Origin of the sequence: Pseudoalteromonas rubra (assembly GCF_000238295.3) — a bacterium.
In the GTDB taxonomy this organism is placed as follows: domain Bacteria; phylum Pseudomonadota; class Gammaproteobacteria; order Enterobacterales; family Alteromonadaceae; genus Pseudoalteromonas; species Pseudoalteromonas rubra.
Genome location: NZ_AHCD03000035.1, coordinates 575,440 through 806,125, shown reverse-complemented (window position 1 = coordinate 806,125; position 230,686 = coordinate 575,440). Strand labels below are relative to the sequence as shown.

Annotated in this window: 204 protein-coding genes, 8 pseudogenes and 1 riboswitch (2 of these 213 running past the window's edge); of the genes and pseudogenes, 135 read left to right on the top strand and 77 right to left on the bottom strand. The window is 46.8% G+C overall.

The features are described 5' to 3' along the window. The 3 genes from PRUB_RS14655 to PRUB_RS14645 form a co-directional block, all read left to right on the top strand. Window positions 1-423: the 3' portion of an energy transducer TonB gene (locus PRUB_RS14655; protein ID WP_021032687.1), read on the top strand. It extends 192 nt beyond the left edge of the window; the window shows 423 of its 615 coding nt (coding positions 193-615); its start codon lies off the left edge, out of view; its stop codon occupies window positions 421-423. A 12-nt stretch (window positions 424-435) separates the two neighbouring features. Further along, a complete protein-coding gene (locus PRUB_RS14650; RefSeq protein ID WP_010381808.1) occupies window positions 436-1,698 on the top strand; it encodes a tetratricopeptide repeat protein in 1,263 nt (420 codons plus the stop codon). Between the two features lie 198 nt (window positions 1,699-1,896). Further along, entirely contained in the window at window positions 1,897-2,922 is a 1,026-nt protein-coding gene (locus PRUB_RS14645) for a hypothetical protein (protein WP_010381804.1), read from the top strand. Here the strand turns inward: PRUB_RS14645 and PRUB_RS14640 are convergent. Then, window positions 2,909-3,262 carry a TraR/DksA C4-type zinc finger protein gene (locus PRUB_RS14640; RefSeq protein WP_010381803.1) on the bottom strand — a complete coding sequence of 118 codons (354 nt, stop codon included), beginning with the start codon at window positions 3,260-3,262 and terminating at the stop codon, window positions 2,909-2,911. The two genes, PRUB_RS14645 and PRUB_RS14640, sit on opposite strands and share 14 nt — an antisense overlap. A gap of 35 nt (window positions 3,263-3,297) precedes the next feature. Then, entirely contained in the window at window positions 3,298-4,290 is a 993-nt protein-coding gene (locus PRUB_RS14635; protein ID WP_010381801.1) for a tRNA-dihydrouridine synthase, read from the bottom strand. A 165-nt stretch (window positions 4,291-4,455) separates the two neighbouring features. Here PRUB_RS14635 and PRUB_RS14630 point away from each other — a divergent pair, with 165 nt between their 5' ends. From PRUB_RS14630 to PRUB_RS14590, 10 genes are all read left to right on the top strand, one after another. Beyond that, the gene (locus PRUB_RS14630; RefSeq protein WP_010381799.1) at window positions 4,456-4,890 is read left to right on the top strand and encodes an HvfA family oxazolone/thioamide-modified RiPP metallophore; all 435 of its coding nucleotides are present in this window, start codon (window positions 4,456-4,458) and stop codon (window positions 4,888-4,890) included. 25 nt (window positions 4,891-4,915) lie between these two features. Further along, complete coding sequence (locus tag PRUB_RS14625) at window positions 4,916-5,752, top strand: HvfB family MNIO-type RiPP peptide maturase (protein WP_010381796.1); 837 nt, start codon at window positions 4,916-4,918, stop codon at window positions 5,750-5,752. Further along, entirely contained in the window at window positions 5,752-6,498 is a 747-nt protein-coding gene (locus PRUB_RS14620) for an HvfC family RiPP maturation protein (protein WP_010381793.1), read from the top strand. The genes PRUB_RS14625 and PRUB_RS14620 overlap by 1 nt, the downstream gene beginning before the upstream one ends. A gap of 147 nt (window positions 6,499-6,645) precedes the next feature. Further along, window positions 6,646-6,768, top strand: a complete 123-nt coding sequence (locus PRUB_RS26610; RefSeq protein WP_010381788.1) for a hypothetical protein — start codon at window positions 6,646-6,648, stop codon at window positions 6,766-6,768. A 164-nt stretch (window positions 6,769-6,932) separates the two neighbouring features. After that, a complete protein-coding gene (gene apt, locus PRUB_RS14615; protein WP_010381785.1) occupies window positions 6,933-7,478 on the top strand; it encodes an adenine phosphoribosyltransferase in 546 nt (181 codons plus the stop codon). A gap of 6 nt (window positions 7,479-7,484) precedes the next feature. Next, window positions 7,485-10,007: a DNA polymerase III subunit gamma/tau gene (dnaX, locus tag PRUB_RS14610; RefSeq protein WP_010381783.1), complete on the top strand. Its 2,523-nt coding sequence runs from the start codon at window positions 7,485-7,487 to the stop codon at window positions 10,005-10,007. Between the two features lie 67 nt (window positions 10,008-10,074). Continuing rightward, a complete protein-coding gene (locus PRUB_RS14605; protein WP_010381780.1) occupies window positions 10,075-10,401 on the top strand; it encodes a YbaB/EbfC family nucleoid-associated protein in 327 nt (108 codons plus the stop codon). An 87-nt stretch (window positions 10,402-10,488) separates the two neighbouring features. Then, a complete protein-coding gene (locus PRUB_RS14600; RefSeq protein WP_010381777.1) occupies window positions 10,489-11,070 on the top strand; it encodes a rhomboid family intramembrane serine protease in 582 nt (193 codons plus the stop codon). Window positions 11,071-11,121: 51 nt separating this feature from the next. Further along, window positions 11,122-11,448 (top strand): hypothetical protein, encoded by a 327-nt coding sequence (locus PRUB_RS14595; protein ID WP_010381774.1) that lies wholly within the window; start codon window positions 11,122-11,124, stop codon window positions 11,446-11,448. 168 nt (window positions 11,449-11,616) lie between these two features. Further along, entirely contained in the window at window positions 11,617-11,922 is a 306-nt protein-coding gene (locus PRUB_RS14590) for a DUF1330 domain-containing protein (protein WP_010381772.1), read from the top strand. Window positions 11,923-12,050: 128 nt separating this feature from the next. Here the strand turns inward: PRUB_RS14590 and PRUB_RS14585 are convergent, their stop codons facing one another. The 6 genes from PRUB_RS14585 to PRUB_RS14560 all read right to left on the bottom strand — a co-directional run bounded on the left by PRUB_RS14585 (window position 12,051) and on the right by PRUB_RS14560 (window position 16,836). After that, window positions 12,051-13,319: an AAA family ATPase gene (locus PRUB_RS14585; protein ID WP_010381769.1), complete on the bottom strand. Its 1,269-nt coding sequence runs from the start codon at window positions 13,317-13,319 to the stop codon at window positions 12,051-12,053. A gap of 1 nt (window position 13,320) precedes the next feature. Beyond that, on the bottom strand, window positions 13,321-13,950 hold the full coding sequence (locus PRUB_RS14580) for an RNA ligase family protein (protein WP_010381766.1): 630 nt from the start codon (window positions 13,948-13,950) through the stop codon (window positions 13,321-13,323). 154 nt (window positions 13,951-14,104) lie between these two features. Next, complete coding sequence (locus PRUB_RS14575; protein ID WP_010381763.1) at window positions 14,105-14,434, bottom strand: low molecular weight protein tyrosine phosphatase family protein; 330 nt, start codon at window positions 14,432-14,434, stop codon at window positions 14,105-14,107. Next, window positions 14,431-15,060 (bottom strand): peptide chain release factor H, encoded by a 630-nt coding sequence (prfH, locus tag PRUB_RS14570; RefSeq protein ID WP_010381760.1) that lies wholly within the window; start codon window positions 15,058-15,060, stop codon window positions 14,431-14,433. Before prfH ends, PRUB_RS14575 begins: the two co-directional genes overlap by 4 nt. Next, entirely contained in the window at window positions 15,057-16,217 is a 1,161-nt protein-coding gene (locus PRUB_RS14565) for an RNA ligase RtcB family protein (RefSeq protein WP_010381758.1), read from the bottom strand. The genes prfH and PRUB_RS14565 overlap by 4 nt, the downstream gene beginning before the upstream one ends. A 388-nt stretch (window positions 16,218-16,605) precedes the next feature. Next, window positions 16,606-16,836: a hypothetical protein gene (locus tag PRUB_RS14560; RefSeq protein ID WP_010381754.1), complete on the bottom strand. Its 231-nt coding sequence runs from the start codon at window positions 16,834-16,836 to the stop codon at window positions 16,606-16,608. 384 nt (window positions 16,837-17,220) lie between these two features. Between PRUB_RS14560 and PRUB_RS14555 the strand changes: the two genes are divergently transcribed. Then, window positions 17,221-17,826: a DUF998 domain-containing protein gene (locus tag PRUB_RS14555; protein ID WP_010381752.1), complete on the top strand. Its 606-nt coding sequence runs from the start codon at window positions 17,221-17,223 to the stop codon at window positions 17,824-17,826. Between the two features lie 35 nt (window positions 17,827-17,861). On the opposite strand, the gene PRUB_RS14550 is transcribed toward PRUB_RS14555, so the two are convergent. Continuing rightward, window positions 17,862-18,461, bottom strand: coding sequence for a class I SAM-dependent methyltransferase (locus PRUB_RS14550; protein WP_010381748.1), 600 nt, complete (start codon window positions 18,459-18,461; stop codon window positions 17,862-17,864). A gap of 216 nt (window positions 18,462-18,677) precedes the next feature. On the opposite strand from PRUB_RS14550, the gene PRUB_RS14545 reads away from it, so the two are divergent. Further along, window positions 18,678-19,517: a DUF6279 family lipoprotein gene (locus PRUB_RS14545; RefSeq protein WP_010381745.1), complete on the top strand. Its 840-nt coding sequence runs from the start codon at window positions 18,678-18,680 to the stop codon at window positions 19,515-19,517. A 48-nt stretch (window positions 19,518-19,565) separates the two neighbouring features. Here PRUB_RS14545 and PRUB_RS14540 read toward each other — a convergent pair whose 3' ends face one another. The 3 genes from PRUB_RS14540 to PRUB_RS14530 all read right to left on the bottom strand — a co-directional run bounded on the left by PRUB_RS14540 (window position 19,566) and on the right by PRUB_RS14530 (window position 25,507). Continuing rightward, complete coding sequence (locus tag PRUB_RS14540; RefSeq protein WP_010381743.1) at window positions 19,566-21,743, bottom strand: DUF6359 domain-containing protein; 2,178 nt, start codon at window positions 21,741-21,743, stop codon at window positions 19,566-19,568. A 261-nt stretch (window positions 21,744-22,004) separates the two neighbouring features. Next, window positions 22,005-24,176 carry a bifunctional 2',3'-cyclic-nucleotide 2'-phosphodiesterase/3'-nucleotidase gene (locus tag PRUB_RS14535; RefSeq protein WP_010381742.1) on the bottom strand — a complete coding sequence of 724 codons (2,172 nt, stop codon included), beginning with the start codon at window positions 24,174-24,176 and terminating at the stop codon, window positions 22,005-22,007. A gap of 377 nt (window positions 24,177-24,553) precedes the next feature. Then, complete coding sequence (locus PRUB_RS14530; RefSeq protein WP_010381740.1) at window positions 24,554-25,507, bottom strand: LysR family transcriptional regulator; 954 nt, start codon at window positions 25,505-25,507, stop codon at window positions 24,554-24,556. A gap of 129 nt (window positions 25,508-25,636) precedes the next feature. On the opposite strand from PRUB_RS14530, the gene PRUB_RS14525 reads away from it, so the two are divergent. From PRUB_RS14525 to PRUB_RS14495, 7 genes are all read left to right on the top strand, one after another. Next, window positions 25,637-26,800 carry an efflux RND transporter periplasmic adaptor subunit gene (locus PRUB_RS14525; protein WP_010381738.1) on the top strand — a complete coding sequence of 388 codons (1,164 nt, stop codon included), beginning with the start codon at window positions 25,637-25,639 and terminating at the stop codon, window positions 26,798-26,800. Between the two features lie 9 nt (window positions 26,801-26,809). After that, a complete protein-coding gene (locus PRUB_RS14520) occupies window positions 26,810-29,977 on the top strand; it encodes an efflux RND transporter permease subunit (protein WP_010381736.1) in 3,168 nt (1,055 codons plus the stop codon). Window positions 29,978-30,131: 154 nt separating this feature from the next. Further along, window positions 30,132-31,139 carry a zinc-binding dehydrogenase gene (locus tag PRUB_RS14515; protein WP_010381733.1) on the top strand — a complete coding sequence of 336 codons (1,008 nt, stop codon included), beginning with the start codon at window positions 30,132-30,134 and terminating at the stop codon, window positions 31,137-31,139. Window positions 31,140-31,385: 246 nt separating this feature from the next. Next, window positions 31,386-31,826 carry a hypothetical protein gene (locus PRUB_RS14510; protein ID WP_010381732.1) on the top strand — a complete coding sequence of 147 codons (441 nt, stop codon included), beginning with the start codon at window positions 31,386-31,388 and terminating at the stop codon, window positions 31,824-31,826. A 539-nt stretch (window positions 31,827-32,365) separates the two neighbouring features. Further along, window positions 32,366-32,656 carry a hypothetical protein gene (locus PRUB_RS14505; protein ID WP_010381730.1) on the top strand — a complete coding sequence of 97 codons (291 nt, stop codon included), beginning with the start codon at window positions 32,366-32,368 and terminating at the stop codon, window positions 32,654-32,656. An 814-nt stretch (window positions 32,657-33,470) separates the two neighbouring features. Next, entirely contained in the window at window positions 33,471-33,797 is a 327-nt protein-coding gene (locus PRUB_RS14500) for a hypothetical protein (RefSeq protein ID WP_155946195.1), read from the top strand. A 585-nt stretch (window positions 33,798-34,382) separates the two neighbouring features. Further along, window positions 34,383-34,727 (top strand): hypothetical protein, encoded by a 345-nt coding sequence (locus PRUB_RS14495; RefSeq protein ID WP_010381725.1) that lies wholly within the window; start codon window positions 34,383-34,385, stop codon window positions 34,725-34,727. Window positions 34,728-34,799: 72 nt separating this feature from the next. On the opposite strand, the gene PRUB_RS14490 is transcribed toward PRUB_RS14495, so the two are convergent. Further along, window positions 34,800-36,269 carry a glycosyl hydrolase family 28-related protein gene (locus tag PRUB_RS14490; RefSeq protein ID WP_155946196.1) on the bottom strand — a complete coding sequence of 490 codons (1,470 nt, stop codon included), beginning with the start codon at window positions 36,267-36,269 and terminating at the stop codon, window positions 34,800-34,802. A gap of 353 nt (window positions 36,270-36,622) precedes the next feature. Here PRUB_RS14490 and PRUB_RS14485 point away from each other — a divergent pair, with 353 nt between their 5' ends. The 5 genes from PRUB_RS14485 (at window position 36,623) to PRUB_RS14465 (ending at window position 40,197) form a co-directional block, all read left to right on the top strand. After that, window positions 36,623-36,961, top strand: a complete 339-nt coding sequence (locus PRUB_RS14485) for a hypothetical protein (RefSeq protein WP_010381721.1) — start codon at window positions 36,623-36,625, stop codon at window positions 36,959-36,961. A gap of 281 nt (window positions 36,962-37,242) precedes the next feature. Next, window positions 37,243-37,776, top strand: coding sequence for a hypothetical protein (locus PRUB_RS14480; RefSeq protein WP_010381719.1), 534 nt, complete (start codon window positions 37,243-37,245; stop codon window positions 37,774-37,776). A gap of 305 nt (window positions 37,777-38,081) precedes the next feature. Next, a complete protein-coding gene (locus PRUB_RS14475) occupies window positions 38,082-38,603 on the top strand; it encodes a hypothetical protein (RefSeq protein WP_010381717.1) in 522 nt (173 codons plus the stop codon). Next, on the top strand, window positions 38,594-39,832 hold the full coding sequence (locus PRUB_RS14470) for a hypothetical protein (protein WP_010381716.1): 1,239 nt from the start codon (window positions 38,594-38,596) through the stop codon (window positions 39,830-39,832). The genes PRUB_RS14475 and PRUB_RS14470 overlap by 10 nt, the downstream gene beginning before the upstream one ends. Continuing rightward, entirely contained in the window at window positions 39,829-40,197 is a 369-nt protein-coding gene (locus tag PRUB_RS14465) for a hypothetical protein (protein WP_010381714.1), read from the top strand. The genes PRUB_RS14470 and PRUB_RS14465 overlap by 4 nt, the downstream gene beginning before the upstream one ends. Before the next feature lie 1,041 nt (window positions 40,198-41,238). On the opposite strand, the gene PRUB_RS14460 is transcribed toward PRUB_RS14465, so the two are convergent. Then, window positions 41,239-43,602 carry a TonB-dependent receptor plug domain-containing protein gene (locus PRUB_RS14460; RefSeq protein WP_010381713.1) on the bottom strand — a complete coding sequence of 788 codons (2,364 nt, stop codon included), beginning with the start codon at window positions 43,600-43,602 and terminating at the stop codon, window positions 41,239-41,241. A 304-nt stretch (window positions 43,603-43,906) separates the two neighbouring features. Next, on the bottom strand, window positions 43,907-44,431 hold the full coding sequence (locus tag PRUB_RS14455; protein ID WP_010381709.1) for an acyloxyacyl hydrolase: 525 nt from the start codon (window positions 44,429-44,431) through the stop codon (window positions 43,907-43,909). 247 nt (window positions 44,432-44,678) lie between these two features. Here PRUB_RS14455 and PRUB_RS14450 point away from each other — a divergent pair, with 247 nt between their 5' ends. The 15 genes from PRUB_RS14450 to PRUB_RS14380 all read left to right on the top strand — a co-directional run bounded on the left by PRUB_RS14450 (window position 44,679) and on the right by PRUB_RS14380 (window position 64,784). Next, entirely contained in the window at window positions 44,679-45,278 is a 600-nt protein-coding gene (locus PRUB_RS14450; protein ID WP_010381707.1) for an MlaC/ttg2D family ABC transporter substrate-binding protein, read from the top strand. A gap of 284 nt (window positions 45,279-45,562) precedes the next feature. Then, window positions 45,563-46,162: a recombination mediator RecR gene (gene recR / locus PRUB_RS14445; protein WP_010381705.1), complete on the top strand. Its 600-nt coding sequence runs from the start codon at window positions 45,563-45,565 to the stop codon at window positions 46,160-46,162. 169 nt (window positions 46,163-46,331) lie between these two features. Next, window positions 46,332-48,248 carry a molecular chaperone HtpG gene (gene htpG / locus PRUB_RS14440; RefSeq protein ID WP_010381703.1) on the top strand — a complete coding sequence of 639 codons (1,917 nt, stop codon included), beginning with the start codon at window positions 46,332-46,334 and terminating at the stop codon, window positions 48,246-48,248. A gap of 747 nt (window positions 48,249-48,995) precedes the next feature. Next, entirely contained in the window at window positions 48,996-51,695 is a 2,700-nt protein-coding gene (locus tag PRUB_RS14435; protein WP_010381702.1) for a TonB-dependent receptor, read from the top strand. A 143-nt stretch (window positions 51,696-51,838) separates the two neighbouring features. Continuing rightward, entirely contained in the window at window positions 51,839-53,380 is a 1,542-nt protein-coding gene (locus tag PRUB_RS14430; RefSeq protein WP_010381700.1) for a tryptophan halogenase family protein, read from the top strand. Window positions 53,381-53,466: 86 nt separating this feature from the next. Next, window positions 53,467-54,177: a SapC family protein gene (locus tag PRUB_RS14425; protein ID WP_010381698.1), complete on the top strand. Its 711-nt coding sequence runs from the start codon at window positions 53,467-53,469 to the stop codon at window positions 54,175-54,177. Window positions 54,178-54,300: 123 nt separating this feature from the next. Next, on the top strand, window positions 54,301-55,341 hold the full coding sequence (locus PRUB_RS14420) for an isoaspartyl peptidase/L-asparaginase family protein (protein ID WP_010381695.1): 1,041 nt from the start codon (window positions 54,301-54,303) through the stop codon (window positions 55,339-55,341). Between the two features lie 97 nt (window positions 55,342-55,438). After that, window positions 55,439-55,867: a CBS domain-containing protein gene (locus tag PRUB_RS14415; RefSeq protein ID WP_010381692.1), complete on the top strand. Its 429-nt coding sequence runs from the start codon at window positions 55,439-55,441 to the stop codon at window positions 55,865-55,867. Window positions 55,868-56,031: 164 nt separating this feature from the next. Further along, window positions 56,032-59,916 (top strand): ATP-dependent RNA helicase HrpA, encoded by a 3,885-nt coding sequence (hrpA, locus tag PRUB_RS14410; protein ID WP_010381690.1) that lies wholly within the window; start codon window positions 56,032-56,034, stop codon window positions 59,914-59,916. An 87-nt stretch (window positions 59,917-60,003) separates the two neighbouring features. Beyond that, window positions 60,004-60,402, top strand: a complete 399-nt coding sequence (locus PRUB_RS14405; RefSeq protein ID WP_010381687.1) for a response regulator — start codon at window positions 60,004-60,006, stop codon at window positions 60,400-60,402. A gap of 42 nt (window positions 60,403-60,444) precedes the next feature. Next, window positions 60,445-60,738, top strand: coding sequence for a PilZ domain-containing protein (locus PRUB_RS14400; protein ID WP_010381684.1), 294 nt, complete (start codon window positions 60,445-60,447; stop codon window positions 60,736-60,738). 354 nt (window positions 60,739-61,092) lie between these two features. Further along, window positions 61,093-62,679, top strand: coding sequence for an ATP-binding protein (locus tag PRUB_RS14395; protein ID WP_010381680.1), 1,587 nt, complete (start codon window positions 61,093-61,095; stop codon window positions 62,677-62,679). Between the two features lie 73 nt (window positions 62,680-62,752). Continuing rightward, window positions 62,753-63,427: a response regulator gene (locus tag PRUB_RS14390; RefSeq protein ID WP_010381678.1), complete on the top strand. Its 675-nt coding sequence runs from the start codon at window positions 62,753-62,755 to the stop codon at window positions 63,425-63,427. A 4-nt stretch (window positions 63,428-63,431) separates the two neighbouring features. Next, entirely contained in the window at window positions 63,432-64,304 is an 873-nt protein-coding gene (locus PRUB_RS14385; RefSeq protein WP_010381676.1) for a kinase-like protein, read from the top strand. 48 nt (window positions 64,305-64,352) lie between these two features. Beyond that, complete coding sequence (locus tag PRUB_RS14380) at window positions 64,353-64,784, top strand: cupin domain-containing protein (RefSeq protein ID WP_010381674.1); 432 nt, start codon at window positions 64,353-64,355, stop codon at window positions 64,782-64,784. Between the two features lie 44 nt (window positions 64,785-64,828). Here the strand turns inward: PRUB_RS14380 and PRUB_RS14375 are convergent, their stop codons facing one another. Then, entirely contained in the window at window positions 64,829-65,890 is a 1,062-nt protein-coding gene (locus PRUB_RS14375; RefSeq protein WP_010381673.1) for a DUF6765 family protein, read from the bottom strand. A gap of 149 nt (window positions 65,891-66,039) precedes the next feature. Here PRUB_RS14375 and tmk point away from each other — a divergent pair, with 149 nt between their 5' ends. The 8 genes from tmk to PRUB_RS14335 all read left to right on the top strand — a co-directional run bounded on the left by tmk (window position 66,040) and on the right by PRUB_RS14335 (window position 77,115). Further along, window positions 66,040-66,693: a dTMP kinase gene (gene tmk, locus PRUB_RS14370; protein WP_010381670.1), complete on the top strand. Its 654-nt coding sequence runs from the start codon at window positions 66,040-66,042 to the stop codon at window positions 66,691-66,693. 13 nt (window positions 66,694-66,706) lie between these two features. Beyond that, window positions 66,707-67,612 carry a DNA polymerase III subunit delta' gene (holB, locus tag PRUB_RS14365; protein ID WP_010381668.1) on the top strand — a complete coding sequence of 302 codons (906 nt, stop codon included), beginning with the start codon at window positions 66,707-66,709 and terminating at the stop codon, window positions 67,610-67,612. 8 nt (window positions 67,613-67,620) lie between these two features. Next, complete coding sequence (locus PRUB_RS14360) at window positions 67,621-67,947, top strand: PilZ domain-containing protein (protein WP_010381666.1); 327 nt, start codon at window positions 67,621-67,623, stop codon at window positions 67,945-67,947. An 8-nt stretch (window positions 67,948-67,955) separates the two neighbouring features. Beyond that, window positions 67,956-68,744 (top strand): TatD family hydrolase, encoded by a 789-nt coding sequence (locus tag PRUB_RS14355; RefSeq protein ID WP_010381663.1) that lies wholly within the window; start codon window positions 67,956-67,958, stop codon window positions 68,742-68,744. After that, on the top strand, window positions 68,734-70,602 hold the full coding sequence (locus PRUB_RS14350) for an alkaline phosphatase D family protein (protein ID WP_040644451.1): 1,869 nt from the start codon (window positions 68,734-68,736) through the stop codon (window positions 70,600-70,602). The genes PRUB_RS14355 and PRUB_RS14350 overlap by 11 nt, the downstream gene beginning before the upstream one ends. A gap of 69 nt (window positions 70,603-70,671) precedes the next feature. After that, entirely contained in the window at window positions 70,672-74,364 is a 3,693-nt protein-coding gene (locus tag PRUB_RS14345; RefSeq protein ID WP_339327535.1) for a two-component regulator propeller domain-containing protein, read from the top strand. 1,681 nt (window positions 74,365-76,045) lie between these two features. After that, window positions 76,046-76,486 (top strand): GNAT family N-acetyltransferase, encoded by a 441-nt coding sequence (locus tag PRUB_RS14340; protein WP_010381655.1) that lies wholly within the window; start codon window positions 76,046-76,048, stop codon window positions 76,484-76,486. 74 nt (window positions 76,487-76,560) lie between these two features. Further along, window positions 76,561-77,115, top strand: coding sequence for an NADAR family protein (locus PRUB_RS14335; protein WP_010381652.1), 555 nt, complete (start codon window positions 76,561-76,563; stop codon window positions 77,113-77,115). 55 nt (window positions 77,116-77,170) lie between these two features. Here PRUB_RS14335 and metG read toward each other — a convergent pair whose 3' ends face one another. Beyond that, window positions 77,171-79,207, bottom strand: a complete 2,037-nt coding sequence (gene metG / locus PRUB_RS14330; RefSeq protein ID WP_010381649.1) for a methionine--tRNA ligase — start codon at window positions 79,205-79,207, stop codon at window positions 77,171-77,173. A 241-nt stretch (window positions 79,208-79,448) separates the two neighbouring features. On the opposite strand from metG, the gene PRUB_RS14325 reads away from it, so the two are divergent. The 3 genes from PRUB_RS14325 (at window position 79,449) to PRUB_RS14315 (ending at window position 83,922) form a co-directional block, all read left to right on the top strand. Further along, window positions 79,449-80,531 (top strand): Mrp/NBP35 family ATP-binding protein, encoded by a 1,083-nt coding sequence (locus PRUB_RS14325; protein WP_010381648.1) that lies wholly within the window; start codon window positions 79,449-79,451, stop codon window positions 80,529-80,531. Window positions 80,532-80,534: 3 nt separating this feature from the next. Then, a complete protein-coding gene (dcd, locus tag PRUB_RS14320) occupies window positions 80,535-81,122 on the top strand; it encodes a dCTP deaminase (RefSeq protein WP_010381646.1) in 588 nt (195 codons plus the stop codon). A 289-nt stretch (window positions 81,123-81,411) separates the two neighbouring features. Further along, on the top strand, window positions 81,412-83,922 hold the full coding sequence (locus PRUB_RS14315) for a putative bifunctional diguanylate cyclase/phosphodiesterase (protein ID WP_010381645.1): 2,511 nt from the start codon (window positions 81,412-81,414) through the stop codon (window positions 83,920-83,922). Here PRUB_RS14315 and PRUB_RS14310 read toward each other — a convergent pair. Both PRUB_RS14310 and PRUB_RS14305 read right to left on the bottom strand, forming a co-directional pair. Next, a complete protein-coding gene (locus tag PRUB_RS14310; protein WP_010381643.1) occupies window positions 83,873-84,676 on the bottom strand; it encodes a CLCA_X family protein in 804 nt (267 codons plus the stop codon). The genes PRUB_RS14315 and PRUB_RS14310 overlap by 50 nt on opposite strands. Beyond that, window positions 84,666-85,274 carry a tRNA-uridine aminocarboxypropyltransferase gene (locus tag PRUB_RS14305; protein ID WP_040644452.1) on the bottom strand — a complete coding sequence of 203 codons (609 nt, stop codon included), beginning with the start codon at window positions 85,272-85,274 and terminating at the stop codon, window positions 84,666-84,668. The genes PRUB_RS14310 and PRUB_RS14305 overlap by 11 nt, the downstream gene beginning before the upstream one ends. Window positions 85,275-85,403: 129 nt before the next feature. On the opposite strand from PRUB_RS14305, the gene PRUB_RS14300 reads away from it, so the two are divergent. Continuing rightward, on the top strand, window positions 85,404-85,748 hold the full coding sequence (locus PRUB_RS14300) for an Hpt domain-containing protein (RefSeq protein ID WP_010381640.1): 345 nt from the start codon (window positions 85,404-85,406) through the stop codon (window positions 85,746-85,748). A gap of 198 nt (window positions 85,749-85,946) precedes the next feature. Beyond that, window positions 85,947-87,164, top strand: coding sequence for a pyridoxal phosphate-dependent aminotransferase (locus PRUB_RS14295; RefSeq protein ID WP_010381638.1), 1,218 nt, complete (start codon window positions 85,947-85,949; stop codon window positions 87,162-87,164). A 19-nt stretch (window positions 87,165-87,183) separates the two neighbouring features. Here the strand turns inward: PRUB_RS14295 and PRUB_RS14290 are convergent, their stop codons facing one another. The 7 genes from PRUB_RS14290 to PRUB_RS14260 all read right to left on the bottom strand — a co-directional run bounded on the left by PRUB_RS14290 (window position 87,184) and on the right by PRUB_RS14260 (window position 93,726). Then, window positions 87,184-87,864, bottom strand: coding sequence for a M15 family metallopeptidase (locus PRUB_RS14290; RefSeq protein ID WP_010381637.1), 681 nt, complete (start codon window positions 87,862-87,864; stop codon window positions 87,184-87,186). Further along, a complete protein-coding gene (dapE, locus tag PRUB_RS14285; protein WP_010381634.1) occupies window positions 87,861-89,000 on the bottom strand; it encodes a succinyl-diaminopimelate desuccinylase in 1,140 nt (379 codons plus the stop codon). The genes PRUB_RS14290 and dapE overlap by 4 nt, the downstream gene beginning before the upstream one ends. Then, on the bottom strand, window positions 88,997-89,347 hold the full coding sequence (locus PRUB_RS14280; RefSeq protein WP_010381631.1) for an ArsC family reductase: 351 nt from the start codon (window positions 89,345-89,347) through the stop codon (window positions 88,997-88,999). The genes dapE and PRUB_RS14280 overlap by 4 nt, the downstream gene beginning before the upstream one ends. Beyond that, window positions 89,344-89,850, bottom strand: a complete 507-nt coding sequence (locus tag PRUB_RS14275) for a PTS glucose transporter subunit IIA (protein ID WP_010381628.1) — start codon at window positions 89,848-89,850, stop codon at window positions 89,344-89,346. Before PRUB_RS14275 ends, PRUB_RS14280 begins: the two co-directional genes overlap by 4 nt. Then, window positions 89,850-90,230 (bottom strand): ACT domain-containing protein, encoded by a 381-nt coding sequence (locus PRUB_RS14270; protein WP_010381627.1) that lies wholly within the window; start codon window positions 90,228-90,230, stop codon window positions 89,850-89,852. The genes PRUB_RS14275 and PRUB_RS14270 overlap by 1 nt, the downstream gene beginning before the upstream one ends. Before the next feature lie 145 nt (window positions 90,231-90,375). Further along, window positions 90,376-92,523 (bottom strand): phosphate acetyltransferase, encoded by a 2,148-nt coding sequence (pta, locus tag PRUB_RS14265; RefSeq protein ID WP_010381624.1) that lies wholly within the window; start codon window positions 92,521-92,523, stop codon window positions 90,376-90,378. Window positions 92,524-92,526: 3 nt separating this feature from the next. Further along, entirely contained in the window at window positions 92,527-93,726 is a 1,200-nt protein-coding gene (locus tag PRUB_RS14260; protein ID WP_010381621.1) for an acetate kinase, read from the bottom strand. 326 nt (window positions 93,727-94,052) lie between these two features. Here PRUB_RS14260 and yfbV point away from each other — a divergent pair, with 326 nt between their 5' ends. Beyond that, window positions 94,053-94,496 carry a terminus macrodomain insulation protein YfbV gene (gene yfbV / locus PRUB_RS14255; RefSeq protein WP_010381617.1) on the top strand — a complete coding sequence of 148 codons (444 nt, stop codon included), beginning with the start codon at window positions 94,053-94,055 and terminating at the stop codon, window positions 94,494-94,496. Between the two features lie 32 nt (window positions 94,497-94,528). On the opposite strand, the gene rlmA is transcribed toward yfbV, so the two are convergent. The 3 genes from rlmA to xthA are packed head-to-tail and all read right to left on the bottom strand — an operon-like array spanning window position 94,529 to window position 96,785. Further along, on the bottom strand, window positions 94,529-95,347 hold the full coding sequence (gene rlmA, locus PRUB_RS14250) for a 23S rRNA (guanine(745)-N(1))-methyltransferase (protein WP_010381614.1): 819 nt from the start codon (window positions 95,345-95,347) through the stop codon (window positions 94,529-94,531). Then, the gene (locus tag PRUB_RS14245) at window positions 95,344-95,970 is read right to left on the bottom strand and encodes an energy-coupling factor ABC transporter permease (RefSeq protein WP_010381611.1); all 627 of its coding nucleotides are present in this window, start codon (window positions 95,968-95,970) and stop codon (window positions 95,344-95,346) included. The genes rlmA and PRUB_RS14245 overlap by 4 nt, the downstream gene beginning before the upstream one ends. Before the next feature lie 5 nt (window positions 95,971-95,975). Further along, complete coding sequence (gene xthA, locus PRUB_RS14240; protein WP_010381608.1) at window positions 95,976-96,785, bottom strand: exodeoxyribonuclease III; 810 nt, start codon at window positions 96,783-96,785, stop codon at window positions 95,976-95,978. Between the two features lie 318 nt (window positions 96,786-97,103). Here xthA and PRUB_RS14235 point away from each other — a divergent pair, with 318 nt between their 5' ends. Then, the gene (locus PRUB_RS14235; protein WP_010381604.1) at window positions 97,104-97,538 is read left to right on the top strand and encodes a hypothetical protein; all 435 of its coding nucleotides are present in this window, start codon (window positions 97,104-97,106) and stop codon (window positions 97,536-97,538) included. 232 nt (window positions 97,539-97,770) lie between these two features. Further along, on the top strand, window positions 97,771-100,437 hold the full coding sequence (locus PRUB_RS14230; protein WP_010381602.1) for a TonB-dependent receptor plug domain-containing protein: 2,667 nt from the start codon (window positions 97,771-97,773) through the stop codon (window positions 100,435-100,437). Between the two features lie 46 nt (window positions 100,438-100,483). Here the strand turns inward: PRUB_RS14230 and PRUB_RS14225 are convergent, their stop codons facing one another. From PRUB_RS14225 to PRUB_RS14160, 14 genes are all read right to left on the bottom strand, one after another. After that, the gene (locus PRUB_RS14225; RefSeq protein WP_010381599.1) at window positions 100,484-101,737 is read right to left on the bottom strand and encodes an ATP-grasp domain-containing protein; all 1,254 of its coding nucleotides are present in this window, start codon (window positions 101,735-101,737) and stop codon (window positions 100,484-100,486) included. Next, on the bottom strand, window positions 101,724-102,677 hold the full coding sequence (locus PRUB_RS14220) for a biotin carboxylase (RefSeq protein ID WP_021032689.1): 954 nt from the start codon (window positions 102,675-102,677) through the stop codon (window positions 101,724-101,726). Before PRUB_RS14220 ends, PRUB_RS14225 begins: the two co-directional genes overlap by 14 nt. Before the next feature lie 9 nt (window positions 102,678-102,686). Beyond that, window positions 102,687-104,918 carry a DUF5916 domain-containing protein gene (locus PRUB_RS14215; protein ID WP_010381597.1) on the bottom strand — a complete coding sequence of 744 codons (2,232 nt, stop codon included), beginning with the start codon at window positions 104,916-104,918 and terminating at the stop codon, window positions 102,687-102,689. Between the two features lie 54 nt (window positions 104,919-104,972). Beyond that, window positions 104,973-105,287, bottom strand: a complete 315-nt coding sequence (locus tag PRUB_RS14210) for a hypothetical protein (protein ID WP_010381594.1) — start codon at window positions 105,285-105,287, stop codon at window positions 104,973-104,975. A gap of 42 nt (window positions 105,288-105,329) precedes the next feature. Next, a complete protein-coding gene (locus tag PRUB_RS14205) occupies window positions 105,330-106,688 on the bottom strand; it encodes a pyridoxal phosphate-dependent decarboxylase family protein (protein WP_010381593.1) in 1,359 nt (452 codons plus the stop codon). Between the two features lie 18 nt (window positions 106,689-106,706). After that, the gene (locus tag PRUB_RS14200; RefSeq protein WP_010381591.1) at window positions 106,707-107,417 is read right to left on the bottom strand and encodes a B3/B4 domain-containing protein; all 711 of its coding nucleotides are present in this window, start codon (window positions 107,415-107,417) and stop codon (window positions 106,707-106,709) included. Beyond that, window positions 107,410-108,537, bottom strand: coding sequence for a pyridoxal phosphate-dependent aminotransferase (locus tag PRUB_RS14195; RefSeq protein WP_010381589.1), 1,128 nt, complete (start codon window positions 108,535-108,537; stop codon window positions 107,410-107,412). Before PRUB_RS14195 ends, PRUB_RS14200 begins: the two co-directional genes overlap by 8 nt. Further along, window positions 108,538-109,332, bottom strand: coding sequence for an SDR family NAD(P)-dependent oxidoreductase (locus tag PRUB_RS14190; RefSeq protein WP_010381587.1), 795 nt, complete (start codon window positions 109,330-109,332; stop codon window positions 108,538-108,540). A gap of 37 nt (window positions 109,333-109,369) precedes the next feature. Beyond that, window positions 109,370-110,122, bottom strand: coding sequence for a hypothetical protein (locus tag PRUB_RS14185; protein ID WP_081694263.1), 753 nt, complete (start codon window positions 110,120-110,122; stop codon window positions 109,370-109,372). A gap of 441 nt (window positions 110,123-110,563) precedes the next feature. Beyond that, entirely contained in the window at window positions 110,564-111,145 is a 582-nt protein-coding gene (locus PRUB_RS14180; RefSeq protein WP_010381582.1) for a DUF4136 domain-containing protein, read from the bottom strand. A gap of 206 nt (window positions 111,146-111,351) precedes the next feature. Beyond that, window positions 111,352-111,627, bottom strand: coding sequence for a DUF4136 domain-containing protein (locus tag PRUB_RS14175; RefSeq protein ID WP_422624407.1), 276 nt, complete (start codon window positions 111,625-111,627; stop codon window positions 111,352-111,354). A 919-nt stretch (window positions 111,628-112,546) separates the two neighbouring features. Then, a complete protein-coding gene (locus PRUB_RS14170; protein ID WP_010381578.1) occupies window positions 112,547-115,324 on the bottom strand; it encodes an ATPase in 2,778 nt (925 codons plus the stop codon). Beyond that, complete coding sequence (locus PRUB_RS14165; protein ID WP_010381576.1) at window positions 115,321-115,872, bottom strand: condensin complex protein MksE; 552 nt, start codon at window positions 115,870-115,872, stop codon at window positions 115,321-115,323. The genes PRUB_RS14170 and PRUB_RS14165 overlap by 4 nt, the downstream gene beginning before the upstream one ends. 8 nt (window positions 115,873-115,880) lie before the next feature. Next, window positions 115,881-117,137 carry a hypothetical protein gene (locus PRUB_RS14160; RefSeq protein ID WP_010381574.1) on the bottom strand — a complete coding sequence of 419 codons (1,257 nt, stop codon included), beginning with the start codon at window positions 117,135-117,137 and terminating at the stop codon, window positions 115,881-115,883. Window positions 117,138-117,294: 157 nt separating this feature from the next. Between PRUB_RS14160 and nhaD the strand changes: the two genes are divergently transcribed. From nhaD to PRUB_RS14140, 4 genes are all read left to right on the top strand, one after another. Continuing rightward, window positions 117,295-118,542: a sodium:proton antiporter NhaD gene (gene nhaD, locus PRUB_RS14155; protein WP_010381572.1), complete on the top strand. Its 1,248-nt coding sequence runs from the start codon at window positions 117,295-117,297 to the stop codon at window positions 118,540-118,542. Window positions 118,543-118,659: 117 nt separating this feature from the next. Beyond that, window positions 118,660-118,833, top strand: a riboswitch (Lysine riboswitch). 84 nt (window positions 118,834-118,917) lie between these two features. After that, window positions 118,918-120,264 (top strand): lysine-sensitive aspartokinase 3, encoded by a 1,347-nt coding sequence (gene lysC, locus PRUB_RS14150; protein ID WP_010381570.1) that lies wholly within the window; start codon window positions 118,918-118,920, stop codon window positions 120,262-120,264. Window positions 120,265-120,354: 90 nt separating this feature from the next. Further along, window positions 120,355-120,885, top strand: coding sequence for a DUF924 family protein (locus PRUB_RS14145; protein WP_010381569.1), 531 nt, complete (start codon window positions 120,355-120,357; stop codon window positions 120,883-120,885). A gap of 182 nt (window positions 120,886-121,067) precedes the next feature. Then, window positions 121,068-122,393, top strand: coding sequence for a sodium-dependent transporter (locus tag PRUB_RS14140; protein ID WP_010381566.1), 1,326 nt, complete (start codon window positions 121,068-121,070; stop codon window positions 122,391-122,393). Window positions 122,394-122,468: 75 nt separating this feature from the next. Here PRUB_RS14140 and PRUB_RS14135 read toward each other — a convergent pair whose 3' ends face one another. Together PRUB_RS14135 and PRUB_RS14130 are read right to left on the bottom strand one after the other, a co-directional pair. Then, a complete protein-coding gene (locus PRUB_RS14135) occupies window positions 122,469-123,446 on the bottom strand; it encodes a 2-hydroxyacid dehydrogenase (protein WP_010381564.1) in 978 nt (325 codons plus the stop codon). Further along, window positions 123,412-123,927: a glutathione peroxidase gene (locus PRUB_RS14130; RefSeq protein ID WP_010381562.1), complete on the bottom strand. Its 516-nt coding sequence runs from the start codon at window positions 123,925-123,927 to the stop codon at window positions 123,412-123,414. Before PRUB_RS14130 ends, PRUB_RS14135 begins: the two co-directional genes overlap by 35 nt. 132 nt (window positions 123,928-124,059) lie before the next feature. On the opposite strand from PRUB_RS14130, the gene PRUB_RS14125 reads away from it, so the two are divergent. After that, window positions 124,060-124,944 (top strand): NAD(P)-dependent oxidoreductase, encoded by an 885-nt coding sequence (locus PRUB_RS14125; RefSeq protein ID WP_010381560.1) that lies wholly within the window; start codon window positions 124,060-124,062, stop codon window positions 124,942-124,944. Window positions 124,945-125,025: 81 nt separating this feature from the next. Here PRUB_RS14125 and PRUB_RS14120 read toward each other — a convergent pair whose 3' ends face one another. Further along, window positions 125,026-126,369 (bottom strand): dicarboxylate/amino acid:cation symporter, encoded by a 1,344-nt coding sequence (locus PRUB_RS14120; RefSeq protein WP_010381558.1) that lies wholly within the window; start codon window positions 126,367-126,369, stop codon window positions 125,026-125,028. Window positions 126,370-126,547: 178 nt separating this feature from the next. Here PRUB_RS14120 and PRUB_RS14115 point away from each other — a divergent pair, with 178 nt between their 5' ends. Together PRUB_RS14115 and topA are read left to right on the top strand one after the other, a co-directional pair. After that, complete coding sequence (locus PRUB_RS14115; protein ID WP_010381555.1) at window positions 126,548-131,464, top strand: Ig-like domain-containing protein; 4,917 nt, start codon at window positions 126,548-126,550, stop codon at window positions 131,462-131,464. Between the two features lie 253 nt (window positions 131,465-131,717). Next, window positions 131,718-134,360 carry a type I DNA topoisomerase gene (gene topA, locus PRUB_RS14110; protein ID WP_010381554.1) on the top strand — a complete coding sequence of 881 codons (2,643 nt, stop codon included), beginning with the start codon at window positions 131,718-131,720 and terminating at the stop codon, window positions 134,358-134,360. A gap of 71 nt (window positions 134,361-134,431) precedes the next feature. On the opposite strand, the gene PRUB_RS14105 is transcribed toward topA, so the two are convergent. After that, entirely contained in the window at window positions 134,432-134,680 is a 249-nt protein-coding gene (locus PRUB_RS14105; RefSeq protein ID WP_010381551.1) for a hypothetical protein, read from the bottom strand. A 220-nt stretch (window positions 134,681-134,900) separates the two neighbouring features. On the opposite strand from PRUB_RS14105, the gene PRUB_RS14100 reads away from it, so the two are divergent. From PRUB_RS14100 to PRUB_RS14090, 3 genes are read left to right on the top strand one after another with little or no spacing between them, the layout of a single operon-like run. After that, window positions 134,901-136,394, top strand: coding sequence for an alpha/beta hydrolase (locus tag PRUB_RS14100; RefSeq protein ID WP_010381549.1), 1,494 nt, complete (start codon window positions 134,901-134,903; stop codon window positions 136,392-136,394). A 1-nt stretch (window position 136,395) separates the two neighbouring features. Next, on the top strand, window positions 136,396-137,130 hold the full coding sequence (locus PRUB_RS14095) for an ABC transporter ATP-binding protein (protein WP_010381547.1): 735 nt from the start codon (window positions 136,396-136,398) through the stop codon (window positions 137,128-137,130). Further along, the gene (locus PRUB_RS14090; RefSeq protein WP_010381545.1) at window positions 137,127-138,263 is read left to right on the top strand and encodes an ABC transporter permease; all 1,137 of its coding nucleotides are present in this window, start codon (window positions 137,127-137,129) and stop codon (window positions 138,261-138,263) included. Before PRUB_RS14095 ends, PRUB_RS14090 begins: the two co-directional genes overlap by 4 nt. 38 nt (window positions 138,264-138,301) lie before the next feature. Here PRUB_RS14090 and PRUB_RS14085 read toward each other — a convergent pair whose 3' ends face one another. Further along, complete coding sequence (locus PRUB_RS14085) at window positions 138,302-138,547, bottom strand: hypothetical protein (protein WP_010381543.1); 246 nt, start codon at window positions 138,545-138,547, stop codon at window positions 138,302-138,304. A 175-nt stretch (window positions 138,548-138,722) separates the two neighbouring features. Between PRUB_RS14085 and PRUB_RS14080 the strand changes: the two genes are divergently transcribed. The 3 genes from PRUB_RS14080 to PRUB_RS14070 all read left to right on the top strand — a co-directional run bounded on the left by PRUB_RS14080 (window position 138,723) and on the right by PRUB_RS14070 (window position 145,945). Continuing rightward, window positions 138,723-139,793 (top strand): hypothetical protein, encoded by a 1,071-nt coding sequence (locus tag PRUB_RS14080; RefSeq protein WP_010381541.1) that lies wholly within the window; start codon window positions 138,723-138,725, stop codon window positions 139,791-139,793. Window positions 139,794-140,123: 330 nt separating this feature from the next. After that, window positions 140,124-142,250, top strand: a complete 2,127-nt coding sequence (locus PRUB_RS14075; protein WP_010381540.1) for a flavin monoamine oxidase family protein — start codon at window positions 140,124-140,126, stop codon at window positions 142,248-142,250. A gap of 8 nt (window positions 142,251-142,258) precedes the next feature. Beyond that, window positions 142,259-145,945, top strand: coding sequence for a serine/threonine-protein kinase (locus PRUB_RS14070; protein ID WP_242065250.1), 3,687 nt, complete (start codon window positions 142,259-142,261; stop codon window positions 145,943-145,945). A 46-nt stretch (window positions 145,946-145,991) separates the two neighbouring features. Here the strand turns inward: PRUB_RS14070 and PRUB_RS14065 are convergent, their stop codons facing one another. Continuing rightward, the gene (locus tag PRUB_RS14065) at window positions 145,992-147,320 is read right to left on the bottom strand and encodes an anti-phage deoxyguanosine triphosphatase (RefSeq protein WP_010381536.1); all 1,329 of its coding nucleotides are present in this window, start codon (window positions 147,318-147,320) and stop codon (window positions 145,992-145,994) included. Between the two features lie 306 nt (window positions 147,321-147,626). On the opposite strand from PRUB_RS14065, the gene PRUB_RS14060 reads away from it, so the two are divergent. Both PRUB_RS14060 and PRUB_RS14055 read left to right on the top strand, forming a co-directional pair. Next, on the top strand, window positions 147,627-148,448 hold the full coding sequence (locus PRUB_RS14060) for a glucosaminidase domain-containing protein (protein ID WP_010381533.1): 822 nt from the start codon (window positions 147,627-147,629) through the stop codon (window positions 148,446-148,448). Beyond that, complete coding sequence (locus tag PRUB_RS14055; RefSeq protein ID WP_010381532.1) at window positions 148,438-149,094, top strand: DUF2987 domain-containing protein; 657 nt, start codon at window positions 148,438-148,440, stop codon at window positions 149,092-149,094. The genes PRUB_RS14060 and PRUB_RS14055 overlap by 11 nt, the downstream gene beginning before the upstream one ends. Before the next feature lie 90 nt (window positions 149,095-149,184). Here the strand turns inward: PRUB_RS14055 and htpX are convergent, their stop codons facing one another. Continuing rightward, window positions 149,185-150,045 (bottom strand): protease HtpX, encoded by an 861-nt coding sequence (gene htpX / locus PRUB_RS14050; protein WP_010381530.1) that lies wholly within the window; start codon window positions 150,043-150,045, stop codon window positions 149,185-149,187. A 328-nt stretch (window positions 150,046-150,373) separates the two neighbouring features. Here htpX and PRUB_RS14045 point away from each other — a divergent pair, with 328 nt between their 5' ends. Both PRUB_RS14045 and PRUB_RS14040 read left to right on the top strand, forming a co-directional pair. Next, window positions 150,374-152,269 carry a DUF294 nucleotidyltransferase-like domain-containing protein gene (locus PRUB_RS14045; RefSeq protein WP_010381528.1) on the top strand — a complete coding sequence of 632 codons (1,896 nt, stop codon included), beginning with the start codon at window positions 150,374-150,376 and terminating at the stop codon, window positions 152,267-152,269. Continuing rightward, a complete protein-coding gene (locus tag PRUB_RS14040) occupies window positions 152,269-152,976 on the top strand; it encodes a 3'-5' exonuclease (RefSeq protein ID WP_010381527.1) in 708 nt (235 codons plus the stop codon). The genes PRUB_RS14045 and PRUB_RS14040 overlap by 1 nt, the downstream gene beginning before the upstream one ends. A 98-nt stretch (window positions 152,977-153,074) precedes the next feature. On the opposite strand, the gene PRUB_RS14035 is transcribed toward PRUB_RS14040, so the two are convergent. From PRUB_RS14035 to PRUB_RS13995, 9 genes are all read right to left on the bottom strand, one after another. Beyond that, window positions 153,075-154,652, bottom strand: a complete 1,578-nt coding sequence (locus PRUB_RS14035; RefSeq protein ID WP_010381525.1) for a BCCT family transporter — start codon at window positions 154,650-154,652, stop codon at window positions 153,075-153,077. A 401-nt stretch (window positions 154,653-155,053) separates the two neighbouring features. Beyond that, window positions 155,054-155,716 (bottom strand): CoA transferase subunit B, encoded by a 663-nt coding sequence (locus tag PRUB_RS14030; protein ID WP_010381523.1) that lies wholly within the window; start codon window positions 155,714-155,716, stop codon window positions 155,054-155,056. 10 nt (window positions 155,717-155,726) lie between these two features. After that, on the bottom strand, window positions 155,727-156,425 hold the full coding sequence (locus PRUB_RS14025) for a CoA transferase subunit A (RefSeq protein WP_010381521.1): 699 nt from the start codon (window positions 156,423-156,425) through the stop codon (window positions 155,727-155,729). A 34-nt stretch (window positions 156,426-156,459) separates the two neighbouring features. Continuing rightward, on the bottom strand, window positions 156,460-157,368 hold the full coding sequence (locus PRUB_RS14020) for a hydroxymethylglutaryl-CoA lyase (RefSeq protein ID WP_010381519.1): 909 nt from the start codon (window positions 157,366-157,368) through the stop codon (window positions 156,460-156,462). A 1-nt stretch (window position 157,369) separates the two neighbouring features. Then, complete coding sequence (locus PRUB_RS14015) at window positions 157,370-159,313, bottom strand: acetyl/propionyl/methylcrotonyl-CoA carboxylase subunit alpha (RefSeq protein WP_010381517.1); 1,944 nt, start codon at window positions 159,311-159,313, stop codon at window positions 157,370-157,372. Window positions 159,314-159,323: 10 nt separating this feature from the next. Further along, window positions 159,324-160,106 carry an enoyl-CoA hydratase/isomerase family protein gene (locus PRUB_RS14010; RefSeq protein WP_010381515.1) on the bottom strand — a complete coding sequence of 261 codons (783 nt, stop codon included), beginning with the start codon at window positions 160,104-160,106 and terminating at the stop codon, window positions 159,324-159,326. Window positions 160,107-160,115: 9 nt separating this feature from the next. After that, complete coding sequence (locus PRUB_RS14005; RefSeq protein WP_010381513.1) at window positions 160,116-161,723, bottom strand: carboxyl transferase domain-containing protein; 1,608 nt, start codon at window positions 161,721-161,723, stop codon at window positions 160,116-160,118. 9 nt (window positions 161,724-161,732) lie between these two features. Continuing rightward, window positions 161,733-162,908 carry an isovaleryl-CoA dehydrogenase gene (locus PRUB_RS14000; protein WP_010381512.1) on the bottom strand — a complete coding sequence of 392 codons (1,176 nt, stop codon included), beginning with the start codon at window positions 162,906-162,908 and terminating at the stop codon, window positions 161,733-161,735. Between the two features lie 78 nt (window positions 162,909-162,986). Continuing rightward, window positions 162,987-163,379, bottom strand: coding sequence for a MerR family transcriptional regulator (locus tag PRUB_RS13995; protein WP_010381509.1), 393 nt, complete (start codon window positions 163,377-163,379; stop codon window positions 162,987-162,989). 395 nt (window positions 163,380-163,774) lie between these two features. Between PRUB_RS13995 and PRUB_RS13990 the strand changes: the two genes are divergently transcribed. The 9 genes from PRUB_RS13990 (at window position 163,775) to PRUB_RS13950 (ending at window position 175,413) form a co-directional block, all read left to right on the top strand. Further along, a complete protein-coding gene (locus PRUB_RS13990) occupies window positions 163,775-164,953 on the top strand; it encodes an acetyl-CoA C-acyltransferase (protein WP_010381507.1) in 1,179 nt (392 codons plus the stop codon). Between the two features lie 68 nt (window positions 164,954-165,021). Further along, a complete protein-coding gene (locus PRUB_RS13985; protein ID WP_010381506.1) occupies window positions 165,022-166,512 on the top strand; it encodes a CoA-acylating methylmalonate-semialdehyde dehydrogenase in 1,491 nt (496 codons plus the stop codon). A 132-nt stretch (window positions 166,513-166,644) separates the two neighbouring features. Continuing rightward, window positions 166,645-167,802, top strand: coding sequence for an acyl-CoA dehydrogenase family protein (locus PRUB_RS13980; protein WP_010381505.1), 1,158 nt, complete (start codon window positions 166,645-166,647; stop codon window positions 167,800-167,802). A gap of 12 nt (window positions 167,803-167,814) precedes the next feature. Next, window positions 167,815-168,591, top strand: a complete 777-nt coding sequence (locus tag PRUB_RS13975; protein WP_010381504.1) for an enoyl-CoA hydratase — start codon at window positions 167,815-167,817, stop codon at window positions 168,589-168,591. Then, window positions 168,591-169,730 carry an enoyl-CoA hydratase/isomerase family protein gene (locus PRUB_RS13970; protein WP_010381503.1) on the top strand — a complete coding sequence of 380 codons (1,140 nt, stop codon included), beginning with the start codon at window positions 168,591-168,593 and terminating at the stop codon, window positions 169,728-169,730. Before PRUB_RS13975 ends, PRUB_RS13970 begins: the two co-directional genes overlap by 1 nt. 11 nt (window positions 169,731-169,741) lie before the next feature. Beyond that, window positions 169,742-170,632, top strand: a complete 891-nt coding sequence (mmsB, locus tag PRUB_RS13965; RefSeq protein ID WP_010381502.1) for a 3-hydroxyisobutyrate dehydrogenase — start codon at window positions 169,742-169,744, stop codon at window positions 170,630-170,632. Between the two features lie 21 nt (window positions 170,633-170,653). After that, window positions 170,654-171,415 (top strand): SDR family oxidoreductase, encoded by a 762-nt coding sequence (locus tag PRUB_RS13960; protein WP_010381501.1) that lies wholly within the window; start codon window positions 170,654-170,656, stop codon window positions 171,413-171,415. Window positions 171,416-171,779: 364 nt separating this feature from the next. Beyond that, window positions 171,780-174,566 carry a leucine-rich repeat domain-containing protein gene (locus PRUB_RS13955; RefSeq protein ID WP_010381500.1) on the top strand — a complete coding sequence of 929 codons (2,787 nt, stop codon included), beginning with the start codon at window positions 171,780-171,782 and terminating at the stop codon, window positions 174,564-174,566. 238 nt (window positions 174,567-174,804) lie between these two features. Beyond that, window positions 174,805-175,413 carry a MarC family protein gene (locus PRUB_RS13950; protein WP_010381499.1) on the top strand — a complete coding sequence of 203 codons (609 nt, stop codon included), beginning with the start codon at window positions 174,805-174,807 and terminating at the stop codon, window positions 175,411-175,413. 126 nt (window positions 175,414-175,539) lie between these two features. Here PRUB_RS13950 and PRUB_RS13945 read toward each other — a convergent pair whose 3' ends face one another. Then, on the bottom strand, window positions 175,540-176,055 hold the full coding sequence (locus tag PRUB_RS13945) for a DUF2062 domain-containing protein (protein WP_010381498.1): 516 nt from the start codon (window positions 176,053-176,055) through the stop codon (window positions 175,540-175,542). Between PRUB_RS13945 and PRUB_RS13940 the strand changes: the two genes are divergently transcribed. The 7 genes from PRUB_RS13940 to tcdA all read left to right on the top strand — a co-directional run bounded on the left by PRUB_RS13940 (window position 176,035) and on the right by tcdA (window position 183,463). After that, window positions 176,035-178,290, top strand: coding sequence for a DNA internalization-related competence protein ComEC/Rec2 (locus tag PRUB_RS13940; protein ID WP_081694264.1), 2,256 nt, complete (start codon window positions 176,035-176,037; stop codon window positions 178,288-178,290). The genes PRUB_RS13945 and PRUB_RS13940 overlap by 21 nt on opposite strands. A gap of 63 nt (window positions 178,291-178,353) precedes the next feature. After that, window positions 178,354-180,096, top strand: a complete 1,743-nt coding sequence (gene msbA / locus PRUB_RS13935; protein ID WP_010381496.1) for a lipid A export permease/ATP-binding protein MsbA — start codon at window positions 178,354-178,356, stop codon at window positions 180,094-180,096. Beyond that, on the top strand, window positions 180,093-181,076 hold the full coding sequence (lpxK, locus tag PRUB_RS13930; protein WP_021032690.1) for a tetraacyldisaccharide 4'-kinase: 984 nt from the start codon (window positions 180,093-180,095) through the stop codon (window positions 181,074-181,076). Before msbA ends, lpxK begins: the two co-directional genes overlap by 4 nt. Then, window positions 181,066-181,263: a Trm112 family protein gene (locus PRUB_RS13925; protein WP_010381495.1), complete on the top strand. Its 198-nt coding sequence runs from the start codon at window positions 181,066-181,068 to the stop codon at window positions 181,261-181,263. Before lpxK ends, PRUB_RS13925 begins: the two co-directional genes overlap by 11 nt. Then, window positions 181,251-182,015 (top strand): 3-deoxy-manno-octulosonate cytidylyltransferase, encoded by a 765-nt coding sequence (gene kdsB / locus PRUB_RS13920; protein WP_010381494.1) that lies wholly within the window; start codon window positions 181,251-181,253, stop codon window positions 182,013-182,015. The genes PRUB_RS13925 and kdsB overlap by 13 nt, the downstream gene beginning before the upstream one ends. Beyond that, a complete protein-coding gene (locus PRUB_RS13915; protein ID WP_010381493.1) occupies window positions 182,002-182,667 on the top strand; it encodes a TIGR01621 family pseudouridine synthase in 666 nt (221 codons plus the stop codon). Before kdsB ends, PRUB_RS13915 begins: the two co-directional genes overlap by 14 nt. Window position 182,668: 1 nt before the next feature. Beyond that, window positions 182,669-183,463 carry a tRNA cyclic N6-threonylcarbamoyladenosine(37) synthase TcdA gene (tcdA, locus tag PRUB_RS13910; protein WP_010381492.1) on the top strand — a complete coding sequence of 265 codons (795 nt, stop codon included), beginning with the start codon at window positions 182,669-182,671 and terminating at the stop codon, window positions 183,461-183,463. Window positions 183,464-183,485: 22 nt separating this feature from the next. Here the strand turns inward: tcdA and PRUB_RS13905 are convergent, their stop codons facing one another. The 3 genes from PRUB_RS13905 to PRUB_RS13895 all read right to left on the bottom strand — a co-directional run bounded on the left by PRUB_RS13905 (window position 183,486) and on the right by PRUB_RS13895 (window position 186,538). Continuing rightward, window positions 183,486-183,893, bottom strand: coding sequence for a SufE family protein (locus PRUB_RS13905; RefSeq protein ID WP_010381491.1), 408 nt, complete (start codon window positions 183,891-183,893; stop codon window positions 183,486-183,488). Between the two features lie 2 nt (window positions 183,894-183,895). Next, the gene (locus PRUB_RS13900) at window positions 183,896-185,119 is read right to left on the bottom strand and encodes an aminotransferase class V-fold PLP-dependent enzyme (protein ID WP_010381490.1); all 1,224 of its coding nucleotides are present in this window, start codon (window positions 185,117-185,119) and stop codon (window positions 183,896-183,898) included. Window positions 185,120-185,251: 132 nt separating this feature from the next. Continuing rightward, complete coding sequence (locus PRUB_RS13895) at window positions 185,252-186,538, bottom strand: citrate synthase (protein WP_010381489.1); 1,287 nt, start codon at window positions 186,536-186,538, stop codon at window positions 185,252-185,254. Between the two features lie 412 nt (window positions 186,539-186,950). Between PRUB_RS13895 and sdhC the strand changes: the two genes are divergently transcribed. The 8 genes from sdhC (at window position 186,951) to sucD (ending at window position 196,786) form a co-directional block, all read left to right on the top strand. Then, on the top strand, window positions 186,951-187,328 hold the full coding sequence (sdhC, locus tag PRUB_RS13890) for a succinate dehydrogenase, cytochrome b556 subunit (RefSeq protein ID WP_081694265.1): 378 nt from the start codon (window positions 186,951-186,953) through the stop codon (window positions 187,326-187,328). Continuing rightward, window positions 187,319-187,666 (top strand): succinate dehydrogenase, hydrophobic membrane anchor protein, encoded by a 348-nt coding sequence (gene sdhD / locus PRUB_RS13885; RefSeq protein ID WP_010381485.1) that lies wholly within the window; start codon window positions 187,319-187,321, stop codon window positions 187,664-187,666. The genes sdhC and sdhD overlap by 10 nt, the downstream gene beginning before the upstream one ends. Beyond that, entirely contained in the window at window positions 187,667-189,439 is a 1,773-nt protein-coding gene (sdhA, locus tag PRUB_RS13880; protein WP_010381483.1) for a succinate dehydrogenase flavoprotein subunit, read from the top strand. Between the two features lie 10 nt (window positions 189,440-189,449). Then, window positions 189,450-190,169, top strand: coding sequence for a succinate dehydrogenase iron-sulfur subunit (locus PRUB_RS13875; RefSeq protein ID WP_010381481.1), 720 nt, complete (start codon window positions 189,450-189,452; stop codon window positions 190,167-190,169). An 83-nt stretch (window positions 190,170-190,252) separates the two neighbouring features. Continuing rightward, window positions 190,253-193,066, top strand: a complete 2,814-nt coding sequence (gene sucA / locus PRUB_RS13870) for a 2-oxoglutarate dehydrogenase E1 component (protein WP_010381479.1) — start codon at window positions 190,253-190,255, stop codon at window positions 193,064-193,066. Between the two features lie 10 nt (window positions 193,067-193,076). Continuing rightward, entirely contained in the window at window positions 193,077-194,561 is a 1,485-nt protein-coding gene (odhB, locus tag PRUB_RS13865) for a 2-oxoglutarate dehydrogenase complex dihydrolipoyllysine-residue succinyltransferase (RefSeq protein WP_010381477.1), read from the top strand. A gap of 186 nt (window positions 194,562-194,747) precedes the next feature. Next, on the top strand, window positions 194,748-195,914 hold the full coding sequence (gene sucC, locus PRUB_RS13860) for an ADP-forming succinate--CoA ligase subunit beta (RefSeq protein ID WP_010381475.1): 1,167 nt from the start codon (window positions 194,748-194,750) through the stop codon (window positions 195,912-195,914). Continuing rightward, window positions 195,914-196,786 carry a succinate--CoA ligase subunit alpha gene (sucD, locus tag PRUB_RS13855; protein WP_010381473.1) on the top strand — a complete coding sequence of 291 codons (873 nt, stop codon included), beginning with the start codon at window positions 195,914-195,916 and terminating at the stop codon, window positions 196,784-196,786. Before sucC ends, sucD begins: the two co-directional genes overlap by 1 nt. A gap of 182 nt (window positions 196,787-196,968) precedes the next feature. Here the strand turns inward: sucD and PRUB_RS13850 are convergent, their stop codons facing one another. Next, a complete protein-coding gene (locus PRUB_RS13850; protein ID WP_010381471.1) occupies window positions 196,969-197,217 on the bottom strand; it encodes a hypothetical protein in 249 nt (82 codons plus the stop codon). A gap of 315 nt (window positions 197,218-197,532) precedes the next feature. Next, a complete protein-coding gene (locus tag PRUB_RS13845; protein WP_010381469.1) occupies window positions 197,533-198,603 on the bottom strand; it encodes a DUF3083 family protein in 1,071 nt (356 codons plus the stop codon). Window positions 198,604-198,856: 253 nt separating this feature from the next. Between PRUB_RS13845 and glnS the strand changes: the two genes are divergently transcribed. The 11 genes from glnS to PRUB_RS13790 all read left to right on the top strand — a co-directional run bounded on the left by glnS (window position 198,857) and on the right by PRUB_RS13790 (window position 208,120). Beyond that, window positions 198,857-200,518 carry a glutamine--tRNA ligase gene (gene glnS, locus PRUB_RS13840; protein WP_010381467.1) on the top strand — a complete coding sequence of 554 codons (1,662 nt, stop codon included), beginning with the start codon at window positions 198,857-198,859 and terminating at the stop codon, window positions 200,516-200,518. A 174-nt stretch (window positions 200,519-200,692) separates the two neighbouring features. After that, window positions 200,693-202,516, top strand: a complete 1,824-nt coding sequence (locus PRUB_RS13835; protein ID WP_010381465.1) for a protein kinase domain-containing protein — start codon at window positions 200,693-200,695, stop codon at window positions 202,514-202,516. Window positions 202,517-202,608: 92 nt separating this feature from the next. Beyond that, window positions 202,609-202,905, top strand: a complete 297-nt coding sequence (locus PRUB_RS13830; RefSeq protein WP_010381464.1) for a hypothetical protein — start codon at window positions 202,609-202,611, stop codon at window positions 202,903-202,905. A gap of 525 nt (window positions 202,906-203,430) precedes the next feature. After that, a complete protein-coding gene (locus tag PRUB_RS13825; RefSeq protein ID WP_010381461.1) occupies window positions 203,431-204,636 on the top strand; it encodes a hypothetical protein in 1,206 nt (401 codons plus the stop codon). 62 nt (window positions 204,637-204,698) lie between these two features. After that, the gene (locus PRUB_RS13820; RefSeq protein WP_155946198.1) at window positions 204,699-205,166 is read left to right on the top strand and encodes a hypothetical protein; all 468 of its coding nucleotides are present in this window, start codon (window positions 204,699-204,701) and stop codon (window positions 205,164-205,166) included. Window positions 205,167-205,183: 17 nt separating this feature from the next. Continuing rightward, on the top strand, window positions 205,184-205,552 hold the full coding sequence (locus PRUB_RS13815) for a hypothetical protein (protein WP_040644455.1): 369 nt from the start codon (window positions 205,184-205,186) through the stop codon (window positions 205,550-205,552). 111 nt (window positions 205,553-205,663) lie between these two features. Next, window positions 205,664-206,080, top strand: a complete 417-nt coding sequence (locus PRUB_RS13810; protein ID WP_010381457.1) for a hypothetical protein — start codon at window positions 205,664-205,666, stop codon at window positions 206,078-206,080. A 127-nt stretch (window positions 206,081-206,207) separates the two neighbouring features. After that, complete coding sequence (locus tag PRUB_RS13805; RefSeq protein WP_010381455.1) at window positions 206,208-206,600, top strand: hypothetical protein; 393 nt, start codon at window positions 206,208-206,210, stop codon at window positions 206,598-206,600. A gap of 110 nt (window positions 206,601-206,710) precedes the next feature. After that, window positions 206,711-207,079: an RNA-binding protein gene (locus PRUB_RS13800; RefSeq protein ID WP_010381453.1), complete on the top strand. Its 369-nt coding sequence runs from the start codon at window positions 206,711-206,713 to the stop codon at window positions 207,077-207,079. A 160-nt stretch (window positions 207,080-207,239) separates the two neighbouring features. After that, window positions 207,240-207,653: a hypothetical protein gene (locus PRUB_RS13795; protein WP_155946199.1), complete on the top strand. Its 414-nt coding sequence runs from the start codon at window positions 207,240-207,242 to the stop codon at window positions 207,651-207,653. A gap of 77 nt (window positions 207,654-207,730) precedes the next feature. Further along, a complete protein-coding gene (locus PRUB_RS13790) occupies window positions 207,731-208,120 on the top strand; it encodes a hypothetical protein (RefSeq protein ID WP_010381450.1) in 390 nt (129 codons plus the stop codon). A gap of 240 nt (window positions 208,121-208,360) precedes the next feature. On the opposite strand, the pseudogene PRUB_RS13785 reads toward PRUB_RS13790, so the two are convergent. Beyond that, window positions 208,361-209,576: pseudogene (locus tag PRUB_RS13785) on the bottom strand (IS4 family transposase). A 125-nt stretch (window positions 209,577-209,701) separates the two neighbouring features. Here PRUB_RS13785 and PRUB_RS13780 point away from each other — a divergent pair. Together PRUB_RS13780 and PRUB_RS13775 are read left to right on the top strand one after the other, a co-directional pair. Then, entirely contained in the window at window positions 209,702-210,115 is a 414-nt protein-coding gene (locus PRUB_RS13780; protein ID WP_010387489.1) for a hypothetical protein, read from the top strand. Window positions 210,116-210,158: 43 nt separating this feature from the next. Further along, window positions 210,159-210,491, top strand: a complete 333-nt coding sequence (locus PRUB_RS13775) for a hypothetical protein (RefSeq protein ID WP_242065245.1) — start codon at window positions 210,159-210,161, stop codon at window positions 210,489-210,491. A 22-nt stretch (window positions 210,492-210,513) separates the two neighbouring features. Here the strand turns inward: PRUB_RS13775 and PRUB_RS13770 are convergent, their stop codons facing one another. Both PRUB_RS13770 and PRUB_RS26465 read right to left on the bottom strand, forming a co-directional pair. After that, window positions 210,514-211,653 (bottom strand): IS4 family transposase, encoded by a 1,140-nt coding sequence (locus PRUB_RS13770; protein ID WP_422624405.1) that lies wholly within the window; start codon window positions 211,651-211,653, stop codon window positions 210,514-210,516. A gap of 24 nt (window positions 211,654-211,677) precedes the next feature. After that, window positions 211,678-212,859: pseudogene (locus tag PRUB_RS26465) on the bottom strand (IS4 family transposase); the annotation flags it as partial. 130 nt (window positions 212,860-212,989) lie between these two features. Between PRUB_RS26465 and PRUB_RS13755 the strand changes: the two are divergent. The 5 genes from PRUB_RS13755 to PRUB_RS13735 all read left to right on the top strand — a co-directional run bounded on the left by PRUB_RS13755 (window position 212,990) and on the right by PRUB_RS13735 (window position 216,005). Beyond that, window positions 212,990-213,505 (top strand): hypothetical protein, encoded by a 516-nt coding sequence (locus tag PRUB_RS13755; protein ID WP_040644516.1) that lies wholly within the window; start codon window positions 212,990-212,992, stop codon window positions 213,503-213,505. Between the two features lie 505 nt (window positions 213,506-214,010). After that, entirely contained in the window at window positions 214,011-214,382 is a 372-nt protein-coding gene (locus PRUB_RS13750; protein ID WP_010387422.1) for a hypothetical protein, read from the top strand. 118 nt (window positions 214,383-214,500) lie between these two features. Continuing rightward, complete coding sequence (locus tag PRUB_RS13745) at window positions 214,501-214,887, top strand: hypothetical protein (protein WP_010387421.1); 387 nt, start codon at window positions 214,501-214,503, stop codon at window positions 214,885-214,887. A 78-nt stretch (window positions 214,888-214,965) separates the two neighbouring features. Continuing rightward, complete coding sequence (locus PRUB_RS26790) at window positions 214,966-215,145, top strand: DUF695 domain-containing protein (protein ID WP_081694272.1); 180 nt, start codon at window positions 214,966-214,968, stop codon at window positions 215,143-215,145. A gap of 113 nt (window positions 215,146-215,258) precedes the next feature. Continuing rightward, window positions 215,259-216,005 carry a hypothetical protein gene (locus tag PRUB_RS13735; protein ID WP_010387420.1) on the top strand — a complete coding sequence of 249 codons (747 nt, stop codon included), beginning with the start codon at window positions 215,259-215,261 and terminating at the stop codon, window positions 216,003-216,005. Between the two features lie 94 nt (window positions 216,006-216,099). Here PRUB_RS13735 and PRUB_RS13730 read toward each other — a convergent pair. After that, window positions 216,100-217,310: pseudogene (locus PRUB_RS13730) on the bottom strand (IS4 family transposase). Window positions 217,311-217,443: 133 nt separating this feature from the next. On the opposite strand from PRUB_RS13730, the gene PRUB_RS13725 reads away from it, so the two are divergent. Next, on the top strand, window positions 217,444-217,965 hold the full coding sequence (locus PRUB_RS13725) for a hypothetical protein (protein WP_198452356.1): 522 nt from the start codon (window positions 217,444-217,446) through the stop codon (window positions 217,963-217,965). A gap of 221 nt (window positions 217,966-218,186) precedes the next feature. On the opposite strand, the pseudogene PRUB_RS26460 reads toward PRUB_RS13725, so the two are convergent. Then, window positions 218,187-218,423 (bottom strand): annotated as a pseudogene (locus PRUB_RS26460) (IS4 family transposase); the annotation flags it as partial. Between the two features lie 479 nt (window positions 218,424-218,902). Here PRUB_RS26460 and PRUB_RS13715 point away from each other — a divergent pair. Continuing rightward, window positions 218,903-219,304, top strand: coding sequence for a hypothetical protein (locus tag PRUB_RS13715; RefSeq protein ID WP_040644729.1), 402 nt, complete (start codon window positions 218,903-218,905; stop codon window positions 219,302-219,304). Between the two features lie 87 nt (window positions 219,305-219,391). Here the strand turns inward: PRUB_RS13715 and PRUB_RS26785 are convergent. Together PRUB_RS26785 and PRUB_RS26780 are read right to left on the bottom strand one after the other, a co-directional pair. Then, window positions 219,392-219,719, bottom strand: a pseudogene (locus tag PRUB_RS26785) (IS4 family transposase); the annotation flags it as partial. Between the two features lie 20 nt (window positions 219,720-219,739). Beyond that, window positions 219,740-219,913, bottom strand: coding sequence for a hypothetical protein (locus PRUB_RS26780; protein WP_010386294.1), 174 nt, complete (start codon window positions 219,911-219,913; stop codon window positions 219,740-219,742). A gap of 211 nt (window positions 219,914-220,124) precedes the next feature. Between PRUB_RS26780 and PRUB_RS13705 the strand changes: the two genes are divergently transcribed. Further along, window positions 220,125-220,526, top strand: coding sequence for a hypothetical protein (locus tag PRUB_RS13705; protein ID WP_040644729.1), 402 nt, complete (start codon window positions 220,125-220,127; stop codon window positions 220,524-220,526). An 87-nt stretch (window positions 220,527-220,613) separates the two neighbouring features. On the opposite strand, the pseudogene PRUB_RS26775 reads toward PRUB_RS13705, so the two are convergent. Together PRUB_RS26775 and PRUB_RS26770 are read right to left on the bottom strand one after the other, a co-directional pair. Then, window positions 220,614-220,941: pseudogene (locus PRUB_RS26775) on the bottom strand (IS4 family transposase); the annotation flags it as partial. 20 nt (window positions 220,942-220,961) lie between these two features. Then, the gene (locus PRUB_RS26770; protein WP_010386294.1) at window positions 220,962-221,135 is read right to left on the bottom strand and encodes a hypothetical protein; all 174 of its coding nucleotides are present in this window, start codon (window positions 221,133-221,135) and stop codon (window positions 220,962-220,964) included. Between the two features lie 296 nt (window positions 221,136-221,431). Here PRUB_RS26770 and PRUB_RS13695 point away from each other — a divergent pair, with 296 nt between their 5' ends. The 11 genes from PRUB_RS13695 (at window position 221,432) to PRUB_RS13645 (ending at window position 226,722) form a co-directional block, all read left to right on the top strand. Beyond that, entirely contained in the window at window positions 221,432-221,776 is a 345-nt protein-coding gene (locus PRUB_RS13695; protein WP_010386296.1) for a hypothetical protein, read from the top strand. Window positions 221,777-222,118: 342 nt separating this feature from the next. Next, a complete protein-coding gene (locus tag PRUB_RS13690) occupies window positions 222,119-222,700 on the top strand; it encodes a hypothetical protein (RefSeq protein ID WP_010386298.1) in 582 nt (193 codons plus the stop codon). A gap of 107 nt (window positions 222,701-222,807) precedes the next feature. Beyond that, window positions 222,808-223,254 (top strand): hypothetical protein, encoded by a 447-nt coding sequence (locus tag PRUB_RS13685; RefSeq protein WP_010386300.1) that lies wholly within the window; start codon window positions 222,808-222,810, stop codon window positions 223,252-223,254. Between the two features lie 99 nt (window positions 223,255-223,353). Beyond that, window positions 223,354-223,710, top strand: a complete 357-nt coding sequence (locus PRUB_RS13680) for a TonB family protein (protein ID WP_010386301.1) — start codon at window positions 223,354-223,356, stop codon at window positions 223,708-223,710. A gap of 69 nt (window positions 223,711-223,779) precedes the next feature. Next, complete coding sequence (locus PRUB_RS13675) at window positions 223,780-224,142, top strand: hypothetical protein (RefSeq protein ID WP_010386302.1); 363 nt, start codon at window positions 223,780-223,782, stop codon at window positions 224,140-224,142. 91 nt (window positions 224,143-224,233) lie between these two features. Beyond that, entirely contained in the window at window positions 224,234-224,443 is a 210-nt protein-coding gene (locus tag PRUB_RS13670) for a hypothetical protein (protein ID WP_010386303.1), read from the top strand. Between the two features lie 127 nt (window positions 224,444-224,570). Next, window positions 224,571-225,083: a hypothetical protein gene (locus PRUB_RS13665; protein WP_010386304.1), complete on the top strand. Its 513-nt coding sequence runs from the start codon at window positions 224,571-224,573 to the stop codon at window positions 225,081-225,083. 31 nt (window positions 225,084-225,114) lie between these two features. After that, complete coding sequence (locus tag PRUB_RS13660) at window positions 225,115-225,423, top strand: hypothetical protein (RefSeq protein WP_010386305.1); 309 nt, start codon at window positions 225,115-225,117, stop codon at window positions 225,421-225,423. A 60-nt stretch (window positions 225,424-225,483) separates the two neighbouring features. Next, window positions 225,484-225,735, top strand: coding sequence for a DUF1040 family protein (locus PRUB_RS13655; protein WP_010386306.1), 252 nt, complete (start codon window positions 225,484-225,486; stop codon window positions 225,733-225,735). 116 nt (window positions 225,736-225,851) lie between these two features. Continuing rightward, window positions 225,852-226,292, top strand: coding sequence for a hypothetical protein (locus tag PRUB_RS13650; protein WP_155946310.1), 441 nt, complete (start codon window positions 225,852-225,854; stop codon window positions 226,290-226,292). A gap of 121 nt (window positions 226,293-226,413) precedes the next feature. Then, entirely contained in the window at window positions 226,414-226,722 is a 309-nt protein-coding gene (locus PRUB_RS13645; protein ID WP_010386308.1) for a hypothetical protein, read from the top strand. 75 nt (window positions 226,723-226,797) lie between these two features. Here PRUB_RS13645 and PRUB_RS13640 read toward each other — a convergent pair. After that, window positions 226,798-227,442: pseudogene (locus PRUB_RS13640) on the bottom strand (hypothetical protein). A gap of 133 nt (window positions 227,443-227,575) precedes the next feature. Here PRUB_RS13640 and PRUB_RS13635 point away from each other — a divergent pair. Next, the gene (locus PRUB_RS13635; protein ID WP_021032831.1) at window positions 227,576-228,097 is read left to right on the top strand and encodes a hypothetical protein; all 522 of its coding nucleotides are present in this window, start codon (window positions 227,576-227,578) and stop codon (window positions 228,095-228,097) included. Between the two features lie 422 nt (window positions 228,098-228,519). On the opposite strand, the pseudogene PRUB_RS26765 reads toward PRUB_RS13635, so the two are convergent. Further along, window positions 228,520-228,798, bottom strand: a pseudogene (locus PRUB_RS26765) (IS4 family transposase); the annotation flags it as partial. Window positions 228,799-228,910: 112 nt separating this feature from the next. Next, window positions 228,911-229,504 (bottom strand): TetR/AcrR family transcriptional regulator, encoded by a 594-nt coding sequence (locus PRUB_RS13625; protein WP_010386315.1) that lies wholly within the window; start codon window positions 229,502-229,504, stop codon window positions 228,911-228,913. Between the two features lie 126 nt (window positions 229,505-229,630). Between PRUB_RS13625 and PRUB_RS13620 the strand changes: the two genes are divergently transcribed. From PRUB_RS13620 to PRUB_RS13610, 3 genes are all read left to right on the top strand, one after another. Beyond that, complete coding sequence (locus tag PRUB_RS13620; protein ID WP_010386317.1) at window positions 229,631-230,047, top strand: GFA family protein; 417 nt, start codon at window positions 229,631-229,633, stop codon at window positions 230,045-230,047. A 126-nt stretch (window positions 230,048-230,173) separates the two neighbouring features. Beyond that, window positions 230,174-230,554 (top strand): RidA family protein, encoded by a 381-nt coding sequence (locus PRUB_RS13615; protein WP_010386319.1) that lies wholly within the window; start codon window positions 230,174-230,176, stop codon window positions 230,552-230,554. A gap of 48 nt (window positions 230,555-230,602) precedes the next feature. Then, on the top strand, window positions 230,603-230,686 hold the start of the coding sequence (locus tag PRUB_RS13610) for a hypothetical protein (protein ID WP_010386321.1). It continues 273 nt past the right edge of the window; the window shows 84 of its 357 coding nt (coding positions 1-84); it begins with the start codon at window positions 230,603-230,605; the stop codon falls past the right edge of the window.

Genomic DNA, 230,686 nt, shown 5'->3' with positions numbered 1-230,686 from the left:
CCACCGCCAAAGCAGCCGCCTAAACCGCAGCCGCCTCAGCCTGAGAATGCTAACCCAAATGCAGGTGCAATTGGCTTTAACATGCCTAGCATCGACATCGGTGGCACAGCTGGTGGTTTAAGTGGTCCTGGTGATTTCGGTCGTGACGGTGAAGCAACACCTATCGTTCGTATCGAACCTAAGTATCCGCCTCAAGCAGCGCGTGATGGTAAAGAAGGCTGGGTACAGCTGCGCTTCACTATCAATGAGCTGGGCGGTGTAGATGACATTGAGATCATCGATGCTGAACCAAAGCGTATTTTCAACCGTGAAGCAAAACGTGCGCTTCGCAAATGGAAGTACAGACCTAAAATCGTTGATGGTAAGCCTCAGAAACAACCAGGTATTACTGTACAACTCGACTTTAAACTTAACCAAGACTAATAGGAGTAAGGTATGAAGCAAATGTCTAAAGCAACAGCTCTTGCTCTGATGATGTCTTTGGCTGGCGGTGCTTTAAGCACTGCCGCGTTTGCCGCACCAGATCCTGCAAAGATCGAAGCGCGTAAAAATGCCAAAACTAAGGTTATGGGTGAGCGAGTTGGTAAAAAGGTTATCAAAGCGTTTGACTTGTATAACGAAGACAAAGTTGATGAAGCAATTGCATTATTGCTTGAGATCGACGCGTCTGACGATTTCGACCGCGCTACGGTAAACCGTTACCTGGGTAACTTGTATGCTCAGAAAGAAGATTATCAAACAGCAATTAAGTACATCCGTCAGGCGATTGCGCCAGATGTGTTGAACTTTAAAGATCAGGGCGATCTTATCAAGTTGTTGGGTGACCTTCTGATTGGTACTGAGCAGTACGACGGTGCCAAGAAAGCTTACTACGACTGGATGGATTTCACTGGCGAACAAGACGCTAAAGTATATGGCCGTATTGCTCAGGCAAACTATGAACTTAAGCAGTTCAGAGATGTGATTGAGCCTGCGGACCAGGCAATTGCGTTAAACAAAGAAGAACCTAATAAGTCATTCTACATGCTTAAAATTGGTTCTTACTTTGAGCTTAAGCAGTTTAAAAACGCCGTAAAGGTGGCTGAAGAGCTGGTGAAATTGTTCCCTGAAGACCCGAAAATGTGGACTCAGTTGGGCTCCTTCTACATGCAGACGGAAGACTATAAAAAAGGTCAGACCGTGATGGAAGTGGCTTATAAAAATGGTTATTTTGAAAAAGAAAACCATTATAAAATACTGAGCAGCTACTACTCATTGAACGAAATTCCATACAAAGCCGCTAAGGTGATGGAAAAGTCGGTCAAAGAGGAGAAGGTTAAGCGCACTAAGCAAAACGTAACGGCAATTGCCAGCTACTATCATCAGGCTAAGCACATCAGTGATGCTGCTAAGTACTATGAAGAAGCTGCAAAGTTCGACGAAGATGCTGAGTTATACCGTAAAGCCGGTAGCTTGTTACTTCAGGACCAGCAGTACAACGCAGCCGTTGTTCGTTTGAACAAAGCGTTGGAACTGGGTTCTAAGAAAAAAGGTACAATCTACTCAGACTTAGCGGAAGCTTACCTCTATCAGGAAAAGTATAAGCAAGCATATACTGCGATTGTTAAGGCTCAGGAAGATCCTAGAACACGTAAATTTGCTCGCAGCTGGGCCTCTTTCATCAAAGAGAAAGCACAGCGTAAAGGCATCAGCCTTTAAGTCGAAAAAGCCCCGCAAGGGGCTTTTTGCTTTTATAGCTCCAGCTCACTTCACGCTGTCATCTACAGGACTATTCTCGACCTTAGTACACTGATTTAAGTACTAAAATCTCTCCTTATCTTTGTTATAATCTAACCCGATTGGGATCAGCTGTGCCTAGTGCATATCTGCAACGTGAAACAAGGTGGATAAACCGACATGAAAACCTCTCGGCGTTATGTGTCCTCAGCACTTGTGCTGCTGACTATGATTGGCGGCTGTACTGAACCGCAAGTAAACCTCCCTTATACAGAGTTGTCTGCGCAGCTCAGGCAACTTAATTGGTTTTCATCTTTAAGTCAGCCGCAGGTTTTACCTCAGAATGACCTTGCCGGATTACCCTTTACAGAACTTTATCTGAAAAAGCGTCACGATCTTTTGCAGCGCGCAGATCTGAACAGTTTTGGGGAAATGGCGGCCCAGGAAGCTCAGTATTTGAGCATACAGCAGAGATACCCAGAGCGATTTTTACCCTGGCCGGTACATATCAATCTCCCCGATGTTGCGCAAGAGCGTGGTGTGTTGTCGTCTCAACTGGATACCTGGTACGGATATGTAGAGTCACGTCTGAACGAAGCCCGGGAAAGTAAAATAGTGCTTAACCGGTTAGAAAGAAATCAGTTGCTTGAACATCTTACGCCCAAGGTAACCAAACAGTCACAAGCTGCGCGGCAGCTGGCGGAGTATTTGAAAAGTTACCGGGTCAGATCGTCTCTGGGGATGTACCAGCTGCCGAATGGTAAAGAGTGGTATCAGAGCAAGCTTAATTTCTATAGTGGCACTGTTAACGCGCCTGAATCATTGTTGAGTGAATTACAGAGTGTAACGAGTGATAGCCGCAATAGTGTAGAGGTGAATTACAAGGCTAGTGATCCTTTGGTACACCAGTTGCTGGCTAAGTGCGATAGAGTTGCGGGTTTAAATTGGCGGGACCAATTCGTATCGTTGCGTCAAACTGCCAGTCAGTGTGATGCCAATTGGACTAAAGGCGAACTTCGATTCGCCACTGTCATGATGGAAGTGGATCTGGGGGTGCATTACTTTGCGTGGTCGCAGAAACAAGCTCTGTTGGCACTGCAGTCTAGGTTAGCGCTGAATGAAGACCAGGCCTTTGTTGTGCTAAAGAATATCCTTTTCTTTCCTGCAACCAGCTTTGTGTTGTTAAACCAAATTACTTCTGCTTAGCCAGGCATTCAAGGCACCTTTGTGCGGCCGGGTCAACGGCGAGCAGGGTGTCCTCAATTTTCTTTTCACAGTCGCAACAGTAGCCAAACTGGCCTATGTCCATCTGGCAAATTGCAGCTTCTACTTTGACCAGGCGTTCAAAGTTCGGAAACTGACCCGGACAGATTCTGTCGGATGCGATATCGACCCATTCGTGTGGTGGCGCTGACTGTAATGTGCTGATCAACGCCTCGGTCGCATGGTTACTGGCTTGTTTTAAATCCGCAAGAAATTCGTGTCGGATCTGGTCCAGCTCAGCCTGCAGTTTTACCTGATAGTGATTCTTTAAATTCTCATTCATGGCGCTCTTCTCCTTTTCTGAGCATCCATTATCTATTAGGCAGTCGGCTCATTGTTATGATTTGAATCAAGCAGCGGGGACTTTGCGTATTTATCCAGCACGGATACCACATCATCTTTACTTTTCAGGCGTTTTATTTCATCGAATAAGGTATGAGCCTGCGGGTATTGTAATTTTAAGTAACCTAGCCACTGTTTGGTACGTGATGAAAAATACTTTTCTCCCACCTCAGGGTCCTGGTGCATTGAGGAATGTAATATGTGGTAAACCACTTCCTGCCATTCAAGAGGACGGTAGTTGCGTCCTTCGACATGTGCTTTTATCTTGGCTGCCAGATCTGGGGTAGCCAATGCTCCCCGGCCTAACATCAGGTTGTCGCAGGCGCTACGCTGCTGACAACGCATTGCATCTTCCACTTGCCAAATTTCGCCATTGGCAACAACAGGAATTGTCAGTCGTTCCAGAAGTGGTGGAATTTTTTCCCAGTAGGCCGGCGGTTTATAGCCATCCCGTTTGGTGCGGGCATGGATCACCAGGCTGGATGCGCCGGCACTTTGCACGGCGTCGACAATTTCGGTGCTGTTTGCATCGTCGTCAAAGCCAAGTCGAATTTTGGCACTGACTTCGTGTTCTTGTGGTACCGCTTCGCGAACAGCGCGAATGATCTGATATATTTGTTCAGGTTCTTTGAGTAGTACTGCGCCACCCTTACTCTTGTTGACCGTTTTAGCCGGACAACCAAAATTTAGGTCAACACCGTGAGAGCCCAGCTTTACGGCTTTTCTGGCATTAGCGGCCAACGCATGGGGCACCTGACCAAGCAGTTGAATGCGCACAGGCGTGCCTGCGCGGGTTAAACCGCCATTCAGCAGTTCAGGACAGTAACGCACAAAAACACGGCGCGGTAGTGTCAGGTCTACAACACGAATAAACTCAGTAACACACATATCAAACCCACCGAGATCGGTGAGCAGTTCGCGCATTTTGAAATCGACAACGCCCTCCATCGGGGCCAAAAATAGTTTCATTATTACCGCACCAGAAAAAATTCGCGCTATTCTATACGAGAGGAGCAGATTATTAATAGGGAAATGGAGATAAAAATTTCTCAAATGCTGAAATAAATATCTTCAGTCCGTGGTCTACTAAGCGAATCATCCATTTTTTATTGCTACCGATTGAGAGAGAACAACATGAAATCAGTAAAGAAAACCAACACACTTGCAATGACATTAGGTGCTGCTGTCGTTACTGCGGCTACTTTCAGTGCACCAGAAGCTGCTGCTAACCCATTTAGCTTTGAGCAAATGACGGCTGGTTATCAGTTAGACGCTGGTGAAGGCAAATGCGGCGAAGGTAAATGTGGCGGCGATGCTAAAGGTAAAAAAGAAGGCAAATGCGGCGAAGGTAAATGTGGCGGCGATGCCAAAGGTAAAAAAGAGGGCAAATGCGGCGAAGGTAAATGTGGCGGCGATGCCAAAGGTAAAAAAGAAGGTAAATGCGGCGAAGGCAAATGTGGCGGCGATGCCAAAGGTAAAAAAGAAGGTAAATGCGGCGAAGGCAAATGTGGCGGCAAAACCAAAAAAGAAGGCAAGTGTGGTGAAGGCAAATGCGGTGGCCACGCATAATCTGTGATCAGGCTAAGGAGTGATAATGAATAAACCGTTTGGTATGGTGGGGATGGGCCTGAGGCGTGAAATGCTGGATGATATTCTGGCTGCGCCGCCTCAGCAGGTAGACTATTACGAAGTCGCACCAGAAAACTGGATGACGCTCGGTGGCAAATACGCTGCTCAGTTTTCAGAGTTAACGGCCCGGCACCCATTTGTCTGTCATGGTTTATCATTATCACTCGGATCACCGGCACCGCTTGATACCGAGTTTGTCAGTGATCTGAAAACCTTTTTTAGCCAACATAACATACGCTGCTATAGCGAGCACTTGAGCTATTGTTCAGGGGGCGGGCACATGTACGATTTGATGCCGATCCCTTTCACTGAAGAAGCCGTACTGCATACCGCAGCACGGATCCGGGAAGTACAAGCGCGTCTGGAGCGTCGTATCGCGGTAGAAAACGTCTCCTATTACGCTGCACCTGGCCAGCAATTATCAGAGCTGGACTTTACCCTGGCGGTATTGCAAGAGTCTGATTGTGACTTGCTGCTGGATGTGAACAATATTTACGTTAACTCAATTAATCATGGTTATGATGCCAGCGCGTTTCTAGCGGCGATGCCCAGTGAGCGCATTGCATATGGCCACATTGCTGGTCATTATGTTGAGGCAGAAGACTTGCTCGTCGATACGCATGGCGATGCAGTGTGCGACCCTGTCTGGCAGCTATTGCAGGAGGCGTATCGCATACATGGTGTGTTTCCGACTTTGCTTGAACGAGATTTCAATATACCGCCTATGCCTCAGTTATTGGATGAGGTAGATCAGATCCACACCGTACAGCGTCTGGATAAGTCACACAGAGGGATCGCCTGATGTCATTTCAGCAAATCCAGGCCGATTTTATGGCCCACATTAAGAATCCTAGCAAAAACCCTGCGCCGAAAGACATTGAAGACAGGCGAATGCAAGTGTATCGAGAGCTATTTTTCAATAATATTGAAGGATTTGTCGCCTCTACATTTCCGGTACTGAAAAGCCTCTATGATGAACAAGCCTGGCTAACGCTGGTGCGAGCATTCTTTAGCCAACATGACTGCTTGTCTCCCTACTTTTTGGATATCAGCCGGGAGTTTTTGAGCTTTCTGCAAGAGGGGTATACAGCCACACCTGCGGATCCGCCTTTTATGCTCGAACTGGCCCATTATGAATGGACTGAGTTGGAAGTGGCAATTGTGCAGGAAGCTGAAGCAGAGTTACCGATACCGCTGCCTTTGTCTGAGCAGTCGGGGCTGCATCTGGCGCAGGCTGCACGGAGTGTGAGTTATCAGTATCCTGTGCACCAGATAACCTGTGACTATCAGCCCCAGAGCACCTCAGGCCCTCATTGCTTTATCGTTTATCGCGATAGGGCATTTGACGTACAATTTATCGAAACTAATCCAATGACGGCATTGTTGATCCAAAACATTGTTGTTAACCCCGGGATAACCATAGGTGCGTTGGCTGCACATCTGGCTGAACAATTTAGTCAATTTGACGAAGAGACGCTGATCAATGGCGCAATCCAGACGCTCAGTCAGTTTGTTCGCCTCGGCATATTGGTCGATAAAAAAGCATAATTCCCCTTTATCAGTTTGTTAAGTTCGATTATTATGGGCGCCGTTTTGTCGTGCTTATGCTGAGTGCATGACAGGCAGCTGATCCCGGGCAGTTTTGCCCTCCTCAGGCTGCTTGCTCACCCAGCGCTTAATAAATAAAGGTGTAATATGTCTAAAGGTGATTTTAAAGATCCGTTCAACGCGAAGTATTTCCTGGCTTTTATCGCTGTATTTGCTGGCATTGGTTGCCTGAATGCAATTCTAGGCTGGGCGACTGCACTGAGCGCTTAATCGCTACATAGAACCCAGAGTTAAAAGCCACCTGTCGATTGGGTGGTTTTTTTCTATCCGAACATTGCGAAATTATCGCAAAATCCTGCCTCTTGGCATTTCATGTCATTGCTTTCTTGTTATAATCGAGCTCTTTGATATTAAAACTTATTAAGCATTCGATTATGACACAAGCAAATTTGTCACTGATTAAAGACAGCATCGCAACGGTTCCTAACTACCCGAAAGAGGGGATCATGTTTCGTGATGTGACGACCTTGTTGGCTAATCCGGCAGCATTCAAAGCAACGATGGATTGCCTGGTTGAAGCATACAAAGATCAGGGCTTCACCAAGATCATTGGTACTGAGTCTCGTGGCTTTATCTTTGGCGCGCCGTTGGCTTATGAATTGGGTTTGCCGTTTATTCCGGTACGTAAGCCGGGTAAGTTACCGCGCGAAGTGATTAGCCAATCTTATCAGCTTGAGTATGGTGAAGATGTGTTAGAACTGCATACTGATGCTGTAGAACCGGGCGATAAAGTTCTGTTGGTTGATGATTTACTGGCAACCGGTGGTACCATTGAAGCGACCGCTAAACTGGTTGAGCGCCTTGGTGGTAAAGCTACAGACGCTGCCTTTGTTATTTCATTGCCAGAACTGGGCGGTGAGAAGCGCGTTGCAGACATGGGCATTAAGGTGCTTAAACTGGTCGAGTTTGACGGCGAGTAACGCACGATGAGTTATCAGGTTCTGGCGCGTAAATGGCGCCCACAGTCGTTCCACGAGATGATGGGGCAGGAGCATGTTAAACAGGCGCTCATTAATGCATTGAATGAGCAACGTTTGCATCATGCCTATCTGTTCACAGGTACTCGCGGAGTGGGTAAAACGACCATTGCCAGGATCTTCGCCAAGAGCCTGAATTGTGAGGTGGGGATCACCTCCACCCCGTGTGGTCAATGTAGTGCGTGTGAAGAGATCGAAGCCGGTAAGTTCATTGATCTTATTGAGATAGATGCTGCATCGCGCACAAAAGTTGAAGACACAAGAGAAATTCTGGACAACGTGCAATATGCACCAACTCGCGGTCGCTATAAAGTGTATCTGATTGATGAAGTGCACATGTTGTCCAAGCACAGCTTTAATGCTTTGCTTAAAACCCTGGAAGAGCCCCCGGAGCACGTTAAGTTTTTGCTGGCGACCACAGATCCGCAAAAATTACCGATCACCATTTTATCGCGCTGCTTGCAGTTTAACCTCAATGCGATGGCACAGAGCCAGATAGTGACACAACTGTCACAAATTTTGCCTCAGGAATCTGTCAATTTTGAAGAGCCTGCGTTAGAAGTGCTAGCTAAGGCCGCAGACGGCAGTATGCGTGATGCACTCAGCCTGACCGATCAGGCCATCGCGCAAACCAATGGTGAGCTAACTTTGCCAGCAGTACAGCAAATGCTTGGCCTGATGGACAGCAGTCATGCGGTATTGCTGATGGCGGCTGTATTGTCACAAGAGGGAGAAGCTTTGTTGGCGGAAGTGGCCGACATTGCCCTGAAAAATGGTAATTTTACCAGTGTGCTGGACGATTTGATTAGCTTACTGCATCTGGTTCAGCTAACTCAGTTGGTACCTCAGGCGGCTAATTTTGGTCAGTTTGAAGCTGAGCAGGTGAAGACGCTGGCACAGCAGTTAACGCCGCAAAACACTCAGTTTATGTATCAGTTATTGTTGGTTGGAAAAAAAGATCTGAGCTGGGCGCCTGAGCCTAAGCTGGGCTTTGAAATGATTATGCTGAGATTGCTGGCATTTGAACAGGCTGACTTTAGTCAGCCGGCTGGCTCAGCACCTGCCGCAGCTGCAAAAGATCCCGGTAAGGTTGGTAAGCTCAGAGACATGCTGAGTGCAAAGCCACGTGGCCCACAGGCTCAAACCAGTGCATCTGCCCCTGAACATCATAGTGCAACAACGCAAAGTCAGTTGGTAACACCAGATCCGCAACTCGCACCGCAAAACACTGCGGAACTGGCTGCACCGCCAGGCGCACCGCTGACGCATCAGAGTGCTCCGCCTGCACAGGTGCAACAAAATGATGTACCAGTTACTGCTCACCAAGCGGATGTCCCTGCGCACCAGGTTCCGGTACCGCAGGCCAGGCCAGAGCGAGTGGCACCAGTTATTCAGGATGAAGGTGCAGCTCCGAAACAGACTCCGCCTTCAGCGCCTCAGCCGATGCCGGGCGATGCCTCGATTGAGCAACAATACCAGGACATTATGGCTCAGGCCGAATCTCAGGGGTATGAGCAGTACCAGAGCGAGCCTCAGTCTCAGCCAATGCCAGCGCATCAGCAACCGGAGCAGGGTCAACAACCTCAGCACACACCGGTTCAGCAACTGGCACAAAAGCAGCAACAGGCGCAGTCGGCGATTGCCCGGATATTACAAAATCGGCAAATTTCCGGTGCGGGTAAGTTGTTGGGAGGAGAGGACGAAGGAAAAAAGTCTGAGCCACAGCAGGGAGCTGGACCTGAGTCCGGCGCTGTTGCATCAGGCAGACATTTCCCGCCAACGTCAGCAGAGCCTGTACAAAGCGGGCCTGTACAAAGCGGGCCTGTACAAAGCGGGCCTGCGGAAACCCAGATACAAGAGCAGGTGCCTCAGCAAGCGCAGCCGCAGCCTGGCTTTCAGCCTGTTGCACCGGTTCGTAAAGCGAAAAAGCCGGATATGGCTGAGCGCTTCAAAAAAGATGAAAGTAAGCTGGCACCTGAGTTGCTTGAGCAATTAGCACCTCAGGCACCAGGTGAGCAGGAAGCACAGGAAAGTACGCTGGATATCCCTGCACCTGAGAATTTTGTCAGTCCAATCAGCGATATTAAATTCGCCCATCAAAAAGACGACTGGGCGCAGATGATTGAACAAATGCAACTCGGTGGCCGGGTAAGGCAGTTTGCACTGCATGCCATGTTTAATCGTCAGGACCAGCACTGTACATTGCTGGTGGAGCAAAGCCAGCAGCATCTGGACTCCAGCATGCTCAGAGATAAACTGCATGAAAGTCTGACTAAGCGACTAAATACACCGGTCGAGTTGAATATCGAATTTGTAGATGCGGTAACGAACACACCGTTTTTGATCCAGCAGGATATTGATCAGCAGAGATATCTTCAGGCGGTTGATGCGGTTAATCATGACCCCGTGATCCAGGCCTTTGCCCGTGAGTTTGAGGCCTCGGTAGATGAAAAGTCGGTAAGGGCATTGTAATTGCGCGAGTAAGCCCTTATCTTGTATCCAATAGAATTTTAATTTTTGAAGTGTAAGAGAGCAGAGTATGTTTAAAGGTGGAATGGGCAATATCATGAAGCAGGCGCAGCAAATGCAAGAGCGCATGGAAAAAGCCCAGGAAGAGATTAAAAACCTTGAAGTCGTTGGTGAAGCAGGTGCAGGCCTGGTTAAAGTCACTATGCTTGGTAGCCACAACGTGCGTCGTGTAGAGATCGACGAAAGCCTGATGGAAGATGACAAAGACATGATTGAAGACCTGCTTGCAGCTGCGGTCAATGACGCTGTACGCCGCGTAGGCGAAGAGTCGCAAAAGCGCATGTCAGAAGTCACCGGTGGCATGCAGATGCCTCCGGGGTTCAAAATGCCTTTCTAATTGAAAGTAAAAGAAAAATAGCGCCGTATGGCGCTATTTTTTTGCCTCATATTTAGCAAATCTGCGACTAATACAACGAGGATAAAAATGAGCAAGCGCGCATTGATTTTACCGCCCAATTTTATGTGGGTTGTTTATGCGATGATACTGATGATCCTAGTACACCTGTTAGGCAGTGTCTTTGGCTTACCTGTAGGGCGTTTCGGTGTCATCCCACTGAGTGTTAATCACTTGAGTGGAGTGCTTACTGCGCCTTTTATTCATGGTAGCTGGGGCCATTTGGCAAGCAATTTGGTAGGCTTGTCCATCAGTGGCTATCTGGCCGCCAGGTTGCCTAATTTTAAAAGAGCAACCTTGTTTATTGTCGTTACGACAGGGCTGCTTGTCTGGCTTTTAGCTGGTTCAGGTAATCACATTGGTGCATCGGGTGTGGTGATGGGCTATTTTGGTCTGTTGCTTGGCGCAGCCGTATTTAACCGCAACGTGCTGGGTATTGTGAGCTTTATCGCTTTACTGTTACTTACTTATTATGCCAATATCAGCTTTTTAGGGACGCTGTTTGATTTCTCTGCACAAACAAGCAGTTCAAGCCATATTTTTGGTTTTATCAGCGGATTAAGTGCCGCTTATTTTACGAAGACAAAGTACATGAACACGAGCGGGGAATAGGCTGACAACGGCCTAAAATGCTGTAAGACGATATAACTTTAGAGAAAAATTATGAAAAAATATCTCGTGATGGGCACGCTGGCGATGGCTTCCATGTTTACTCAGGCTGGAATAAGCCAGGTCAGTGGTGCGAAAATTCAAATTATCGAGTTTTATGGTAATCAATTTACGATCACGCTAGATAAACCCCATACCTCCAAAGGATGCGGACACCCGGGAAATAATGTTGTTGCGATTGACACTTCGAAGGAGCCAGGGGCGACACATTATTCAGCACTGCTGGCTATATGGATGGCTGATAAGTCTGTGGCTATGCGTATTACTGATGACCTTTGTAGTGGCGACCGTCCGACTTTACTCAACTGGTCTGCGCATTAAATATAAGAGGTGCTATGCGGAGGTCTCGTGGTCAGGGCGCTTAATTTATAGCAGTTCAATTGATATGTCGAAAATTGGGTTTGGTGTAGGTGGCAGCGCAGTGAATTGCCGAACAATTGAGAACGTGATTGAGTCTAACTAATTCCCCTATATTGAAAAGGAAAGACAATGGTGTATGAATATTTGGTCGGGTTAGCTGTATCGGATAATGCGGTATATACGCAGTATCGTGCAGCGATGAAGCCCATTTTAAGTCAGTATCATGGTGGGTTTGGATACGACTTTATCGTTAGTGAAGTTCTTAAATCCGAGACTAGTGCACCGATTAACCGGGTTTTCACTATCCACTTTCCAAGTAAAGAGGCGTCCGAGCGCTTTTTCTCTGATGAAGATTATTTACAGGTCAAAGCTCGATACTTCGATGCATCTGTTACACACACCACGATTATTTCTGAGTATGACAAACAGCTCTAAATTCGACATGTGATTGCAACAAGCGTGTTGGTAATTCAACACGCTGTATTGCGTTTATGTGTGAAACTGCGTGATAGGGTAAATAGCTAAGTTCCCTTTTCTGGCAATTACGCAGTGCGACCAGGAATTTAAAAGCGCCCGGTTCTGCTTAGTTCAACCCCCTGGTCGCCAATGACCAACATGCGATGACCCTCAGTTCTGGCCGGCCACTGAAGCCTGTCGACTTGTGAGCTCAGTACCTCGTCTGACACGGTATGGCGCCTGTTTTTGTTGTTGGCGTGCAGAGCCGATTCTGTCAGCTGAAATGCGACAATTGTGATCAGCGCACCATATTGCAATCCGAGTTGACAGATCATTTCTCTAAAATCCTTTCGGATGTTAGTGGCATCCCAGACGACATGTCGCTTTTTGCCCAGCGCGGTTTTGAGGCGCTGTTTGGCTGTTTGCAGCATGAGCCCCTGATTTTTCTGGCTGCTTCTTTTACCGTTGAGCTCTTTACGGATCTCATCGAGAGAAATCACCTCAAACTCGCTCAGGTGTTGGCGTATCCATGTCGATTTTCCACTGCCACTGATACCGCACATAACGTATAAGTGCGCATAATGCTGACACGACTCATAGTTTTTGGCGACAGCCTCTTCTATCCGGTTTATCTGGTTATGGGCGAGCTGTCTGATTGCATACCCGTCCAGATAGACCTGCTGTGCGGTATCTTCCTTGACCTGGATCTGTGTCAGAAGTGCATGTTTCGCTTGTTCGTTCTCCCAAAGATCATACTCTTGTACAAACATACGAAACAGCTCCAGTAACTCTATTTGCTGGGGAAAATCAGAGCAGATCCTGCCCTGCATGTCAGCCATTTCCAACCAGTAGAGTAATGCCAGATCTGCATTTAGCGCCAGGCGCAAATAATCCGCATAGCCAGCGTTTCTGACGACCAGCAGCTTAGGCATCTGATGATATCCTACCAGTGCCATAACCTGCTCGATACAGGCTTGACTTATTGGTAACTGCGGCAATCTTAGTGCCAGATAACTCATGCCCATTTCTTCATGCCTGGGGGCCACCACCCGTGTGACATCCGCAATGTCTTTTTTCCTGGTTGTAATAGGCTTGGCAATGTCATGAAGCAGGGCTGCTAAAATCAGGGTCTGACGTTGCTGTCCCGTGATATGCATGGCCTCGCTTTCAAGAAGCTGATAAAGGGCGTTGAGTACCATGTCAGTATGAATAGCCACATTGCCTTCAGCGTGCCATTGGTTATCCTGTGCAGTGTTCTCCAGCTCGTATAAAAGCGGGAAGAAGCGTCCTAATATGTTCAGGCATTCAGCGAAACTGGGCGTATGCGTTTCCATCAGGCTGTTAAGCCAAGCATGGGGTTCCTGGGGTCGGCTCATGTCAATCCTCCTTTGATTTCAGGCTATTTGGCACCACAGCCGAATGCATCCAGTGCGTGTCACTGGTCACATGGTCCGCTCTGACCCATTTTGCAACGCTTTGCGCAAAGTCATCATAAGCAAAGCTGTCTGCCAGTCTGACGACATATCCCTCTTGCTTCTGAAGGTCCAACTTGATATTCCTGATGCTTTTTTCACACCAGAAACCTGAGTAGAGCACTTGGGGTGTCGCTAATCCCAGTTGCTGCAAAAATAGCTGAGTGTCTTGCCAGCTCAGGCACTGGTTACTGTTATTCCACACAGAAAAGGCCAGAAAATAGCTCTCTAATCTTGTATATTCAATGGCATGGCGAGCGTAAAGGTTTTCTCCACAGACGCGCCAGCCTTGGGGGATTTGGTAGCCTATTTTACCTTGTAGCGCTTTAACCCAGGCTCTGGACGGGTGAAAGCGACTGTCAATCGAACGGGCATGAAGGTAATCAGCATAAAGTGTTGTATTTTCGCCATCCATTTTTTCAGTGACAACCACTTTTTTACCTGCAAATTGCATCACACTACCCTGACGTAAATCATCGCTGGTCGCACCCAAAGACCAGGGCAAGTGTGGGGTGCGGGGATATTTGTATCTCATCTTATAACACCATATTTTAATTCATTAAATTTGAGGGGCAGGCGAGGCCGACAAGGCGTCTCCTGGGCCCATAAGTCAACTCATGGGCGGCTTTAATGTGGTTAAGAGATGGGGTTACATTGTTCTATTCCTTATCAGATATACAGTGTGGTGATCAGACTAAATCCAGGTAGTCTGAGACTGAATATTGTATGAGCTCAATCAATGAAGGCTCCACTAATGCGTATTCATCGGGAATGTCCAGGACGTGTATTTCTTTGTGTTGCAGTGCCGCGGCAAAGCGGGTTTTGAGCTGAGCCTTGTGCTTATTCTCCATCACAAAAATGATATCCGCCCAGTACAGATCTGTCGCCGTCACGGTTCGCCTGGCTCTGGGGCTGGTTCCTGCTGAGCGGGTGCGGACTGTTGGGTGGGTCCGCCAGATTTTTTCAGCTGTTGGACTACGCCATTGATTTCTCGAGCATACAAACAAGATATTGGTCATCGCTTTTCCTTAAACTGTTCACCTGTGAAGGTGCGCTTTGGCGCACCTCTTTCAAGTGTCTGGTGTTGTTGCCAGTGTATTTTGGCCTGATCATGTCGTTGCTGGGATTTCATCGCCTCCAGTTTGTTGTGTATGAGGGCTATGGCGATCCGCTTATTAGCGTGCTGACTGCGTTCACTTTGTACTCTGACGCTGATCCCTGTCTCAGTATGTGTCGCCCTGACAGCAGAGTCGGTGGTGTTTACATGCTGGCCACCTGCACCTGAAGCCCGACAGCGCTGAAAGGTGATTTGTTGACTCATTGAATGTTCATCCAGCTTTGTAACTTTGCCGCTAAAAAACCAGTTTTTGCGTTTATACCTTGGCCGATAAGGGCTCTGACATACCCACAGCATTGAACCTTGCCACTGGTGTGCAAGTTGTGTAGCTATGGCATCACCATCTGTAGAATTCAATCTGAGCACAACAGACTTGTACCCTTCCTCGTTGTCGGAACAGGTCGTTTCAATCACAGTTAGCCCGACTCCTGCTTTGTGACATTGTTGCGTGATATGACTCAAAGCCAGGGCCACAGCCCGACAGCATTCCGCCGGGCCTTGTCCTGAAGAAAGTTGCAATAAAATCATCCGCTACAGTCTCCATTGGTTTTAAAGGTCAATACCGGTTTAAAGCGGGCAACAAGGTCAATGAGACCTGCATCCTCCATATCAGCAATCACGGTTTCACACTTTTTGTACGCTTGTGGCGCTTCATCATAAAGTAGCTCTTTGTTGCCACAGATCACTCGGCTACCCAGTTCAGTACGATATAAATCATCGCGCTTGTATTTATGACTCAGGCGCCCCTGACACTCACCCCGTTTCCACTTTCTGCCGGCGCCATGTGCCAGTGAATATAAACTGAGGTGTGGCTCAGTGGTATTTTTGGGTTTTACCAGGTAGCTATAATCACCACGCGAACCTGGGATCATTACGCACCCTTTATCACTCGGGGTTGCCCCTTTACGATGTAACCAGCCCTCAACGCCAGCCAGTGTTTTGGGTGACATCAGATTGTGGTTTATATCCAGTATGCACGTACCCTTGGTACGAATTGCCTCGAGAAACCGCAGTGCGATCAGTTCACGGTTCAGCTCAGCCCAACGCAGTGCTTCATCATGTCTGGTCAGATACGCTCCAAATGCGCTATCTGAGAGAGCCAGCCCAGCGTGATTGAACCTGGACACATGATCGACCAAAATTGATTGTCCAAGCCCCCGAGAGCCTGAATGCACCAGTAGTTGCAAGCTGCGCTTGTCCAGCCCTAATTCATTGATGGTTGTCTGGTCGTAGATCTTGTCAATGGACTGAAATTCTGCGAAGTGATTACCTCCGCCAATCGTGCCCAGAGCATGATCAAACTGATTGTTGTCTATTTGCTTTGCTTGTTTTCGCTCTGTAACGTAGTCGTGCCAGCTTTCATCAAGTGGGGACTCAACATGGGCAAATTTTTTGACCAGCTTGTCCAGATGCACTTTTGATGTTTTCATTGCTGTTTGCCAGAGCGACATACCACAACCGATATCGTTGCCGACCAGAGCAGGGTAAATCTGATCTGTGGTAAAAAATGCCGCGCCAATCGGGTAGCCTCTGCCCGGGTGTAAGTCTGGCATACCGGCAACCTGCTGCATACCAGCTAACTCTGATGTTTTCTTAAGTTGTTGAATTGCCGAACCTTCAATCCAGGTCTCTTCAGACGCGATCAGGTTGACGTTGGGTGTAATTTGTTGGACGGATCTGCCCATAATACCAATTCCTTGCCCTTAAAAGAGCACTATAATTTTTTAGTGTAAAACGAATTGGCAGATCTATTTACTCGCCTGTTCATAATGGCGAGACCGGGTATTAGCTTTATCAGAAAGCTAAAAGAAGTTAAGTCGCTTTCAGCTAATTAGCGGACAAGACCTGCAAAGGAACGTGATGTATTAGTCATATTTTTCTCCTCTGCGGTTGATTGATATAAATTGGGTGATAAATGTTCGTTTGTCTTTCGAACGGGCACAGTGTATTGATACTTTTTCGTGATTGCAAGCAAAACTCGGATCATTTCACTACAGGTTTGCTATGTACAGTGCTGGAAATGGCCAATTAAGCGGCTTTGGCCATTATGACTTAATGGGTCAGTTGTTGGGTCTACCAGAACACTTTGGTGACTTTGAGTCTGCCGCCATCATTTTCACAGCTAGTGGCAAACGTTGGGTTGTAAGTTTGTGAAATTCTGAACCACAGTTGGACCTGGTTGCTGTCCAGGCATTGGAAGTGATAGTAACGGAAATCTCCGGGATTGCTGCCTCTTGCCTGAGATGTGGTGCTAAGCGAGAACAGGCAGGCTGCCAGAGCAGTGAGTGCGATAAACTTTTTCATGTTAGTTTCCTTCATATTTTATTTTGATCCTTCCACAAATAACGATTTACCTTATGGCCTAATGTCATTAAATGTGAATAAATTTAATAATATGTGATAAGGCTTGATTTTGTCCAACTTTTCGTGGTGTAAGAAAATCTTTATATCAAGGTTTTGATTGTATCTCGTTAATCAATCTTGTTTTTTAGTTTTCTATTGTACTTTTTTATGTCCAGAAGGAAATGTCGGTAGGTGAGTCACACAGCCCATTTTTTTGCATTTTGAGTCGTTAATGGGTACATTATATTAGCACTTAGTATACAAGTGGTTTTTGATACAGTGCAGAACAATAAGAAAAGCGTTTAACCGTCATCTAAAGCTGTACCTGGACCAAGGAGGAAGAGGATGTTTGAGTATTTTGCAGCGTTATTAGGCCTGGTCGCAACTGTGTGGATAACATTTGGTGTTTATATCGCAGGCCGGTTTTACCCGAACTACGACCATTTTAATCAGTTTTGCAGTGAGCTAGGGGCTGCAGGGAGCCCAACTCAAAAACTCTCTCCGTGGATAAATAATTATCCGTTGAGTGTGATGTTTGTGATCTTTGGTTGGCATGTGATGCAGTTACCCGAGGCCAGTATCGCATTTTACATCACCGGAGTGCTGATTGTATTTCATGGGGTCGGTACCTGGTTTGCGGGATATTTTCCGATGGATAAAGACCCCTATACACCTACACCCAGTCGCCACTGTTTGATCCACTCCACAGCAGGCTCTGTCGTAATGTTAACTTTATTGTTGGCTCCCGTGTTTGTGGCTATTAGCCCGGGCTCTGAGCTGGTCGCTCCCTGGTTCCGTGTTTTTTCTGTTTTGGTAGTCGTGGCGTCAATGTTCTTTACTGTTAAACTGATACAGGCATTTCAGATTAAGCGTGGGGCTGGTCTGTATCAACGCTTGTCCTACTGGACTCAACTGATCTGGTTGAGTGTCTTTTCTCTGGTGTTGATGTAATGATAGTTGCCCGGACATAAAGCCGGGCGTTTCATTTAGTCATTGTCTGACGACGGCTTGAGTGCCTCAATTATCAGAAATTCACCTTCATGACTGCGATGCACTTGGTGTGATAGCTGGGTAAAACCAGTCTGTTGCAGCAGCCCTTTAACGCCGTTAAGCGTCTTCAATTCCGCGTGCACCTCTGTATTACCCTCGCTAGGTGCATCCAGATCCTCGCATAACCAGACTTTACCGCCGGGTTTAAGTGCAGTGTAAACCAATGCCATGGACTGCGCCGGGCTTTGCCAGTGATGGACTGAAAATGCAGCGATCACTAAGTCCTGAGTGTCAGGGCTGACATCCAGTGCCTCAGCACCGGCTTCAAAAAACTGCAACTGCGCTTGTGAAAGACTAGCTTTGCGCTGTCGCGCTTTTGCCAGTGCGATCATTTTAGGGGTCGGATCCAATGCTGTTACACGCACATTTACAGCAGACCGTGCCAGGCATAAGCTTAAATACCCACCACCGCAACCTAGCTCAACAATATTAAAACTCGGTTGTACGCCTGCAAGTTGCGGGATCTGCTGGTGGAATTCCAGTTCTCCCCATTTACTGTCGTAGCTAATGGCATCTTCTTCATTCCAGTGGCTCATTGGTGTTCCTCGTCTATGGTTGTCTAGGGCACCAGTATGAAGGCAAGCTGCCGTAAGGGGCAGGGCTCAGATTTTGCGATAATCGGCTTTTTGTTAGATTTCGGGATTAAACAGAGTTTGTAACGAACGAAATATTTACAGACACTTTTTTAGTCCACATTTTGTCGAATTCCGTATTAACTAAAGAGACTAATAACATGGACTATGGATACGACGATGAGAAAGTTCTTACTGATGCTGGCATTGCTGACGATGACCGGCTGTTCAACTAAATTTATCTATAAAAATGCCGACTGGCTGAGCTATTGGTATCTTGATGATTATGTTTCACTTAATGATGAACAGGAAGCGCAGTTTGACGAGCGTTTGCTGGCCTGGCTGAACTGGCACAAGTCTCAGGAGCTGACACGGTATGCCGAGCAGCTTACTGTGCTGAAATCAGATATAGAAAATGACAAAATTACGCTGCAGCGGATTGGCTACCACCGCGCACAAATGCTCGAACATTGGCATCGTTTGCGCAACAAAGTGGTCCCAGATCTGGTTGAAATGGCCCCGATGCTTAGCGAAGCGCAGGCCAATGAACTATTTGATGAGCTGGCTGAAGGAGAAGCTGAGCGGGCTGAAAAAAGGGCAAAGCGTTCTGAGCAGAAAAAACACAAACGCTGGCTGAAGGAGCGTAAGAATAACCTCAAGCGCTGGATTGGTAGATTGTCTGCTGAGCAAGAAGGGCGCATTGAGCAGTTGTATGAGCAACAGGTCAGCACCGCAGCGTTATGGTCAGACTATCGTGCGCGTTATCAGGGAGAACTCAGAGCTTTGTTTGCTCAGCCCGAGCGCGGTGATGCGTTTAAAGCCAGGCTGTCTGAGTTACTGATGGATCCGGAGGCCTTTCGCTCTGAGCAGCTCAACCTGGCCAATGAGCAAAATAGCAAAGTCAATCATCAATATCTGCTGGATGTATATCAGAGCCTCAGCGATAAACAGAAAAAACGTCTGGTATCTGAACTGGAAGAGTTGATTGAAGACATCCAGTCACTTGCAGAGGATGATTAATGGAAAGAGGCGACGCGCAATGCGTCGCCTGATTTAGAACCCGTTAATCTAGTCTAACAGAGTCAGGGCCGTGACATTACGTACGCCAGGCTGGCTCATATAGTCATTTTTAACGCCGGTTACGCGCAGCTTTTTACCCAGCAAAGCAGGGTTTAGCTGAGGGCTGTATGTTGCACGCTGTGATGACTCCAGCTTGATGTAAAGCTTGTTACCCGGCGCGTTTGGATCACTTAGTTCCAGGGCGTAAATGTTGTTGATGGCAGAAGTAATGGTACCTGCCACAACAACGGGTGTGCCATTGCTTTTTGCCAGTACTTCGCTAACCGTCATATCCAGGTTTGGATCCGGGTCTGGTGAAGTTGACGACGCCTTGGCAATTTCAGAGACGTTGCGGATACCAGGCTGACTCATGTAAGAGTCACGCTTACCGGTGATCACCAAAGTCTCATCCAGAATGCTCGGGTTCAGCTGAGGGCTGAATTCGGCGCGCTGACTTGACTCAAGTTTGATGTTGATGGTGGTGCTGTCGTCAGATAAATCTGACAGCACCAGAGCATAGATGCTGTTCAGTGGTGCTTTGACCTTACCGGTTAACGTGATGGTTTCACCCTGAGCGGTGGCCAGCGCCTGAGAAACGGATAGTGCACTTGGTGCGATAACCAAATCCGTAACGTAACGGATCCCTGGTTCACCCATGTAGCTGTTACGCTTACCGGTTACCAACAAGGTTTTACCCAGAATTTCAGGGTTCAATTGCGGGTTGAAGTCGGCACGTTGATTAGACTCCAATTTAACATTGATGCTGACAGTCGGGTTATTTAAGTCAGTCAGTAGCAGGCCATAGATACCATTGACGGCATCAGTCACTTTACCCTGAACAACTAACTCAGTACCGGTTGTCGCTGCTAATGCGTCAGTAACGGAGACCGCAGTACCTGGCGTTGGATCTGGATCCGGATCAGGGTCTACCTGGCCCTGGCCATACGGTGCATTGAAAGAGTTGTCTTTATAGGTATCAGTATCCCATGGGTTGAAGCCATTGCTTGGGTTGCTCCAGGGCTGGCCATTGTTAGGATCGAACATTTCCTCTGAGGTCATCGGCACTGGCGTGACGCGACCAGGTGTGCGGCCATTAGCACCATCAAAATGGGTATAGCTTTCTGGGGTAGCCAGCCAGTTGACGATGTTAATAGACAGTACGGATGCGTGGCCCGGATCTGTCCAGCCCGGATAAGTCTTCTTCGTGTTACCACTGTCCTGACGACGATACTTAGGCGTTGCATCTTCAATCGGTGAAGAGTCACCAATGAAAGCCGCTTTACCAGCACCTGATTTAGCGATTGCTACATAGGGGCCTTCAGCTTCTCCGCCAAAATACAAACCTGAGTCTTTGGCATGTCGCCACTTGGTCGGATTATCGGTTTCAGCAAAGTAAACCAGTCCCTTGGCTTTTTGACCGTCGACAATTGCCAGGGTGGCACCAGCAGCCATCAGGATCGGCGCGACACCTTGTGTCAGACCTTCGGTCTGATAAGCCGGCTCAACACCGCTGACGCCTTGCTTGTAGTCAACTCCGTTGAAGCGAAAACGAATACCGAAGTTTTCGACTAACCAGCCTTGTTGTGCGCTTTTAGGGTTACGCCAGTCACCATAAGCGCCACCCATATTGTACTTGCTCAGATCAGAGCGGTTGTAACCGTTGAAGACTTCAGTCGCATCCCAGGTATTGAGGTTGCGATCCGCATCATAATGGTCGGCGATAAAGAAAATACCTTTACCCGCGGCTACGAAGGTTTCCAGCGCCTGTTGCTCTGCCAGGGTAAATGGGCGGTTGGTTTCTGCCAGGACAAACACGTCAGCATGTTTGATAGCATCATAAGTAATGACCGCTTCGTTTGCCTGAGTTGAGAAACTGCGGTCATCAAAAAAGCGAATTTTACCATCGTTATTCAAATCGACGCCACGATATTCCTCAACGCGGTAACCTTCAGCGACAAGCGCGTCGGCGAAGTCAGAAAATGCGCCGTCGATAACCCAGTCGGCATTACCTTCAACGCCGCCGTGCGAGACGTCGAACAGAACGGTTTTGCCATTACTTTGTTGTGCACTGGGTACTTTGACCGGTGCGGTGTTATTCCAGTTATACGGTGTTGCAGCTTGCAAAGCGGTTGCGCTAAGCGCAAGCGTTACACCAAGGCCTAAAACTGTGAGTTTAGATAGTTTCATCATCAATTCCCGTTGTGAATATCAACCTGCCTGACTACCTTTGCTAAATGAGCGCATTAACTCAGTACGTAAACCGATTGCGAACTAAGTTAAGCTCGCTGAATAGCCAAGTTTCCCTGGCAAGCACACAATCCTTTGGCCTCAAAATTGCGCGTTCAGTTCAGCAGGTTGATATGAAATTGCCGCATACTGCCTGTGATTACGGCGCGATATAAAAGCCACGCAAATGCGTGGCTTTTAATTTGTTTATCGCTCTGAAATTCAGTCAGCAGACTGAGTCAGGTCGATTTGATAGATTGCAAAACCATCATCAGTGGTTTTGTTCAAAGGTGTGATATGGGCAAAGCGTGCACTGAATACGGCAGCTTTATCCGACGGAGAGCTGTAAAAGACCACGTTTGCACCCTCTACCGGTGCGAATGACCAGTTACCATCCGCGCTTGGATCCATGCCGGTTTCCGGATTTTTATTTGACTGTAGTGCAATGTAGTCGGCGACGACCTGACGGTTTTCGTTAGGAGAATCAACTACAATTTTCTCACCTGAGATCCCTGGGAAGTTACCACCACCCGACGCACGATAGTTATTCGTTGCAACCAGGAACACTTGTTCATCCGTTACCAGTTCGCCCTGGTAGGTGAGGGCTTTAATGCGGTTACCATCAGAGACTTTATTGCCTTTGGTGTCGTATCGAGCAGGCTCGGTCACATCAATTTGATAGCTCACGCCGTCCAGCACATCAAAGTTATAAGAAGGGAAGTCGGTATTAACCAGAACCTGAACATCTTCACTGTTTGGCATGATTTGGTTAAACTGGCCCGCTGACATTTCCAGCCATTGCTTAACTTCAGCACCGTTGAGTTTAAGGACTTTCAGTACATTCGGGTAAATATACAGGTCGGCTACGTTGCGATAAGCAATGTCACCTTTATCGACCGAGGTAAAGTCGTCCGGACCACCACGTCCTGCTCTGAAGGGCGCGCCTGCAGATAACACAGGTAGATCGTCCAGTTCAGTCCCTTTTACAATTGTTTGCGTATACCAAAGCTGAGCATCAGTAACGATTTGAATAGACGGATCGTCGTTAACGAGCGCGAAATAGCTGTTGACCTCATCCGCAATTTTTGCAAACGGCTCGTTAACCCAGGTTTTCGTTTCTTCATGAGCGGTCATTGCCGCGTTTTCGACCTGTGCATCGTTAACTGCTAAAGAGGTGACAGTGCGATCAGGGTTGGTGATAGAGATCGGTTCCAGCGTAGACTGAGTGTCTATTACCTGCCATCCGTTTTCACCGTATTCTAACGTCATGTCGATGATACCCAGGTTATTACCCCAAAAACCTGGCATCACGGCGGCCACGCCATTGATGGTGCCTTTCTCATTGTCGACGCCATGTTCTTCAAGACCTGCGTAGCGCGGACCCGGGAAGTTGGCATGGGCATGGCCAAACATGATGGCGTCAATGCCGTCGACTTGAGACAGATAGTAGCTGGCATTTTCAGCCAGTGGTTTCTTCTCAGCCGTTTCCAGCCCGGAGTGAGGAATAGCAATGATGATATCCGCGCCTTTTTCCTTCATCTTAGGCACATAGTGTTTGGCCATATCGACGATGTCTTTGGCAATAACCTGACCTTCCAGGTTTGCTTTGTCCCACTGCATGATCTGAGGCGGAACAAAACCGATGTAACCAATTTTCAGCGTTTGTGTGTCACCATTTTTATCAATGACTTGTTTCTCATCGATGAAGTAAGCTCTGAAAAGTGTCAGATCATTACTCGGGTCATCGTCACCGTCATCTTTAAATACGTTGGCGGAGATATACGGAAACTTGGCGTCGTTGATGGCTTCGTGTAAAAACTCAAGACCAAAGTTAAACTCATGGTTACCGATATTTGCCACATCGTAATCCAGCGTATTCATTGCCTCATAAATTGGGTGTACGTCACCTTCTTCAAGGCCTTTGACTTTTGCCATATAGTCGCCAAGCGGACTGCCCTGGATCAGGTCGCCATTATCAACCAGTACGGAGTTGGCAACTGCCTCACGCGCCTGACGGATCAGAGTCGCAGTTTTGACCAGGCCGACTTTGTCATCTGTCTTATTCGAGAAGTAGTTAAAGTTCATCAGATTGGCATGCAGGTCAGTGGTTTCCATGATGCGCAGCTCAAGCTGTGTGCCATTAGCAATCACAGGTTCTTCAGGCTGTTTATCATCGTCGTCGTCCGTTGGTTTGTCGTCGTCTGTCGGTTTGTCGTCATCCGTCGGTTTATCGTCGTCAGTCGGCTGCTTGTCATCTACAGGCTGCTTATCATCGTCCGTTTGCTGCTCTTTCGGCGGCTCTTTGAATTGCAACTCGTTGTCGCTATCCGAACAACCAGTGAGTAAAGCGGCACTGCCGCAAAGCATTGCGAGTGTTAGTAATTTTAATTTCATAATCCTGACTCTGTAATTGTTTCAGGGGCAGTACTATAGAAACCAAAAAAGACAAAGAGGCTAAGAATTCATGGCATCTGTGTGCCATATATATGGCTAACAAATGACTTTAGCTTGGGTGTTAACATCTCGGAAAACATCCTGTTTTAAACTGTATTACTATGAAAAATAGAGGCTTTATCGATTTAAATGATGTGTATGTATGACTCTTTGTGAAATAACATTATTGATGTATGCGGAGCTGAGTTAAACCTGAAAAACGCTCTTTCCCTCGAGTTTTTACGCTTCACAGCGCACAGAATGTCATTGTGACTGTTATTTTATCCTTGTCATTATTGAATATTTTGTATGAGTATAAATATACCCATACAGTGCAATTATTTATTGTTAGCCTGGTAAAGCTGATCAATACCGGGAATATTCAGCTCCCAGCGTGGTTTATGCTCGCCGATATAGTGCCGTGCAGCATCCAAAAATAATCGGGTTCTGACGGGTAGATCCCGGTGTGGATAGACTGCATACACCGCGCTGTAGTCGGGCAGGTTGACATGCGTCAGCATCGGGACCAGCTGATCGGTATCGACACCATCGGCAAAAAAGAAGGCCGGTGCGGTAAAAAATGCTGTATGTGACAACACTTTGGACATCAGAGCTTCGGCATCATTGGAGCGAAACACAGGTGTAATGGGTTGTTCCTGAGGCTTGCCATTTTCGTCGATATAGCTGATGGACTCAAAGCGCAAATGGGAGCTACTGTAGGACGCTGCAGGTAAGTCGGCCAGATCGGCCATGGTTTTGGGCTCGCCATAGGTGTCGATAAAGCGCTGTGTTGCCAGGATCAGCATTTTGTTTCGGGCTATCTTGCGGGCAACCAGAGACGAGTCACGTGGCTCACCGACCCGAAAAGCCAGATCATACCCTTCAGAGATCATATCAACCACCCGATCATCCATACGTATCTCAACACTGACCTGGGGGAAGCGCTTCTGGAAGTCGTTGATGACTGGCATCAGGTAATGCTGGCCAATATAACTCGATGCGGTAATGCGTAATAGCCCTCTGGGCTCTTGGTGATAGTTTTCCGCCAGTTGCACGGTATCTTGCAATAACAAGCGCAGATCTGCTGCCTTTTTTACCATTTCAGCACCGGCCGCAGTCAGGGAAAAGGACCGGGTAGTGCGATTCAGTAGTCGAACCCCCAGTTCTTCTTCGAGCTTGCCTATTTGTTTGGAGATCACTGAACGGTCTATATTTCTCAGTTCAGCGGCCTTTGAAAATGACCCCTGCTCAACAACTTCGAGCAACATTATCAAGCGGCTGGTGGTATCCATAATCTGTCCTTTCAACACAAAGAAAAGTTTATTGGTGCCATTCTGGCACTAATGTTTTTAAAAAACTACCATTTTTCTTCACGGTAATTCTTCGTACCATCATATCAACTCATACTGTCGGAGAATGTCATGAATAAAATTAGCTATACACTCAGTGCGGTCGCACTTGCTTTAGTGCTTAGTGGTTGTAGTCAGCCAAGCGCACAGGAAGGGCAGCAGCCACCGCCACTGACCATTGATGTGGCACAGGTCAAAATGGCGCCGGTCCAGTCCTGGCATACCTTTACTACGCGTTTGCAGGCACCAGAGCGGGTTGTGCTTAAGCCGCGTGTGTCTGGCCAGGTAGAGCAGATGACATTCAAAGAAGGTGAGCGGATTGAAAAAGGCCAGATCCTGTTCAGACTCGATCCGCGCCCGTTTGAGGTGCAGGTTGAAACCCTGAATGCGCAACTGGTGAGTGCCGATGCTGCCCTTATGCAGGCAAAAAGTGAAGCGCGCCGAGCCAAGCAGCTGGTGGCTGAGAAAGCCATGTCAACAGAGCTGGCTGAGCAGCGTGCGGCGACATTACGTCAGGCACAGGCTAATCGTGATGCCATCGCGGCACAGCTGAAAAAAGCGCGTCTGGATCTGGAGTTCAGTCAGGTTGAAGCGCCGATCAGTGGGGTCGTATCTCGCGCCATCGTGACCAAAGGGAACTATGTGAGTGCGGGCGAAACCACACTGGCAACCATAGTGTCAGATCAGCAGATCTACGCATATTTTGATGTGGATGAGCGCACCTGGAGCGACAAATTTGCCGGTGTTGATGCCACGGATGCGGTCACGGTGCAATTGCAACGTATCAACGGTGGCGCATCTGTACCTGGCGTGGTCGACTTTATCGACAATGAAATTAACCCGAATACCGGCACACTCGGTGTTCGTGCAGTATTTGATGCCCAGCAGCATGCCCTTAAGCCAGGTGCCTTTGCCCGTATCTCTTTAGGCGCCGCAGACGCGACCACGATGCCGTTGGTGCCCGAGCGTGCTATTGGCACTGATCTGAAAAACCGCTTTGTGTTGACCGTTGATGCTAACAACACCCTGCAATATCGCCTGGTGGAGTTGGGCGAGCGCTATGGCGCATTCCGCGCGATTAAATCAGGTCTGGAAGATGGGGATAAAGTGGCGGCCAATGGCCCAGCTCGTGTCGGCCCGGGTATGCCAATTACGCCAAATATGGTCACGCTCAACCTGGATGATACCCGTCTTGTGATTGCACAGCGCGACATTCAGCTCAGCGCTGCAAACTAAGAGGCCATTATGAACTTTTCTCACTTTTTTATCAGCAGGCCGATTTTTGCGGCCATGCTCTCGCTGGTGTTTGTGATCACCGGCGCTATTTCACTGTTTCAATTGCCGGTCAGTGAGTATCCGGAAGTAGTGCCACCCACGGTTGTGGTGAATGCCAGCTACCCGGGCGCGAACCCCAAAGTCATTGGTCAGACTGTTGCAACGCCTCTTGAGCAGGAACTGAATGGCCTCGAAAACATGTTGTACCATTCATCTCAGGCAACCAGCGATGGTCGTTTAACTTTGACTGTGACGTTTGCCCTGGGTACTGATCTGGACCAGGCACAAGTTCAGGTGCAAAACCGCGTGAATAACGCCTTGCCGCGCCTGCCGCAGGAGGTGCAGCGACTGGGTGTGACAGCACAAAAGTCGTCACCTAACCTGGCACTGGTGGTTCATCTGGTTTCTCCGGATGGTCAGCAGGATACGTCTTACATGGCCAACTATGCGGACATCTATATTAAAGATGAGCTGAAGCGTTTGCCAGAAGTAGGCGATCTGCAACTATTTGGTGGTGCTAAATACTCTATGCGTGTGTGGTTAAACCCCGATGCGCTGGCTGCCCGCAACTTGACAGCAGGTGATGTGATCAGCGCATTACGTGCGCAAAACCAACAGGTAGCAGCAGGCTCTCTGGGGGCTCAACCTTCACCGGATGAAAACCAGTTTCAGGTATTGTTAAACGTAAAAGGTCGCTTAACTCAGATTGATGAATTCGAAGAAGTGATCATCAAAGTGGGCGAGCAGGGCCAGATCACACGCTTAAAGGATATTGCCCGCGTTGAACTGGGCCAGGAAAACTATGCGCTGCGTGCCATGCTGGACAACCAGCCTGCGCTGGCCATGCCTGTCTTCCAGCGCCCGGGCTCTAATGCCATTGCCTTGTCTGATAACGTACGTGCGACAATGGCACGCCTGTCTAAAGACTTCCCGACGGGCATGACCTACGAAATTGCCTATGACCCGACTGTATTCGTGCGCGGCTCAATTGATGCGGTTATTCAGACCTTGCTAGAAGCCATCCTGCTGGTTGTTGTGGTTGTGGTGGTATTTTTGCAAACCTGGCGTGCGTCAATCATCCCATTAATTGCTGTGCCGGTGTCACTGATTGGTACCTTCGCCGTAATGCAGATGCTGGGCGTGTCTATTAATACGCTGTCTTTGTTTGGCCTGGTACTGGCCATCGGTATTGTTGTGGACGACGCCATTGTGGTGGTTGAAAACGTAGAGCGTAATATTGCTGACGGATACAGTCCGTTCGAGGCAACCAAAATTGCCATGACCGAAGTAACCGGTCCTATTATCGCGATTGCCTTTGTACTGTGTGCGGTCTTTATTCCGACGGCGTTCATTACCGGACTGTCGGGCCAGTTCTATAAGCAGTTTGCCCTGACAATCACGATTTCAACCTTGATTTCTGCCTTTAACTCACTGACCTTGTCGCCTGCGCTTTCTGCCTTGTTGTTGAAGTCGCATGATGCGCCTAAAGACGGTCTGACTCGTGTACTGGACAAACTGTTTGGTGCCTGGTTGTTCAAACCGTTCAATCGCATGTTCGACAAAGGTGCACAAGGTTACGAAAAGCTGGTACAAAAGCTGATCCGCATGAGTGTTGTCGTGGGTGTGGTTTACTTAGGCCTGGTGGGGTCAACGGTTGGTCTGTTTAACTCAGTGCCGGGTGGCTTTATTCCTCAGCAGGATAAGCAATATCTGGTTGCGGTAGCACAACTGCCGGATGCCGCCAGCCTGGACAGAACAGAAGCCGTTGTCAGACAAATGCAGGCGATTGCGCTGGAAGTACCAGGTGTTGCCCATACTGTGGCATTCCCGGGTCTGTCGGTAAATGGTTTTACTAACAGCACTAACAGCGGCATCGTGTTTACGCCACTGGCTGATTTCTCGGAGCGTCAGGATCCCAGCCTCTCGGCCCATGCGATTGCGATGCAACTGAATATGCGTTTTGCTGAAATTGATGAGGCTTTTGTAGCGGTCTTCCCGCCGCCGCCAATTCTTGGTCTGGGTACCACAGGTGGCTTTAAGCTGCAGCTTCAGGACAGAGGTAATAAAGGGTTCGAAGCCTTGTTTGCGGCGCTGCAGGGTACCATTGGTCAGGCTCAGCAACATCCGGCACTGACGGGTCTGTACTCCAGCTTCCGTATCCAGGTACCACAGATGGATATTAACGTCGACCGTGAGCAGGCACTACTACAAGGTATTCCGCTGGATGAAGTGTTCAGTGCACTACAGGTTTATCTTGGCTCTGTGTATGTGAATGACTTTAACCTGTTTGGTCGCACTTACCAGGTAAAAGCACAGGCCGACGCTGAGTTTCGTGCCAAACAGTCACAGATCAACAATCTGAAGGTACGCAATGCCGCTGGCAATATGGTACCGCTGGGCTCGGTAGTGACGGTGACACCCACCACAGGTCCGGATCGGGTAATGCACTATAACGGTTATATGACGGCTGAACTAAACGGCAGTCCAGCGCCGGGTTACAGCTCAGATCAGGCCAAAGAAGCGATTGAATCTGTACTGGCCGAGAGCTTACCGGAAGGGATCAGTTATGAGTGGACTGAGGTAACTTATCAGCAGATCCTGGCGGGCAATACCATGGTATATGTGTTCCCTCTGGTTGTGGTGTTGGTCTTCATGGTACTGGCTGCACAATATGAGAGTCTGCGTTTACCGCTTGCCATCATCTTGATAGTGCCAATGACGATATTCTCTGCACTGGCGGGTGTATATATGCTCGGTGGTGACAATAATATCTTCACCCAGATTGCGCTGATTGTACTGGTGGCACTGGCCTCGAAGAACGCGATTCTGATGGTTGAGTTTGCCCGCGATAAGCATAAAGCCGGGGCTACCCATCTGGAAGCCATCATGGAAGCGTGTCGCTTAAGGCTGCGTCCTATCCTGATGACCTCAATTGCGTTCACAGCTGGTGTGGTCCCTCTGGTACTGGCGTCAGGGGCAGGTGCAGAGATGCGTCAGGCAATGGGTAATGCGGTGTTCTTCGGGATGATTGGGGTAACGGTATTTGGCTTACTATTTACGCCTGTCTTCTACCGTCTAGTCACCTTAAACGATAGCTCAAAGGACAGTGCGAACGAGCCTGTTATAGAGAAAGAGTAGTTAACAGGATTTAAACACCTGTCACAACATTGAGTTGTTTGACAGAGACCAAGATGGTTTAATAGCAACAATTGCGAAGTTTTGCCCATAATCGGAAAGTTAAAATTATGGGCAACCAGGCCTCAAAATGGCCGAAAAGCGGAGAAAACCACTCATGTCAGTCGAAAAATCCACCATGCGAGCGCTGGAACTGCGTCAATGTGGCGCTGAGTTTGACTTAGCGATGGCAGAGCACGCCATGCCAGTGCCGGGGGACAACGAGTTACTGGTTGCCATAGATTATGTGGCACTGAATCACCTGGACGCACGGATGGCAAAAGACGGATTTTGCCAGTGGCAATATCCTCACGTTTTGGGACTGGATGCCGTCGGGACTGTGGTGTCAGCTGCTAAAGGGGTATTTCCACCCAAAGGCAGTCGAGTGTTGTTTAATGCCAGCCTGGCAGAGCAGGGGATGCTAAAAGAGTACGCGGTTGTACCCAGCCACGCGGTGTCGGAAGTACCGGATGGCATGAGCGGCGAAGTGGCAGTGTCTTTACCCAATGCGGGGATGGCAGCATTGCTGGCACTGGATAAAATGCAGGTGCAGGACGGTGACTCCTTAGCCATCAACAGCGCGCAAGGTGCCGTGGCTCACTTTGCAGTGCAATATGCCAAGCAGCGCGGTGCTCAGGTGTTTGCTTTCGCACAAAAAGAACACCACAAGAGACTGAGTAAACTTGGTGCAGACTGGGTATTCGATTGCGAATCTGAGTCGGTGTGCGAACAGATCAAGCGAGAAATGGGGCCTGGTGGTTTTGACTGTATCCTGAATACACAAGGTGGCGACTCCTTTTTAAATGACCTGCGTCATCTGAGATTCTGTGGTCGGATCGCCTGTCTGAATGGCTTTGGCACTATTCCGGAAGAGCTACTTTTTGAGAAAGCGCCCAATATTGGGGTGGTCTCAGTCGCTGGTGCCTGGATGGCCAACAGCTTGTGTGCCCAGCAGCATTTGTGCTTTATGGGCCGCCAGCTACTCGATGATGTTAGCAATGGCCGCATCAAGGCACCTGAGGTTAAATTGCTCGACTTTAGTGTTGACACCGTGCGCGATGCACTGAGTTGTTTGCTAGGGAAAACCTGCCAGCAACGCCCGGTGATCCGCATTACGCGCGATTAAACCGACACGATATTTATGAGTTAACTAAGCCCGGCCTGATGGTCGGGCTTTTTAGTTGTTATCCCCCATGTTGTTACACTCCACTTTGCCCAGCTTTTAAAAAACGTCTGCCTTTATTAACCACAACCTTTTGTTTACTTTAGGTTTATTCCGTGGGACTATGAATTTATTTGTAAAGCCCTTTTTGTCGGATTACATTCCGACATTGTAGCGTCGGGTAAGTTGTTATGTTTCAAGGAAGCTTTGATGAAGATTGATTTGCAGAGTAAAACTCGAGTCGAGAATGGAGTTATTGAGTCATATTGGTTTGAAAATAAGAGTATAGGGTTATCAAAAACTCTTTTTCATAGAGTAACACTCCCTCTTACGGCGTTTGATTCTGGCCTTGATTGTGATGCGCAACCAACTAAAACTGAAATCGTTCTAGATTGGTATGAATTGGATTTAACTGACCCTTCTAATTTAGATGGAGTGAATTTGAGCCATTCCACTTATACAGAGGCTGAAGGATCTGTATATATCGGCTGCGCTCATAACTGGTGTGATGTTAAAGAGTTAAATATTTATAAAAACCAGGATGGTAGTTTCAAGGTGTCTGGAGCCATTTCCATTGAGTTTGACAACGAGGGAGTTGCTGAAAATGAAAATTTTATATTCCAGACTTGTTGTAAGTACATAGAAACTTAATACATACATCAACATGTGGGTTAGTAAAGCGTGGTTGGCTCAATATTTAGCCTGTCATTCATGTATTCCACATGGTTGCGTTGTAAGTAAAGAATATGCCGAGCCATACTTATCTTAAACATAACTTTCTGATAATTTTAAACTTTACTCTTTCAGTAGTGACGATAAAGTCAATTTATGGGTGTTTATCAGATGGTCAGACAGGGGGGGGACCTTGTGCAATAACCTTTGCTTTTAATGTGCAGCCTCTTTTCGTAATTAGCATGCTGGTTAGTTTTATATGTTTTTTCCTTTAAAAAATCAAAGGAGCAGGCTGGCTACTTTGCTTTAGTAATTTTATTATTATGGCTTGCTACGTATCTATTTATGTATGCAAAGATAAACAATCTCTTATGACAGGCCAATTATCAGAGCTGCATGCTAGATTACAATGTATAAGTTTATCTGTTCGAGCAATCGATACTGTTATTGATTCGGAACACAAATACCTGAGGTTTCTTAGGTATGGGCGTCATATGCTAAGGGGGAAATAGGCTACTATGAAAATTCAAATCACAAATATCTCTGGTCATCAGACAAGCAAAGTGTTCGCAATGACGTTAGCAATCCTAATGTTGCCGTTTAGTTTTATATCCATATTTTTTTTCTTAATGACTCCAGAAATGAGGACTAACAATGGAGAACAAATTCCCAGTTTTCCATTTTTATTTTTCGCTTTTGCACCCATATTTTATGGGGTTATGTTTTACTTTATGCAGCGCCTGTTTTGTTGGGTTTATAACTTGGTCGCCAAAAAGGTAGGCGGCTTTGAGTTTGAAACCTCCGAGTAATTGGTACATAACAGGTGCCTAAAACAGTAAAGCTGTATAGGCACTCAGCGTAAGCAGTTTAGTCATTGGGCCTTATACGGGAATGGTTGTGGCGTCAAAGAACAATAAAAATAACCTGGTCTCATTTGGTTATCAAAAGCGCGGCACCTCACGGGCGAAAAAAGAAGGCTTGCGTTTCGTTGTTGCTAATTTAGCTTGATATTTTGAATTGGCTAAGCGAGCGTTATGTGTCTTGTCTGAAAATGAAGATTTAAATGAACTCCTTACTCCTTCTAAGTTTGATTATTCTGGGTGCTTTTATAGGCCTCAGTAATTGGTATGCGTACTTCTCCGCTATTTTTAGAAATGGTAGCACTTCATTTGTGCCCTATCTTGGTGCAATTCTATTGTTTCTGGGATTGTGGTTTGGGCCATACAAGGCATTTTGGCCGTTAGCGTTCGTGCTAGACTTCACGGTACTACCCATGTTGTTGGTGGCAGTTTTCAGTGCATTAAAGCAAAGCCGTAAAAACACCGGGTGATTGTAACTACGAGCGAGCGTCTGCTAATAACTGGACGTCGCACATGTCTCAATTATGATGATTGAAGGGGGCCGAGTAGTAATTCGGGATGTAAATGCTCGCGGTGTCATTTCTGCGTTCGAACGCACCTAATGGTTTACGTACACGCAAACCTGCAAAACACCTTTTGTCAAATCAACATTGATCAATGTAGTATTGTTCATAACTGTATGGCTCCAATCATAAAAGCTAGCTGGCAATAAGCATAGCAGGAAGGAGGGAGTCTAATTATCTGTAATAACTTTGGAGTTAGCATGAAATATAGTGTTTTTATACTTTTATCTTTATTTTTTTCGGGCAATGCTTTAGCTGCTTGTGGTGGTGTGAGTTGTACTGGGGTTAAAATTACAAGAATCGTTGTCGAATCTGATGGCGGTACGGTAATAAGCACTTCTGGAGATGAGTCAAAATTATCATGTGATGCTGGTAGTAACGGATACATTAAACTAGATCCGAGTTCTAAAAACTACGACTCAGTGTATTCACTTATACTGACCGCTCACACAACAGAACATCCGATTTGGGTAAGAACTACAGATAGTGGTGTGTGTAAGCTGATTTATGCTGTATCTGACAGATAGTTATGACAAGAGACTATGGCGTCAATAACCAAATTTCAGCAATTGGCGCTTCCCACATTGTTCCACCTCTAAGCACTGAGTTCAATGCAACGACCATCTCTCTAACACAGGTAACCCGGCAACTTTTTTGGCTTTCCTGAGGTGAACAGCTTTTCATATTGTGCTTTGAATATGGAGTAGGATTGGATAGCAAACATCATAGATATATAAAACAGCCTTCACCTGGTGACGGCCCTAGTATTTTTTCGCATCCTATTGAAGCGGGCGCTTTCGGAGAATAAGCGGCACTTACCTAAAAATGGCGTACTTTTGCAACGATGTCTACACTCAGAGCAGGCTCAAAGGATTGAAGACAATGGACTATGCCAACTGCAAGGAAGAAGCTGGTCAGCTTAACTTATACTCAACACTATCACTGGATATTACGGTGTGTCCGTTGGGTATTTCCATGTGGTATAGACCACACAACACATAAGCCTTGTGAACATCGATGAGACCAGGTTTAGGGTAAGGTGCTGACTATTAAGGGTTTTTTATCGATATGTGTCACCAGAATGGAAGTGGGTAATTTATCTAGGGGGTTAAATGAAAAAAATCATATTAGTATTAATGCTCTTACCTGGTTGGGTCAGTGGTGGTGAGTGGGTAGAGCTGGCCCCTAATGATTTATTGCAGTATGAATTAATTCAAAAGAATGCTTTTTCTTTTGCCGATGAAGGGCTCTATGTCAGACATAAATCTAGGTTCACATTTGCTAACCAGCTTCAATGTAGTAAAAAAGAGTTCATTGTATTTACAGATGAAAAGATGGCAGATAGAGCTTTATCTAGTTTACTTTTTGCTATGAGCACTTCCAGAACCTTAAAGTTCTATGTCAACGGGTGTACAAACGACTACCCTTTAGCTGTGAGCATAATGGTTAAGAACTGATGCATGACCCGCTTATAAACTGACAGGAACTAAAGCCACCCAAAGTGATTTTGGGTGGCGTCTTTCAGGGGACTAAACTCGCCTGATTACAAATGTTTGAGCGACCTCAGTTGAGGCAAAGTCATTCGCTGTTGAGTTTGCAATTCGGTATTTGACTTGTCCGGGGCTGGAAACCCAAGCTTTTAGGTCAAGTCCCTGACGATCAATATTCCATAGCACAACACACTCATCGCTGAAGTCGGCCTGTCGGATACTGATTTGTCCTTCATATCTCTCACCTGCCAAAAGTGCTGGTAGCTGGATGCGCTCCGTAACCTTTACTTTAATGCCATTAACCGTCACTGTGTCGCTGTAGTTAATCACTTTTCCCAAAGCTGTGCCCATAATTGAGTTGGCTTCAATGTTACCATTGCTGCAATTTGCATGGACGTAAACACCGCTGGAGGCTGCTGCGTGCGCATAACATTGGTTAGCAACCACATTAAAGCGATCAACTCCTCGTAAGTCGATGAGGTTTGCGGATGTTCTGGCCGCATAAATCGTATTTCCAGTGATGTTGACGTCGTTTAGTTTGAAGTCGTTTACCTGCGAATTGATTGATATCGCGGAGCCTTCGGTAGCGGCGAGATTAAGCTGATTGTTGGCGATAACGATTCGACCAAACTCCCGAGCAGCTGTATCTTCAGGATAAACAAAAAAGCGTATGCCTGTATTTGTTTGGTTCTCTATACTGTTACTATTAATTAAAACGACAGAAGAGCTTTGATTGGGACTGATATCAACACCAATTAACCCACCGTTTACTTTGTTACCAATAAAGCGAAGCCCGCCAGCTCTGTATCTTACACAAATCGCATTCGAATATTTTGGTGAAGTAAAAAAGTAATTGTTTATAAAGCCATTATCACCGTTGTCGGCAAATGTTTCATTATTCATATCAGAGTGAATACCGAAATCTCTAAAGTTGACGAAATAGCAATTTTCAATATTCATATAAGAAACAAGCGACGTTTTGATACTGGTTGAAAAATTTCGTATAGTTACATTTGATATATAAGAAGTATAATTTTCAACTGGGTTACCATCCGATAATTTTGATGGGATGAGGTTAATACCGAAACCATTTTTTTGTTCATTTTCATAGCGAAGTAAAAAATCTCTAAACAGCGCGCCTCTTTCGTTAATAAGTACGCTGTCAGGATCCTCAAGAGTGTGCGTAATTGCGTGTTGCTCTCCAGAATCAGTACAGGTGAGGATCGTATTCTTGCCTTCACCTATGATCCCACCTGTTCGCATTTCAAAAGATGTAAATCTATATTCACCCGCGGGATAATAGACAATTCTACCGGTTGCATGCGCCGCTCTCATTGCATCTGTATCATCCGTGAATCCATTTCCTTTTGCACCAAAGTCAATGACATTTACAATCTGAGAGGTATCTTGGGTACCAGTTTGTAACTCAGCAGCATGGGCTTTTAAGCCTAGCATTCCCCCTGTACCAGCTATCGCTGCTACGCTGGTTATAAAATCTCTGCGTTGCAAAATTTATATCCCTTAATTAATTTTAAAGTGAGTGAAAAGTGTCCGATAATGACTTTGCGACAACACTGAAAATTGACGCATAGTGGCCACATGAAAGTATCTTTAAAGGGTACATATGTTATCCTGCTTTGTTGCTGAAATCTAGGTAACTATATGTTATTGATATATTTATGGCTCTCTTTAGCCTGATGTTGATAAAGCACCCGGCTTTCAAACTATGCCTTTGGAAAACCTGTGAGTGGTGGTCATTTGCCTTTCTAGGGTTACACTATTTTAATTATATTCTGAAGGGCTTTGGACATTGAGCTTGAACGGTATTCAAGCCAACACGCTATTATGTATTAGGAGTACACATGAAAAAATTGCCATTGTTTTTATTTTTTACTTTATTGCCTTTTCATTCGCTGGCTGGAGCAAGCTTTACGGGCACCATTAAGCAAGTGGTTTGTCACACAAAATCCATTTCTCCATTGTGCCAGGTACAAGTAAACGGAAGTGTTAGTAATCAAACATGTGGTACACAATCATGGAAGTTTAGCTTTGACGCGACATCCTCTGAAGGTCAAAACATATTATCAATCTTGTTAGCGGCTCAAATAGGTAAACAACAAATAACACTAGGCGGCACCGGCAGTTGTACTCTTGCAACTGCCTCAGAAGATTTGAGACATGCTTACATTACTACAAACTAAAGACAACAAGTCAGGTCAGCGGGAAGTACTCATTGCACTTGCTTTTTCCGCTGGCCGGGGCGTTAACGCAAAGGATGTTTATGCATCAGTACTTGGTATCAAATATAGCAGATAGACCACATCAGAAAATATATGGAGCCTCAGGAGAAGGGCTTCTTTGACTTTGAGAACTCACTATCCGAGGCTTGATTTAAGTTCAGCTAACATGTTGCAAAGCTTTAATTGTGTCGCTTTCGAGTAATTGCGCGCAGCAAGTGTCTGGACTGAATAAAGGAGAGAAAATGAAAAAGCTTTTTGTTGTTTTTATAGTAATATTTCTTTTTGGTTGCTCGAGCATACCTATCTCGACCCTGCTTAAATATCGCAACTTTGATGAGCAGAGCTTTGCGGCTCTGAAGCCTACGCAAATACGCTCGAAAATTTGGTTGTCAGATCCTTTTACGTTGAACATGGAAAAAATAAACCTAAGTCTCAGTTTAGCGAATGAAAAAGGGCTTAGTAATTTTACATTTCCACTCGTTCTCGAAAAACGGAGTAGGATAGCTGCGCAAGAAGGTTTCTTTTCAACTGAGCCTGCAAAAACAGAATACACATTTAGACTTTCAGAAGTCGCAGTCAACAATTTTCAGAAAACGCAAAATTTATTATCTCATGAAGTACATCAAGAAATATCTTTCTCAATTGGTGCTGGCTTTAACGAAGAACCAGAAGAAGGGCAAACTGTGTATATCTCAATTTCGCTTCAACTCGAAGATAAAGAGGGATATTTTACACTTATCAATGATGCTGAGGTCGATCTTGGACAAGGCGGCTGACAATCGCTCATAAATATGGTTACACGGCCACCTAGCCTAAATTCGCACAAGGCTGCTAAGCCGTCTACTTTTATCTAATACTCAAAAGGTTATGGATGAAGGTTTGGTTGCATACACACCCAACCTAAATCGGAATTTTGGTAAACGCCAAGTTCAACTAGGTCTGTGAATTTACCGGTGGATGCTTCAGAAAGTTAATGCCAACACTGGGTTATTTGAGTGGGCTATCTGAGTCCGAAATGTTCACATGACTAAATTTGATGAACACAATCATCGGTAACAGTTCGGCATAGGGAGGCTTTCTGATGACAGAAAAGCAATGGTGTGGGTATCTATTATGTATTTTGAGCGTTTGTTCGAGCGCATTGGCGAATGACGAGGTAGTGCATCGTCAAGGTTCTGTGCCTTTGGTGGGCATTACGCTGGTCGATAGCATAGACTCTGATATTGAGGAGCCCAATGAAGCGAGTGGCGGAGCGATGGAAATGCAGCGCTTTTTTGCTACCTTAGTGGTTGGTAAACTGAATAACTGCCTGAAAAGCGTCCAGTCTAGCTTTGAACAGTGGATGAAAGCGCAAAAACTATTGGCAAGCAAAGAAGTGGTCGCTGCTGATAAGTTCAACCTGTTAATCATTAGTCGGGATAAAAAAGGTCTATTTGACACTGGGTATGTAGTGGATAAAGACATGTCCTACGTCAGGGTCTATATCGATTACTTTGATATATCTGGTAACAAACTTGCTATTGAAGCTATCGAGAGCGTGATCAAAGACTATGACCTCTCTGATCTCTGGAGTGACCTCAAGGAGAGTATGGAGTGTATTTAATTCGTTACTGTGTTTTGTTTATTTTCTTGCTCTTGCCAGCCGTGGCTTGGTCAGGTGAATGGCGCTTAGCGCTCTGCTATGGTGAGGGGGCGACTCAAGAAAATAAAAGTTATCGACCAGTGATTGCGCAAGTCGCTGATGACGTTTTCTCCATCGTTGATAACGATGCCACGACAAAAGTTAAAGTTCGTCAATGCGCTGTGGAGCCTGATTTAGCTTGCTACGGTGAGCCAGAAGCAATCTTTTGTCGGGAAGAGCCATTTGCCATTTTGATGCGAATGGCAGCCTGGTTAGCCGCCGACAGTGCATTCATTTATACAAACGGAAAAGGTAAAGAAAGCGCCCTGAATATTAGGCCCAAGTTAAGCTGGGTGGATGCTTTGTTACTTGCCGATGCTGAGGGGTTCTCAGGTTCTGATGCATTCACTCAGCGCAGCGAAGAAATTATTTCGAAAGGTCAGCTTTCGGCTGACGACATAAATGGTTTGTACAGCTTAGTGATTGATATTTATCGCCATACCAATAACCAAATTGATATTGATTCGTCTAATGTCGTTTTAAAAGCAGCATTTGCGCTGTACCAACAAATCACCCAGTATGCTCACGCCTTTCTTCTGGGCCATGAAGCTTACCACTTCAATAATAACCTGTGCCATATCGACCAAACGCCGATGATAAAAAAGAAAGGCATCTGGGACGAAATGGTAGGCTTGCAGCAAAAGGGTGGGTTATTTAGCAATAAAATTAGTTTGGCCAAGCATGAGGTGCGCGCCGATTTATGCGGTTTTGCCTGGTTAGAAAAAGCATCTAACCGTCAACAACTGACGGGCAATCCTGTAATGAATGCAATGAGCCGCAGGGTAGCAATTGATTTACTCGCTGCTCCAATTTTGTCAGGCATGCGGACCGAGTTTAGAGCTAATGCGTTCGGTCGCGTGGTACCAGAAGTCAAATTTGTAGATGGATACTTATATCCACAAACACGCTTAGTGCTTGCGGCTGCAACATTAGGTTTGTCTGAACCCAAGTATCCCGAGGTGGTAAAAATATGTGGAGATACTGGCAAAGCAGTGGTGACCATTATTCAGGATGCTTATCGCGCCTATCCTAAATCGTCGGGAATTGTACCAGACAGCTTGTTAAGTACTCTGGCACCTGACATTGAACAAGCGTGGAGCGATGGGCTGTGGTCAGAAGAGAGCTATCGCTGCGAGGTCAACAAAGGATGAGTATTTTAGGGTTTTCAGGACAAGATGTTATCTCTATATTGCAGCTTGGCTTTAGCGGAGTTGCGTTCCTTTTCTTAGCGATGAGCTTCATCTTGATACGAAAGGAACAAGATAAAAAAGCAAGTGCCGATGAAAAAATGCTCGATAGCATAAAGTTTTTTTCTAAGGTTAGCCTGTGCTTTGCTGTGCTTGTGGTTGGTACATTTGTCTTCGATAAGTTACTCCTGAAACTTGCTCAACTGACTCCAAATTGCATTGCGGCATTAGAGCGGGCAGAGGTTTTGTCGCAGCAGTTGGATACGCATACGCTCGAATCATTACAATCGCTCATTCGCAATACAGTATCTAATTGTGAGCCCAGGTAATCGAAGGTGGCTAAAGTTTAGTTGTCTGTTGAGTGTTAAAAACAGTCATGGCGGTAACATAGATCTGATTTTGAATGAAATCGCGGGAGGGTCTGTATACGCTTATGCAGCACTTTTCAACAGCAGGCAAACCATTCTGACCGAGTACGAGCGGTGTCTGGGTTAGCACTTATTTATTTGCTTTTTGATTTACCAAGTTCAGGATTGAGAGGCATTTGTATGCCTGAATTTCAGAGTCTTGTGGTTAAATTTACGACTTTTCTGCCGCGAGTTAATAGGAAGTGCAGGGGTCAATCGTCTTGCATTTCTAAATTGACCCCGATTAGGTTGGCTTTTGAATTTAAAGGTGGATGTCGCTGAATTCTCCGTTAGCGCTATGGTGGCACGCCGGCAAATCAGTCGGAAGAAAGGTACTGGCAAAACTAAAAATTTAAGCCAATTCAACTTGACCGTTACACTCGTAAAAAGCACTATATTTACAAAAGGAGACAGACACTTGGTGTGTTTGTGTATTTGTAATATGTGGTACGCCGGTTGGTGCGACTTTGAGTTAGGGTGACGTTATGAAAAGCATGATTTTATGGTTGTTGGTTGCATTTGCTTCAGCGAATGTGATGGCGAAGAATATCTGGTGTAATGGTAAGGTCACCAATATATATTGATGCAAGTAATAACGTCATCATTAATGGCACCTGGAGAAATCATTATACAAGAATATGTAATACCGAAGACTCATCAGAAGTCAGTATTGTAACTTGTTCATTATGGGTTTCACTGGCAACTACTTCTTTAACAGACGATTTGCAGGTCACCTTAATGTATGACGATCAGGGTGGGACAATGACCTGCGCCAATATTCCTACTTACACGGGCGCACCCAGGCCTCAGTACTTAATGCTCCTTAAATAGTGTATACGCATAGCACACTCTTCGCTGTATATACTTAATAAAGACCTAATTGTAGTATCGTTCAAAGAGGCGCTGGGACCGCGTGTTGTGGTAAAACCGTTGGTTAGACAGATTTTTGATGTCAGGCGCTACCTAAAATTGCATATTCACAGAGAGCATAAAGCTGCGCTTGGGTTGGGGGATCAGGGAGTTGGCCCAGCCTTGTGAGCGTTGTTCAAAATCATCGCCACTCGCGGCGGCTTCTGCGCCGGAGTGATAATAGATTTCATCAAAGAGGTTTTTTACTTTAAACGCGACTTCGATTGATCCGTACCGGTAAATGATATTGGCATCGACCGTTAAGTACGCCTCATTTTCTCTGCCTTTTGCGCGCAGTGTGTTTCTCAAATAGAGTTGTTTGCTCGAAACCCAGTTGGCTCTGACGTTAACATTGAGTGCTTCATTGACGGGTACATTGAGCCCGGCACTGACTTTGTGTGGCGCGATATCACCGAGCTCCGCATCCATATCCTGGCAGGGGTTGTAAGATATCGTATGGTTCTGGGCGATGTCCTGGCAATTTTCTATCCCTTGACCTACCCACAGATCCAGCGTGTGGTCGTAACTGACACTGCTTTTGGTTTTTGTATGGGTGTAATACAGGTAACCGGAGATATTGGCTGCGCCTGGGATAAAGTTACTGAACTCAAATTTACCGCGATATTCCATACCATAGGTGCTACGCTTTCCTGCGTTTTCCGCTTCTTCTTTCACAACATCGTCGTACCTGGCGGTAAACAAAGACAGATCATGAAGCCAGTTGTCCTGTTGATACATATAAATGAGTTCAAAATTTTCGGCTTTTTCTGGTTTCAGGTTTGGATTGGCAGAGCGGCCGCTCCAGCCACCCCACAGCTGGATCGGGGCAGGTTCCTGAAAAGCTGTGCCGTAGAGCATCTTAATGGTTGATTTAGCAGAGAGAAAGTAAATGGCAGACGCTCTGGGGTTAGTGGTACTGCCGTAAAGGCTATTCTTGTCGTATCTGATACCGGCATTGACCCGCCAGTCAGTGATATTCCAGATAGCCTGAATATATGCGCCTCGGTCAGTCAGGCTGGCGAGGTTTTCGTCTGGCATTCGACTGAGTGTATCTGGCTGAATGTTGATGGTGCTGTCTGTATTGACCGCAACACCGTCACCAGCGGTCTCTGGCGTGTCTGATGAGCAAAAGGTTTCGGGGAAATAGCCGCAGGCATCGTATGCTTTGGTGAGCTCTTTGTCTTCAAATTTGATGCCGCCACTGAGCTTTAATTGCTCAGAGTAATCAAACTCATAGTCTTGTTTAAACAGCCAGCTCTTATTGCTTGTTCGCCAGTGCGAAATGGTCAGTGTTGATATCACATCGGGGCCGCTCAAAGCAGTGGAGCCGGGGAAAGATTCGACCCAGTAGCCACCATTGCCACTTTTTCTGCTTAGCAGCAGAGTATTCACCTGTAAGCTTTCTTTAATTGTGCCTGCGTGTCGAAGGTAATATTGTTCAGAGTTACGATACCACTGGGCCGCAGGCTGCGCTCTGTCATGCGGATATTGCGGACCCCAGCCATGACGCATATCCCATTCTATGACCCCTAAGGTCAAGTTTTTGAACGCGACATCGGCAAGAATGCCCCATTCCCTTTGTGGGTCGTGATAGGCACCAAACTCGTTGTATTTAGAGCTGTGGGGACAGCCATCCGCCTCACAATTGGCGGACAGGGCAGTGTCATAGATGACTGGCCCCCAGATATCGCGGTTGCTCAATAGTTCGTTACTGACAAAACCCCAGGGCGCCAGTTCATCGATGTCGGCTTCGTCACTCGAGTAGTATTTAGCAGACAGATTATAGGTCAGGTTGTTATGGTTACCGCCTGCGGCAATATCAACGCTCTGTGTGTCATAGCTGCCAGATTGAATATTCACTTTAAAAAAATCATTACCCTGATGCGTGTCTCGGGCATCAGATGTGACCAGATTTATGATCCCCAAAAATGCATTGGGGCCATATACCGCACCTACCGGGCCATACAGCACTTCTATCCGCGCAATATTCGACAATGGGTAATTTTTTGACAAGGTGGCTTCGTGATACCACAAGTGATTATCGACTATGCCATTGACCAGCATTAGCGTGCGCTGGGTGAGCGGCGTACGATAGCCGCGCTGATAGGTGATAACGCCACCATTACCATTGGTGACTGTGCTATCAAACCCGGGAAGATCCAGGATCACTTCATCAATGCTGGTATAACCGCGCTGCCTGATATCCGCAGCGGTAATGATCACCATAGCGGCAGGGGCATCACGCAGTGTTTCTTCAACGCCGGAGGCGGATGACACGGTGACATCGAGCAAGTCTTCTAAGCTTAGCTCCATCAATGTATCAAGTTCATCATCTTGTGCTGCGCTGTGTGAACTGATGAATAAAATGGAAGTTAACAAGAGCGCCGTTGGCGTTTGGCTGGGTCGTTTTCTGATCATAAGTTGTCCCTGGCCCTACTCATTGTAGTGCGCCAATGACGTGTTACTCTATCAAAACGCTGAAATGACATGGTCAGTGACTAACTTACTCTAATCTTTGGAGGTTAGAATAAACTGCCTGTTTGTCAAGGCGGGTTGGTGATGATAAGGGAACAGTGCAACGCTGCTGGGTCAGTGATAACTAACCCAGTTTTTTAAAGTTTATTAGTCCCGGCTGCAGCGCTGAAGGGGGGGATGGTACCACCTCGCAATTGCTACTTGGCTGCAATGCCCGGCGAGCGGCGTATGGCCGGGTGGTAAGTGCTTAAAAATACGCTGAATAGGATAGGGAAAGAAAATCCAGCCCGGGGTTGGGGCTTTTAAATCCGGCATTGGAGTAATGCATATAGCGGATCGCAACATTGGCATCGTCCATCTGATACACCAGCCCTAATCTGTCTTCAAACTGGTAATGGGTACTGACGTCTTTACCCGCAAACAGGGTATCATCCAGTAAGGCCAGGCCAATGCCTAACTCCACAGCCACCGGGTGACCGTTAAAGGTAGTGAATGGATACCTAATTACGGGGGAAACTGCCAGGACAAAATTGCCATCATGATGGTTCTCTTCTCCATAACGCCAGAAGTTGATACTGCTTTCGAAGTGCACATCAAAGTGACGCCAGGCCTGTGGTAAGTCCAGCTTAGGATGATATTGGTACGCTAATTTAATCCCGTCGACACTGCCTTCGCCATGAATGTAGTGGACGGCATAGCCATGTTGCTGCGCGTATACAGGTGCAGTAACAACAGTAAGCAGTGACAGCAGAAACACGATTGCTCTGATCATAATGAAATCTAACCCAGTAGAATTGAATATCCCTATTGTCTGGGTGTTAGTTGCCATTAAAAAGGCGCTAAATAGCAACTAATTGATGTTAAATTGGCACCAAAAAACTAGGTAACTGATTTTTAAAGGAAAATCAATTGATGCCAAAGTGGCACTAATATGGTGCTGATTTGTGTGTTTTTCATCTGCAAAGTTAGCGTTAAACTTGCCTCATTAACATATAACGGAGCGGATCATGAAAAGACTAATGCAACTTATGCTGGTGGCATTGCTGGCGTTTAGCAGCTTACAAAGCATTGCAGCAACGGATACACAAAGTAACCCTTACGGCTTGATCAAGTCGGTTGGTGACCAATTGTTTGTAGATATCAGCAAGCTCAATACTCTGGAAGAAGCGCAAAAGAAGGCTGAGTTGAAGAAGTTGGTGCGCGAACAGCTGATGCCACATATAGACATTAAATATGTGTCTTTTAAGTTGTTGGGTAAACATGTCCGTGAGATCAAGCGCGAGCAGGCGGTGACTTTCATCGATGCCGTTGAGCAATATCTGGCAAACACCTATGCAAATGCGCTAATGAGCTATAAAGGTCAGCAGGTTAACTTTATTGAATCTGTTGTCAGTGCCGACAGTAAATTTGCCTCTGTAAAGTCTGAGATAGTTGAGCCGAATGCCCCAACCATCGACATTGTATTCAAGTTTCGTAAAAATAAAGCCGGAGAGTGGCAGGTATATGATCTGGTTGCCGAAAGCATCTCATTGCTCAGCGCTAAGCAAAAAGAAATTACCTCACGGATCAGTGAAGTCGGTATCGATCAGGTAAGCAAAGAGCTGGTGGCTAAGAGTTAATTGACACGAATTAAAGAGACAATTTGCGTCCTTCAGGCGGGTATTCACTCTTACCCATGAGATCCAATCTTCTCCGATTGCCCGCCTTTTTCTTTTTATCTAATGTGCTGTGATACCTGGCTTGTGACTTATCTTTGGCTTGTCGCTACTGCATGAGGCATAGTAAGATGGTAACCATTGAACGAATACGAACAGTGTCATAGATAGCCGTCGACTTGGTGTTAGGCCATCGGACGTCTGCATGCTATCGTGCAACGCTGTCAGCAAATTAAGAACGCTCTATTATGCAATTATCTCCCTCACTTTCAGCCTTGGTTGAAGCGCTGCGCTGTTTACCCGGCATTGGACCTAAATCGGCACAAAGGATCGCCTTTCACCTGCTTGAAAGAGACCGCAGTGGTGGCACGCAGTTAGGCCAGAGCCTGTTACAGGCGATGGATAAAATTGGTCACTGTGAATCTTGCCGGACGTTTTCAGAAACCCCGGTATGCGATATCTGCAGCAACATTAAACGTCAGGATACCGGGTTGTTATGTGTGGTTGAATCTCCAAGCGATGTGCTGGCAATCGAACAAACAGGCCAGTACCAGGGACTGTATTTTGTCTTGATGGGTCATTTGTCTCCGCTGGATGGGATTGGTCCAAACGAAATTGGCATGGATGTGCTGGAGAAAACGCTCAGTAATGGCAACATCAATGAGGTGATCCTGGCAACCAATCCGACGGTTGAAGGGGAGGCCACAGCTCACTTTATCGGAGAGATGTGCCATCAACACAATGTGACTGCCTCGCGGATCGCACATGGTATGCCAGTAGGCGGTGAGCTGGAACTGGTCGATGGCATGACTCTGATGCATGCGTTTAGCGGCAGAAAAGCAATTTAATGAACGCCCGAATGGGCTTTCTGCTTGCTCTGAATATATGCAATCCGTAATTTTTTTCCCTGCTCACTCTTGAAAAAAATCTCCCCAGCACAATATACCTCAGCATAACGCAAGTTAACTGATTAACTATGTACTACTATTGTGTACCAAATAAGTTAGGGTGTACCAAATGACTACCGAAAATACCAAAGAAAATCATTCATTTAGTGCCAACACTAAGCAACTACTACAGCTGATGATCCACAGCTTGTACTCAAACAAAGAGATCTTTTTACGTGAGCTGGTATCCAATGCGTCGGATGCTGCTGATAAGCTGCGTTTCTTAGCGTTGCAAAACGGTAACCTGTATGAAGGTGATGCCGACCTGCGTGTACGTATCAGTGCCGACAAAGACGCGAAAACAGTGACCATTTCTGATAATGGTATTGGTATGACTCGCGATGAAGTGATCAGCTCTTTGGGCACCATTGCAAAGTCTGGTACTGCTGAATTCTTTAAGAATCTGACAGGTGATGAGGCAAAAGACTCGCAACTGATTGGCCAATTTGGTGTGGGTTTCTACTCAGCGTTCATCGTTGCTGACGAAGTGACTGTACGCACACGTAAAGCGGGTGAGGCGCAGGCTGTTGAATGGCAGTCAAAAGGTGAGGGTGAATACACCCTGGCAGATATCGAAAAAGCAGAGCGCGGAACAGAGATCATTCTTCACCTGCGTGAAGAAGAGCTGGAGTTCGCAGATGACTTCCGCTTGCGTTCAATCGTAACGAAGTACTCTGATCACATCTCTATCCCAGTGGAAATGTTTAAAGCCCCTGTACCAGAATCTGAAGGCCCGGACGGTGAAAAAATTGAAGCCCAGCCTGGTGAGTGGGAAGGGATCAACCGTGCTACGGCTTTGTGGACGCGTGATAAGTCAGAGATCAGCGAAGAAGAATACAAAGAGTTTTATAAGCATGTTGGTCATGACTGGGAAGAGCCACTGACTTGGGCACACAACAAAGTGGAAGGTAAAACGGAATACACCAGCTTGCTGTACATTCCTAAAAAAGCACCTTTCGACATGTGGAACCGTGATCGTCAGACAGGCCTGAAGTTGTACGTACAACGCGTATTCATTATGGATGACGCTGAACAGTTTATGCCAAGCTACTTGCGTTTTGTAAAAGGTCTGTTGGATTCCAACGATCTGCCACTGAACGTGTCACGTGAAATCCTGCAAGATAATAAAGTTACTCAGGCAATCCGCAAGGGTTGTACGTCACGTATCCTGAAGATGCTTGATCGTATGGGTAAGAACAAGGCAGAAGACTACCAGACTTTCTGGAATGAATTCGGCCAGGTTATCAAAGAAGGCCCGGCTGAAGACGCAGCTAATAAAGAAGCGATTGCTAAACTACTGCGTTTCAGTTCGACGCATACTGACGAGAGTGTACAAAATGTGTCACTGGAACAGTATATCGAGCGTATGACAGAAGGTCAGGATAAAATTTACTATGTGGTGGCAGATAGCTTTGAAGCTGCGAAGAGCTCACCGCACCTTGAAATCTTCCGTAAGAAGGGCATTGAGGTTCTGTTGCTCTCAGATCGCGTAGACGAATGGATGATGAGTCACCTGACAGAGTTTGCTGAGAAACAATTCCAGTCAATTACGCGCGGTGATTTAGACCTGGGTGATATGGAAGACGAAGAAAGTAAAAAAGCGCAGGAAGAGAGCGAAAAGCAGGTAGAAGGCCTGGTTGAGCGCATCAAAGAAGCGTTGGGTGATAAAGTAAAAGAAGTACGCTTTACGCACCGTCTGACAGATTCTCCGGCTTGTGTGGTTGTTGATGACCACGACATGAGCTCACAGATGCAAAAGCTGATGGAATCGATTGGTCAGTCTGCCCCTGAGTCTAAGCCAATCTTTGAGCTTAACCCAGAGCACCAGTTGGTTAAACACCTGAACGTTGAGCAGGACGAAGATAAGTTCGCACAATGGTCAGAGGTACTGCTGGATCAAGCATTGCTTGCAGAGCGTGGCAGCCTGAAAGACCCGGCAGGATTTGTTGCTCGTTTGAACAAGCTGATGCTTGACCTGAGTAAATAAATTAACGCAGTTTTTATTGTGTTTAAAAAAGCCCGGCGAGTAATTCGACCGGGCTTTTTGTTGTCTTTAAAGGAACAGTGCGGAAAGCTAGCTGGATAGTTAGGTGCCAGCTCAGCCCGTCAATTTAGGTGCTATAAAGCCACATTTAGCTGCAAAAGCTCTCAATGGGGTACATGATTTAACAAGCTTTGATGCATATCTGAGTTAAAAAGAAAGAGTAGTGACAAATTTTCATTCTCTTTACTTGGTTTAAGTACTTGTTTTGCTATGAACAAATACCGTACAGCTGCGAGTTTAAAGGCTTCTTCGCAAATTTGTCATGCAAATACACTAGACAAAGCAATGATGAAAAAGATAAAATGACAGCGTTGTCATTGAGATCTATTATCACCTTGAATCCGCTTCTGCCCGAACGCTTATGGAATAATCAGATAGCACAACTCGCCTAAATTAGATTAGTTTATTAATTAGGTCCAATTCTTCTACATAACTCATCGCAACTGCTGTTAAAAAGTGCATAGCTTGTGATATATTCTTCTCGTTTGTAACAAACTATAACCACAAAATTATTTATTCTATCTATTTCAGTGGGTTAGGATTTTGTTGAAAAAATCTTATGTAAGCCATAAAAAAAGATGTAGCGAATCTGTAATTTTGGGTGTATGGTTTGTTATTAGATGACAGCGTTGTCATCATCACTGGGCAGAAGTGATTTAAAAACCAACAAAATGATTCAAGGGGAATCCTGTGTTAGCTAATAATTTTAAAAAAAGCTTACTGGCAGCTAAGGTTGGCCTCATCCTAAGTACGGGTGTGACAGGCGTAGCGTTTGCTGAAGATAACCAGACTGGCGTTCAAGAAAACGTTGAAGTCATTGAAGTGCGCGGTATCCGCCGTTCATTGGCTGAAGCAGTTAATACTAAACGATTTGCAACCAGCGTTGTAGACGCGGTATCTGCAGAAGATATCGGTAAGTTTCCAGACAGTGACGTAGGTGAAGCACTGGGTCGTATCCCAGGCGTAGCGGTTAGCCGTCAGTTTGGTCAGGGCCAGCAAGTATCTATTCGTGGTGCGTCTAGCCAGCTAACTTTGACAACTCTGAATGGTCAGAACGTTGCTTCAACAGGTTGGTACACCGAGCAAGCAATTGACCGAAGCTTCAACTACACATTGTTGCCGCCTGAACTTATCTCAGGTATCGACGTGTATAAGTCTTCACAAGCAAACATTGTTGAGGGTGGTGTTGGTGGTACGGTTAACGTAAAAACCCGTAAACCACTAGACCTGGATTCCGGAACCGTTTTCGCTTCTGTAAAGAGCGTATATTCAAGCCAGTCTGAGCAGTGGGATCCTGCTTACAGTGGCCTTGCAAGCTATAAAAACGATGACGAAACATTTGGTGTACTTGCTGCATTAGCAGTACAGGAAACTGACTATGTTCGTCGTGGTAACGAATCACTGGCTGGCTGGAATGGTGCTGTTTCTGCTAACTACTTCCTGCAAGAGCGTGAAAGAACAGCGACTAACGTAGCGTTCCAGTACGCGCCAAATGATGAACTGTCATTCGATCTGACTTACATGAACCTGGAGTTAGAAGCGAACAACAACAACAGCAGCTTCTGGATTTTCCAGGCTGGTGCAAACTGTCTGGGCGAAAACCCGGATGGCGTATGTATGTTGTCTGAAGCAACAGCGGCAACACCAACTGATAACCCGTCTTGGCTACAAGCCTTTGCACGTCGTGCGAAGATGGAATCTGAAACAGTTGATTTTGGCTTTGAATTCAAACGTGACACGTTCGAAATTTCTGGTCGTATCGGTCGTTCAGAAGCAACGGGTGGTACAGAAGCGCAAACAAACTATGGTGGTTTGATTGGTTCTCATGAAGATCGCTACGGCATGATCGACATGACGGGCAAGCGTATCAAGATCCAGCTGAAAGAAAATGATTATCGCGTTGGTCACTGGAATGAGGGTAACCCAGGCGTAGCAGCATGGGCAGTACGTAATCAGCCGAATACGGATGAAGAAACGTACGCACAACTTGATACTAAGTTCATGCTTGATCATGACATCATCACTGCTGTTCACGTTGGTGCTCGTTTCACTAACCACAAGGTTGAAGAAGACAACTTTAAAGGCCTGGCAAACATTCAGCGTAATGCAGATGGTACGCCGGTGCTAAGTGATCCAAATAACCCAACTAGCGTAATTGCGGACATTGCTGATATCGCACCTGCTCAACTATATGGTAACGGTGTAAACGAAGCGGGTTTTGAATACATCACTATCCCTGGTCCACACCTGGATGCGATGTTCAACCACACTGCGCAGAACTTCAGCGAATATGTACGTGACCGCAGTGGTTATGCAGCGCTTGAAGAAGAGAACTTTGCGTTTTACGTAATGGCTGACTTCAGCGGTGAAAACTACCGTGGTAACTTCGGTCTGCGTTACATCTCCACAGATGTAAACAGTGACTACTATGGTTCAGACATCACTGTGACAGGTATCACAGATTCAGGTAACTTCTACGGTGGTAATGCACTGAAATCTAAGACACTGTCAAACAAAGAAGCGGATTACTCAGATATCCTGCCAAGCTTCAATATCGCGTATGACCTGGATGAAGACACTATCCTGAGAGGTTCAATCGCACAGGTTATCAGTCGCCCTAACTACCAGGATGTGTTTGCACGTTCTAGCCTGAGTGGTTACGACAATGAAAACCCGAACGACCAGCAAGAAGTAACTGGTAACCCAGGTCTTGAGCCGTTCAAGGCAACTCAGTTGGACGTGTCTTACGAGTACTACTATGGTGACAGCAACTTCGCAAGTGCGACGTTCTTCTACAAAGACATCGAGACATTCGTAACGTCATCAACCACGCCAAATCAGTCTATCGGTATTAATGACCCAGCATGTAACTGTGACGTGTGGAACATCGTTAACCGTGTGAATGGTGACGGTGGTGACGTAATCGGTCTTGAGCTTCAGCTTCAACACGCGTTTGACAACGGCTTCGGTGCGATTGTTAACTACACGTATGCAGACAGCTCATCTGAAGAAACAAACTTCGATGACCGTATCGGCCGTTTCTCAGACAGTTCTGACCACACAGTTAACCTGGTAGGTTACTATGAGAATGATGACTTCGGTGCTCGTCTTGCTTATAACTGGCGTTCTGAGTTCATGATCCGTGAAACGGGTTTCTACTCTTCACGTGAGCACATGGACTTCGGTACTTTGGACTTCACTGGTAACTACCAGGTGAATGACAATATCAGTCTGACGCTTGAAGTTGTAAACATTCTTGAAGAAGACAGCTACCAGATTGGTATCTCTGGCTCTGACGGTCTGTTGAAAGAAGAAACGAAACACAACTTCCCTGCATGGAGCTATGTAGGTGAGCGCAAGATTGCACTGGGTGCAAACTTACGTTTCTAATTTTGTTGTTTGGAAAAGCCCTGCTTAAATAGTGGGGCTTTTTTATGCCTGTTTTATGGCAAGATCGAGACAGGCGTACTTTGTTTGTAGTAAAAGCTGCATGTCTGTCCGTGGTGGTCTTTACAGTAGTTGTGAGGTGAATTGTGCAAAATGCAGAAACCAAAATTAAGCGTATCGTCATTGTCGGTGGTGGCACCGCGGGTTGGCTGGCTGCGAATCATTTGGCCGCAGACGCGTCGGAGGATGTGAGTATTACATTAGTAGAGTCTCCAGACATTCCGACGATTGGTGTCGGGGAGGGGACTGTCCCGGTGATTGTCGATAGCCTGAAGAAGTTTGGCATCCGTGAGTCGGACATGTTTCGCCTGTGCGATGCTACGTTTAAAAATGGCATTCATTTTGTTGGCTGGAATAAGCCAGTTAACGGACAACCCCATTGCTACTTTCATCCATTTGACGATCCAAATGTTAACGGGGTTAATCTGCTGCCTTACTGGTTGCATCAGCTACCAGAGGCCAGGGCTCGCTTTGACCAAAGTGTTTCCATTCAGGCCCATATCGCACTCGAAAACAAGGCGCCTAAGCTGATCACGAACGCTGAATATGAGCGCATGATTAATTATGCTTTTCACCTGGATGCTGGCAAGTTTTCGGCATTGCTGTCAGAGCATGCGATTAAAAACCGTCAGGTTAATCATGTGCTGGATGAGGTAGAATCGGTCAAGCTCGCACTGGATGGGTCCATATCGGGATTACAGCTGAAACAAGGAGGCCTGCTTGAAGGCGACTTGTTTGTTGATTGCAGTGGTTTCCAGTCTTTATTGCTTGGCAAAGCGCTTAATACCCCGTTTATTGATAAGAGTGACGTCCTCTTTGCCAATCATGCTGTGGTGACGCAAGTTCCTTATGCAAATGAGCATGAGGTGCCGCCTTATACTATTTCAACCGCTCAGCAGGCAGGCTGGATTTGGGACATTGGTCTGCAAACCCGTAAGGGGGTTGGTCATGTGTATAGCGATCAGTTTACGAGCCACGAACAGGCGCATCGCGACCTATCTGCTTATCTCGGAAAACCAGAAGACACCGTCGAATCCCGGCTGATTAAAATGCAGGTGGGTTATCGAGCGCAAGCCTGGGTGAAAAACTGTATTGGTATTGGGTTGTCCCAGGGCTTCGTTGAACCACTTGAAGCGACAGGGTTGTTAGTGTTTGATTTGGCAGCCAGAATGTTGTCAAAGCGCCTCCCCGGTGAACGTCAGGAAATCCCTGCCATTGCACAGCAGTTTAATCAACACATGACACATGTCTGGCAGTCAATCGTTGACTTTATCAAACTGCATTACTGCATTTCTAATCGCGATGACAGTGAGTTTTGGCGTATGAACCGTTTGCCAGAAACGATCCCGGAATCGCTGCAACATAAACTGGTATTATGGCGTAATGACATTCCTAATGAGTATGACTTTGTGAGTAGTCTGGATGTTTTCAGATTGGAGAATCATCTGTACGTGTTGTATGGCATGAATTACCCTAGTCAATGCAATTTCCCGTCGCCACACAAACTGTCACAACAGGAAGCTATGCTGAAGCTGGTGGCCCAGCAGCAACAGAAAGCTGGAGCAATGTTAGAGACACACAGCAACCTGGTTGCAAAAGCAGCAAGATATGGCTTTCAAAGAATTTAACCACAATATTTCTTTTCTTTTACCTTGAAAAGCTATAGCCTTGGACGCATATAAATAACAACTTTATGATAAAACGGAGCAGTATTATGGCGGAGCAACAAGTGCAGCCTTTACACAACGAGAAACATGCCAACACTAAAGTAAAAAATGGCATCAATGTAGAATTTTTAAAATCTCAGCACTTGATCCCGGTCGTTGCACACGAGTTTGCGCGTGTAGCAACTGAATTCCCGATGGCATTTGTTAAGAATACAGAGAGCGGTCAATATCAGGCAGTTGCTTTATTTGGTCTTGAGCCAGGTGAAAACCTGTTTGTACAAGATGGCGAGTGGACTGCGGGTATCGCACCTCTGGCTGCATCTCGTTACCCATTTGGTCTGGTTAAACACCCAGAGCAAGATCAGTACGGCATCGTGGTTGATGAAGCGAGCCCGCTGGTAGGTGAAGAAGAAGGCAATGCTTTGTTCGAAGACGGCAAAGAAACTGAGTACCTTGAGCGTCGTAAAGAAGCGCTGGTTAACTTCATCGAGTTCTCTCGCGTTACTGAAGCTTTCACACAATACCTGGCTGAGAAAGACCTGCTGGTACAGCAGACTCTGACTGTTGAAATCGCTGGTGAAAAGAAAGACATCAACGGTATCTACCTGGTAGACGAGCGTAAGCTGAACGAACTGAGCGACGAAGCTTACCTTGAGCTGCGTAAGCGTGGCTACCTGGCACCTATCTTCTCTTTCCTGACTTCTACACATCAGGTTGGCCGTCTGGCACGCCTGAAAGCAAAGCGTCAGGCAAGCTAAGTCACGCGTGACTATGAATTGCAAGAAAGCGCCTTAAGGGCGCTTTTTTTATCGCTTTTTTTTGCAACCAGAATTTATATCCGGCAGCTTAGTTCGACAATAAAAGAACAACAGGAATTCGACATGCGCCGTTTATTACTTACTTCATCTTTGCTTGCTGCATTAAGCACAGCATCCCCCGTTTTTTCAGCCCCAGCTCAATCACCGATTGCTATCGCAATCCATGGTGGTGCAGGCACAATTGAGCGCGCCAAATTTACGTCAGAGCAGGAGCAAGCTTACCGGCAAACTTTGCAATCAGCCGTTGAGCAAGGATATGCGGTTTTGGAAAAAGGCGGCGAGAGCCTGGATGCAATTACGACCGCAATTAAGGTGCTGGAAAACTCCCCATTCTTTAACGCCGGAAAAGGCGCGGTATATACCTATGACGGCACGCATGAGCTGGATGCGTCGATTATGGATGGTCGGGATCGCCAGGCTGGCGCAATTTCCGGTGTGACACTGATAAAAAACCCCATTGAGTTAGCCAGAGCGGTTATGGAGAAGTCGGTGCACGTGATGCTCAGTGGTGAAGGTGCACAAGAGTTTGCAAAGCGTGAGGGGGTTGCGTTCGTCAACAAGGACTATTTTGATACACCTCATCGCTATGAGGCATGGCAAAAAGCGCGAAAGAAATTGGAGCAAGCAGAGCAGGGGGTTAAGGATTATCAGGCTTTACATCAACAGCTACCTCAGCAATATAAAATGGGCACTGTTGGGGCTGTGGCACTGGACAAACAGGGTAACCTCGCGGCAGGCACCTCTACTGGCGGGATGACGGCAAAACGATTTGGTCGTATTGGTGACTCACCGATCATAGGCGCAGGTACATTCGCGGATAACGATTCTTGCGCGGTCTCTGCGACCGGACATGGTGAGTATTTTATTCGTTATAACGTCGCGGCGGATATCTGCGCCCGGGTACAGTATCAGGGAAAAACAGTGGCACAAGCGGGACAGGATGTTATTTTTGGTCCAATGCTTGAGGCTGGTGGTACCGGCGGAGTGATCATTTTAGATGTCCAGGGCAATATCAGCATGCCTTTTAATACCAAAGGAATGTATCGCGCCAGCAAATCTAACACGCAACCTACCTATGTCGGTATTTTTGATGACACAAAGTAACCCTAATTAATGTACTTAAGGCCTGCAAACTTGGGCAATTTTTGTAACGCCAGCTACTATTTAATATGAAGCTGGTGTTTTTTTAGGGGAATGAAATATGCAATCTGTCAAAGTAGCAGACTATCTTAATCATCGTCCGGTTACCTTTAAAGCGGACATGCGCATCGAGTCGGCAGTGGAAAAGTTACTACAAAGTGGTCAGGCCGGAGGCCCCGTGATTGATGACATGCAACACGTTGTGGGATTTTTGTCTGAACAGGACTGTATTCGCACTATGCTCGAAGCTACTTATCAGAACGAATCACACAGTATTGTGGCTGATGTGATGAATACCGAACCTTTGTGTGTTAGCCCGGACGACAGCATTTTGAAACTGGCTGACAGAATGACTGCCGATAAACCCAAATTATACCCTGTGTGCGATGATGACTGCCGTTTGGTAGGAGTGATCAGCCGGACTAATGTACTGTACGCGATTGATAAGCACCTTCACGATACCTATGAGTCGGGTAATCGCTTTGTTTAAGCGCTGATCAGGCCTCAGTATACCGGCAAGCGTGTCCCATATAGTTTACCAGGTTGTGCCTGCCTGTCGGTATTTAGTACGCAGCCCCTGTCAAAGGGACTGGGCTGTACTCATGCTTTTTGCTAGACTACGCGACGATTTTCTCAGTAACAAGGTGTCGTGTAGTGGATTTGCAGTCGTTGTATTCGAACATAGCGGATTGCCTCAAAAAGGATCAGTTTCTCTTTAAAAAGCGTCTTCAGGGCGTCAAAAAAATAAAAGACGAAGCGAAACAGCAAAAGGTAATCACTCAGATAACGCATGATATAGCGCACAGCCAAACGCTTAGAGTAAAGCGTCTGGCTGGCCTGCCTAGTGTGCAATACCCCGAAGCACTGCCTGTAAGTCAGAAAAAAGACGATATTAAAAAAGCCATTGCTGAAAACCAGGTCGTCATAGTGGCGGGTGAAACTGGTTCAGGTAAAACCACTCAGCTGCCTAAAATTTGTCTGGAGCTGGGTCGTGGCGTTGATGGTTATATAGGCCACACTCAGCCACGTCGTCTGGCTGCACGCAGCGTGTCCAACCGTATAGCTGAAGAGCTTAATTGTGAGCTTGGTCAGGAAGTGGGTTTTAAGATCCGCTTTAGCGATCAGGTTTCTGACAAAAGTTACATCAAGCTGATGACCGATGGTATTTTGCTGGCTGAGATCCAGCAAGACAGATATCTGAATCAGTACGACACAATTATTATCGATGAAGCGCACGAGCGCAGTCTGAACATTGACTTTATTCTCGGTTACCTGAAAAACCTGCTGCCTAAACGCCCCGATCTGAAAGTGATCATTACTTCAGCAACGATAGATCCGGAGCGTTTTTCAAAACACTTTAATAATGCCCCCATCATTGAAGTCTCGGGCCGTACTTATCCGGTAGAAGTGCGTTACCGACCGGTGATTGATGCCAGTGGGGATGAAAGCGAAGCTGAAAACGATCAATTACAGGGCATTTTTGATGCTGTTGATGAGCTATGCGCTGAGGGTCCCGGTGATATTCTTATCTTTATGAATGGTGAGCGGGAAATCCGCGACACCGCGGACGCATTGAGCAAGCGTAATCTCAAAGGGGTTGAGATATTACCTTTGTATGCTCGCTTGTCGAATGCAGAGCAGAATCGTATCTTTGCCGCGCATAGTCACCGCCGTATTGTTCTCTCAACCAACGTTGCAGAAACCTCTCTGACGGTACCCGGGATCCGTTACGTCATCGACCCGGGCACGGCGCGGATCAGCCGCTATAGTTACCGAACCAAAGTACAGAGACTGCCTATTGAAGCTGTCTCTCAGGCCAGCGCAAATCAGCGTATGGGTCGATGTGGGCGGGTTGCTGCGGGTGTGTGTATCCGTCTCTATTCAGAGGAAGATTTCCTGGGTCGTCCTGAATTTACCGACCCCGAAATTCTGCGCACTAACCTGGCATCGGTTATTTTGCAAATGCTGGCGCTGGGTCTGGGTGACATCAAGCGTTTCCCGTTTGTTCAGGCACCAGACAACCGCAACATCACAGATGGTGTCAGTTTGCTCGAAGAGCTGGGGGCGGTTAAACCTGCAGCCAGACGTGAACAAACCTCATTGACTCAGACCGGCCGTAAACTAAGCCGTTTGCCAATCGATCCTCGCCTTGCGCGTATGGTGCTGGCTGCCGCGCCTTTAGGTGCGCTGCGTGAAGTGATCATCATTGCAGCCGCTTTGTCTATCCAGGATCCCAGAGAGCGACCGCAGGAAAAACGGGGCGCAGCGGATGAAAAGCATGGTCGGTTCGAAGATGCGGACTCAGATTTCATGGCGTTTCTTAATCTGTGGCAGTATCTGGAAGAGCAGCAAGAGGCGCTGAGTCGTGGCCAGTTCAGAAAGCAGTGTCAGAAGGACTTTTTGGCCTATATGCGGGTGAGAGAGTGGCAGGACATTGTTTACCAGCTAACCACAGTCTGCACTGAGATGGGATTAAAGGCGTCTGGTAATGAGGCGAGCTTCGAGGCCATTCACCAGGCATTATTGAGCGGGATGCTGAGTCACATTGGTCAAAAAGACGAGAAGAAATTTTACAAGGGCGCTCGTAATAGCCAGTTCCATATTTTCCCGGGGTCAGGCCTGTTTAAAAAGAGCCCTAAATGGGTGATGGCAGCCGAATTGGTGGAAACCAGTAAACTGTACGCCCGTATTAATGCCAAGATTGATGTGAACTGGGTGGCACCGTTGGCGGAGCATCTGGTTAAGCGCAGTTACAGTGAACCACACTGGGAAAAGAAACAGGGCTGTGTCATCGCATTTGAGCAGCAAACCCTATACGGATTGATCATAGTGGGTAAAAAGCGCACTGTGTATAGTCAGATTGAACCTGTACTGTGTCGCGAATTATTTATCAAAGAAGCGCTGGTTGCTCAGCAATTGGGGCAGAACGAAGCCTTTTTACAGCACAATCAAGCCTTGATTGAAGACATTCAGGATCTGGAAAACAAAGCCCGTCGCCGAGATATTCTGGTTGATGAGCATATGATGCAGGCCTTTTATGAAGAACGGATCCCGGCTGATGTTAATAACCGTGCTGCGTTCAATCACTGGTGGAAAGACAAGAAAAAAGCCGATAAACGATTTTTACACATGGATCGGGATGCCTTGATGCAACATGAAGCGTCGCATATTACGGCGTTAGATTATCCCGATGTATGGCAGCAGGGTAACCTGATGTTGCCATTGAGCTACCACTTTGAACCGGGTCAGCCGGTGGATGGTGTAACGGTGAATATACCCTTGCCGTTGCTCAACCAGGTCGCCTCTGAGGGCTTTGACTGGCATATTCCGGCACTGCGCCATGAATTGATCTGTTCATTGATTAAGAGCCTGCCAAAAAGCCTGCGGCGTAATTTTGTTCCTGCACCTAACTATGCTGATGCAGTGCTGGCTGCGATTGAGCCGATGCAAGGGGGCTTTCTGGAAGCGTTGGCTAATCGTCTATTGCGTATGACGGGTGTTAAGGTTGACGCACAAGCGTTTGATTTAGGCGCACTGGAATCTCACTTAAAAATGCAGTTTCAGGTACTGGATGAACATAATAAGGTCATTGCTCATGGCTATGATCTGGATGTGCTCAAAGCCAAGTTACAAGGCAAAGTAACACAAACGCTGTCTAAGGTTGCCGAAAAGGGCATAGAGCAGGAAGGGCTCACCGAGTGGTCGTTTGGTGACTTGCCCAGTGAATACACTAAAAAGCAGGGAGGGTATGAGATCAAAGCATTCCCTGCTCTGGTGGACAACAAGCAAAGTACATCAATCAGCTTGTTTGATCACCCTCTGAAGGCGCAGCAGGCACATCGTCTTGGTTTACGCCGACTGGTGATGCTGAATGTGCCCTCGCCGGTGAAGTATTTACAGCAGCATTTGCCCAACAAAGCCAAACTGGGACTTTACTTTAATCCGTTCGGTAAGATTAACGATTTAATCGATGATTGTACCGCGGCGGGCATTGATGCCTTGCTGGGTGACTATAGTGCGATTCGTTCTGAACAGGACTTTGAACAGGCCAAAGAACATGTCCGGGCTGAACTCGGCGATAAAGTGGTGGAAATCGCGTCTGCGGTTGAGCAGGTGCTGAGCATTGCACATGGTATCAATAAGCGCATGAAGGGACGTGTGGATTTGACCATGATCACGGCGCATGGTGATATTAAATCTCAGCTTGAAAGCCTGATTTTTAAAGGATTCGTTAGTCAGCATGGGGCACATAAGCTGGCGGATTTGCTGCGTTATATGAAAGCCATTGAAAAGCGTCTGGAGAAGCTGCCTGTTGACCCTAACCGGGACCGGTTATGTGTTCTGGAGCTTGAAAAAGTGGCGTCTGCCTATGCCGATAAGTGTAACAAACAGCCGAAAGGGATCCCGATGCCGACAGCACTCGATGAGATTTTCTGGATGCAACAGGAACTTCGGGTGTCATTGTTTGCTCAAACACTAGGAACACCGTATCCGATTTCAGCAAAACGGATCACCAATGCGTTAAATGAGATCGAATAGTGTGTTTTGACTTGCAATTTGCATTAGGGCAATTACCTTATTAAGAGGAAACTATTTTTGGATTGTGAAAAGGAAGCGGCATTGACTATGTCCACACAGGGGAGCAGGATGAAAACGCCGCATGTGCTAGTGGTTGACGACGAGTATTTCAATTTTGAGATGCTTTCAATGGCTTTGTCAGACGCATTTAAATTTAGCTATGCTGAATCGGGGAAGAGCTGCCTGTCGAACGCGATTGCCGATCCACCAGATGTGATCCTGCTCGATGTGTGTATGCCTGGGCTGGATGGGTATGATACCTGTCGAATGTTGAAAAATACGCCGGAAACTCGTGATATTCCGGTACTCATGGTGTCGGGCCTGGAGTCGGAGCAGGAGAAGCAGGCGGGCTTTGATGCCGGCTGTGATGCCTATGTGGTTAAGCCCTTTTCCATGCAATCCTTATCAGAGAAAATAAAAAATATGGTGCAAATTATTCCAAGGTAATTTTTTGCAGGCAAGCAATGATAACAAAGAGTGGAGCACGCCATGATACATGAGGATAAACGGCGCTTTATGCGCATGATGGTCAATACCCAGGCACAGTTAACCGTGTTGTCCTCGGGGCATAAACTGCACGGTACCTGCCACGACTTAAGTGCCACGGGATTATCAATCATTGTTGAGGAACCCCTGGAGATCAATGAAATGCTGGATGTGTTTATTGACAGCCACGGCGGATCAGTTCCACCGCTCAACGCGCATGTTAAAGTCATCCGGTGTGGTAATAACAGCGAAGGCGAGGGCTACATGCTTGGCCTGGAAATTGTGCAGTTTAATTAGTCATCCTACTTGAGTTAGAAACCCGGCTCGCCTGACTTTTGGCGGGCCACTCACACTGAGCAGTTGCATGAGCGTGTTCCTGCTTTGGTAAATTTTGTCACTACTTCCACACTATTTGCACATTAACCTTACATACTGACTAGCATCGGGTCTTATACCAATTGGCTTAATTAAAAGTTCTATTTTGAGGCGAGAAAAGCGGATCGATAAGTAGCCAAAAATTTTGCTATTTAGTTGTTCTAAATAAGAATTCTTTAACACCGTTAGCGTCATATTTGCTCCTTCAAATTGACCTGGTATTAAGTACAATTGGTATTCCATGTTTTGAATTCCGTTCACAGGGGTAGCTACATCATGAAACTGACAATACGGCACAAGCTGCTGGCTATTTTGCTGTTGGTCAACACCGTATTGATCATGGCGATCTACTTTGCTAATCAGACTGCTTTCGAAAAGAGCTTCCAGGACTATATTCAGCAAAATAGCCGTGCCCGCTTGGTCGCATTAATGCCTTCTATTCGCGATAATTACGCACGTTATGGCGAGGATTGGGTGTTTACTCGCCATCCGGCCTGGCATCAGCTGGTAAGCGAACTTCGAGGAAACGGGCGAAGTGCCACTTCGCCCGCTGCGACTCCTTCTTATGACAGTTACGACAGTCCCTCCATGCAGCGGCCGCGCAGATCTGAACCGGGTCGGGATGGTCGTGGCATGCGTAATGAGCAGGGCCCTAAGGAGGAGTATCAAACCGACAGGCGTCCAAAGCCCGACGCTGATCGCCCACCCAGAGGCGAGCGCGGTGCCCATCCTCATCAAAAGCGCAGACCCCCCAGAGGGCGCTCAGATAGTATGGGCGGTCGTCTGGTGTATAAAAATGCGGCCGGAGAGCAAGTGATTGGCTCACTTACAACAACCAGAACCACTCTTTGGGTCCCTGTTCATCAGTCTGACAAGGCCGATGCGCCTTTGCTTGGGTATGTAGGGCTTGAGGACGGCCTGGTGGTTAGCAACCGGTTCGATAGCTTATTTGCCGAGCGTCAAAAAAATTGGTTTATGTACATCGCTATCACCGCTTTGATTGCGTCGAGCTTATTGGCCATTCCATTTAGTCATTATCTGGTTGCCCCTGTGCTGGCATTGCGGCGTGCAGCACAAAACCTGGCAAGCGGTGATTATCAAAGCACTCTAAACACGGACAGTAACGACGAGTTGGGCATGCTCGCCCGGGATCTGAACATCCTGTCCGAGACCTTGCGAGAAAACCAGCAAGCCAGACAGCAGTGGATCGCCGATATTTCTCATGAACTGCGCACGCCAATCGCTGTATTCAAAGCCGAATTAGAAGGCATGATCGATGGTGTGATAGAAACGGATCCCGCGCAGTTGCAGTCGTTGCACGAGGAGATTGGCCGGCTGACTCAGTTAGTGGATGATTTGCACCAGTTATCCATGTCTGACAGGGGCTCGCTAAGCTATCAAATGGCACCACATTGTCTGGGCGAGCTGGTCGAGCAAACCTTTGGCAATCATCAGGCACAGCTTGCCAATCGTCATTTTGAATATCAGCTTAAAGGAAACACGCAGAGCTTGATGGATTGTGATGACAGGCGCATGGCACAACTATTCGGCAACCTGATGCAAAACACCTTGCGTTATACCGATTCTGATCAGGACAACCCTGGCCAAATACTGGTGACGATTGAACAGCATGGGAAGCAAACTGAGATAGTCTGGCAGGATAGCTCACCTGGGGTCGAACCTGAGTTGTTAGACAAGTTGTTCGACCGATTATACCGGGTCAAACAGTCCAGAGATCGCGCCTCGGGTGGCTCAGGCCTGGGGCTGGCAATCTGTACCAGTATCGTGCAGGCGCATAATGGCACGATTAAGGCTCGCGAAAGTGAACTTGGTGGTTTAGCTGTGGTGATGCGATTTTCTTAAAAGGGTTGTAAATTCAAGCGATTTCACTTAATTTTGGGGAGGAGAAGACCCAAGGTGAAAGTGAGCGCCTAAGATGCAAAAAGTACTGATCATAGAAGACGAGAAAAAGCTTGCGACTATTTTGGGCAAGTATGTCACTCAGGCGGGCTATGAATTACAGATGGTCCATGATGGCGCCCAGGCGTTAGCCGCTGTAGAGAACTTTGACCCAGATATCATATTGCTCGATTTGATGTTACCTAATGTCGATGGCATTGTTATCTGCCGGGAAGTTCGGCGCAACTCTATGGTGCCCATTATCATGACGACTGCCAAAGTTGAAGAGATAGATCGCTTGCTTGGTCTTGAAGTGGGGGCCGATGATTACGTGTGCAAACCTTACAGCCCACGAGAGGTTGTGGCACGGGTTAAAGCCATTTTGCGCCGGGTGGGTGCGAGTGCTCCTCAATCAGAGCAGCTGCTGCTTGATGAAAACACCTTGTTTGTAACCTACCAAAACAATTCTGTTGAACTGACACAGGTGGAATTTGTGTTATTGCAAACTCTGGTCGCCCATCCCGGACGAATTTATAACCGTTCGCGTTTGATGGACAATATATACGATGATGACCGCATCGTCAGTGATCGTACGATAGACAGTCATATCAAAAAAATTCGCAAAAAGTTGTCCCAATTGTCCCCGAACAGCGAGTTCATCCACTCTATTTATGGCGCAGGTTATAAATATGAGTTGACAGACAATTCATAATTCAATGAATGACGCCTTTGTTATTGCACCCTGGCAACGCCAATTTTGTAGAGAGCATGGACTGACAGCACACTATATTCAGTCGCTGGCGCTTGTGACAGACTGGTTGGCGCAACAGGTCGCACACCAGACACCTTTGTGTCTGGGGATTAGTGGGTCTCAGGGCAGCGGCAAATCGACACTGGCGGAGTATTTAAAGGCTGACCTGACACAACGCGGGTTGCGTGCTGACAGCGTGTCTTTGGATGACTTCTATCTGAGCAGGTCGGAACGTGCACAGCGTGCCGCTGATATTCATCCCTTGTTTCAAACCCGGGGTGTACCTGGTACACATAATATGGCACTGGCTGAAGAGATCCTGGCGCAATTCCGTGCCCGGCAGCCGCTCATATTACCCCGATTCGACAAATCCATGGATGAACCGTTTGCACCTGAACTGTGGAGCCATACCCGCACTTTGGATGTATTGATCCTGGAAGGCTGGTGTCTTGGAGTTGAAGCGCAAACCGCTGAGCAACTGAGCTGTCCGGTCAATCTGTTGGAACAAAACCAGGATCCGGATGGGCGTTATCGGCATGCCGTCAATCAATTTCTCAAAGCGGATTATCAGAGCCTGTTTAGACAAATGGATAAGCTCATATTCCTCAACGCAGGGTGTTTCTCTCATGTTGCCCGCTGGCGCTTTGAGCAAGAGCAGACGCTTAGCTTATCTGGCACACAGTCCCGCCGTATGTCGCAACAAGAGGTTGCACACTTTGTCCAGTTTTTTCAGCGTCTGACACAATGGGGGCTGGAAACTTTACCCGCTCAGTGTGATGTCCATTTACAACTGTCGCCACAGCGCGACATTGCAGCGTCGACAGAGATCCACAATTAAAACACATTAACGTTTTAGGATACGTAAAACTCTTATGGATTATCACCTATGAACAGCACTGTATTTGCCTTATCGGCTTTATGGGTATTGAGTCTCACGAACATCAGTACAGCGCAAGCGCACAGTACCGAACAGATCAAGGTTGAAACGCTGACAAAGCAGCAACATAGCTGGAATGGTGCAGTGTTGCCAGCTTACCCAAAAGGCCAGCCAGAGGTGCGGATCATGCGCTTTACCATTCCTTCCGGCCAGACTTTACCTGTTCACAAACATCCCTACATCAATGCCGGATTGTTGTTAAAAGGAGAACTTCAGGTTGAGACACAAAGCGGGGAGACGATCCACATCAAAGCGGGCGATACCCTGGTTGAGGTCGTTGACACCTGGCACTGGGGGAAAAGTGTGGGTAAAGAAGCCGCGCAGATAGTGGTATTCTACGCCGGCGTTAAAGATCAACCTGTTACACTAAAACAAGACTAGTCGCGTTGGCACCGTATCAGAACCTGATTACGGCGCCAACGGGTTTAACTGACACAGATCCCGTATTTGGGTAGGATATCGACGATGATACTCTGGCGATGTTTTTTCGCCGCATCATGGAAGTGCTTCCAGTCACTGTTCAGAAAGTCCGGGTGATACTGATAGCAATCTTCATCGCCATCCGCCAGCGTGGTACCCAGCGCCTGATGTTTCCAGGAACCCGGGCCTTTGGCGATGTAAGCCAGTTGGTGTGCACCCAGGCCAAAGCGATCGGCGGCGATAGCATCCAACCATTGCTGGTGGCGTGTTGCGCCGTTATCACTGACAAACTGACTAAAGCACCGTGCAATCTCTCGCTCTACGTCAGGTGATAACCCGGTGATAGGCCTGACAAGGTAAGTTTGAAATACTTTACACAGCGCGTTTGCTGCCTGCAAAAAGTCAACCGGGTTATTGCGTTCAACAGCTTCACCAAGACCATTTTGATAAGACCAATGCTGATGTGGCAGATCAGGGTGGGACAGCGCCTGGCCATGGCCCAGACTGGGAATATTGTCCTGCAGGATATTGGCAAAGTAATTGCTGACTTTTGTGATGAGCGTCTCATGGCTCTGACCATTATGATCTTTAATGTCACGAACGTGATTGACCGGGTGGTCGACCCCTGCAAAGCCCCGATGTCCCCAGGTATCGATAAAGACGTGTGCGGTGATCCCAAGCCGATGTAATGAATGAGGCCGGTCTTTATCTGCTAACACTTCTGCGACCATGTCTTTCGCTACAAATGAATGTGGCCGGCACACAAGTTTCTGAATAAAGCTGCCCGCAGGGTTTTCACCAGCAGGTAACCCTCCGTTGCCAGGCAAAAAATGAAACGGCACCCATACTTTCATATTTTTCAGGCTATCCAGATTACGATACTCAAGCATTTTATGGGCAGTCGCAATGCGCTCGTAAGCAGCACCATTATGAAACTTGATATGACCATAGTTGGTGGCATCGTCTACATATTGTGCCGCATGAGCTATGGTGGTGGCCTGAGCTGGTGAGAACCCGGCGTCTCTGGCAACCACCCAGGTCATAGCGTGATGGAGATCAATTTGCATTACTTTAATCCCTGCGAAAATCGATTGATGCACTAAACGGTACACTATTCAAAGAATTAATCCTACTGATAGCGACGTGAAACCGCTATAATGTCAGTTATTTTTTAGATAACGGTACAGGGTACCGAGCGGTACGTCAGAGAGAGTGTATGAGTAAAGGTTTTATGTTGGTTTGTGATGGCAGTAACGGTGCTGGCAAGACAACAGTGATTCAGGGCATTGCCGACTATCTCGAGCAGCAGGGATTTGAAGTCGTACTGACCCGCGAGCCCGGTGGCACGCCGATTGGTGAAAAGGTCCGTAGCGTAATATTGGATCCCAGTACACCAGAAATGAGCTCAATGACCGAGCTGATGCTGTTTGGTGCAGCCCGGGCACAGCACGTAGAAGAAAAAATCCGCCCAGCCCTGGAGGCCGGCAAGGTTGTTATCTCGGACCGTTTTGACGCTGCAACTTTTAGTTTTCAACATTACGCGCGCGGTATTGATCTTGAGACCATAAAGACCATTAATGAACTGGCGCTCGGCGGATTCAAGCCCGACATGAATCTCATCTTAGATTTAGACCCTGAGCTGGGGCTGCAACGCGTCAATCAACGAGGCGAAGGGCTCGACAGGCTTGAGGATGAGAAAATGGAGTTTTTGCATCGTGCACGAGAGGGCTACCTTGCTCAGGCTAAGGCTGAACCGGCGCGTTTTAGTGTGATTGATGCGTCGGAAGATAAACAGTCTGTATTGTCAGCCTGCCTGAAGGTCGTTGATTCTGTGATTGCGGCCAGTCGCCATGATAACACAAATCGTTGACAGGTCTGTTGATATGTACCCGTGGTTAGAAACGGTTTTTGCGCAGTTGCAGATGAGTTTTCAGCAACAGCGCTTTCATCATGCGCAGATGTTCCATGGTATGACTGGCGTGGGCAAACTTGAGCTAGCGCAGTCGCTCGCAGCTGCATTGTTGTGCAAGCAGGCAGGTACTTCGTTGCGCGCTTGTGGGCAGTGTAAAAGCTGTTTATTGGTCGAAGCGGATAATCATCCGGACAAACTGTTGATTACCGCTGAATCACACAGCATCAGTGTAGAGGCGATCCGCAGCTTAAATGATTTCATATTCCACTCTGCACAGCAGGGGGGCAATAAAGTGGTGGTCATTGATGGCATAGAAAAGCTCACAGAATCTGCTGCTAATGCGTTACTGAAGACCCTCGAAGAACCCGCAAAAGGGCGCTACTTGCTGCTGCTATGCAACGATACTGCGCGTGTTACGGCGACCGTTTTGAGTCGCTGTAACAAAATGAATGTGGGGGTTGCTGATGTTAATAGCGCTGAAGCCTGGCTGGCACAGCAAGGGATCCACAGCGGACAATACCCTTGGGTCGCTCACTTTATCTCCCAGCCGCTATTATTACTTAGATGGGCGCAAGCGCAGCAGCTGGGTGCTATTGATAACCTGTGGCAGGAAGCTCAACGTCTTGGTGAAGGCGCTGACGCCGAAGCATTAGCCAAAGCTTTACAAGCCGACACCAGCCTGGTCAAGGTATTATGTGGCTTTGCACTAGCGGCAATCAACACTAAAATAGCGCGGGGTGAACTGGCATTCGACAAAGCGCAGGCCGCAATTGTCACGCTCAAGCGGTTTTCAGTAGACCAACACACTGTGTTAGGCTTAAACTTGTCCCTGAGTCTGTCACGATTGTGCTATCAGTTGCAGCAAACCTTAAGATAGGAGTCAAGGTGCAAGAGTTATTAGTTGATTTTGAAGACATTGACGAGCTATATCGTAGCTACATGCCTTATCAAAAAAGTGGTGGTTTATTTGTACAAACCAATAGCCGCTATGAAATGGGTCAGGCGCTGACGTTGCGTATTACCTTACCTGATGCGTTGGAAGAAGATGTTGTCACGGGCAAGGTGGTCTGGATAACACCGCAGGGCGCACAGAACTCCAACCCACCAGGGGTAGGGGTAGGCTTCGAGACCGAAGACGAATTGCTGAATGATAAAATAGTAAAAATATTGGGTACTAAGCTGAATTCAGGCAAACCCACCTACACCATGTAAGAGTTGTTATGATTGTAGATTCTCACTGTCACCTGGACAGACTGGATTTTGATAAAATTGGAAAAACGTTGCCCGAGATCCTGGGCGATGCCAGAGCTAAACAGGTTGAACACTTTCTGTGTGTGAGCGTGACGCTGGCACAGTTTCCTGCCATGCTGGAAAAAATTCTGCCCTTTGATGATGTTTCGGCATCGTGTGGCGTGCACCCGCTCAATCAGGAAGACGCACTGGATCCTGCACTATTAAAAGAACTGGCGCAGCACCCAAAAGTAGTCGCGGTTGGTGAAACGGGGCTGGATTACTACTATTCAAAAGATACGCATCAGGTACAAAGAGACAGCTTTGCACAGCATATCGATATTGCCAATGAGCTCAATAAGCCTTTGATCATCCATACTCGCGATGCCAGACAGGATACGCTGGATATTATGCGCGCGCATCAGGCAGAGCAGTGTGGCGGTGTCTTACATTGCTTTACTGAAAACTGGGAAATGGCCAAACAAGCCATTGATATGGGGTTTTATATTTCCATCTCAGGGATTGTGACTTTTAAGAATGCCGTTGAGCTGCAAGAGGTTGTAAAGCGTCTGCCACTTGAGCGGCTGCTGATCGAAACGGATTCACCGTATCTGGCACCTGTGCCACATCGAGGTAAAACCAATCAGCCTGCCTATGTACAGGACGTGGCTTATTTTATTGCGGATTTAAAAGGTATTAGTTACAAGGAGTTAGCTAGCGCGACAACGGAGAACTTCTACCGTTTGTTTGGTCTGGCTCAGCGTGGTAATGCCAGCTAATCGTTCTGCGCTTCCCTATGTATTGCTCGGCCCTATGGTGCGCCGGGCAGAGCCCACGCAAATTTGCCTGCAGTTTGTTACCACGGACGTGCCTGAGTTTGAAGTCACTGTAGAAGGCATCGAGGTGTCGTCACAGCTGAGTGAAATACGCCTGGGCACCTATCTGTATCTGTGCTTTGTACTGGTGACACCTAAAACGGGTCGCTTCGAGTGCGATACCAACCTGAGCTATCGTGTTAAAGCTGGTGGGCAATGGCTCGATATGAGCAGTCTGAGTTATTCGGATGCGCCTCAGTTACTGATACCTGACACATTGCGCAGTGTGTTGCATGGTTCATGTCGTAATCCACATCATCACAGTCGCGACAGCCTGGCAAGCGCCGACGACTACCTGAATCAAACTCTGGATGATAGCGCCAAACGACCCGCCTTATTGCTGATGTCTGGCGACCAAATTTACGCGGACGATGTGGCAGGGCCGATGTTGCTGGCTGTTCACAAGCTGATTTCGCTGCTGGAAATTTATCCTGAGGATAATCTGACTCTGAGCTTACCTGAGTCACTTGAGCAGCAACTGTACCAGCGTCATCACTGGTTACCTAAAACCCCCTGGCAGGAACGCAGCAAGTGGTCAATTAGCCATTGGCTGAAAAAAGATGAGGCCCATTTTTCCAGTGTTAAGGCGGGCAATCACCTCATTACACTTGAAGAGTTTATAGCCTGTTATTTGCTTAATTTCAGTTATCAGGCCTGGCAGTTGGTTGACTTATCTCAGTTACATGGTCAGTCACTGAGCCATTCACAAGCACTCGAATTTGCAGCCGATAAGCGCGCGCTGGAGGGCTTTATTGAGACGTTGCCTGCTGCGCAGCGCCTGTTTGCGAATGTGTCGACCCTGATGATGTTTGACGATCATGATGTGACTGATGACTGGAATTTGACCGCACGCTGGGAGCAGAATATAGCCAATTCGCCGGCAAGCAGACGGATCATTGCCAATGGCCTGATCGCTTACTGGTTGTTCCAGGGACTGGGGAACGATGCCCTGTCGGCCTCGGGTAAGCTGATTGACGGTTTCACGCAAAGTCTTACCGCGCACAACACATGGGCACTGACCAGCTTTGATAAAACTTTGCACCGCTTTACCCAGTGGCATTATTGCCTTGAAACTCAACCGAAAGTGGTGGTGTTAGATACGCGCACGCACCGCTGGCGCAACGAACAGGACTTTAACGAACCCAGTGGACTCATGGACTGGGAAACACTGATGGAACTGCAGGAGCAAATGCTGGAGCAGGAGAGTGTATTACTGGTCAGCCCGGCACCGGTTTTTGGGGTTAAGGCCATTGAGACCATCCAGGCGGTATTTAATGCATGTGGTCAACCTTTGGTGGTCGATGTTGAAAACTGGATGGCCCATGAGGGTGCAGCGAAAAAACTGATCGATATTTTTAAACGTGAAGATACACCCTCTGAGACGATCATACTCTCGGGTGATGTTCACTATTCATTTTGCTTTTCGGTTGCCGCGCGATTTGGCCGCCATGACAATCGTATTTGGCAGCTCACTTCTTCGGGGATTAAAAATGAGTTTCCGAAACGCCTGCTACATATTCTGGAAAAGCTGGATACCTGGTTGTTTGCCCCATGGAGCCCGTTTAATTTATTTACTAAACGTTGGCAACTCTCGGTCCGTAAACACCACAGTGATAGCCCCGGCAAGCGTTATCTGGTGAGTGCTTCCGCCATTAGTCTGGTTGAATTGGAGCAGGGACGTTTAAGTCGCTGTCGGTTGTTACGTGGGGATGGTCAAATGACCGAGTTCTCATTGTCTGAACATGACGATGCACCCGGCTAACCCAGCAAGCGACATCTCAGCCGGATTGTAAAGTTTTGCTATAGTTACAACAAAGAGCCTGTTTAAAAGGTGATAGGGTTGTATCAGCAGCAGATAAAACAAACAAAGTTAGGTGCCAGTATCCTCATATCGCTCATGATCTGGCTATACTCTGCAATCGCGTTTGCCGTCCCTGTGTTTTCGGATACTGCACAGGTGATGCGTCATTATGATTATGAATCAGGTCTCAGTCAGGTCAGTATTACCGCCATTGAAGAAGATCAACTTGGCTACATCTGGATAGGTACTCAGGCTGGCCTGAATCGATTTGACGGTCATTCTTTTAAACAATTTATTAGCCGCCAGCAAGATCCCTTTGCGCTGGCCGGGGCATTTATTACTGCACTGTGCCACAGTGGAGAATCTCTCTGGATTGGCACCAGCACCGGGCTGAGTGTCTATCACACGGTTACAGGTCGATTCCAAAGCTTTTTGAGTGATTTTAGCCCTTTGATCCTATCAGATCGGGTGCAATCAATAGGTTGCCAGGGCGCCGCAGTGTCTGTGACCACAGAAGATGGGTTTTATTATGTAATTGATAAGACCACTTTAGAGCCGCAGGAAGTGGCGCTGGAAGGGGATTTCATACGTTATGTAACTGTGTATAAGAACTTGGTTTATTATCTCTCTGACGAAGGGTTGATGGTCAATAACCGTCAAACGGGCATAACAACTCTGTTGCTGGCGGGCGATTATAAATCCCTGATGGTCAGTGGCGAGCGCGCTTTTCTAATCAGTAAAGATAACCAGCTTACCGCCTATGATACGCTGTTTGAGCGCGCGTTATGGCAAAGCGCAATCTCACCCGACGCTAAGTTGGTGCTGCATTCGGTTTTTGCATCTGCCGGCGAGCTTTTTGTTGCAACCAGCCACGGCGTGTACTTGCTCGATATGAAAGGGGAAATCAAAAAGCGTTGGTATAAACGTGGCAATAATAAATCGGGTTTACAGGATAGCAGTATCCTCTCGGTATTTCGCGATAGTAACAGTGACCTGTGGATAGGGACAGAGACTCGGGGCTTGCATTTTATTAGTCAGCTCAGTGAAACTTTTGGTCATGTGGGCGAGTACAATTATCCACATTCTCCGTTAACTAATTCAGATGTGCGCAGCTTCGCGCTGGATGAGTCTGACAGGCTGTGGGTCGCAACCTCCAGTGGTGGTTATATTTTTGAGCAGCAAAGGTTTGTGAAAGTAGAGCAGGTTTATCCTCAGCTAGCCCGTTTTTCCAATACTTTTATCACTAAGATACAGATTGTCGGTGAGCATGCCTGGTTGACATCACGTGGTGCCGGAGTCGCACGGTTAAATCTGATAAGCGGGGAAGTCACCTATTTTATGCCTGATTTTGGCAACGGACCCGAGCTGAGTTTTAATGATATCACCGTATTTAAACAGTTGGTTTTACTCAGCTCGCGTACTTTGGGTTTGCTTTATTACGACGAAGCCCAGAATAAGTTGTTGCCCTTCTTTGCGCCATCCGTATCGGCTCCCAATCATGTTTCTTCACTCCTGGTAGACGGCGATGGCTTCTACTTTGGGAGTGTTGGTGATGGTTTGTTTCATTACGATGGACAGAATATCAAATCTCTCACGACCAACAATGGGCTTGCGTCAGATATTGTGTTCATGCTGTCCCGCGACTCGCTCGGCGCAGTCTGGGTGGCCAGTGAATCCGGTATAAGCATTATCAACAAGCAGTTCGAAGTGAACAAAGTACTCAAAGTGACCGATGGACTGGCCAATGAAGCGGTCTGGGCCATGATATTTGATCAGCAGGAACATATCTGGCTCGGAACCAGTGGTGGTCTGAGTCGGATTAATATCCACGATCATAATATCGATAATTTTCTGGTTGTAGACGGTGTACAGGACAATGAGTTTAACTACAATGCTGCCTGGTTAGCCCCTGATGGCCGGGTATTTATTGGCGGCGCCAAAGGGTTCAACCAGTTCTATCCTGAACAGATACGTATTGCGTTTGGGATCCGTCCCTTACTGATCTCCAATATTGAGCTGCTTGGTGAAGTCTTACATCCTGAAGCCAGTAGCGAGCTGACACTGGCGCCTGAGCTGACTGAAAAACTGGTGCTTAATTACAATCAGGATATCGTTTCTTTACATTACTCCAGCCTGGATTATGGCTCTGAGCGGCTGAATTTCTTTTATCGTATTGTTGGACTGAGCGACCAGTGGTTGAAACTCGCAGATGGTGTCAGGCAAATAAATTTGCTGAAACTGGAACCCGGTAATTATCAGGTACAGACTTATACGGTGAATCGCTTCAATCAGAAGTCCCCTGTGCATCGTTTTACAATCCAGATAAAGGCGCCATGGTGGTGGGACTGGTACTCTAAAACGTTTTATATCGTGGCCTTAACACTCAGCTTCGCTTTGTGGTTCAGGCAACGCCAGGCACGTTATCGTCAGGTTGTGAATGACAACAGAGTCATGAACGAACTGCAGCAGCGCCTTGAGCTGAGCTTGTGGGCCAGTGGCGACGAACTCTGGGACTGGCATCTGGAAGACAAAAAAGTCTATCGCTACTGCGTAAAACCGCGCATTGACTACGGCAGAAACCAAACCACCATGACAGTTGAGGACATTGACCAGTTTGTGCATCCAAAAGATTGTATCGCCTGGGAAGAAAAGATCGAATCATGCCTTGAAGGAGAGCTGGATACCTATGAAATCGCCATGCGGGTGAAAACGTTAAAAGACCAGTGGAGCTGGGTATTGGAGCGTGGCAAGGTGGTGAGCCGTGACCATCATGGCAGGCCACAACGTATTGTTGGGGCATTAAAGGATATCGCAGAGCTGAAGGCGCATCAAAATGCGTTACAAACGCTCAATGAACAACTTGAAATCAAAGTCGCAATGCGTACGGATGAGCTATATAAGAAAAACCAGAAACTAGAACAAGCGATGATGGAGCTTAAACGTACCCAGCAAGAGCTCATAGAAAGTGAAAAAATGGCCTCTCTGGGCAATGTGGTAGCAGGCATCGCCCATGAGATTAATACACCATTGGGCGTGGCCATTACGGCGCTGACCTATAATCAGGAGTGTCTGCACAACATCAACGAAAAGCTTCAGGAAAAGCAACTACGCCAGACGGATTTAGAGCGTTTTAATGCCGAGCAGGAAGAAGGGTATCGGCTCATTTTACGCAACCTGGACAGGGCACAAATGCTGATCAGCAACTTTAAACAGGTTGCAGTGGATCAGTCCAGTGAAGTTGAACGAGATATCAACGTGAAGGATTATATTGCCGATGTTTTCAGCTCTTTGTTACCACTGAGCAAAGGCAAAGAGATCAGCCTGACCATTACGGGCGACGAAGACATGCTGGTGAATACCTACCCGGGCGCCATCTATCAAATCATGACGAACTTGTTCAACAATTCCATGATCCATGGCTTTGAAGCTCATCCTCAGGGCAAGGTTGAGGTATCAACAAGCATGGCCGGAGAGCATTGGTTACTGATCTATCGCGATGATGGCGTGGGCATGCCAAAAGCAGGCCTGAAAACCCTGTTTGATCCGTTTGTAACGACGAAAAGGAGTCAGGGCGGTTGTGGCTTGGGCATGCATATCGTTTATAACCTGGTCACGCAACTGCTCAAAGGGGAAATCTCAGCGAACTCAAGCCCGGGCGAGGGCATTGAAGTGACCATCAGGGTCCCATATTCCCCGCCCAAAGGCGAAGAAATGGTTGGGTGAGGCGAGACCGAAGCAACGCTTCGCAGCTCGCCGAACGCTTTTCATGGATGAAAAGCCGGGAGCCCTCCATAGGGATATGTGTCCACTCGTACCTTTTTGAGACCGAAGCAACGCTTCGCAGCTCGCCGAACGCTTTTCATGGATGAAAAGCCGGGAGCCCTCCATAGGGATATGTGTCCACTCGTACCTTTTTGAGACCGAAGCAACGCTTCGCAGCTCGCCGAACGCTTTTCATGGATGAAAAGCCGGGAGCCCTCCATAGGGATATGTGTCCACTCGTACCTTTTTGAGACCGAAGCAACGCTTCGCAGCTCGCCGAACGCTTTTCATGGATGAAAAGCCGGGAGCCCTCCATAGGGATATGTGTCCACTCGTACCTTTTTGAGACCGAAGCAACGCTTCGCAGCTCGCCGAACGCTTTTCATGGATGAAAAGCCGGGAGCCCTCCATAGGGATATGTGTCCACTCGTACCTTTTTGAGACCGAAGCAACGCTTCGCAGCTCGCCGAACGCTTTTCATGGATGAAAAGCCGGGAGCCCTCCATAGGGATATGTGTCCACTCGTACCTTTTTGAGACCGAAGCAACGCTTCGCAGCTCGCCGAACGCTTTTCATGGATGAAAAGCCGGGAGCCCTCCATAGGGATATGTGTCCACTCGTACCTTTTTGAGACCGAAGCAACGCTTCGCAGCTCGCCGAACGCTTTTCATGGATGAAAAGCCGGGAGCCCTCCATAGGGATATGTGTCCACTCGTACCTTTTTGAGACCGAAGCAACGCTTCGCAGCTCGCCGAACGCTTTTCATGGATGAAAAGCCGGGAGCCCTCCATAGGGATATGTGTCCACTCGTACCTTTTTGAGACCGAAGCAACGCTTCGCAGCTCGCCGAACGCTTTTCATGGATGAAAAGCCGGGAGCCCTCCATAGGGATATGTGTCCACTCGTACCTTTTTGAGACCGAAGCAACGCTTCGCAGCTCGCCGAACGCTTTTCATGGATGAAAAGCCGGGAGCCCTCCATAGGGATATGTGTCCACTCGTACCTTTTTGAGACCGAAGCAACGCTTCGCAGCTCGCCGAACGCTTTTCATGGATGAAAAGCCGGGAGCCCTCCATAGGGATATGTGTCCACTCGTACCTTTTTGAGACCGAAGCAACGCTTCGCAGCTCGCCGAACGCTTTTCATGGATGAAAAGCCGGGAGCCCTCCATAGGGATATGTGTCCACTCGTACCTTTTTGAGACCGAAGCAACGCTTCGCAGCTCGCCGAACGCTTTTCATGGATGAAAAGCCGGGAGCCCTCCATAGGGATATGTGTCCACTCGTACCTTTTTGAGACCGAAGCAACGCTTCGCAGCTCGCCGAACGCTTTTCATGGATGAAAAGCCGGGAGCCCTCCATAGGGATATGTGTCCACTCGTACCTTTTTGAGACCGAAGCAACGCTTCGCAGCTCGCCGAACGCTTTATCGTGCAAATTCGTGCTTTAGCGCGGCCTTTACGCAAGGTGAAACGTAAAAAGCAAAGAGGGCTAAATTGCTGTACAATACATTCAATTTAATTGTTTTTTCAGTGCAGCAGGCAATCTTAAACCTTTATATCATGTCCGCACTTCAATGGATTTAAGAAGCATTGAACTTGCAATGGACTTAAAAACAATAACAATTAACCAGGACAGTCCAAATGAAAGTCTCAGACTTATCGAGCGACCATTCAGACATTGAGCTCATCGCCGATTGGTATTACCAGCAATGGGACAGTAAAGACCCGCATGCCACAGTACAGAGTGTGATTGATAAAATATCGTCCTCTGATTCGCGCATAGGGTTCGCCGCATATATTGACAATGAGTTGGTTGGTGCGGGCGAAATCAAACAGCAAATCGACTCTGATGATTCAGGCTATCGGCATTGGCTAGACGGCGTGTATGTGCCGACCGAACATCGTGGCAAAGGCATCTCAACGGCTTTGGTTGAGTTTGCGATAGCCAAGGCAATCAAGCTCAAGTTGCCTGCACTGTCTCTTCGCTGTGAGGCTCATCTGGTGAAATTATATGAATCTCATGGATTTAGTGTCGTTGATATGGACGGACAGAAATTCATTATGGCACATACATTAACTTAGTGAGTAATCAGGTGCGCAGAGGCGCTGAACAGCCTCCGTGCATGAGTGACACACATTATACATAGGAAGTCTTTGTGGCAATAAGCAGTAACGCGCAATTAATTGAGTATATTGCGAAATCAAAAAAGCCGAAGTTTGTTTTTTTCTGGGGTCACCAAAAAGCCAAATCAGGTGTTTCCAAGTCTTGTTTCAGTCAATGGTATCCGGCTCACTTTGAGCAGCACGGGTTGATGTTTAAAACCGCTGAGCATTACATGATGTACCACAAGGCGATGCTATTTGATAATTATGATGTGGCTCGGCGTATTTTAGAATGCAGTCATCCTGGCGAGGCTAAAAAGCTGGGCAGAGCTGTCACCGGTTTTGATGAAGCCATCTGGAACGCTAAGCGATTCGATATTGTGGTTAGTGCAAACATGCTGAAGTTTGCTCAAAACCTTGAACTGAAGGCATTTTTATTCTCAACTGGCAAAAGAATCCTGGTCGAAGCCAGTCCGGTTGATAAAATTTGGGGGATTGGCCTGGCAGAAGACCACGAATTTGCAAGTGTGCCTCAAAAATGGAAAGGACTAAATCTGCTGGGCTATGCGCTAATGGCAGTGCGCGACGGGTTGTCGCAGGACACTTAAAAACAAAACGGGCCTGATGGCCCGTTTGTTCAATCTAGCTTAACAGCCGCGCTGATCACATCACGCGCATGCCCGGTTGTGAGCCTTCGTCCGGGTTAAGAATATAAATTTCTTTGCCACCAGGACCTGCTGCCAGAACCATGCCTTCAGACATGCCAAAGCGCATCTTGCGAGGCTTCAGGTTGGCAACCATGACGGTGAGTTTGCCGATCAGATCTTCGGGTGCATAGGCAGACTTAATACCTGCAAACACCTGGCGGGTTTCGCCACCTAAGTCCAGTGTCAGTTTCAGCAGTTTGTCTGCGCCTTCTACGTGCTCTGCGTTGGCAATTTTAGCCACGCGCAAATCAACTTTGGCAAAATCACTGAACTCGATTTCGTCCGCGATTGGCTCTTTGGCCAGCGGGCTGTCCGCCGCAGGCTGAGCGCTCTGACCACCGACTTTTTTCTCCAGGCTTTCTTTAGAAGCATCAACCATAGCATTCACCTTATCCAGTTCAACACGTTGCATCAGGGCTTTAAACTTGTTGATCTCATGGTCAACCAGCGGTGTGTCCAGGCTTTCCCATAACAGCTGCGTATTCAGGAATGCTTCAACATTTTTTGCCATACCAGGCAGAATAGGCTTGAGGTAAGTCAGCAAAGCTCGGAACAGGTTCAGACCCAGTGAACACACCTGGTGCGCACGCTCCAGGGTATCTTCATTTTTGGCCAGTACCCAGGGTGCTTCAGCGTCGATGAATTGGTTTGCTTTGTCGGCAAGGGTCATGATCTCACGAACAGCACGGCTATATTCGCGGTTCTCATAATGGCCGGCAATGCTGTCTTTGGCTGCGACAAAGCTGTTTAGCAATGCTTCGTCCATGACTGTGCTGCTGAGCTTACCGTCAAATTTCTTGGTGATAAAGCCTGCGCAGCGACTGGCGATGTTTACGACCTTGCCAACCAGGTCTGAATTGACGCGCTGTGCAAAATCTTCCAGGTTTAAATCAAGATCAGTTACACCACTGTTCAGTTTAGCTGCATAGTAATAACGCAGATACTCTGGGTCCAGATGCTCTAAGTAGGTACGCGCTTTGACGAAGGTGCCTTTTGACTTAGACATTTTTGCGCCGTTTACGGTGACAAAGCCATGGGCAAAGACGTTGTTCGGTTTTCTGAAGTTGGCGCCGTCCAGCATCGCAGGCCAGAACAGACTGTGGAAGTAGATGATGTCTTTGCCAATGAAATGATATAGCTCTGCATCTGAGCCTTCAGCCCAGAACTCGTCAAAGTTCAGACCTTGCTTGTCACACAGGTTTTTGAAGCTGGCCATGTAGCCGATTGGTGCATCCAGCCAGACATAGAAATATTTGCCCGGGGCACCTGGGATTTCAAAACCAAAGTAAGGTGCATCACGGCTGATATCCCACTGTTGCAGGCCATCTGCAAACCACTCGTCCAGTTTGTTGGCCATTTCAGCCTGCAAGCTGCCTGAGCGTAGCCAGGTTTTCAGCATGTCTTCAAATGCTGGTAAATCAAAGAAAAAGTGCTCAGAATCTTTTAAAATGGGCGTTGCACCGGACATCGCCGATTTAGGCTCAATCAACTCGGTTGGGCTGTAGGTGGCGCCACACGCATCACAGCTATCGCCATTTTGCTCTTCTGCTTTACAGTTTGGACAGGTTCCCGTGACAAAGCGATCAGGCAAGAAAATGCTTTTCTCTGGGTCAAATAACTGTGAAATAGTACGCTTCTTGATATGACCTTTGTCGTTAAGACGCGTATAAATTAATTCACTCAGCTCGCGGTTTTCATCACTGTGGGTGCTGTGATAGTTGTCAAATTCAATGTTGAAGTCGGCGAAATCACGTTGTCTTTCGATACTGACTTGCTGAACCATCTCTTCTGGTGTTATGCCTTGCTTTTGCGCATTCAGCATAATAGGGGTGCCGTGTGCATCATCGGCACAGACATAATAGGTTTCATGGCCTTGTTGTTTCTGGAAACGCGCCCAGATATCAGTTTGAATATATTCCAACAGGTGACCCAGGTGAGTCGGTCCATTGGCATAAGGCAATGCACTTGTTATGAGAATTTTTCTCTTTGTCATAGTTATTCCACGAATATAGAGCGGCTCAGTTTGGCTCTGTAGATCTGGCGGCTGGCATCACGCTCGGTGCTTATCTAGGCAGAGAACAAAAACTTCGGACCGGTCAGCGCGTCTAATATTGATAAAAGACTGACCAGAACGGCTGGGAAAATCCCGGCAGACGCGAATTTGACTGGTTTTAATGAAGTGAATGTTACATAATTCCAGCGCCCATTTCATCATCTCAAGGCGTTTTATTTGTATGTTTGGTATTGAAAAACTATTTACCAGGAAGGACCCAATCAAAGAACAGATAAAAACTCACCTGCAGCACTACCGCAGTGCAATATTTCCAATGGGAATTGATCCGCAGTGGATCACAGAGATCACCTCTGGAAAATCGCAGGATGGGTCCTGGCAAGTGTCACTGAAGCTGCCTTTTGCGGCGTCAGGGCAGGGTACTGTTTTGTCCTCACATCTGAGTGACTCTCTCAATACAGACATTCAGGTTGCATGCCACAGCGAAATAGCGGGCAGTGCCCAGTTTAAGCAAATCAAGCATATTGTTTTGGTGGCATCAGGTAAAGGCGGAGTGGGTAAGTCGACTACTGCCGTTAATCTGGCTGCCGGACTGGCGTCCCAGGGGGCACAAGTCGGTATTCTGGATGCGGATATTTATGGTCCGTCAATCCCCTCATTATTGGGGCTGAGCGGGCAACAGCCTGAGGCAATCGATGAAAAGACTTTAAAACCGTTTGAAAAAGACGGTATTCGGGCGATGTCCATTGGCTTTTTGGTACCAGAGGACGACGCAACGGTTTGGCGTGGGCCTATGGCTTCGCAAGCATTAACGCAATTGCTGAATGAAACAGCCTGGGGTGAGCTGGATTATTTGATAGTCGATATGCCGCCTGGAACAGGGGATATTCAGTTGACCATGACACAAAAAGTGCCTGCCAGCGGCGCTATTGTGGTCACCACGCCGCAGGATCTGGCTCTGGCCGATGCACAAAAAGGTGTCGCAATGTTCAATAAAGTGAACCTGCCTATCATTGGTCTGATCGAAAATATGAGCTATTTTTCGTGTCAGCATTGCGGTGGTAAAAATGCGATTTTTGGTAGTGAAGGGGGGGCTAAACTGGCTGCACGTCACGGTGTTCCTTTACTTGCTGAAATTCCGCTTGATACCGGGATCCGGGAAAACTCGGAACAGGGCGCGAACATCACAACCCAGTCGCTGGCGATAAAAGACCATTACATATATTGTGCGCAGTTGATGAGCAGCATGTTGTATTTACAATCACAATCGACTCAAGGGGTCGAAATTCTAATAACGGATGACTAACTAATGAGACTCTCCGACAGAGATATAAAAGAAGCTATAAAAAAACAACACATTCAAATCGAGCCATCACCGGCGGATGAGATGATCTCAGGGGTTACCGTTGACCTGCGTCTGGGCAACAAGTTTCGGGTGTTTCAGGACCATGCTGCGCCTTACGTTGACCTGAGCGGACCTAAAGAGCAGATCAATGCTGCAATGGAATCCATTATGAGTGATGAAATTGTGCTTGAGGATGGTCAGGCATTTTTCCTGCACCCAGGTGAGCTGGCGTTGGCCATGACTTATGAATCAGTGACGTTACCTGCGGATTTAGTGGGCTGGCTGGATGGGCGCTCTTCACTGGCCCGGCTTGGCTTGATGGTGCATGTAACGGCGCACCGTATTGATCCTGGTTGGTCGGGTAACATCGTGCTGGAGTTCTATAATTCGGGCAAGCTACCACTGGCACTGAGACCTAAGATGAAGATTGGTGCACTGAGCTTTGAAACCCTCAGCAGTCCTGCTGAAGCCCCTTACAATATGCGAAAAGATGCCAAATACAAAGGGCAAAACAGCGCAATTGCAAGCCGGATCAGTGATGATAATCGCTGATACACAGAGCACACATTAAATCTACCTGCGAGTATGTGGCGACTATCAAAACTGCCACGTACCGCTGTCTTATTCCTCCTTCATTGCGCCAGCAACAGTGAGAATTTTTTAACTTGATACTGGCAATTCAAACTTCAGCTTCCATACTTAACATTACCGCTACATCGTAATGTGCAAAATAGATATATGCACTGCGGTGTCGGCACTAATCCGAAACCAGTGAAACAAGCCTCTGCTGCAATGGTTTCGCTGATTGGCCGAGCTATACCACTTGCTCAAGGAGGTTGGGATGTGGTCAGGCGTGATACGCGTGATAGCAGTATTGTTGATTGTAACGACTGGCCTGATTTTTGAGAGCCATGCTCAGCGCAGTGATTTTTTCGCAGGTGATCAGGTTCCGCTGTCGCTCTCAGCTTATAATGATGCGACAAATCAACTGTCTCTGGCGGAACTCCGTCAAATGACGGCACAAATGTCAAAATCAGAGCAGGCTATTAAATTGCAGCGAGGCATCGCAACTTGGGTGCGCGTCGAGATCCCGGCCAACACACAAGGTGAACAAGTCATTTATACTCAGCCAGTTCAGGGGGTTCTTAAGTTCTATCTTGAGCGCGCTGGTAAATTAATCCAATACACACTGATTGCACCGGCTAAAGAGCTTGCTTCACCTGCTCAGGCGGTACTGCCGCATATCAAAGTGCCACGGAGTGATCTTAACGCGCAGCTCTTTATTCAGGCTCAGGGCACGCACCCCCAGGTATTATCCATTTCCATGGTGTCAGAAGCCGACTTTGTGCAATTATTTAGCCACAGGGTATTCTTGTTTGGTGTTGAGACGGGCAGCATTTATTTTGTTGCTTTTTTTCTTGTCATGATGGCTGTTTCTCAGTTCCGGCCCGGGTTACTGGCCATTGCGGGATACGTCATGCTTATTGCGTTGATTAGTGGCGCAGAGAGCGGGATAAATGTGTTGTTGTTCCCGACAGTGATCAGTGGCGCGTTGGTGACATATAGTAGCCAGTTTTTCTTGCTTGCTTTGGCCTGTGTGCTGTGTTTCTTCCATTATTTTGCAGCGCAAAAGCGTCTCAATGAGCAGCATAAGTATTATCTTTGGCGTTTGCTGTGGGCCCTGTTGCTGGTTGTGTGTATCAGTGCGCCGTTACATGCCAGTTACCAGCTGTTGTTTCAGGTGATGGCTGCTTTGGTGGTGACCGCTTATGTGGCCTATCTACTGTGCGTACAGCCTCCTCAACATCAACGCGAAGCGCGTTTGCTTGCGCTTGTTTTTGCGCCCGCATTGGTGTTACTGGTGATCCTGATGCTGGGGCAGCTGGGCGTAGTTGCCAGTGCACGCTACTATTTGCTTAATCATGCTTTGCTGACGGGGCATGTGCTGATGCTGGCTTATTTTGTTTACTGGCATGAAAGGCAGAAAAAGCTGTTGTTACTCCAGTATGCAAACCATGACAAAGAAACCGGGCTGCCAAACCGGCATATGTTACAAAAAGCCCTTGATGGTTTGCAAAGCACGCATCAGCATCACACACTGGTGATGTTTCGACCTAAGGTGCTGAGTGTGATCAGGCTGAATATGGGCTGGGATTATGCTGCGATTCAGCTCAAATCGTTATTGAAAAAAGTACAAGAGCAGTTGGACACCTATGGTCGGGTAACGATTGCAGCTGAGCCGACCAGTAAAACTCAGATCTATCGGCTGGATGACACCCTGTTTGCTATTGTTTTGCGTGGTAAGTTAGAGCTAAGTCAGGTTGAGCAGTACGCATGTCTGCTGGCTTCTATTTTTGAAGAAGGGATCAACTTTAAGGGAGAGTTACTTGTTGATCAGCTTGAAATTGGCGTAGCCAGTAACCCTGTTCATGCGCAAACAACTGAGGCGTTAATGCAGCGCGCTTTACAGGCAATATCGGCACGACCACTTGGCACGCAAAAATGGCAGTTATTTGATCACAACGATTCGTTGTATTTGGAGCGACGGATCAAGGTGGCGTCTTCGTTGAAATACGCGGTTTCACAGAATCAATTTACCTTGTATTTTCAGCCTCAGGTAAAGTTGCAGCAAGGGGAAGTATTTGGCGCAGAGGTGTTATTGCGCTGGCATCATCCTGAGTTGGGTGTTATTCCGCCGGACGAATTTATTCCGATTGCAGAAGCCTCTGGCATGATCCCTGAAATTACCGATTGGGTGGTCGAGCAGGCATTATCTTTACAAGCCGAGCTGTGCAGCATTTACTCGCATCATGTTTTGTCACTCAATGTGTCTGGCAAAGACATTGGCCGAAAAGATCTGGCGGTGCAACTGATCACTTTGATCAGTCAGTTAAATTTGGCACCATCCCAGCTTATGCTGGAAATCACAGAGTCTGTTACCCTCGCTAATGAAGTAGATCTGAATGAGATCATTGATGGCTTTAAGCGCCTGGGCGTTAAAATGGCCATTGACGATTTTGGCACTGGCTATTCTTCCCTGGCATATCTCAGCCAGCTCGGGGTTGATGAGATAAAGATAGATAAGAGTTTTGTAATGAATATAGCCAGCTCAGCGACCAACCAGACGATTTGTAAGGCGACTTGTGATATGGCACACAACCTGGGATCTATGGTGGTTGCTGAAGGCGTAGAAAGCGTACATTGCTACCAAATGTTGAAAGCGTTTGGCTGTGATATTGGCCAGGGGTTTTATATTTCCAGGCCGCTCCCGTTTGAAGAATATAAGGCGTGGCTAACGCAATTCATTGCGCTTGACGATATAACGCAGCACCTAGCATCTGAAAATAGTTAGTTGTGGTTGTGAGCGTCGCTGCCGCGATGCCGGGGCCGGGAAATCCGCCCTGGCGTTGTAACGGGGAGTCGAGCACGTCATCTACCAAAAAAGCGTTGCGGATCTGAGGATGATTCGCTATGACCCATTCAAATGCACGTGCGGTCAGTTCCTGTGGTTTCGCATAATATTGGCCACCACGTGCTTTATCCAGTAACACTGCATGCTTAAAATAATCACTCGGCTCGTCAGCGCTGCTGCTTAGCAATAACAAGCGAAATAATGTATCAAGTTGCTGGTTAAGCGGGTGTGACAGTACAGGCGGCTGCACCAGCCACAGTGCGGATGCAAAGTCGTGTGCGCGAGCCTCACGGAACATGTGTTTGGCAATGTAGTGGTCAAAAGCATGCCACCATTCGTGCGCCAGTGCACCGCCCCCCGCGTTCTTAGCCAGTGCCAGGGTACGCTTGTTGCTATCATAATGTGCCTGCACACCGGCCTGTCCACCACTGCCGAAGGCCAGATTTAATGTACCCCGCAAGCCAATAGCAACAGGAGGCAGTGACAAGATCTGAGTGAGGTCAGCCAGCGCATCGTAAAGTAAATTAGCCGCAATATGTTGCTCTTCCTTACTTACCCAGGCGCCTAAGGTAATGGTTTTAAAACCGAAAGTTTCTTTGATTTCATCAAAACTGGTTTGATCACCAAACCGGTAATCTGGGCCATCACGGAAAAACTGGCGTTTTAACCGATTAGTTGAGCGCCTATTCGTCACTCAGATACCTAAGTTTTACATGATCTGGCATATGCCTGGTCTGCTGTGCAATCATACCAGCCAGCGCTTGATAGAAAGGGGCAGGCGGGATCTGCTCATAAAGGTGTAAAAAATGGGCGGTTGCTTCCAGAGTTGAAAGACTGAATGCTTGCTCAGCTTTACGAATAGAGTACTGGTTTTCTGGTAAGTTCGCGAACGAGACATGTGGCAGACTCATCAGCCAGGGGTTCAGCATAAGTATTTTATGTACCTTTTTCCATGTTCCGTCCAATACCACCAGTGTTTCAATGTGTGGCAGGTCTTGCTGATAGCTTGTGACATCGAGCGTCAGTGCGTTGTCAGAAGGGTAAAGCAGTGCGCAGGCTTGTGATTGTAGCTGTGTACGGATATCGCTAAAGTCGGCTTCCGACTCCCCTTGAATGACCTCGATATTGCTGAGTTGCAGAGACAGTAATCGGACCGTGTTTTTGGCGACTTTGGCCTCACTGGGGTGTTGTAAGACCACTATTTTACAGCGATTGTGAATGGTGCTACCCAAAAATGGACAGACGCATGTCTGAAGTGGAAAGTGGCAGTGATCGCAAAGGGCTCGTTTCATCGCATTATTTAACTGTTTTTTCTGTCACAGATCATATCATAGTTTGCAGTTTAGGACCCTCTTAGCTAGCATTAACGATATAGAGAGGCTTTTGCTGGGTTTGTTAGCCTGATAACGAAAAGGACTAATATGAATGTAATAATTGATGAAGCTTGCCTGGACACGATGCAGTCCCTGTTAGGTGAGCAATTTTCAGACACTTTGGTATTCTGCATCAGTGAATTTGAACGACTGGAACGTGAAGTCCGCGAGTCGTTACCTGGAGACCTGGAGGCAGCGACACGTAATGCGCACAGCCTGAAATCGAATGCTGCACAGTTTGGCGCAATGAGTTTGTCAGACAGTGCCCGTGAGATTGAACTGTTTCTGCTGGAGGGAGATGTCAATTCTGCCAAAGAATCGTTAGGCAACTTATCTCAACAGGTAGCTGGCTCTACTGTAAAATTGCAGCAATGGCTGATGGCCAATGCTTAGACCGATGAGCAACGCTCACGTGCGAGCGTTGCTCAATTAGGCAGTTCAACAGGCATGACAAGCTGTTAATTTTCGCGTTACTGACAGCTTATTCTTTACTGAAAAATCAATCCGCTTTTCCTTTTTATCTTCAACAAGAAATCTCCTTTTCTTCCTGTCATTGGGGCGCTATTCTAGGAGTCTGAATGGGGAGAAATAATGATAAAAATTACTAAAAGCAGCAAACTCAATGGGGTGTGCTACGACATTCGTGGTCCTGTGTTGTCACAGGCAAAGAAAATGGAAGACGAAGGGACTAAGGTACTCAAGCTGAATATCGGCAATCCAGCTGCCTTTGGCTTTGATATGCCTGAAGATATGCACCGTGACATCATTCGCAATTTGTCGGATGCTCAGGGCTATTGTGATTCTAAAGGGCTATATTCTGCCAGAGTAGCGGTGTATCAGCATTATCAGCAAAAAAATCTGCCAAATATCAGCGTAGACAACATTTTTATTGGTAACGGGGTGAGTGAACTTATCCAGATGGTCACTCAGGCGCTATTAAATGATGGCGATGAAGTATTGATCCCGGCACCCGATTATCCGTTATGGACCGCTTCTGTTAAGTTGTCGGGGGGGAAGCCGGTACACTATTTGTGTGACGAAGCGGCTGACTGGTTCCCTGACTTGGCTGATATACGGGCTAAAATTACCCCAAAAACGCGTGCGCTGGTACTGATCAATCCGAATAATCCAACCGGTGCTGTGTATAGCAAAGCTTTGCTGGAAGGGCTCATTGATATTGCCAGAGAGCATAACCTGTTGCTGCTCAGCGATGAAATCTATGAAAAGATCCTCTACGATGGCGCCGAGCATTGGTCAATTGCTTCATTGTGCGATGATCTACCGGTGATCACTTTTAATGGCCTTGCTAAGACGTATCGGGCTGCCGGTTTACGTATGGGCTGGATGGTGTTAAGTGGCAAAGTCTCCGCCATGAAAGATCTGATTGATGGCCTGAACATGCTGGCATCTATGCGTTTATGTGCCAATGTACCGGCACAATTTGCCATTCAGCAGGCACTGGGTGGGGTTCAGTCGATAGATGCATTGATCCAACCCGGTGGACGGTTATATGAGCAACGGCAGATAGCATGGCAAGGGCTGAATGACATGCAGGGCGTATCTTGTGTCAAACCTATGGGGGCGTTATACGCGTTTGCCAAAATTGATACGCAACATTTCAATGTGAAAAATGATGAGCGAATGATGCTTGATTTGTTGCGTGAAGAGAAAATTTTGCTGGTACACGGCAGAGCGTTTAATTGGCCTCAGCCAGACCATTTCCGTTTGGTTTTTTTACCACATATGGATGAGCTGGAGCCTGCTATGGCGCGAATGCAGCGATTTTTTGAACACTATCGCCAGCAATAACGATTTCTGTATTGCTGACTTAGTCACATATGTTGTCAATGTACTGATCATACAGCGTTGGCAACATAGCCAAGATAGTGTCCTTCGCTGCAACGTCATGAGCGTCAATCACGGTTGTCAGTGTTTGCAACGACAATGCCGTCATCATTTGTGTGGCACAACGGCGGTGACTGATGTGCCAGGGTTCAGCCGCAACGCCTCCCTGGTAACGCTGATAGGGTCGAAAAAAACCAAACTCTGCTAAATGTTCGCTCAGCCAGGCATTAAATTCGCCAAAAGGCCCATCTTGCTCATACTCCCAGGGCTCCAATTGAAGCTGCTGTCCGTCAGGCAGACAATTGCGCGCGTAAACATCCAGATCAGTGCCAAAGTGATGCCGGCTTGCGCCTGGCAGCGCTGAGTAAAGCATGATTGCGTGCACTCGTGCTTGTGGTGATAACAAAGCCAGGTCAACTGGTTCATTTTGACTGTTCAATACTGGACGCACACCGTTTATCTTGTTGTTCCAGATCAGACATTGACGATGGAAGTCACGATGTGCCGAGGCGATACTGAAGGTAAACCCGGCGCGCTCGGCCGCTTTGCTAAGCGCGCAGAGGTCACGTTGCACCGCACTATGGACCATCACATTCTCTACCGCAATCAAATGGCTGGTGGACAGGCCTGATGCCTGCGAGGCAAGCGTGCTGAGTTGGATCATGTAAGTAGTTTTTCCAGGATCAATTCATAGATTGCCGCAAGCTGGTCGAGAGATTCAGTGCTCACACACTCATTGACCTGATGGATGGTGGCATTCACCGGGCCCAGTTCAATCACTTTACAACCGGTTTGCGCGATGAAGCGACCATCAGAGGTTCCGCCAGTGGTTTCCGGGTTCGAATCAATCCCGGTGACTGTTTTGATGGCGTCTAGGGTAACACTCAGCAAAGGACCAGGCTCTGTTAAAAAGGGCAGACCGTTGAGTGTCCAGTGAAGCTCATAGTCGAGGTCATGTTTGTCGAGTATTTCGGTTACACGCGTCTTGAGTTGCTCTGCGGTCACTTCGGTACTAAAACGAAAATTAAACTGCACATCCAGGCTACCCGGGATGACATTACCGGCCCCGGTGCCACCGTGGATATTCGAGATCTGAAAACTGGTAGCCGGGAAAAAAGCATTGCCCTGATCCCATTGGGTGGTGCTGAGTTCAGTCAGCGCGGGTGTACTGAGATGGATTGGGTTCTTGGCTAAGTGCGGATAGGCAACATGGCCTTGTACTCCCTTGATGGTCAGATGCCCCGTGAGTGAACCACGACGTCCGTTTTTAACCACATCACCAAGCTGATCCCTGGATGAGGGCTCGCCAACCAGACACATGTCTATTTTTTCATTTCTTGCTTCAAGTAAATCCACCACTTTGGTGGTGCCATTGATAAAGGGGCCTTCCTCGTCAGAGGTAATTAAAAAGCTGATTGACCCTTTGTGGTCTGGAAAACGCGTGACAAAACGTTCAGTCGCCACCACCATAGCAGCCAGTGACCCTTTCATATCGGCAGCACCACGGCCATGCAGCATACCGTCGTGGATTTCACCCGAAAAAGGCGGGTAGTGCCAGTCACGTTCGTTGCCAACGGGTACCACGTCGGTGTGGCCAGCAAAGCAAAAGTGTGGCCCTTCATCTCCTTTGCGTGCCCAGGTATTGAGTGTATCAACGAAGAAGTGCTCTTCGACATTAAACCCCAGTGCACTCAGGCGAGCATTGATCATTGCCTGGCATCCGGCATCCTCAGGCGTGACGGAAGGGCGCTGTATAAGTGCCCTGGCCAGGGCGACTACTTCACTGTGTGTCTCACTCATAGTGAGAAAATTTCCTGATACTGTGGCGCTTTAAAGCCCAGGTGATATTGGCCAGCGTGCAGCAGAATAGGACGTTTTATCATGGCAGGGGCGGCTAACATATGTGTTTGTGCACTGTCAGCATTCAGGTTTTGTTTGTCTTCATCGCTGAGTGCACGATAGGTGGTACCACGTTTGTTCAGTACATTTTCCCAGCCCAGTGCCGCAACAAATTCAGCCAGCATTTGCGCATCGAGCCCGTCTTTGCGGTAGTCGTGAAAGGTGTAGCTGATGTCGTTTTGTTCAAGGAATTTCTTTGCTTTTTTAATCGTATCGCAATTGCTGATACCGTACATAATGGTGGTCATAAATTACATGCTCTGGATAATGTGATAAGCGGATCTTTACCCGCAGTGACTTGATTTAAAGGATAATAACACGGTCCCAGTTTGTCTGCATTGAGCAATAGCAGGGTGCCCAGCACATCGACATCGCCCGGTACATCGAAGTAGCACAAGATATCGCCCATCGCGACGTGTTTTTTACCATAGCTGTGCTGAATGAGGTGTTCAGTTCTTCGGTACTCTGCCGGGATCAGTAGATGCAATAGCAGGAGCAATCCCGATTTTGTTCTCAGGACAAACTCACAACCGTGTTGACTGATTTTTTCTACCTTGGCGGGGCAGGGTGCCAGCATCATCGCCGAATTCAATTTCACACAAACTCCGGGGCCCAGCATACCGCTAGAAAATAATGCCTCTGGATGTTGACTCGCTGGGTGAACTTTACCCGTAAAGGGGCTGGCAATATGCATAATCGGGTTGGCAATTTGCGCAATGGGGGCGTAATTAATTTGCTGTGATAAATGCATCAGACAAACAGGTATCCGTCTTTTTTGAGCGCCTTAATAGCGTCAGGTAGTTGAGCTTCTTTAACCAGAATATAGTCAGTGTCGTAGGTGGAAATGGAAAAAATGGAGACATTAGCACTGGCCAGGACGCCAGATATATTGGCCATGATGCCAGTGAGTGAAAACCCAAGTGGGCCAATGACTTCTAGTGCGCGCCAGTGTGGCTCAGTGGCGAAACTATTAAACACCAGGTCGCTGGGACAGACAATTGAGAGCTCTTCAGAGGTTTTGGCGATGAAAAAGATTTCGGCTGACATTACTTCTGCGGGCACAGCCTGATCACTATCCAAACTATGGATGGTAAAATTGTGTGGCAATACCTGTAATGTTTGCTTCGACATATCCGAGTCCCGACATCTTCGACTCTGTAATAGTATAGTCAAGCATAGCTAAAAGAAACCTTTTTCCGTTGGCTGCACAGCTTGTCAGGTTATAATTCGGGAAGTGGGCATACTTCCCGAATTAGACGACAGATTGACCGGGGTGTTACTGGTCGTTTTGTCCTGCCTGGATTGCAGTCAGTGCGATGGTATACACGATATCATCAACCAATGCACCACGGCTAAGGTCGTTCACGGGCTTGCGCATACCTTGTAACATGGGGCCAATACTGATTAGATCGGCGCTCCGCTGAACAGCTTTGTAGGTGGTGTTACCAGTATTGAGGTCCGGGAATACAAATACTGTCGCTTTACCTGCCACTTTACTGTTCGGCGCTTTTTTACGTGCCACATTTTCCATGATAGCTGCGTCGTACTGTAGCGGACCGTCAATATCGAGATCCGGGCGTTTTTCCTGCGCAATGCGTGTTGCTTCGCGTACTTTGTCTACGTCAGCACCCTGGCCGGAGGTACCCGTGCTGTAGCTGATCATGGCCACTTTTGGCTCAATGCCAAATGCAGCGGCAGACTCTGCTGATTGAATCGCGATATCAGCCAGTTGTTCCGCGGTTGGGTCAGGGTTAATAGCACAGTCACCATAAACCAGGACCTGATCGGGCAGCAGCATAAAGAATACAGAGCTGACCAGGGATGAATCCGGGGCTGTTTTGATGAGCTGAAGTGGCGGGCGGATCGTATTTGCAGTGGTGTTGACTGCGCCTGATACCAGACCATCGACCTTGTCCTCGGCCAGCATCATAGTACCCAGTACCACGTTATCTTGTAGTTGTTCGGCAGCGACAACTTCAGTCAGGCCTTTGTTTTTGCGCAGTTCAACCATAGGTGCAATGTACTTCTCAACTTCTTCTTGCGGGTCAAGAATGGTGACATTGTCGTTGAGCTCAACCCCTTGTTGCGCCGCAATACGCTCTATCTCTTCGCGCTCTCCCAGTAATACCGTTTTAGCAATACCGCGCTCACCACAGATTGCCGCGGCCTTAATCGTGCGAGGTTCATTGCCTTCCGGCAGTACTATGATCTTATTTGCTTTTCGCGCTGAGTCTGTCAGCAAGAAGCGAAAAGCGGGTGGCGATAATTTTCGCGTCCGGGCCACGCCCTGAGCTAAAGAATCGAGCCAGTCAGCATCAATGTGATCGGCGTTGTGCTGCTTTACTTTGTCGATGCGCTGTTCGTCGTCAGCAGGGACTTCCATGTTGAAGTTATGCAGCAACAAAGACGTTCGCCATGTATCCGCTGTGGTCGCTAAGATCGGCAGACCCGTTGCCATTGCTTGCTCACACAGCTCCATAATTTTGGCTTCGGGTTTGAATCCACCGGTGAGCAAAATGGCACCGAGCTTAGTACCGTTCATGGCACTCAGACAGCCAGCAACAAGAATATCAGAGCGGTCACCTGGCGTAACCAGTAGTGCACCTGGCGTGAAATGATTCAGGATATTTGACACTGTGCGGGCACAAAAGGTCACTCGTCTTAAACGTCGGTGTGCCATGTCACCAGCGTTGATGACTTCAGCACCGAGGTAATTGCTCAGGTCAACGACACGTGGCGCAACTAGATCAAAGTCCCAGGGGATAGCCCCCAGCAACATAAATGGGTGCTTGCGGAAGACAGGCAACGAGGCGAGTCTGTTCAGTTCATTTTCCAGCTGCTCGGGCTCATGTTGATCAACTAAATCTGCACGTGCTCGGCCATCTTCGTCCAGTGGCGCGTTTACCTTATTAAAGATGCAGCCCAATACCCGCGGATGCTCGACGCCACCATAGTTACCAGCGGCGATCTCCAGACGATCCTCGAGTTGATCGTTGCTGTCATTGCCCGGGGTAAGCACAAACACAATATCCGCACCGAGTGTTTGTGCGATCTCCCGATTAACACGACCTGCATAAGGCTGACGACGGGTAGGGACCATGCCTTCGATGATAGCCACTTCCCCTGGGTTGATGGCGCTTTCAAAACGCTCAACGATTTCTTCGAGCAAATCGTCGCCTTTCCCGTCACCTATCATTTGTTCTGCGTAGCTGAGCTCAAACGGTTTTGGAGGAGAAATCGAAGAACCTTGTTGGACGATCAAAGTTGATTTTTCAGGGCCGGTGTCTTCTTTTCGTGGTTGTGCAATCGGTTTAAAAAAGTTTACCGCAACGGCTTTTTGTTCCAGCGCTCGAACTATCCCAACTGACACTGACGTTAGGCCAACACCGGTGGAAATAGGGATCAACATAATACGACGGCTCATGGCTTATTGCTCCTGTGCCAGTTGCGCGGCATCATGGGCAATCACCCACTCTTCATTGGTTGGGACGACAAGTGCCTTAGGGCCAGTACCCGGGCGCGTAATTTCGCCCTGTTTGCCAAAGCGCGCATCCAGGTTCGCTGTTGCATCAATGGCCATACCCAAGAACCCGAGTTGTTCGACAACTTTAGCCCTGATCACATCTGAATTTTCGCCAATCCCTCCGGTGAACACCACGGCATCTACGCCACCCAACGGTACGGCAAAACTGGCAATTTGTTTAGCTAAGCGATAACAGAACATCTCCAATGCCAGCGTTGCCTGTGGGTGTCCGTCCGCTGCCGCTTCTTCAATGGTGCGGCAGTCATTCGACAGTTCACTGATCCCCAGCAGGCCACTTTGTTTGTTCAGTAATGTGTCGACTTGCTCAACGCTGTAATTTAGCTGATTAACCAGATAGGAGAAAAGTCCCGGATCGATGTCGCCACTGCGAGTGCCCATGATCAGACCCTCCAGTGGCGTGAGTCCCATGCTGGTATCGATTGATTTACCGTCTTTTATCGCACACACTGAGCAACCGTTGCCGAGGTGTGCAGTAATAATACGAGAACTTTTCTGTTCAAGCCCTAATGCTTTGATGGCCTGAGTCGATACAAAGTAGTGGCTGGTCCCATGGAAACCATAGCGACGAATACCATGGGTTTTATATAAGTCATAAGGCAACGCGTACAGGTAGGCACTGGGGGCCATGCTTTGATGAAACGCGGTATCAAAGACGGCAATTTGGGGTAAGTGGCTAAATGCCTGGGTAGCAGCGTCAATGCCGAGGAGGTTAGCCGGGTTATGCAATGGCGCCAGATCTGCTGTTTTAACAATAGCCTGGTGCACGGTGTCATCTATCAGTGCTGATTGTGTGAAGTGTTCGCCACCATGTACGACACGGTGACCCACAGCAACCAGTTCATTGTCGAGGTTGAGGGATTTGACCAGTTCGACAAGTTTGTCGATGGCAATTTGGTGTGCGTCGCCAGCATTGAGCGTGATGATGTGTTTTTCGCCATCGTGCTTATATTTAATTTGTGGGCTGTCTTCGCCAAGGCGCTCAGCGAGCCCAGAAAGGTGTTCCTGAGCGGTGTTTGGGTCTATGATTGCGAACTTGAGGCTGGAGCTGCCACAATTGAGTACCAGAACATGGGTAGATGACATAATGACTATCCGTTTTGACAATAACTGTTATTGCGTATTAAGCTAAATGAAAAGGCGCATTTAGCTTAATATTAGACTAAGGTATAATTGACGAGTATAAAGTTAATTTTACCCGATTTTTTTGAGAAACGTTAGGCCATCGATATTGGTTTATCGTGTTTTATTGCGAGTTTTATTGGTTGGTAAGCAGGCGCGGGTCGATGACAGGTAAGCAACGGGTTAATGGTGTTGCTTGGTATCCTGAAATTGACTAAATGTAAGTTGCCCGTTGCGGTTTTAAATCAATATAATGCGCAGAGAGTTTTCCCTCGCACCCGGGAGTTATGATGCAGAAAAGTCTTATTTCACAAGTGCAACTTGGACGTCAGTACGCCAAAGAATGGCCAATGCGCAAGGAATTGACGCTGTTATTTCCCGAATTCAGAGTGATCAAAGCCACTGAATTTGCCCTTCAGGTGATGCCTGCGCTGGCGATTATTTCGGTTTTTGTCCAGACGTCGTACCTTGGAATGGCTTATTTGCCTCAGGCCATTACGATTGCGCTATTCTTCTTGTCTTTGCCTGTTCAGGGTTTACTTTGGTTGGGGAAGCGGGCGGATACTCGGTTGAATCCGGCCTTGAATAGTTGGTATAAAGAGCTTTATCACAAAATGGTGGCCAATGGGTATCAGGCCGATGCTGCACGAGATCCTAAGTATCGTGAACTGGCGAAACTGCTGAACGATATGTTTGAGAAAATGGACAAAGCATTTGCAAAAGAAAACCTCTGATAAGTCAGAGGTTTTTTTATGGGCCATACGGACTAATCAGTTACCAGACCAGATTTTTGGTAGCGTGTGATCAGAAACGAAAAGGTTACCTCGTGATGGCTTGCTTGATCTAATGCCTGGTAGTGGCTTTCTTTGAATTTCCATGCAAAGGGCGTCATTTTTATCAAGTGCTTAATGACGTCTGTCGCGACTTTATGTGTCTGCTCAAGATGCTCCTGAGCCACTTCAGTAAAGCCCTTTGGACAGTCAGGTGCATCATGTAATCTCACTTTATCGTAGATATGTGTTTTAAGTTCGTACAAGTGCTTAGGACCAGGGCTGACAACCAGTAGCTGGCCTTCAGGCTTGAGTAAGCGGGCCATTTCGTCAGCAAATACCGGCGCAAACACACTCAGCAACACATCTGCTTGGTGTTCGACAAACGGTGTATCTTTAATTGAGGCAACACTAAACCGGACCTGAGGATAGCGTTTTGCCGCATAACGGATAGCCGGTTTTGAGATGTCTACACCAAATACCTGGCTGGTTGCTGGCAGCGTGTTAGCAATTGCCTGAGTATAAAAGCCTTCTCCACAACCTAAGTCGATAACAGACTCATTGGCCAATGTGGCTATGGTGTGTGCCAGGTGAGTTTGTAAAAACTGATAGTGCTCGGTGGCAAAAAAGTTGCGTCGGGCCTGAACCATGTCTAAATTATCACCCGGCTGGCGGGACTTCTTAAATTGGACCGGGAGGAGATTAACATACCCTTCTTTCGCTACATCAAATTGATGATTGTGTTCACAACGAAGCGTTTTATCTTGTTCAGTCAAAGGTGCTGAGCAAATGGGGCAGCGATAATGTAGCATCATTTATCTAAGTAATCCCTATCGTAAAAGGTTTTGACCCAGTGTGGGCGGTAAGTGATCAATAAAGTGATGGCCATTCCATTCAGCATGGCTTCCGGAAACCACATGATGATCGCATAAAAGATATAATTGTCGACCAGTACAGGCCAGTCATAAAGGCCAATGCTTAGGTAATACAGTGCACTTATCGCAATTTTACTGGCTGCAACCAGGCCGCCACACAAAAATGCACAGACAAAGATATAGACAAAAAAATGGCGACTGAGAAAGTGATAACAGAGTAAAAACAGGCCGTAGCTGAGATAAACCGGGAGTAGTGCGGTAAACAGCCAGAATGTCCATAAGTTTTCGATGGGCATAGGGCCAAAGATATAACTGAGCAAAGTCGCGAGCGTGGCACATAACAGGCCCATGTGCCAGCCGAGCGTGAGTGTTGCAGCGGTGATCCCCAAAATATGGATAGACAGGTGTGGCAAGATACCTGCCTGGATCTGCCAAAGCAGCGCCAGCACCAGGGCACAAGCCAATACGCCGGTTTGTCTTGCCGGTGTGTGTAGCAATGCCTGGTACTGTTGTTTGTTGAAGCTCAGGGCAAATAAGCCCATGGCCATGAGTACTGTGAACATATCAGTTACAGATCAAAGGTCGCCCAGACTGGCGCATGATCTGAAGGCTTTTCAATACCGCGCAGTTCATAGTCGATATCACTTTCAATGCATTTTGCCATCAAAGGGGCAGTCGCAAGGACAACGTCGATACGCAGGCCGCGATTGTCGTCAAACCCTTTAGAGCGATAATCAAACCACGAGTACTTCTCGCTCGCATCCGGAGTTAGCTCACGGAAAGTATCTTTCAGGCCCCAGTCGAGCAAGGTTTGCAGCCATTCACGCTCTACGGGCTGGAATGAACATTTACCCGTTTTAAGCCAGCGCTTACGGTTAGGCTCGCCGATCCCTATATCCAGATCGACAGGAGAAATATTAATGTCACCCATTACAATCAAATGCTCATTGTTATCGGCAGTGCTGTCCAGGTGAGTCATCAAATCCGCATAAAACTGACGCTTGTATGGAAATTTGGTTTCGTGGTTAATATTGTCACCCTGTGGGAAGTAACCATTCATAACTGTGACATCTTCACCGCTCTCGCTTTCAAAGGTCCCGATTATCATGCGCTTTTGCGATTCTTCTGTGTCTGTTGAGAATCCCTTTTGGATCTGTTTAGCCGGCTTTTTAGAAAGTAGTGCGACACCATAGTGGGCTTTTTGGCCATGAAAATAGACGTGATAGCCCATCGCTTCAACGTCAGCGACCGGAAAGGCTTCATCATGAACTTTGATTTCCTGCAAACCGATGACATCAGGTTGATGCTTGTCGATCAGAGCCTGCAGCTGATGCAAACGGGCACGCAGACCATTTATATTGAATGAGATAACTTTCATAGTTGTTGTTCTTTAATGTGCGGAATAAAGTGGTGCTAAGTCTATCATTTATGTTTGCGTGAATGGAGAGGGTAGTGAGATTTTACCTGGTTGCGTTTGAGGCCGAAGTTGGTAAGTAGCAGGCGTTTTATGTGTTCCATAAAGCGGTATTTATAGAGCGAAAATTTGTTAATGAACGCGAAAATTGTAACGGCTTTAAAGCGCCTGATTAGGGAGTTGTGAATAGGCTATTAAATGATCAGAAAAGTTTGTTTTTGCCATTTACACGGGGAAACTTGTATATATAATGCGCACCAATTCGTTCATTTGGGGTAAATTATGTTTAAGTCTCTCTCTCTTGTTACACTGATTTCGATTGCATCTTTTTCTGCTGCTTCTGAGGCACAGGTTGTGAGCGGTAACGCATCACCAGAATCTAAAGTATGTGCTATCGCGGCGGAGCAAGGTCTGAGTGCTGCACGCGCGTATGGTTCCAAGCACGGTGTGTTCGTATCACGTTTTTCTAAAACACTTGAGTGTAACGGTGAAGACATTCGTTCATTTGCCAAGCAAGCTAAAGCTGAGTCTGCGAATGAACAAGCAAAAGTAAAACTGATTGCTAAAAATGGGTCGATTGCGACTGAGTTATGCCTTAAGGCTGCTAAAGAGGGGCTATCAAGCCTGGATAAATATCGCCATCAGGCACGTAACCTGAAGTGCAATGATGTACCGGTGAAGCAGTTTATTAAACACATCAATAATACTGCTATTTAAGTATCCACGAAGGATGCAACAAAAGCCCGCAATGCGGGTTTTTTTGATCTTATTGTACACATACTATATGAGGTCCACCGGAAGGGCGCCAATATTTTTCACCTGTTCAAATGTAACTTCTGCATTAATTTGTTTCTCTTTTGTATTACATATATGTTCTTAATGTGTTTTCCATATGTTATAAAATGTTTGGCAATTACAAATATAAATAACACTATGGAGAAGAGGAAGAATGAAAAAGGGGATTACACTCACTGCGCTGGCGGTCTCAACTGTCCTTGCCGGTAATTTACAAACTGCCATGGCAGAAGAAGGCGAAGTCGAACGAATAGAGGTTACAGGCTCGCATATCAAGCGTTCTGATATGGAAGGGCCCTCACCGGTACAAAGCATCTCTGCAGCTGATCTGGCCGCAACAGGCTCAACCGATCTGATAGGTGCTCTGCAAAAACTGCCCGTGGCAGGCACGGGGACTTTCAGTACCCAAGGTAACTCAAGTGATGACACGGCCAATGGCGGCTCCAGTGTTGCGCTTCGTGGGCTTGGTGCATCATCCACTTTGGTACTGATTAATGGACGACGGGTTGCTGTCAGTCCATTTGCAAAGGACATTGAAACGTCTTTTGTTGACTTAAATACTATACCGGTTTCAGCAGTAAAGCGTGTTGATGTGTTAAAAGACGGGGCATCGGCAACCTATGGGTCAGACGCGGTTGCGGGGGTCATTAATATTATCCTGCGCAATGACATCGATGGTTTTGAGGTGGCTGCCAAAGTATCCGATACCTCAGATGGCGGCGGTGAGGAACAAAATTTCACTTTATTGTGGGGGAGTTCAACCAGTAAAGGTCATCATAACTTTACTCTGGATTATTTTAAACGCGGTGACATTTTCTATTCTGACAGAGACTACGCTGCTACGGCTGACCAAACCTCTCGGGGCGGTAACAATTCACTGAGCTCGTCAGGCTTTCCGGGTAGTATTGAAGTTGTACGTGACATGTTGAGTGATGAGGAATGGGAGCGTTTGCCTGTTGTTCGAGTTGAAGATGACGGTACTAAAGTTCGTAAAACCTTGTTTGCTGATGTCTGGGGCAATGATGTTTGTCCAACGGAGATGATCATTGGCGAAGTATGTCGTTATGACTATGCGCCACATATGAGTTTGGTGCCCTCAACAGAGCGGATCACGTTTAACTATAATGGCGTTCAGGAGATCATGGATGGCGTTGAAGGCTTTGCAGAGTTTTCAGCGCAGCACGCTTCTACCTTCATTCAGGGCGCTGGCAGCCCTAGTTTTACGGAGTTGAACATGGCTGGTGATAACCCAAATCACCCCTTAGCGGGTCAGCCAGGTCACTTTCTGCATGGTGTGGATATCTCAATGCGGCGCCGTACCGTAGACATTGGTAATCGCAAAAAAGATGTCGATTCGGAATACTATCGCGCTGTGATGGGGATGCGTGGTCAGTGGCAGGACTGGGAATGGGAGTTTGCATATTCAGCAATCCGCTCCAGTGCCGTTGAAAAAGGCTTTGATGGTTTCCCGAATAAACGCCTGGCTCAACAAGCTATTGATGAAGGTCTCTGGAACCCGTTTGAGCCCAGTACTAACACACAGGCTGGGTTAGACTTCTTTGAAACCACAACAACGCGATATGGTTCATCCACCATGCAGTCACTAGATGGCACTATTTCCGGTGAATTGTTTGAATTCGGTGATGGGTATGTATCTGCGGCGTTCGGTTTTGAGCATCGTTATGAAAAGATAGAAGACAACCCGGACAATCAGTATATTCGCGGAGAAATTTTTGGTACGGAAGCCACCCAGGCTAATGGTGACCGTGATAACACGGCTATTTTTGCAGAATTCAGTGCTCCGTTAATGGATAATCTTGAGCTGCAACTGGCGCTGCGTCATGAGGACTACAGTGATTTTGGTAATACGACAGATCCGAAGGTCGCATTTCGCTGGACGCCCATTGACTCTATTGTCGTTCGAGGTTCATGGGGAACCGCATTCCGTGCACCATCATTGGTTCAACTTCATCTTGGGCGCACTGATGAATCCCCTCGTGTGATAGATAAGGAGCGTTGTAATCAAACCGGCGCTATCTCGGATTGCTCACCGACTGAATACCCAACGATAGTGGCTGGTAATAAGCTTCTACAACCAGAAGAGTCTGAAAACTATAACCTGGGCCTGATCTGGCAAGCCAGTGACACATTTAGTGTCGGGGTAGATTATTGGAATTACGATCAGGAAGATCTTATCAAGCGAATTGGTGCGCAAAAACTGGTTGATTGCTGTGGCACAGATCCTAATTTGGTAACCCGACAGGCGAGTCAGGGAAGTACCCTTGGTCGCATTATTACCATAAACGATACGTTTGTTAACATCGGTGGACGAAAAACGGATGGGGTTGACCTTGATATTGAGTATTTGCTGCGTACATCAGATATGGGGGAATTTCGTTTTAATTACAATTTGACCTATACCCTTAATTTTGAGGAAGAGGTCTTTGAAAGTGATGAGTCAGGCACTTCTGTTGCGGTGGTAGAGGATCTAAACGGCGAATATCAACATCCAAAATACCGTTGGAAAGCCGGTGTTGACTGGTCGCTCGACGACATCGTAGCAAATTTGAGTGTGAACTACGTCGATGCAAACTTTGATCTGGCTGACAATAATGGAGACAAGTATGAAATTGACTCCTGGACAACTCTGGACACCAGCGTGAGCTATGTGGGCCTTGAGCAATTGGTTGTGTCAGTCGGGGCTTCTAATTTGCTGAATGAGGAGGCACCGCTTGCGCCTTCCGAATCTATGGGGATTGATAACAAAACGCATAGTGCAATGGGCCGGCAGATCTTTATGAAGTTTTCATATCAGTTTTAAGTAAGTGAAAAGAAAAGGCTTCAGATGAAGCCTTTTTTCATGCCATTTAATCGGTTACGGCAAAAAAACCTTCATGTTGTTCGATGGTACGTATTGTCTCCATATCAGCAAGGACCTGAGATAAGTCCTCGTGAACAAGGTAACCTATACCCGGGCTGGTGTAGATATCCACCGTTTTACTCAGGATGTCGCCCTTATTTTTCCAAAGCTCTAAAGAGTAGTAGCTTTTGAGAGAATGAACAGTCTCAATATTGATAAGCTCTGATATGGTGCCTTGTTTTTCTGAGATCAGGCAGTAACAAATGAGCGCTTTCTTTCTGGGCTTGGCATTTAACAACCGCTCTATACTAGCCTTGTCCTGATACGACGCGATAGCCATAGAAACATGTGAATATCCCAGCGCATCGTCAATCGCCAAATAGTCAATGCTGCCTTGCATTCTGGCGGCTGTTTCTATCAGGACTGGCCCTTCGTCAGTCATAATGACTTCCGAGTGGCAAGGGCCGTATACGATACCAAGTGCGTTTAAAACCTGGTTAATGTAGGCTTCGAGTTCTTGCCTTTCTTCACAGTCGAGGCAAAACACTTCGTGGTCATAAGCGATACCGTGTTCAATATACCGTCTGGTATCTTTCCAAACTTCGGTCACATAGTGTTGTCCTTCAAAGCTGACGGTGTTTACTATGTATTGTTGACCCTGCAATTTTTCCTGAACAATCAGGGCCGTGTTCTGTGATCCGACTAAGTTGACTTTGCCAATAATTTCATTAAATGCGAATTGAGCTTGCTCTAAGTTCGAGCAGAAGTAGACATCCTCTGAACCGGCACTGTCCAGCGGTTTCACTACAACTTCATTGGGTGTGATGTCTTTGACTGCGGCTTCCAGCTCGCTCAGTGTCGTGATTAGAAAACTCTTTGGTGCTGCAATATTTGAATTGCGCAGGGCCTCAGCCATTGTGTATTTATTTCTGCGAGCGTCTGAAAGTTGTGTACCATTTGATTTTAACCCCAGATCTTCAGATAACTTATCGGCCAGGTGTACGCCAGATTCACTACCCACCATAATGATGTCGATGTTGCCCAAAGCTTTAACTTCGTCCAGTAACTGTTCATAGCTCCCAGCTAGCTTAATATTTGCTATGAAGTTCTCTGCTTTAAAGCATGGTAAATCTACGGCCAGTATCTCTTCCATACTTTGGATGTGGAATACATCATAGCCTTGTTTTTTAAGCTCTGCTGGAAGATGCTTTCCGGAAGAATAGGCGTCTACAATGCCACATAGCTTTCTATTGGTTACCATTTTTTAAGTTTCCTTTTGTTTGGTAAAATATATTAATCAGTGCAAATGAAATCATTGAGGCGGTACCAATGATGGTTGTATAAGATGTGTCGAGTCTGTCGTCAAAAGCCTGGATCAGTAGCGTGAAAATGGGCAGGAAAACAAGCAACATTTCAACAAGCAGCGGCTCACAGTGTTTGATCCCTTCTTGCAGAAAGTAAAGGCTTAAAATGACGCCAAATAGTGACAGAAAAAGGAGTAGCCATATGTTATCAACGATAAAACTAATGAAGCTCAGAGATGCCCCACCCATAATGAATGCTGCCGCGATTAAAATGTAGAAACGATGACACATAATGAAACTGGATCTCAGATTCAAATCAGATAAGCACTTTGAGTATACAGTGGTCGCTGAGCCGGATATGGAAGAAACGATTAACGCGGTGAAGCCAATGGTCATTTCTAATGATGAAACATCTTTAACGGCAGACAGGCCGGAAAAACTCGTCCAGCAAAGAAATACGCATGACAGTAAAATGCCGTAGGAGCATACCCAGTCACTCCAGTGTAAGCCTGAACCCGGTCTGAGTTTTCTGTTTATGAGCATAGTGGCGATCGGATTAATACCACCAAAAATAGCTGAGACAATGACCGGCTCAATGTATTTCAGGGAGACATAAAGCCCAATCCAGCATATAGCGGTGGTGATATTGAGGTTTAGAAATCCCGAAATTGTTTCTTTACGCTTTTCTGCTGGTAGTGAAAAGGTTGCTTTGCCTGTGTGCCTCACTTTATTTAGTGCTAAGAAAAAAAGCGTGGAGAACAAAAAAGTCGCACAAACTAAATAGTAAACGTCGAGTGTTTGTGTCTTATTTCCAACTAATACATCTTTTGCAGATGCCAAAATTGCATAAGCCGTTAAATATTTAATCCCTAAATTTTTTGCTACCTGATAGCTCATATTGGATCCTTAAAAGTGGTGTTTGTACTTAATCAGCAATCTATTCTGATCTAAGTCATTACTTAGTCGGTCTAGTCCTAAAGTTCTGACTTCCTTTTGTGACAGGTCCGAATGAGAATAAACTAAGTAAAAACTGGACAGCGATGACACTTCGTACCTGTATCTCAATTGAATATCAAGGTTTGTCTGCTCAAAGCTGCTATTTGTTACAGAGGTTAACATAAGGTAATCAAGTGTGTCGCGGACTTGATAAGACTCAATACCGCGTGCGTCAACAGTGATCCATTGCAGTTTTAGATTGATAAAGTGGCTGTCATCATAAAAAGCATCATAGCCCAGGGAGAAGTTGTACTGATCTCTTTCATAGCTTGCCAGCGCATTATTACGTTCCACCAACCAGGCATTATTGTCGATATAATCCAGATTAGCCTGAATACTATGGTTTTGATTGAGTGCGAGCTTACCACCGAGGTTGTACTTCAGTGACACATGATCATTGCTGACAGTAGATAGCTGTTCCGTTTCCAAAAAGGCGTTGAACTGGAATCGTGTTGTATTGGGGCTGTCATAAGAGAGTTTGAAACCAGCGCCGCCAGGACGCTTAAAGGGTTGATCGTAAGCCGTTTGGTCATCCACACCAGGTAAAAATTTGCGCATTGTTAACGCCAGTTTTGAGGTATCTCGCAGCTGGGCTGTAACGGATGATGAGACTTGTGCTGCGTAATAGCCTAGCGAAAGGCGAGTATTATCGGTGTCTGTGTAATGATCCATCCATATTGCCACCTCTACTTCTTTAAGTATGGCATTGTCGGGAAAGTCGTTCACTATGATTTCCTGGGAGATATTCACAGACTTTATATTTGCTCTATCAGTGTATCCCAAATCATTGATATCTAAATCTTTATCAAGATAATTGAGATTGATATCAAGCAGCAGGTGATCCGTTGCTTTGTATGAAAAGTCGATGGTTGTTCCATTTCCTTTTCGCGCAAGGGTCGGCTCGGAAATATCAGAGGTAAACCACATCGAGTCTAAAGTCCAATACTGACTTTCACGAATGGAAAAATCGAGCGCGTAGACATCAGCTTGTCTATGTTGTGAATCGTTTTCCACCCGGGAAATCAGCATACCTGCAGTTGATTCAGATATCGGTTTTTTTGCACTGAGCACGTAAAACTGTTTCCCCAGAGTGTGCGCAGATAAATCTCGTTCTTTCACTGCCATTGCACCTAAGTTTACCGCGGCCACCTTAGATACATACTTGGTGGCTATGCCAATATCCATGATTGCGTCGCTGGATGGATCTACGCCAATGCGCCGTGTTTCGATAAGACGAACATCATCAAAGGCATTATTCGCTTCAAACATCGTCTGGTTTTCAATAAAGAACGGACGCTTTTCTTCAGAAATGATCTCTTGCAAATCGAAATTCAGGACGAGATCGTCCGACTCAACATGCCCAAAGTCCGGGTTAATACTTATATTCGCTCTGTGGCCTTTATGGTTTATGAAAATATCACCCCCTAACTTGATATCATCAGAAGCTCGGTTGCTGGTGGTATAGGAAGCGTAGGGAAAAAAATTGACTTCGGATACATTTACGCGTTCCAGGTTTAACGGGGTAAACTCATCAATAAACCTATTTTTTAGAGGGGATGTAGTAGGGAAAGCCAATGATTCAGAGAGCACGTGAATATAACGCGAAAAGTAGAATTTTGGAGGGAGTTCTGAAGAAGCTTCAGCGCTTGTAGCGAGCGTATTCCAGGGGACAAAAATCTCTGCGTACCAGCTTGTTTCGTCGATTTTGGTAGCAGATTGCCACTCTCCATCCCATTCAGTATTTTCTGTTTCCTTAAACCAAGTTGCGTCTTTTCGGGAGTTTGCAGCATTCACTGAAAACCCAAATACATCTTGCCCACTGCCGGAAATATCGATGATCACTTCATTATAATCTGAGCTGAAATCGCTATCGTTAGTTTCTTTTTTGTCCGCGATTTCATGTTTACTTTGTTTGTTTATAAATCCGACATAGATCCCCATCGTGTCGGAAAATATTTTGACCTGAGTTGCATTTTGTTCGGAGGTGGCTTCTTCAGTGTAGGGTTGCACTTTTCTGAAGTCAGACATCACAGCGGCAGTTTGCCACTGCTGTTCATCTAAGGTCCCATCGATTTTTATAGTGGTTGCACAAACAAGTGGGGATAAAGTGATAAAAAAAGAAAAGAGGATAATAATAGGCATATAACTATCTGTCCTGAAAGGGGGCTAAATGGTCTTTAACCCCCCTAAATTTCATTAGTGATCTGTATCCACATCCAACTCATGGAAGCGGTTCATTTCACGTGGCTTGGCACAGTACTTTTCTTCAAAAATAGATACGATATCTGATTCGAGTTCTGTCATGTTTTCGTGTGACTCGAGAGATTTCCAGTCATAGCTCATAATGATTTGAGTAGGCTGTATACTATTTTGATAAAAGTGAGCATGGTCCAGCCAGCCGCTGTGATCGTGCGCCAATTCACCCAGTTGGTCGTCCAGTTGTTGCATCAGTTCAAGAGCCTGGTCGACGAATTCTTCTTTTAGTGTCCAGGTTTCAATTACGTGTATCATTCTAATTTCCTTGTAATATGTAATTAAAGATCAGTGAGTTAATTAAGTGCTGAGATTGGCTATGCTTGCATCCAGAATGTCGGTAATGTTATCCATCCATGCTGAGTGGTCAGATTTTATCAGGCACATTCTGATAGCAATTACCTTGTCTTGATCCCAATAGCCTTTCTCAAATTCTGGCATCAGTGATTTATTCAGTGTATTGAGGGCAAGATAAAGATGTTTTGACTCTGCCATTTCAAAGACTGCCTGCGCATGTTGAGAGGACACCGAGGCACTAGGCGCGTCAATGACGAAATTGACGATATCCAGTTTGGGTTCTATGACTAACTTGAGTTTGGGATGCTGTTTTACCCAATCAGCCAGCTTTTGTGCAGCCTCAAGGCAATTGTCTAGCATTGCTGCGAATTCCCCTTGTTTAACTAGCGGGTAAAGTTGCTGTGTTGCCCATAAAGCACAGGCAGACGCTCCGGCTCTTGAACATTCGAGCGTGATTTCGCCAAGGTGCATCTGCTCGGATGAAAAATAGGTGTAAGGGGAATCGTGTTTATAGAATTTGCCAACGCTTGGATCGGAAAACAGTACGCATCCGCAGCCATAAGGCTGTAAGCCATGTTTGTGTGGGTCAACAACGATAGAGTCTACGTTTTTAATGTGATCGTATGCAGCACGCACGTTTTCATCAAGTTTACTGCTCAGTGTAAAGTATCCGCCATAAGCCGAATCGACATGGATACGGAATCCATATTGCTCCTTTAGCGCCACAATTTTATCCAATGGATCGGCATTGCCCAGTCCGGTTGTGCCCAAAGTGACAATCACAGTTCCAATATCACCTCGTTTAATTCGCTCTTCCAGCGCGTTCACGTCCATTACACCGGTGTTATCTGATGGTACAACCTCGATGGGTGTATTGATGACTGCGCACATACGCTCATGGGTATAGTGAGCTTGATCTGATACCAGAATGGTTTTTTCGGGGTGTAAATTACGGGCAATCCAAAGTGCTTCCAGGTTTGCGATTGTTCCACCTGAAGTAAGGTGACCCAGGTGCGTGTCAAAACCGAACATTGCCGCAATTTCGGCAACTGCTTCTTTCTCTAGCTGAGAACTGGCAATGCCGCCGTCCAGTGCATGGTTATTTGGGTTTATAAACATACTCAGGTAGTACGCAATTTGTGCAATGTCTGTTGGTGGCTTTAACATTTGCCCGGCGTACTGTGGGTGAAAATAAGGGTAATTTTCGTGCATTTTTTCAGCGAGCTGGCCAATGATAGTAGCCGCCTTATCGTGGCTGTACACATTTCCCTTAACTTCTGGTAAGTCAGTAAATCCTTCTTTTAACTTGTTTACTCCATGCTCCAGTAAGGATATAAACTTATCTTGATCAGTGTAATACATCATTTTTCCTTGTATTTATTATAGTTTGTCAGGTGTCCAGGTCGCAGTGCGTGAGTCAATCAGTGCAATATCAACCGTTGCATTAAACCAATTGCTTAATTTCTCTTTGAGGGTTTGCATCATTTCCTCTATGTCTTCTTCTTTGACACAGTCGAGAATTTCAGAAACAAAGAAAATATTTTTGCTCGATTCTGCGACCAGTCCTATTTCGGACTGCCTCCAGACGAAATGCCGGGTAATGACATCTTTATCGTCAAAGTAAGTGATCTCGCCATTGGTCAGTGTTGTGGCTTGGGTTGTGCCCATTTCTATAAATTCTTCTGTCCCTGTTGAGTAGCCGAGTCTGAGGCAATGGCCTGAGAGTTTATCAACATCCCAGGCCCCAATAGAGACCTTGTGACGGATTGAAACCGCGTTATAGAAATTCACTAAAGGGTTAATGTTGTAGAGTCCTTTGCCAGACAAAACGCGCTTAGTTAACAGTTCAACGGAAGCTTGATATTTCTTGGCCGGCAATCCAACTCCCTTCAAAAAATCCCGCCAGGCTTTGATATACGGGTGAGATTGTGCATTCTCATATTGCCAATTGCGTAGCGTACTGGCGGTAATTTCTCGTTCGAAAGTCGCGACATTGTCTGCCGCTGCGGGTATATTTACACCTTTTGCATACACCACAATAAACTTAACGCTGGGGTGGTCGTCCCAAAAGGCTTTGTCGACACTAAACATTGGTACCTCGTAATTCTCTTATTTTAGAAAGACTGTCTTGTCTGCAGAAGCTCACTCGCACAGTGCCGGTTGGCTCACCCATAGAGTTAAAGAAAGATCCAGGGACTGTGGCAACGTTGTGCTCCATAAGTAATCTTTCGCAGAGTGCTTCATCACAATAGACGCCTTCTGACATGATGGGTTTGGCCATGAAAAACCAACCGCCCTGACTGGGCATCACTTCCATATCCAGCGTCAGCAGAAAGTCGCTCACGACTTGTTTTCTGATGGCAAACGCTTGCTGAAGGGTTGTCCTGAGTTCAACAAACTTGTCAAAGTTCGCATCCAGGCAGTGCAGGAGAGGTGAAGGCAATGAACATTGATAGTTGGGCAGTATCATCCGGAGTCTATCTTTGATCGATTTGGGATGAATAACGTAGCCGATCCTCCAGCCGGTGATCATGAAGCTTTTAGAGAAACTATTGCATACAATGACCTTATCATCGGTGCGACAAAAGTGGCTCATTGGCGGAGTGTCCTTGCCTTCATAATTAAAGCCCTGATAAACCCGGTCTTCAATGCAATATAAGTGGTTGCTGTCGATTATGTGCGCCAGTGCTGCGTACTCATCTTCACAAAATACCTTGCCTGTCGGGTTATGCGGGTTTGTTAAAATAATGGCTTTTGTTTTAGCGTTTATTGCGTTTTGTAGCGCAGTAAAATCAATTTCCCAGTTTTCCGGGTTGAGTTTGACGGCTTTAACTTTGCCACCTGCCATTTCGATTTGCGACAGGTAAGGAGGAAACACGGGATCAAATACGATTATCTCGTCACCCGGTTCCAAAATTGCCAGTAATGTGAGCATCATCCCCGCAGTAGCGCCGCCAACCAGAGTACAATGGTCATCTGGGTTGAACTGGCAATTGAAACGCGCTGCATAGTCTTGCGTAATTTTCGCCCGCAATGAGTAAAGCCCTTCAGTATCCGAGTATTGATGGAATGGGCTATCTGTCTGCGAAGCGAGTGTTTGAAAAACAAAACCAGGCATGGGGTCAGAAGGAGTCCCCATTGCCAGGTCTATTGCTTGTCGCTCCTTCGCCAGCAAGGAAATATCCTCGATGGTTTGACCGAGAATGCTCATTTATGCAGGCTCAACAAAAAGGTCATGAACTTGCTCATCATTGACATTTGGTCTGCCGTTCCAGTCCCAGGCACCGCTTACTGCAAGGTTAGAACCGGATACATAAGCTGATTTGTCTGATGCCAGATAAATGATGGCATCTGCAATATCTTCCGAACGTCCCAGACGTTTCATTGGCACACGCTCAATCATCCAGGTTTTTTGTGACTCAGGTAAATGACCATTATCAATCAGACCCGGAGAAACGCAGTTGACTCTGATCCCGTATTCAGCGAGTTCTTCGGCCATTGAACTGGTAAGAATCGCGATCCCCGTTTTCGCAATCGAGTAAGCTGAAACGTTGGCAGATGCTCGGACTAAGTTATTGGTACTTAAGCCTATATTGATGATGTTACCGGCTTTCCTTTCTTTCATGAATGGAATGATGCTATGACACAGGTAGAATGCACTGCTCAAATTACTTTTGAGGACATGATCCCACTCAGAAATTGTCATTTCTTCAATGGGTTTAAAGAAGAAGTCACCGACATTGTTGACCAACAAATCGATATGTTTAAATTGGTTAATAGCTTCTTTGACTAAATTAGAGGCGCTAAGTGGGTCCGTGACATCAGCTTGTACAATGTGGCATTGCTGTCCGTTGTCTTGAATAATGGATTGCACTTCTTTTGCTGCGTCTTGGTTGCTGAAATAGACCACAATAATATCGTAGCCAACTTTAGCTAATTCGATGGCAATGGTTTTGCCAATACCGCGTGAACTACCCGTAACGATAGCTGTTTTTTTGGCATTCATAACGTTTCCTTGTGTTGTCAATATATGTTTATAGTTACTACAGAACCTCGTCTGTCGACGAAGCTGCAAGGTTTTTCAGGATTAATTTTGAGGTAATGTGTGACTTGAATCTGAGGAACTCATCCATTAAATGATCGAAACTCTCGACGGCATAGAATACTTCTTGCAGGGTTTTATCATCGATTTTAGATTTCACGACATCTTCAAATTTAAAGGCCTTAACAACCCCGGGGGTGGTTGACATGTGTGTGAGTTCTTTCGAGGAAGAAATAAGTGCACCACCATAGGCTCGGTTACCGTTCTGTCTCACCACACCGACCTCAGTTGTGAACCAGGAAAATCGATTAATGAGTCTCGCAATCTCAGGGTTATGCTCGTATTGGATTGCTAACTTACCCATTTCCTGACAATAGGTAGAGAAGATCGTGCACGTCAGCATGGGCAGATGGCCGAAAACATCGTGAAAGTAATCTGGGTATGGTGTGAAAGACAGATCATCACGAAGGAAGTTGCCTACTGGAAATTGCCTCTTGCTCATGGCCTGATAAAAAGGGTGGTACTCGATTAAACCTTCACTAAAGAAGCCTTCCCAGTTACTGACTTGTCGCAACTGAACATTCAGTGTTTCCAAGCCGGGAAGTTGAGAGGTAGGCATGTTCAAAAGTTCAATGCCTTCCCAATGTTCATTACAAATGGTTGGGCCCGAGTCTTTGCAATCATGAAAAAGGCGATGCCATTTTTCATTGCTCTGTTCGTCGTAAACAATCATTGGATTCCTTATCCTTATCATGTATGCGTTTTTACAAGTTGTATTAGTCCTTTGGTGAGCAAAAGGTCTTTAGTGTTATGTTCATTCCTTTACTACAGTCACCTAAGTTGTATCAATATCGGTAATATTGTGCATATTGTTGATCGTGTTTGTATTTGGTGTCAATAGTGTGTTTGTGTTGTTAATTTAAATATTGCGTTTTTTATTATTATTAACATTTTGAAAGGTTGAATGGGGGTGTGTTTCTCAAGGTGCTCAGACAGATTCGAACGCAGATTTTAGAGGAGGTGAGAGTGGTATGCGATATTTCTTTAGAAAAATTATGATGTAATTATGAAGTTAAAATGAGAATTTTATTTCTGGTGATTGAGCGCAATATTGGTATTAGACGCGAACTAAGATCAGGAGATTGCAAAAAACTGAAGGGGCGAGGAGAACGATCTTGCCCCTAAATATGGGTGCTTAATGTTGCACTTTTGGTGGAAAGTTGGCGAGAATCTCAGTGATGGTTTTATTCACTGATTCTGTTCTTTGTTCTGGAGTTTGCTTCGCACGTAAACGGCTCTCTTTGGCACCGCGCCAAACCAGCTGGTTGGAAGTTCGGTCAATAATGTCTACGACAAGTGTGCCAACTTTATATTCCCTGGTCGTAGTGTGGTGATCTACACCCCATCCCCAGTAGCTCCAGCGCGCCCCATAACTGACTTTAAAGGTGTCCACTTCTAGCTTTTTGTCGACTGCCACATGGTAGTTGATCAGAATATCAGCCACAGTGGCGTCAACCAGCTTGAACCCTTGATTTGCCATTTGCTCAGTAATGGCGTTACGAATACGTTTTTCCATTAACCCGTTGACCTGATAATTTTGCGGACGAGCTTGCAGGTTGGCTTCAGCCGACCAGGCAAAGGTCTTGTAGTTTGTAAATTCAACAGACTTGTCGTAGTCCCAGTCCGGGGTGGTGCCACAGGCACTGAGCATCAGTAAACTTGCCACGACGGCAAAGGTCCTGGTGCTGACAAGGTGCTTTTTAAGTTGGTTCAGCATGGTTTACTCCTTAAAAACAAAAATCTAACGCTTACCTTAGTATACGACAGTTAAAGCACGAAGATCATCACAAAAAAGGGCGCTCAATTGTGCCCTTTTGATCTTAATTGTGTTCGACTTCGATCCAGACTTTTTCGTCAACCCAGTTCTGGCTGCCCTGATTGACGCTGCGGATCGGCACCAGATAATCACAGCTTATTTGTGGTTTAACCGAGGCGCGTAAAAAAGGGCACTTTGTCGACTGCCACATGGTAGTTGATCAGAATATCAGCCACAGTGGCGTCAACCAGCTTGAACCCTTGATTTGCCATTTGCTCAGTAATGGCGTTACGAATACGTTTTTCCATTAACCCGTTGACCTGATAATTTTGCGGACGAGCTTGCAGGTTGGCTTCAGCCGACCAGGCAAAGGTCTTGTAGTTTGTAAATTCAACAGACTTGTCGTAGTCCCAGTCCGGGGTGGTGCCACAGGCACTGAGCATCAGTAAACTTGCCACGACGGCAAAGGTCCTGGTGCTGACAAGGTGCTTTTTAAGTTGGTTCAGCATGGTTTACTCCTTAAAAACAAAAATCTAACGCTTACCTTAGTATACGACAGTTAAAGCACGAAGATCATCACAAAAAAGGGCGCTCAATTGTGCCCTTTTGATCTTAATTGTGTTCGACTTCGATCCAGACTTTTTCGTCAACCCAGTTCTGGCTGCCCTGATTGACGCTGCGGATCGGCACCAGATAATCACAGCTTATTTGTGGTTTAACCGAGGCGCGTAAAAAAGGGCACTTAATTGTGCCCTTTTGATATTAATTGTGTTCGACTTCGATCCAGACTTTTTCGTCAACCCAGTTCTGGCTGCCCTGATTGACGCTGCGGATCGGCACCAGATAATCACAGCTTATTTGTGGTTTAACCGAGGCGCGTAAAAAAGGGCACTTAATTGTGCCCTTTTGATATTAATTGTGTTCGACTTCGATCCAGACTTTTTCGTCAACCCAGTTCTGGCTGCCCTGATTGACGCTGCGGATCGGCACCAGATAATCACAGCTTATTTGTGGTTTAACCGAGGCGCGTAAAAAAGGGCACTTAATTGTGCCCTTTTGATATTAATTGTGTTCGACTTCGATCCAGACTTTTTCGTCAACCCAGTTCTGGCTGCCCTGATTGACGCTGCGGATCGGCACCAGATAATCACAGCTTATTTGTGGTTTAACCGAGGCGCGTAAAAAAGGGCACTTAATTGTGCCCTTTTGATATTAATTGTGTTCGACTTCGATCCAGTCTTTTTCGTCAACCCAGTTTTGACTGCCCTGATTGACGCTGCGGATCGGCACCAGATAATCACAGCTTGTTTGCGGTTTAACCGAGGCGCACAAAAAAGGGCACTCAATTGTGCCCTTTTGATATTAATTGTGTTCGACTTCGATCCAGTCTTTTTCGTCAACCCAGTTTTGACTGCCCTGATTGACGCTGCGGACCGGCACCAGGTAATCACAGCTTATTTGCGGTTTAACCGAGGCGAAAATCGGCACAAAACCAAAGCTGAGGGCGGTTTCGATGATCGCCTTTTGGTTCTGCGGGTCAATATCGGCTGCCTCATCAATATAGATAGGGATGCGATACATAGCCTGCTCCTGATCCGATAGCAAATAACGGATAAACAACATGCCGCACAGGAGCTTAATGGTGATCCGGGTACCATTTGAGCCCGCAGAGTCAATCTTATCAAAGTGCTCAGTATCGCCCGCGCGGTTTACTACTTCAAAGCGAATATCAAATAGATCAGTGAGTGTCAGGCCTGCTTTGTCGCTGGCCAGCTTAATAATGTGATCTTTGGCTTCGTTGACTGCATTGCTGTCGGCGGGTTGCTCGCTGAGTAAGTCAAAGCTCTCACCTTGCTCATACAAGTCGGATGTTGCGATGATAGTGTCTATACTCTCAACCAGCATCTTTCTTGGGATCACGTTGATCTTAAATGCTTTAAGGTTAGAAATGCGATGCTGACTGATCCCCTTATTGAAGCTGTTCATTTCCCGGCGCAAGCGATCCAGGTCTTCACGCAGACCTTTGATGGTTGCGGCAACTTCCGTCAGTGCCACACGGGCCTGACGTTCTACTGCATCTCGCTCATTATCCAGGTTGTGATAGGCGCTGATAAGCTTAGCGTACTTAGTCGCATCGTCTGTTTCGTTGTCGAACTTAGTAATCCCGGCGTTGTAGATGTGCAGATAAGTATTGCGCACATTGACATCCAGGTTACGCAGTTCCTGACAGTCTTTGTTGAATTGATGGATCACTTCGGCCAGGTTATCAAAGTCTAACTTAATCTCAACCGGGTAGGGCGTTTGCTTGCCGCTATACAAGTCGAGCGTATGATCGATGCGTTCAGACTTTACTTGCTTAAGGCGATCCGCCTGTCGCAGGATCAGATCTTGTTTGCTCTTGATGATGGAGCGACGATCTGAAATTGACCCGGCATTACGTTGCACATCCTGCAGATAATCGTCTACCTGCTCGCGCTCAGCTTGCAGCTGTTCCTGCAATGCCTGTTGGGCTTCAGCCGATTGCGCCATGGTCTGGAATTGTTCAAAGCGTTTTAATGCCGCTTCGGTGGCCATTAATTCATCGTAGAGTGCATCGCGCTCTTGCTGTTTTTCGGCCACATTGGCAGACACTTCGCGCTGTTGTTTCAGCTCCTGCAGTGACTGTTGTAGTGCCTCCAGCTGCGCCTGCAACTGGGTTTTGTTTTCGCCGCTTTGCATTTGTACAGGTGCCAGCTTTTTCAGCTTGATGGTGGCACCAGGAAGCTTAAGTTCACCGCCTTTGACTGCTGCAGATAATTGCGCCAGAAAGTCGCCAAAGGCGTCGTCATCACTGATCTCAACTTCGCCCTTTCCGGTCGTGGCAAAAGACAAAATATCCGGGTTCAAAATACGCGAGATCTCTTCTACTTCTTTCAGTGACAGGTCTTCACGCATTCGGGTAAAGAGGTTGAATTCCAGGTTCTTCAGCTGAAGTTTCAGGCTTTTGACTTGCTTTTGCGTTTCGCCAATCCGATAGTCCAGTGTGTGAAGGCTCTGGCCCTGTGCACTGTTAATGGAGAACGACAGCTGTTCATACTCTTTTTTCAGTAGCGTCAGGTTAGTCTTTAGCGTTGCGTGGTTGGTGAGCTCAAACTCGGATTTAAGTGCGTGGTAGTCAGTAAACCATTGCTCTATCTGTGTTTGCTTTCGCTCAATATCACGTGACTGTTGCACATAGAGCTGCTGCTTTTCTTCAAACTCGCGTTTTTCCTGCTCAATATTTTCAAGCTGATCATTGAGCTCGCCAATCTGGCTCTGCTGATACTCATCGAACTCCACTATAGCTTTATCGAGCTTAGGTGCGTAGGCGGCGAGTTTGCCTTTGAGGGTCGCTTCGCCTTCAATCATTTGTTCCAGCGCAGCAATGGGTTCCTGCATGGACTCCAGTGCATTCAGCTCACGGCGAGAGCGGTTAACTTTATCAAACGCACGGCGCCACACGTCATAAAAGTCTACTTTGGAGTTGGACATATGACGCTCAAAGACTTTAAGCATAAAGCGTTTGACATCATGGGCACCGAGTTTATGCAGGTTCAGAATTCGGCGGAAGATCTCTTTGTATACCGCGGCATCCTGGACGTTGTTCAGCGGGATCATCTTGAGGTTGATGTCACCATCGTACGGCGTTGCTCCACCTGTCAGCAAGGCATTGAGTTCGGCCGCTTTGAGTTCAACGGGCTTAAAGCCTTTTTCCTGCAAGTGATTGAACAACTTGGTGTATTTAATGATGCTTTTTCCCTGGGTAAAGTCATCCAGGTTGAGTTTGCCGTTATAGCAAAAGAACTGATGCGCGTAACCGGCAATTTTACCTAGCCCCGCAACGCCGATGACGACGTCGCCATGAGGCAGATTCGCTTCTAGCAGAATGTAAGACTGATCACTTGAAAAGTAGAACTTACGGGTTTCTTCCAGGTCGTGACCATCCCATTCGGTCAGGCGCAAATCGTTGATTAGCGGGAATTGCAAGGCATTGATGACTGAGCTTTTACCTGTGTTGTTCGGGGCACAGATAGAGGCACTTTTATCCAGTGGGATCACACATTTGGCATAACCTGCGGTATTGAGCAGGGCGAGTTTACTGAGACCATACAGCTTGTTCATACTTCTTCCTCAAGTGTGTCGTAATTTTCCTCATTTACTTCCATTAGCGCGTCGATATAACGATATACCGGTGCCAGTAACGAGAAACCTTGTTCTACCTCGCGGGCCAGGCCCAGGCGAACCATGCGCAGACAAACGTCTTTGCGAAGATCGGACCCTGAGAAAATTTCTAGCTGGTCAAACAGGTGTTTATTAAGTTGAACTAGGGTCTGCATCAGCTCCAGATCCAGTACTTCATCAAACAAAGCGCGCAGCGGATCTTTACCCTGGTTGGCAAAGTGTTCGATCAGGATGAATACAGTCAGGGCAATGGCACGGGAGATCTTGCCCATGTTAGGCGTGCTTTCATCGCTGGCCAGATAATAAAAGCCGCGGCTGTCGTGTTGCAGGTCATGGCCAAGGGCGCTGAACAGTGCCTGATAGGACTCTATGTGTTGATCCAGCTCTTGCCACTGTGTCGTGTCCTGCTCGCTGATATGGTAGCCACTGACCAATTTTTTATTGATCGCCTGTAACTGGCTGAGTTCGTCTAGATTAATGTGTGTCATGGTGTTTACTAATTCTGGTTATCTGATTGCTTGTCCGTTGCACTGAACGGATAAAGTCGAATGCGGGTATTGGCGATTTGCATCGTTTGTTGTTGCTCGTCCTGGGCAATATCGAGTTCGGGGTCGCTGATCAGCTTCTGGTATAGGAACAGCATTTCATCCGCTTCCAGCGTCGGGTATTGTTCGTTCAGAAAGCCAAGCAGAGCGGTGCGTTTTTTACCAGATCCTTTAAATGATTTACGGACGTCAGAATAATCCGGAATATTAGGGCTTTGATACGCAGGCACATCCTGCTGGTCAGGTAACTGGTATTCTTCGTGCTCGAACTCGCTGAGACTGGCCATATAAGCCACCATATGACGCTGCTGACCCAGGCTGAAGCGCTGTATGTCTGAGACAAAGTAAGGTTGCACCGGGCTGAGCATACGGTCAACGCCATTTTTGCGGATCAGACCCAGCACTTTTGCAGCCTGGCGGGTAATGAGCGTATTGCGTCTGAGCTCTTCGCGCAGCGGCATTAGCATATCGGAACTTTTGCCTAAACTTTCACGCCCGATCAGGTGCATATCGAGGATCCGGGTACGCAATTGCTCGAGCATTCGTTTGTCCTGTGCACCACGGCCAAGTTGTTCGATTTGCGCGATCTGTTCACTGATCTGATGCTCTATGGTGGTAAAGCAGGCCTGGAACGGTCCGTGGATATCGACCATCTCCAGCATGGGCTCTATATACTCATCAAATGCTTCAATCACGGCGCGGTAGCGTTTTTGCAAAGACAGGTTACCCTGATCTGATTTGGCCTGTTCCACCAGGTTCATGATGGCGCTTTCGTTATGATGATACAGCTTGACGATTTTACGCACACGCTCATCCATAATGCGACTAAAACGACGCAGTTCACTGTGATCACCTTCATCGCCTGCCTGGGCCAGGCGTTCACCCAGGCGTTGCAAATCTTTAACTAATACGGTGATTTCTTCAGCCAGGCCAAGGTGTTCTTCCTGTAACAAAAAGCTGGCGAAGTCGGCTACGGCTCGGTTAATTTCGAGTTGCGATGATTTGGCCAGAGGAATAATTATTTCCTGGTTTAGTAACCGATTGGTTTCTCTATAAATACGTTCACTTGACCAGTTCGGATTTTTCAATTTGATGATGTTTTGCACATCTTTAAGGCTGAAATCGGCCATCTTAAAGCGTTTAAAAAGCAGCTCCAGGACGCCCCAGTGTTCATTCAGCGTATTTAATACTTTTTTGGCTGGGATCATAGCTTTCCAGTGTGTATCAATTTTGTGACGGTATCAGGTAAGAAAATTGTCATAATGTGTAACTACTCATGGCACAGTGTGCTGCTAAGTGTTAGACTCCGCGCCGATTACGTTACTCTTCACAATTTTTACTTTTAATTACAGGTTGTTTACGCATATGGTCACGCCCATTATCCTAACCCTGATAGCGGTCGCTTTTGTGCTTATCGTTATAGAGGATATTATCCATGTAAACAAGGCCAAAACGACCCTTTTTTTTGGCACTTTATGTTGGATTATCCTATTTATCTCTCCGATCTACGGCGAAAGCTCAGAAACTATACAACATCGGCTCGATCATAACATTCTGGAAATCGCCACATTGTGGTTATTCCTGATGGCTGCGATGACCTTTGTTGCTTATCTGAACTCCAAAGGTTTTATACAAAACATTGTCCACCGTGTGATGCCAACCCAGATCAGCGAACGTAAAATGATGTTCCTGGTTGGCGGTTTTGCTTTCTTGTTTTCTTCGATTTCTGACAACATTACTGCGACACTTATCTCGCTGGCTGTGGTCATGTCACTCAAACTCGATCCGAAGAAACTGATTAAGTATGCCACACTGATCATTTTTAGTGTTAATTCTGGCGGTGTATCGCTCATCACTGGCGATGTAACGACACTGATGATTTTCCTAGCTGGCAAGGTCACCATTCCTGATCTCCTGCTGTTGGTTGCGCCTTCGATTGTCAGTGTGTTGCTGCTGGCTACACTGTTGTCCATTGGCATGAAAGATCAACTGGTATTCGAAAAGCAAGCGCTGCGTCGGATAGAGAAAACGGACATCACGATTGCCGTTATCTTCATGACCACCGTGCTCACCACGCTGTACCTGAGCGTGCAATATCAGGTCCCACCTATGCTGACTTTCCTGTGTGGCCTGTCGGTGATGTTTTTGATGGCGCAGTTTCTGATGCGCAAGAAAGACGTGAACAAAAAGATCATCGATTATATTCGTGAGATAGAGTACGACACTTTGCTGTTTTTCGTCGGTGTACTATTGCTAGTTGGCGCACTAAAAGAGGTAGGTGTCCTGAATATGTTCACCCAGTTGTATGAATTCATTGATCCTCAGTATGCCAGTTACCTGGTTGGCCTGATGAGTGCAGCGGTAGATAACGTACCTCTGACGGCAGCGCTGTTAAAGGCGGACATTGTCATGAGCCCTCAGCAATGGCTGACTTTTACTTATGCAACGGGTGTCGGTGGTTCTATGCTGATTATCGGCTCTGCTGCGGGGATCATCGCCATGAGTAAAGTAAAAGCTCTAACCTTTACTAGTTACTTAAGAATGAGCGTGTATTTGTTAATTGCTTATACGGCAGGCTATGCCGGTGCCTATTTTATGGGGCAATTTATTTAAACTTTGGTGACAGGGACAATTTTGTACTTGACACCTAGACGTCTAAAAGATACCTTTTTCAAGCCCGCTTAAAATGCGGGCTTTTATTTTGCCAGGATTCAGTTAAATCCCGGCAAAATAAACAGAAGAGGCGCGATGCTTAGGTAGCTGATGTGAGGTGACGATTACCCGTGACCATCAGTGAGGGAAGTACTCGCCGAGAAAAGTCAGGTTGCGTCAGCGTGATTTTTCGGTCCTTGAGGTTGAATCCTCGGGACTGTCACCGTTTTCAGGTGGAGAGCTTCTGGCAGAGGTCATTTCTTTATGGTTAGTCCATCCTATTGCCAAGTTCTCCTTATTGATGTTGATCGCCCAGTGTGATCCCAAGGAGATAAAATGAATTCCCAGTATATCGTTGCTAAATTTGGCGGCACCAGTGTTGCAAACTTCGAAGCCATGCAGCGATGCGCCACGATAGTCCACGATGATCCGAATGTCCGTGTTGTGGCCGTGAGCGCGAGTGCCGGTGTGACGAATCACCTGGTAACCCTGACGCAGCAAAAAGTCGACGCAGAGGCACGCCAGGCACTGTTTCAGTCTGTGATGGATATTCAACAGAGCATTCTGGCATGTCTTACGCTCGATGCTGATCTGGAAGCAGGGTTTACTGAAACACGGGATGCCTTTCACGCACTTGCTCAATTACCTGCGCTGGATGCACAGCAGTGTGACGAAATGCTGAGTTTTGGTGAGCGCTTTTCGTCTTATTTGTTTACTCAGGTGCTGAGAGATTTGGGCGTCGCCAGTAGCCGATTTGATGTGCGGCAGGTGCTTAAAACAGACCGCCAGTTTGGCAAGGCAGTGCCGGATATTGACGCAACACGTGAAGCCGCCGAGGCTCATTTAATCCCTTTGTTGCAGGAGCAGGTGGTGGTCACTCAAGGGTTCATAGGCAGTGATAATCAGGGACAAACCACCACATTGGGACGCGGCGGGTCTGACTATAGTGCGGCGCTACTGGCTGAGGCAATTGCAGCACGCAGTGTACATATCTGGACAGATGTGGTTGGTATCTTCAGTACAGATCCGCGTTTGTGCCAAAAAGCGCAGCCAATCGCCCGGTTGAGTTTTGATGAAGCTGCAGAAATGGCAACCTTTGGTGCTAAAGTGCTACACCCGGCCACTATATTGCCTGCCAGCCGCAGTGGAATATCAGTGTTTGTGGGCTCAAGTAAAGACCCGCATGCTGGTGGGACCTGGATTGAAAAGAATAATCGCTCGGAACCTGGGATCCGTGCAGTTACTCAACGCAAGAACCAGATCCTGTTAACACTAAAAAGCCCGGAAATGCTACTTGCAAGTGGTTTTCTGGCACGCATATTCACCATCCTAAGTGCGCACAATATTTCGGTTGATCTGGTAACCACCTCTGAGATCAGTGTGGCATTGACGCTGGACAATGCGCCAAATGCCACACGTCCCGAGCTGGCACAGGCTTGCCTGGATGAGCTTGGAGAGTTTTGTCAGGTCAGTGTCGAAAACAACCTGACTCTGGTGGCTATGATTGGCTCTGAGATCCAGCTGCGCCATGGTGAAGCGAGTCTGATGCAAGTACTGGCTGATTTTAATATTCGCCTGATCTGTCACGGCGCAAGTCGCCATAACCTGTGTTTTTTGGTTGAGCAAACGGAATCGGACGCCGTGGTGCAAGCGATCCACAGCCGGTTACTGGAAGCGGCATAATTCAGGGGTCTGGGAAGTCAGACTGGACACTTTATCACGAGCGGGTAATACTCGCTCTGATACCGAAATCAATTACTCACAGGTGTGTCCATGGAATATCAGGAAATTTATCAGTTTTGGTTTGTCGAATGTCAGGAACAAGACTGGTGGCAAAAGTCGACGCAGTTCGACAATAAAATCACGGCGCGGTTTGCCCACATACACCAGCAGGCTGTGGCCGGAGAATTGGCTGAATGGCGAAAAACTGCGGTGGGGGCGCTGTGTGAAATCATTGTGCTTGATCAGTTTTCACGCAATATGTTCCGCGACACGCCAGCTGCGTTTGCCAGCGACCCGCTGGCTTTGTGTTTAGCACAGCACGCCGTAGAAAAGGGCTTTGATCGGCAACTAGAGAAAACCCAGCGCACCTTTTTGTATTTGCCTTATATGCACAGTGAAAGCCTGAGCGTACATCAGCAGGCAGATGCCCTGTTTAAATCGTTACCAAACTATGAATTCGAGCTGGCGCACAAAAAAATCATTGAGCAGTTTGGCCGTTATCCCCATCGTAATGCTATTTTAGGGCGGGAATCGAGCGCTGAAGAACTGGCTTTTTTACAAACGCCTAGTTCGAGTTTTTAAGTCTCGCTGAGCCTTGTTCGGGCTTGCTGTTATCAGGTTAGGGCGGGCGAGTCAGCTCTGAACCGAGCACGTAAACCCTTGTCACTGTTGGCTGTTCCGATTTGCCTGAACTGACGCTCGCAATTTGATTACAAGTGCGTATAATCGCCAGTCTACAACAATAATTAACTTGGCATTCGATTATGGCTCAAGTGCGTGAAGGTTTTCAAAGCCGTCTGGGCTTTGTGTTAGCGGCAGCCGGTGCGGCAGTCGGACTTGGTAATATTTGGGGATTTCCCACTCAGGCAGCGAACCACGGTGGTGGCGCGTTTTTGCTGGTTTACTTTATTGTCATATTCTTACTGGCATTACCTGCTTTGTATACGGAGCTGTACCTGGGTCATCAGGCGCAAGCTAACCCGGTGAAAGCGCTTAAGCAGGCATGGCAGGAAAAACAGCCTAAAATAGGTGCCTCTGCAGGTTATATCGGCCTTGCCGGTGCCATTGTTATGCTCAGTTTCTATTCTATTGTTGCCGGCTGGATGTTGGCGCATTCACTTGAGCCGATCGCACGTTTGACTGGCTGGGATGCCGCCAGCCAATTTTTGTCGGGCGATTCAACCTTACGGAACTTTATTTTTACTCCTTTGATGCTGCTGTTGACCGCTGCGATTATTTTGCAGGGGGTGAAGTCCGGTATCGAGGCCTGGTCTCGCCGTTTAATGCCACTGTTACTGCTGTTACTTATTGCGCTGATTGCTTATATGGGCACGTTAGAAGGCGCTGCGGCAGGCTTCAAAGCCTATCTGGTGCCAGACTTCAGCAAAATTGGTGATCCTGAATTAATCATTGCAGCAATGGGGCAGGCATTCTTTTCTTTGTCCCTGGGCGTAGGCTGCATGATGATTTATGGCTCTTATCTGAAACCAAATGAGAACCTGCCTAAATTGACTTTCAGCGTGGCAATGCTGGATACCGGTGTGGCGTTTCTGGCCGGATTATTGATCATCCCAGCTTTGTTTATCGCGCAGAACAACGGGGTTGAAGTTTTCCAAAATGGTAAACTGGTTGGCGAGGGCCGGCTTATTTTTGCAATTCTACCAGAGTTATTTGCGACCATGGGCGAGATAGGTTTGTTCGTCGGACTGACTTTTTTTGTGCTGATGTCGATAGCCTCACTGACTTCAACCATTTCATCCACCGAAATTCCGGTGTCATTTTTGGTCGAAAACCATGGTTTCAAGCGCTCACAGGCAACCTGGATGGTAACCCTGGTACTGTTTGTCTGCTCGGGCACCATTATTATGAACTTTGATTGGTTATTTGGTCTGGTCATTCAGGTGTTCACACAATACCAGCTGCCGCTGATGGGCTTGTTTTATTTTATTACTGTAGGTTGGGTATGGCGTCGTGGTAACCAGCTTGCTCTGGAGTGTAGTGGTAAGATGTACTGGTTTGCCCAGTATGTACGCTTCGTCTGTCCAGTGCTGATGACCGCCGTCTTTGCCAATGTGGCGTTCTTTAAGTAACCATCGTTGGACACAAAAAAGCCCGGCTTGCCGGGCTTTTTTGTGTCTGTTGTACCCTGTAACTTGAGGTAAATATCAGACCTGATTTTCCAGCGTCTGCCCCGTGCGGATGGCGTTGAGGTTAGTCAATGTGGTGTGGGCGATTTCGGTTAAGGCTTCTTTGGTGAAAAAGCCCTGGTGTCCGGTGATGAGTACATTCTGAAAGCTGGCCAGGCGCATAAAGACATCGTCCTGAATCACTTCATCACTGCGGTTTTTAAAGAACAGTTCAGATTCCTGCTCATACACATCCAGGCCAAGGTAGCCGAGTTTTCTTGATTTCAGCGCGCGGATGCAGGCCTTGCTGTCTACCAGTGCACCCCGGCTGGTGTTGATCAGCATTACACCTTGCTTCATTTTATCAAACGCAGCATCATCGATCATGTGATGCGTGGCATCGGTGAGTGGGCAATGCAGGGTGATGATGTCGCTTTGTTCAAGCAACATATCCAATGATACTTGCGTATACGAGCCTTCCCCGATATTCGGGTCGTACACCAGCACATGTGCGCCAAAGCCGTTGAGAATGGCCACCAGAGCCTGACCAATTTTACCACAGCCGATGATACCGACGGTTTTGTTGTGCAGGTTAAAACCCAGCAAGCCGTTGAGGTCAAAATTATCTTCACGTACCCGGTTGTAGGCTTTATGGGTTTTACGGCTCAGTGTCAGCATTAGGGCAATACAATGCTCGGCCACGGCTTCAGGGCTGTATGCAGGGACACGTACTACTTTGATCCCCAATGCGTGCGCTGCCTCTATGTCGACATTGTTAAAGCCTGCGCAGCGTAGTGCAATACTTTGAACACCTAACTCCGCCAGTTCAGCCAACACATTGGCATCAACCTGATCGTTCACAAACACGCAAATTGCATCGAACCCCTGCGCTAGTGCAACAGTCTTATCGTTCAGTGCTTGCTCAAAAAATTCAAACTCAATATCAGGAAACTGGGTAAGCGCATGCTCAAAAAATGGCAGCTCATACTTTTGCGAACTGAATAGGGCGACTCTCATTGGACACTTGACTCTCTATAATCGATTTTAAGGTTTCGGGCTTTGTCCTGGGTGCATAACGGGACAATAAAACGCCCTCTGAGTTTACTAAAAACTTAGTAAAATTCCATTTAATAGCGCGGTTTTGCGCGATCCCCCGTGTATTTACCTTGAGGTAATTAAAGAGTGGGTGGGCATCCGGGCCGTTCACCAGTATTTTTTCTGAAATGTGAAAACTCAGATTGAAGTGCGACTGATAAAATTCCCTTAACATTTCGTTTTCCAGTGGCTCATTGCGGCCAAACTGGTGGCAGGGAAAGGCAACAATCTCCAATCCCATAGGGTGGTACTTTTTATATAACTTTTCTAATGCGCTCAGCTGTGGGGCAAAGCTACATTTACTGGCAATGTTGACGATCAACACGGGTCTGCCTTGTAAGGATCTGAGTGCCAGCGTCTCGCCGTTAAGTAGTTTCACGCTGAAACGATAAATGTTCTCCATCCTGTCAGGCTCCTTGATGTTTTTTCTTTTTAATCACTTGATTCATAGCTGGTATTTTTCATTTGCCATGGCTAGATGGCTCAGGTATAACAACTCCATCTTTCTAGCTTAACAGCCAAATAGGACAAATTTATGTCAGTCAAAGTTGCATTCATCGGATTGGGGGTGATGGGCTATCCCATGGCCGGTCATTTACAACAAGCGGGTCATCAGGTGACCGTTTACAACCGTACGACCACAAAAGCAGAGCGTTGGGCGCAGCAGTATCAGGGGACATTCGCTGCAACACCCAAAGCAGCCGTTACAGATGCTGAGCTGGTATTTATGTGCGTGGGCAATGATGATGACCTGAGATCCGTTGTGTACGGCGATAATGGGGTTTTGGCTGGTATGAAGCCTGATACCGTTTTGATTGACCACACGACAACCTCGGCTAAGGTGGCACGTGAGGTTGCGCAGCGAGCGGCCGAGCAAAACGTTGCATTCCTGGATGCGCCTGTATCAGGTGGCCAGGCTGGCGCTGAAAATGGGGTATTAACCGTGATGGTAGGCGGTGATCCTGAAGTATTTGCACGTGTGCAACCCGTAATGGCAGCCTTTAGTCGCTTTAGCCAGCTCCTGGGAGAAGTGGGCTCAGGTCAGTTGTGCAAAATGGTGAATCAGATTTGTATTGCTGGTGTGGTACAGGGATTGGCTGAGGGACTTCACTTTGCGAAACAGGCTGGCCTAGACGGTGAAAAAGTGGTTGAGACTATTGCCAAAGGAGCAGCGGGCTCGTGGCAGATGGAAAACCGCTACAAAACCATGCTCGCGGGAGAGTATGACTTTGGCTTTGCTGTCGATTGGATGCGTAAAGATTTGGGTATTGCACTGGACGAAGCGCGCAGCAATGGCTCTTCATTGTCACTGACTGCCATGGTCGACCAATATTATGCTGATGTACAGGCACTCGGGGGTGGTCGCTTTGATACCTCGAGCTTGTTAGCGCGCCTTGATGCTATTCACGATAAGAAGTAGTTTGTCGTCTCGTTGAGGCGAGGCTGACAAATAAAAAAGGCAGGCGCTTATGCAACCTGCCTTTTTTATCTATTTACTTAGCTAAGCTTTTTTCGACAGCTTGTCTAAATCAATGTCTTCTTCCAGTGCCTTGGCTGCATCAGCATCATTGAATACTTCGGTATCCAGTTCACCCTCAGACTTTGCTACCACACAGGTCACCATACAGTCTCCGGTAACATTTACGGCAGTACGCGTCATATCCAGTAGACGGTCAACACCCATAATGATGGCGATCCCTTCAACTGGCAGAACCTGATTAAGAACCATAGCCAGCATGATCAGGCCGACGCCTGGCACACCTGCGGTACCAACTGAAGCCAAAGTGGCGGTCAGAATGACCATCAGGTAGTCACTCAGGGTTAAATCTACAGCGAAAACTTGCGCGATAAAGACAGTTGCTACACCTTGCATGATGGCGGTGCCATCCATGTTAATGGTTGCACCCAATGGCACGGTAAAAGAGGCCACCGAGTTATTAGCGCCTAGCTTTTTGGTTGCCGTTTCCAGTGTCACAGGCATAGTGGCACTTGAACTTGATGTGCTGAATGCGAACATACAGGCATCTTTCATTTTTGCCAGGAAGGTGAGTGGGCTCAGACCTGTCAGCACTTTGAGTAAAATGCTGTAGTTGACAAAGGCATGGATCAGCAGGGCTGCAACGACAACGAGGAAGTATTTACCCAGCTCAACAATCAGGCTCATTTCAATGCTGGTAAATAGTTTGGCCATCAGACAGAAAACACCATAGGGTGCCAGGTTCATCAGCAGAGTAACCAGCTTTAGCACTACGGTATTTAAGTCTTCGAATACCTTCGCACAGCGCTTACCTGCATCACCACTTAACGCCATAGCGATACCAAACAACAGTGCAAACACAATCACCTGAAGCATATTGCCACTGGCCATTGCGTTAATTGGATTGGTTGGGAACATCCCGATAATGACTTGAGTCAGTGTAGGTGCTTGCTGTGCGTTGAATGTAGCTGTCGTTGGAATCTCAACACCACCACCTGGGCTAACGAGCAGAGCTAGAGAGATAGCAACCGTAATTGCGATAGCCGTAGTGGATAAATATAGCAAAATAGATTTACCACCCAGGCGACCGAGTTTCTTTGGATCGCTCAGACTACAGGTGCCGACTACAAGAGAAATAAAGACCAGAGGAACAACCAGCATTTTTAAGCTGGCTATGAAGATTTGTCCACCAATATGGAACAGTCCATCAACGAAAAAGCCTTTGATCGGTAAATCAAACAGGCCCAGAGGGATTGCAACTTCAGGCTGATCGCCTAGTATGGATTGTATTAACAGACCCAGAATAACACCCAATATCATGCCCAGCATAATACGGGTTGTTAGGCTCATTTTTTTGTTTTGTGACATAGACTTTGACATTGTCCTAACACTTCTAATTTACAAAATCGCTATAGCCTAACAGGATAGTTGAAGATGAACAGAAAAAATCGATGACGGCCGCTAAAAATTTGTGATTTTAGATCCACAATTGGGTTAACATGGTGAAAATAACTCAAAATTATTAGATTGCAAGGGAGAATCGAAAATGTCTCTGATGCGCTGGTTTAGTATTACTTTGCTCAGCTTGCTGATGATCGCCTGTGGTGGCGGTGGTTCGATTGAAAAAGACACCTCAGGAGGTGGCGGTACAAATACCGACTATGAACTGGTACTCACTACCAGTTCCGCAAGTGGGGGGAGCCTGAGTATCAGTAATCCCATTACTATTACGGCAAAGCTCACTAACGATGGTGCGCCCATTGCAAACAACCTGGTTAATTTCACGAATGATGAGTTTTCAGATTTTGCTTCTGTCAGTTCTCAATTAACTGATAGTAACGGTGAAGCCAAGGTAACCATTATCGCTAACCGGGCAGGGGGCGCAGGTACCATTTCCGCCACCGCCGATGTGGGTGAAAATACCGTAACTGGCTCAGTGCCATACGCAGCCGAGGGCGACGGTGGTATTCAGATAGCGATGACCATCACAGGGTCAGACGGACTGGCAATTGATGCGAGCAATCCAATTGCGGGCTCAGAAATGGCTACTGTCACTGCGATTCTCACGGATAATGGTACGCCTTTAACCGGCCAGGTACTGGAGTTTTCTAAAGAAGCGGATAGTGAGGACCTGCTGGTCACCAATGGCAATTCTAACGTGCAAACGGACGCAAATGGTGCTGCCCGTTTACTGGTACTGGCCACTGACAAAGTTGGGGCCGGTTATGTTCAGGTTACTTATAATGAAGACATTAATGCGCGTATTGGTTTTGAGTCCGCCGGTAACCCTTTTTACGACAAAGAAATCTATGATCTGAGCGTACAGCTGGTTGATGCCAGTGAACAAGCCTCTTCAGACCTCTCTTTGGCAACGCCATTAACGGCAAAAATTCAGCTGACTTTAAACGAACAGCCAGTCGCGAATGCCGACATTTTGGTAGAGGTAGAAGAGAGTGCACGTTTTGCCAAGCCGACGGAATCAGTCCGAACGGACGCCACTGGTCAGGCTCAAATTCAGCTCTTTGCAACGAGTACAGCGACTGTAGCACAGCAACTCGATGCATTTACTGCCACCTATATGTTAGCAGGTGATGAAGCGGCAAGAACAGTCGCCAGCTATGTTGGTGCGGGTGACGGTGGTATTCAGATGACTGTGAGTGTTGAAGATGCTCTGAATGCAGAAATAAACAAAGAGAACCCTTTGAGCCTGGGTAATGAAGGATTTCTTAAAATTAATCTGCAAAAAGACGGCCAGCCTCTGGTTAATCAGCTGGTTACGGTGAGTGAACTGGTGCTCGCCAACATCACCGACAATGGCACCGCTGTGACCGACAGTAATGGCGATGCTGCGCTGACAATGACCGTAAACGATTCTCGTGGGTGGGAGCAGTTTACGGTGACGTATACGGAAACTGGAACTACTAACACATCTGTTAGCTCTGGTCGCTATTACTCAAACGGTATTGCTGCGGGGGCCGGTGTTCAGTTAACTGTGACTGTATTGGACGCTCAGAATAACGCAATAAATGAAGGTAACCCGCTAAGTGCAACAAACCCCGGTAAGGTAGTTGTCACTTTAGAAGAAGATGGGCAAGCGTTGAGCGATGAATTGATCACCGTTTTGGGGGGGCTAAAGGCAATTACTTCTCCTTCTGACGGTGTAAAGAGCACAAACGCAAGCGGTGTGGCTGAAATAAATCTGATCCCTAATAAAGAAGAAGGGTGGGCAGAAGTCACAGCCTCATTTGGTGATGGTGGCGCAGCGGTGACCAAAACCGCCCGATACTATTCAAGTGGTGATCCTAATTTTGGCGCCAGTGGTTATCAATTGACTCTGGTCGGCAAAAACGCCGAGGGTGCAGAGTCAAACTCTTTATCAGCACAAATGCCGCTGACCATTGAAGCGCGCTTAACCTTTAACGGCAATGTACAGGCCAACCAGAATATTCAGTTGAGTGTGAATGAATTTGGTATTTTGGACCCTGAGTCAGGCTCGGTACTGACCAATAGTGAAGGCATTGCTACTATCCAGTTGTTGGATAATTCTGTATCCGGAGCCGGGAGAGTAAGCGCTCAATATGAAGCGAATAATGGATTCGTCATTACCCAGAATTTTAACTTCAATAGTGCAGGAGATGGCGGCGTTAACATCTCAATTGTGAGCATTCTTGATGATGATGGAAATGCCATTTCTACTCAGCTATCAGGTGAGAATAAACTCGCGGAAGATAAGAATGGTATTGCTACTGTTCAGCTCATCGAAAATGGTCTGCCGCTATCTGGAAAGTTAGTCACCTTTACCACTGATTCGGTTGCGACTATGAATCCCCAGAGTGGTCGTGCTGTTACGGATGAAAATGGCTTAGCAAGTGTTGAGCTGCTAGCGACGAGCACATCAGGAATTGGTGAGGTGTATGCAGAGTATCTGACATTCTCAACTCCTCGCGTCACCTTTGCGTCTGATGGTGCAGTAATCGTTGATGAGGGCGAGTATAAGATGGTTGTCCGGCTCCTGATCAATTGTCAGGACGATTGGGATAGTAACCGAGATACAACAGGGATAACAGACGCAGATCTGGCAAAATGTGACGAAGTGACTAATGTCCCTTCAACTGAACTGGCTGAAGTGTATGTTAAATTAACCCCCACAGCGAACCCGGATAACGGTATTGATAGTGCGATCGTGAGTGTTCAAACCAACAAGGGTCAAATCCTGCCTTCTTCTGGCCAAGTTCTGACTGACTTACAAGGCGTTGGTTTACTGAAACTGCAACCAGGTGACTCAGGTGGTGCGGGAACGATCACCGCGAGCTACTTAAATGAAAGCGACACGAAGAACTTCTCTGTTGGTATTCAGGACTTGTACTTAGGTCTGAGCAGTGAACTGGACTCCGGTAACAATCGAGATAGTTTGGCAGCCGGTGACAGCTTTATTCTGACTGCGACGATTTTTACTGATGAAGCAGATCCGGATAATTCGATATACAGTCAGCCAGTTGACGTTGAATTCACCTCAACCTGTGTTGATGAAGGGTTGGCAACCATAGATGGACAGGTGCGTTCTAAAGACGGTAAAGCGTCTTCAACATACCGTGCCCAGGGCTGTAGCGGCAATGATACGATTGTGGTTACGGTGACTTCTGGCGGCGGTGTTAATGACCCGGAGAGCTATGTGTTTACGGTTGACGATGCGCCGGTGCAAGCTATCCAGTTTATTGAAGCATCTAATGCCTTTATTGCATTACCGCCTGGCCTGGGTGCGACACCCACCACCTCAACGGTGAAATTTAAGCTACTGGATACGGATGACCGACCGTTAAAGCAAAAGCAAATAGAGTTTAGACTTGCGGATTTGACTGGCTCTGCAGATCTTACTAACTATAAAGGTAGCACAGACAGTGAAGGGTTTGCTCAGACCACTGTGCAATCTGGTGTTGTGCCTGGTGCCATCGTGGTTGAAGCCTGCTATATCTCTGATGAGATTATTGCGTCTTATGCCACTACGAATGAGTACCCGACTTGCTGGCAATCTGTTATAGATCAATGTGCTGCAGACAATACTCACCCAAGATGCCCAGATGTTGAAGATAACTTGACGTTACGCTTGATCCCCGTTGCAGATCAGGTCAATGCTGTCTCTTCAGGTATCGTATTATCGTCGGGTGTACCAGATCAGAATAGCTTTGATATTGCCGCTGATAACCTAGTGTTAAACGCATTAAACTACGTAGGAGTGACGACCAATATTTCCGTATTTTTTGGTGATCAGTTCAACCAGCTAACTGGCGACAACCTGGTCGCAAGTGTCACGGCAGAAGCAGGCGTGGTTGGCAGTATTGATGGTACCGGCGGTTCTCCTTCGTATCAGTGTGCGATTGTGGATGGCGTGTGTACCGTGCAATGGCGCAAGCAAGGTGAGTTCCCATACAACGACTCAGACACATGGCGCAACACCATTGGCGATGTCTGTGATACCTATGGTGGGCAACCAGTTCCCTGTATCAATGGTTTCCCATCTGTCTATCGTTATACCGATGCTGATGGTAATTTCTTGCAAGATCAAGATGGTAACGATATGACCGAGGTAGTAGATGGTGTTACATTACCTGCTGAGTTGCCTGTGGTCAGAGGTGGACGGATCACTGTATTAGCCACTGCTAAAGGTCAGGAAAGCTTTATAGACAAGCAAAGCAGTGCAGATATTAGCAGAACGAACGGGATATTTGATGAAGGTGAGTTCTTCAGCTCGTTTGACTTACCAGAAGCTTTTGTCGATCACAACAAAAATGGCACATTTGATGCCATAGATTGTAATGACACGGCTGAAGCGCACAAATGTACTTTCAGGTTCAGTGATGGCGGTCACAATGAGACTTACCTGGATGGTAACAACGATTTGTCTTATACCAGTGAAGACAATAAATACAATGGTCTGCTGTGTGGCGAAAAAGCGTTAACTGATGGCCATTGTACGCGTGATTTGGTCGATGTACGTCGAGATCTGGAGTTGATCATTGCGGGTGATGTGCCTTATGCGCGCTTCGTCATCGATAGCGACTTAATTGGCGGCGCTGCTTGTGCTGGGACGATTAACGGCTTCAGAGATCTTGAAGCAACGGAGGACGATGGGTACTGTGATTTGGGTGCCATTGATTTGACCATTGTTGAGACAGCTGATGTTGAGATCTATTATTCAGATTTGTTCGGTAATGCACTTCCAACAGGAACCACGGTCAGTATCACAGCAGACAATGGGGAAATCTCGATTAGTGAAGCCAATACGATTGTGAACTCAACTGACACCAACGGGATCAAAAAAGCCGTGGTGAAGGTCTCCCGAGAAACGGCTGCAAACAGTAAGACAACCGGTAATCTGACGATTACGTTTACTATTCCATCACCATTTGAAGGACAAGATCCGACGATTGTCTCTAAAAGTATGCAAGTTGTAGACGCCGGTTAATCACCGTAAAAAAGGGCCAAATCATTGGCCCTTTTCCTTTACCCCTTGAAATTCCTTTTATATCCGCTATATTCGCCCTTTCCATCAAGCAATCTATACGCCTGGGTAAATTAACAGCAACAATTGTTCATAAAATCACTGCTTGGCGAAAAGATCGAATGAAAAGCTTGTAACAATAGGTATTTGTGGATATACCTATATTTAATCGCGCCCAATGAAGGGCAACAACCAGACAGAAGTCAAATAGGCAGCTATGGGCAAATCGCTAGTAATCGTAGAGTCTCCCGCAAAGGCAAAAACTATCAATAAGTACCTGGGTAAAGACTACATTGTGAAATCCAGTGTCGGTCATATCCGTGATCTTCCTACCTCAGGCGCAGGCAAAACCAAAGGCCTGGCAACTAAATCTCCTGCTGAAGTGAGAAAAATGTCGCCAGAGGAAAAAGCTGAGTACAGAAAAAAGAAAGATTACGCGAACCTGGTTGCCCGGATGGGGATAGACCCGGAAAAGGGCTGGGAGCCGCACTATGAAGTGTTACCCGGCAAAGAAAAAGTGGTTCAGGAGCTGGCCAAGCTCGCAGAGAATGCCGATACCATCTATCTCGCAACCGATTTGGATAGAGAAGGAGAGGCCATTGCATGGCACCTGGAAGAAGTAATTGGTGCCGATGCAAGTAAATACAAACGTGTTGTATTTAACGAAATCACTAAAAATGCCATCACACAGGCGTTTGAGGCACCAGGTCAGCTAAACACGGACATGGTGTATGCACAGCAGGCACGACGCTTTTTGGACCGCGTGGTGGGCTTTATGGTGTCACCTTTGCTTTGGCAAAAAGTAGCGCGTGGTTTGTCAGCAGGTCGTGTTCAGTCAGTGGCGGTACGCTTGCTGGTTGAACGTGAACGTGAAATCAAAGCCTTTATTCCAGAAGAGTTCTGGGATATTCACGCAGATACTGCACTGGCAGAGCAGGACGTTCGTTTCGCCGTGACTAAGTATCAGGGCGAAGCGTTTAAGCCACTGAACGAAACGCAAGCCAACAAAGCCGTTACTGAACTGCAAAAAGCGCAGTATCAGGTTGTTAAGGTTGAAGAGAAACCCAGTAAGAGCCGCCCGAGTGCTCCTTTTATTACGTCAACCATGCAACAGGCCGCCAGTACCCGATTGGGTTATGGTGTTAAAAAGACCATGATGCTGGCACAACGTTTATACGAAGCGGGTTACATTACCTATATGCGTACTGACTCAACCAACTTATCGAATGATGCGGTTGAAATGGCACGTGGCTATATTCAGGATAACTTTGGTGATAAGTACTTGCCGGGCGCACCCATTAAATACAGCGCGAAAGACAATGCACAGGAAGCGCACGAAGCAATTCGTCCTTCAGATGTGAACATCCTTTCTGGCCATGTTGAGGGCGTAGATGCCGACGCGAAGAAGCTCTATGAGCTTATCTGGCGTCAGTTTGTTGCGTGTCAAATGACACCTGCAGAGTATGACCTGACCAATATCACCGTGGGTGCAGGTGATTACACGCTTAAAGCGCGCGGCCGTGTGTTACGTTTTGACGGTTGGACACGCGTTCAGCCAGCAGTCCGTAAGAAAAATGAAGAAGAGCAGGCGCTACCAGCTGTGGCAGTGGGCGACATCGTTCAGTTGCAGGCGCTTGAACCGAAGCAGCACTTTACCAAACCACCGGCGCGTTTTAGCGAAGCTAGCCTGGTTAAAGAGCTCGAAAAGCGCGGCATTGGTCGTCCTTCAACGTATGCGTCGATTATTTCGACCATTCAGGACCGTGGCTATGTGCGAGTAGAAAACCGCCGTTTTTATGCCGAGAAAATGGGCGAAATAGTGACAGATCGTTTGATCGAAAACTTCGACGAGCTGATGGACTTTGACTTTACGGCCAAAATGGAAAACAGACTGGATGAGATAGCGGAAGGCGATCGCGTCTGGACTCAGGTACTGGATAAGTTTTACGCTGATTTCTCCAACCAACTTGACTTGGCTGGTAAAGAAGAAGCGGAAGGTGGCATGCGCCAGAATGTGATGGTTGAGACTGACATTGACTGTCCAACCTGTGGTCGCAAGATGGGGATCCGTACTGCGTCGACGGGGGTATTCCTGGGCTGTACAGGCTACAACTTGCCACCAAAAGAACGCTGTACCACCACAATGAACCTGATCCCCGGGGATGAAGCCGTTGATGCGGATGTTGAAGATGCAGAAACTGAAAGCCTGAGACAGATGAAGCGTTGTCCTATCTGTGAAACCGCGATGGATTCATATCTGATAGATGAAAAGCGCAAGCTACATGTCTGTGGTAACAACCCGGGCTGTAGTGGTTATGTCATTGAAGAGGGCAGCTTCAAAATCAAGGGCTATGATGGCCCGGTGATCGAATGTGATAAGTGTGGTTCAGACATGCAGCTTAAGTCTGGTCGTTTCGGCAAGTACTTTGACTGTACCAGTGATGACTGTAAAAACACACGTAAACTACTGAAAAGCGGTGAGCCTGCTCCACCAAAAGAAGATCCGGTACACTTGCCAGAGCTGCCCTGCGAGAAGTCTGAGGCTTATTTTGTGCTGCGTGACGGTGCATCTGGTATCTTCCTGGCGGCACATACCTTCCCTAAATCCAGGGAAACTCGTGCACCGAAAGTGGCCGAGTTAAAGCGCTTCAGAGACCGTATTTCTCCTAAGTTCTATTATCTGGCGGATGCGCCGGATCAGGACAATGATGGTAATCTGGCCGTTGTCAGATATTCACGTAAAACCAAGACACAGTACGTGATGACTGAGGTGGAAGGTAAAGCCACAGGCTGGAAAGCGACTTATGAAAATGGCAAGTGGGTCGAAGAAGAGAAAAAGCGTAAAAGCGCCAAATCTTAATGGATCTGCTTGGGTAAAAAGCAAAAGAAAACAAAAAGGCCAGCTTTGCTGGCCTTTTTACTGCTTGAAGATCAGATGTCGACGTCAGTCACTGTCATATAGTCACTGGCAGACAGCTCTTCGTTAACACATTGCAAAACGTACTGACGTAGTGCATCGGTTGCCACTTCGTCATCCTGAGCCCATTCAACACACATGTGTGTCAGTTCTGCAATCAGGCTAGCTGGTGCACTTTGTTGTTGCACTTCATCAGCGACAACTGAGGTTGGCGTTAAAGTTGCGGCTAAAACGAAGCTCGCCAGGGCCGAAAATAGTTTCATTGATGTTTCCTTTAGTGTTTAGTGTCACGTTTCGTCACAGTGATTTTTTAAATGAAAAGACAAAAAAAGAACAACGAAATAAATCACTCCTGAAGATAAGTGAATGTGATTTAGCAATAAATAGAGTGTTTTTGATTAGGGAACTGCTTTTCTAACAATGATATACTTCAACAACTTGACGTAACAATGGCCTTTTTTAAGGGCGATTAAGGACGGAATAATGACAAATAATCGCGGACGAATCCGCACACTGTTCAGGCACAGTTTTATTGCTTTGGGTCTGCTTAGCGCTTTTGCCAGTTACGCAACTACGCCAGAAACAGCCGAACTGACACCTTGTTATACCAAGGGCCTGCCAGACAGGTTGATGTGCGGTAGTGTAGAACAGCCTCTTTCGGCAAAGGACAACAACGAAAAAATTAGCATACACTTTGCGGTTATCCCGGCCATTAAACAGGTGCACCCGTCGGAAGCTATTCTGGCATTTGCTGGCGGCCCGGGCCAGTCGGCCATTGAGGTTGCAGCCGTGTTTGCCCGAGTCTTACGATATGCTCGCGAAGATCGGGATATCATCCTGGTGGATCAACGGGGCACAGGTAAGTCCACTTTGTTGCAATGTGACATGGACCCGCTTGAGGCGCAGTTTGCATTCAATGATGACGCCTTGCCAATCTTTGAATATAGCCGCGCTGAAACTCAAAAGTGTAAAACCAAACTCAACACAAACCTGAGCCACTTTACTACGGTTGCCGCAGCCAGCGATTTTGAAGCAGTGAGACTGGCACTGGGTTACCAAAAATTGCACCTGTTCGGCGCTTCTTATGGAACACGCATTGCGCAGGAGTATATGCGCCGTTATCCACAAGCAGTGGCAAGCGCGACGTTGGATGGGGTAGTGCCTATGCAGCAAAGCCTGGTCGCCATCGGTGAAGCCATAGACGATTCATTGCAGGCAATTTTCACTGACTGTGCCGATACTACAGATTGCAGTCAGCAGTATCCCCAGCTGGAACAGCAGTATCAGACCTTACTGACTAAGCTTGAAGTGCAACCCGCAAGTGTCCAGATCCCGCATCCCAGAACGCATCGATCCATCTCGCTGGTATTGACACAGAATAAGGTACGCTCGGCCATTCGTATGGCGCTTTACAGCCATACGACCCGCGCGTTGGTGCCGTTGGCTATCAGTGAGGCGAACAGAGAAAACTACTTGCCATTGGTGGGCCTGATGGGTAGTGATACGGCGTTTGGTTCGTTGGCAATGGGCATGCATAGTGCCATCGTTTGCGGTGAGGACTGGCCTGCACTGACAGCTGAAGAACGAGCGCGTTTTTCTGCCACTTACTTCGGTCGCATGATGATAGAGTCGCTCGATGCCAGCTGCCCGATCTGGCAGGTTGATGCCGTCGAAAAATCCTTTTATCAGCCATTAACGACAGAGATACCAACGTTATTGTTATCTGGCGGGTTAGATCCCGCGACACCACCTGAATGGGCAGAGCTGGCGATGGTCAATATGGAGCATGCTCGTCACCTGATAGCCGCAGAGGCAACACATGGTGTCGCTGCACAAAGCTGTGCAGACAAACTGGTCGCTGAGTTTATTGACCATGGTGAGCTTAAAACATTGGATGCCAGTTGTTTGGATAAAACAGCGGTGCGGCGATATTTTATGAACCCCAATGGTCCGGTATTAGTAAAAGAGGAGCCGTAATATGATCACTGTACATAATCTGCAAAAACAAATTGCGTCGGTGAATGCCCTGGACGGATTGAGTTTCAGTGCAAAGAACGGCCAGATCACCGGATTGCTTGGTCCCAATGGTGCAGGCAAAACAACCTGTCTGAGAACGGTATTTGGGTTGTTACAGGCAGATCAGGGATACGCTGAGATAGACGGGGTTAAAGTTCACGAAGATCCCATGGCTGCCAAGCAGCAGCTTGGCTTGTTCCCGGACCCATGTGGTTTGTATGAACGCCTGACACCCAGAGAGTATATTCAGTTTTATGCTGAGCTGAGTGGCATGGCTAAATCACAGGCTATATCGGCCACGCAACGCGTGATTGAGCAGTTACAAATGATGGACATTGCTGACAGGCGCTGTCAGGGCTTTTCTCAGGGCCAGCGAATGAAAACGGCACTTGCGCAGGCAATTGTGCATCAGCCGCGTAATATCATTCTTGATGAACCAACACGCGGTCTGGATGTCATGAGTACCCGTGTACTCAGGGAGTTATTATTGATGCTCAAGGCGCAGGGCCATTGCGTTCTGTTCTCCAGCCATGTGATGCAGGAGGTGGCTGCCTTGTGCGATCATGTGGTGGTCATGGCAAAAGGCAAAGTGGTTGCCCAAGGTACACCGGCGCAGCTGTGTGAACAAACGGCCAAATCGAGCCTGGAAGAAGCCTTTATTGCCCTGATAGGCAGTGATGAGGGGATAGCGGCATGATGAAGCAAGTCAATATTCTGTTCAAAAAAGAAATGTTGGATGCGTATCGCGATAAACGTTCGGTCATGGCCGGGCTTTATTATGCGTTTGGCGCGCCGATCGTGATGTGTTTACTGTTTTCAGTACTGTTACAACAAATGGCTTCGCCTGAAGCCCTTAAAATCACCATTTCTGGTGCTGAACGTGCGCCTAATCTGGTGCAGTATCTGGACAGTGTCGACATAAGCCACAGTGATGAAGCCGATACAAAACCTATCCGCCTGGAGATCGATGACGCGTATCCACAGGATATGGCGACAGGTCGCAGTGCAACTGTGGTGATTGTTGCTGATAAGTCTGATAGCAAGCTCATAAAGTCAGTCCGAAGACTGGAAACGGCATTGCTAAGGTATAACAGCGAAGTCGCGGGATTACGTCTGGTGGCACGGGGGATTGATCCAGGGTTGATGCGCGCCCTGGATGTGCAAACGCAGGATCAGGCCACGCCAGATGCCAAAGGCGGCTTGTTCCTGGGGATTGTCACTTTGTCTATTATCATTGCGGTGTTTTATTCTGCGATGAATTTAGGCATAGATACTAGTGCAGGGGAGCGTGAACGCAATTCACTGGCACTATTGCTTAGTCATCCGCTCAGTAGTATGCAGATTGTGCTGGCCAAAGTTGCCGCGATTGCGACTTTCTCGGTTCTGGGGCTGGCTCTGGTGCTGATCGTATCTAAGTTTGCCTATGCCATGGTGGCCTGGGAGCAGCTGGGATTTAGTATTACCCTGGATTTGCGCTTCATTGTGGTTAGCCTGATCATCGGTATTCCAATCGCACTCATGTCTGCCAGTATGCTGATCTTTGTCTCTTTTATGGCAAAGTCGTTTAAAGAGGCACAGTCCTACGTCACTATGGTACTGATGGTTCCAGTGGGCCTGAGTATGATGACCAGCTACGATATCGCCACGGAGACAATTCAATGGTTGCCGATTGCTGCACAGCAGTATGCGATGATTGAACTGATCAAAGGTAATGCCTTACCATTGGCACCGTTGGCAGTGGCGTCGGTGTCTACTTTGGCATTATTTGGGCTGTTCACTTACCTGAGTAGCAGAATGCTGAAAAGCGAAAAAGTGGTGTTCGGTTTATAAATACAGCAACACTTTACCTTATATCAAGCCGGCAGACCTTAGCCGGCTTGATAGAAGAATAAAAAGACGGGCAGGCAGATAAGCAGCCCGACAAAAAAGAGTTTGAAAAAGCTGTCTCTGTTCTCGGTCAGATCAGCCAGGCCAATACTGTCTTGCTCATTCCGCTCAAAAGGCCTGAAGTGCCTGTATACCTTCATAGTGAGCAAACCAACAATCAATGGCAGTACAACCATCGCCACGATTAATATCACCAAATACCAGGCTTCCGGTACCGTATTTCTCATCGTCTATGCACCTGATTAAAATCGGTACATTAGCAAAGAATCCCCCGGCTATAAAGCATTTCCGCGTAATGGGTCGTAATGGTAAAAAAGCTGATTTTCGACTCTACTCAGAGTGGGTGCGATCTGGCACCTACAATCATAGAGCAATGCAAGTTACGCGGTAAGGAGCAAAAACATGTCACATGTTACAATTAAAAAGGTCATGGGGTTCGGAGGAGAAACGCTGGCTGAGTATCGGGCTCAGCAGATGAAAGAGCAGCGCTGGCAATATGTTACACAAGGTGTGTCCGATGCTGACTTGGACAACAACTTTGAGTTTTTAAATGGGGCGGTGCTTGACCGTAAAGTAGGCACGCATGTATTGCAAACAACCACCGGGTTGTTTGGCCCAATTCGGACAGGCACAATTGTTCACCTTGACCCAAATGCAGCGAACCAGGTGATTCAAAGCGACAGGGCACCACTGAACCCAGAGGGGGATCTTATCACGCGTCTTAACCAGCTGCACGATGTGCGCACCGGTAAGCCACCAGGGGCTGACAATGCGTTGGCTGTAAGTGGTTTTTGGACTGCTGCGACGGATGGTGCGGGGATCGCCGGCTTGGACGGTGCCTCTAACGTGTTTGGTAGTACAGGCCAGCTTATACTCAATCCTCAGTGTGCTGGCGAGCCGGTATCGCTTACATTTCCCTTGCTACGATTTGGCACAACTGAGCAAGAGCAATGCAATTACCTTGAGACGCTCGCTTACTATGGTGGAACGTTACTTCAGCCGGGCGAGCAGTTTGATCTAGGCTTTACGCAGGATTTGTGGGGCATTCAGTACGATCAAAAGCTACCTGAGTATGTGACTGAGTATGAGTTCAGCCCAACTAAAGGCGGAGGCTTGTTTGTCGAGCATCATCCTTTCCCTCATATCTGGCTCCCGGCGACAGGTATTGATCCGGCCTTTAAAGAACCAACGGTTTCCAGAATACTGCTAGGCCGCAGGCTCAACTGTACCCACGAAGATGGCTATTATCGCACCGTCACCAATGAGCAATTCCACTTCACAGTGTTTGAGGTACCAAACGATGGGAGTGCGCTCGCCATTCGTCCTCAGTGCATCCACAATGATAGCTTTACGAAAGGGGCACAAACCGTGTTCCTGGGTAATACCGCGGCGAATACTGTGGCACTGCGCCAGAGCATGCCTGTGACAGAGATGGTCGTGGGCAACACGCCTGTGTCGGATCTGTCAGATTAAAGTTATATGTCCACAGTACGAGGCCTGTGGGCCCGTACTCCTTTCTAAAGCTATCCTCTGTATGATGATCCTTCATATACGACAAATTAACTTGAATTTTTTTAATGGTTAATTTCAGTTAATTATATAAATTCGACGAATACATAGATGAAATCGGAATAATGATGAAAATCATTCAATAGGCTCGATGATTCTCAAGCCATTGCTTTATATGATGTTTTGCTCAGTGTTAAGGTTGTTATATTATCGCTTATACAGCGAATGTTAACTTAACTCTCACTGGCGACTGGCTGTTTCATTGGCAGTCAATTTTATGAGAAGGAGACGTATATGAACAAAGATACCATTATTATCGGTGCCGGATTTACAGGCTTGGCGGCGGCAGCCGAGCTACAAAAAAACCAGCAAGACTTTGCGATTCTTGAAGCAAGCGACCGCCTGGGTGGGCGAAACTTCAGTTTTAAAACCACGCAGTATTTTGATTCACCGGGCGTAGAATATGAGCACGGCTCCCAGTATATTGGTAAGTCACAAGAGCCTTTATGGTCCATAGTCACGGGCGACGAGTTTAATACCTGGCTGAAAACGCATTATCCTGATTATGTACATGAACATACACAGCACACACAGTACAGTGATGAAACGTTACCACCCTATATCGTAGACAACTTTGCAGAAAGATTTGATTATCCGGAGCAAGTGTTGATCCTCAGAGATGAAAATAACGAGCAAAAGCGATTTCCGTTTAATAAGTTTCAAACGCCGTACTGTATTACCGGATTACCCAGTCATATTGGTAAACGAAGCGTTGCTGCGATAGGCCTGGTATCACTTGATATTCTGTATATCGAATCATGCATCAACGTGGATCAGCCCTGGGCGTCAGACTTTAACGGGTTATATACCGCCAGGCAACTGGACGCGATTACACTGGAGCAGTGGCTTCACGAAAAACCACGCCGCGGATATATGACGCCAACGGCGATTGACTCTATAACCATTGCGGCTCAGGCACTGTTATCGGTGGATCCAAGTGAAATATCAGCACTGTATTTCTTCTGGTACTGTGCGTGTAATGGCGGATTTTTCAATGAAGTGAACGATGCGAAAAACGGCCCCCAACAATACTGGTTACGATGTGGATTCGGAAAAGTCCTGGAATTCATGAGCAAAGATTTCAAGGGCAATATTTACTATGAACAAGTGGTTGAGTCTGTCTCGGTGGATGAGCAAGCTGAATTTCCTGTGTCCCTGACCCTGTCCGATGGGGTCGTCCATCGCGCGAAAAAACTCATTGTTGCCGTCTCTCCTCATACGGCGAACAAAATCCAGTGGCCTGCAGATCTAGACGAACCTTACAAGGTGCTCATGAATCAAAAGATGGGCAGAACTTTGAAGGCGCAAGTATTCTATAAGACCAGTTGGTGGAATGACATAGCTGGTAAGAAGTGGCAGGGCTACTCGGGTGGTGCTTCCTATCCGGTTCTCTGGACTATGGACAATACGGTTTGTGATGCCAAAGGTAATCCAAAGCCTTGTTTAATGACCTTTACCATTGGCGATCAAATTACTGAACTGGAAGCGTCTATCGCTAAATCTGGCAGTGATCCGGACGAGGCGTTAAAGCGCTTTTTAACTAAACATATTAGTTATCTATTCACCGGAGAGTATGATTATGAACCCGCAATGGAACCCAGTGCCATCACTGCCAACCTGTGGGCCAAACAAACGGATAAAAGTGGTTTCGAAAAAGGCGCGTTTATTGGAGGCGGCCCAAATACGGTATTCGCACCTGGCATCCTGACCGAGCCTGTGCAAGATGGTAAACCCGCGATGGCCTTTGCAAATACCCCATGGCGAGATCTTATTTACTTTACCTCGTCTGAGGTGGCACGTAACCTGGACCCACAAACGCCGAATGCCATGGCGTTTATCAAGCCTGAAAAACCTGCGATTGTACCCGCTTCAGAGTACTCAGATAATCGACTCGACCTGGGTTACATGAATGGCGGCTTGTATGCAGGCCAATATGCAGCGCAGCAGCGGATCCAGGGGGCCGGGTTTGTAGTACCACACCCTAAGGATATACCTTCTTACAGCAAAGGCTGGAATGAAGTGAAAACACTCGCTTACATATTCTTGAGAGGGATTGAGGCGTTCCTGGAATTGGGCACTGCCTTGCATGTCATTTCTGACAGCCAGATTGACAATTTGATATCTGCCTTACTTGGTGATGAAACCAGGCAATGTGAGCTAAATGGCACGATAGATACACAGCTGAAATTACGGGCAGTACAATTGTTTAATAGCAATGATGCAATTGCTGTTGATGTGCTGGCTGAAGTGGCCCGCGTATCGCCACAGGCGTATCAGGCAATTTTGGATGGATTCACCAGCAATGATCCGCGTCAGGTTGAGTTCCTGAAGCGTTTATTTGGGCAAAACCAAGAGTCGTAATCTTGCCAGTGTTTTCCAATCAAACAGTAAACTACCCATCCCGTATTGGTGATTATGTTATTCGAGGCATATTAGGCCGAGGCGGGATGGGGGTGGTATATGAAGCCTGGGATGAGGCCAACAATCGATTCGTTGCCTTGAAAACCATTCAGGGCACCGAGCCTGTGTCGCTTTATCGGTTCAAGCTGGAGTACCGACAAGTCGCGCAGATAGCACATCCAAACTTAGTGGGGCTGTTTGGTCTCACCTTTATAGAAGGGGCGTGTTATATCGTTATGGAGCTGATCAGAGGCTCCTTGCTTAGTCATTTTGTTGCGCAAAGCCATAGCGATACAATGCTGGACACCATAGTGGCTACGCGTACTCTGTGTGCGACTGACTCACCAATATTGAGTGCACCCGCGAGACAGTATTATATTGCGCCACTGAGACTCGATGTGCTGAGTCTGGCACATCAACTTGCTAAAGCCATATGCGCTTTGCATGGTGGCGGTGTACTGCACTTAGACATTAAGCCAAACAACATAATTCTGAGCTCGGGTGGTGAGCTGAAGCTGCTCGATTTTGGTGTTTCCCAGTTGAAAACATCTCACCGGGGTCATACGACGCTGACACAGTTAGGGACGCCAAAGTATATGGCACCCGAGTGTATTTCAGAGCAAGTACAGACAGCGGCAAGTGACTGGTATAGCTTTGCGGTGGTGATACTTGAACTGGTGACAGGGCGTAGCGCCAAAGATCTGGCCATCTTCCCAGATGGGAAGGGGATGTTTGAGAAGCAGGTTTCTACGATCCTGCATCAACACCTGCATGAGGCGTTGATTGCTATTCTGGCCAGAGCTTTATCCCCTGATCCGCACGACAGACCGACTGGAAAAGAGGTGCTCGCGGCGTTTGATGCCAATGACTCCCTTTTGGCAATGACTGATGTATCCGATGAGGCTCGAGTTTTTGTGGGCCGTGAAAAAGAGCTGGCGATTCTGAATGAGGCATTTTGTGCACACACAGCAAGACAGTATCTGCTGATGTGTATCGAGGGATCTCCAGGTATCGGAAAAACCAGTTTGGTAGAGCAGTTTTTGAGCTCACTAGACAATGTTGTAGTGTTACGAGGGCGCTGTCACGAGCGCGAAACAGTACCATTTAAAGCACTGGATATGCTGATCGATGATTTTGCGCAATACCTGAGTGCAATCCCTCCGCAGATACGGTGTAGATATATTGTCGATGGTTTTCAGTATTTGGCGATTTTATTTCCCGTGCTGCGAGGGTTTGTTTCGCATGAAAAGTGTGATCCAAATATGGATGCGATGCATCGTCGTGCGCTGGCCATGAAGGCATTGGCAAACAGCTTATCCTTACTGGTGAACAAGCAACAAGTCATTTTGTTTCTGGATGATATTCAATGGGGTGATGAAGATAGTGCACAACTGCTTGTCAGTTTTTTAGAGTATCTGCCAGAAAAGCGCCCATTTGTTATTTTGAGTAAGCGCACAGAAGTGTCACAGGACAACCGGTTTGCCGCAGTGCTCGACGAGTTTCAGCAAGCACCAGGTTGTCCCATTAGAGTGCAGCAGATCAAGGTTAACCCTTTGACACAGGGTGAAAGCACTGAAATGCTGGAGGCTTTGCTTGAGGACAGCCAGGCCGCTCAGTCAAACAGTGCCCTCGATATTGTACGGATAAGTAAGGGGGTGCCTTTTTTAATGGAGCAGCTGCTCCAGTTTGGTTTGCAATCGGATATCAAAGAAATAGATGGGCATGAGATCATACAGTTACGATTAAAGGAATTGTCTCCAGAGTCCAAAGAGATCCTCAGTTTAGTGGCCATAGCGGGTCAATCTGTCAAGGTTGATATGATCCTCTCTATTGTGGGTGATATTCATATTGATGATTTTGCCTTCACCTGCCTGCGAGCTCAGCGGCTGTTGGTTGTGCATGCGGGAGGCCTGGTGCAGTGTTTTCACGACCAAATCCGAGAATCAATATTATCGATAGAGAGTGATGCGCTTTTGCAGAGCCGAGCAGGCAAATTGGCTGAGGCTTTGGCTGAAGATAGTAAAACGGATAACGCGTTTTTAGGGCAACTGTTTTACCAATCTGGCCAAACACAACGCGCCATTGATCATATGATACATGCGGCTGACGAAGCGGAGCTGGCACTGGCCTTTAGTCGGGAGGCTGACATTTGTTATCAGGTGATTACCTGGTTGCCAGATAGCAGACAAGCAGAAAAGGATAAGTTTACTGAGCGAAGAGCGATTGCTTTGTCCAGAGGTGGTTACGGGGTTCAGGCTGCTGAGCTTTTTGCTGAATTGGCAAGAGCAGACGGTCTTTGCGACTCAGAGCAGGCCAGATTAAATGGCATGGCGGCCAGTCAATTCATGTATGGTGGGCACATAGAAAAGGGCGAAGATCTCTTCAAACCCTTATTAAGACAATGGCGATTACCTTATCCTGGTTCGACAAAAACGGCAATGTTGTGCATTATCTGGAGTATCGTGGTAATTGAAGTGAAGCGCAGGTGGCTTAAAAAGGATAAATTAAGCGCAGATATCTCGGACCCAAAAATAGAGCTGGTCTTTTCTGTGGCGAATTCTTTAAGTAACTGGGATCCTATCAGAGGATTGTATTTTTCACTACTGAGCTTGCGTTTGGCCATTAATAAAAAGGATTTAAGACGGACGGTTCAGGGGCTGAATATATACGCATTTGCGCTGTCTTATGGCGGAACCGCGAAACATAAGAAGATTAGCTCGCGGATCTTTGCGCAGGCGAGTCAGTTGGGAGAGCGTCTCACAGAACCTGAGTATGAAACACATCGAACCCTATTGGAGGGAGTGTCTCTGTCGATCCAGAGTGAATACCAGGCAAGTATCGAAATGATAATGCATGCTGAGGAGCAGTTCTCTACCAAGATATTTGACGCGCAAAACAACGCTGTGATAGCGCGCACAACGGCGGCACATATTTTTTGGCTTATGGGTCGTGTGCATAAGATCGGTGAACTGGTACCACAATGGATCCAGGATGCAAAATCTCGGGGAGACCACTTCTCTTTGGTTGAACTGACTATGTTTATGGGTGTATTTCACGCCGCTAATGGCGAGCTAGATCAAGGTAGAGACGCCATTACTGAGGCGATAGCGTCATGGCCACTTGCTGAGTTTACTTTTCAGCATTGGGTTGCATCGAAAGCGTTAATTCAAATTGGTCTGATGGCCGGGGATATCGAGGGTACCTGGATTAAATTGCGTGAAGATGTTCTGCGGGCGAAACGAGCTGGCTTGTTTGGCTCGCTTTCTGTAAGGACGGACTACCTGTTTTTGCATGGCAGGGTGGCGCTTGCCTGCGCACAACACGACCCGTCACAGGCGTCTAAAATGCTTAAAGTTGCAGAACAGGACGCAAAGAGTCTTCTGAAAGAGATAGCTCACTCAGCGAGAGGATATGGTTATTGTTTACGCGCCGGGATTGCGCGGATAAAGGGGGCTGAAGAGGTGCCTCTTGAGGCGCTGGCAAGTGCAGAAAATTATTTTGCAAAAGCGCAAATGGAGTTACATCAGTTAATGATGCAGCGATGTAAGGTACTGGCACTCAATGATAGTGAACAGGCCAGGGAAATAAATGAATGTATTTGTGGTTTAGGGGTCAAGGATCCAGCGCTATACCAGCGGATTTTCTATCCAGAGTAAGTACCTGAATGTTGCAATCAGCTGGTTATTTATTTTGCAATGCGGCTCACATAGATGGGCCGCTTTTTATTGGAGATTGCATCCCGGTGTTACCGAACAAACGCTGATAGCAACGCCTTGCGTATTCATCTGTCATACCAGAAAGATAATCGGCCAGTACACGCATTTGCGCTCTTTCATCGGAGGCTTGAGTAAAATGCGCCTGAGTTGTATAGGGGAGTAATCGCAACGGATCGCTTTGGAATGCTCCAAATAAATCAATCAGCATGTTTTGGCCGCTGAATTCGATTTGTTGCATTTTGGGGTCGCGGATGAGCCGCGAAAAAACAAAGTGTTTTAACACACCCAGAATGGCTTCAAATTCGTCCGAGAGCTTCACTGTATGACGCAGCAAAGGATCGCTGAATTCAGTATCCTGAATAGTCAGTTCGCAGTTAACGATAAACAGATTTACCAGCTCCCCAATCACATCTTTGCGCAACGATTCATCATGTGAGAACAGCCGTTCACTGATGCTATCGAGATGCTTATCTAGCCACGGGGAATTGATTTTTTGCAATTCGGGCAGGGCGTATCGTTGCCATTCTCGCTCACTCAGGGTCTCGGTGGCAATCGCATCTTCCAGATCATGAACCGCATAGGCGAAATCATCGGCGTACTCCATGATGGCGCTATCGAGCGACTTGAAGCGGGTCTTGGCTTTAAATTCATTGACTGGAACATGGCTTTGCAACAAGTTGCGATCGTTTTCAGCGAACGGTAAGAGGATCCAATCCAGTACGTCTTTGTCACACTGATAAATGCCTTTGGCTGGCAGCCATTGTTGGGTATAGATAAAGCGCTGACTGGGATCGGGCTGTGGCATGCTAAGACATAGCTCATCTATCACAGCCGGGTATTTTATAAACCCGAGTAAAGTGCGGCGGGTCAGGTTCATACCATACCCCTTGGAGTAGGGCTCCAGTTTTGTCACGATCCGCAGGGTTTGTGCATTGCCTTCAAACCCGCCATGGTCGCGCAATAGATAGTTCAGCGCGATTTCTCCGCCGTGACCAAAAGGTGGGTGGCCAATATCGTGTGCAAGGCAGATGGTTTCCATCAGGCTGGAAGAAGGAAACCAGGTAAAGTCGGGGTGCTGATTGCTGAGATGGCGAAGTAACCCAGTGCCTATCTGAGAAACTTCCAGTGAGTGAGTCAGGCGGGTCCGGTAAAAGTCATTGACGCCGATACTCATAATCTGTGTTTTTGACTGTAAGCGCCTGAATGCTGCCGCGTGAATGATCCGGGAGCGATCAATCTGCCAGGCTGAGCGGTTGTCATTAGGGCGGTATTTTTTCTGGTCCAGCTGTCTTTGTTGCCAGGGTGACTGACTCATAGGTGTCCTTTATTCAAAACGCTACTGTGTCCAGTATATCCACGGAATATGCCGGTATAAAAGAAAAAGTAATCAAAGCACTAGGTGTATTTTCTGTCTGCCAGGTAGTGGCGGCTACGATAAAATGCAGAAATTCGCGTTTAGTGGTAAATTTTGGTATCATTGTCCGCTAATTTGAAAATGAAAGAGCAAAGTACAGCAGGGACATTCTGTTAGGGATTTTCAGAAAACCTGCGTAGTCATGCCTATATCACTGTGTTTTTTCGACACTTTGAGTTGGTAGTTGGTACTAGTGTGAGGAGAATCATGCGTTTACTAGTGAAGTTTATTATTGTCGCGATTTCAATATTCGCGATTTTGTATCCATTTATTGTCAAACCCCCAGCCCCCCCACAGCCAGAGCCCGAGCCGGAAGTCATTGTGACTGAGCCGCAGGTTAAGGAAGTGGAACAGCCATTACACTCGGTGAAGTTACCAGAGTTTGGTAAAATCCGTGATATCGCCACCAAGAAGAAGCAGTTCTTCGATTTCATTAAGCCGCATGTTGAAGCGGAGAATGAACTGATCTTGCAACAACGTGCAAGCATAGAAATTGCGTTGATGATGCTGCAGTTTGAAGAACCGCTCAGTGACATTCAGCAGCAAAGGATTGAGCAGGTGTTTGAACTCTACAGAATAGATGATGACGCCATTTCCATTGAGAACCTTAAACGGGCGTTAAGGCGAGTGGACATCATTCCTAAAGAGCTGGCGTTGATGCAAGCAGCCAATGAGTCTGCCTGGGGCACGTCACGATTCGCACGTATCGGCCTTAATTTTTTTGGCCAGTGGTGTTATCGAAAAGGGTGCGGCATGATCCCAAAACGTCGCAGCGACGAAGCCGTGCATGAAGTGGCTGCGTTTCAGTCAGTTCGGGCATCGGTCAAATCTTATTTCAGAAATATCAATACGCACGATGCGTATAAGGAACTGAGGGCCACTCGTGCTCAGCTACGCGAACAAAAAAAGCCGATAGAAGCAACGGCATTGACCGCAGGACTCTTGTCATATTCAGAGCGGGGCGTGCATTATATTGAAGAACTTAACGATATGATAAGACACAACAAGGCTTATTTTGATGAAGAGTAATTTACTGGCACTGCTGCTGGGACTGGCAGGTGTTGCCACTGGCGTACAAGCACAAGAAGAGTTTGTGGTTTCGTATGATGGGTTTTATGACCGCCTCAAGGTGATTGAAAAGGGGGAGTTTGAGTTTGCCCGGGTAAATTTTTATCTGGTAGACATTGCGACTTTGGCCCCGTGCGGGATTAAGTCAGGAAAAATTGTCACAGAAACCAGCGTACAGCCGCTCAACTATACGCAAGATGCACAATTGTTGCTGCCGTATAGTGAAAAACTCGATAAAGATAAAGCGGTCATCGTTGTAGAACCATTAGATCCACAACACGACTGTCAAATTAAATTTCAGATTGAGTCCGCGTACTTCACAAATACTCATCTGACCAAGCAGCGCTTATATCAGCTGCATCATGAGTTTGATGAGCTTCTGTCTGACTTGTCGGGTTTTTTTGTCAGCAAGCTAATGGGCTTTTTGTTACCTGAGCAACAGGGCGTGAAGGTAACATTTGCCAGTGAGCCAAACTTGTCGGCACCCGGCGTGACCTGTGAAAAGCAGGTTTGTCAGTTCAAGGTAACCGATGATTGGGAGAATGATACTGCGCGCTTTAACACGCTAGGTGAAGTCGTGACGGTGACTCCCTGGATTGAAAAGTAGCTTGTCGGTTATCTGAACCCTTAGTCGAAATGGCACTTATACAAAAAAGGCTTCGCATTGCGAAGCCTTTTTCTTTTTCAGCCATGTGGTTTAACGCAGTGCCTGAATACGTTGCTCCAGTGGCGGGTGAGAAGCAAACATCTCCGATAAACTCTTACCTGAGGCGATACCAAAGGCCATCATAGACCCTTCCAGTTGTGACTCATGGTTGTTGCGTAAACGTTCCAGCGCAGCACGCATCTTGTGTGCGCCGACCAGTTCTGCTGCCCCTTTGTCAGCAGCAAACTCGCGCTGACGGCTGAAGTAGGCAACGATCACCGATGCCAAAATACCGAACAGGATCTGGAAAATCATATCAAAAATGATGTAAGTCCAGCTTACCCCGTTGTTTTCCTCGTCGCCATTGAGAAAGCCATCCACTAAGTTCGCTAGCACTTTAGCGATGAAAATCACAAAGGTATTCACGACACCCTGGATCAGGGTTAATGTGACCATGTCACCGTTAGCAACGTGGCATACTTCATGTGCCAACACCGCTTCAGCTTCATCCTGAGTCATGTTGTGAAGTAATCCAGTACTGACCGCTACCAGACTGTTGTTTTTACTGGGGCCCGTAGCGAAGGCATTGATTTCAGGGCTGTCGTAAATGGCAACTTCAGGCATTGCAATGCCCGCTTGTTTTGCCTGGTTAGCAACCGTTTGTAGCAGCCAGTGCTCACTTTCATTGCGCGGTTGCTCAATGACGTAGGCACCCGTTGATTTCTTGGCGATCCATTTCGACATAAACAGTGAAATGAAGGCTCCACCAAAACCGAATACACCGGCAATCAGTAACATACCGCCATAACTGCGGCTAGACAGACCTAGCACAGACATGACGATGGACAGGACAATCCCCAGCACCAGCATGACTGCCAGGTTGGTGATTAAAAATAGCACGATTCGTTTCATCTTAACCTCAAGCTTATACTCAACTCATTGTGTGCAGCCCACTTAAACCGCAAAAAATTTTGACAGCCGGGCTGTTTATACTTGCTTACGTTTACCTACAGCGCCCTGCGGGATCCGTTTCCTGCGACAAGACGGTTTATCATAGATTTAGTTGCAGTATGTTCAGCTTCCAAAGCACCTTGTTTATATGATGGCATATCGTCAGTATTACAAGTCACACCCTAAAAAATTCGTATGACAGAATATGTGTGCTGCGGTTTGTACTTTCCTTGCGTTCAATCAGGCAATTACCCACAATAGTGATTATCAGCGTCACAAAAAAGTCATTATGCAAATAGAGCACTTTGAGATCATGCAGTTTTTGTCTGCACATCCGCCATTTAACGAGTTACCCGACAGCGCAGTGCAGCAACTTGCCAGCGAGGTCGAGGTAGGGTATTACCGCGCAGGCAGCGAAATACTGCATTACGGGGAGTCCATCTCAAACCTGTATGTGGTGCGGGCCGGATCGGTTGAGGTATATCGCCGCAATGGTGAGTTGTACAACCGCATCTCGGAAGGCGGCCTGTTTGGTCAGCGAGGCCTGTTAACAAACCGCAAAGTCCGTTTTCCGGTCATGGCGTTGGAAGACACGCTGGTTTATTGCATTCCTGTGGGGCTATTTGAGGCATTTTGTGATGAGCACGAGGCGTTTGCCGACTTTTTTGAAGCGGACGACAGCGGCGGCCTGATCCAGGCTGTTTCTGATCAGGCCGACAACAATGACCTGACCACTGCTAAAGTAAAAACACTCCTGCTCAGAGAGTTAGTCTCGGTTGAGTTAACACGCTCAATTCGAGATGCGGCGAAGCTGATGACCGAGGAGCAAGTCTCGGCGTTGCTGATCTATGACCCCAGTAAGCCTGTCAGCGACGACCCGGAAGATGATGACGGACAAATAGTCGGGATCCTGAGCGACAAAGATTTACGTATTAAGGTGGTGGCGGAGGACTTAGACACCAACCAGCCCGTCGCAACCATTATGACTCGTGAGCTTACCATAGTTGACTCCAATGCCTATGTGTTTGAAGCCATGATGATGATGCTCAGAGACAACCTGCATCATTTACCTGTGGTCCATAAACGCCGTCCCATTGGCGTGATAGCACTATCGGATATATTGCGTTATGAATCACAGAGCAGCCTGTTGTTTGTTAAAGGAATTATGGAGCAGCAAAGTGTTGAGGATCTGGCTCATTATGCACAGTCGCTGGCCAGTGTCTTTGTGCGTCTGGTCAATGAAGATGCCAATTCACACATGGTTGGTACGGCCATGTCCGTGATTGGCCGTGCTATAAAGCAACGGTTACTGGAACTGGCAGAGGACGAGCTGGGTGCGCCGCCTGTACCGTATTGTTTTATCGCGCTGGGGTCGATGGCGCGTGATGAGCAGTTGATTGTTACGGACCAGGACAATGCGCTGATCCTCGATGATACCTTTGAGTCGGATAAGCATGACAGCTACTTCTCAGCGCTTGCCAAGTTTGTTTGTGATGGCCTTGCGCAATGTGGTTACAAGCTGTGTGATGGGGGCATTATGGCCACCAACCCGCAGTGGCGGCTACGGGCCTGTGAGTGGCAGGCACAGTTTGAAGACTGGATGGATAACCCTAAACCCGAAGCCTTGTTACACAGCTCGATTTTTTTTGATCTCGATGGGGTCTATGGACACACTCAATTAGCCAGTCGACTCAGTGAGCTGGTGGCCAAAAAAGCGAAAATCGCTCCGCGTTTTCTTGCGGCGATGGCAAACAATGCGCTGCGCAGAACACCGCCGCTCGGTTTTTTCAAGGATTTTGTGCTGGAACAAGATGGTGAACACAAGCACTCTTTGAACATCAAACGCCGCGGTACCGCACCTTTATCTGATCTGGTGCGTGTCCATGCTCTGGCCATTGGTTCGCGTAAGCAAAACTCGTTCGAACGACTGGAAGACATTAAAGAAGCGCAGCTATTGCCACCCGGCAAGGTGGAAGATTTAGAGGCGGCGCTGGAATATATTGCCACAATCCGCATTCGTCACCAGGCCAGAAAAATAGAGCAGGGTAAACACCCCGACAACAACATTTTGCCAAAACGGTTATCTGAGTTTGAACAGCGCAATCTTAAAGAAGCCTTTGCTGTGCTGGATAAAGCCCAAAGCTATCTCAAAATTCGCTATCAGAATAAGGCGATACTCAAGTAATGGCGATACAAGGCGATATTTTATCCTGGCCAAATCGATTTGCGCATTTGGCGCGGCAAAGTAATGATGAGCGGTTGCGTGCGTTTTATAATGCGGGTGTGCAGTTACCCGACACACCTGTGTCTGAAGCGCGTTTCGTTGCGCTCGATTTTGAGACGACCGGGTTAAATCATGAAACCGATGACATCGTCAGCGTCGGCCTGGTGCCTTTTGATGCACGCAGGGCCTATTGTCGTGATGCCAAACATTGGATCTTGAAGCCTGCAACGCCACTGCATGAAGAGTCTGTGGTAGTGCATCAAATTACGCATTCTCAGGTTCGCGAAGCGCCAGATCTGGATACTATTCTTGCAGAATTACTGGCGAGTCTGGCAGGGAGAGTGATTGTGGTGCATTATCGCCACATTGAGCGCCCGTTTTTCAATCAGGCTTTAATGCAGCGTCTGGGCGAAGGCATCGAGTTTCCCCTGATCGATACTATGGCACTGGAGCATCGCATTGAGACCAACCGATTAACCTGGTGGCAGCAAATTAAGCGCCAGCCTATCCCCTCAATCCGCCTGGCTGACAGCCGTAAACGTTATGGGTTACCTTACTATATAGCACATCATGCGCTCAGTGATGCACTGGCAACCGCTGAGCTATTGCAGGCGCAATTGCAGCATCACTATACATCACAGACAGAGCTCAAAGCCCTGTGGATGTAAAGTGATGCTGGCACTTCGTCAACGTGCCTTATGGAGAAACAAAAATGGCATGTAACTGAACATGCCATTTTGAATCGCTATTCAGGTTTGATATTGAATCAGGATTGAGTTTGCTCCGTGCGAAGGCCCAGGATCAGGCTCAGACACATCAACAATAACACCAGAGTGAAAGGTAAGCCGGTCGAGATTGCACCGGCCTGCAGGGCTTCTATAGCCTCTGTACCGCCGATCCACAACAGTGCAGCAGCAATAGCGCCTTCGACTGTTGCCCAGAACACGCGTTGCGGTATTGGGGCGTCAATCTTACCGCCAGCTGTAATACTGTCTATTACCAGAGAGCCGGAATCTGAAGAGGTGATAAAGAACACCAGTACCAGTACGATGGCGACAAATGACAACACATCGCCCAGCGGCAGTTGTTCAAACATTTCAAACATTGCCAGTGGCACCTGGGTCAGGCCATTTTCACCCAGTGAGCCAACACCTGACATCACCTGGTCAATAGCGATGCCTCCATAGACTGACATCCATAGCGTTGTCACCAATGTTGGAATTAGCAATACGGCGATGATGAATTCACGAATAGTGCGGCCTTCCGAAACGCGGGCAATGAACATACCTACAAATGGAGACCAGGAGATCCACCAGGCCCAGTAAAATACCGTCCAGCCCTGATACCAGGCTTCATCATCACGCCCATGCGGATTACTCAGTGGAATGATGTTTTCAGCGTAGGCCATCACTGTGGTCGGGATGTTACCCAGTGCCACGGCAAACCCGGCGAGCATAACGAATAACAGCAAGGCAAAGGCAAGTAGCATATTGGTGTTACTAAGTACTTTAACACCCCCTTCAATGCCTCTTACAACGGATACAATAGCCAGCAAAGTAACACCAGCAATGACTGTGATTTGTAGCCCAAGACCCGCCTCGATCCCGAATACATGCTGGATCCCCGCACTGGCCTGCTGTGCGCCCAAACCGAGCGAAGTAGCGAGGCCAAATAAAGTTGCCAGAACCGCCAGAATGTCTATCACATGACCCGGCCAGCCCCAGGCTCTGTCACCTAGCAGCGGATAGAAGATAGAGCGAATAGACAGCGGGAGTCCTTTGTTATAGGCAAAGAAGGCCAGCGAGAGCGCCACAACGGCATAGATAGCCCAGGGGTGTAAGCCCCAATGGTACATAGTCGCGCCCATAGCAAGCTCTGCAGCTTCAGGTGTGTTAGCGGCGACATTCAAAGGAGTTTTGTACCAGCCCGTATAATAAGCCACGGGCTCGGCAACACCCCAGAACATTAATCCTATCCCCATACCGGCGGCAAACAGCATAGCCAGCCAGGAGAGAGTAGTGTATTGCGGTTTGGCGGCATCGCCACCGAGACGAATTTTACCGTAGGGAGACAACACCAGCGCCAGGCAAAACAACACAAAGAAGTTGCCAGACCACATAAAGACGACATCAAACGCGCCGATGATTTTCCACTTCAGCCCATCCAGTGTTGCCTTTGCTGATTCGGCATCGCTCACTAGGATTGCAATAAGAAAAAATAAGATCAGGCCGGCACTGACGCCAAAAACCGGGTTATGAACATCAAACCCCCATTTTTGGACGTTGTCCTGGCCCACTGTGTAGTCAGTATTATCAATACTGTACTTGTCATGATTGTCTGCCATTGTTACCTCATGGTTGAGAAGTGAAATGGCAAGGCAGGAATACCCGGCTTTGATGCAAACTGCATGCGATGGGCTTATGTTAGTTACAGCGGTAATGGGGGCCTGCGGCTTGCCATTACAATCGTCTTTTTAGTATCAAAAAAGTCGTTTCGATGTAATTAAGATAAACCAACCAAAACGAGGTTCTCTGGCCACCTTGCCTTGAAAGATCTTCGTCTATTAGTGTAAGCGTTAGAATATAAAAGTAAACGAATGGGCGCTTAACTGAATAAATTCACACCAATGCGAGTGAAAAAGATAAAAAAAATCCCTCTTGCGAGGGATTTTGGGTAACTCAGCGCCTTTGGCACTGGGAATGAGGTCGGTACATATTTGGTGTTTTCGTGTCAGACCGCGTGTGTTTAGCTGGCAAACTGCATTTCAGGAATGTCGCCATTCACAATAAGCTTACCCGCTGTTTTGCTGATAATTTCGTCTACACTAACACCCGGTGCGCGCTCTAGCAAATGGAACGCACCGTCTTTCACTTCAAGTACGGCTAAATCTGTGACGATTTTTTTCACACAGTTAACGCCCGTAAGCGGCAGAGTACAAGACTCCAGTAACTTTGAATCGCCGTGCTTGCTGGCATGAGTCATGGTGACAACGATATTTTGTGCACCTGCAACTAAGTCCATTGCCCCACCCATGCCTTTGATTAATTTCTTCGGGATCATCCACGAGGCAATATTGCCGTTCTGATCCACTTCAAATGCACCCAGTACCGTCAAGTCTACATGACCACCGCGGATCATGGCAAAGCTTTCGGCGCTATTAAAAATAGCCGCACCTGTGGCTGCTGTCACGGTTTCTTTACCCGCATTGATCATATCCGCGTCAACCTGGTCCTCTGTTGGGTAAGGACCCATACCCAAAAGACCGTTTTCTGATTGCAGCATCACTTCGATACCCTGAGGTACATAGTTAGCAACCAGGGTAGGGATACCAATGCCCAGGTTCACGTAGTAACCGTCCTGAAGCTCCTGCGCCACGCGCATTGCAATTTGTTCACGAGTTAAAGCCATGGTGATCTCCTTACTTACGGGTTGTGACACGTTCGATGCGTTTTTCAAAGCTACCCTGAATCACGCGATTAACATAGATCCCCGGTGTGTGGATCTCACTCGGCGCCAGCTCGCCCGGCTCTACGATTTCTTCTACCTCGGCAACGGTAATTTTACCTGCTGTTGCTGCCATAGGGTTAAAGTTCATCGCGGTGTGGCGGAATACTAGGTTACCGTAGCGATCAGCTTTCCACGCTTTAACGATAGCAAACTCACCGGTAATGGATTCTTCCAGGATGTAAGGACGACCATCAAACTCTTTCACTTCTTTGCCTTCGGCAATCGGTGTACCGTAACCCGTTGCGGTGTAAAAACCTGGGATACCTGCACCACCAGCGCGCATCTTCTCTGCCAGCGTGCCCTGAGGCGTCAGCTCAACATCGATAATGCCGTCTAATAGCTGTTGCTCAAACAGGGCGTTTTCGCCCACATAAGAAGCGATGATTTTTTTGATCTGACGGTCGTGTAGCAAAATGCCCAGACCAAAGTCATCTACACCGCAGTTATTAGACACGACGGTCAGTTCTTTGGTTTGTTTGCGTTTAATTTCAGCAATCAAGCCCTCAGGAATACCACATAATCCAAAGCCACCGGCAATAATGGTATCGCCATCTTTGAGGCCCTCCATTGCTGCTTCATAGCTTGAAACTACTTTATCGAAACCGGCCATTAGCCCACTCCTAGTTGTTCGTTGTTCTCGGTTGTTATGACTGACAGCTGTTTTTCAGCGCCAGTGACACCTTGCTTACGGGTGCTTTATCAAGCGCCTCACAAATCTGCCAGCCTGCTTTTGCCAGTCTTTCTAAATCAATTCCACTATCAATGCCAAGCCCTTGCAGCAAGTAAACAACATCCTCAGTGGCAACATTTCCTGACGCGCCCTTAGCATAGGGACAACCACCCAAGCCGGCGACGGCCGAATCTATGGTGGCAATGCCCATTTCCAGTGCCGTATGGATGTTTGTTAATGCCTGGCCATAAGTATCATGAAAGTGCACGGCAAGACGCTCAGCCGGGATGTGTGACAGCAATAGGGTGAGCAGTTGCCTGACCTGATTGGCTGTTCCTACGCCTATGGTATCGCCCAAGCTTATCTCATAGCAGCCCAATGCCAATAATTGTTTACACACCTCGAGCACCTGTTCTGGTTCGACCTCTCCCTGATATGGGCAGCCAACCACACAGCTCACGTAGCCTCTGACTTTGATGTCGTTTTTTTGTGCAAGTTCAACGACCGGGCGAAAGCGTTCGATGCTCTCTTCAATCGAGCAGTTGATGTTTTTCTGGGTAAAGGCCTCACTGGCCGCAGTGAATATCGCGAATTCGTCGACCTGATTAGTCAGTGCCAGTTCGGCACCTTTCAGGTTGGGGGTGAGAGCACTGATCTGCACGCCTTCCCGGCGCACAAATCCCTGGATCACGTCACTGGAGTCTGCCATTTGTGGTACCCATTTGGGTGACACAAATGCACCGGCCTCGATGTGTTTCAGACCAGCTTCTGCCAGTGCATTGACCAGCGTAATTTTAGCTTCGGTCGATACACTGGACTCGTTTTGCAGACCATCACGTGCACCGACCTCGACAATTTTAACCTGAGCAGGGTAGTTCGCCATCTCAGGCCTCCTCAACAATAGCGAGCATCGCGCCGTGGCTGACCAGTTCACCCTCATCAAAGCAGTAACCTGTCAGCGTGCCATCAAACGGCGCATTCAGGGTGTATTCCATTTTCATTGCCTCGATGACAACCACTGGGTCGCCTTTGCTCACCTGAGCGCCAACGCTTTGCAGGTGTTTCACGACCGTGCCGTTAAGTGGCGCAGCAAGTGGTGCTTCCTGATGCTCATGTTCGCTGACGTAGTGTTTAGACTTAAGCGCCACGTCAAACTGATAGGGGCCGAACATAACCGTGATCTGCTCTTCGGTGATCACCACATCCGCCAGCAAACGTTTACCATCCAGATTCGCTACCAGGCTGTGCCCATCCAGACGCACATCCATAGTATGGTCGAGGTCCTGGTAAAAGACCTGCCACTGATTGCCATTGGCTTCAGCGATGACCAGGTGGTCTGCAAATGGCAATACCTGACGGCGCGGTTGATTGAGCTTAAAGCCCGATAGTTGCCAGGGCGAGGTCACTTTTTCTGCCTGCTGGTGCGCCAGGTAAGCTGCACTGGCCAGACAAACCAATAAATCATTGGGTGCCTGTGACGCCGTCAGCGTATCGGTTTGAGTGTCAATAAAGTGGGTATCCGGTGCAGTAGTACTGAAGGCTGGATGGCCTGCCAGGTGGTGTAAGAAGGCAATATTGCTCTTCAGACCGGCCAGATGTACTTCAGCCAGTGCGCTGCGCAGTTTTAACAACGCAGTGCGACGGTCCCGGCCGTGGACAATTAATTTGGCGATCATCGGGTCATAAAACGGGCTGATCTCGTCTCCCTGTTGTACGCCAGTGTCAATGCGCACACCATCTTTCGCTTCAGGGAAACCCAGGTGCGACAAGACACCCGAGCAGGGCATAAAGTTCTCCTGAGGGTCTTCAGCATAGATACGCGCTTCGAAGCTGTGGCCACTGAGACGAATTTCATCCTGAGTGAGTGGCAGTACTTCGTTGTTGGCGACACGAATTTGCCACTCAACCAAATCCTGACCTGTCACCATCTCGGTCACCGGATGTTCTACTTGCAGGCGCGTGTTCATCTCCATAAAGAAGAACTCGTCACCACATAACAAAAATTCGACAGTACCTGCGCCACGGTAGTTGATTGCCTGAGCACAGCGTACCGCGGCTTCACCCATTTCACGACGCAGCTCTGCGCTGAGATCCGGCGCTGGGGCTTCTTCGATGACTTTTTGGTGACGACGTTGCAATGAGCAGTCTCGGTCGCCCAGATACACGCAGTTGCCATGGCTGTCTGCGAAAACCTGGACTTCAACATGGCGCGGCTTATCTACAAAGCGCTCTAACAGCACCAGATCGTTACCAAAACTGGCTGCGGCTTCACGTTTTGCGCCCTCAAGAGAACTGATAAACTCGCCTGCCTCGCGCACCACGCGCATGCCTTTACCGCCACCACCGTAAGCGGCTTTAATCAGCACCGGGTAGCCCACTTTCTCGGCTTCCTGAGCCAGGAAATCAGTATCTTGCTGCTTGCCATAATAACCTGGCACCAGAGGCACATTGGCCTCGGCCATAATTTCTTTGGCGCGGGTTTTTGACCCCATGGCTTCAATTGACGTGGCTAAGGGCCCAATAAAGGCAATATTGGCCTGTTCACAGGCGTTGGCAAAGGCTTCGTTTTCAGATAAGAATCCGTAACCCGGATGGATACAGTCCGCACCGGCGCGCTTGGCAACGTCCAGAATGCGTTCGGCTACCAGGTAAGAGTCTTTACTTGGTGCCGGGCCAATGTGATAGGCCTCGTCAGCCTGCTGGACGTGCATTGCGTTGGCATCTGCATCAGAGTATACCGCAACGGTACTCAGGCCGAGACGTTTGGCGCTGCGCATGACACGGCAGGCAATTTCGCCTCGGTTTGCAATCAGTATTTTCTTTAACATTGTGTACTCCTTACTTGCTGGCCGCGTTTTGCCAGCCGGGGGCACGTTTTTCGAAAAAGGCACTCAGACCTTCCTGTCCTTCTTCGCTCACGCGGATTTCTGCGATCCGCTTTGCGGTATGCGCTATTAGCGTGTCGTCGATGGTGTGACCTGCTACTTCATCTATTAGTGCCTTAGCGCTTTTCACTGCCACAGGACCATTGTTCAACAGGGTTTCAATGAAGTGAGATTCTGCACTCGCTAAATCTTCGGCCACTTCGTGTATGAGACCCATGCTCAGCGCTTTGTCTGCAGTAAAGATTTCTGCACTGAGAAAATAACGGCGCGCCTGACGCTCACCAATGGCTCGGATCACATAAGGGCTAATAACAGCCGGGATAAGACCAAGCTTTACTTCGCTCAGGCAGAATTTAGCATCTGGCGTCGCAACGGCGATGTCACAACATGCGATTAAACCCAACGCTCCACCGAATGCGGCGCCCTGAACCAGGCAAATCGTGGGATGTGGGCTGTTTGCCAGCACTTTCATCAGTTTGGCCAGTTCCATGGAGTCTGCAACATTTTCGTCGTAGTTATTGCCTGCCATAGACTTCATCCAGGCCAGATCAGCGCCAGCTGAGAAGTGTTTTCCGTTGGTTCTCAGGATCAGTGCGCGAATATCCAGCTCGTTGGCGTACTCAATGCTTTTGATTAACTCTGCAATGACTTCGGCATTAAAGGCATTGTGTTTTTCCGGGCGGCTGAGTTCCAGCACGGCCACCTTACTTTTGGTGATATTTAAGGTTACTGTCATAGGGCCTCCTTACATCCGGAAAATGCCGAATTTTGAATCCTGCTCAGGTGCGTTGGCGGCCGCTTCAAGTGCCAGACCAAGCACGGTGCGTGTATCTGCAGGATCTATGATGCCGTCATCCCACAAGCGCGCGCTGGCGTAGTAGGGATGACCTTGTTTTTCGTATTGCTCTACGATGGGTTTTTTGAACTCGGCAACTTCTTCGTCGCTCATTGACTGACCTTTGCGTGCCAACCCATCCTGACGGACTTGAGTCAGTACGCCCGCTGCCTGTTCACCACCCATGACTGAGATGCGCGCGTTTGGCCACATCCACATCATAGTGGGTTCATAAGCGCGGCCACACATGCCGTAGTTACCCGCGCCATACGAGCCACCGATCAGAACGGTAAACTTTGGTACATCCGCACAAGACACAGCGGTCACCATCTTAGCACCGTGTTTGGCGATGCCTTCGGCTTCATACTTCTGACCGACCATAAAGCCGGTGATGTTTTGCAAGAATAACAGCGGGATATTGCGCTGCGCACAAAGCTGAATAAAGTGCGCGCCTTTTTGTGCAGACTCAGAGAACAAAATGCCGTTGTTGGCGACGATACCAACCGGGTGACCATAAATCTCGGCAAAGCCGGTGACCAGGGTTTCACCAAAGTACCGTTTAAATTCATCAAATTGTGAGTCATCAACAATTCGGGCAATCACTTCACGTACGTCAAACGGCTTCTTTAAGTCGGTGCCAACGATGCCGTAGATCTCACCAATATCGTATCTTGGTGCTTTAAAATCTTTTAACACGGGACGGACAGGGCGTTGGTGATTGAGACGAGACACACATTGCCGCGCAATAGATAAGGCATGTTCGTCATTTTCTGCGTAATGGTCAGCAACACCAGAGACTTTACAGTGCACATCGGCACCACCCAAATCTTCTGCGCTCACTTCTTCACCGGTCGCTGCCTTCACCAGCGGGGGACCTGCAAGGAAAATCGTCCCTTGCTCTTTGACTATGATACTCTCATCGGCCATGGCGGGCACGTATGCACCACCGGCGGTACACAAGCCCATGACAACGGCGATCTGCGGAATGCCTTTCGCTGACATACGCGCCTGGTTATAAAAAATACGGCCAAAATGCAGCTTGTCCGGGAACACTTCATCCTGCTCTGGCAGGTTTGCACCGCCCGAGTCTACTAAATAGATACAGGGCAGGTGACAACGTTCCGCAATTTCTTGTGCGCGAAGGTGCTTTTTTACTGTGAGTGGAAAATAGGTGCCGCCTTTGACTGTCGCATCGTTTGCGACAATCATGCACTCAATGCCTTTCACCCGGCCAATGCCTGCAACCACGCCAGCACAAGGGATGTCTTGTTCATACACACCGTAGGCTGCGAATTGAGAGATTTCTAAAAAGGGAGAGCCTTCATCAAGCAAGTGCTCGATTCTGTCGCGCACAAAGAGTTTGCCGCGACTCTGATGACGGGCGATTAGGGCTTCGCCGCCACCCATTGATAATGTTGCGACCTTATCATTGAGATCGGCAACCAGAGACGCCATGGCGTCCTGGTTTGCCTTAAACTGCGGGTCATGACTATTAACATTCGAGTTTAGTACTGTCATGCTGCCTCCTTAGCGGCTTTCGGTGAACAGCTCACGACCGATCAGCATACGGCGGATCTCAGAAGTACCGGCACCAATTTCATATAGTTTGGCATCACGCAGTAAACGTCCGGTCGGATATTCGTTGATGTAGCCGTTACCGCCAAGTAACTGGATCGCATCAAGTGCCATTTTGGTTGCCAGCTCTGCGGCATAGAGGATAACGCCAGCTGCATCTTTACGGGTTGTTTCGCCGCGGTCACAGGCTTTGGCAACGGTGTATACATATGAGCGAGCTGCATTCATTTGTGTGTACATGTCAGCGATTTTGCCCTGTACAAGCTGGAACTCACCGATAGACTGGTTGAATTGCTTACGCTCATGAATATAAGGGACAACCACATCCATACACGCCTGCATGATCCCCAAAGGGCCACCTGCCAATACGACACGCTCATAGTCCAGACCACTCATAAGGACTTTAACGCCTTCATTATAGTTACCGAGTATGTTCTCTTCTGGCACTTCACAGTCTTCAAAAACCAGTTCACAGGTGTTAGAACCACGCATGCCCAGTTTGTCGAGTTTTTGTGCGGTAGAGAACCCAGGGAAGTCACGTTCAACGATAAACGCGGTGATACCACGCGGGCCCGCATCTAAGTCTGTTTTTGCGTAGATGACAAATACATCGGCGTCCGGACCATTGGTGATCCACATTTTATTACCGTTCAGGATGAACTTATCGCCTTTTTTCTCGGCTTTGAGTTTCATGGATACCACATCTGAGCCTGAGTTGGGCTCACTCATTGCCAGTGCACCTATGTGCTCACCTGAGATAAGTTTAGGCAGGTACTTTTCTTTTTGTGCCTGATTACCATTGCGGTTGATTTGGTTTACGCACAAGTTTGAATGGGCGCCATAGCTCAATCCGATTGAGGCACTGGCACGGCTGATCTCTTCCATCGCGATAACGTGTTCCAGATAGCCCATGTTTGCACCACCAAATTCTTCCGGTACTGTGATGCCCAACAGGCCCATGTCACCAAACTTTGGCCACATTTCATTGGGGAATGCATTTTCTTCGTCGGTTTTTTCTGCCAGTGGGGCAATTTCACTGCTGGCAAAGCTGTTCACGTGGTCACGGATCATGTCCGCCGTTTCGCCCAGGCCAAAGTTAAGTTCTTTATAAAGTGATACTGTGCTCATCTGTAGTTATCCTGTGTGAGAGTTATTCTTGATTAAGCACTCGCCGCGACTCGCATTAAGTGCTACATTGCTCAATCACTATTCGTCTAAATTCTTTAAAGTATCCAGGCAGCGGCGTTCCGCTGTCACCAGCTCCATCAGGACAACTTTAATGTCGTCCATCTGCTGACTCAGATCGGCCTTTTTTTCTTCGATCAGTTGCAGCATAGTATGAAGCTGTTTGGCGCTTGATTTGTCAGCGTCGTAGAGCTCAAATAAGCGACCGGTTTCTGCCAGAGTAAAGCCTAAACGTTTGCCCCGCAGGATCAGTTTGAGGCGGACTTTGTCACGCTTTGAATAGATGCGGGTCTGGCCGTGACGATCAGGTGAAAGTAATCCCTGATCTTCATAAAACCGAATACTTCGGGTGGTAATATCAAACTCCTTGGCGAGTTCGCTGATTGAATATGTTGGTTCTTGGTTGTCTTGCATCGTTTACGCACTTACATCAAAACTGATTTATCCAATATAAGTGAAGTTTACGTAAAGGTAAAGTATGGTGTTTGTTTCATCCGATAGTCGAATATCGAAGCTGCTCATACTGGTCTACTTTAGGTATTCGTTTAGCTTGCAGAAGACCCGCTGAGGCACTCCAGATGGTACGTCACAATGCAGTATAGTCGCTTGGTTCAGGACTGACTGGCGAGGAGGACGACACATCGATCCCACACCAGTGGCAACCTCGATGTGCAACTTAACTTTACACTTTCAGAGATCGCAATTTGCTTGATTTTAGATTTACGTTGGCGTAAACGTAAATATTAGGTATGCTCGACGTAAGAGATTACTAAAAGCAAGCAACTTGCTTGTAAACAGGAGTTTTTTTAATGAGTAACGAAGCTGTTGTCATTGTCGCCGCAAAACGTACCCCTATGGGTGGATTTATGGGCAGCCTTTCAGGTGCCAGCGCTACTGATTTAGGTGCAACCGCAATTAAAGCGGTCATGGCTGAGACTGGTTTGTCAGATGCCAGCATTGATGAAGTCATTATGGGCTGTGTATTGCCGGCTGGATTAGGCCAGGCACCTGCACGTCAGGCTATGTTACATGCGGGTCTGGCCCGCTCAACAGGCGCAACCACAATTAATAAAGTATGTGGTTCAGGTCTTAAAGCAGCCATGTTCGCGCACGACTTAATTAAAGCAGGCAGCATCAACAACGCCATCGCAGGTGGTATGGAGAGCATGACTAATGCTCCTTACTTTATCCCTAAAGCGCGTGGTGGTATGCGTATGGGTCATGGTGAAATCAAAGATCACATGATGGCGGATGGCCTCGAAGATGCCTACGACAATAAAGCAATGGGTTGCTTCGCACAAGATACGGCTGATGAGTACGGCATTACGCGTGACAATATGGATGAGTTTGCGCTGAGCTCTCTGAGCAAAGCCAATGCAGCCATCGAAAACGGCAGCTTCGACAATGAAGTTGCTGCTCATGTGATTTCGACTCGCAAAGGTGATGTTGAAGTGGCGATTGATGAGCAGCCAGGTAACGCACGTCCGGACAAGATCCCGTCACTGCGCCCGGCGTTCAAAAAAGACGGCACTATTACCGCAGCAAACTCTTCTTCTATTTCAGACGGTGCGGCAGCACTCGTACTGATGAGTGAATCAGAAGCTAAGCGTCACGGTTTAACACCGCTGTGTAAAATTGCAGGTCACACTACTCACTCTCAGGCACCTGCCGAGTTCACAGTCGCACCAGTAGGTGCAATGAATAAACTGCTTGAACAAACTGGCTGGTCTAAAGATGACGTGGATCTGTGGGAAATCAACGAAGCATTTGCCATGGTGACTATGCTGGCAATCAGCGAGTTAGGCCTTGATCAAAGTAAAGTAAACGTGAACGGTGGTGCTTGTGCATTGGGTCACCCAATCGGCGCCAGCGGTGCACGTATCCTGGTAACACTCATTCATGCGTTACGCAATCGTGGGTTATCAAAAGGGATTGCCTCACTGTGTATCGGTGGTGGTGAAGCGGTGGCATTAGCCGTCGAAGTTTAAGTTAAATATAGCGCCGCAACGACAATAATTAAGCGGCGCTTTTTCGTTTTATTTGGGGAGGAGTGCACATGCACCAGGTACCATTATACATCAACGGTGAATTTACCCAGTCTCAGTCTGACAAGTGGTTAGATGTCGTCAATCCGGCGAATCAGGAAGTTTTGGCGCAGGTGCCATGTGCGACGCACGACGAAGTACAGGCTGCTATCACGTCAGCACAAGAGGCATTCAAGACCTGGCGTAATGTGCCAGTAACGGAGCGTGCGCGCATTATGATGCGTTATGCTGCATTGCTCAAAGAGCACCAGGAAGAAATTGCGACCATTATCTGCCATGAACTTGGTAAGACCTTTGAAGATGCCAAGGGTGATGTATGGCGTGGTATTGAAGTCGTTGAGCAGGCAGCAAATGCACCGGCGCTGATGATGGGCGAAACGGTTGAGAACGTCGCCCGTAACATCGACACTTATTCTTATATTCAACCGTTGGGTGTATGTGCGGGTATTACACCGTTCAACTTCCCGGCGATGATCCCATTATGGATGTTCCCAATGGCGATTGTGTGTGGTAACACATTCGTATTAAAACCTTCTGAGCAAGACCCTCTGACGCCAATGCGTCTGGTAGAGCTGTTCGAAGAAGCAGGCGCACCAAAAGGGGTTCTGCAAGTTGTACACGGTGCAAAAGAGCAGGTTGACCAAATCCTGACAGCGCCTGAAGTACGCGCAATTTCTTTTGTTGGCTCATGCGGTGTAGGGTCTTATATCTACAGTAAAGGCACCGAGAACCTGAAACGTGTTCAGGCCTGTGTAGGCGCGAAAAACCATATGGTGATCATGCCAGACGCCAGTCGCGAGCAAACCATCAATAACCTGGTGGGTGCATCTGTGGGTGCAGCGGGTCAGCGTTGCATGGGTATCTCCGTAGCGGTCTTCGTTGGTAAATCCAAAGAGTGGATCGATGACTTAAAAGCAGGCCTTGAAAAAGTACGTCCGGGTGTGTGGAACGACCCTGAAGCGGCTTACGGCCCGCAAACCTCGGCTCAGGCCAAGGCACGTATTTTGTCACTGATCGAAAGTGGTAAACAACAAGGCGCAACGTGTTTGCTGGATGGCTCAGACTTTACCGTTGAAGGCTACGAAAAAGGCAACTGGGTTGGCCCAACGCTGTTTACAGACGTGACGCCGGAGATGGATATCTACAAGCAAGAGATTTTTGGTCCGGTACTAAACTGCGTCTGTGTAGATACCCTGGAAGAAGCCATTACGCTGGTGAATAACAGCCCATATGGTAACGGCACTTCTTTGTTCACTGCGAGTGGTGCAGCGGCACGTAAGTTCCAGCATGAAATTGAAGTCGGTCAGGTGGGCATTAATATTCCAATTCCTGTGCCATTGCCGTTCTTCTCATTCACCGGCTGGAAAAACTCTTTCTATGGTGATCAGCATACCTATGGTAAGCAAGGTGTACGTTTCTACACCGAAACCAAGACCATCACATCGCGTTGGTTTGCTGATGAGGCCGTAACCGGCCCTAACATGAGCATTAACCTGCGATAACACCAATCAGTTACCCTTTCTGGCCCGGCTTTTGCCCGGGCCTTTCGTAGTAATACCTGGGACTCAGGTACATAAGAATAACGCCGGGCAGAATCGTCACTTCGCCCGACATGACAACAAGTGAGGTCTTTTATGGACTTTAATCTCAACGAAGATCAACAGGCATTCGCCGAAACCGCACATCAGTTCGCCATGAGTGAACTGGCACCCCATGCAGCTGAATGGGATCAGAAGCACATTTTCCCTAAAGACGTCATTAAAAAAGCCGGTGAGCTGGGTTTTTGTGGCTTATACACACCGGAAGAAGCGGGTGGACTGGGCCTGTCACGTCTAGATTCAAGCATTATTTTTGAGCAATTGTCGATGGGCTGTACGGCAACCACGGCGATGCTGACCATACACAACATGGCGACCTGGATGATCGCCAGCTTCGCAACCGATACGGTAAAAGAGCAATACATGGACCAGTTGGTGATGGGGGAGCTATTGGCTTCTTACTGCCTGACTGAACCTGGCTCGGGCTCTGATGCGGCGTCTTTGAAAACGAAAGCCGTGCTGGAAGGCGATGAGTATGTCCTGAACGGCTCAAAAATGTTCATCTCGGGCGCCGGTGAGACCGATGTACTGGTTGTGATGGCCCGCACGGGTGAAGACGGTCCGAAAGGCATTTCAGCCTTTGTTGTGCCGGCAGATGCCGAAGGTGTCATCTATGGTAAAGCAGAAGAAAAAATGGGCTGGAACGCTCAGCCGACCCGTCTGGTCACGTTTGAAGATGTGCGTATTCCTGCAGCCAACCTGATGGGCAAAGAAGGCGAAGGGTTTAAATTTGCCATGCAAGGTTTGGACGGTGGTCGTATCAACATTGCCACTTGTTCAATCGGCACCGCGCAACAGGCCTTAAATACAGCCAAAGAATATATGCAGGAGCGTCAGCAATTTGGTAAGCCACTGGCGGCTTTCCAGGCACTTCAATTTAAGATTGCAGACATGAACACAGAACTGGTTGCAGCGCGTCAGATGGTCCGCCTGGCAGCCTTTAAACTAGACAGCAACGACAGTGAAAAAACCACTTATTGTGCCATGGCAAAGCGCTTTGCCACAGACGTTGGTACTAAAGTTTGTGATGATGCATTACAAATTCATGGTGGTTATGGCTACATCAAAGAATACCCACTTGAGCGCCACCTGCGTGATGTACGCGTTCATCAAATCCTGGAAGGCACCAATGAGATCATGCGGGTGATCATTGCACGCCGAATTTTAGCCGAAGGCGCAGCAAGCGTATTGTAAAGGAGCATCATTATGTCAGCACAATTGAAACTCGAAAAACAAGGTCACATCGCGATAGTCACTATGTCGAACCCACCGGCTAACACCTGGACTCGCGACACTTTGGTAGGCCTCAAAGAGCTGGTGAACGAGCTGAATGCCGATAAAAACATCTACTCATTGGTGATCACCGGTGAAGGTGAAAAGTTCTTCTCGGCCGGTGCCGATCTGAATGTGTTCGCCGATGGCGACAAAGGGGTTGCGGCCGACATGTCTCGCGTATTTGGCGAAGCATTTGAAACACTGAGTGACTTCCGTGGTGTGTCTATCGCCGCCATTAATGGTTTTGCGATGGGAGGTGGCCTGGAAGTCGCGCTGGCCTGTGACATCCGTATTGCAGAGACGCAGGCTCAAATGGCACTGCCAGAAGCCAAAGTGGGCTTACTGCCTTGTGCTGGCGGGACGCAAAACTTGTCCTGGTTGGTCGGCGAAGGTTGGGCTAAGCGCATGATTCTGTGTGGTGAACGCCTCAAAGCGGATAAAGCGCGGGAGATTGGACTGGTTGAAGAAGTGGTTGAGCAGGGCAAAGCGCTCGAAGCTGCGCTTGAGTTGGCTAATAAAGTTGAAGATCAAAGCCCAGTGGCCGTTACCGCCTGTAAGGCACTGATCCAAAAAGGCCGCTCAGGGACCATCAACAGTGCTTTGCCGCTTGAGCGTGAACTGTTTGTGACTCTGTTCGACACACAAGATCAAAAAGAGGGCGTGAATGCCTTCCTGGAAAAACGTAAAGCAAACTGGGTGAATGGCTAATGGTTGAATTACAGTTACTGAACCAGGCAGATGCCCCTGTGGTATTTGAGTTGGCGCACTGTAATAACGGCATGAAGGTGGCAGTGGCCACCCTTAATGCGCCAAAAGCACTCAATGCACTTAACCTGGAAATGATCCGCTTACTCGAACCTCAGCTCAAAGTGTGGGCTGAAGACGAGCAGGTAGCTATGGTATTGCTCAAAGGCGCGGGAGAGAAAGCGTTCTGTGCCGGTGGTGATGTGGTTAGCCTCTACAATGCAATGGCAGCGGAAGATGGTAATAATCATCTGGAAGTCTTCTTTGCTGAGGAATATCGCCTTGATTATCACATCCATAATTATGATAAACCGATTTTGCTGTGGGGCAATGGCATTATCATGGGCGGTGGCCTGGGCTTGATGGCCGGAGCCAGTCATCGTGTGGTGACTGAATCATCACGTATCGCCATGCCGGAGATCACCATTGGTTTATATCCGGATGTGGGCGGCAGCTATTTTCTCAACAAAATGCCTGATGGCGTAGGTTTATTTCTGGGCCTGACCGGTGCCTCTATCAATGCCACTGATGCCAAATTTGTTGGTCTGGCGGATCATTATATGGACGGTGAGCGGCTGGATATGCTGCTGCACAACCTCAGTGAAGTCAACTGGGGTAAGACCAACGTACTCAATCATGAGAAATTGACTCAGCTACTTATTTCTCTCGATGAAGCATCGCACATTCCACCGCGCAGCGAAATTAAGCCGCTGGCTGAGTCTTTTGCTAAATTAGCTGAGCTAGACACGCTGGAGGTCCAGGTAGAGCACATTCTGGCCCTGGACAGCGCAGAGAATAAATGGCTGAGCAAAGCGCAAAAAGCGTTAAAACATGGTTCTCCGCTCAGTGCCGTGTTGATCCAGGCACAACTAAATCGTGCTGAAGGGATGTCGCTCAAAGACTGTTTTCAACGTGAGCTGGCAATGTCGGTGCGTTGCGGCGAAGTAGGCGAGTTCCGTGAAGGCGTACGGGCGCTGTTGATTGACAAAGACGGACAACCACAATGGCAGTTTAAGACCATTGCTGACGTAGACAGCAAAGTGATAGACAGCTTTTTTGCACCACGCTGGGAAGAGAGCACGCATCCCCTGGCTGATCTGTAAGGAATAATCATATGGCAAAGATTGGATTTATTGGTTTAGGAAATATGGGTGGCCCGATGGCCGCCAATTTGGTGAAAGCCGGGCACCAGGTCACTGTGTTTGATCTCAGTACTGAAGCGGTGGCACACCTTGTATCTTTGGGCGCTGTGGCGGCAGCCAAAGTCTCTGATGTGTGCTCTGGCGCCGATTTTGTTGTGAGTATGTTACCTGCCAGCAAGCATGTACGGATGATTTATACTGGCGAAGATGGCTTAATCAACTATCTTGAAAAGTCGACGCTGGTAATCGACTGCTCAACCATAGATGCAGAATCAGCGCAGTTTGTTGGCAGCGCTCTGACTGACGCCGGTATTGCGTTTGTTGATGCACCTGTTTCTGGTGGTGTCGCAGGTGCTGCCGCGGGGACATTGACCTTTATCGTTGGCGGTAATGACGAAGACTTCAATAAAGCGCAAACCGTACTTAACGACATGGGGAAGAATATTTTCCATGCCGGTGCTGTGGGAGCAGGCCAGGTCGCTAAGATCTGTAATAATATGCTGCTATCAATACTCATGGCAGGCACCAGTGAGGCACTGCAAATGGGCGTTGACCACGGCCTTGATCCAAAAGTATTGAGTGAGATTATGCTCAACAGCTCGGGTCGCAACTGGACACTGGAGTTATATAACCCATGTCCGGACGTATTAGAGAATGTGCCTTCGTCAAATGGGTATAAACCTGGATTTATGGTTGATTTGATGGCCAAAGATCTGGGACTGGCGATGCAGGCGGCACAGCAAACAAACTCGGCTACGCCGATGGGGGCACTGGCAAAAAATCTCTACAACCTGATGCAGAATCAGGGCAGTGGCAGTGAAGATTTTAGTGCTATTTTTAAACTCTATTCACAAAAGCAGTAACAGAAGCAGGGTTGAAATATCATGGATATAAAGAATAAAGCGGTGGTGATCACCGGTGGTGCGCAGGGCCTGGGCTTTGCGATGGCAACGGAACTGGCAAAAATGGGTGCCAAGCTGGCACTGATTGATATGCAGGAAGAACAGCTGCAAGAAGCAGCTACAGAGCTTAGAGCACTGGATGTTGAAGTAAAAACCTATGTGGCGAACGTAAGCCTGGAAAGCGACGTTGAGCAAGTGTTTAACAACATAGTCGCAGATCTCGGTAAGATCTCCGTGCTGGTTAACAACGCAGGCATTTTGCGTGATGGCCTGTTATTAAAAGCCAAAGACGGAGAAGTGACTGACAAGATGTCACTGCAACAGTTCCAGTCTGTGCTTGATGTTAACTTAACCGGGGTTTTCCTGTGTGGCCGTGAAGCGGCAACCAAGATGGTAGAAGGCCAGGAAGGCGGCGTTATCATTAATATGTCGAGTGTGGCACGGGCAGGTAACATGGGCCAGACCAACTACTCAGCCGCTAAAGCGGGTGTTGTTGCGATGACAACGTCCTGGGCTAAAGAACTTGGTCGCTATGGTATTCGTGTCGGTGCAATCGCACCTGGTGTGATCCGCACACAGATGACGGACGCAATGAAACCAGAAGCCAAAGAGCGACTGTTGAAGATGAAACCCGTTGGTCGTCTGGGTGAAGCGGGCGAGATAGCCCACACAGCGAAATACATCATCGAGAATGACTTTTTCACTGGTCGTGTAGTAGAAATTGACGGCGGGATCAGACTCTGATAAATTAATACTTAAGTATCGGTTTGCTTTTATTTTTGTCCTTAAACCAATACAAAAGAATTCGCATACTTATGTTCCTTTATCTTCGAAAGAAGAAAGTGTGTTGAATCAAGCGGCAGGCCACGCATACCTGCCGCTTTTTAGTTTCTGCTGTTTATGCGGATTCTCCATAGCTTTTTTCTCAGGCGTTATGCCTTCTTCTTGTTAACCATCATCCCACTCTGTACCTTGATAGCCTTTATGAAATATTTCATTATTTGTTGAGTGCCGGAGATTATTAATAATTAAACATTTACTTAAAATAGGAACACAATATAATTCACGCTCTTAACATTTGTTGCTTTTGCAAATAAGGAGTAGGATTTTGCAATTTAATGTTTATCAGGCTGTTGCTGCGTGCGCAATTCCGTTGGTTCTGGCGGGTTGCTCCGGTGGTTCGAATGATGGAAAATCTAATGCTGACTCAGGGGCAGCGGGTAAAGCTGGCGCCACACAAGAATACAGCATAACAACAAGCGTTTCTGGCGAAGGCCGTATAGAGCCAAGTTCGCTGCAGTTGTTAGCAAACCAAACCGGTTCATTTGAACTTACGCCAGCCGAGGGGTTTAAAGTTGGGCAGGTTGCGGGTTGTGAAGGAACGCTCGACAATGGCACCTATACATTGACACCTGTAAAGCAGGACTGTGTTATTGAAGCCAGTTTTAACCCTATCGTGTACAAAGTGAATGTTGACGTAACGGGTGAGGGGAGTGTTAGCCCCGAACAAGCCGAGGTTGCACACGGGCATCAGGCTACTTTTACAATAACGCCAGCTCAGCGCTATCAACTTGAAAGCGTCACAGGTTGCGAAGGGGTCTTGCAAGATGGCCAGTATGTGACGCAGGCTTTAACTGCCGCGTGTACGTTGAATGTGCGCTTTGTTGCTGAGACCACCATAGCTGATAATAACACGCTGGATGACGGACTTAAAAGCTGCCTTATCGAGCAGGGTTATACCTATCCGGACGAGGTCAGTGAATTAGTCTGTAATGAAAAAGGCATAAAGTCTCTCGATGGGATTGAACTATTTACTTCTTTGACTTCACTGAATGTCGAAAGTAATGAGATAGAAACCCTGGATATCTCAGCACTGCATGCCTTAACGTCACTGTCCGCCAGATATAATCAGTTGAAACAGCTTGATGTGTCGGCGCTGACGAATCTTCAGGAACTTAAGGTATCCCACAACCAGTTAAGCAGCCTGGACTTGTCTGGTAACGCACAGCTGCGTGTATTGTTCGCCAGCAGCAACTTATTAACCGAGATTGATCTCACACCTGTGACTGAGCTGACCGACTTATCACTGGGCAAGAATCCTTTTACAGAGACAGTGGCGTTTTCTCATCTGAAAGGTTTATCTTATCTTTCTATTAGTACCGCAGAGACAGTAACTGAGCTTGATTTGAGTCAGCACCAGGCGCTCAGAGAAGTGTGGGTTGCAGGTAAGGCGCTCAGAACCTTGAATGTAACAGACCTGACCCAGCTTGAATCGTTGAGAGTGAATAACACCAGCCTCAGCACGATTGATGTGAGCACCAATCTTAACCTGACCGACTTGTATTTGTGGAGCAATCCAATTTCACGCATAGACGTCTCTATGCTCGGCAAGCTGGAAGGGTTGACGGTGGGAGACGCGCAGCTGACCGATATTAATGTGTCAAACAACCCCAGACTTACTTTTCTTCAGCTAAGTGACAATCAGCTCAAAACGCTCGATGTCAGTGCACTCACTGAGCTTCGATCCTTGCACGCAGCAGACAATCGGTTGTCTTCCCTTGATGTTTCTAACAACGCCCAGCTAGAGGTGTTAACATTGGCAGAAAATAATCTAAATACGATTGATTTGTCCTCGAATATTTTGCTAGAAGAGCTAAATATTTGGACGAATAATTTGAGCCATATTAACCTATCGCAAAACCCTAAACTAACAAAGCTGGATGTTAGTTCAAACCCACTTCTCAGTCTTGATGTAACTAAGTTAAGTGAGCTAGATACATTGTATGTAAAAGATACTGGCCTTTCAGAGCTCAACTTATTGAATAATAGAGGGCTGTCGAAGCTGGATATCCGGGGCACTAACTTTGAAAAGGTGACCCTTAGCCATCTTCATCATCTCGAATCCCTGTGGACACCATACTATTTGCTAAATGAGCTGAGTGTAAACGCGAGCAATTCGATAACTTATTTGTGGCTAACTGGAGACATCATAGACCCAATTGATTTTAGCAAGTTTCCTAACCTTCTTTCTCTCGGGATGATTGGCGCTTATATGGAGTCGATGGATATTTCCGTGATGACAAAGCTAACCGGTCTAAAGGTTTTTGGTGGGAATTTAAGAGAGATAGACCTGTCTTATAATACTGAGCTTGAAACGCTGTCGTTAGAAGGAACCACATTAGCCTCTCTTAAGCTCACGGCACACCCAAAGCTTTGGCAGATATATGGCAGGGATAACCAGATAGCAGAAATCGATTTGTCAGGTGCCCCTGCATTGAGCGACGTGCATTTGTGGAATAATCAGATAATTGATCTGGACATTAGTCACTTGCAATCGCTTCAATATTTAGATTTGCAGGGCAACCCTTTATCAGAGTTAAAGTCCGGGCACCATCCACAACTGAGTACCTTGTTGCTGAGGGGAGCCGAGTTGACTCAATTGGCGCCTTTGGATGCTGAGCAGCTTTCCCTGTTGGCCTTAACTGGCAACCCCTTGGCAGGTATTGATGTCACAGGGTATGCGTCACTTAAAGTGCTGGACCTGAACGAAACCGCAATCACTGCACTCGATGTGTCACAAAATCGCAGGTTAACCTCATTGTCAGCAGGGTACACTGAACTGACAGAGCTGGATGTAACAAACAATTCAGGCATCACTTGGCTGACGATCGATGATGACGTGACCTGTACTGGTATGGTGTGTCAGTATCGAAAACCACCATATGGTTCATTGTTTGGCGCTAACAGTCCGTACTCAGTTCAACAGGCCCAGGTTGACAAGCAGAAGCATGTCAGCACAGGCGTGGAAATGCTACTGCAAAAGGCTGAGCAGCAAACAATTGAAGAAACCAGGCATGTGCCGTCTATGCCAGAGCATATCAATTACGTGCACTAGAGTATGCGGAAAGAGAAAGCACCCAGTAGCTTTCTCTTTCATAAAAGTTCTGATACGCCCCAGGGCTTCGGCCCTGAATACCTATGTCTGTAGTGCCAAATTCCATCCTTGACCTCCCAAACCATGTGCCCAACTGAACATGTCTTCTCAGAAGTGACAAAAATAACTTAGTCATTTTTATTTGCCGCTGCTAGAGTAAACAACAAGGTTTGTCTGTTGCGTGTTATAAGGACATGTTGTGATTGACTTTGTTGCGACGTTTATTTTCTTTTTTGCCGTTATCGATCCGATCGGGACTGTGCCTGTATTCATTGCCGTCACACGTGGCTACGATGCTGCGGCAAAACGTAAAATAGCCATGATTGCCAGCTTGGTTGCTGCTGTTTTACTGGTCTTTTTTGCGATTGCCGGAGAGCTTCTGCTTACTGCGATGGGGATACCATTACCTGCATTTCAGATAGCCGGTGGTATTGTGCTGTTTCTGTTCGCATTGTCGATGATTTTTGGTGAAAGTAAACCAGACGAAGAAGTAAAATTAGTCCGGGACCACCATGAAACTGCAATCTTTCCTCTAGCGGTCCCGTCCATAGCCAGTCCCGGTGCCATACTGGCGTGTGTACTGCTAACAGAAAATGCCCGATTTAATTTGTTCGAACAGGTACAAACTGTGGCGATGATGTTAGCGGTTATTTTGTTGACTTTACTGTTGATGTTAGTCGCCAGCAGTATTCACAAAGTAATAGGTAATGCCGGTGCCAGTGTAATAAGCCGAGTGATGGGGCTGATACTGGCGTCAGTGGCTGTGACCAATGCGCTGGCAGGTTTTGTGAGTTACTTTGATAAGTAAGGCCAATCTAGGTGAAGACATACCCAATTTAAGAGGTTTTTCTCGCTTTAAGAGCGACTTATGGGGATTGGAATAATACTTCGCTGGAAAAGCAGCCAGTTGGCTGCTAAACCATAATGAGTGCTGTTAGCTGGATTGCTGGTTTCGCTCAGCCCAAGCTTTATTTACCGAGCGGCGCCACAGAAAGTCGATAACAAAGAAACCCAAAATCGCGGCCAGACAGGCGCAGATCAGCGAGCCGACCATGAATGCGGGCCCGATTGTTGAGAGGCTCTCGACCAGCCAGTTCCAGCTGGCTTCAAAGTGAAACGGCTGCTCCTCCTGGCCCAATGCGAACGCACCCACCTGATAAGATGCATAGAAAATAGGGGGCATAGTAAGTGGGTTAGTGATCCACACCAAAGCGATGGAAAGTGGCAAATTGACTCTGAAAGGAATAGCCAGGGCGGCTGCAAGGACCATTTGAAAAGGAACAGGGATGAAAGCGAAGAACAGGCCGACGGAGAAGGCCCCTCGTGCCGAGCGGCGATTTAAATGCCAAAGGTTTGCGTCATGTAACAAACTGCCGAATATTTTCAGCGACTTTTGTTGTTTGATCTTGTTGTGATCGGGTAGAAACCTTTGGATCGTCTTCTTTGGCATGTTAAGCAACCATTTACATCAATATTGATCTGCTGCGGCCTGATCAGCGGGTGCCTGATCTCAGTATTTTATCTGAGTCAGTGGCAGTGGTTTGTCTGCTCAGGCGTGCTCCTTTTTCTCTGCGGGTATTTTAAGGCTTTTTCGAGTGTTTTGGCAGGTTTTATTTTAGGTATTTTTGTGACGATTTGTCACTATTGGTTGGTTTATGCCCCTCCGGTTGCTGAAAAAGTCTTAGAGCAGAAGGTCGCAGTGGTCGGTGTTGTCAGCAAAGTTATGGGCTCAGGTACGCGGCCCTACGTCACGCTTGAGCTAAAACAACTGGGTCAGTATCAAGTACCTTGGTACCGTGTTGTCCGAATTAATGCTTCATTGAGCGGTGAAGTGCCCGCGGAGTTACACGAGACCGTACTGTCAGGAAACGCCGTTCTTAAACCATTTCGCAGTCGAAAAAACTTCACGGTATTTGATGCTGAGCTTTATGCTTTTCGTAGCCAGATATTCTACAAAGGCCGGATTGCTGTGTCAGAAGTGATTGCTGGCGCAGAAAAAAACTGGCAAACGGCATATCGTGACTGGATTGCAAAGGCGTTCGAAGGATTACATTTTGGCTGGTTCTATTATGTGTTGCTCACGGGAGATAAAAGTGCCATTGCGCAAGCGGACAAAGACCATTTTAAGTCACTGGGCCTGAGTCACTTACTGGCTATTTCTGGTTTGCATGTAGCCATTGTCTTTGCGCTGAGTTTTGGTCTTTGTAAGTTCGGCCTGTGGTTATTTTGGCCGTATTTATCTCAATGGCACAACTATCAGCTGGGTTATTTTGTTTTCGCGCTGGGGCTCAGTGGCGGGTATGTATGGCTAAGTGGGTTACAGGTGTCTGCGCAGCGTGCCTGGTTAATGGCTTTGCTGGGGGCATGTTGCTTTTTGTTTGCCCGGCAACTGAGCCCAGCAAGAGTCTTATTGTATGCGCTGGTTGTGATCCTGGTTGCCAATCCGTTTGCGGTGCTTAATCTGGGTCTGTATTTTTCATTTCTGGCCGTTGTGACGATTTTTTTCGTATTTCGAACTATGATGCAGGAGTCAGAGCATACGTCCAAAGCTAAGCTTTTATGCTATTTGCAATGTGCTTTATTTGTTACATTGTTGCCGCTCACGCTCTATTCGTATCATGGGTTCAGTGCGAGCAGTATCTTAGTCAATTTGCTGGTTATACCCTTGCTGACTGTGGTGATTTTTCCGCTTTTGCTGCTGCACACATTGGTTGTGCTGATCATGGACAAGGCGCTGTTGGGTCCATTTGATGCACTTTTGAACTCTGTTTACCAATGGGCAAATTCATTTCCTTATCACTGGTGGCAGACGGGTGCCGTGAGCATTGAGGTGGTGACGTTAGGCTATCTGACACTGCTCCTGTGGGTATGTGCTGTGACTCGGGTATTTGCCTGGATCCCACTGTCTGCCGGGGTGATAGTCAGTGCGCTTGAGCGTCCTCCTGACTGGCAGGTGGATGTCTTTGATGTTGGTCATGGTACAGCGGTATTGGTATCCACTCAGGGCAAGGGTATTTTGATTGACCTGGGTGCCAGTTATTTTTCCCGCTATTCATTGTTTGATAATGTGATCAAGCCCTACCTTGAGGCTCATCGTATTCGCTTGCAGCATACCGTGATAAGCCATGATGACAGCGACCACAATGGTGGGTTAGCAGATCTATATCGTTACGATGAGGGTCGCTCGCTTTGGCAGTTTCACGAGGGAGATGGTAAAGCACTATGCACCTTAAAAACGGTGACAATGGATAAATTAACTATAGAGTCGCTCTGGCCAGTAGCCCCAATGAACAGTGACAACAATAACTCCTGTGTGATCAGGATAAGTGATGGCACGACCCACCTGCTATTGCCCGGAGATATAGAACAGCTGGCTGAGCATGCATTGCTGGCGCTACAAGGTGAAAAAATGCCCGCTGATATACTGATTGCGCCGCATCATGGCAGTAACACGTCGTCCAGCATGGTGTTTGTCTCTGCCGTTGCACCGAAGTGGGTCGTGTTTTCACGTGGATACTACTCGCCATGGCGTTTGCCGCACGAGGAGGTTGTGGAGCGCTATCAGTCAATCGGCAGTCGTATGCTGGATACGGCCGAAGCAGGTCAGATCCGATTCAAAATAACCGGGACAGACGTTCAATCAGAAACCGCCCGGGACAGGAAAAGTTTTTGGTTCTTAAGATAATGCATTCAGTTTTGCCATCAGTACCGCTACAATACGCGGGTTATGACGTACCAGAGAGACACTATGCAACAATCCGCCAAGCAAATCTACAAGCGGCTTCTGAGTTACACCTTCGATTTTAAAGTGCCCGCCTTGTTTGCCATTATTGGCATGCTCGGTTACGCCGCAATGGACGCACTCTTTGTTCAACTGATGCAGCCTTTTATCGATGATGGCCTGACAGCACGTAACGCAGAAGTGTTAAAAATGGCACCCATTGTGGTGGTGCTACTGGTTATTGGACGGGGTATTTTTAATTACATGGCATCATACTGTCTGAGCTATGTGGGCTCTCAGGTGGTCAGAAAGCTACGTCAGTCCTTGTTTGAGCATATGCTATTTTTACCCGTGAGTTTTCATGATCAACATTCTAATGGCGAAATGATCTCGAAAATCACGTTCGATACTGAACAAGTACAACAGGCCGTAACCCGTGCTTTGCAGGTGATGATCCGTGAAGGGGCCTTTGTGCTGTTCCTGCTGGTGGTGATGTTCAACGCCAGCTGGCAGTTGTCTTTGATATTTTTAGTTGTTATTCCCATTGTCGGTGTGATTGTCAATCTGGTCTCTAAGCGTTTTCGCAAGATCTCAAAGAACATTCAGGATGCCATGGGAGAGGTGACCCGCAGCTCTGAGCAAATGCTGGCAGGGCATAAAGTGATCCATGGCTTCGGTGGCCAGGACAAAGAGATTACTCACTTTGCCGATGTCAACAATCGTAATCGCCAGCAAAGGGTAAAGATGGATGCCACCAGGGCGCTAAGCGTGTCTGTGATCCAAATTATCGCCGCCAGTGCAATGGCGTTGATCCTCGCTATTATCGCGATGCCAGAAATGATCGATACGATTTCGTCGGGTACCTTTGTGTCTTTAACAACGTCGATGATGATGATGCTCAGGCCGCTCAAGCAGCTGGCGAATGTGAATAGCGATTTACAGCGGGGGATTGCCGCTGCAACCAGTATTTTTGAAATTCTCGACAAAGAGCGGGAAAAGAATACAGGCAAGTTCGAAGCGGATAGCGTGAAAGGAGAGCTGGCAGTTTCTGGTGTGACATTCCATTATCCGGGCAAAGATGAGGCCGTTATTAAATCCTTGTCTTTGCAAATTCCGGCCGGTCAGAGCATTGCGCTGGTGGGACGCAGTGGTTCGGGCAAATCAACTTTATCTAACCTGTTGCCACGTTTTTATGACTGGGATGAGGGAGAGATCACCCTCGATGGGGTGAAACTTCAAGACTATACTTTGCCATCACTGCGTAAACAGTTCGCACTGGTGTCACAACAGGTGGTGTTGTTCAACGATACCATCGCTAATAACATCATGTATGGCCTGGAGCACCCCTATACTCAGGAGGAGCTGGAGCAGGTGGCGAAACAGGCGCATGTCTGGGAGTTTGTCAAAGACTTGCCAGAGGGTTTAAATACCATGGTGGGTGAAAACGGAGTCATGCTGTCTGGCGGTCAGCGTCAGCGCATCGCTATCGCCCGTGCAATTGTCAAAAACGCCCCTATTTTGATTCTCGATGAAGCGACTTCGGCGCTGGATACTGAGTCAGAGCGGTTAATTCAGCAAGCGCTCGACAACCTGATGAAAGACAAAACTTCTATTGTGATCGCCCATCGCTTATCGACCATTGAGCAATCAGACTGCATCTATGTGCTCGATCAGGGGCGTATTGTCGAGCAAGGCAAGCATCAGGCATTGCTGGAGCAAAAAGGGATTTATGCTGCTTTGTGTCAGATGCAGTATGGTGAGCAGGCATGAATCGCTTAGAGCGCAGCTGGTATCAACCTGTAGGGCTGTTAAATATCTTACTGCTGCCTTTGTCTGGGGTATTTTGGTTACTGAGTTCACTGCGCAGGGCGTTGTTTAAGCTCGGCCTGAAGCGTGTCTATAAAGCGCCCGTGCCGGTGATCATCGTTGGTAATATCGGTATAGGTGGCAACGGCAAAACGCCTTTTGTGTTGTGGCTGGTGCCTTACCTTGAAGCATTGGGCCTTAAAGTCGCGGTGATCAGCCGTGGCTATGGTGCACACCCCCCCAGCCTGCCATATCGCGTGACAGATAGCAGCAGCGCAACAGAGGCAGGTGATGAACCTTTATTGATATACAAGCGATTAGGCTGCCCGGTGATGATAGGTGGTGATCGCCAGGCGAGTATTGAGCTGCTGATGCGCGAAGATAAACCGGATATTATCGTCAGTGACGATGGCCTGCAGCACTATCAGCTGGCCCGGGATATTGAGATTTGCATCGTTGATGCGCAGCGCCGCTTTGGCAACACTCTGTTGCTACCGGCTGGCCCGTTACGTGAAACGCCAAGCCGGCTGAAGCACACTGACTTGGTCGTCTATAATGGCAAGTCAGATGGGGTTGGCTATGAGCTGGTACGCAGTGGCTATTTCAGCGTCCGCGATAATCAGACAATTGAAAAAATAGCTGAGCAGGGTATTGCTGTGAGTGCCATTGGTAATCCGCAACGCTTTGAACAGTCATTGCGCTCAGATGGTGTTGAGCTGCTTGATACACTGCATTTTGCCGACCACCACGCTTACAGCGAGCCTGACTTTGCGACCTGCGAAGACCAGGCTGTATTTATGACCGAAAAAGACGCAGTAAAATGCCAGTCATTCGGCAAAGAAAATTGGTATTATTTAAAAGTAGACGCACAGCCAAGTGCTGAACTCATACAACAACTTAATTCGTTATTAAAACAAAAAGGGATAGTCAACCATGGCCTTTGACACTAAATTACTCGAGATTATTGCCTGTCCGGTTTGCAAAGGAAAACTGAGATTTGACAAAGACAATCAGGAATTGATCAGCACGGCTGCGAAACTGGCTTACCCGGTAAGAAACGACATTCCAGTTCTACTGGAAAATGAAGCGCGCGAATTATCGCTCGAAGAGGTCGAAAAGTGGAATTCATAGTCGTTATTCCGGCGCGTTACGCTTCAACCCGCCTGCCGGGCAAACCACTGGCTGATATTTGTGGTAAGCCTATGATCCAACATGTTTATGAGCAGGCCCAGAAATCTGGTGCTAAAGCGGTTTATATTGCGACTGACAATGCGCAGGTGTGTGAGCGCGCTCAAGCTTTTACTGAAAACGTACTGATGACGCGAGAAGATCATCAGTCGGGGACAGAGCGTCTTGCTGAGGTGGTTGAGCAGCTGGGACTGGCTGACGATACGTTGGTGGTTAATGTTCAGGGTGATGAGCCTTTACTGGCGCCGGAAAATATCACTCAGGTCGCTACTTTGCTGCATGAGGCGCAGGAAGCACCAATGGCGACACTCAGTGTGGACGTTACAGATGTTCAAGAAGTGTTGAATCCGAATGCGGTCAAAGTGGTTCAGGACGCCCACCACAATGCCCTGTATTTTTCACGGGCTTCTATCCCGTTTCAGCGCGACAGCATGATGACGCTGGATGAGAGCAAAGTTCCATTGGCGCATTTTCAACGCCATGTGGGTATCTATGCCTATCGTGCCGGTTTCATTAAAACCTATCTGGCTTTACCTGTTTCTCCCCTCGAAGGTCAAGAGTCACTAGAGCAGTTACGCGTGCTGTATCACGGTTATCGTATCAAAATTGCCAAGGCTTGCCGTCCAGTTTATGCCGGGGTTGATACACCAGAAGATTTAAAGCGTGTCGTAGAGTATCTCAATGGCACCCTTTGAGGTCATTGCCAGTCACCCGGATTTTGTGGTGGCGCTTAAGCCCGCTGGGGTGAGTTTTCACAGTGAGCAGGAAAGCGGTTTTGTTGCTTTATTAGCTGAGCAGCTCGGAGAGTCGCTTTACCCTGTACACAGGCTCGATAAGGTGACTTCCGGCCTACTGGTACTGGCTCGCTCCAGTCAGGCAGCAGCCAGGCTGACTGAGCTGTTTACCAGTCGGGCCGTGGATAAGTTCTATCTTGCCCTGATTGACAGCAAACCTAAAAAGAAGCAAGGCTGGGTAAAAGGTGATATGGCCAAATCGCGGCGTGGGACTTATAAGTTATTAACGAGTCAGGACAACCCGGCCATTACACGCTTTTACAGTGCCAGCATAGCTCCGGGTCTCAGAGCCTGTTTACTCAAGCCATACAGTGGCAAAACCCATCAGCTGCGGGTGGCGTTAAAAAGCCTGTCTGCACCTATTCTGGGCGATGTCAGTTATGGGGGGAGTGAGGCCGACAGGGTCTATCTGCATGCCTATTGCTTAAGTTTTGAGTGGGATAACGAAAGAATGACATTTTATGCTTTGCCGCAGGGCGGGGCGCGGTTTGCTGAACTGGCAGACACAGAAGTAATGCAAAGCTGGGCGCAGCCCAAAAAGTTAGAGTGGTAATATGACGCAAGATACATCTTTAAGGTTTGGTGGCATTGGCCGCTTGTATGGTAATACAGAATTAACCTGGCTTGGCGAAGCCAGCTTCTGTGTGATAGGTATTGGCGGTGTTGGCAGCTGGGTGGCTGAATCACTGGCGCGCACCGGCATAGGTAAAATTACCCTCATTGATCTTGATGATATCTGTGTCACAAATGTCAATCGCCAGCTGCATGCAAAAACTGAGACCATAGGCCAGCCTAAAGTCGAAGCCATGCAGGCGCGTTGTCTGTCCATCAACCCGGATTGTCAGGTTGAAGTAATAGATGACTTTATCACACTGGATAATATCAAAGAGCATATTCAGGGTTTTGATTATGTTATTGACTGCATTGATGCAGTAAAAGAAAAGGCAGCGTTGATAGCCCACTGTAAGCGACAAAAAATTCCGGTGATCACCACTGGTGGCGCAGGTGGTCAGACTGATCCGAGCCAGATTTGCTATGGGGATGTGGCCAAAACGACACACGACCCTTTGCTTGCAAAAGTCCGATATCTGCTGCGCAAGCAATATAATTTTACAACTAACCCGAAACGCAAGTTTGCTGTTGATTGTGTTTATTCAACAGAGCAATTGGTTTACCCAACTGGAGACGGCAGTGTCTGCAGGACCAAACAAATGGCTGATGGCAGCAAAAATATGGACTGTGCGACCGGGTTCGGCTCTGCAACTATGGTGACGGGCAGTTTTGGCTTTTTTGCTGCGGCAAAAGCGATCCGTAAGTATCTGGACAAGCGGGCGAGGGAAGCTGGCTAATTCACTGTGGTTTTGTCAGGTGCTATTGCAGCACCTGAAGTTGTTGATGAATACGCTCTACAATCGCGCGAACGCCATTACCTCGAGATGGGCTCAGGTGTTTGATAAGACCCAGAGTGGAAAATAACTCATAGCCATCAATTTTTTTTGCTTCTTCCGGCAACTGGTTGTTATAGCAAGCCAGAATAATTGCCAGTAAACCTTTTACGATGCGAGTGTCGGAATCGGCGATGAGGACCAGTCGTTGTTGTTGCTCATCCAGATCCAGGTGCAACCAAACTTTACTTTCACAGCCTTTTACCAGAGCAGCTTCTGTTTTAAGCGCATCAGGCATCGCTGGGAGCGCTTTGCCCAGTAGCATGATTTCGCGATATTTGCCCTGCCAGGCGCTGTGCTGAGCAAGGGTCTGCTCTATGTGTGATAAGTCCATAATTACTCTTCTAATAAGCTGATTGTATCTTTCAGTGCCGTGATAAATCGACAGATGTCCTGAAGATTATTATAAAACGCCAGGCTGACTCGGATAGTCCCCTCTATGCCCAGATGCGCCATCAGTGGTTGCGTGCAGTGATGGCCGCTTCTGACGGCAATACCGTGGGTATTCAGTAGCGTTGCCAGGTCGTAATGATGTTCATTTTTATAACTAAAGCTGATTGTACCGACATTGTGGGTGGTATCGCCCCAAATCCGGATCCCGTCAATGTCGCTTAGCTGTTCAACTAAAGTACGATATAGCGCCTGTTCGTGCTGGAACAAAGAATCATGATCAAGCGTCACTAGGTAATCTAGTGCTGCGCCAAAGCCGATAACCCCAGCAATGTTGGGCGTGCCGGGCTCAAATTTTTCGGGGGCCGGGCGAAAGGTGGTACCACTAAAGCTGACAGTGTCTATCATTTCTCCGCCGCTTTGATAGACGGGCAGGGCATTCAGCAGTTCATAGCGACCATACAAGCCACCGAGGCCAGTTGGCCCTAACGCCTTGTGAGCTGAAAAGACATAAAAATCGCAATCAAGTTGCTGCAGATCCGGGCGCAGGTGTAATAAAGACTGTGCGCCATCTATCACCGTAATAGTATCTAATTTCTTGCAGCAGCCTATCAATGCTGCCACGTCATTGATATTACCCAGTGCATTGGAGGCGTGACAGACGCTCAGTACTTTTGGTTTTAGGCTCGCAATCAGCGCTTTTGCTTGTTCTAGCTGAAGAATACCTTGCGCATCCACTGGCAACAACTCAATACGTGCACCTGTGCGCTGTGCTGCGAGTTGCCAGGGTACGATATTCGCATGATGCTCCAAAGGTGAAAGCAGGATCACATCGCCTTTATTCAGACGTTCGCTGAGGCCATAGGCGATTAAATTGAGCGAGGCTGTTGCGCCACTTGTCCAGACGATTTCTCTGCTTTGTACGTTCAGAAACTGCGCAATTTTGCCCCTCACAGCTTCGTAGGCGGTCGTTGCCTGCTCACTGAGGGTGTGTAAACCCCGGTGTACATTGGCGTTTTGAGACTGGTAAAATTCCTTTACAGCCTGGATCACCTGATGCGGCTTTTGGGTCGTTGCAGCAGAGTCTAAATAACACAATGGCTGGTCATCTAATGATACCGCAAATATGGGGAAATCATGCCGAAGTTGTGTGCAAGGGTTTTCGTTCAAAAGGGTCTCCTACTGCGCCTGAGCAGGCGGATTTTACCGGATTTATAGTGGCTTGCAAGTCTGTCTGATCGAGAGGCATAAAAAAGGGCTGCCACTGGCAACCCTATTTCAAAAGCGTAAGTTAAGCGAGGCTTATCTGTCGCCTTCTTTTTTGTAGTCGCGTGCAGTGTAACCTGTGTACAGCTGACGTGGACGACCAATTTTGTGGCCCGGCTGAGACAGCATTTCGTTCCAGTGTGAGATCCAGCCAACAGTACGAGACATAGCGAAGATAACAGTGAACATGCTGGTCGGGATACCGATTGCTTTCAGGATGATGCCTGAGTAGAAATCAACATTCGGGTACAGTTTCTTCTCAACAAAGTACGGGTCTTCAAGCGCGATTTGCTCAAGTTTCATTGCAACGTCAAGCAATGGATCCTGAATGTTCAGCTCTTTAAGTACTTCGTGGCAAGTTTGACGCATTACGGTCGCACGTGGGTCGAAGTTCTTGTATACACGGTGACCAAAGCCCATCAGACGGAACGGGTCGTTCTTGTCTTTTGCTTTTGCAACGTATTCGTCGATACGGTCAACTGTACCAATTTCTTCCAGCATGTTCAGACATGCTTCGTTTGCACCACCGTGCGCAGGACCCCAAAGTGAAGCGATACCTGCAGCGATACATGCGTAAGGGTTAGCACCTGAAGAGCCGGCAAGACGGACTGTTGAAGTAGACGCGTTCTGTTCGTGGTCAGCGTGAAGCATGAAGATACGATCCATTGCTTTAGCCAGAACAGGGTTCACATTGTACTCTTCAGCCGGTACTGAGAACATCATGTGCAGGAAGTTTTCAGCATAGCTCAGGTCGTTACGTGGATAAACGAACGGCTGACCTGTGTTGTACTTGTATGCCATAGCAGCAATCGTTGGTAGCTTAGCAACCAGCTTGATTGCACAACGCATACGCTGATCAGCGTCTGAGATGTCCAGGTCATCATGGTAGAATGAAGACAATGCACCAACCACACCACAAAGCATCGCCATTGGGTGAGAATCTACACGGAAGCCTTGGAAGAAAGACGCAATTTTCTCATGCAACATAGTGTTGTGCGTGATGTTCTTTGCAAATTCTTCAAGTTGCGCGTCGTTTGGTAATTCACCGTTTAGAAGCAGGTAGCACAGCTCAATGTAGTTAGATTGCTCTGCTAATTGCTCGATTGGGTAACCACGGTGTAGTAGTACACCCTTTGCACCATCGATATAAGTAATAGATGATTCGCAAGAGCCAGTCGACATAAAACCAGGGTCGTATGTGAAGAAGCCGTGAGCGCCAAGTGTGCGGACGTCGACTACGTCCTGGCCAGCAGTGCCAGAGTAGATCGGGAGTTCGATCGGATCATGACCATCGATATGGACTGTGGCTTTCTTATCTGCCATCTATTTATCTCCTATGAAATAACAATATTCTGATTGTTATGTTGTGATACTAATGTTAAGCAAATTCAGATCATTCTAACTTAAAATGGGGGTGGAAAGTCAATTTTTCTGAGAATTATGCAGAAATGTATGATAAATATTCTACGCAGTTTAAATATTATACCATCGGCTAATTCGCAAGCGTCTCAATCTAAACAAGAATTGTAAAAGGCCGCTTGGCCTTATATACTATCTACGGTTTTATACCGTGTCGTCTGTGGGTAAACCTATTTTTACATTGGCATTTTTCACTTTGTGAACCGCTCAGTGTTTAAACAGGTATATCTAGAGTGTGCCATTTGTGCGAGCAGCGCAAGTGGTTTTATAAAAACAAGTAGATGAGCTCCTTTGTGAGCAAGATGGGCAAGTAACTGTGAAAAAGCAAAGACCTGTAAATCTAGATCTTACGACTATTTCTATGCCACCTACGGCAAAAGCGTCGATTTTGCACCGTGTCACCGGTGTTGCGTTATTCTTCGCATTGACCTTTGTCATTTGGGCGTGGTCTGAGTCTCTTTCTTCTCCTGAAGGGTTTGAATTTGTTAAAGAGCTAATGACTGGCTTTATTGCAAAATTCATCGCGTGGGGCACCCTCACCGTATTGTCTTACCACATCATTGGCGGTGTACGTCACATGATCCAAGACATGGGTCACTGGGAAGAATTAGAATCGGGCAACACCAGTGCTAAAATCGCATTGGCGCTGTGGGTAATCGTAGCCATCCTGGCAGGAGTGTGGATATGGTCTTAAATCAAGCAACTCTGAAGCGCGACGGTGTGCAAGACTATGTGTCTCTGCGCACGACAGCACTAATCATCCTGGCTTATTCGGTGTTTATCGTTGGCTATTTTCTGCTAACGCCCGAAATCAGCTATGAAGCCTGGACAGGTTTATTCTCAAACCTGGCCGTTAAAGCGGCAACTTTCATCACATTGGTATGCATCATGGTCCACACTCGCATTGGCTTGTGGCAGGTTCTGACGGACTACGTTAAATGTTCAACGATGCGCTCTGTGCTGGGCTTTGTACTTAATCTGATGGCACTGGCTTATGTTGTTGTTGGCCTGTTTGTATTGTGGGGTGTTTAAGTGAAATATAATGTTCGTGAATTTGACGCTGTTGTAGTTGGCGCCGGTGGTGCTGGCATGCGCGCAGCGCTTGCGATTTCTGAGTCAGGCAAAACTTGTGCATTGATCTCTAAAGTATTCCCTACACGTTCTCATACGGTATCTGCACAGGGTGGTATTACAGTTGCGCTGGGTAACTCCCATGAAGACAACTGGGAATGGCACATGTACGACACGGTAAAAGGTTCTGATTACATTGGTGACCAGGACGCAATTGAGTACATGACCAAAACTGGTCCTGAGGCGATCACTGAACTTGAAAACATGGGTCTGCCTTTCTCTCGTTTTGAGAACGGCCGAGTTTATCAACGTCCTTTCGGTGGTCAGTCTAAGAATTTTGGTGGTGAGCAGGCTGCACGTACTGCGGCTGCGGCAGACCGTACAGGTCACGCATTGCTACACTGCTTGTACCAACAGAACGTTAAGAACAAAACTAACGTATTCTCTGAGTGGTACGCGCTTGACCTGGTTAAGAATGACAAAGGCGACGTAGTCGGTGTTACTGCAATTGACATCGAAAGTGGCGAAGTCGTTTACTTCAAGTCAAAAGCCGTTGTTTTAGCGACCGGTGGTGCAGGTCGTATCTACGCATCAACTACTAACGCACACATCAATACTGGTGACGGTGTTGGTATGGCGGTTCGTGCTGGCATCTCTATGCAGGACATGGAAATGTGGCAGTTCCACCCAACCGGTATCGCTGGTGCGGGTACGCTTGTTACTGAAGGTTGTCGTGGTGAAGGTGGTTACCTTCTGAATAAAGACGGCGAGCGTTTCATGGAACGTTATGCGCCTAACGCGAAAGACCTTGCGGGTCGTGACGTTGTTGCACGTGCAATGATGACTGAAATCCGTGAAGGACGTGGTTGTGAAGGCCCTTGGGGTACACACATTAAGCTTAAGCTTGACCACCTTGGTGAAGAAATGCTTAACCTGCGTCTGCCTGGCGTATGTGACCTGTCTAAGACATTTGCTCACGTTGACCCAGCTAAAGAGCCAATTCCGGTTATCCCAACCTGTCACTACATGATGGGTGGTGTACCGACCAACGTAAATGGTCAGGTACTGAACGTGAATGAAAATGGCGAAGAGCGCATCATTGAAGGTCTGTTCGCGGTTGGTGAAATCGCGTGTGTATCTGTACACGGTGCAAACCGTCTGGGTGGTAACTCACTGCTTGACCTGGTTGTATTCGGTCGTGCAGCAGGTAACTTCCTGGGTACTTACCTACAAGGCTTTGAGTCTACAGGTGATGCATCTTCTGACGATGTTGAGCAGGCATTTGCGCGCTTTAATCGTTGGGAATCATCAGAGAAAGGTAAAGGCGAAGACCCGGTTCAGATCAAGAAAGATCTACAAGAATGTATGCAGCTTAACTTCTCGGTATTCCGTGAAGGTGATGCGATGGCGGACGGCCTTAAAGAGCTTAAAGAGATCCGTGAACGTCTTAAGTTTGCGCGTCTTGACGACAAGTCAACTGAGTTTAACACCCAGCGTATCGAGTGCTTAGAGCTTGATAACCTGATGGAAACAGCTTACTCAACAGCCGTTGCAGCTAACTTCCGTACAGAAAGCCGTGGTGCACACTCTCGCTTTGACTTCCCTGAGCGTGACGATGAGAACTGGCTGTGCCACTCTCTGCATCACCCAGAGTCAGACACGATGACTAAGCGTGAAGTAAACTTTGCGCCTAAGACACGTGAAGCATTCCCACCGAAAGCACGTACATACTAGGAGCTAAGCGATGGCAACTTTAGAATTATCTGTTTATCGTTACAACCCTGACGTAGATTCAGCACCTCGTATGCAAGATTACAAGCTGGAGGTTGAAGAAGGTCGCGACATGATGGTGCTAGATGCACTGTTAATGTTGAAAGAACAAGATCCAACATTGTCGTTCCGCCGTTCATGCCGTGAAGGTGTGTGTGGTTCTGACGGTGTCAACATGAATGGTAAGAATGGTCTGGCCTGTATCACGCCACTATCTGCATTGCAGAACAATGGCAAAGGCAAGATTATTGTTCGTCCATTACCTGGTCTGCCAGTGATCCGTGACCTGGTTATCGACATGAGCCAGTTCTACACGCAATATGAAAAGGTAAAACCTTACCTGATCAACGACAAGCCAACCGGTGGAGAAGAGCGTCTTCAAAGCATTGAAGAGCGTGACAAGCTGGATGGACTGTACGAGTGTATTCTGTGTGCATGTTGTTCTACGTCATGCCCATCATTCTGGTGGAACCCAGATAAATTTATCGGTCCTGCGGGCCTTCTTCACGCGTATCGCTTCCTGGCTGACAGCCGTGATACTGCAACAGAAGAGCGTCTGGCTGACCTTGATGACGCGTTCAGCGTCTTCCGCTGCCACAGTATCATGAACTGTGTAAGCGTTTGTCCGAAAGGCTTGAATCCTACTAAGGCGATCGGACACATTAAATCTATGTTGTTAAATCGTTCGGTTTAATACATATTTAAATCTACAGATGGCATGCTCAGCATGCCATCTTGTTTTCGTTTAAGTTTCTGCGCTAGAAAAAGGGCTAATAAATGCACGAAGGTGTGATGAAGGCATGGCTGGAATCTTCGCACTTATACGGCGGCAACGTTGCATATGTTGAAGATTTATATGAGGCGTATCTTGATGATGCGGCTTCAGTGCCAGAAGAATGGCGAGAAGTGTTTGATCAACTGCCAAAGGTAGAAGGCGTTGACGTTGATGTTAAGCATTCAGAGATCAAATCTCAGTTTGCAGACCTTGCTAAAAACAAACACAGAGAAGTAATCGTTTCTGCGGAAGGTGCGGCAGATGCAAAACAGGTTCGTGTTTTGCAGCTTATTAATGCATTCAGATTCAGAGGTCACCAAAACGCGAATTTAGATCCATTGGGTCTATGGCAGCGTGATCGAGTTCGTGAACTCGACCTGGCCTATCATGATTTAGACAATGCCGACCTGGAAAAAGAATATAACGTTGGCTCTTTTGCGAGTGGCAAAGAGACAATGAAGCTAAAAGACTTATACAATGCATTGAAGACCACTTACTGTGGCTCTATCGGTGCAGAGTATATGCACATTACTTCAACAGAAGAAAAACGTTGGTTACAGCAACGCATCGAATCTTCCTTCGCACAGCCTAAATACAACAAAGAAACTAAGCTTAGGATCCTTAAAGGCCTGACCGCCGCTGATGGTCTTGAAAAGTACCTGGGTGCTAAATTCCCGGGCGCAAAACGTTTCTCACTGGAAGGTGGTGATTCACTGGTTCCCATGCTGAAAGAGCTGGTACATCGTGCCGGTGAAAGTGGCCAGGAAGAAGTGGTCATTGGTATGGCACACCGTGGTCGTCTGAACGTATTGGTTAACGTACTGGGTAAAAACCCACAAGTACTGTTTGACGAATTCGCGGGCAAATACGGCGAATCAGCGGGCTCTGGTGACGTAAAATATCACATGGGTTACTCTTCAGACTTCGCAACGCAGGGCGGTAACGTTCACATGGCGCTGGCGTTTAACCCGTCACACCTTGAGATCGTAAACCCAGTTGTCATGGGGTCGGTACGTGCACGTTTGGACCGTCTTAACTGTAAGAGCGGCTCTAAAGCACTGCCAATTACTATCCATGGTGACTCAGCTATCGCAGGCCAGGGTGTAGTACAAGAGACATTCAACATGTCTCAGACTCGCGCTTATGGTGTGGGTGGTTCAATCCGCATCGTGGTGAACAACCAGGTTGGTTTCACTACGTCAAACCAGGAAGATACGCGCTCAACTGAGTACTGTACTGACATCGCCAAGATGGTTCAGGCACCGATTTTCCACGTTAATGCTGATGACCCGGAAGCGGTTGCGTTCGTAACGCAAGTTGCGCTTGATTTCCGTAACAAATTTAAGCGTGATGTGGTGATCGACCTGGTTTGTTACCGTCGTCATGGCCACAACGAAGCTGATGAGCCAAATGCAACTCAGCCTCTGATGTATCAGAAGATCAAGAAGCACCCTGTACCGCGTCAGATTTATGCAGACAGATTGGTCGCAGAAGGCGTTTTGAGTGCTGATGAAGCGAAAACGCTGGCAGATGACTACCGTAACGGTCTGGATAAAGGCCAGATTATGGTTGAAGAAATTCAACCAGAGACCAAGCACTCTTCAGACTGGTCTAAGTACGTTGGTCATGACTGGGATACCGATTACGAGGCAAGTGTTCCAGTTGAAAAGCTGAAAGAGTTAAGCGAAAAAATCTCGACTTACCCGGCTGATCACAAAGCTCAGTCGCGCGTTAAGAAAATCTACGACGACCGTAAGACCATGGCCAGTGGCGAGAAGCTACTTGACTGGGGTATGGCAGAAACGCTTGCTTATGCAACTTTGGTAGATCAGGGTACAGACATTCGTTTGACTGGTCAGGATTCAGGTCGTGGTACTTTCTTCCACCGTCATGCGGTTGTTCACAACCAGGCTGATGCTTCAACTTACCTGCCGTTGCAAAACGTTCGTGACGATCAGGGTCTGTTTGAAGTATATGACTCAGTATTGTCTGAAGAAGCGGTATTGGCGTTCGAATATGGTTACGCGACAGCAGAGCCAACTTCATTGGTTCTGTGGGAAGCACAATTCGGCGACTTCGCCAACGGTGCTCAGGTTGTATTCGACCAATTCCTGAGTTCAGGAGAGCAAAAGTGGGGCCGTCTGTGTGGTCTGACTTTATTACTGCCACACGGTTACGAAGGTCAGGGCCCTGAGCACAGCTCTGCGCGTCTTGAACGTTACCTGCAACTCTGTGCAGACCACAACATGCAAGTGTGTGTACCAAGTACACCGGCACAAGTGTATGCCATGTTACGTCGTCAGTCAGTACGTCCTCTGCGTCGTCCACTGATTGTTATGACACCAAAATCTTTACTTCGTCACCCTCTGGCTGTGTCTAGCCTAGATGAGTTGTCCGAAGGTGTTTTCCACAACATGATCGATGAGATTGATGACATCAATCCTGAAAACGTCGAGCGCGTTGTGTTCTGTAGCGGTAAGGTTTACTACGAATTGCTACAGGAGCGTCGCAAGCAAGAGCTGAATAATGTCGCTATCGTTCGTGTGGAGCAGTTATATCCGTTCCCGCACAAAGAGATGGACGAAATCATGGCTCGCTACCAGCACGTTAAAGACTTCGTATGGTGTCAGGAAGAGCCTCAAAACCAAGGTGCCTGGTACTGTTCACAACACCATTTCTGGGAAGCTATCCCAAGTGGTGCGAAGTTGACTTACGCCGGTCGTAAAGCTGCAGCAGCGCCTGCATGTGGCTACATGTCGACCCATACAAAAGAACAAAATGCGTTGATTGCTGACGCTTTAACTATTAAGAAATAAGGAATTAGAGATGACGACCGAAATTAAGGTTCCTGTTCTTCCTGAATCTGTTGCGGATGCAACAGTTGCCACATGGCACGTAAGCGTTGGTGACAAAGTAAGCCGTGACCAAAACCTGGTAGATATCGAAACAGACAAAGTTGTGCTAGAAGTGGTTGCACCGGAAGACGGTGTTATCGTCGCTATCTCTGAAGAAGAGGGCGCAACGGTTCTTGGTGAGCAAGTTATCGCACAGCTGGGCGCGTCAGATGCCGCTCCAGCGCAATCAAATGAACAAACAGCAGCGCCAGCAGCGGCGCCAGCAGCAGAAGGTAAAGAAGTGGACATTAAAGTACCTGTACTTCCTGAATCAGTAGCAGACGCTACAGTTGCAACTTGGCATGTACAACCAGGTGAAGCGGTAAGCCGCGACCAAAACCTGGTAGACATCGAAACAGACAAAGTTGTTCTTGAAGTTGTTGCACCTGAAGACGGTGTAATGGGCGAGCAACTGCACGCAGAAGGTGAAACCGTTCTGGGTGAGCAAGTGATTGGTAAACTGGTTGCCGGTGGCGCGCCAGCAGCAGCTCCAGCTGCACAGGCAGACGCTGCACCAGCAAGTGATGACAATGCAGACGTGCTAACGCCATCTGTACGTCGTCTGATTGCTGAAAAAGGTCTTGATGCTTCACAAATCAAAGGCACAGGCAAAGGCGGTCGCATCACTAAAGAAGATGTTGATGCATTCCTGAAAGCGCCTGCGGCAAAACCAGCATCAGCGCCAGCGGCGGCAGCACCTGCGGCACCAGTGGGTGACCGCACTCAGAAGCGTGTTCCAATGACTCGTCTGCGTAAGACTATTGCGAACCGTCTGCTTGAAGCGAAGAACTCTACGGCGATGCTGACTACGTTCAACGAAGTAAACATGAAGCCTATCATGGACCTTCGTAAGCAGTACAAAGACGTATTTGAAGAGCGTCACGGTATCCGTCTTGGTTTCATGTCTTTCTACGTGAAAGCGGTTACAGAAGCACTGAAGCGTTTCCCTGAAGTAAACGCGTCTATCGACGGCGATGACATCGTTTACCACAACTACTTCGACATCAGCATCGCAGTATCTACACCACGTGGTCTGGTAACACCAGTACTACGTGACTGTGATAAGCTGTCTGTTGCTGAAATCGAAAAAGGCATCCGTGAGCTGGCACTGAAAGGCCGTGACGGTAAACTAACTGTTGACGACATGACTGGCGGTAACTTCACCATCACTAACGGTGGTGTATTTGGTTCACTACTGTCTACGCCTATCATCAACTTGCCACAGTCTTCAATCCTGGGTATGCACAAAATCCAGGAGCGTCCAATGGCGGTCAATGGCAAGGTTGAAATCCTGCCTATGATGTACCTGGCGCTATCTTACGATCATCGTCAAATCGATGGTAAAGAATCGGTTGGCTTCCTGGTTACAATTAAGGAACTTCTGGAAGATCCAACGCGTCTGCTTCTGGACGTTTAATCATCTAGATTAAAGATTAAGCTGTATGTGAGCATAATGTCCGCATACAGCTTTTTTTTTGCGCCATTAGTCTTACTGGGGTTTTCATACAAGGCCTTGAGATCTATACTATGGGCGCAATTTGGGATAGCTGATTATTTGCATAAATATTCAGCTTTTTTAGTATAAAAAATTGGATAAAGCATCATGAATTTGCATGAGTATCAGGCAAAACAACTTTTTGCCGAATATGGTTTACCTGTATCAGAGGGTTACGCTTGTGACACGCCTCAAGAGGCTGTAGAAGCTGCTGGTAAAATCGGTGGTGACAAGTGGGTTGTAAAATGTCAAGTACACGCTGGCGGCCGTGGTAAAGCGGGCGGTGTAAAACTAGCAGACAGCAAAGACGAGATCCGCGCATTTGCTGAAAACTGGTTAGGCAAAAACCTGGTAACCTACCAAACTGACGAGAAAGGTCAGCCAGTTGCTAAAATCTTAGTAGAAAGCTGCACTGATATTGCAAATGAGCTATACCTGGGTGCTGTTGTTGACCGTGCTTCACGTAAAATCGTGTTCATGGCATCAACTGAAGGTGGTGTTGAGATCGAAGAAGTTGCTCACAACACACCAGAACTAATTCACAAAGCTGAGATCGATCCACTTGTCGGTCCTCAGGCTTACCAAGGTCGTGAGCTTGCGTTCAAACTAGGTCTGAACCCAACTCAAGTTAAGCAGTTCACTAAGATCTTCATGGGTCTTGCTGACATGTTCATCAACCACGACTTTGCACTACTAGAGATCAACCCTCTGGTAATCACTGACGAAGGTAACCTGCACTGTCTTGACGGCAAGATCGGTGTAGACGGCAACGCATTGTTCCGTCAGCCTAAGATCCGTGAATTCCACGATCCTTCACAAGAAGACGCGCGTGAAGCTCACGCAGCAAGCTTCGAGCTGAACTACGTTGCACTAGACGGTAACGTAGGTTGTATGGTTAACGGTGCTGGCCTAGCGATGGGTACAATGGACATCGTAAACCTGCACGGCGGTAAGCCAGCTAACTTCCTTGACGTAGGTGGCGGCGCAACTAAAGAGCGTGTATCTGAAGCGTTCAAGATCATCCTTTCTGATGACAACGTTAAAGCTGTACTAGTTAACATCTTCGGCGGTATCGTTCGTTGTGACATGATCGCAGAAGGTATCATCGGTGCGGTTAAAGAAGTTGGCGTAAACGTACCAGTAGTTGTACGTCTTGAAGGTACTAACGCTGAAGCGGGTCGTGAAGTACTAGCTAACTCTGGCCTTGACATCATTGCAGCTGAGTCTCTAACTGACGCTGCTGAGAAAGTAGTTGCTGCTGCGGAGGGCAAATAATGTCTGTACTAATTAACAAAGATACTAAAGTAATCTGTCAGGGTTTCACTGGTGGCCAGGGTACTTTCCACTCTGAGCAAGCTATCCAGTACGGTACGCAAATGGTTGGTGGTGTTTCTCCTGGTAAAGGCGGCACAACTCACCTGGGTCTGCCAGTATTCAACACTGTACGTGAAGCGGTAGAGTCTACTGGTGCAACTGCATCTGTAATCTACGTACCAGCTGCATTCTGTAAAGACGCTATCCTTGAAGCGATCGACGCAGGTATCGAGCTAATCGTATGTATCACTGAAGGCATCCCAACACTTGATATGGTTGATGTTAAAGTGAAGCTGGAAGAAACTGGCGTTCGCATGATTGGTCCTAACTGTCCAGGTGTTATCACTCCGGGCGAGTGTAAGATCGGTATCATGCCTGGTCACATCCACCTTCCTGGTAAAGTAGGCATCGTATCTCGTTCAGGTACTTTGACTTATGAAGCGGTTAAGCAAACTACTGACGCTGGCTTCGGTCAGTCTACTTGTGTAGGTATCGGTGGTGACCCAATCCCAGGCACTAACTTCATCGACGTACTGGAAATGTTCCAGAACGATCCTAAGACTGAAGCAATCGTTATGATTGGTGAGATCGGTGGTACTGCTGAAGAAGAAGCGGCAGAATACATCAAGCACAACGTGACTAAACCAGTTGTTTCTTACATTGCAGGTGTTACAGCGCCTCCAGGTAAGCGTATGGGTCACGCTGGTGCAATCATCGCAGGCGGTAAAGGTACAGCTGACGAGAAGTTCGCTGCACTTGAAGCTGCTGGCGTTAAAACCGTTCGCTCACTTGCTGAGATCGGTTCTGCACTAAAAGAAAAAGCAGGCTGGTAATCACTTTACCTGTACTGTAAAAAAGGCGCCTAAGGGCGCCTTTTTTGATCTAGCTTGTTAAGCTAAGCAATGCGAAGCCAAGGCTTATTGTCATCTTTTATGTTCTATCAAAATGTGCTTTTGCTACGCTACTTGGCTCGATGCTTTTCAAGGACCACCGGCCCCTTCGTTCAGATCTCCACCTACATGTGTATAGCCATCAAGTTCGTACGGTTCATTTTGATCAGTGGGTAAAACAGGAGGTCATTAATGGCCGGATCCTGACCATCAATTTGCCAATACATATAAATGTACTTTCCTTTAGCTCCACTGTTTAGGTCTATGAGAGACCATTCCCAGCCTGATATTGAATTTTTCTGAGGGTAGTCATAGGCCTTAAATAGCATTGCGGTGACTAACTGACTGTCTAGGTAGTTGTTGATAGCCAACATAAAAGTAATTGCTACCCACACCCTGATTCAGGTCTTTTATAAAAAAATTCCAGCTTATTTCAATAGTGGCCCTGGCGTAGTGGCTTTCTGAATTTTGAAATAGCCATTTCAATTCTCCTAGTGGCTTTTGCGTTTATACCAATTTGCTCCTTCAAATAGACCGGGTATTAAGTGAAATTGGTATTATAGCCCTTGTTGGGTTGGTTAAACCATAGTCATTAAAGGCCACATTACAATGAATCAAAGGTTATGTTCGTAACAGGTGGTGCAACAGTTGGGGAGAGAAAGCGGGGGAGAGGCCCCCGCTGAACAGGTTTAATCCTGATAACTGATATGCTGGAAGAAGCGTACAATCACGTCTTGTTTTTCAGGGTTAATCGGCAGTTTGCCGGTTAAACGGCGGATCATGGTTTCGGCGTTATTCATAAACTTACCATACCCAACGTCTTTTTTATCTTTGTCGCTGGCAACCACCACAAAATGCATGGTGTCGCAAAGGTGTTCACCTGCCCAGATAGAGCGCACCTGACCATCCAGTGCCGAAGTATCAAAGCTGAGCTTTTGTAATTCGCGGTTTGCGTCTGATTTATCGATCTGACTGCTGCGCACCAGTGGCAGGCGGCCATCTGCGATAAAACCAACATGGGTCAGTTGTAGCTGGTCGCATAAAGTCAAAAAGCTGTCTTCAATGCTGCGATAAAACTGAGCATAGTCGCCCGGGCGCATCTGACTTTGATATTCTGTTTTGATTGCACGGGTGATAGGCACAGAAAACGACACATAGCTCATCTCTGAGTGTTGCTCTGGTAAGCTACAGTTACGTGCCTGATAACGCGGATATAAACTACGCAGCTTGTATCCATAGCTTTCCCTGTGGCCTTTCACCTTAGCGAAAATATCATAGGTCAGATGCTGATGGTCACGTACTTTATAAGACAGGCCTTCTGGCTCATACTGCTCTTTTAAATCGTCCAGCGCTTTTTTCACTTTGCTGTGGAAGCTGGCCGCGTTGGCGCGCAGCTCGTCGCCCGTTGCCAGGAATAACAAGCGGATTTTACGTGCTCTGTGATCCGCTTCGTAGTGTATCTTGTGACCCTCGTGATATTTAGGGTTGTAAAAGAACAGGATCTGCTTATCCGTTTGCAGGCTGTAGGCCTCATCGTGATAGCGCACAACTGGGAGCTTGTCATTAGCAATCACGTGGACGTTAAATAACTCGTGTTCGTCGCAAATGGCAAACAACTTTCGGGCTAGGCGTTGGTAGCAACTTTCTACGTCGTCAAAACAATCGAAGAATGCGTCGCTGGGTTTAAACTCAGCCAGAATATAATGGTTGTTGCGTGCGTTCGTTGGAATGTAAACGCGGTGAAGATTCATTGATGCCATAGGTTTTTCCTTGCGATACCTCTGTTGTTGACACCTATGATAGAGCGAGCGTGTGACGAATATATTGCGCTAGAACAAAATTTGTCATAAAAATGACGCGCTATTTTGTACTTGAATTGGCTGTTTTATACCCAGGTTTACGGAATTGCGTGGTAAATCTGTTCTCGCCTCAGTTTTACGCTGTTCGTTGCGCGAACTTTTTGTAATAATGCCTCAGTTAACTGGTACTAAATTTTCAGAGGAATGAGTTCCTATGGCGGAAGCAGAAAATCGCCCAACAAACTTTATAACAAATATCATTGATGCGGACTTGGCCAGCGGCAAGCATGGCGGCACGCACACGCGCTTTCCACCGGAGCCGAATGGCTATTTACACATAGGTCATGCTAAGTCTATCTGTCTGAACTTTGGCATCGCCCGCGACTACCAGGGCCTGTGTAACCTGCGCTTTGACGATACGAACCCGGAAAAAGAAGATCTGGATTACGTTAACTCAATTAAAGAAGATGTGCAGTGGCTGGGCTTTAACTGGGACGGTGAGATCTGCTATTCGTCTAACTACTTTGACAAGTTATACGAGTATGCGGTTGAGCTGATCAACAAAGGCCTTGCTTACGTGTGTTTCCTGTCGCCAGAGCAGGCGCGTGAATACCGTGGCACACTAACTGAGCCGGGTAAAAACAGCCCGCATCGCGACACCTCACCAGAAGAAAACCTGGCGTTGTTCGAAAAAATGAAGAACGGTGAGTTCAAAGAAGGTGAGTGTGTATTACGTGCCAAGATCGATATGGCCAGTTCTTTCATGGTTCTGCGCGATCCAATCATTTATCGTATTCGTTTTGCTCACCACCATCAGACAGGCGACAAGTGGTGCATTTACCCAATGTACGATTTTACGCACTGTATTTCGGATGCACTGGAAGGGATCACCCATTCACTGTGTACGCTGGAGTTCCAGGACAACCGCCGTTTGTACGACTGGGTACTGGACAACATCAGTCTTGAGTGTCACCCGCAGCAAATCGAGTTTTCTCGTCTGAACCTTGAATACACTGTGATGTCAAAGCGTAAGTTGAATGACCTGGTTGTGAATGGTCAGGTAGAAGGCTGGGACGATCCGCGCATGCCAACTATTGCTGGCCTGCGTCGTCGTGGCTATACCCCTGCGTCTATCCGAGAATTCTGTAAGCGCATTGGTATTACCAAGCAAGACAACATGGTTGAAATGGGCATGCTTGAAGCCTGTATCCGTGACGACCTGAACGAAAATGCACCCCGTGCGATGGCCGTGCTTGATCCGGTTAAGATCGTCATTGAAAACTATGACGCCGAGCAGGTTGAAATGCTTGACGCGCCTAACCACCCAACGCTGGATATGGGCTCACGTCAATTGCCGTTCACACGTGAAATTTTCATTGAGCGCGATGACTTCCGTGTTGAAGCAAATAAGAAGTTTAAGCGTCTGGTACTGGGTAAAGAAGTGCGTCTGCGTAATGCCTATGTGATCAAAGCTGAGCGCGTTGAAGAAGACGACGCGGGCAACATCACCACGATTTACTGTACATACGACGCCGATACTCTGGGTAAAAACCCGGCTGATGGTCGTAAAGTGAAAGGGGTGATCCACTGGGTCTCTGCAAGTCACTGTATTGATGCAGAAGTACGTCAGTATGACCGCCTGTTCAATGTACCAAACCCGGCAGCAGCGGAAGACTTTGCAACTACGCTGAACCCGGACTCGCTGGTGATCATTGCAAATGCTAAGCTTGAGCCGTCTCTGGCAGAAGCAGCAGCTGAGCAGGGCTTCCAGTTCGAGCGTTTAGGTTATTACTGCCGTGATAATAAGGGCGACACGCTAACGTTTAACCAGACGGTTGGTTTGCGTGACTCCTGGGCAAAAATCGAAAACGCCTAACACGTGCAAATAATAAAAAGGTCGGCTTATGTCGGCCTTTTTTAATTATCATGCCCGAACTTCATAACCGATTTGATAACATACGCTTTCAGCAATCGATGAACATCCATTGGTTGCAGTAGAGGTGAGTATTACAGTCGTAAACTAAACGGATAGCGTTAAACGGACAGTTATATGGCAGAAAAGTCGATCCACAACTTTTACATCAATGAACAGCAGTCGGTGTATTTGCTCTCACATAAAGATGCAAAAAAACACCGTCAGTGGCTCAACATCTGTCAAAAGCAACTGACTTTGCTGGGCTATCGGGATGTGGAAGTGATTGGCTCTGGTGCTTTTGGTTTTGTCTTTGCCGGTATTGATGAGCAGGACAGGGAGTGGGTGTTTAAGTTTTCCCGCATTACACTGGCACAAAGCGTGCGGGACCGCCTTGAAGACGAAGCGTATATGCTGTCGCAGATCCATAATCCTATGGTGCCCGAATTTTACGCCTTTGAACGGGTAAAAAAGCAGGGGATCCTGATGATGGCCCGCGCAAAAGGCGAAGACCTGGAGCAGTGGTCGTTAAAACGTGGTCGGTTTAAACCGCATGAGCTGGTGCACCTGGCCAACAAGCTACGCAACGTTTTAGTTGATTTACGTGACCGTAAAAATGGCATGTCGCCGCAGCCTGTGGTGCATGGCGATATTAAACCCTCTAACATCGTCTGGGATGAACAAACAGATAGCTTCTCGCTGGTTGACTGGGGTAGCTCGGTGTATGCACAGCTCGATGCCCACGGCGAGCCCATTGCCAGCAATATCATGGATCTGATGTCCTCTGACATTAGTAGCACCAATGCCCGAATGGGTGATGTGTATTTTATCGGCGACGAGCAGATGTCGGGTGCGCGTTCTTCACCGCGCTTTGACGAGCAGGGCGTGGCATCCACAATCTATGCACTGGCCAGCGCTCAGTCCTGCCGTTTTGGTGCCGCTGTAATTCCTGCAACCAGCTTGGGGCTGCCGCAGGCATTTGCCAGAATGATCGATGCCATGCTGAGTAAAGACAAAGTCACACGCGACCAGGCCGGTGACTACTTTATGCGTAATATGCCGGCAATGGCGCGTATGTATTTGCCTGAACTTGAAACAACGCCTAGTAAGGCCAGCATCCCATTCTGGTTCACTGAAATCGATGAAGAGCCAGACACCGTTGTGTACAGCTCTCGCAAACAGTTTTTACGCCGGGCTGATCATAACCAGCAACTGTTGGATGTGAACGACGCTCAGCTTGACCGTTACTATAAAGAGTTTTTGTTTGATACCGGCGATAGCGAAAAGGCGTTTCTGGCGTCCATCAGCCGGCTGGCAAAGTATCCGGTAGTAGGCGGTCTGAGTTTTCACTGGAAAGACGCTTCGTTGTTTGTTGAATCCAGCCTGGTACTGCACGATGAATCTTTGCAAAGTGCTTTTACCGATGCGGTAAATGCCACTGTGATGCTGGCTCAAGGCATAGAGCAGAAAGGCTTATTTAAATGCTGCCTGTTCGACGCCAGACAGACCATTCAGCTTCAGCGTGACGGCACAGGTGCGTTTATTTTTGATCAGGTTCCTGAGCTGCAATATACGGTATCGGACATTGGCACCAGCGAAATCGCCAGGCCGCATTCTTACTTTGAGGACGGCAAAGACCCCGATGAGCAACTGCAATTACCACGGCAAATAGTGCAATGTGTATTTGAGCTAAACCAGATCCATCATACCGGCTGTATTATCTTCGAATCGCTCAACGACCGCCTGAAAATTCACCATTATTATTGCCTGCTGGATGCCAGTAAAGAGCGAGAGTTTAAAGTGCTGCTGACCCGTATTATGCAATATGCCATGAGTATTCAGGACTTTGGCGTCGCAGGTTTTATGAAATTACCCTATAAAAACACCCGCGAATTTGCCTTATGCGCAAGACAACCGGATCACTTTTACCCTAAAGACCCAAAGGCTGCTGTACAGGGCTGAATGAGGCCGTCTACGACTAAGATATAACAAAACGCACGTTGCACATCGGCCCGTCCTCCGCCAAGATAAACAGCGAATAACCGGAGGGAAACATGGATCAGGAAACACGCCGAGAGCTACTCAAACTGAGCTGGAGCATGCACGACGAAGTAGAGCAGGCCATATTAAAAGACAGCGCCAAACAGGGCGACGACAACTGGACAGAAAAGCAAAAACTGCTGCTGGCAGATATGTCGCTGCATCTTCTGCAAACCGCACTTAAACCTAATGGACTCAGCCAGGAAAAGCTCAAAAATAACCTCAACGCTATTCTAACGCTCAGCGATGATTTTATCGACGAAGTCGACTTACGTAAAACTGCCGATGCTCTCTATGGGCTGGATAAGTGAGCGCCTCTGGCTCTAGCTGATGGCAAGTCATTAACAGGGTTCCCTTTATCTTCTACGCTCGTCATCCCGGCCATAGAGCCGGGAATTACCCCTGAACTCAACGCGTACAGCCTCTAAAAAAGTTGTATAAGACACCTTTACTCCAGGTGCTGTTTATTTATACAGGTTTAAGTGAGTGCGGCTATTTATCAGGTCAAATATCTCGTTTTCTCCGCGCTGAAGGCCTCGTTTAAGTGAAACACCAATTTAAGTTCTTTATATTCAATAGGTTAGTGGTTTTGCATAACGAGACCTCAAGTCTCGCTATGAACAAGGCTCGGTTTCAACAAAGCCATTTTGGCTTGAGCAATGTGGGCAATGGTGTTAGGTTATTGTTATTAATGTGAATAAATTAATTTGGCTGTGGATCTTTACGGTTTTATGAACTGGGTTTAACCGGCATTCACGCTAAAAAGCGGTTAGCACTAAGGCTTCTACAAAAGCATGACACTACACGCCAATACGAAATCGTATAAGGAACATAAAATGAAAAATAAAACATGTTTTGTTATCTCTCCAATTGGAGAAAAAGACAGTGATATTAGGAAACATGCAGATGCATTCTTAAAACTCCTTGTGGAGCCTGGTCTAGCTGAATTTGGGTTTGATATTGTACGTGCAGACCAAATAGCTTCTTCGTCTGTAATAACAAATGACATCGTTGAGTATGTCCAGCAGTCTGAACTTTGCTTGGTCGACCTTTCTTTTCATAATCCCAATGTATTCTATGAATGTGGCAGACGACATGAAAATGGGCGGCCCACAATACAGCTTATCAAAAAGGGGGAATCTCTGCCTTTTGATGTCGCAGGCATTCGAACGATTCAGTATGACTTAAGTGATCCGTGGACTACACTGGAGTCCGTCAACACAATCAAAGAATTTATCAAGCAACTTGAGGATAGTAATTCATACGGTGAAAAGAGTTCAGGAGTTTCCCTATCAACTATCGCTGAGACGTTACATCGCATAGAAAAGAAACTATCGAAAAATATGCAACCAATCATGACTTCTACTGGCGGCCAGATTGGAAAGAAAGAGCTCTTAACAATGCACCCTGTAGCTGCTTTTCACAAATGTATTGAAGTAGGCGATATAGATTCAGCTAAGTTTGTATTAAGTAGACTAAAAATGCTGCCAGAAAAGAGATTATTCGTAGAGGCATTAGCTTTGCTTGCAGGAATTGGTGACTCTGACGCTAAGTCACAATTGATTTCATTTATTTCTAACGAGCTATCCTTGGAAAATGAGAGCGACGGTCGTAATGCCATGCACGGTCTAAAGGAATTTTATGTCAATACAAACACTGAAAAAGCGGGTTTGGTTGAGTTAGACGATGTATTTAAAAAATACTTTTCAATTGAAGGCCTTCCATCCAAATCGTTGGCATTCGTCTACAATATTAAACAAACGTTGGAATATGGGGCAGGTTTATTTGAGCAAGCACTTTCCGATGGTCTAAAAGCTGTGGAGTTACGCCCAATGGATGAATCCTATTGGTATAATGTATCTCTTTGTTATGAAAAGTTGGAAAGGTACGACGATGCAGCCAACGCAGCAGCAAATTTTGTCAAATATAACGAGGAACCATCTCCCCATCATATTGAACATGTAAAAGAGGTTTTTTCACTTGCAGGAAGGGAGTCAGAAGTTGAGGAGCTATTCAATGGAACGATGCTAACAAATGCGTGAATTGGGACTGCCTTTCCGCTGTCGCTCCAAGCCAGCCTATTACGCGGGCGTTAGCTGTACTTATGAATAAAGCTGTAATTGTCATACTATCAATAATAATTGCCTCAGCATTGACTCTGATTAGCATTTTACTTTATTGGGAAAGAAATCAGGCAATCGATTTTAGCGGTTTATTGCCTGGAACATTTACTATATGTGATAAAGAAATAGATGAAACGTCTTCGGAATTTATTGCACTCAAACTTTGGTTTCAAGAAAACCAATATCCTTGGACAAACAGTTTAGTATCATTCGCCCCAGCTTATATCTATCGAGGTAAGGACATCAGTATTAATGTTCAAGATACTAGCGTTATCGTAAATTACAAAGCTGGCGAAAGCTTAGTGCAAGTAATTTACAATGGAAATACTACCTCAATATCAGGAATATGTGGGAGCAGTAAAGCTAACAAGGCACTCAAGGGCGGACACAAAAGTTTGGCTTGTCGTTCGTGCGTCACTAATTTTAGCCAAACCTTTTTAGCCGCTTAGCACGGCGTTATGTGTAAATGAAACAGCATCACTGCGTAACCGAAGAAGGGGAACACTTCCTTCTCTATGAAAATGATGAAGGCGTTCATATCTGCCCTGTATGTGGCAGTGCCGAACTAGCCGCACCTGCCTATAACAATAATGGCTTACCATCTTTTCAAATGTGTTCTTGTGAGTTTGAATATGGTTATGATGACTCACCGCTAGCGTCATCAAGAGCAGTGAAAGGCGGCCTTCAAAAGAATTGGGAAGTCTGGAGAAAACGGGTAATACAGAGATCTTCACATTTGCCAGAATCACTAGCTAAATGCGAAAGCAATCTAAAAAACATCGGTATTGTATTGGCCTACGACCTTATACCTGTTCAAAAGGGCCAAAACACATAACAATCCAATGAATCTGACCCAGTAAGCGCCGCTGGGTCGGCACGAGGCCGCCACAGTGTAGCGGCGCTCACTGGGCAGCTTATTGGGGCGTTATGTTCATTGGAGGATACGGTGAAATTTTTGAAAGGAATTATCTTACTTCTGATTCCGTCACTTTTATTTGCGGGTGAATTAGATGAAAGTAATGGTCCATCAGAATATTATCATCAAAAACTTCATGCCGCTGAAGGAGCATACCTTGTTCGATATGAAAAAATCACATATAAATCGAGATTACTTAAAAAAGATAAATTGGAAATATCCGCAACTATTGAGAAGGTATTCAAAGGTAATAAAAACGAAAGTGAAATTATCCACTTTTATAGGTTGTATGATTCAGATATAAGTAACTATGTGCCTGAGCAAGGTGAAAGGTTTGTCGTGTTTTTTGATAATCATGGTGGCCGTTCATCGATAGATCCTCAAGATCCGTCATCTGTGTGGGTGGCATCAACAGAAATTATTGGCTTTTTAAATCTTCACAAGTAAAAGAAACATAACAAGGTGCTCAAGGACGGACACAAAAGTTTGGCTTGTGCTCGTTCCTCGCTAATTTTAGCCAAACTTTTTTAGCCGCTTAGCACGGCGTTATGTTTTATCCTGAAGTGGAGTTTCGATGAAAATTTTTTATGTTCTCTTTATTGGTTTTTTGTTATCCGCCTGTACCACTAGCCCGCCTAAAAAAGGTACTAGCGTTGAATCTGAAAGCTCACAGAAAATTACTATTACTGGCACTAGAATTAAAAGAGAGGATTTACCCTCAGGTCCAAAATTAAAAATGGGATTGAATAAAGAAAATAAGAATAGTAACTTCATGGAAGCTCTTGTAACTATGCAGATTCTTCCACAGCCAAATGATATCGGCGATTGTAATGGCCTACTAAACGCTTTAAACAGTGCTAAGTTAGAGTTTATTGTAGTAAATTCAAATAAAGTAGTTTTAAAAAGAGAACACGGGATATACGAATACGCGTTCGATGATGGCAGTTGCCCCACAAATAAAACATAACAAGCACCTCAACAAATGACGCAAAAAGCTTGGCTTGTGTCACTTCGTTCCTAAGTTTAGCCAAGCATTTTTCGCCTGTTAGGCGAGCGTTATGCATCCAAGGATTTGGTATGAATCGAATTTATAAAATTACAACACTTACAATCGCAATCATCTTCTCAATGAGTGCTTGGTCAAATCCTAAGGTTAGGTATGAGCCTGAAAGCATTGTAGAAGCTATCGCATTTGCTGATAAGTTATCGGGTACTACTTGGCTCTATCACTGGAGAGGACAAGATTATAAGTTTAGGTTCAATGAAAACGGAACCATAGGCATCCTTGAAGGCTGGAGAAATATCACATGGGTTGTAGCTGGTAAAGAAGATGTAATTCTAGAGGCTAAAACTGGAAAAATGCTTCTCAGATTTAATGATTCTAAGACCACTTTTTATACCCGTGATTGGGATGGCTTAAAATCTGATGGTCGAATAGTTAGATAATGCATAACAAACCCATGAAGGCTCGCCAGCAAAAACACGCTGGCTGAGACAGCCAACACTCCGGTTGCTTTGTGTTGTCACTGCGTTCTAAAATAACACAAAGCAACCTACGTATAGTCTGCCCCTTATGGGGGCGTTACACCTATTGAAAGGGTTAGAAATGGAAGAAATAGATAAAATATTAACTTTCTACAACTCTCAGGCTGGCTTGGTTAATTCTTTATGGAACTTCTATGCGATAGTTGTATTAGGCATTGTCGGTTTCCTTTTTACTCATAAAGATTTATTCAAAGTTGTCCAAAATCAAATCTATTTGGCTATCATATTCTTATTTTTCGCGTCATCTAATGCTTACGCATTGTATGGAAGTCAATCAATTTTATATGCAGCAGGACTCGAGATATCAGCACAGGTAAATGCCTTACCCAAAGACTTATTTACAGATACTTTTCGTAATGCATTAATAAATGAAAAAAGTGCAACAATCCCTTTCAAAATTATGCTGTATCACTTGTTCCTAGATATCATGGTATTGACAGCAATGTTCGTATTCCCACGTACGGATGATAAATAGGTATAACAAAAGCAGGTAAGCGACGTGAAAAGCGCTCGCCTGCTGCTAAGCGTTATAAGTCTAGGAGAGTTTGGCATATGAATCGACTTTCGGTGACACTAGTTGCATTACTATTAGTTGGCTGTGAGTGCGATTCAATCTGTGAAGCAAATAGAGCTACTAGAGCGTTTTTAGATAAAAACCCTTCAAGTGAGCAAATTATTGAGTATTTGAATGATTATAAAGGTGAGGCTCCGGGGGCTGCTACCTATGGGGCAATCGTAAATTGGGGCTTGAAAAATTCTACCAAATTTATTGAAACTCTTAATCACCCTAAAATCACAAGTAGAAATTTAGATTTAATAGTCTATAAAATCGCAGACTACGGAAACCACGAAGAGTGGTGCAAAATATATAGTGATTTGACAGTGCGGAAGAATGACAAATATATTCGTTCACGGTTGCTTGGCTGTAATTACGGCTTATAACAAGGTACTCAAAAGGACTCTAAACTCTTGGCTTGTGCTCCTTCGTCGCTAATTTTAGCCAAGCATTTATGCGCCCATTAGTCGGGCGATATTTTAATTCGAGACGGTAGCCTTTCAATAGATGGCAAGCTGGTATCACCAATAGAAAACTAACAAGTTAATAATAGGAAAAATTTTAGCTAGCCGCTACGCGTCTATAGCGCCAAAATTTTCCTATTATTAAGGCGCTGGGGGATCCCCTCATAATTGAGGCCTCCCAAGCCGATGTATCAAGCGCACGTATTCGCGTATAGCCCAGAGTAGTTGCTTCCCCGTCATAACATAATCGCTTCGTCGCCTGACCTCTTTGCCAAGCCTGACAGTCGACAGCACAGCACAATCTCTGATGGTATTTGCCTGAAACTTTCGTTGCCAATTTGATTGCTGAGCATACAGGCCGATCCACCAGAGAATAATGGTCGCTCTCACGTGAAAAACGCTGGGCGAGTAATAACAGTATATCGAGCCGGTTGGGGCATCGACTTTTACTATGTCTCAGGCCCATACCGTATTGGGGGCTTTTCAGGTCTCGAAAGCTTTCTTCGATTTGCATGCGCTTGGCGTAAAGTGAGACTACACGTTTGGGTTGGAACAATTCTACGGGCAGGTTGGTGGCTAATAGCCAGGGCTCCTTACTACCAGTTCGATAACTTTTTTGGGCGGTATGATGCCTGCCAGCTTTTGAAGAGCGTCTATCAGTACGGCCTTTTCGTTTGGCTTTATATAAATGCAGATGGCAGCTAATAGGGCTTTTTCGGCCAAGTTTTACCTCTCCAATGTAGCGCCCGCGGGGAGTAGCAGATGGATAAAGCGCCTGATTGACTTGCCAATCTTTGCTGTTTTTATGCTGATAAGTGACTTTACCTCGCACTCGCCCGAGCCAGAACCAGCCTTTTTTATCGACTTGTCTAAACCAGGTATTTCGATAGCCAGCATCGGTCACGATGAGTGGAATACATTTATCAGGCAGGATGCTGGCCAGTTCATCAAGGAACAGCTGATGGGACTTAGGTGAGTTGTATTGAGCAAAGGTGAAAGTGCGTTCATACACGATCATTGAACGCCCTTGAATGCTGACGGAAGCACGCAACGTCATCAGCCGTAGTTGTTCGCGCACATCGGCCCAGTCGACCAGTAAAATGGGCATGGGATTAGCGCCACACGTCAGGCGAGCATGAAAGCGGTAAATAGCAAGCCGGTCGTTATGCATGGCAGTGTTGCCAAGCAGTCGGTCCATACGTTTAATGTTGTGTTTTGCAGCGACAGGGCCTTTCATATTTCGACCCCGCTCAGTAAGAGAAAGTTGATTGCTATCAAGCAAAGCCTCAGTTGCCAGCATTAATGAGTCAAGGCGCCGAGCATGAATATGGGGGCAGTTTTTTCTGAGCATATCGTGTAGGATGTTGGTATCACGCATGGTGTTGTTATCTGGTTAGTTTTTGGCGAAATAAATTAGATCAAACAATGCCGTGCGTGTCCATCATATTGATTTTAAGAATGATTATCTGGGGATTCCTCAGATTGAGGCGTTAGAAGACTACGATGATATTCGAACCTAAGGTGCGATTAATTGAATCACCATATAAATCAGATCGCAGTACGATAGTTGATGAAGTTAAACTATCCAATAACGGTTTAGACATTATTGTTGAGTCAAAGAGTTGGAAAATTAAAGCTAATTTTGACGCATCATGGGGCTTTAGAGTTCTTGATGAAGGTGACTTAGGTGAGTTTTGGTCCGAATGTGATTTGACTAAAGGTTGGTGTTTCGAAGTAATTGAAGGTGGTTGGAACTCTTTAGAAAAAACGCGAGCTCATTTCGTGACAGGCAAGCTTTGTGAACCACGTGAATATCTAATTATTGGTTTGAATGAGTGCGTATCAATCCTAGCTCATGAGCCTCCAATAATTACTGAACTAGCGTCATCTAACAAGGTTGTAAACGCGGACAAATAACAGTTGGCTTTGTTCGTGCCTCACAAATTCAGCCAACTTTTATTTGCTGGTTATAACGGATGCTGGAAAAAGAATTAGTGATGACTGGGTTGAATATAACGTGGTTCATCCAGGGCTTACAGTTAAAATTTTAGAACCCTATGCTGCTGATTTAATGCCGATATCGACGGTCGGTAAGTCATCACCGTCGCCTTTGAGGCATACGGTTATATTTGGAAGTAAATCCAATCAACACAAACTTGAAATTGTAGGGAAGTACAAAAAAGAACTGTACTTTGATAACAGGTTTTATGGAACAATTTGGTCGGGCGATATTTTAATTCGAGACGGTAGCCTTTCAATAGATGGCAAGCTGGTATCACCAATAGAAAACTAACAAGTTAATAATAGGAAAAATTTTAGCTAGCCGCTACGCGTCTATAGCGCCAAAATTTTCCTATTATTAAGGCGCTGGGGGATCCCCTCATAATTGAGGCCTCCCAAGCCGATGTATCAAGCGCACGTATTCGCGTATAGCCCAGAGTAGTTGCTTCCCCGTCATAACATAATCGCTTCGTCGCCTGACCTCTTTGCCAAGCCTGACAGTCGACAGCACAGCACAATCTCTGATGGTATTTGCCTGAAACTTTCGTTGCCAATTTGATTGCTGAGCATACAGGCCGATCCACCAGAGAATAATGGTCGCTCTCACGTGAAAAACGCTGGGCGAGTAATAACAGTATATCGAGCCGGTTGGGGCATCGACTTTTACTATGTCTCAGGCCCATAACGTATTGGGGGCTTTTCAGGTCTCGAAAGCTTTCTTCGATTTGCATGCGCTTGGCGTAAAGTGAGACTACACGTTTGGGTTTGAACAAGTCAGCGGGCAGGTTAGTGGCCAATAGCCAGGGCTCCTTACTGCCAGTTCGATAACTTTTTTGGGCGGTATGATGCCTGCCAGCTTTTGAAGAGCGTCTATCAGTACGGCCTTTTCGTTTGGCTTTATATAAATGCAGATGGCAGCTAATAGGGCTTTTTCGGCCAAGTTTTACCTCTCCAATGTAGCGCCCGCGGGGAGTAGCAGATGGATAAAGCGCCTGATTGACTTGCCAATCTTTGCTGTTTTTATGCTGATAAGTGACTTTACCTCGCACTCGCCCGAGCCAGAACCAGCCTTTTTTATCGACTTGTCTAAACCAGGTATTTCGATAGCCAGCATCGGTCACGATGAGTGGAATACATTTATCAGGCAGGATGCTGGCCAGTTCATCAAGGAACAGCTGATGGGACTTAGGTGAGTTGTATTGAGCAAAGGTGAAAGTGCGTTCATACACGATCATTGAACGCCCTTGAATGCTGACGGAAGCACGCAACGTCATCAGCCGCAGTTGCTCGCGCACATCGGCCCAGTCGACTAGTAAAATGGGCATCGGATTAGCGCCACACGTCAGGCGAGCATGAAAGCGGTAAATAGCAAGCCGATCGTTATGCATGGCAGTGTTGCCAAGCAGTCGGTCCATACGTTTAATGTTGTGTTTTGCAGCGACAGGGCCTTTCATATTTCGACCCAGCTCAGTAAGACGTATAGCCCAGAGTAGTTGCTTCCCCGTCATAACATAATCGCTTCGTCGCCTGACCTCTTTGCCAAGCCTGACAGTCGACAGCACAGCACAATCTCTGATGGTATTTGCCTGAAACTTTCGTTGCCAATTTGATTGCTGAGCATACAGGCCGATCCACCAGAGAATAATGGTCGCTCTCACGTGAAAAACGCTGGGCGAGTAATAACAGTATATCGAGCCGGTTGGGGCATCGACTTTTACTATGTCTCAGGCCCATAACGTATTGGAGGCTTTTCAGGTCTCGAAAGCTTTCTTCGATTTGCATGCGCTTGGCGTAAAGTGAGACTACACGTTTGGGTTTGAACAAGTCAGCGGGCAGGTTAGTGGCCAATAGCCAGGGCTCCTTACTGCCAGTTCGATAACTTTTTTGGGCGGTATGATGCCTGCCAGCTTTTGAAGAGCGTCTATCAGTACGGCCTTTTCGTTTGGCTTTATATAAATGCAGATGGCAGCTAATAGGGCTTTTTCGGCCAAGTTTTACCTCTCCAATGTAGCGCCCGCGGGGAGTAGCAGATGGATAAAGCGCCTGATTGACTTGCCAATCTTTGCTGTTTTTATGCTGATAAGTGACTTTACCTCGCACTCGCCCGAGCCAGAACCAGCCTTTTTTATCGACTTGTCTAAACCAGGTATTTCGATAGCCAGCATCGGTCACGATGAGTGGAATACATTTATCAGGCAGGCCCTCTATGGAAGGATAATGGCAAGTTCATCAAGGAACAATTGATGGAAGTTAGGCGAGTTGCATTGAGCAAACGTGAAGGTGCGCTCATACACTATCATTGAGAGTCCCTGGATACTGACGGAAGCACGCAACGTCATCAGCCGCAGTTGCTCGCGCACATCGGCCCAGTCGACTAGTAAAATGGGCATCGGATTAGCGCCACACGTCAGGCGAGCATGAAAGCGGTAAATAGCAAGCCGATCGTTATGCATGGCAGTGTTGCCAAGCAGTCGGTCCATACGTTTAATGTTGTGTTTTGCAGCGACAGGGCCTTTCATATTTCGACCCAGCTCAGTAAGAGAAAGTTGATTGCTATCAAGCAAAGCCTCAGTTGCCAGCATTAATGAGTCAAGGCGCCGAGCATGAATATGGGGGCAGTTTTTTCTGAGCATATCGTGTAGGATGTTGGTATCACGCATGGTGTTGTTATCTGGTTAGTTTTTGGCGAAATAAATTAGATCAAACAATGCCGTGCGTGTCCATCACATTGATTTTAAGAATGATTATCTGGGGATTCCTCAGACTGAGGCGTTATACGTACAGGAAGTTATGAGAAGCATTTTTATATTTTTATGTCTAGTAAGTTTTAATTCTTTGGCTAAAGAAAGCTGCGAAATAGGAGATGTTGGACTTGATAGTGAATCATCTAAAGTTGAAGAGCTTTTTTATGTAGGTACGTGTCATTACCGTAATCAAGACTATGATAAAGCAGCAACCAATTGGTCAGCACTAATTAGTAACGCTGAAACTTCAGATAGTGATAATGAGTTAATAATTAGCGCAAATAATAATCTGGGTTTCCTTTTGTTTTTTGGGTTTGGCGTTAAACAGGATCAAAAGCAAGCATTGAAACACTGGTCTTACGCTATTTCGCTTGGTCATACAGAATCAGAATTCCACTTGTGCCACGCTTATGCTGATAAAGAACAACCCACTTTTAACCTGAGTAAAGCTAGTATGCATTGTAAAAAGGCTCAACTAATATATCAGGGCATAGAAGAACCAGATGAAGACGAAAAGTTAATCTTAAAAAAAATAAACTCTTATCTTAAAGGTTTAGAGTAAAGTACGTATAACAAGTCGTCAAAGCAGGACAAATAGCAATTGGCTTTTGCTCCTGCGTCGCTTAGTCTAGCCAACATATTATTAGCCCCTTAACGAGGCGTTAGTGTTTTTGGAGTTTTAGTTGAGAATTAGAGCTAGCCGACAATTCAAAAAGGAAATGTTCAAAAGAGTGCTCATCGCATTAACTTTGTTCGGTGTGGCAATATATATTTTGTCATCACCGGATGGTGTTTGCTTTGAAATATTCTTTAAAGAGTTATGTAACTCAGAAGATAAGTCGGTTGTTCTCACATGGATTCTAGTTGCGGACTCTTTGTTACTTGTTTATGTCATGTCGCCATTTGTTAAGTATGGTGCATTGAAATTCTTGATAAAGTCGAAAAACGAACACTAACAAAGCAAATTAAAAGTGCGGACAAAAAACAGTTAGTTTTGCTCGTACCTCACAAATTTGAGCCAACTATTTTTAGTCGTATATTTGCGGTGTTAGCAACACAAGGGTACTATGGCTTTTAATTGTCCACACTGTAATCAAAAAAGCGTTAGCCATTTTTCTAAGTTTCTATCTTTTGAAGGTAGTCCTGCGACATGTTCAAACTGTGGTAAACACTCAATTGATACTAAAGGCGTAAATGACTCTTATCGGAAAATGGTTTTCCTTGGTCTCTTTGTTTTGGGTGCGTTATCACTATTTACTCAGACTATTTTATATTTGGCTATTTGGTTTACTTTCACCACAATATTTCCAATTTACTCTCTTTACTGCGTGCCGTTGGAGCCAATTGAAACTGAAAAAGTGAAACGCTATAAATCCAAAAAGCTTGTTTCTATTGGTGTTTTTTCTGTTTTATTTTTATTGGTGGTAATCTTTGGGTAGTATTGCTAACAAGCTGTGCAAGCGGGGCTGCTAAAATTTGGCTCGGTTTCGCTACTCTACGCATTTTAGCCAAAAAATTATCAGCCCCTTAAAGAGGGCGTTATTTGCCAAGGAAAGTATGAAGTTAAAGTCTCCACATATTCCACTAGGTATAACCTTTGAAGAAGGTTTGAAAATACTTCAAACTGTTTCGAGCGAAATTGAAAGATTTGATGAAGATAATGAAGACTTCTATAGAGCTAGCTCTGATGAGTTTTCTTGTGGATTTTATTTAAAAAGCGGTTTAGTAAGCTCTACATGGTATGACGACCCAACTGGTCGAGATTCAGAAGATGGAATAAACTTGAAAGTTACCTTGTACTTACAAAGGTGCGGTGATATTTCAGAGTGGGAAGATGGGATCAATAACGGCTGGATTCAATTCTTTACAAATGAAAAATCTGGTGTTGGTTTGGCCTATGGTCTTCATAAAGATGTCATTAGATTTAATCAAATTGACAAATAACAAGGTGCTAAGCTAGGACAAAATTAAATAATCTCGTCGCTTCGCTCGATTTTAGCTTATTCAATTTTTGCCTGTTAATTGAGCACTGGCAATGGCAGAAAAGAGTGGATTTGGTATGTCAAGGATGTTGAAGGTTGGATGGGTAAGCTGAACGAACTCCTTTCTGGTCATAAAGCTTATCCAATTGAAGTTGAGATAAGTCAAGACCCTGAATGGTCCACCTACCATAACTTTGTTTCTGGAGTTAAGGGAATATAACAAGTCAATTATGGCATGGACGCAAAACGCATGGCTTGCGCTCCTTCGTCGCTAATTATAGCCATGCAATTGTGCGCCCCATATTGAGGCTTTATATTTTTAAGGGAACTTCGGTGAAAAATCTTACAAAAGTACTATTTCTGAGTGTAATCGTTCTTATTTCAGGTTGTGCTTCAAAAAGACCTATAAATCTAACAAGTGAAGCTCGCATTGGGATTTACTCTAGTGTGACAGATAAAACAAATAATAATATCTGGGATGAAACCACAGCTCGTTCAGGCCAACAGAAAGATATTGTTGTTGATGTAAGTTGGGGGTTAAAAGAAAAGGTCGAAGCTAGCTTAGTGAAAGCCGCAAAGAAGAAATGGTTGATAGATGCGCCAATAGTAGCAAGTCTCGAAGCTGACTTAGGGGCTGGAGACGCGATATCTTATGGTTTTAGCTCTGTATATGAAACATTCATTCCAGCACTAACTGAAGTAAAAAATAGGTATGATTTAGATGTAATAATTATAGCAAAACCAGCGTGGCGCTACTATCACGGTGAAACCCCTTTGTACAATAAAGGTATCGGCGTTCAATCTTTTGAGGATGGACTCTCTGGTCATGTCGCAGTTGAAATGTTTGCAGTAGATCTGCACACAATGAAAATAATATTCCCAGCAATACAAGACGGAATTACTATGCAGCCCTTCATTCGGAACTTTGACCTGTCAGATAATTACGCGGATGTTGATCGTAATGCCGGAACGGTATCAGTAAAAGATGCCTATAAAAGCAAAGTGTTCATGGAAGTAGATAGTATTGTCAATTGGTTCATCAACGAAGTGCCTATTACCTTTAGTGCTAAAAAAATATAACAAGGCGCTCAATCGGATAAATTGCAGCTGGCTGACGCTTCGCGCAGTATAGCCAGCAGCAATTTACCGTTTAGCTTAGCGCTGGGGGATCCCCTCATAATTGAGGCCTCCCAAGCCGATGTATCAAGCGTACGTATTCACGTATAGCCCAGAGTAGTTGCTTCCCCGTCATAACATAATCGCTTCGTCGCCTGACCTCTTTGCCAAGCCTGACAGTCGACAGCACAGCACAATCTCTGATGGTATTTGCCTGAAACTTTCGTTGCCAATTTGATTGCTGAGCATACAGGCCGATCCACCAGAGAATAATGGTCGCTCTCACGTGAAAAACGCTGGGCGAGTAATAACAGTATATCGAGCCGGTTGGGGCATCGACTTTTACTATGTCTCAGGCCCATAACGTATTGGAGGCTTTTCAGGTCTCGAAAGCTTTCTTCGATTTGCATGCGCTTGGCGTAAAGTGAGACTACACGTTTGGGTTTGAACAAGTCAGCGGGCAGGTTAGTGGCCAATAGCCAGGGCTCCTTACTGCCAGTTCGATAACTTTTTTGGGCGGTATGATGCCTGCCAGCTTTTGAAGAGCGTCTATCAGTACGGCCTTTTCGTTTGGCTTTATATAAATGCAGATGGCAGCTAATAGGGCTTTTTCGGCCAAGTTTTACCTCTCCAATGTAGCGCCCGCGGGGAGTAGCAGATGGATAAAGCGCCTGATTGACTTGCCAATCTTTGCTGTTTTTATGCTGATAAGTGACTTTACCTCGCACTCGCCCGAGCCAGAACCAGCCTTTTTTATCGACTTGTCTAAACCAGGTATTTCGATAGCCAGCATCGGTCACGATGAGTGGAATACATTTATCAGGCAGGCCCTCTATGGAAGGATAATGGCAAGTTCATCAAGGAACAATTGATGGAAGTTAGGCGAGTTGCATTGAGCAAACGTGAAGGTGCGCTCATACACTATCATTGAGAGTCCCTGGATACTGACGGAAGCACGCAACGTCATCAGCCGCAGTTGCTCGCGCACATCGGCCCAGTCGACTAGTAAAATGGGCATCGGATTAGCGCCACACGTCAGGCGAGCATGAAAGCGGTAAATAGCAAGCCGATCGTTATGCATGGCAGTGTTGCCAAGCAGTCGGTCCATACGTTTAATGTTGTGTTTTGCAGCGACAGGGCCTTTCATATTTCGACCCAGCTCAGTGAGTGAAAGTTGATTGCTAACGAGCAAAATGAGTCAAGGCGCCGAGCATGAATATGGGGGCAGTTTTTTCTGAGCATATCGTGTAGGGTGGTGGTATCACGCATGGTGTTGTTATCTATTTGGTTTTTGGCGAAATAAATAGGATCAATCAATACCGTGCGTGTCCATCACATTGATCTTAAATATGAATATCTGGGGATTCCTCAGAGTGAGGCCTTAGGCTTACGAGGAAGAATAGTGAAAATTCACATACTGATTATTTTTTCATTGCTTATTTATACTCGCTATTCTCACTCAACTGAGTTGAAAATAATAGAGTTCAAAAGATATGGAGCAACCCCAAGTCTAGAGTTGGCTTTAGTTAAAAGTGAAGGGTATCAGGCTAAGGATATTTTCAAGGTATTGGAGTTCACTCGAAAGGAGTTTAGTATTCGGCTTATTGGCCAGTCGTCAGAAAAAACAAATATTGAGTTATTGGAATTTTACCAACAATATTATAGCTCTGAATTAGTTGCAGCTAAGAAGTCTTCTGGTAATTTGCACAACCCAGCACTCCACTCTGTAATGAGAGCATATGATCAAGCGTTAAAATCAACAACATTGTTTCGAGATATCAATAGAGAGCTGTCAAAAAGGGGCTATGTTGTTTCGAAAATCGACTTTGAAAAATTTTCTATGTATAACGGCGCTATATCTGTTCCTGATACATATATTTCAGTGATGAGTAAGCCTAACAAGCAAGTCAACGCGGACCAATAAAGCTTGGCTTGGTCCGATTCGCTCACAATTATAGCCAAGCTTTATTAGCCTGTTATTTGGGCGCTGGAGGATCCCCTCATAATTTAAGTCTCCCAAGCCGATGTATCAAGCGCACGTATTTACGAATAGCCCAGCGAAGTTGCTTCCCGTTATAACAGAATCGCTCCTCGCCTAACCTCTTTGCCAAGTCTGACAGTCAACAGTACAGCACAGCACGATCTTTGATGGTAAGCAAGCCGATCGTTATGCATGGCAGTGTTGCCAAGCAGTCGGTCCATACGTTTAATGTTGTATTTTGCAGCGACAGGGCCTTTCATATTTCGACCCAGCTCAGTGAGTGAAAGTTGATTGCTAACGAGCAAAGTTTCAGTTGCCAGCATTAATGAATCAAGGCGTAAAGCATCAATTTTGGGGCAGCTTTTTCTGAGCATATCGTGTAGGGTGGTGGTATCACGCATGGTGTTGTTATCTATTTGGTTTTTGGCGAAATAAATAGGATCAATCAATACCGTGCGTGTCCATCACATTGATCTTAAATATGAATATCTGGGGATTCCGTATTCGCGTATAGCCCAGAGTAGTTGCTGCCCCGTCATAACATAATCGCTTCGTCGCCTGCCCTCTTTGCCAAGCCTGACAGTCGACAGCGCAGCACGGCCTCTGATGGTATTTGCCTGGAACTTTCGTTGCCAATTTGAGTGCTGAGCATACAGGCCGATCCACCAGAGAATAATGGTCGCTCTCACTTGAAAAACACTGGGCGAGTAATAACAGTATATCGTGTAGGATAGTGGTATCACACATGATATTGTTATCTATTTGGCTTTTGGTGAAATAAATTAGATCAAACAATGCCGTGCGTGTCCATCACGTTGATTTTAAGAATGATTATCTGGGGATTCCTCAGATGGGGGCGTTAGTTTTCAATGGAGAATCGATGAAAATTTTAAGCAAATTAGGTGTTGTCAGTTTATTATTGCTCATGACAGGGTGCGCCAGTGTTTTAGGCATCACCGGTGCGGATGCTGGAAAAAGAATTAGTGATGACTGGGTTGAATATAACGTGGTTCATCCAGGGCTTACAGTTAAAATTTTAGAACCCTATGCTGCTGATTTAATGCCGATATCGACGGTCGGTAAGTCATCACCGTCGCCTTTGAGGCATACGGTTATATTTGGAAGTAAATCCAATCAACACAAACTTGAAATTGTAGGGAAGTACAAAAAAGAACTGTACTTTGATAACAGGTTTTATGGAACAATTTGGTCGGGCGATATTTTAATTCGAGACGGTAGCCTTTCAATAGATGGCAAGCTGGTATCACCAATAGAAAACTAACAAGTTAATAATAGGAAAAATTTTAGCTAGCCGCTACGCGTCTATAGCGCCAAAATTTTCCTATTATTAAGGCGCTGGGGGATCCCCTCATAATTGAGGCCTCCCAAGCCGATGTATCAAGCGCACGTATTCGCGTATAGCCCAGAGTAGTTGCTTCCCCGTCATAACATAATCGCTTCGTCGCCTGACCTCTTTGCCAAGCCTGACAGTCGACAGCACAGCACGATCTCTGATGGTATTTGCCTGAAACTTTCGTTGCCAATTTGAGTGCTGAGCATACAGGCCGATCCACCAGAGAATAATCGTCGCTCTCAATTGAAAAACTTTGGGCGAGTAATAGCAGTATATCGAGCCGGTTGGGTCATCGGCTTTTACTATGTCTCAGGCCCATACCGTATTGGGGGCTTTTCAGGTCTAAGGGGTTAGCGCCAAATATCAGGCGCGCATGGAAGCGGCAATAGCAAGCCGGTCGTTATGCATGGCGGTGCTGCCAGGCAGCGGGTACATATGCTTGATATTGTGCTTAGCAGCAACAGGGCCCTTCATATTTCGATCCAGCTCAGTGAGTGAAAGTTGATTGCTATCGAGCAAAGTTTCAGTGACCAGCATTAATGAATCAAGGCTCCGAGCATGAATATGGGGGCAGTTTTTTCTGAGCATATCGTGTAGGATAGTGGTATCACACATGATATTGTTATCTATTTGGCTTTTGGTGAAATAAATTAGATCAAACAATGCCGTGCGTGTCCATCACGTTGATTTTAAGAATGATTATCTGGGGATTCCTCAGATGGGGGCGTTAGTTTTCAATGGAGAATCGATGAAAATTTTAAGCAAATTAGGTGTTGTCAGTTTATTATTGCTCATGACAGGGTGCGCCAGTGTTTTAGGCATCACCGGTGCGGATGCTGGAAAAAGAATTAGTGATGACTGGGTTGAATATAACGTGGTTCATCCAGGGCTTACAGTTAAAATTTTAGAACCCTATGCTGCTGATTTAATGCCGATATCGACGGTCGGTAAGTCATCACCGTCGCCTTTGAGGCATACGGTTATATTTGGAAGTAAATCCAATCAACACAAACTTGAAATTGTAGGGAAGTACAAAAAAGAACTGTACTTTGATAACAGGTTTTATGGAACAATTTGGTCGGGCGATATTTTAATTCGAGACGGTAGCCTTTCAATAGATGGCAAGCTGGTATCACCAATAGAAAACTAACAAGTTAATAATAGGAAAAATTTTAGCTAGCCGCTACGCGTCTATAGCGCCAAAATTTTCCTATTATTAAGGCGCTGGGGGATCCCCTCATAATTGAGGCCTCCCAAGCCGATGTATCAAGCGCACGTATTCGCGTATAGCCCAGAGTAGTTGCTTCCCCGTCATAACATAATCGCTTCGTCGCCTGACCTCTTTGCCAAGCCTGACAGTCGACAGCACAGCACGATCTCTGATGGTATTTGCCTGAAACTTTCGTTGCCAATTTGAGTGCTGAGCATACAGGCCGATCCACCAGAGAATAATCGTCGCTCTCAATTGAAAAACTTTGGGCGAGTAATAGCAGTATATCGAGCCGGTTGGGTCATCGGCTTTTACTATGTCTCAGGCCCATACCGTATTGGGGGCTTTTCAGGTCTAAGGGGTTAGCGCCAAATATCAGGCGCGCATGGAAGCGGCAATAGCAAGCCGGTCGTTATGCATGGCGGTGCTGCCAGGCAGCGGGTACATATGCTTGATATTGTGCTTAGCAGCAACAGGGCCCTTCATATTTCGATCCAGCTCAGTGAGTGAAAGTTGATTGCTATCGAGCAAAGTTTCAGTGACCAGCATTAATGAATCAAGGCTCCGAGCATGAATATGGGGGCAGTTTTTTCTGAGCATATCGTGTAGGATAGTGGTATCACACATGATATTGTTATCTATTTGGCTTTTGGTGAAATAAATTAGATAAAACAATGCCGTGTGTGTCCATCAACTTGATTTTAAGTAAAATTATCTGGGGATTCCTCAGAACAGGGCGTTAGGTTTAAGAAAGCTATGAAGTATATATTTTAATTTTCTTTTCATTTAGTTGGCTACTTGGTGCTCAGGAAGGTTGTCTTACTGAAGAGCAAGTTAAGTATCAAATGGAAGAAGGTTTAGTAAGTCAGTTTTTGAAGCCCAAGTTTTTAATAAATGAGAGAATCCATAACATTAATTTTCTTAATGTTATAAGAGTCACTCTAAACCCAGAAAATGAAATGCAAGCTTTGTCTATAAGTATGATTGACCAGAAAACTAACCTAATGTTCTCGAACCTAAAACTATCTATCAACACAGGTGTCATTACTGAAAACGAATTGATGGGCGTAAGGGAAGACTTAATTCGACTGATTGCACACATAGAAGAGGGGTGGGAAGAAACTTCATCCAAAGAAGATATTAGTGCAGTTCTTGAATTTAAGGCGTATTTAAACCCAACAAGCAATTAATAGGGTTTAAAAACAGCGGGTTCTTCGCTTAGCTTGATTTTAGCTCACTGCTTTTAATCTGTTAATCGAGCGTTATGCGTAAGGGAAGTATCGAGTGAGTAGCAAAGTTTGGTACCTGAACAAAGAGTGGAGCGAAGAAGTTGAAAGCAAGTTCTTCGAGAAGCTTAATCGTGCTCGCCGAAAAGAACAGTATCTACGTATTAAAGTCAGGTTTTCGCTTTCATCAAATTCTTGGCTTGGTATACAAAGAATATAAAGGCATGGTAAGTGAGCTACGTGCAATACACGCATAGCAAGGCGCTCAGATTGTTTAAATTAACTACGCATAAAAATGGAAGCTCTATGAAAAAACTCTTGTTACTTATCGCCTTATTCATTTCAGGGTGTACAACTGAGCTTTGGGCTCCCGGATACAAGCAAGAGATGATAGACGGCTTCTACGTGAAAAGTGATTCTGGGGAGTTATTCGTTACTGCCTCTAGTTCAGCTTACCTTTTCAAAATCAATAAGAGCTTTGGTGAGGCGCTTACGTTATCCAGAGAGGTAGATTTCTACCCATCTTTTAACGAGTTTAAATTGAGAAAAGACAATACAATTATTGGGGTTGTGTCGCTAACTCTTCTAACCGAAGAACCTAGCCCAGAATTAGAAAATCAACTTTTGTCGCTCGGCTTCAAAAAGGATGAACTTCTGAAAAGGTATAGACTTACGAACCTAGTGGAAGGAAAGCGATTCATGGTAGAGGGAGATTTACCATTAGAAAAGCTTGAAAAAAGACAGCGGATAGCAATTGCGCAGCCATCTACATTTTCTCAAACGGCTGGAAAAATAGTTGCCACTCCAGCCACAATCGTCATAGATTCTGTAGTCGTTGTGCCTGCTGTATTTATAGGAGCTACAATAATGGCGGCGGGTGGCGGCTAACAAATCAATAATGGAAAGGGCGTCTAAAGCTTGGCTTGCGCTCCTTCGTCGCTAATTTAGCCAAGCTTTTATGCGCCCATTAATAGGCGTTATAAGCACTTTGAGATATGAGTAAACTTTTTAGCATAATTTTCTTGATGACAGCATTTTCTAGCCTTGCTGCTGAAAAAGTATCTTTTGTAAGTTTGTTGTCATCACCTGATAAGTATGACGGTAAATGTGTCCAAACCGTTGGTGTGATCAGCGTAGAGTTTGAAAGAGGAAGTTTATACCTCGATCAAGGTAGCTACATAGCAAGAGCCTACGAAAATGGTATTTCTCAACCGTTTGAAGCTGAGCAAGTTGCGTACAAAAGCGAAAATGCAGAAGTTCATATTCAGAAGTTGGCTGATGCATATGAGGGGAAGTTGGTTAGGGTTGTAGGCAAGTTTAAAGCCTCTAACCCTTCAAAACGACTAAATAGTACTAAAAGTAAATTTAGTTCAATAAGTTATGTCCGAGCTCTTGCGCCAAATGAAGGGGCAAGCTTTGGTAATCAAGCAAGGTGCTTATAACAAGTACCTAAAGCAAAGGACGCAAAACAGCAGGTTTGTGCTCCTTCCTCGCTAACTTTAGCCTGCTATTTCGCGCCGGATAGGCAAGCGTTATAATCCATGATGATCGAATTAGTTTTAGCCTCAACCTTAGTGTCATTTGTTAATACTGAAATGTATGAAGTAGATTCGTGCATAGGTGAAAAATTTGAGTTAATTGAAGCTGTAAACCCTCAATGGCCTATACATTCCGAAAGATTCTTAGGTGTCGGTTACGTTGACTTTAGGGTAATCGTGAATAGCGAAGGCAAGGTTGTAGAGCACCAAATTACTCGCTCCCAGCCAGGACGAATTTTTGATAGGCAATCACTTCGTGCGTTAAAGAAGTGGAAATTTAACCCATCTAAGCATGCAGAACGCTGCTTTGATGTAACTTTTAAATACGATTCGGACAAATTTTGGATAAATGGCTTATAACAAGTTGCTCAAGTTCGTTCGTAAACTCACTGGGACAGTTAGTAAAGCGTTAGCTATACAGGAGAGGCTATGGAGTATCTAGCAATCATAGGGGTGCCACTTTTACTTTGGTTACCTCTATACGTGGCAGCGTTAGTTGCAAAATTCTCCCATTTGGAAATTCCACGAAAGTTCCTATTTTGTATTGTTTGCTTGATTATAGCGTATGGTACTCTTGGAATAGTTTTTCCTGTAGTGGCTCTCTTAAACTTGATTTCTTCATTTCTGCTTTATGATTGGATAAAGCTAGGGTATAAAAGCCTTGCTGGTTTCTTTATCTATTTTGAAGAAATCAGCACATATATTGTTCTTACCTTTCCACTAATCGCTTCATTTATTGTTCCGGCTAAATTGGCCCCAAAATGGCAGGGCTTGGTGGAAACGTATAGCTAACAAGTAATAAAACAGGGACAAGTAATAGCGGGCTGATTTTGCTTCGCAAAAATTTTAGCCCGTTAATAGTGGGTTATGCGAAAGGTGAGATATGAGCATACTTAACAAAATCCAAGATGCTTGGGGCTGGGTTGGTATCGAGCCTCAAGAAGTGGTTATAGAGAACGACTTTGGTAACCTAATAGTTAAAGATTTCAGTGATAAATTTTGGCGGCTATGTCCTGAAGATGTTTATTGCGAGATAGTTGCAGAATCAATTGAAGATTATAACGATCTTATTAAAAACAAAGAGTTTCTATAAGATTGGTTTATGACAGCTATGGTTCAAGAAGCTGAAGGTTTGCTTGGAAAATTAGAACCAGGGTACAAATACCATATGGTCATCCCTGGAGTGTTTGTCTCTGGTTAGCAGGGCGTTAGGCATCAAGATGAAGTACGAGCCAATTGATATTAAGTGTCCCGACTGCGGGGAGCTGGCGAAGTTCGAGGAACCGTTTGAGTTCTTGTCGAAAAAGGTGGCTCCTCCAGATGCAACTAAGCCAACACATCAGTGGGGTGGCTGGACGGTGCTTGAAAGGTTCCCTTCCCAAGTAAGCTGGAAAGTGCCGTCTGGATCAAGTCAGTATCTGAGAGGTGGTGGTGATGCGAGTAAAGGTGGTTATCCTCTACTTATGAATGGTTTAGCGCAGTGCTCTCACTGCTATTCGAATAGAAAGCATAAATTAAACTGGCCAAGCGATGCATATTGGCAATGGGAAGTCCGAGGTGAACTATTGTGGGCATGGGATAAAGAGCACGCCCAAGTAATACTAAATTTTGTTAAAGAAACATCCAGGCCATCACGACACTCATATAGCCTGAAGTACATACCGTCGCACTTTCTTTCGGCTAAAGCTCGTGATTTAGTAGTTAAAAAAATGGAGCGTAGTATAAATGTCTAACAAGCGCATTTACCAAGGAGGAATAGGCTAAATGTTAAAGAATATTGTTGTAATCATGTTATGCTTACTATCTTTCTTTGCAGGTTCAATGTGGGGTAAGTTTAATTTTATTACTTCTAATATCTTTCAAACTACAAAGCCTATAGCTGTATCAACAACAAATGGAATACAAGGCATAATTCCGGAAGGTACAGAATTGCATTTGCACTCATCAGCCCACAAAAGAGCAAGATACTTCTTGTTCATAGATGTACCTGAAAGTGAATCTGAACTAAAAGTTATGCCCAGTAAACATGATGAATACGGCGGTATAAAATTATTAAAAAGTGTAGTTAAATAGGCATATAACAAGCCAATTATCAGCCCTTATTGTGGCGTTAAGTGTCTTAGGAGTGAGAAGTTGCGCGACCCTGAAAGATTAGATGAATTACTAGATTTGCTTCGTACCTTATGGAAGGAAGATGAAGACCTACGATTCAATCAGCTAATTTATAACCTGCAAAGGGAGTATAGCTTTTTGAACAACAATCTCGGTAAGGTTGTTGAAAAAACAGCGGATGGTTTTGAGTCTGTCGGTTTTGATTTTTTCAACGTTGAGGATGACTTTTTTATAGAGTTTTTAAAGAAGAAAGTCGCTGAATCAAACGTTTAACAAGGCCGTTAAGTCGGAGCTCAAATAGTTGCTGAGTTTCGCTTCGCTACAAGATTGTAGCCCTCTATTTTCGTCTGCTTACGGCGGCGCTAGCTTTACCTGGAGTTTGAACTAAATTGGATATACTGAAGGGGATTTGGGCATTACTAAACTGGATGCTTTTTAGCAGTCAAACAATAATCAATACAACTCCTATAAATGTTAATGAAATACCAACAACCATTGTTCTTGAAGAGCCAATCTCGGCTATTAACCAAGGGGCAAAGATTGAGGTTGATATAACCCACATTGTTGGAAAATATGAAAATGTGGTTGCAGGTCTAAATAATATTTCAGAAGCTTACCCGAAAGGCTGTTTAAAAGCAGAATTGATTACCAATGATGGTAAAGTTGCTTTATTAGATGAAACAGGTGGTAGTGTAGGACAAGATAAAAGCTATGTTACATTTCATACTTTTAAACCTATACCCACTGGTGTTGAGTTCAGCACAATAAAAGTTTCTTCATGTAATCCCATATCTGAGGTTACTTTAATTTGGCTAAACAGTAGTAAATAAAGCTAACAAGCCAATAAAGTGATAAGGCAAAAAACAATTGGTTTGTTGTACGTACCCCGCCAAAGTATAAGTAACTTATCTTTAGCTTTTTATTGGGGCGTTAGACATACATTGAGCATTTGTGCAATTGGAAATATCAAAAGTAAAATTTAAAGCCGTTTTTGAAACAGCAACTCTCACTATGTTTATCGCATTAGCAGGCTCTAGCTTTTTAAATTTACTAACTCCATTTATTGCTAAGCTGATAGCTTTGGCTCTCATCTTAGCTATGTTTTCAGTGATGCTTAGCTTCGGGTTGGTTTATAAAAAGGCGTATTTTTCAAGTGTTCGCTTAAAAGCCATAAACAGCTTTTATTTAGTCCACCAACTACTGCTTATTGTACTTATTTTATTAGCTTTATTTTCTCTAGTAAGGCATTTTTATACCTAACAAGGCAAATAAAAAAGGGCGGAAAAAGTTGGCTTTGTTCGTTCCTTACTAGCTTAGCCAACTAATTTTTGCCGTTTATCTGCGGCGCTGGGGGATCTCCCATAATTGTGACCTCCCAAGCCGATGTATCAAGCGTACGTATTCGCGTATAGTCCAGCGTAGTTGCTTCATCGTCATAACATAATCGCTTCGTAGCCTAACCTCTTGCCAAGCCTGACAGTCGACAGCGCAGCACGGCCTCTGATGGTATTTGCCTGGAACTTTCGTTGCCAATTTGAGTGCTGGGTATATAGGCCGATCCACCAGAGAATAATGGTCGCTCTCACTTGAAAAACACTGGGCGAGTAATAACAGTATATCGAGCCGGTTGGGGCATCGGCTGTTACTATGTCTTTGGCCCATATCGTATTGGGGGCCTTTAAGGTCTCAAAAGCTTTCTTCGATTTGCATGGGGTTAGCGCCACATATCAAACGCGCTTGGAATCGGTAAATAGCAAGCCGCACGTTATGCATGGCGGTGTTGCCAGGCAGCCGGTCCATACGCTTGATATTGTGCTTAGCAGTGACAGGGCCCTTCATATTTCGACCCAGCTCAGTGAGTGAAAGTTGATTGCTAACGAGCAAAGTTTCAGTTGCCAGCATTAATGAATCAAGGCGTAAAGCATCAATTTTGGGGCAGCTTTTTCTGAGCATATCGTGTAGGGTGGTGGTATCACGCATGGTGTTGTTATCTATTTGGTTTTTGGCGAAATAAATAGGATCAATCAATACCGTGCGTGTCCATCACATTGATCTTAAATATGAATATCTGGGGATTCCTCAGAGTGAGGCCTTAGGCTTACGAGGAAGAATAGTGAAAATTCACATACTGATTATTTTTTCATTGCTTATTTATACTCGCTATTCTCACTCAACTGAGTTGAAAATATTAGAGTTCAAAAGATATGGAGCAACCCCAAGTCTAGAGTTGGCTTTAGTTAAAAGTGAAGGGTATCAGGCTAAGGATATTTTCAAGGTATTGGAGTTCACTCGAAAGGAGTTTAGTATTCGGCTTATTGGCCAGTCGTCAGAAAAAACAAATAATGAGTTATTGGAATTTTACCAACAATATTATAGCTCTGAATTAGTTGCAGCTAAGAAGTCTTCTGGTAATTTGCACAACCCAGCACTCCACTCTGTAATGAGAGCATATGATCAAGCGTTAAAATCAACAACATTGTTTCGAGATATCAATAGAGAGCTGTCAAAAAGGGGCTATGTTGTTTCGAAAATCGACTTTGAAAAATTTTCTATGTATAACGGCGCTATATCTGTTCCTGATACATATATTTCAGTGATGAGTAAGCCTAACAAGCAAGTCAACGCGGACCAATAAAGCTTGGCTTGGTCCGATTCGCTCACAATTATAGCCAAGCTTTATTAGCCTGTTATTTGGGCGCTGGAGGATCCCCTCATAATTTAAGTCTCCCAAGCCGATGTATCAAGCGCACGTATTTACGAATAGCCCAGCGAAGTTGCTTCCCGTTATAACAGAATCGCTCCTCGCCTAACCTCTTTGCCAAGTCTGACAGTCAACAGTACAGCACAGCACGATCTTTGATGGTATTTGCCTGGAACTTTAGTTGCCAATTTGAGTGCTGAGTATATAGGCCGACCCACCAGAGAATAATGGTCGCTCTCACTTGAAAAACACTTTGCGAGTAATAGCAGCATATCGCGCTGGTTGGGTCATCGGCTGTTACTATGTCTCAGGCCCATACCGTATTGGGGGCCTTTAACGTCTCGAAAGCTTTCTTCGATTTGCAAGGGATTAGCGCCACATATCAGGCGCGCATGAAAGCGGTAAATAGCAAGCCGGTCGTTATGCATGGCGGTGTTGCCGAGCAGCTGGCCCATACGCTTGATATTGTGCTTAGCAGCGACAGGGCCCTTCATATTTCGACCCAGCTTGGTGCGTGAAAGTTGATTGCTAACGAGCAAAGTTTCAGTTGCCAGCATTAATGAATCAAGGCGCCGGGCATGAATACGGGGGCAGTTTTTTCTGCGTATATAGTGTAGGATGGTTGTATCACGCATGGTGTTGTTATCTGGTTGGTTTTTGGCGAAATAAATTAGATCAAACAATACCGTGCGTGTCCATCATATTGATTTAAGGTAGAATTATCTGGGGATTCCTCAGAGCAAAGTGTTATATTCCTCCCAACTTTGCGCCTGCTTCTCGCCTGCATGCTTCTAATAAGCTATGAATAGAATCTGGATCCTGAAGCTTTCTTGCTATAGCTACTGCCCCGATAATCATTGCAGTTACGGACAAAATATCTTGCTTGTCACAATCCGTGTAACTTTCCGCGTATTCCATAATTGCTGTATTCATACCATGGAAAGTGTTAGCGTAAGCTATATTTGCTTCATCATTCTTCATGTTGATGTCTGTAACTAAGAACGCTAGCGGACATGAATTTTTTCCTTTTACATGTTCCAGACTTAGGTATTCATTCAATAACAGACATAGCCATTGTTTATTTGATAAATCATCAGGCTTAAGGTTGGCAAGCTTGGTACTACTGGCAGCGAAATTTAATGCTTCACGGTAAAGCTCTGCTTTACTCGTAAAGTGCGCATAAAAAGCGCCTCGGGTAAGCCCACAGCTTCCCATCAAATCATCGATTGTAATGCCTTCAAAACCTTTTAATACAAATTGCCTGAAAGCACTATCAAGAATTTTTTCACGAGTTTTATTTTTGTGTTCCTTTGTGTAGGGCATAAGGCCAAGCTTTTCCATATTTATATATGTTCTTTATCATATATAAATTCTACTCTAGGATGAAGTCGACCTTTGGATGGAGAAAGTCAATATGAATTTGAGTTCATCCTATCCATTTTTGGAATCAACCACACTGGAGATAGCATGGAAAAACACATTGGAAGTTGTCGTTGCGGTGACATTGAATTTTGCTTTGATAATGATCCTATAAATTCTACTTTTTGCTATTGTAAGGACTGTCAAGCGCTTACTGGGTCGGATAAGTGGTTTGGGCTTTGGGTGCCAAGAGAAAACTTTTCTTTTACGAAAGGTACACCTTCCTCGTATACACGTTCTGGAGATTCAGGAAAAGAGGTACATTATCACTTCTGTAATACTTGTAGTACGGCTTTATGCGCAGAAGTAACAGCGGGTGATTTTTACTCTGTATCGGCAACTTCATTAAAAAATAATAACTTCACTCCAAAAATGTCGATTTACGCATCTTCAGCACCATCGTGGGCAACCTTTCCTAACAATGTTCCAAAATTTGACATTTTACCTCCAGGAATGGCAGGCTAAACGTATGACAAAAAAGCTGAAATAGGCTATGTGAACAGGAATATCACAAGGCGCTGCAACCAACTTCCAAAACTGCTATTTGTTTTGTCAGCGGCTGAGCGCTGCGTTATAACTACAGGTCGACCTATGAAAAAAACTGTAAGTTCAGGCTCGCACCTTGAAGAACCAATAGGTTTTTCTCGTGCCTGTCGTGTCGGAAATCAAATCTCTGTTTCAGGGACTGCCCCAATAAAGAATGGTGAAACTGTTTATATTGATGACGTATACAATCAAACCAAATATTGCCTTGAGCTATCAATTGGTGCGATAGAAGAAGCTGGAGGGAATATTAGTGATGTTGTTAGAACTCGGATTATGCTTACCGATATTTCTCAATGGGAAGAAGCGGCAAAAGCTCATGGTGAACTATTTTCAGCTATAAAACCAGCCTGTACTTTTGTTGAGGTAAGCCGTTTCATTGACGAAAAATGGTTAGTTGAAACAGAAATTGACTGTGTAGTAATGTAGTTATAACAAGCGAATTAAAGTGGGGCTTTAGTTTACTAGGAGAAATATATGAGCATGGATGTTGCAATTTGGGTTACTTGTATCGCGGCTTTACCAGCTGTTCTCCCAAGATCAGGCGATTGGAGTGAGGAA

Coding starts and splice junctions, on each gene's coding strand:
- PRUB_RS13975 (WP_010381504.1), top strand. CDS start 167,815: ATGTCAGCACAATTGAAACTCGAAAAACAAGGTCACATCGCGATAGTC.
- dnaX (WP_010381783.1), top strand. CDS start 7,485: ATGAGTTATCAGGTTCTGGCGCGTAAATGGCGCCCACAGTCGTTCCAC.
- PRUB_RS14030 (WP_010381523.1), bottom strand. CDS start 155,716: ATGGCTTTAACTCGTGAACAAATTGCAATGCGCGTGGCGCAGGAGCTT.
- PRUB_RS13850 (WP_010381471.1), bottom strand. CDS start 197,217: ATGTTGGCTATCAACAACTACCTAGACAGTCAGTTAGTCACCGCAATG.
- PRUB_RS14495 (WP_010381725.1), top strand. CDS start 34,383: ATGAAAAAAATCATATTAGTATTAATGCTCTTACCTGGTTGGGTCAGT.
- PRUB_RS14550 (WP_010381748.1), bottom strand. CDS start 18,461: ATGAGCCACTGGAATGAAGAAGATGCCATTAGCTACGACAGTAAATGG.
- dcd (WP_010381646.1), top strand. CDS start 80,535: ATGAGACTCTCCGACAGAGATATAAAAGAAGCTATAAAAAAACAACAC.
- nhaD (WP_010381572.1), top strand. CDS start 117,295: ATGGTCACGCCCATTATCCTAACCCTGATAGCGGTCGCTTTTGTGCTT.
- PRUB_RS14545 (WP_010381745.1), top strand. CDS start 18,678: ATGAGAAAGTTCTTACTGATGCTGGCATTGCTGACGATGACCGGCTGT.
- PRUB_RS14565 (WP_010381758.1), bottom strand. CDS start 16,217: ATGGGCAGATCCGTCCAACAAATTACACCCAACGTCAACCTGATCGCG.
- PRUB_RS26780 (WP_010386294.1), bottom strand. CDS start 219,913: ATGCTGGTCACTGAAACTTTGCTCGATAGCAATCAACTTTCACTCACT.
- PRUB_RS14165 (WP_010381576.1), bottom strand. CDS start 115,872: ATGACACACATTAATCTAGACGAACTCAGCCAGTTACAGGCGATCAAT.
- PRUB_RS14170 (WP_010381578.1), bottom strand. CDS start 115,324: ATGAACAAGCTGTATGGTCTCAGTAAACTCGCCCTGCTCAATACCGCA.
- PRUB_RS14055 (WP_010381532.1), top strand. CDS start 148,438: ATGAAGAGTAATTTACTGGCACTGCTGCTGGGACTGGCAGGTGTTGCC.
- PRUB_RS13620 (WP_010386317.1), top strand. CDS start 229,631: ATGGAAAAACACATTGGAAGTTGTCGTTGCGGTGACATTGAATTTTGC.
- PRUB_RS14260 (WP_010381621.1), bottom strand. CDS start 93,726: ATGTCATCTACCCATGTTCTGGTACTCAATTGTGGCAGCTCCAGCCTC.
- PRUB_RS13820 (WP_155946198.1), top strand. CDS start 204,699: ATGAATAAAGCTGTAATTGTCATACTATCAATAATAATTGCCTCAGCA.
- PRUB_RS14650 (WP_010381808.1), top strand. CDS start 436: ATGAAGCAAATGTCTAAAGCAACAGCTCTTGCTCTGATGATGTCTTTG.
- pta (WP_010381624.1), bottom strand. CDS start 92,523: ATGAGCCGTCGTATTATGTTGATCCCTATTTCCACCGGTGTTGGCCTA.
- PRUB_RS14480 (WP_010381719.1), top strand. CDS start 37,243: ATGAAAAAGCTTTTTGTTGTTTTTATAGTAATATTTCTTTTTGGTTGC.
- PRUB_RS13980 (WP_010381505.1), top strand. CDS start 166,645: ATGGACTTTAATCTCAACGAAGATCAACAGGCATTCGCCGAAACCGCA.
- PRUB_RS13990 (WP_010381507.1), top strand. CDS start 163,775: ATGAGTAACGAAGCTGTTGTCATTGTCGCCGCAAAACGTACCCCTATG.
- PRUB_RS13835 (WP_010381465.1), top strand. CDS start 200,693: ATGGCAGAAAAGTCGATCCACAACTTTTACATCAATGAACAGCAGTCG.
- PRUB_RS14555 (WP_010381752.1), top strand. CDS start 17,221: ATGTTTGAGTATTTTGCAGCGTTATTAGGCCTGGTCGCAACTGTGTGG.
- PRUB_RS14355 (WP_010381663.1), top strand. CDS start 67,956: ATGATTGTAGATTCTCACTGTCACCTGGACAGACTGGATTTTGATAAA.
- htpG (WP_010381703.1), top strand. CDS start 46,332: ATGACTACCGAAAATACCAAAGAAAATCATTCATTTAGTGCCAACACT.
- PRUB_RS14020 (WP_010381519.1), bottom strand. CDS start 157,368: ATGGCGAACTACCCTGCTCAGGTTAAAATTGTCGAGGTCGGTGCACGT.
- PRUB_RS14590 (WP_010381772.1), top strand. CDS start 11,617: ATGGTGTATGAATATTTGGTCGGGTTAGCTGTATCGGATAATGCGGTA.
- lpxK (WP_021032690.1), top strand. CDS start 180,093: ATGAATCGCTTAGAGCGCAGCTGGTATCAACCTGTAGGGCTGTTAAAT.
- tmk (WP_010381670.1), top strand. CDS start 66,040: ATGAGTAAAGGTTTTATGTTGGTTTGTGATGGCAGTAACGGTGCTGGC.
- PRUB_RS14560 (WP_010381754.1), bottom strand. CDS start 16,836: ATGAAAAAGTTTATCGCACTCACTGCTCTGGCAGCCTGCCTGTTCTCG.
- topA (WP_010381554.1), top strand. CDS start 131,718: ATGGGCAAATCGCTAGTAATCGTAGAGTCTCCCGCAAAGGCAAAAACT.
- PRUB_RS13845 (WP_010381469.1), bottom strand. CDS start 198,603: ATGGCATCAATGAATCTTCACCGCGTTTACATTCCAACGAACGCACGC.
- PRUB_RS14580 (WP_010381766.1), bottom strand. CDS start 13,950: ATGAGATACAAATATCCCCGCACCCCACACTTGCCCTGGTCTTTGGGT.
- PRUB_RS13690 (WP_010386298.1), top strand. CDS start 222,119: ATGAAAAAACTCTTGTTACTTATCGCCTTATTCATTTCAGGGTGTACA.
- PRUB_RS13915 (WP_010381493.1), top strand. CDS start 182,002: ATGGCACCCTTTGAGGTCATTGCCAGTCACCCGGATTTTGTGGTGGCG.
- PRUB_RS14500 (WP_155946195.1), top strand. CDS start 33,471: ATGAAATATAGTGTTTTTATACTTTTATCTTTATTTTTTTCGGGCAAT.
- PRUB_RS14275 (WP_010381628.1), bottom strand. CDS start 89,850: ATGCATTTATCACAGCAAATTAATTACGCCCCCATTGCGCAAATTGCC.
- PRUB_RS14095 (WP_010381547.1), top strand. CDS start 136,396: ATGATCACTGTACATAATCTGCAAAAACAAATTGCGTCGGTGAATGCC.
- PRUB_RS14305 (WP_040644452.1), bottom strand. CDS start 85,274: ATGAAACGAGCCCTTTGCGATCACTGCCACTTTCCACTTCAGACATGC.
- dapE (WP_010381634.1), bottom strand. CDS start 89,000: ATGAGTGAGACACACAGTGAAGTAGTCGCCCTGGCCAGGGCACTTATA.
- recR (WP_010381705.1), top strand. CDS start 45,563: ATGCAATTATCTCCCTCACTTTCAGCCTTGGTTGAAGCGCTGCGCTGT.
- PRUB_RS14515 (WP_010381733.1), top strand. CDS start 30,132: ATGTCAGTCGAAAAATCCACCATGCGAGCGCTGGAACTGCGTCAATGT.
- tcdA (WP_010381492.1), top strand. CDS start 182,669: ATGACGCAAGATACATCTTTAAGGTTTGGTGGCATTGGCCGCTTGTAT.
- PRUB_RS14620 (WP_010381793.1), top strand. CDS start 5,752: ATGTCATTTCAGCAAATCCAGGCCGATTTTATGGCCCACATTAAGAAT.
- PRUB_RS13830 (WP_010381464.1), top strand. CDS start 202,609: ATGGATCAGGAAACACGCCGAGAGCTACTCAAACTGAGCTGGAGCATG.
- PRUB_RS14625 (WP_010381796.1), top strand. CDS start 4,916: ATGAATAAACCGTTTGGTATGGTGGGGATGGGCCTGAGGCGTGAAATG.
- PRUB_RS14520 (WP_010381736.1), top strand. CDS start 26,810: ATGAACTTTTCTCACTTTTTTATCAGCAGGCCGATTTTTGCGGCCATG.
- PRUB_RS14145 (WP_010381569.1), top strand. CDS start 120,355: ATGGAATATCAGGAAATTTATCAGTTTTGGTTTGTCGAATGTCAGGAA.
- PRUB_RS14100 (WP_010381549.1), top strand. CDS start 134,901: ATGACAAATAATCGCGGACGAATCCGCACACTGTTCAGGCACAGTTTT.
- PRUB_RS13995 (WP_010381509.1), bottom strand. CDS start 163,379: ATGCAAGACAACCAAGAACCAACATATTCAATCAGCGAACTCGCCAAG.
- PRUB_RS14585 (WP_010381769.1), bottom strand. CDS start 13,319: ATGAGCCGACCCCAGGAACCCCATGCTTGGCTTAACAGCCTGATGGAA.
- PRUB_RS13790 (WP_010381450.1), top strand. CDS start 207,731: ATGAATCGACTTTCGGTGACACTAGTTGCATTACTATTAGTTGGCTGT.
- PRUB_RS14530 (WP_010381740.1), bottom strand. CDS start 25,507: ATGGATACCACCAGCCGCTTGATAATGTTGCTCGAAGTTGTTGAGCAG.
- PRUB_RS13780 (WP_010387489.1), top strand. CDS start 209,702: ATGATATTCGAACCTAAGGTGCGATTAATTGAATCACCATATAAATCA.
- PRUB_RS13660 (WP_010386305.1), top strand. CDS start 225,115: ATGTTAAAGAATATTGTTGTAATCATGTTATGCTTACTATCTTTCTTT.
- PRUB_RS13665 (WP_010386304.1), top strand. CDS start 224,571: ATGAAGTACGAGCCAATTGATATTAAGTGTCCCGACTGCGGGGAGCTG.
- PRUB_RS13675 (WP_010386302.1), top strand. CDS start 223,780: ATGGAGTATCTAGCAATCATAGGGGTGCCACTTTTACTTTGGTTACCT.
- PRUB_RS14595 (WP_010381774.1), top strand. CDS start 11,122: ATGAAAAAATATCTCGTGATGGGCACGCTGGCGATGGCTTCCATGTTT.
- PRUB_RS14635 (WP_010381801.1), bottom strand. CDS start 4,290: ATGAAACTATTTTTGGCCCCGATGGAGGGCGTTGTCGATTTCAAAATG.
- PRUB_RS14405 (WP_010381687.1), top strand. CDS start 60,004: ATGTCCACACAGGGGAGCAGGATGAAAACGCCGCATGTGCTAGTGGTT.
- PRUB_RS14175 (WP_422624407.1), bottom strand. CDS start 111,627: ATGCTCAGTGCCTGTGGCACCACCCCGGACTGGGACTACGACAAGTCT.
- PRUB_RS13945 (WP_010381498.1), bottom strand. CDS start 176,055: ATGCCAAAGAAGACGATCCAAAGGTTTCTACCCGATCACAACAAGATC.
- PRUB_RS14510 (WP_010381732.1), top strand. CDS start 31,386: ATGAAGATTGATTTGCAGAGTAAAACTCGAGTCGAGAATGGAGTTATT.
- PRUB_RS14245 (WP_010381611.1), bottom strand. CDS start 95,970: ATGTTCACAGTACTCATGGCCATGGGCTTATTTGCCCTGAGCTTCAAC.
- PRUB_RS14475 (WP_010381717.1), top strand. CDS start 38,082: ATGACAGAAAAGCAATGGTGTGGGTATCTATTATGTATTTTGAGCGTT.
- PRUB_RS13925 (WP_010381495.1), top strand. CDS start 181,066: ATGGCCTTTGACACTAAATTACTCGAGATTATTGCCTGTCCGGTTTGC.
- PRUB_RS14295 (WP_010381638.1), top strand. CDS start 85,947: ATGATAAAAATTACTAAAAGCAGCAAACTCAATGGGGTGTGCTACGAC.
- PRUB_RS14400 (WP_010381684.1), top strand. CDS start 60,445: ATGATACATGAGGATAAACGGCGCTTTATGCGCATGATGGTCAATACC.
- PRUB_RS14195 (WP_010381589.1), bottom strand. CDS start 108,537: ATGAGCATTCTCGGTCAAACCATCGAGGATATTTCCTTGCTGGCGAAG.
- PRUB_RS13985 (WP_010381506.1), top strand. CDS start 165,022: ATGCACCAGGTACCATTATACATCAACGGTGAATTTACCCAGTCTCAG.
- PRUB_RS14140 (WP_010381566.1), top strand. CDS start 121,068: ATGGCTCAAGTGCGTGAAGGTTTTCAAAGCCGTCTGGGCTTTGTGTTA.
- glnS (WP_010381467.1), top strand. CDS start 198,857: ATGGCGGAAGCAGAAAATCGCCCAACAAACTTTATAACAAATATCATT.
- PRUB_RS14085 (WP_010381543.1), bottom strand. CDS start 138,547: ATGAGAAATACGGTACCGGAAGCCTGGTATTTGGTGATATTAATCGTG.
- PRUB_RS14090 (WP_010381545.1), top strand. CDS start 137,127: ATGATGAAGCAAGTCAATATTCTGTTCAAAAAAGAAATGTTGGATGCG.
- PRUB_RS14075 (WP_010381540.1), top strand. CDS start 140,124: ATGAACAAAGATACCATTATTATCGGTGCCGGATTTACAGGCTTGGCG.
- xthA (WP_010381608.1), bottom strand. CDS start 96,785: ATGAAAGTTATCTCATTCAATATAAATGGTCTGCGTGCCCGTTTGCAT.
- PRUB_RS13815 (WP_040644455.1), top strand. CDS start 205,184: ATGAAACAGCATCACTGCGTAACCGAAGAAGGGGAACACTTCCTTCTC.
- PRUB_RS14160 (WP_010381574.1), bottom strand. CDS start 117,137: ATGATCCCAGCCAAAAAAGTATTAAATACGCTGAATGAACACTGGGGC.
- sucC (WP_010381475.1), top strand. CDS start 194,748: ATGAATTTGCATGAGTATCAGGCAAAACAACTTTTTGCCGAATATGGT.
- PRUB_RS14230 (WP_010381602.1), top strand. CDS start 97,771: ATGAAAAAGGGGATTACACTCACTGCGCTGGCGGTCTCAACTGTCCTT.
- PRUB_RS14455 (WP_010381709.1), bottom strand. CDS start 44,431: ATGATCAGAGCAATCGTGTTTCTGCTGTCACTGCTTACTGTTGTTACT.
- PRUB_RS14190 (WP_010381587.1), bottom strand. CDS start 109,332: ATGAATGCCAAAAAAACAGCTATCGTTACGGGTAGTTCACGCGGTATT.
- PRUB_RS14425 (WP_010381698.1), top strand. CDS start 53,467: ATGGCGGAGCAACAAGTGCAGCCTTTACACAACGAGAAACATGCCAAC.
- PRUB_RS14390 (WP_010381678.1), top strand. CDS start 62,753: ATGCAAAAAGTACTGATCATAGAAGACGAGAAAAAGCTTGCGACTATT.
- PRUB_RS14135 (WP_010381564.1), bottom strand. CDS start 123,446: ATGAGAGTCGCCCTATTCAGTTCGCAAAAGTATGAGCTGCCATTTTTT.
- PRUB_RS14280 (WP_010381631.1), bottom strand. CDS start 89,347: ATGACCACCATTATGTACGGTATCAGCAATTGCGATACGATTAAAAAA.
- PRUB_RS14460 (WP_010381713.1), bottom strand. CDS start 43,602: ATGATCAGAAAACGACCCAGCCAAACGCCAACGGCGCTCTTGTTAACT.
- PRUB_RS14120 (WP_010381558.1), bottom strand. CDS start 126,369: ATGTCACAAAACAAAAAAATGAGCCTAACAACCCGTATTATGCTGGGC.
- PRUB_RS14040 (WP_010381527.1), top strand. CDS start 152,269: ATGGCGATACAAGGCGATATTTTATCCTGGCCAAATCGATTTGCGCAT.
- sdhD (WP_010381485.1), top strand. CDS start 187,319: ATGGTCTTAAATCAAGCAACTCTGAAGCGCGACGGTGTGCAAGACTAT.
- rlmA (WP_010381614.1), bottom strand. CDS start 95,347: ATGATGCTACATTATCGCTGCCCCATTTGCTCAGCACCTTTGACTGAA.
- PRUB_RS14270 (WP_010381627.1), bottom strand. CDS start 90,230: ATGTCGAAGCAAACATTACAGGTATTGCCACACAATTTTACCATCCAT.
- PRUB_RS14540 (WP_010381743.1), bottom strand. CDS start 21,743: ATGAAACTATCTAAACTCACAGTTTTAGGCCTTGGTGTAACGCTTGCG.
- PRUB_RS14210 (WP_010381594.1), bottom strand. CDS start 105,287: ATGATACACGTAATTGAAACCTGGACACTAAAAGAAGAATTCGTCGAC.
- PRUB_RS14200 (WP_010381591.1), bottom strand. CDS start 107,417: ATGTTTAGTGTCGACAAAGCCTTTTGGGACGACCACCCCAGCGTTAAG.
- PRUB_RS14605 (WP_010381780.1), top strand. CDS start 10,075: ATGTTTAAAGGTGGAATGGGCAATATCATGAAGCAGGCGCAGCAAATG.
- PRUB_RS14180 (WP_010381582.1), bottom strand. CDS start 111,145: ATGCTGAACCAACTTAAAAAGCACCTTGTCAGCACCAGGACCTTTGCC.
- PRUB_RS14630 (WP_010381799.1), top strand. CDS start 4,456: ATGAAATCAGTAAAGAAAACCAACACACTTGCAATGACATTAGGTGCT.
- PRUB_RS14005 (WP_010381513.1), bottom strand. CDS start 161,723: ATGACAGTACTAAACTCGAATGTTAATAGTCATGACCCGCAGTTTAAG.
- PRUB_RS14065 (WP_010381536.1), bottom strand. CDS start 147,320: ATGAGTCAGTCACCCTGGCAACAAAGACAGCTGGACCAGAAAAAATAC.
- PRUB_RS14415 (WP_010381692.1), top strand. CDS start 55,439: ATGCAATCTGTCAAAGTAGCAGACTATCTTAATCATCGTCCGGTTACC.
- PRUB_RS14535 (WP_010381742.1), bottom strand. CDS start 24,176: ATGAAATTAAAATTACTAACACTCGCAATGCTTTGCGGCAGTGCCGCT.
- PRUB_RS13825 (WP_010381461.1), top strand. CDS start 203,431: ATGAAAAATAAAACATGTTTTGTTATCTCTCCAATTGGAGAAAAAGAC.
- PRUB_RS14525 (WP_010381738.1), top strand. CDS start 25,637: ATGAATAAAATTAGCTATACACTCAGTGCGGTCGCACTTGCTTTAGTG.
- PRUB_RS14010 (WP_010381515.1), bottom strand. CDS start 160,106: ATGACAGTAACCTTAAATATCACCAAAAGTAAGGTGGCCGTGCTGGAA.
- PRUB_RS13905 (WP_010381491.1), bottom strand. CDS start 183,893: ATGGACTTATCACACATAGAGCAGACCCTTGCTCAGCACAGCGCCTGG.
- PRUB_RS14575 (WP_010381763.1), bottom strand. CDS start 14,434: ATGACCAATATCTTGTTTGTATGCTCGAGAAATCAATGGCGTAGTCCA.
- mmsB (WP_010381502.1), top strand. CDS start 169,742: ATGGCAAAGATTGGATTTATTGGTTTAGGAAATATGGGTGGCCCGATG.
- PRUB_RS14600 (WP_010381777.1), top strand. CDS start 10,489: ATGAGCAAGCGCGCATTGATTTTACCGCCCAATTTTATGTGGGTTGTT.
- PRUB_RS13685 (WP_010386300.1), top strand. CDS start 222,808: ATGAGTAAACTTTTTAGCATAATTTTCTTGATGACAGCATTTTCTAGC.
- PRUB_RS13705 (WP_040644729.1), top strand. CDS start 220,125: ATGAAAATTTTAAGCAAATTAGGTGTTGTCAGTTTATTATTGCTCATG.
- holB (WP_010381668.1), top strand. CDS start 66,707: ATGTACCCGTGGTTAGAAACGGTTTTTGCGCAGTTGCAGATGAGTTTT.
- PRUB_RS13755 (WP_040644516.1), top strand. CDS start 212,990: ATGAGAAGCATTTTTATATTTTTATGTCTAGTAAGTTTTAATTCTTTG.
- PRUB_RS14485 (WP_010381721.1), top strand. CDS start 36,623: ATGAAAAAATTGCCATTGTTTTTATTTTTTACTTTATTGCCTTTTCAT.
- PRUB_RS13695 (WP_010386296.1), top strand. CDS start 221,432: ATGGAAGAAGGTTTAGTAAGTCAGTTTTTGAAGCCCAAGTTTTTAATA.
- PRUB_RS14235 (WP_010381604.1), top strand. CDS start 97,104: ATGTTTAAGTCTCTCTCTCTTGTTACACTGATTTCGATTGCATCTTTT.
- PRUB_RS14420 (WP_010381695.1), top strand. CDS start 54,301: ATGCGCCGTTTATTACTTACTTCATCTTTGCTTGCTGCATTAAGCACA.
- metG (WP_010381649.1), bottom strand. CDS start 79,207: ATGACAAAGAGAAAAATTCTCATAACAAGTGCATTGCCTTATGCCAAT.
- PRUB_RS14080 (WP_010381541.1), top strand. CDS start 138,723: ATGTCACATGTTACAATTAAAAAGGTCATGGGGTTCGGAGGAGAAACG.
- PRUB_RS13795 (WP_155946199.1), top strand. CDS start 207,240: ATGGAAGAAATAGATAAAATATTAACTTTCTACAACTCTCAGGCTGGC.
- PRUB_RS14205 (WP_010381593.1), bottom strand. CDS start 106,688: ATGTATTACACTGATCAAGATAAGTTTATATCCTTACTGGAGCATGGA.
- yfbV (WP_010381617.1), top strand. CDS start 94,053: ATGCAGAAAAGTCTTATTTCACAAGTGCAACTTGGACGTCAGTACGCC.
- odhB (WP_010381477.1), top strand. CDS start 193,077: ATGACGACCGAAATTAAGGTTCCTGTTCTTCCTGAATCTGTTGCGGAT.
- PRUB_RS14185 (WP_081694263.1), bottom strand. CDS start 110,122: ATGATAAGGATAAGGAATCCAATGATTGTTTACGACGAACAGAGCAAT.
- PRUB_RS14380 (WP_010381674.1), top strand. CDS start 64,353: ATGAACAGCACTGTATTTGCCTTATCGGCTTTATGGGTATTGAGTCTC.
- PRUB_RS13750 (WP_010387422.1), top strand. CDS start 214,011: ATGGCTTTTAATTGTCCACACTGTAATCAAAAAAGCGTTAGCCATTTT.
- PRUB_RS14640 (WP_010381803.1), bottom strand. CDS start 3,262: ATGAATGAGAATTTAAAGAATCACTATCAGGTAAAACTGCAGGCTGAG.
- PRUB_RS14290 (WP_010381637.1), bottom strand. CDS start 87,864: ATGATCCAACTCAGCACGCTTGCCTCGCAGGCATCAGGCCTGTCCACC.
- PRUB_RS13680 (WP_010386301.1), top strand. CDS start 223,354: ATGATGATCGAATTAGTTTTAGCCTCAACCTTAGTGTCATTTGTTAAT.
- PRUB_RS13970 (WP_010381503.1), top strand. CDS start 168,591: ATGGTTGAATTACAGTTACTGAACCAGGCAGATGCCCCTGTGGTATTT.
- PRUB_RS14340 (WP_010381655.1), top strand. CDS start 76,046: ATGAAAGTCTCAGACTTATCGAGCGACCATTCAGACATTGAGCTCATC.
- sucD (WP_010381473.1), top strand. CDS start 195,914: ATGTCTGTACTAATTAACAAAGATACTAAAGTAATCTGTCAGGGTTTC.
- PRUB_RS14105 (WP_010381551.1), bottom strand. CDS start 134,680: ATGAAACTATTTTCGGCCCTGGCGAGCTTCGTTTTAGCCGCAACTTTA.
- PRUB_RS14035 (WP_010381525.1), bottom strand. CDS start 154,652: ATGGCAGACAATCATGACAAGTACAGTATTGATAATACTGACTACACA.
- PRUB_RS14450 (WP_010381707.1), top strand. CDS start 44,679: ATGCAACTTATGCTGGTGGCATTGCTGGCGTTTAGCAGCTTACAAAGC.
- PRUB_RS14645 (WP_010381804.1), top strand. CDS start 1,897: ATGAAAACCTCTCGGCGTTATGTGTCCTCAGCACTTGTGCTGCTGACT.
- PRUB_RS13875 (WP_010381481.1), top strand. CDS start 189,450: ATGGCAACTTTAGAATTATCTGTTTATCGTTACAACCCTGACGTAGAT.
- PRUB_RS14060 (WP_010381533.1), top strand. CDS start 147,627: ATGCGTTTACTAGTGAAGTTTATTATTGTCGCGATTTCAATATTCGCG.
- PRUB_RS14465 (WP_010381714.1), top strand. CDS start 39,829: ATGAGTATTTTAGGGTTTTCAGGACAAGATGTTATCTCTATATTGCAG.
- PRUB_RS13615 (WP_010386319.1), top strand. CDS start 230,174: ATGAAAAAAACTGTAAGTTCAGGCTCGCACCTTGAAGAACCAATAGGT.
- PRUB_RS14225 (WP_010381599.1), bottom strand. CDS start 101,737: ATGGTAACCAATAGAAAGCTATGTGGCATTGTAGACGCCTATTCTTCC.
- PRUB_RS13895 (WP_010381489.1), bottom strand. CDS start 186,538: ATGGCAGATAAGAAAGCCACAGTCCATATCGATGGTCATGATCCGATC.
- PRUB_RS14215 (WP_010381597.1), bottom strand. CDS start 104,918: ATGCCTATTATTATCCTCTTTTCTTTTTTTATCACTTTATCCCCACTT.
- PRUB_RS13715 (WP_040644729.1), top strand. CDS start 218,903: ATGAAAATTTTAAGCAAATTAGGTGTTGTCAGTTTATTATTGCTCATG.
- PRUB_RS14350 (WP_040644451.1), top strand. CDS start 68,734: ATGCCAGCTAATCGTTCTGCGCTTCCCTATGTATTGCTCGGCCCTATG.
- PRUB_RS14385 (WP_010381676.1), top strand. CDS start 63,432: ATGAATGACGCCTTTGTTATTGCACCCTGGCAACGCCAATTTTGTAGA.
- PRUB_RS14505 (WP_010381730.1), top strand. CDS start 32,366: ATGAAAATTCAAATCACAAATATCTCTGGTCATCAGACAAGCAAAGTG.
- PRUB_RS26770 (WP_010386294.1), bottom strand. CDS start 221,135: ATGCTGGTCACTGAAACTTTGCTCGATAGCAATCAACTTTCACTCACT.
- PRUB_RS14325 (WP_010381648.1), top strand. CDS start 79,449: ATGTTTGGTATTGAAAAACTATTTACCAGGAAGGACCCAATCAAAGAA.
- htpX (WP_010381530.1), bottom strand. CDS start 150,045: ATGAAACGAATCGTGCTATTTTTAATCACCAACCTGGCAGTCATGCTG.
- apt (WP_010381785.1), top strand. CDS start 6,933: ATGACACAAGCAAATTTGTCACTGATTAAAGACAGCATCGCAACGGTT.
- PRUB_RS13745 (WP_010387421.1), top strand. CDS start 214,501: ATGAAGTTAAAGTCTCCACATATTCCACTAGGTATAACCTTTGAAGAA.
- PRUB_RS14130 (WP_010381562.1), bottom strand. CDS start 123,927: ATGGAGAACATTTATCGTTTCAGCGTGAAACTACTTAACGGCGAGACG.
- PRUB_RS14045 (WP_010381528.1), top strand. CDS start 150,374: ATGCAAATAGAGCACTTTGAGATCATGCAGTTTTTGTCTGCACATCCG.
- PRUB_RS13625 (WP_010386315.1), bottom strand. CDS start 229,504: ATGGAAAAGCTTGGCCTTATGCCCTACACAAAGGAACACAAAAATAAA.
- msbA (WP_010381496.1), top strand. CDS start 178,354: ATGCAACAATCCGCCAAGCAAATCTACAAGCGGCTTCTGAGTTACACC.
- PRUB_RS14300 (WP_010381640.1), top strand. CDS start 85,404: ATGAATGTAATAATTGATGAAGCTTGCCTGGACACGATGCAGTCCCTG.
- PRUB_RS13670 (WP_010386303.1), top strand. CDS start 224,234: ATGAGCATACTTAACAAAATCCAAGATGCTTGGGGCTGGGTTGGTATC.
- sucA (WP_010381479.1), top strand. CDS start 190,253: ATGCACGAAGGTGTGATGAAGGCATGGCTGGAATCTTCGCACTTATAC.
- PRUB_RS14395 (WP_010381680.1), top strand. CDS start 61,093: ATGAAACTGACAATACGGCACAAGCTGCTGGCTATTTTGCTGTTGGTC.
- PRUB_RS14015 (WP_010381517.1), bottom strand. CDS start 159,313: ATGTTAAAGAAAATACTGATTGCAAACCGAGGCGAAATTGCCTGCCGT.
- PRUB_RS14315 (WP_010381645.1), top strand. CDS start 81,412: ATGTGGTCAGGCGTGATACGCGTGATAGCAGTATTGTTGATTGTAACG.
- PRUB_RS14115 (WP_010381555.1), top strand. CDS start 126,548: ATGTCTCTGATGCGCTGGTTTAGTATTACTTTGCTCAGCTTGCTGATG.
- PRUB_RS14000 (WP_010381512.1), bottom strand. CDS start 162,908: ATGAGCACAGTATCACTTTATAAAGAACTTAACTTTGGCCTGGGCGAA.
- prfH (WP_010381760.1), bottom strand. CDS start 15,060: ATGATTTTATTGCAACTTTCTTCAGGACAAGGCCCGGCGGAATGCTGT.
- PRUB_RS13800 (WP_010381453.1), top strand. CDS start 206,711: ATGAATCGAATTTATAAAATTACAACACTTACAATCGCAATCATCTTC.
- PRUB_RS14025 (WP_010381521.1), bottom strand. CDS start 156,425: ATGGCCGGTTTCGATAAAGTAGTTTCAAGCTATGAAGCAGCAATGGAG.
- PRUB_RS13960 (WP_010381501.1), top strand. CDS start 170,654: ATGGATATAAAGAATAAAGCGGTGGTGATCACCGGTGGTGCGCAGGGC.
- PRUB_RS14125 (WP_010381560.1), top strand. CDS start 124,060: ATGTCAGTCAAAGTTGCATTCATCGGATTGGGGGTGATGGGCTATCCC.
- lysC (WP_010381570.1), top strand. CDS start 118,918: ATGAATTCCCAGTATATCGTTGCTAAATTTGGCGGCACCAGTGTTGCA.
- PRUB_RS13770 (WP_422624405.1), bottom strand. CDS start 211,653: ATGAAAGGCCCTGTCGCTGCAAAACACAACATTAAACGTATGGACCGA.
- PRUB_RS14220 (WP_021032689.1), bottom strand. CDS start 102,677: ATGAGCTATCAGGTAGCAAAAAATTTAGGGATTAAATATTTAACGGCT.
- PRUB_RS13805 (WP_010381455.1), top strand. CDS start 206,208: ATGAAAATTTTTTATGTTCTCTTTATTGGTTTTTTGTTATCCGCCTGT.
- PRUB_RS26610 (WP_010381788.1), top strand. CDS start 6,646: ATGTCTAAAGGTGATTTTAAAGATCCGTTCAACGCGAAGTATTTCCTG.
- PRUB_RS14375 (WP_010381673.1), bottom strand. CDS start 65,890: ATGCAAATTGATCTCCATCACGCTATGACCTGGGTGGTTGCCAGAGAC.